The organism is Roseateles sp. P5_E4 (assembly GCF_054049255.1).
In genome coordinates this window covers 56,892-284,265 of the sequence record NZ_JBFUMS010000003.1, presented here as the reverse complement: position 1 = coordinate 284,265, position 227,374 = coordinate 56,892, and the positions used below count along the sequence as shown (strand labels likewise).

Annotated in this window: 197 protein-coding genes, 8 tRNA genes and 1 other RNA gene (2 of these 206 only partly in view); 141 read left to right on the top strand and 65 right to left on the bottom strand. The window is 67.3% G+C overall.

Going from position 1 to position 227,374, the window contains the following annotated elements; genetic code table 11:
• Positions 1 to 494 carry the final stretch of a TIGR03790 family protein gene (locus ACXJLH_RS08350; protein WP_457443402.1) on the top strand. It extends 610 nt beyond the left edge of the window, so only the last 494 of its 1,104 coding nucleotides appear in the window; its start codon lies off the left edge, out of view; the stop codon is at positions 492 to 494.
• On the opposite strand, the gene hpnE is transcribed toward ACXJLH_RS08350, so the two are convergent.
• The 3 genes from hpnE to hpnC are packed head-to-tail and all read right to left on the bottom strand — an operon-like array spanning position 422 to position 3,380.
• Positions 422 to 1,711, bottom strand: coding sequence for a hydroxysqualene dehydroxylase HpnE (gene hpnE, locus ACXJLH_RS08345; RefSeq protein WP_457349623.1), 1,290 nt, complete (start codon positions 1,709 to 1,711; stop codon positions 422 to 424). The genes ACXJLH_RS08350 and hpnE overlap by 73 nt on opposite strands.
• Positions 1,708 to 2,556, bottom strand: coding sequence for a presqualene diphosphate synthase HpnD (gene hpnD / locus ACXJLH_RS08340; protein ID WP_457349625.1), 849 nt, complete (start codon positions 2,554 to 2,556; stop codon positions 1,708 to 1,710). Before hpnD ends, hpnE begins: the two co-directional genes overlap by 4 nt.
• Positions 2,553 to 3,380, bottom strand: a complete 828-nt coding sequence (gene hpnC, locus ACXJLH_RS08335; RefSeq protein WP_457389025.1) for a squalene synthase HpnC — start codon at positions 3,378 to 3,380, stop codon at positions 2,553 to 2,555. Before hpnC ends, hpnD begins: the two co-directional genes overlap by 4 nt.
• Positions 3,381 to 3,512: 132 nt before the next feature.
• Here hpnC and ACXJLH_RS08330 point away from each other — a divergent pair, with 132 nt between their 5' ends.
• From ACXJLH_RS08330 to ACXJLH_RS08275, 12 genes are all read left to right on the top strand, one after another.
• A complete protein-coding gene (locus ACXJLH_RS08330; RefSeq protein ID WP_056198252.1) occupies positions 3,513 to 4,643 on the top strand; it encodes an efflux RND transporter periplasmic adaptor subunit in 1,131 nt (376 codons plus the stop codon).
• A 12-nt stretch (positions 4,644 to 4,655) separates the two neighbouring features.
• On the top strand, positions 4,656 to 7,835 hold the full coding sequence (locus ACXJLH_RS08325; protein ID WP_457443401.1) for an efflux RND transporter permease subunit: 3,180 nt from the start codon (positions 4,656 to 4,658) through the stop codon (positions 7,833 to 7,835).
• 141 nt (positions 7,836 to 7,976) lie between these two features.
• Positions 7,977 to 8,063, top strand: a tRNA-Leu gene (locus tag ACXJLH_RS08320).
• Between the two features lie 29 nt (positions 8,064 to 8,092).
• Positions 8,093 to 9,406 carry a trigger factor gene (gene tig / locus ACXJLH_RS08315; protein ID WP_457443399.1) on the top strand — a complete coding sequence of 438 codons (1,314 nt, stop codon included), beginning with the start codon at positions 8,093 to 8,095 and terminating at the stop codon, positions 9,404 to 9,406.
• Positions 9,407 to 9,517: 111 nt separating this feature from the next.
• Positions 9,518 to 10,126, top strand: coding sequence for an ATP-dependent Clp endopeptidase proteolytic subunit ClpP (gene clpP, locus ACXJLH_RS08310; protein WP_056198242.1), 609 nt, complete (start codon positions 9,518 to 9,520; stop codon positions 10,124 to 10,126).
• 133 nt (positions 10,127 to 10,259) lie between these two features.
• A complete protein-coding gene (gene clpX / locus ACXJLH_RS08305; protein ID WP_056198240.1) occupies positions 10,260 to 11,528 on the top strand; it encodes an ATP-dependent Clp protease ATP-binding subunit ClpX in 1,269 nt (422 codons plus the stop codon).
• 70 nt (positions 11,529 to 11,598) lie between these two features.
• Entirely contained in the window at positions 11,599 to 14,013 is a 2,415-nt protein-coding gene (lon, locus tag ACXJLH_RS08300) for an endopeptidase La (RefSeq protein WP_056198238.1), read from the top strand.
• 101 nt (positions 14,014 to 14,114) lie between these two features.
• Positions 14,115 to 14,190, top strand: a tRNA-Gly gene (locus ACXJLH_RS08295).
• Positions 14,191 to 14,267: 77 nt separating this feature from the next.
• Positions 14,268 to 14,341, top strand: a tRNA-Cys gene (locus ACXJLH_RS08290).
• Between the two features lie 12 nt (positions 14,342 to 14,353).
• Positions 14,354 to 14,429 (top strand) — tRNA-Gly (locus tag ACXJLH_RS08285).
• A 46-nt stretch (positions 14,430 to 14,475) separates the two neighbouring features.
• Positions 14,476 to 14,551 (top strand) — tRNA-Gly (locus ACXJLH_RS08280).
• 158 nt (positions 14,552 to 14,709) lie between these two features.
• Positions 14,710 to 14,798, top strand: a tRNA-Leu gene (locus tag ACXJLH_RS08275).
• Positions 14,799 to 14,803: 5 nt separating this feature from the next.
• Here the strand turns inward: ACXJLH_RS08275 and murI are convergent.
• Positions 14,804 to 15,631, bottom strand: a complete 828-nt coding sequence (gene murI, locus ACXJLH_RS08270) for a glutamate racemase (RefSeq protein WP_457443397.1) — start codon at positions 15,629 to 15,631, stop codon at positions 14,804 to 14,806.
• 172 nt (positions 15,632 to 15,803) lie between these two features.
• On the opposite strand from murI, the gene ACXJLH_RS08265 reads away from it, so the two are divergent.
• From ACXJLH_RS08265 to ACXJLH_RS08240, 6 genes are all read left to right on the top strand, one after another.
• Positions 15,804 to 16,559, top strand: coding sequence for an electron transfer flavoprotein subunit beta/FixA family protein (locus ACXJLH_RS08265; protein ID WP_457325331.1), 756 nt, complete (start codon positions 15,804 to 15,806; stop codon positions 16,557 to 16,559).
• A 29-nt stretch (positions 16,560 to 16,588) separates the two neighbouring features.
• On the top strand, positions 16,589 to 17,521 hold the full coding sequence (locus tag ACXJLH_RS08260; protein WP_457443395.1) for an electron transfer flavoprotein subunit alpha/FixB family protein: 933 nt from the start codon (positions 16,589 to 16,591) through the stop codon (positions 17,519 to 17,521).
• 77 nt (positions 17,522 to 17,598) lie between these two features.
• Positions 17,599 to 19,386 carry an acyl-CoA dehydrogenase gene (locus ACXJLH_RS08255; RefSeq protein ID WP_457393493.1) on the top strand — a complete coding sequence of 596 codons (1,788 nt, stop codon included), beginning with the start codon at positions 17,599 to 17,601 and terminating at the stop codon, positions 19,384 to 19,386.
• 11 nt (positions 19,387 to 19,397) lie between these two features.
• A complete protein-coding gene (locus tag ACXJLH_RS08250) occupies positions 19,398 to 20,351 on the top strand; it encodes an NAD(P)H-dependent flavin oxidoreductase (RefSeq protein ID WP_457393491.1) in 954 nt (317 codons plus the stop codon).
• Between the two features lie 149 nt (positions 20,352 to 20,500).
• Complete coding sequence (locus ACXJLH_RS08245) at positions 20,501 to 21,007, top strand: hypothetical protein (protein WP_457443393.1); 507 nt, start codon at positions 20,501 to 20,503, stop codon at positions 21,005 to 21,007.
• A 348-nt stretch (positions 21,008 to 21,355) separates the two neighbouring features.
• Positions 21,356 to 23,134 carry a beta-1,3-glucanase family protein gene (locus ACXJLH_RS08240; protein ID WP_457443391.1) on the top strand — a complete coding sequence of 593 codons (1,779 nt, stop codon included), beginning with the start codon at positions 21,356 to 21,358 and terminating at the stop codon, positions 23,132 to 23,134.
• A gap of 21 nt (positions 23,135 to 23,155) precedes the next feature.
• Here ACXJLH_RS08240 and ACXJLH_RS08235 read toward each other — a convergent pair whose 3' ends face one another.
• The 6 genes from ACXJLH_RS08235 to pdxR form a co-directional block, all read right to left on the bottom strand.
• Positions 23,156 to 23,911: a trimeric intracellular cation channel family protein gene (locus ACXJLH_RS08235; RefSeq protein ID WP_457393485.1), complete on the bottom strand. Its 756-nt coding sequence runs from the start codon at positions 23,909 to 23,911 to the stop codon at positions 23,156 to 23,158.
• 48 nt (positions 23,912 to 23,959) lie between these two features.
• The gene (locus ACXJLH_RS08230) at positions 23,960 to 25,525 is read right to left on the bottom strand and encodes an ABC transporter substrate-binding protein (protein ID WP_457393483.1); all 1,566 of its coding nucleotides are present in this window, start codon (positions 25,523 to 25,525) and stop codon (positions 23,960 to 23,962) included.
• A gap of 5 nt (positions 25,526 to 25,530) precedes the next feature.
• Positions 25,531 to 27,105 carry an ABC transporter substrate-binding protein gene (locus ACXJLH_RS08225; protein ID WP_457443389.1) on the bottom strand — a complete coding sequence of 525 codons (1,575 nt, stop codon included), beginning with the start codon at positions 27,103 to 27,105 and terminating at the stop codon, positions 25,531 to 25,533.
• Positions 27,102 to 28,670, bottom strand: coding sequence for an ABC transporter substrate-binding protein (locus ACXJLH_RS08220; protein WP_457443387.1), 1,569 nt, complete (start codon positions 28,668 to 28,670; stop codon positions 27,102 to 27,104). The genes ACXJLH_RS08225 and ACXJLH_RS08220 overlap by 4 nt, the downstream gene beginning before the upstream one ends.
• A 68-nt stretch (positions 28,671 to 28,738) precedes the next feature.
• Positions 28,739 to 29,041, bottom strand: coding sequence for a hypothetical protein (locus ACXJLH_RS08215; RefSeq protein ID WP_157281759.1), 303 nt, complete (start codon positions 29,039 to 29,041; stop codon positions 28,739 to 28,741).
• A gap of 8 nt (positions 29,042 to 29,049) precedes the next feature.
• Positions 29,050 to 30,498 carry a MocR-like pyridoxine biosynthesis transcription factor PdxR gene (gene pdxR / locus ACXJLH_RS08210; protein ID WP_457443386.1) on the bottom strand — a complete coding sequence of 483 codons (1,449 nt, stop codon included), beginning with the start codon at positions 30,496 to 30,498 and terminating at the stop codon, positions 29,050 to 29,052.
• Positions 30,499 to 30,563: 65 nt separating this feature from the next.
• Between pdxR and ACXJLH_RS08205 the strand changes: the two genes are divergently transcribed.
• The 3 genes from ACXJLH_RS08205 (at position 30,564) to ACXJLH_RS08195 (ending at position 32,322) form a co-directional block, all read left to right on the top strand.
• On the top strand, positions 30,564 to 30,989 hold the full coding sequence (locus tag ACXJLH_RS08205) for a hypothetical protein (RefSeq protein ID WP_457443384.1): 426 nt from the start codon (positions 30,564 to 30,566) through the stop codon (positions 30,987 to 30,989).
• Positions 30,986 to 31,606 carry a hypothetical protein gene (locus ACXJLH_RS08200; RefSeq protein ID WP_457443383.1) on the top strand — a complete coding sequence of 207 codons (621 nt, stop codon included), beginning with the start codon at positions 30,986 to 30,988 and terminating at the stop codon, positions 31,604 to 31,606. Before ACXJLH_RS08205 ends, ACXJLH_RS08200 begins: the two co-directional genes overlap by 4 nt.
• Positions 31,607 to 31,680: 74 nt before the next feature.
• The gene (locus ACXJLH_RS08195) at positions 31,681 to 32,322 is read left to right on the top strand and encodes a dihydrofolate reductase family protein (protein ID WP_457443381.1); all 642 of its coding nucleotides are present in this window, start codon (positions 31,681 to 31,683) and stop codon (positions 32,320 to 32,322) included.
• 7 nt (positions 32,323 to 32,329) lie between these two features.
• On the opposite strand, the gene ACXJLH_RS08190 is transcribed toward ACXJLH_RS08195, so the two are convergent.
• On the bottom strand, positions 32,330 to 32,758 hold the full coding sequence (locus ACXJLH_RS08190; protein WP_457443379.1) for a winged helix-turn-helix transcriptional regulator: 429 nt from the start codon (positions 32,756 to 32,758) through the stop codon (positions 32,330 to 32,332).
• A gap of 48 nt (positions 32,759 to 32,806) precedes the next feature.
• Between ACXJLH_RS08190 and ACXJLH_RS08185 the strand changes: the two genes are divergently transcribed.
• The 3 genes from ACXJLH_RS08185 (at position 32,807) to ACXJLH_RS08175 (ending at position 34,871) form a co-directional block, all read left to right on the top strand.
• Complete coding sequence (locus tag ACXJLH_RS08185; protein ID WP_457323427.1) at positions 32,807 to 33,388, top strand: hypothetical protein; 582 nt, start codon at positions 32,807 to 32,809, stop codon at positions 33,386 to 33,388.
• 76 nt (positions 33,389 to 33,464) lie between these two features.
• Positions 33,465 to 34,007 (top strand): 3'-5' exonuclease, encoded by a 543-nt coding sequence (locus tag ACXJLH_RS08180; RefSeq protein WP_457393467.1) that lies wholly within the window; start codon positions 33,465 to 33,467, stop codon positions 34,005 to 34,007.
• 51 nt (positions 34,008 to 34,058) lie between these two features.
• Positions 34,059 to 34,871: a substrate-binding periplasmic protein gene (locus ACXJLH_RS08175; protein WP_457443377.1), complete on the top strand. Its 813-nt coding sequence runs from the start codon at positions 34,059 to 34,061 to the stop codon at positions 34,869 to 34,871.
• A 45-nt stretch (positions 34,872 to 34,916) separates the two neighbouring features.
• Here ACXJLH_RS08175 and ACXJLH_RS08170 read toward each other — a convergent pair whose 3' ends face one another.
• Entirely contained in the window at positions 34,917 to 35,759 is an 843-nt protein-coding gene (locus tag ACXJLH_RS08170; protein ID WP_056198202.1) for an isopenicillin N synthase family dioxygenase, read from the bottom strand.
• Between the two features lie 307 nt (positions 35,760 to 36,066).
• On the opposite strand from ACXJLH_RS08170, the gene ACXJLH_RS08165 reads away from it, so the two are divergent.
• The 6 genes from ACXJLH_RS08165 to ACXJLH_RS08140 all read left to right on the top strand — a co-directional run bounded on the left by ACXJLH_RS08165 (position 36,067) and on the right by ACXJLH_RS08140 (position 44,146).
• Positions 36,067 to 38,922, top strand: coding sequence for a 2-oxoglutarate dehydrogenase E1 component (locus tag ACXJLH_RS08165; RefSeq protein ID WP_056198200.1), 2,856 nt, complete (start codon positions 36,067 to 36,069; stop codon positions 38,920 to 38,922).
• A gap of 87 nt (positions 38,923 to 39,009) precedes the next feature.
• Complete coding sequence (gene odhB, locus ACXJLH_RS08160) at positions 39,010 to 40,257, top strand: 2-oxoglutarate dehydrogenase complex dihydrolipoyllysine-residue succinyltransferase (protein ID WP_056198198.1); 1,248 nt, start codon at positions 39,010 to 39,012, stop codon at positions 40,255 to 40,257.
• 23 nt (positions 40,258 to 40,280) lie between these two features.
• A complete protein-coding gene (locus tag ACXJLH_RS08155) occupies positions 40,281 to 40,799 on the top strand; it encodes a hypothetical protein (RefSeq protein WP_457443376.1) in 519 nt (172 codons plus the stop codon).
• A 2-nt stretch (positions 40,800 to 40,801) separates the two neighbouring features.
• A complete protein-coding gene (gene lpdA, locus ACXJLH_RS08150) occupies positions 40,802 to 42,220 on the top strand; it encodes a dihydrolipoyl dehydrogenase (protein WP_457443374.1) in 1,419 nt (472 codons plus the stop codon).
• A gap of 52 nt (positions 42,221 to 42,272) precedes the next feature.
• Positions 42,273 to 43,373 (top strand): cell division protein ZapE, encoded by a 1,101-nt coding sequence (gene zapE / locus ACXJLH_RS08145; protein ID WP_457443372.1) that lies wholly within the window; start codon positions 42,273 to 42,275, stop codon positions 43,371 to 43,373.
• A 164-nt stretch (positions 43,374 to 43,537) separates the two neighbouring features.
• Complete coding sequence (locus ACXJLH_RS08140) at positions 43,538 to 44,146, top strand: hypothetical protein (protein WP_457443371.1); 609 nt, start codon at positions 43,538 to 43,540, stop codon at positions 44,144 to 44,146.
• A 6-nt stretch (positions 44,147 to 44,152) separates the two neighbouring features.
• Here the strand turns inward: ACXJLH_RS08140 and ACXJLH_RS08135 are convergent, their stop codons facing one another.
• Entirely contained in the window at positions 44,153 to 44,923 is a 771-nt protein-coding gene (locus tag ACXJLH_RS08135) for a PP2C family protein-serine/threonine phosphatase (RefSeq protein ID WP_056198187.1), read from the bottom strand.
• A 62-nt stretch (positions 44,924 to 44,985) separates the two neighbouring features.
• Here ACXJLH_RS08135 and ACXJLH_RS08130 point away from each other — a divergent pair, with 62 nt between their 5' ends.
• Positions 44,986 to 45,189: a YdcH family protein gene (locus ACXJLH_RS08130; protein ID WP_056198185.1), complete on the top strand. Its 204-nt coding sequence runs from the start codon at positions 44,986 to 44,988 to the stop codon at positions 45,187 to 45,189.
• Positions 45,176 to 47,227 (top strand): ATP-dependent DNA helicase, encoded by a 2,052-nt coding sequence (locus ACXJLH_RS08125; RefSeq protein ID WP_457443369.1) that lies wholly within the window; start codon positions 45,176 to 45,178, stop codon positions 47,225 to 47,227. Before ACXJLH_RS08130 ends, ACXJLH_RS08125 begins: the two co-directional genes overlap by 14 nt.
• Positions 47,228 to 47,265: 38 nt before the next feature.
• On the opposite strand, the gene ACXJLH_RS08120 is transcribed toward ACXJLH_RS08125, so the two are convergent.
• Positions 47,266 to 48,081 (bottom strand): outer membrane protein assembly factor BamD, encoded by an 816-nt coding sequence (locus ACXJLH_RS08120; protein ID WP_457443367.1) that lies wholly within the window; start codon positions 48,079 to 48,081, stop codon positions 47,266 to 47,268.
• A 43-nt stretch (positions 48,082 to 48,124) separates the two neighbouring features.
• Here ACXJLH_RS08120 and ACXJLH_RS08115 point away from each other — a divergent pair, with 43 nt between their 5' ends.
• The 20 genes from ACXJLH_RS08115 to ACXJLH_RS08020 all read left to right on the top strand — a co-directional run bounded on the left by ACXJLH_RS08115 (position 48,125) and on the right by ACXJLH_RS08020 (position 68,418).
• Entirely contained in the window at positions 48,125 to 49,123 is a 999-nt protein-coding gene (locus ACXJLH_RS08115) for an RluA family pseudouridine synthase (protein ID WP_457349926.1), read from the top strand.
• 240 nt (positions 49,124 to 49,363) lie between these two features.
• A complete protein-coding gene (gene scpB / locus ACXJLH_RS08110; protein ID WP_457443366.1) occupies positions 49,364 to 50,128 on the top strand; it encodes an SMC-Scp complex subunit ScpB in 765 nt (254 codons plus the stop codon).
• Positions 50,125 to 52,107, top strand: coding sequence for a pseudouridine synthase (locus ACXJLH_RS08105; RefSeq protein ID WP_457443364.1), 1,983 nt, complete (start codon positions 50,125 to 50,127; stop codon positions 52,105 to 52,107). The genes scpB and ACXJLH_RS08105 overlap by 4 nt, the downstream gene beginning before the upstream one ends.
• Positions 52,108 to 52,190: 83 nt before the next feature.
• Complete coding sequence (ndk, locus tag ACXJLH_RS08100; protein ID WP_457443362.1) at positions 52,191 to 52,619, top strand: nucleoside-diphosphate kinase; 429 nt, start codon at positions 52,191 to 52,193, stop codon at positions 52,617 to 52,619.
• 128 nt (positions 52,620 to 52,747) lie between these two features.
• A complete protein-coding gene (gene rlmN, locus ACXJLH_RS08095; RefSeq protein WP_457443360.1) occupies positions 52,748 to 53,857 on the top strand; it encodes a 23S rRNA (adenine(2503)-C(2))-methyltransferase RlmN in 1,110 nt (369 codons plus the stop codon).
• A 29-nt stretch (positions 53,858 to 53,886) separates the two neighbouring features.
• Entirely contained in the window at positions 53,887 to 54,669 is a 783-nt protein-coding gene (pilW, locus tag ACXJLH_RS08090) for a type IV pilus biogenesis/stability protein PilW (RefSeq protein WP_457391783.1), read from the top strand.
• Positions 54,670 to 54,672: 3 nt separating this feature from the next.
• Positions 54,673 to 55,593, top strand: coding sequence for a helix-turn-helix domain-containing protein (locus ACXJLH_RS08085; protein ID WP_457443359.1), 921 nt, complete (start codon positions 54,673 to 54,675; stop codon positions 55,591 to 55,593).
• Positions 55,593 to 56,855, top strand: a complete 1,263-nt coding sequence (gene ispG, locus ACXJLH_RS08080) for a flavodoxin-dependent (E)-4-hydroxy-3-methylbut-2-enyl-diphosphate synthase (protein WP_457443357.1) — start codon at positions 55,593 to 55,595, stop codon at positions 56,853 to 56,855. Before ACXJLH_RS08085 ends, ispG begins: the two co-directional genes overlap by 1 nt.
• Positions 56,852 to 58,159, top strand: coding sequence for a histidine--tRNA ligase (gene hisS / locus ACXJLH_RS08075; protein WP_457326188.1), 1,308 nt, complete (start codon positions 56,852 to 56,854; stop codon positions 58,157 to 58,159). Before ispG ends, hisS begins: the two co-directional genes overlap by 4 nt.
• 37 nt (positions 58,160 to 58,196) lie before the next feature.
• Positions 58,197 to 58,868: a YfgM family protein gene (locus ACXJLH_RS08070; protein ID WP_457443355.1), complete on the top strand. Its 672-nt coding sequence runs from the start codon at positions 58,197 to 58,199 to the stop codon at positions 58,866 to 58,868.
• Positions 58,865 to 60,001, top strand: a complete 1,137-nt coding sequence (gene bamB, locus ACXJLH_RS08065) for an outer membrane protein assembly factor BamB (protein WP_457443353.1) — start codon at positions 58,865 to 58,867, stop codon at positions 59,999 to 60,001. Before ACXJLH_RS08070 ends, bamB begins: the two co-directional genes overlap by 4 nt.
• Positions 59,998 to 61,335: a ribosome biogenesis GTPase Der gene (gene der, locus ACXJLH_RS08060; RefSeq protein WP_457443351.1), complete on the top strand. Its 1,338-nt coding sequence runs from the start codon at positions 59,998 to 60,000 to the stop codon at positions 61,333 to 61,335. Before bamB ends, der begins: the two co-directional genes overlap by 4 nt.
• Before the next feature lie 83 nt (positions 61,336 to 61,418).
• On the top strand, positions 61,419 to 61,661 hold the full coding sequence (gene hfq, locus ACXJLH_RS08055; RefSeq protein ID WP_056198163.1) for an RNA chaperone Hfq: 243 nt from the start codon (positions 61,419 to 61,421) through the stop codon (positions 61,659 to 61,661).
• A gap of 10 nt (positions 61,662 to 61,671) precedes the next feature.
• Positions 61,672 to 62,913 (top strand): GTPase HflX, encoded by a 1,242-nt coding sequence (gene hflX / locus ACXJLH_RS08050; RefSeq protein ID WP_457443349.1) that lies wholly within the window; start codon positions 61,672 to 61,674, stop codon positions 62,911 to 62,913.
• On the top strand, positions 62,910 to 64,157 hold the full coding sequence (gene hflK, locus ACXJLH_RS08045) for an FtsH protease activity modulator HflK (protein WP_157281646.1): 1,248 nt from the start codon (positions 62,910 to 62,912) through the stop codon (positions 64,155 to 64,157). The genes hflX and hflK overlap by 4 nt, the downstream gene beginning before the upstream one ends.
• Before the next feature lie 15 nt (positions 64,158 to 64,172).
• Complete coding sequence (hflC, locus tag ACXJLH_RS08040) at positions 64,173 to 65,069, top strand: protease modulator HflC (RefSeq protein WP_457443347.1); 897 nt, start codon at positions 64,173 to 64,175, stop codon at positions 65,067 to 65,069.
• Positions 65,066 to 65,248 (top strand): DUF2065 domain-containing protein, encoded by a 183-nt coding sequence (locus ACXJLH_RS08035; protein ID WP_056198157.1) that lies wholly within the window; start codon positions 65,066 to 65,068, stop codon positions 65,246 to 65,248. Before hflC ends, ACXJLH_RS08035 begins: the two co-directional genes overlap by 4 nt.
• A 61-nt stretch (positions 65,249 to 65,309) precedes the next feature.
• Positions 65,310 to 66,473 (top strand): ATP phosphoribosyltransferase regulatory subunit, encoded by a 1,164-nt coding sequence (locus tag ACXJLH_RS08030; RefSeq protein WP_056198155.1) that lies wholly within the window; start codon positions 65,310 to 65,312, stop codon positions 66,471 to 66,473.
• Positions 66,474 to 66,516: 43 nt separating this feature from the next.
• The gene (locus ACXJLH_RS08025) at positions 66,517 to 67,851 is read left to right on the top strand and encodes an adenylosuccinate synthase (protein ID WP_457443345.1); all 1,335 of its coding nucleotides are present in this window, start codon (positions 66,517 to 66,519) and stop codon (positions 67,849 to 67,851) included.
• Positions 67,852 to 67,896: 45 nt separating this feature from the next.
• Positions 67,897 to 68,418, top strand: coding sequence for a phosphoribosyltransferase (locus ACXJLH_RS08020; protein ID WP_056198151.1), 522 nt, complete (start codon positions 67,897 to 67,899; stop codon positions 68,416 to 68,418).
• A 263-nt stretch (positions 68,419 to 68,681) separates the two neighbouring features.
• On the opposite strand, the gene ACXJLH_RS08015 is transcribed toward ACXJLH_RS08020, so the two are convergent.
• Positions 68,682 to 68,766 (bottom strand) — tRNA-Leu (locus ACXJLH_RS08015).
• Positions 68,767 to 68,835: 69 nt separating this feature from the next.
• On the opposite strand from ACXJLH_RS08015, the gene rnr reads away from it, so the two are divergent.
• Entirely contained in the window at positions 68,836 to 71,148 is a 2,313-nt protein-coding gene (rnr, locus tag ACXJLH_RS08010; RefSeq protein ID WP_056198149.1) for a ribonuclease R, read from the top strand.
• A gap of 3 nt (positions 71,149 to 71,151) precedes the next feature.
• Here the strand turns inward: rnr and ACXJLH_RS08005 are convergent, their stop codons facing one another.
• Positions 71,152 to 72,510: an NAD(P)H-hydrate dehydratase gene (locus tag ACXJLH_RS08005; RefSeq protein WP_457443343.1), complete on the bottom strand. Its 1,359-nt coding sequence runs from the start codon at positions 72,508 to 72,510 to the stop codon at positions 71,152 to 71,154.
• Positions 72,511 to 72,514: 4 nt separating this feature from the next.
• Positions 72,515 to 73,765 (bottom strand): NAD(P)/FAD-dependent oxidoreductase, encoded by a 1,251-nt coding sequence (locus ACXJLH_RS08000; protein WP_457443341.1) that lies wholly within the window; start codon positions 73,763 to 73,765, stop codon positions 72,515 to 72,517.
• 321 nt (positions 73,766 to 74,086) lie between these two features.
• Between ACXJLH_RS08000 and rpsB the strand changes: the two genes are divergently transcribed.
• The 21 genes from rpsB (at position 74,087) to ACXJLH_RS07895 (ending at position 94,247) form a co-directional block, all read left to right on the top strand.
• Positions 74,087 to 74,833 (top strand): 30S ribosomal protein S2, encoded by a 747-nt coding sequence (gene rpsB / locus ACXJLH_RS07995; RefSeq protein ID WP_056198145.1) that lies wholly within the window; start codon positions 74,087 to 74,089, stop codon positions 74,831 to 74,833.
• Positions 74,834 to 74,902: 69 nt separating this feature from the next.
• Positions 74,903 to 75,796 carry a translation elongation factor Ts gene (gene tsf / locus ACXJLH_RS07990; RefSeq protein WP_056198143.1) on the top strand — a complete coding sequence of 298 codons (894 nt, stop codon included), beginning with the start codon at positions 74,903 to 74,905 and terminating at the stop codon, positions 75,794 to 75,796.
• Between the two features lie 93 nt (positions 75,797 to 75,889).
• On the top strand, positions 75,890 to 76,600 hold the full coding sequence (gene pyrH, locus ACXJLH_RS07985; RefSeq protein WP_056198141.1) for a UMP kinase: 711 nt from the start codon (positions 75,890 to 75,892) through the stop codon (positions 76,598 to 76,600).
• Positions 76,601 to 76,675: 75 nt separating this feature from the next.
• On the top strand, positions 76,676 to 77,236 hold the full coding sequence (gene frr, locus ACXJLH_RS07980) for a ribosome recycling factor (protein ID WP_056198140.1): 561 nt from the start codon (positions 76,676 to 76,678) through the stop codon (positions 77,234 to 77,236).
• Between the two features lie 11 nt (positions 77,237 to 77,247).
• Entirely contained in the window at positions 77,248 to 77,961 is a 714-nt protein-coding gene (gene uppS / locus ACXJLH_RS07975; protein ID WP_056198138.1) for a polyprenyl diphosphate synthase, read from the top strand.
• Positions 77,962 to 78,067: 106 nt separating this feature from the next.
• A complete protein-coding gene (locus tag ACXJLH_RS07970; protein ID WP_457391768.1) occupies positions 78,068 to 78,904 on the top strand; it encodes a phosphatidate cytidylyltransferase in 837 nt (278 codons plus the stop codon).
• On the top strand, positions 78,901 to 80,070 hold the full coding sequence (gene ispC / locus ACXJLH_RS07965) for a 1-deoxy-D-xylulose-5-phosphate reductoisomerase (RefSeq protein ID WP_457443339.1): 1,170 nt from the start codon (positions 78,901 to 78,903) through the stop codon (positions 80,068 to 80,070). Before ACXJLH_RS07970 ends, ispC begins: the two co-directional genes overlap by 4 nt.
• Before the next feature lie 2 nt (positions 80,071 to 80,072).
• Complete coding sequence (rseP, locus tag ACXJLH_RS07960) at positions 80,073 to 81,428, top strand: RIP metalloprotease RseP (protein ID WP_157281757.1); 1,356 nt, start codon at positions 80,073 to 80,075, stop codon at positions 81,426 to 81,428.
• A gap of 15 nt (positions 81,429 to 81,443) precedes the next feature.
• The gene (gene bamA, locus ACXJLH_RS07955) at positions 81,444 to 83,801 is read left to right on the top strand and encodes an outer membrane protein assembly factor BamA (RefSeq protein WP_056198129.1); all 2,358 of its coding nucleotides are present in this window, start codon (positions 81,444 to 81,446) and stop codon (positions 83,799 to 83,801) included.
• Positions 83,802 to 83,803: 2 nt separating this feature from the next.
• Positions 83,804 to 84,310 carry an OmpH family outer membrane protein gene (locus ACXJLH_RS07950; RefSeq protein WP_394326333.1) on the top strand — a complete coding sequence of 169 codons (507 nt, stop codon included), beginning with the start codon at positions 83,804 to 83,806 and terminating at the stop codon, positions 84,308 to 84,310.
• Positions 84,311 to 84,322: 12 nt separating this feature from the next.
• Positions 84,323 to 85,351 carry a UDP-3-O-(3-hydroxymyristoyl)glucosamine N-acyltransferase gene (gene lpxD, locus ACXJLH_RS07945; RefSeq protein ID WP_457443337.1) on the top strand — a complete coding sequence of 343 codons (1,029 nt, stop codon included), beginning with the start codon at positions 84,323 to 84,325 and terminating at the stop codon, positions 85,349 to 85,351.
• A complete protein-coding gene (gene fabZ, locus ACXJLH_RS07940) occupies positions 85,352 to 85,846 on the top strand; it encodes a 3-hydroxyacyl-ACP dehydratase FabZ (RefSeq protein WP_457443335.1) in 495 nt (164 codons plus the stop codon). It begins immediately after the preceding gene.
• Between the two features lie 11 nt (positions 85,847 to 85,857).
• A complete protein-coding gene (gene lpxA, locus ACXJLH_RS07935) occupies positions 85,858 to 86,646 on the top strand; it encodes an acyl-ACP--UDP-N-acetylglucosamine O-acyltransferase (protein ID WP_056198122.1) in 789 nt (262 codons plus the stop codon).
• Between the two features lie 4 nt (positions 86,647 to 86,650).
• Positions 86,651 to 87,775, top strand: a complete 1,125-nt coding sequence (gene lpxB, locus ACXJLH_RS07930; RefSeq protein WP_056198120.1) for a lipid-A-disaccharide synthase — start codon at positions 86,651 to 86,653, stop codon at positions 87,773 to 87,775.
• Complete coding sequence (gene rnhB / locus ACXJLH_RS07925) at positions 87,747 to 88,388, top strand: ribonuclease HII (RefSeq protein WP_056198118.1); 642 nt, start codon at positions 87,747 to 87,749, stop codon at positions 88,386 to 88,388. The genes lpxB and rnhB overlap by 29 nt, the downstream gene beginning before the upstream one ends.
• Entirely contained in the window at positions 88,385 to 89,155 is a 771-nt protein-coding gene (locus ACXJLH_RS07920) for a TrmH family RNA methyltransferase (RefSeq protein WP_056198116.1), read from the top strand. Before rnhB ends, ACXJLH_RS07920 begins: the two co-directional genes overlap by 4 nt.
• 94 nt (positions 89,156 to 89,249) lie before the next feature.
• Complete coding sequence (gene hemP / locus ACXJLH_RS07915; RefSeq protein WP_056198114.1) at positions 89,250 to 89,438, top strand: hemin uptake protein HemP; 189 nt, start codon at positions 89,250 to 89,252, stop codon at positions 89,436 to 89,438.
• Positions 89,439 to 89,504: 66 nt separating this feature from the next.
• A complete protein-coding gene (locus ACXJLH_RS07910; RefSeq protein ID WP_457443332.1) occupies positions 89,505 to 90,689 on the top strand; it encodes a DUF2325 domain-containing protein in 1,185 nt (394 codons plus the stop codon).
• 69 nt (positions 90,690 to 90,758) lie between these two features.
• Complete coding sequence (gene glgC, locus ACXJLH_RS07905; protein ID WP_457443330.1) at positions 90,759 to 92,018, top strand: glucose-1-phosphate adenylyltransferase; 1,260 nt, start codon at positions 90,759 to 90,761, stop codon at positions 92,016 to 92,018.
• Positions 92,015 to 93,475, top strand: a complete 1,461-nt coding sequence (gene glgA / locus ACXJLH_RS07900; protein WP_056198108.1) for a glycogen synthase GlgA — start codon at positions 92,015 to 92,017, stop codon at positions 93,473 to 93,475. Before glgC ends, glgA begins: the two co-directional genes overlap by 4 nt.
• A gap of 34 nt (positions 93,476 to 93,509) precedes the next feature.
• A complete protein-coding gene (locus ACXJLH_RS07895) occupies positions 93,510 to 94,247 on the top strand; it encodes a hypothetical protein (RefSeq protein ID WP_157281644.1) in 738 nt (245 codons plus the stop codon).
• 53 nt (positions 94,248 to 94,300) lie between these two features.
• On the opposite strand, the gene ACXJLH_RS07890 is transcribed toward ACXJLH_RS07895, so the two are convergent.
• Together ACXJLH_RS07890 and ppsR are read right to left on the bottom strand one after the other, a co-directional pair.
• Entirely contained in the window at positions 94,301 to 95,185 is an 885-nt protein-coding gene (locus tag ACXJLH_RS07890; RefSeq protein WP_457391758.1) for an EamA family transporter, read from the bottom strand.
• Positions 95,185 to 96,006 carry a posphoenolpyruvate synthetase regulatory kinase/phosphorylase PpsR gene (gene ppsR, locus ACXJLH_RS07885; protein ID WP_457349723.1) on the bottom strand — a complete coding sequence of 274 codons (822 nt, stop codon included), beginning with the start codon at positions 96,004 to 96,006 and terminating at the stop codon, positions 95,185 to 95,187. Before ppsR ends, ACXJLH_RS07890 begins: the two co-directional genes overlap by 1 nt.
• A gap of 442 nt (positions 96,007 to 96,448) precedes the next feature.
• On the opposite strand from ppsR, the gene ppsA reads away from it, so the two are divergent.
• The 7 genes from ppsA to dnaB all read left to right on the top strand — a co-directional run bounded on the left by ppsA (position 96,449) and on the right by dnaB (position 104,227).
• Complete coding sequence (gene ppsA / locus ACXJLH_RS07880; RefSeq protein ID WP_457391756.1) at positions 96,449 to 98,845, top strand: phosphoenolpyruvate synthase; 2,397 nt, start codon at positions 96,449 to 96,451, stop codon at positions 98,843 to 98,845.
• 85 nt (positions 98,846 to 98,930) lie between these two features.
• A complete protein-coding gene (locus ACXJLH_RS07875; protein ID WP_457443328.1) occupies positions 98,931 to 100,988 on the top strand; it encodes a sodium:solute symporter family protein in 2,058 nt (685 codons plus the stop codon).
• A gap of 148 nt (positions 100,989 to 101,136) precedes the next feature.
• Positions 101,137 to 101,502 carry a 30S ribosomal protein S6 gene (gene rpsF, locus ACXJLH_RS07870; RefSeq protein WP_056198096.1) on the top strand — a complete coding sequence of 122 codons (366 nt, stop codon included), beginning with the start codon at positions 101,137 to 101,139 and terminating at the stop codon, positions 101,500 to 101,502.
• A gap of 50 nt (positions 101,503 to 101,552) precedes the next feature.
• Positions 101,553 to 101,846 carry a primosomal replication protein N gene (gene priB, locus ACXJLH_RS07865; RefSeq protein ID WP_056198094.1) on the top strand — a complete coding sequence of 98 codons (294 nt, stop codon included), beginning with the start codon at positions 101,553 to 101,555 and terminating at the stop codon, positions 101,844 to 101,846.
• A 45-nt stretch (positions 101,847 to 101,891) separates the two neighbouring features.
• Positions 101,892 to 102,182: a 30S ribosomal protein S18 gene (gene rpsR / locus ACXJLH_RS07860; RefSeq protein ID WP_056198092.1), complete on the top strand. Its 291-nt coding sequence runs from the start codon at positions 101,892 to 101,894 to the stop codon at positions 102,180 to 102,182.
• A 12-nt stretch (positions 102,183 to 102,194) separates the two neighbouring features.
• Positions 102,195 to 102,647 carry a 50S ribosomal protein L9 gene (gene rplI, locus ACXJLH_RS07855; RefSeq protein ID WP_056198090.1) on the top strand — a complete coding sequence of 151 codons (453 nt, stop codon included), beginning with the start codon at positions 102,195 to 102,197 and terminating at the stop codon, positions 102,645 to 102,647.
• Between the two features lie 155 nt (positions 102,648 to 102,802).
• On the top strand, positions 102,803 to 104,227 hold the full coding sequence (dnaB, locus tag ACXJLH_RS07850) for a replicative DNA helicase (RefSeq protein ID WP_457349733.1): 1,425 nt from the start codon (positions 102,803 to 102,805) through the stop codon (positions 104,225 to 104,227).
• Positions 104,228 to 104,235: 8 nt separating this feature from the next.
• Here the strand turns inward: dnaB and ACXJLH_RS07845 are convergent, their stop codons facing one another.
• From ACXJLH_RS07845 to ACXJLH_RS07830, 4 genes are all read right to left on the bottom strand, one after another.
• Entirely contained in the window at positions 104,236 to 106,239 is a 2,004-nt protein-coding gene (locus ACXJLH_RS07845; protein ID WP_457443326.1) for a hybrid sensor histidine kinase/response regulator, read from the bottom strand.
• A gap of 59 nt (positions 106,240 to 106,298) precedes the next feature.
• Positions 106,299 to 106,826 (bottom strand): DUF421 domain-containing protein, encoded by a 528-nt coding sequence (locus tag ACXJLH_RS07840; RefSeq protein WP_457443560.1) that lies wholly within the window; start codon positions 106,824 to 106,826, stop codon positions 106,299 to 106,301.
• Positions 106,827 to 107,108: 282 nt separating this feature from the next.
• On the bottom strand, positions 107,109 to 108,410 hold the full coding sequence (locus ACXJLH_RS07835; protein WP_457443324.1) for an MFS transporter: 1,302 nt from the start codon (positions 108,408 to 108,410) through the stop codon (positions 107,109 to 107,111).
• Between the two features lie 94 nt (positions 108,411 to 108,504).
• A complete protein-coding gene (locus ACXJLH_RS07830) occupies positions 108,505 to 109,248 on the bottom strand; it encodes a hypothetical protein (protein WP_056198080.1) in 744 nt (247 codons plus the stop codon).
• A gap of 94 nt (positions 109,249 to 109,342) precedes the next feature.
• Here ACXJLH_RS07830 and ACXJLH_RS07825 point away from each other — a divergent pair, with 94 nt between their 5' ends.
• Positions 109,343 to 110,467 carry a PA0069 family radical SAM protein gene (locus ACXJLH_RS07825; protein WP_457443322.1) on the top strand — a complete coding sequence of 375 codons (1,125 nt, stop codon included), beginning with the start codon at positions 109,343 to 109,345 and terminating at the stop codon, positions 110,465 to 110,467.
• Here the strand turns inward: ACXJLH_RS07825 and ACXJLH_RS07820 are convergent.
• From ACXJLH_RS07820 to argA, 15 genes are all read right to left on the bottom strand, one after another.
• Positions 110,464 to 112,134 carry a phosphoethanolamine transferase gene (locus ACXJLH_RS07820; protein ID WP_457443320.1) on the bottom strand — a complete coding sequence of 557 codons (1,671 nt, stop codon included), beginning with the start codon at positions 112,132 to 112,134 and terminating at the stop codon, positions 110,464 to 110,466. The genes ACXJLH_RS07825 and ACXJLH_RS07820 overlap by 4 nt on opposite strands.
• An 89-nt stretch (positions 112,135 to 112,223) precedes the next feature.
• Positions 112,224 to 113,864: a response regulator gene (locus ACXJLH_RS07815; RefSeq protein WP_457443318.1), complete on the bottom strand. Its 1,641-nt coding sequence runs from the start codon at positions 113,862 to 113,864 to the stop codon at positions 112,224 to 112,226.
• A gap of 243 nt (positions 113,865 to 114,107) precedes the next feature.
• Positions 114,108 to 115,262, bottom strand: a complete 1,155-nt coding sequence (gene dnaJ, locus ACXJLH_RS07810) for a molecular chaperone DnaJ (RefSeq protein ID WP_056198076.1) — start codon at positions 115,260 to 115,262, stop codon at positions 114,108 to 114,110.
• A gap of 67 nt (positions 115,263 to 115,329) precedes the next feature.
• Positions 115,330 to 117,294, bottom strand: coding sequence for a molecular chaperone DnaK (dnaK, locus tag ACXJLH_RS07805; RefSeq protein WP_056198074.1), 1,965 nt, complete (start codon positions 117,292 to 117,294; stop codon positions 115,330 to 115,332).
• A gap of 127 nt (positions 117,295 to 117,421) precedes the next feature.
• Complete coding sequence (gene grpE / locus ACXJLH_RS07800) at positions 117,422 to 117,946, bottom strand: nucleotide exchange factor GrpE (protein ID WP_056198072.1); 525 nt, start codon at positions 117,944 to 117,946, stop codon at positions 117,422 to 117,424.
• Positions 117,947 to 118,027: 81 nt separating this feature from the next.
• Positions 118,028 to 118,429: an RNA-binding S4 domain-containing protein gene (locus ACXJLH_RS07795; RefSeq protein ID WP_056198069.1), complete on the bottom strand. Its 402-nt coding sequence runs from the start codon at positions 118,427 to 118,429 to the stop codon at positions 118,028 to 118,030.
• A gap of 17 nt (positions 118,430 to 118,446) precedes the next feature.
• Positions 118,447 to 119,535 (bottom strand): ferrochelatase, encoded by a 1,089-nt coding sequence (gene hemH, locus ACXJLH_RS07790; RefSeq protein ID WP_457443316.1) that lies wholly within the window; start codon positions 119,533 to 119,535, stop codon positions 118,447 to 118,449.
• A gap of 3 nt (positions 119,536 to 119,538) precedes the next feature.
• A complete protein-coding gene (locus ACXJLH_RS07785; RefSeq protein ID WP_056198063.1) occupies positions 119,539 to 120,507 on the bottom strand; it encodes an adenylate/guanylate cyclase domain-containing protein in 969 nt (322 codons plus the stop codon).
• Positions 120,508 to 120,568: 61 nt separating this feature from the next.
• Entirely contained in the window at positions 120,569 to 122,818 is a 2,250-nt protein-coding gene (rpoD, locus tag ACXJLH_RS07780) for an RNA polymerase sigma factor RpoD (RefSeq protein WP_457443314.1), read from the bottom strand.
• Between the two features lie 341 nt (positions 122,819 to 123,159).
• Positions 123,160 to 125,040 carry a DNA primase gene (gene dnaG / locus ACXJLH_RS07775; RefSeq protein WP_457443312.1) on the bottom strand — a complete coding sequence of 627 codons (1,881 nt, stop codon included), beginning with the start codon at positions 125,038 to 125,040 and terminating at the stop codon, positions 123,160 to 123,162.
• Positions 125,041 to 125,049: 9 nt separating this feature from the next.
• Positions 125,050 to 128,211: an EAL domain-containing protein gene (locus ACXJLH_RS07770; protein ID WP_457443310.1), complete on the bottom strand. Its 3,162-nt coding sequence runs from the start codon at positions 128,209 to 128,211 to the stop codon at positions 125,050 to 125,052.
• 10 nt (positions 128,212 to 128,221) lie between these two features.
• Positions 128,222 to 128,377, bottom strand: coding sequence for a hypothetical protein (locus ACXJLH_RS07765; protein ID WP_457394390.1), 156 nt, complete (start codon positions 128,375 to 128,377; stop codon positions 128,222 to 128,224).
• Positions 128,378 to 128,539: 162 nt separating this feature from the next.
• On the bottom strand, positions 128,540 to 128,836 hold the full coding sequence (locus ACXJLH_RS07760; protein ID WP_056198055.1) for an H-NS histone family protein: 297 nt from the start codon (positions 128,834 to 128,836) through the stop codon (positions 128,540 to 128,542).
• A 421-nt stretch (positions 128,837 to 129,257) separates the two neighbouring features.
• A complete protein-coding gene (locus tag ACXJLH_RS07755) occupies positions 129,258 to 129,536 on the bottom strand; it encodes an oxidative damage protection protein (protein WP_056198054.1) in 279 nt (92 codons plus the stop codon).
• A 79-nt stretch (positions 129,537 to 129,615) separates the two neighbouring features.
• On the bottom strand, positions 129,616 to 130,959 hold the full coding sequence (gene argA, locus ACXJLH_RS07750) for an amino-acid N-acetyltransferase (protein WP_457394392.1): 1,344 nt from the start codon (positions 130,957 to 130,959) through the stop codon (positions 129,616 to 129,618).
• An 86-nt stretch (positions 130,960 to 131,045) separates the two neighbouring features.
• Here argA and ACXJLH_RS07745 point away from each other — a divergent pair, with 86 nt between their 5' ends.
• The 7 genes from ACXJLH_RS07745 (at position 131,046) to ACXJLH_RS07715 (ending at position 141,750) form a co-directional block, all read left to right on the top strand.
• Positions 131,046 to 131,438 (top strand): VOC family protein, encoded by a 393-nt coding sequence (locus tag ACXJLH_RS07745; protein ID WP_057296313.1) that lies wholly within the window; start codon positions 131,046 to 131,048, stop codon positions 131,436 to 131,438.
• A gap of 26 nt (positions 131,439 to 131,464) precedes the next feature.
• The gene (hrpA, locus tag ACXJLH_RS07740) at positions 131,465 to 135,298 is read left to right on the top strand and encodes an ATP-dependent RNA helicase HrpA (protein ID WP_457443308.1); all 3,834 of its coding nucleotides are present in this window, start codon (positions 131,465 to 131,467) and stop codon (positions 135,296 to 135,298) included.
• Between the two features lie 286 nt (positions 135,299 to 135,584).
• On the top strand, positions 135,585 to 137,360 hold the full coding sequence (locus ACXJLH_RS07735) for an HDOD domain-containing protein (protein WP_457443306.1): 1,776 nt from the start codon (positions 135,585 to 135,587) through the stop codon (positions 137,358 to 137,360).
• Positions 137,361 to 137,369: 9 nt separating this feature from the next.
• Positions 137,370 to 139,766 carry a serine/threonine protein kinase gene (locus ACXJLH_RS07730; RefSeq protein ID WP_056198045.1) on the top strand — a complete coding sequence of 799 codons (2,397 nt, stop codon included), beginning with the start codon at positions 137,370 to 137,372 and terminating at the stop codon, positions 139,764 to 139,766.
• A gap of 192 nt (positions 139,767 to 139,958) precedes the next feature.
• On the top strand, positions 139,959 to 140,327 hold the full coding sequence (locus tag ACXJLH_RS07725; protein ID WP_082532696.1) for a DUF4398 domain-containing protein: 369 nt from the start codon (positions 139,959 to 139,961) through the stop codon (positions 140,325 to 140,327).
• 18 nt (positions 140,328 to 140,345) lie between these two features.
• Entirely contained in the window at positions 140,346 to 141,272 is a 927-nt protein-coding gene (locus ACXJLH_RS07720) for an OmpA family protein (RefSeq protein ID WP_056198040.1), read from the top strand.
• 49 nt (positions 141,273 to 141,321) lie between these two features.
• On the top strand, positions 141,322 to 141,750 hold the full coding sequence (locus ACXJLH_RS07715) for a hypothetical protein (RefSeq protein WP_056198038.1): 429 nt from the start codon (positions 141,322 to 141,324) through the stop codon (positions 141,748 to 141,750).
• A 38-nt stretch (positions 141,751 to 141,788) separates the two neighbouring features.
• Here ACXJLH_RS07715 and ffs read toward each other — a convergent pair.
• From ffs to ACXJLH_RS07700, 3 genes are all read right to left on the bottom strand, one after another.
• Positions 141,789 to 141,886, bottom strand: an RNA gene (ffs, locus tag ACXJLH_RS07710) — signal recognition particle sRNA small type.
• Positions 141,887 to 141,896: 10 nt separating this feature from the next.
• On the bottom strand, positions 141,897 to 142,283 hold the full coding sequence (locus ACXJLH_RS07705; RefSeq protein ID WP_457393532.1) for a SirB2 family protein: 387 nt from the start codon (positions 142,281 to 142,283) through the stop codon (positions 141,897 to 141,899).
• 159 nt (positions 142,284 to 142,442) lie between these two features.
• Positions 142,443 to 143,555, bottom strand: coding sequence for an AIR synthase-related protein (locus tag ACXJLH_RS07700; protein ID WP_457349754.1), 1,113 nt, complete (start codon positions 143,553 to 143,555; stop codon positions 142,443 to 142,445).
• A 41-nt stretch (positions 143,556 to 143,596) separates the two neighbouring features.
• Here ACXJLH_RS07700 and dnaX point away from each other — a divergent pair, with 41 nt between their 5' ends.
• The 4 genes from dnaX to ACXJLH_RS07680 are packed head-to-tail and all read left to right on the top strand — an operon-like array spanning position 143,597 to position 146,765.
• A complete protein-coding gene (gene dnaX, locus ACXJLH_RS07695) occupies positions 143,597 to 145,432 on the top strand; it encodes a DNA polymerase III subunit gamma/tau (protein ID WP_457443304.1) in 1,836 nt (611 codons plus the stop codon).
• A gap of 14 nt (positions 145,433 to 145,446) precedes the next feature.
• Positions 145,447 to 145,773 carry a YbaB/EbfC family nucleoid-associated protein gene (locus ACXJLH_RS07690; protein ID WP_056198033.1) on the top strand — a complete coding sequence of 109 codons (327 nt, stop codon included), beginning with the start codon at positions 145,447 to 145,449 and terminating at the stop codon, positions 145,771 to 145,773.
• 7 nt (positions 145,774 to 145,780) lie between these two features.
• Positions 145,781 to 146,362: a recombination mediator RecR gene (gene recR, locus ACXJLH_RS07685; protein ID WP_457443302.1), complete on the top strand. Its 582-nt coding sequence runs from the start codon at positions 145,781 to 145,783 to the stop codon at positions 146,360 to 146,362.
• A 10-nt stretch (positions 146,363 to 146,372) separates the two neighbouring features.
• Complete coding sequence (locus ACXJLH_RS07680; RefSeq protein ID WP_457443300.1) at positions 146,373 to 146,765, top strand: MAPEG family protein; 393 nt, start codon at positions 146,373 to 146,375, stop codon at positions 146,763 to 146,765.
• An 8-nt stretch (positions 146,766 to 146,773) separates the two neighbouring features.
• On the opposite strand, the gene ACXJLH_RS07675 is transcribed toward ACXJLH_RS07680, so the two are convergent.
• The gene (locus ACXJLH_RS07675; protein WP_056198026.1) at positions 146,774 to 148,333 is read right to left on the bottom strand and encodes a transglycosylase SLT domain-containing protein; all 1,560 of its coding nucleotides are present in this window, start codon (positions 148,331 to 148,333) and stop codon (positions 146,774 to 146,776) included.
• A complete protein-coding gene (gloB, locus tag ACXJLH_RS07670) occupies positions 148,330 to 149,115 on the bottom strand; it encodes a hydroxyacylglutathione hydrolase (RefSeq protein WP_457443558.1) in 786 nt (261 codons plus the stop codon). The genes ACXJLH_RS07675 and gloB overlap by 4 nt, the downstream gene beginning before the upstream one ends.
• Before the next feature lie 51 nt (positions 149,116 to 149,166).
• Between gloB and ACXJLH_RS07665 the strand changes: the two genes are divergently transcribed.
• From ACXJLH_RS07665 to dcd, 5 genes are read left to right on the top strand one after another with little or no spacing between them, the layout of a single operon-like run.
• Complete coding sequence (locus tag ACXJLH_RS07665) at positions 149,167 to 149,871, top strand: class I SAM-dependent methyltransferase (protein WP_394326323.1); 705 nt, start codon at positions 149,167 to 149,169, stop codon at positions 149,869 to 149,871.
• Positions 149,868 to 150,356 (top strand): ribonuclease HI, encoded by a 489-nt coding sequence (rnhA, locus tag ACXJLH_RS07660; protein ID WP_056198020.1) that lies wholly within the window; start codon positions 149,868 to 149,870, stop codon positions 150,354 to 150,356. The genes ACXJLH_RS07665 and rnhA overlap by 4 nt, the downstream gene beginning before the upstream one ends.
• Before the next feature lie 15 nt (positions 150,357 to 150,371).
• The gene (locus tag ACXJLH_RS07655) at positions 150,372 to 152,378 is read left to right on the top strand and encodes an amidohydrolase family protein (RefSeq protein ID WP_056198018.1); all 2,007 of its coding nucleotides are present in this window, start codon (positions 150,372 to 150,374) and stop codon (positions 152,376 to 152,378) included.
• Positions 152,375 to 153,946 (top strand): ABC transporter substrate-binding protein, encoded by a 1,572-nt coding sequence (locus tag ACXJLH_RS07650; protein WP_457443298.1) that lies wholly within the window; start codon positions 152,375 to 152,377, stop codon positions 153,944 to 153,946. The genes ACXJLH_RS07655 and ACXJLH_RS07650 overlap by 4 nt, the downstream gene beginning before the upstream one ends.
• 14 nt (positions 153,947 to 153,960) lie before the next feature.
• Entirely contained in the window at positions 153,961 to 154,527 is a 567-nt protein-coding gene (dcd, locus tag ACXJLH_RS07645; protein WP_056198009.1) for a dCTP deaminase, read from the top strand.
• 152 nt (positions 154,528 to 154,679) lie between these two features.
• On the opposite strand, the gene ACXJLH_RS07640 is transcribed toward dcd, so the two are convergent.
• Entirely contained in the window at positions 154,680 to 155,165 is a 486-nt protein-coding gene (locus ACXJLH_RS07640) for an SRPBCC family protein (protein WP_056198007.1), read from the bottom strand.
• Positions 155,166 to 155,250: 85 nt separating this feature from the next.
• Here ACXJLH_RS07640 and ACXJLH_RS07635 point away from each other — a divergent pair, with 85 nt between their 5' ends.
• The 5 genes from ACXJLH_RS07635 (at position 155,251) to ACXJLH_RS07615 (ending at position 159,996) form a co-directional block, all read left to right on the top strand.
• Entirely contained in the window at positions 155,251 to 155,658 is a 408-nt protein-coding gene (locus ACXJLH_RS07635; protein ID WP_056198005.1) for a cupin domain-containing protein, read from the top strand.
• Positions 155,659 to 155,667: 9 nt separating this feature from the next.
• Positions 155,668 to 156,381: a sigma-70 family RNA polymerase sigma factor gene (locus tag ACXJLH_RS07630; RefSeq protein WP_082532694.1), complete on the top strand. Its 714-nt coding sequence runs from the start codon at positions 155,668 to 155,670 to the stop codon at positions 156,379 to 156,381.
• Positions 156,382 to 156,393: 12 nt separating this feature from the next.
• Positions 156,394 to 157,221, top strand: a complete 828-nt coding sequence (locus ACXJLH_RS07625) for a cupin domain-containing protein (protein WP_056198002.1) — start codon at positions 156,394 to 156,396, stop codon at positions 157,219 to 157,221.
• A 109-nt stretch (positions 157,222 to 157,330) separates the two neighbouring features.
• A complete protein-coding gene (locus ACXJLH_RS07620; protein ID WP_056198000.1) occupies positions 157,331 to 157,699 on the top strand; it encodes a hypothetical protein in 369 nt (122 codons plus the stop codon).
• Positions 157,700 to 157,818: 119 nt separating this feature from the next.
• Positions 157,819 to 159,996 carry a S46 family peptidase gene (locus ACXJLH_RS07615; protein WP_457443295.1) on the top strand — a complete coding sequence of 726 codons (2,178 nt, stop codon included), beginning with the start codon at positions 157,819 to 157,821 and terminating at the stop codon, positions 159,994 to 159,996.
• A 51-nt stretch (positions 159,997 to 160,047) separates the two neighbouring features.
• Here ACXJLH_RS07615 and ACXJLH_RS07610 read toward each other — a convergent pair whose 3' ends face one another.
• Positions 160,048 to 160,620, bottom strand: coding sequence for a YceI family protein (locus ACXJLH_RS07610; RefSeq protein ID WP_457443293.1), 573 nt, complete (start codon positions 160,618 to 160,620; stop codon positions 160,048 to 160,050).
• A 97-nt stretch (positions 160,621 to 160,717) separates the two neighbouring features.
• Here ACXJLH_RS07610 and ACXJLH_RS07605 point away from each other — a divergent pair, with 97 nt between their 5' ends.
• Genes ACXJLH_RS07605 through ACXJLH_RS07590 form a run of 4 tightly spaced genes read left to right on the top strand, consistent with a single transcriptional unit; the run spans position 160,718 to position 164,893 of the window.
• A complete protein-coding gene (locus ACXJLH_RS07605; RefSeq protein ID WP_457443291.1) occupies positions 160,718 to 162,043 on the top strand; it encodes a hypothetical protein in 1,326 nt (441 codons plus the stop codon).
• A 34-nt stretch (positions 162,044 to 162,077) separates the two neighbouring features.
• A complete protein-coding gene (locus ACXJLH_RS07600) occupies positions 162,078 to 162,614 on the top strand; it encodes an Lcl domain-containing protein (RefSeq protein ID WP_457443289.1) in 537 nt (178 codons plus the stop codon).
• Between the two features lie 41 nt (positions 162,615 to 162,655).
• Complete coding sequence (locus ACXJLH_RS07595; RefSeq protein WP_457443287.1) at positions 162,656 to 163,147, top strand: hypothetical protein; 492 nt, start codon at positions 162,656 to 162,658, stop codon at positions 163,145 to 163,147.
• A 30-nt stretch (positions 163,148 to 163,177) separates the two neighbouring features.
• Positions 163,178 to 164,893, top strand: a complete 1,716-nt coding sequence (locus ACXJLH_RS07590; RefSeq protein ID WP_457443285.1) for a thiamine pyrophosphate-binding protein — start codon at positions 163,178 to 163,180, stop codon at positions 164,891 to 164,893.
• 90 nt (positions 164,894 to 164,983) lie between these two features.
• On the opposite strand, the gene ACXJLH_RS07585 is transcribed toward ACXJLH_RS07590, so the two are convergent.
• Positions 164,984 to 165,721, bottom strand: coding sequence for a PEP-CTERM sorting domain-containing protein (locus ACXJLH_RS07585; RefSeq protein ID WP_056197986.1), 738 nt, complete (start codon positions 165,719 to 165,721; stop codon positions 164,984 to 164,986).
• Between the two features lie 256 nt (positions 165,722 to 165,977).
• Here ACXJLH_RS07585 and ACXJLH_RS07580 point away from each other — a divergent pair, with 256 nt between their 5' ends.
• The 4 genes from ACXJLH_RS07580 to ACXJLH_RS07565 all read left to right on the top strand — a co-directional run bounded on the left by ACXJLH_RS07580 (position 165,978) and on the right by ACXJLH_RS07565 (position 170,930).
• On the top strand, positions 165,978 to 166,208 hold the full coding sequence (locus ACXJLH_RS07580; RefSeq protein ID WP_457322893.1) for an RNA-binding S4 domain-containing protein: 231 nt from the start codon (positions 165,978 to 165,980) through the stop codon (positions 166,206 to 166,208).
• A 908-nt stretch (positions 166,209 to 167,116) separates the two neighbouring features.
• Positions 167,117 to 169,309 (top strand): pectate lyase family protein, encoded by a 2,193-nt coding sequence (locus tag ACXJLH_RS07575; RefSeq protein WP_457443283.1) that lies wholly within the window; start codon positions 167,117 to 167,119, stop codon positions 169,307 to 169,309.
• A 17-nt stretch (positions 169,310 to 169,326) separates the two neighbouring features.
• Positions 169,327 to 170,067, top strand: coding sequence for a hypothetical protein (locus ACXJLH_RS07570; RefSeq protein ID WP_457443281.1), 741 nt, complete (start codon positions 169,327 to 169,329; stop codon positions 170,065 to 170,067).
• Between the two features lie 32 nt (positions 170,068 to 170,099).
• On the top strand, positions 170,100 to 170,930 hold the full coding sequence (locus ACXJLH_RS07565) for a PEP-CTERM sorting domain-containing protein (protein ID WP_457443279.1): 831 nt from the start codon (positions 170,100 to 170,102) through the stop codon (positions 170,928 to 170,930).
• Here ACXJLH_RS07565 and ACXJLH_RS07560 read toward each other — a convergent pair whose 3' ends face one another.
• From ACXJLH_RS07560 to ACXJLH_RS07550, 3 genes are read right to left on the bottom strand one after another with little or no spacing between them, the layout of a single operon-like run.
• Positions 170,931 to 171,665, bottom strand: coding sequence for a substrate-binding periplasmic protein (locus ACXJLH_RS07560; RefSeq protein WP_457323678.1), 735 nt, complete (start codon positions 171,663 to 171,665; stop codon positions 170,931 to 170,933).
• Positions 171,662 to 172,408: a phosphoserine phosphatase SerB gene (gene serB / locus ACXJLH_RS07555; RefSeq protein WP_056197976.1), complete on the bottom strand. Its 747-nt coding sequence runs from the start codon at positions 172,406 to 172,408 to the stop codon at positions 171,662 to 171,664. The genes ACXJLH_RS07560 and serB overlap by 4 nt, the downstream gene beginning before the upstream one ends.
• 13 nt (positions 172,409 to 172,421) lie before the next feature.
• Complete coding sequence (locus ACXJLH_RS07550) at positions 172,422 to 172,967, bottom strand: PEP-CTERM sorting domain-containing protein (RefSeq protein ID WP_457392436.1); 546 nt, start codon at positions 172,965 to 172,967, stop codon at positions 172,422 to 172,424.
• 130 nt (positions 172,968 to 173,097) lie between these two features.
• Here ACXJLH_RS07550 and ACXJLH_RS07545 point away from each other — a divergent pair, with 130 nt between their 5' ends.
• Positions 173,098 to 173,844, top strand: a complete 747-nt coding sequence (locus ACXJLH_RS07545) for a PEP-CTERM sorting domain-containing protein (protein ID WP_457323681.1) — start codon at positions 173,098 to 173,100, stop codon at positions 173,842 to 173,844.
• A 31-nt stretch (positions 173,845 to 173,875) separates the two neighbouring features.
• A complete protein-coding gene (locus ACXJLH_RS07540) occupies positions 173,876 to 176,791 on the top strand; it encodes an AAA family ATPase (RefSeq protein WP_457443277.1) in 2,916 nt (971 codons plus the stop codon).
• 2 nt (positions 176,792 to 176,793) lie between these two features.
• Here the strand turns inward: ACXJLH_RS07540 and mfd are convergent, their stop codons facing one another.
• Positions 176,794 to 180,249 (bottom strand): transcription-repair coupling factor, encoded by a 3,456-nt coding sequence (mfd, locus tag ACXJLH_RS07535; RefSeq protein WP_457443276.1) that lies wholly within the window; start codon positions 180,247 to 180,249, stop codon positions 176,794 to 176,796.
• A 380-nt stretch (positions 180,250 to 180,629) separates the two neighbouring features.
• Between mfd and ACXJLH_RS07530 the strand changes: the two genes are divergently transcribed.
• The 5 genes from ACXJLH_RS07530 to ACXJLH_RS07510 all read left to right on the top strand — a co-directional run bounded on the left by ACXJLH_RS07530 (position 180,630) and on the right by ACXJLH_RS07510 (position 187,708).
• The gene (locus ACXJLH_RS07530; RefSeq protein ID WP_457323693.1) at positions 180,630 to 182,390 is read left to right on the top strand and encodes a DUF885 domain-containing protein; all 1,761 of its coding nucleotides are present in this window, start codon (positions 180,630 to 180,632) and stop codon (positions 182,388 to 182,390) included.
• Positions 182,391 to 182,556: 166 nt separating this feature from the next.
• The gene (locus ACXJLH_RS07525) at positions 182,557 to 183,897 is read left to right on the top strand and encodes an MFS transporter (RefSeq protein ID WP_457443274.1); all 1,341 of its coding nucleotides are present in this window, start codon (positions 182,557 to 182,559) and stop codon (positions 183,895 to 183,897) included.
• On the top strand, positions 183,875 to 185,719 hold the full coding sequence (locus tag ACXJLH_RS07520; protein WP_457443273.1) for an ATP-binding protein: 1,845 nt from the start codon (positions 183,875 to 183,877) through the stop codon (positions 185,717 to 185,719). Before ACXJLH_RS07525 ends, ACXJLH_RS07520 begins: the two co-directional genes overlap by 23 nt.
• Positions 185,706 to 187,067 carry a sigma-54-dependent transcriptional regulator gene (locus ACXJLH_RS07515; RefSeq protein ID WP_457443271.1) on the top strand — a complete coding sequence of 454 codons (1,362 nt, stop codon included), beginning with the start codon at positions 185,706 to 185,708 and terminating at the stop codon, positions 187,065 to 187,067. The genes ACXJLH_RS07520 and ACXJLH_RS07515 overlap by 14 nt, the downstream gene beginning before the upstream one ends.
• Positions 187,068 to 187,186: 119 nt before the next feature.
• Positions 187,187 to 187,708 (top strand): hypothetical protein, encoded by a 522-nt coding sequence (locus ACXJLH_RS07510; protein WP_457443269.1) that lies wholly within the window; start codon positions 187,187 to 187,189, stop codon positions 187,706 to 187,708.
• 16 nt (positions 187,709 to 187,724) lie between these two features.
• Here ACXJLH_RS07510 and ACXJLH_RS07505 read toward each other — a convergent pair whose 3' ends face one another.
• Both ACXJLH_RS07505 and ACXJLH_RS07500 read right to left on the bottom strand, forming a co-directional pair.
• Positions 187,725 to 188,324, bottom strand: coding sequence for a chalcone isomerase family protein (locus ACXJLH_RS07505; protein ID WP_457443267.1), 600 nt, complete (start codon positions 188,322 to 188,324; stop codon positions 187,725 to 187,727).
• 93 nt (positions 188,325 to 188,417) lie between these two features.
• Entirely contained in the window at positions 188,418 to 189,455 is a 1,038-nt protein-coding gene (locus tag ACXJLH_RS07500) for an RNA methyltransferase (protein WP_457443266.1), read from the bottom strand.
• 72 nt (positions 189,456 to 189,527) lie between these two features.
• On the opposite strand from ACXJLH_RS07500, the gene ACXJLH_RS07495 reads away from it, so the two are divergent.
• Entirely contained in the window at positions 189,528 to 190,277 is a 750-nt protein-coding gene (locus ACXJLH_RS07495) for a class II aldolase/adducin family protein (protein ID WP_457443264.1), read from the top strand.
• Positions 190,278 to 190,288: 11 nt separating this feature from the next.
• Positions 190,289 to 190,978 (top strand): 2-C-methyl-D-erythritol 4-phosphate cytidylyltransferase, encoded by a 690-nt coding sequence (gene ispD, locus ACXJLH_RS07490; protein WP_457443262.1) that lies wholly within the window; start codon positions 190,289 to 190,291, stop codon positions 190,976 to 190,978.
• Here ispD and ACXJLH_RS07485 read toward each other — a convergent pair.
• From ACXJLH_RS07485 to ACXJLH_RS07455, 7 genes are all read right to left on the bottom strand, one after another.
• Positions 190,962 to 194,030 (bottom strand): MSCRAMM family protein, encoded by a 3,069-nt coding sequence (locus tag ACXJLH_RS07485; protein ID WP_457443260.1) that lies wholly within the window; start codon positions 194,028 to 194,030, stop codon positions 190,962 to 190,964. The genes ispD and ACXJLH_RS07485 overlap by 17 nt on opposite strands.
• Before the next feature lie 26 nt (positions 194,031 to 194,056).
• Positions 194,057 to 194,896: a molecular chaperone gene (locus ACXJLH_RS07480; RefSeq protein WP_457443259.1), complete on the bottom strand. Its 840-nt coding sequence runs from the start codon at positions 194,894 to 194,896 to the stop codon at positions 194,057 to 194,059.
• Positions 194,897 to 194,959: 63 nt separating this feature from the next.
• Positions 194,960 to 195,424 carry a DUF4402 domain-containing protein gene (locus tag ACXJLH_RS07475; protein ID WP_457349824.1) on the bottom strand — a complete coding sequence of 155 codons (465 nt, stop codon included), beginning with the start codon at positions 195,422 to 195,424 and terminating at the stop codon, positions 194,960 to 194,962.
• Between the two features lie 4 nt (positions 195,425 to 195,428).
• Complete coding sequence (locus tag ACXJLH_RS07470; protein WP_457443257.1) at positions 195,429 to 195,878, bottom strand: hypothetical protein; 450 nt, start codon at positions 195,876 to 195,878, stop codon at positions 195,429 to 195,431.
• Positions 195,879 to 195,898: 20 nt separating this feature from the next.
• Entirely contained in the window at positions 195,899 to 196,468 is a 570-nt protein-coding gene (locus ACXJLH_RS07465; RefSeq protein WP_082532691.1) for a DUF4402 domain-containing protein, read from the bottom strand.
• Between the two features lie 99 nt (positions 196,469 to 196,567).
• A complete protein-coding gene (locus ACXJLH_RS07460; protein WP_457443255.1) occupies positions 196,568 to 198,763 on the bottom strand; it encodes a patatin-like phospholipase family protein in 2,196 nt (731 codons plus the stop codon).
• A gap of 22 nt (positions 198,764 to 198,785) precedes the next feature.
• The gene (locus ACXJLH_RS07455; protein WP_457443253.1) at positions 198,786 to 199,484 is read right to left on the bottom strand and encodes a substrate-binding periplasmic protein; all 699 of its coding nucleotides are present in this window, start codon (positions 199,482 to 199,484) and stop codon (positions 198,786 to 198,788) included.
• 78 nt (positions 199,485 to 199,562) lie between these two features.
• Here ACXJLH_RS07455 and ispF point away from each other — a divergent pair, with 78 nt between their 5' ends.
• Entirely contained in the window at positions 199,563 to 200,072 is a 510-nt protein-coding gene (gene ispF / locus ACXJLH_RS07450) for a 2-C-methyl-D-erythritol 2,4-cyclodiphosphate synthase (protein WP_457443251.1), read from the top strand.
• 31 nt (positions 200,073 to 200,103) lie between these two features.
• A complete protein-coding gene (locus tag ACXJLH_RS07445) occupies positions 200,104 to 200,796 on the top strand; it encodes a hypothetical protein (RefSeq protein WP_056197939.1) in 693 nt (230 codons plus the stop codon).
• Between the two features lie 10 nt (positions 200,797 to 200,806).
• Here ACXJLH_RS07445 and ACXJLH_RS07440 read toward each other — a convergent pair whose 3' ends face one another.
• Positions 200,807 to 202,126: an ATP-binding protein gene (locus ACXJLH_RS07440; protein WP_056197936.1), complete on the bottom strand. Its 1,320-nt coding sequence runs from the start codon at positions 202,124 to 202,126 to the stop codon at positions 200,807 to 200,809.
• A gap of 161 nt (positions 202,127 to 202,287) precedes the next feature.
• Positions 202,288 to 203,022, bottom strand: coding sequence for an osmolarity response regulator transcription factor OmpR (gene ompR / locus ACXJLH_RS07435; RefSeq protein WP_056197934.1), 735 nt, complete (start codon positions 203,020 to 203,022; stop codon positions 202,288 to 202,290).
• A gap of 139 nt (positions 203,023 to 203,161) precedes the next feature.
• Here ompR and ACXJLH_RS07430 point away from each other — a divergent pair, with 139 nt between their 5' ends.
• Positions 203,162 to 203,854: an SIMPL domain-containing protein gene (locus ACXJLH_RS07430; RefSeq protein ID WP_457349832.1), complete on the top strand. Its 693-nt coding sequence runs from the start codon at positions 203,162 to 203,164 to the stop codon at positions 203,852 to 203,854.
• Here the strand turns inward: ACXJLH_RS07430 and ACXJLH_RS07425 are convergent, their stop codons facing one another.
• On the bottom strand, positions 203,855 to 204,625 hold the full coding sequence (locus tag ACXJLH_RS07425; protein WP_056197930.1) for a 3-hydroxybutyrate dehydrogenase: 771 nt from the start codon (positions 204,623 to 204,625) through the stop codon (positions 203,855 to 203,857).
• Positions 204,626 to 204,669: 44 nt separating this feature from the next.
• On the opposite strand from ACXJLH_RS07425, the gene ACXJLH_RS07420 reads away from it, so the two are divergent.
• From ACXJLH_RS07420 to ACXJLH_RS07385, 8 genes are all read left to right on the top strand, one after another.
• Positions 204,670 to 205,551: an alpha/beta fold hydrolase gene (locus ACXJLH_RS07420; protein WP_056197928.1), complete on the top strand. Its 882-nt coding sequence runs from the start codon at positions 204,670 to 204,672 to the stop codon at positions 205,549 to 205,551.
• Complete coding sequence (locus ACXJLH_RS07415; protein ID WP_457443248.1) at positions 205,548 to 207,806, top strand: RelA/SpoT family protein; 2,259 nt, start codon at positions 205,548 to 205,550, stop codon at positions 207,804 to 207,806. The genes ACXJLH_RS07420 and ACXJLH_RS07415 overlap by 4 nt, the downstream gene beginning before the upstream one ends.
• Before the next feature lie 45 nt (positions 207,807 to 207,851).
• A tRNA-Val gene (locus ACXJLH_RS07410) sits at positions 207,852 to 207,928 on the top strand.
• Between the two features lie 482 nt (positions 207,929 to 208,410).
• Positions 208,411 to 210,339: a diguanylate cyclase gene (locus ACXJLH_RS07405; protein WP_457443246.1), complete on the top strand. Its 1,929-nt coding sequence runs from the start codon at positions 208,411 to 208,413 to the stop codon at positions 210,337 to 210,339.
• Between the two features lie 412 nt (positions 210,340 to 210,751).
• Entirely contained in the window at positions 210,752 to 211,282 is a 531-nt protein-coding gene (gene phaR / locus ACXJLH_RS07400; protein ID WP_457443244.1) for a polyhydroxyalkanoate synthesis repressor PhaR, read from the top strand.
• A 117-nt stretch (positions 211,283 to 211,399) separates the two neighbouring features.
• A complete protein-coding gene (locus ACXJLH_RS07395) occupies positions 211,400 to 211,621 on the top strand; it encodes a hypothetical protein (protein WP_457324190.1) in 222 nt (73 codons plus the stop codon).
• A gap of 91 nt (positions 211,622 to 211,712) precedes the next feature.
• On the top strand, positions 211,713 to 213,101 hold the full coding sequence (gene rimO / locus ACXJLH_RS07390; protein WP_056199593.1) for a 30S ribosomal protein S12 methylthiotransferase RimO: 1,389 nt from the start codon (positions 211,713 to 211,715) through the stop codon (positions 213,099 to 213,101).
• Positions 213,101 to 214,288, top strand: a complete 1,188-nt coding sequence (locus ACXJLH_RS07385; RefSeq protein WP_457443242.1) for a PLP-dependent transferase — start codon at positions 213,101 to 213,103, stop codon at positions 214,286 to 214,288. The genes rimO and ACXJLH_RS07385 overlap by 1 nt, the downstream gene beginning before the upstream one ends.
• 220 nt (positions 214,289 to 214,508) lie before the next feature.
• On the opposite strand, the gene smpB is transcribed toward ACXJLH_RS07385, so the two are convergent.
• Complete coding sequence (gene smpB / locus ACXJLH_RS07380) at positions 214,509 to 214,970, bottom strand: SsrA-binding protein SmpB (RefSeq protein WP_457326381.1); 462 nt, start codon at positions 214,968 to 214,970, stop codon at positions 214,509 to 214,511.
• Positions 214,971 to 215,017: 47 nt separating this feature from the next.
• On the opposite strand from smpB, the gene ACXJLH_RS07375 reads away from it, so the two are divergent.
• The gene (locus ACXJLH_RS07375; protein WP_457443241.1) at positions 215,018 to 215,476 is read left to right on the top strand and encodes a type II toxin-antitoxin system RatA family toxin; all 459 of its coding nucleotides are present in this window, start codon (positions 215,018 to 215,020) and stop codon (positions 215,474 to 215,476) included.
• Entirely contained in the window at positions 215,463 to 215,780 is a 318-nt protein-coding gene (locus ACXJLH_RS07370) for an RnfH family protein (RefSeq protein WP_457443239.1), read from the top strand. The genes ACXJLH_RS07375 and ACXJLH_RS07370 overlap by 14 nt, the downstream gene beginning before the upstream one ends.
• A gap of 30 nt (positions 215,781 to 215,810) precedes the next feature.
• Here the strand turns inward: ACXJLH_RS07370 and ACXJLH_RS07365 are convergent, their stop codons facing one another.
• The gene (locus tag ACXJLH_RS07365; protein WP_457443237.1) at positions 215,811 to 216,323 is read right to left on the bottom strand and encodes a DUF4124 domain-containing protein; all 513 of its coding nucleotides are present in this window, start codon (positions 216,321 to 216,323) and stop codon (positions 215,811 to 215,813) included.
• Positions 216,324 to 216,410: 87 nt separating this feature from the next.
• Between ACXJLH_RS07365 and guaB the strand changes: the two genes are divergently transcribed.
• The 3 genes from guaB to guaA all read left to right on the top strand — a co-directional run bounded on the left by guaB (position 216,411) and on the right by guaA (position 220,855).
• On the top strand, positions 216,411 to 217,880 hold the full coding sequence (gene guaB, locus ACXJLH_RS07360) for an IMP dehydrogenase (protein ID WP_457443235.1): 1,470 nt from the start codon (positions 216,411 to 216,413) through the stop codon (positions 217,878 to 217,880).
• A gap of 148 nt (positions 217,881 to 218,028) precedes the next feature.
• Entirely contained in the window at positions 218,029 to 219,261 is a 1,233-nt protein-coding gene (locus ACXJLH_RS07355; protein WP_056197908.1) for a TCR/Tet family MFS transporter, read from the top strand.
• Positions 219,262 to 219,268: 7 nt separating this feature from the next.
• Positions 219,269 to 220,855, top strand: a complete 1,587-nt coding sequence (guaA, locus tag ACXJLH_RS07350) for a glutamine-hydrolyzing GMP synthase (RefSeq protein ID WP_457443233.1) — start codon at positions 219,269 to 219,271, stop codon at positions 220,853 to 220,855.
• 108 nt (positions 220,856 to 220,963) lie between these two features.
• Here guaA and ACXJLH_RS07345 read toward each other — a convergent pair whose 3' ends face one another.
• A complete protein-coding gene (locus ACXJLH_RS07345; RefSeq protein ID WP_457443556.1) occupies positions 220,964 to 221,968 on the bottom strand; it encodes a diguanylate cyclase in 1,005 nt (334 codons plus the stop codon).
• A gap of 259 nt (positions 221,969 to 222,227) precedes the next feature.
• On the opposite strand from ACXJLH_RS07345, the gene ACXJLH_RS07340 reads away from it, so the two are divergent.
• The 4 genes from ACXJLH_RS07340 to ACXJLH_RS07325 all read left to right on the top strand — a co-directional run.
• Complete coding sequence (locus ACXJLH_RS07340) at positions 222,228 to 224,405, top strand: LamG-like jellyroll fold domain-containing protein (protein WP_457443231.1); 2,178 nt, start codon at positions 222,228 to 222,230, stop codon at positions 224,403 to 224,405.
• Positions 224,406 to 224,631: 226 nt separating this feature from the next.
• The gene (locus ACXJLH_RS07335; RefSeq protein WP_056197902.1) at positions 224,632 to 224,907 is read left to right on the top strand and encodes a DUF2249 domain-containing protein; all 276 of its coding nucleotides are present in this window, start codon (positions 224,632 to 224,634) and stop codon (positions 224,905 to 224,907) included.
• A 35-nt stretch (positions 224,908 to 224,942) separates the two neighbouring features.
• A complete protein-coding gene (locus ACXJLH_RS07330) occupies positions 224,943 to 227,210 on the top strand; it encodes a nitric-oxide reductase large subunit (RefSeq protein WP_457443229.1) in 2,268 nt (755 codons plus the stop codon).
• Between the two features lie 12 nt (positions 227,211 to 227,222).
• Positions 227,223 to 227,374 carry the 5' end (the start) of an Rrf2 family transcriptional regulator gene (locus ACXJLH_RS07325; protein ID WP_457391967.1) on the top strand. It continues 304 nt past the right edge of the window, so 152 of the gene's 456 nt are visible here — the first part of the coding sequence; it begins with the start codon at positions 227,223 to 227,225; its stop codon lies off the right edge, out of view.

Below are 227,374 nucleotides of genomic sequence, written 5' to 3'. Positions count from 1 at the left end.
CGACACCGGATGCGGCGCGAAATGTGCGTGAGCGCCTGTTTCCGCCGGCCGGTGCCGTGCCTGGTGTGGCCGGCCTTGAGGTGGCTCGTGTGAAGAGCGATGCCTTGCCAGCGATGCGCCGCATCCTGGTCTATGAAACGGGCCTGATCCGCGTGCCCAAGCCACTGGGCGGGGAATGGCTGCCGGGCGCACTGGCCGACCATCTGACGTCTGCGGGCGGCCTGCTCGACAAACCGCCGGCTGATGAGGGGCAAATGAACATCCTCGACTGGATCGACGCCGGCGCGACGGCCAGCTACGGCACGGTCAGCGAGCCCTGCAACCATCTGCAGAAGTTCCCGCACCCGCAGATGCTGATCCAGGCCTATGCCCAAGGGGTGAGCGCGCTGGAAGCCTATTGGCACAGCGTGGCGTGGACGGCTCAGGGCGTGTTTGTCGGCGAGCCGCTGGCGGCGCCTTTCGCCGCCATTCCAGCCTCCGCGCCGGCGCCCTGAGCGGCCGCCAGGCCTGCGCGCACGGCGCCTTCGAGCGTGGCGGGGTAGGGGCCGGCGATGTAGTCGCCGGCGGCCCACAAGCCCGGTGCGATGCGGGCCGATGCGCGCACCAGACCTGGCGTGCAGGCAAAGGTCGCCCGCTTCTCTGTCAGCACCTTGTCGATGACGGGTGGCGTGGCCCAGCTCAATTCCCGCTGCGCCTGCGCGAGCACGGCCTCTGCGCAGCCACCTCGTTCAACCCAGGCTGCAGCGCCGCTGACGACAAAGGCAAAGCGCCCGGGCGCGCCGCCAAGGGCGCCATGGTCGAAGACAAACTGGGCTGGCGCGTCTGGCCCCTCACGCAGCGCCAGCATGGGTGCGGGCAGGGCGCTGCCGGGGCTGCTCAGGTAGACGGTGATGATGGGCTCAAAGCCCAGTGCGCCAGCAGTCGCCGACCAGGCGGGTGCGATGTCAGCGGTCAGCCGAGCTGCCTCGACGCTGGTGCAGGCCAGCACGACTCCGTCGAAGGCTTCGCCATCGACACGCCAGCAGGGCTCGATCTTCTGCACCCGTGAGGCCAGACGCAGCCGCTCGCCCAGCCAAGCCGTCGCCGGCCCGGCAAGCAGTTCGGACAACGGTCGCCGTGGCAGGAGCAAGTCCGCACTGCCGGCGCCACTGAAGAGGGCGTCCTTCAGCACACGCAAGAAGACCTGGGCGCTGGCCTGGGGCGCCGGCGTGTTCAGCGCGGCCACGCACAGCGGCTCGATGAGATCGCGTTTGACTGCGGCCGGGAGGCGGGCGCACAGCTCGGCGACGCTCAGTCGCGTATCGCAACGGAAGCCTCGCGCCAGCCAGCCGCCCGCCGCGGTGAGCAGGCCCAGCCGCGCCGACAGCGGCCAGCCATGCTGCGCCAGCACGCCGCGCGCGAAGGCGATCAGTGGCGGGCCCGGCGGCAGTTGCAGGCCAGGCTCGCCCGGGTAAGGCAGGGCCAGCGGCAGGCGCTTCAGCACGGCGTTCGGGTCGATGCCCAGGCGGCGCATCAGCGCCAGGCTGTCGCGGTAGGCGCCGATAAGGATGTGCTGGCCGTTGTCGTACGGTGGCTCGCCCGCCACGCTGCGCGCGCGGCCGCCGAGCTGCGGCGCCATCTCGAAGACGGTGATGTCGTGGCCGGCATCGGCCAGCGCCACAGCCGCCGCAATGCCGGCCCAGCCGCCACCGACGATGGCGACGTGGCTCACCGCCCGCGCCAATTCGTTTTCATCGCGATCCAGAGCTTGCGCAGCGGCGTCAGCGCGATGCGCTGGTGCAGCACCTGGAAGTTCTCTCGCTCGATCTCCACGAGCAGGGCACGGTAGATGTTGGCCATCATCAGCCCAGGCTTCTGCGCGGCCCGGTCGACCTCGGGCAGCAGCGCCAGCGCCTCGTCGTAGAGCTGATGGGCGCGCTCGGCTTGGAACTTCATCAGCGCCGTGAAGCGGTCCGAATAGCCCCAGGGCTTGCTGCGCAGCAGGATCTCGCTGGCCTTGACGCCGAACTGCTGCAGCTCGTTCACCGGCAGGTAGATGCGGCCGCGCCGGGCATCGTCGCCGACGTCGCGGATGATGTTGGTCAGCTGCATCGCCAGGCCCAGCTTGTGGGCGTAGTCGACGGTCTGCGGCTGCGTCCGGCCGAAGATGCCGCTGGCGACTTCGCCGACGACGCCGGCCACCAGATGGCAGTAGCGCTGCAGTCCCGGAAAGTCGAGATAGCGCGTTTGCTGCAGGTCCATTTCGCAGCCTTCGATGACGGCGTTGAGATGCTCCAGCCGGATGTCATGGCTGGCCGTGTGCGGCATCAGCGCCTTCATGACCGGGTGGCTGGGCTGCCCGGCAAAGGCGCTGGCCACCTCCTTGCGCCACCAGGCCAGCTTGGTCGCCGCGACACCGGCGTCCTGCGTCTCATCGACGACATCGTCCACCTCGCGGCAGAACGCATAGAAGGCCGTGATCGCCGCCCGCCGCGGTGGCGGCAGGAACAGGAAGGCGTAATAGAAGCTCGAGCCGCTCGCGGCGGCTTTCTCTTGGACGTATTGTTCGGGGCTCATGGTGCGGCCCGCATTGTCAGGGCGCGCCACAGCAGCCGCGGCAAGTCCAGAACCCCCAGGGCAGGGCGGTGCACGAGGCTGTCGTGATGACGCGCCTCAATCTTGTCGAGGATGCGCAGGCCGCCCTGGACGACCAGGCGCAGTTCCCAGCCCGCGCGGCCGGGCAGCGCAAGGGCCAGCGGTGCACCCTCGAGCATCAGCGCGCGGGCCCAGGCGCAGAGGTCGGCGATCAAGGCGCGAGCGGCAGGGCTGTCACGGCAGGCGAGCACATCCTCGGCGCTGATGCCATGGCGGCTGAGGTCGGCCTGCGGCACATAGAGCCGGCCATTGGGTCCATCACGACTGAAGTCCTGCCAGAAGTTGATCAATTGCAGGGCGGAACAGATCGCGTCAGAGCGGCGCAGCGACACGGCGTTGTTCACGCCATACAGGCCCAGCAGCAGCCGCCCCACCGGGTTGGCTGAGCGGCGGCAGTAGTCGAGCAACTGCTCGCGGTCGGCGTAACGCGGCGGTGTCAGGTCCTGCTCGAAGGCGTCGAGCAGGTCATGCAGCAGGGGCGGCTGCAGCCGGTGCATTTCTCGCGCCAGCGGTGCGTAGACGTGGGGCCAGCGCGACGACGGTGCCTGGCCGGCCACCACGGCGTCCAGGTCGGCCCGATAGTCGCGCAACGCCTGAGCGCGCTCAGCCGTGGAAGCGTCGCCCTCGTCGGCCAGATCGTCCGCCGTGCGTGCAAAGTGATAGATCGCGACGACTGCCGGCCGCAGCGCGGGCGGGCACAGCACGGAGGCAACAGGAAAGTTCTCGTAGTGGTCGACGCTGCTCAAGCTTTTTCTCAAGTTCCGCTTGCAAAGCCCGGATATGTCAACGAGGTTTGACAGTTGTCACAGGGTCTGAATACATTACTGACCCGCCGGTCATTAAATTTTAGGCCGGCCGTTCCATCTGCCGAGGTCTGCATGCCCCATCTTCTGCGTCTCGCTCCGCCCCTGCTGTCGGCAGCGCTGCTTTTTGCACTGTTGTCAGGTTGTGGCAAGCAGCCCGCCGCTCCCGAGCCGGAACGCGCGGTGCGCACACAACTCGTCAGCGCGGGCGCGGCCAGTGCCAGTCATGAGTATGCGGCCGAGGTGAAGGCGCGAGTCGAATCACGCCTGTCTTTCCGTGTCAGCGGCAAGCTGCTGAGCCGGGCGGTGAATCTGGGCGACACGGTCAAGCCGGGCCAGGTGCTGGCCCGCATCGATGCCCAGGACCTCAGGCTGGCTGAGGCTGCCGCGAGTGCTGCCGTCATGGCCGCTCGCACCAACCGCGATCAGGCCGGCGCCGACTACAAGCGCTTCGTCGACCTGCAGCGCCAGGGCTTCATCAGCGCCGCCGAACTGGAGCGACGCGACTCCGCCTTCAAGGCGGCCCAGGCCCAGCTGGAACAGGCCAAAGCCCAGTCAGATGTGCAGGGCAACCAGTCCGGCTACGCCCAGCTGACGGCCGATGGCGCCGGCGTCGTGACCGGCGTCAACGCCGAGCCCGGCCAGGTGCTTGCGGCCGGCACGCCGGTCGTGAGCGTGGCGCTGGATGGCCCGCGTGACCTCGTCTTTTCAGTGCCCGAGGATCAGGTCGCCCGCGTGAAAGCCGCCGCCGGTGTGGCCGGTGCGCTGAAGGTGCGCCTCTGGGGCGCCGACAAGACCTACCCGCTGACGCTGCGCGAGGTGTCTGCCGCGGCCGATCCGGTCACGCGCACCTTCCTCATCAAGGCCGATGCCGGCAAGCTGGACGTCAGGCTGGGCCAGTCCGCCACCGTCGTGCTGGAGCTGCCGCAGATGGCCGGCGTCATCAAGCTGCCCCTCGCGGCCGTGCTGCAGCAAAGCGGCAAAAGCTCGGTGTGGGTGCTGGATGGCGCGTCGATGACGGTCAAACCGGTGGCGGTGCAGATCGGGGGCGCCGAAGGCAATGATGTTGTCATCGCCGGCGGGTTGACGGCTGGCCAGGAGGTCGTCGTCGCGGGTGTGCATGTGCTGAACCCGGGCCAGAAGGTCAAGCGCTATGTGCCGCCGCGCACCGTGAATGCGCCGGCAGCCCCTGCGGCCTCACGCTGAGCCGGGGCGCACATGAATTCCCCGATCACCAAGGAACTCCGCGTCGGCGGCTTCAATGTCTCGCGCTGGGCGCTGGAGCATCCGGCCCTGACGCGCTACTTGATGGTGGTGCTGATGCTGATGGGCTTCGTGGCCTACTTCCAGCTCGGCCAGGACGAGGACCCGCCGTTCACCTTCCGCGCCATGGTCATCCAGGCCTTCTGGCCGGGCGCCACGGCCCAGCAGATGGCCGACCAGGTCACCGACAAGATCGAGAAGACGCTGCAGGAGGTGAACCACGCGGACAAGATCCGCTCGTACACCAAGCCCGGCGAGTCGCTGACGGTCTTCCAGGTCAAGGACAACACGCCGCCCAAGGAAGTCGCCGACCTCTGGTACCAGACGCGCAAGAAGATCGGCGACATGCGCAGCTCGCTGCCCGCGGGTGTGTTGGGCCCCGTGTTCAATGACGAGTTCGGCGACGTTTACGGCTCCATCTATGCGCTGTCGGCCGACGGCTTCAGCCGCGAGGAGCTGCGTGAGCACGCCGACCGCGTGCGCCAGGCCCTGCTGCAGGTCAAGGACGTGGCCAAAGTCGAGATCTTTGGCGTGCAGCCCGAGAAGGTCTTCATCGAGATTTCGCAAAAGCGCCTGGCCCAGCTGGGCCTGGATTTCAGCCAGGTCATCAACCAGATCGGCACGCAGAACGCGGTCGAGGGCGCGGGTGTGCTGAACGCGGGCAGCGCCAACTTCCAGGTGCGGGTGCAGGGTCAGTTCACGACGGCCCAGGCCCTGGCCGAGGTGCCCATCCGTGCCATCAACCCGCAGACGGGCGTGGCCAGCCAGATGCGCCTGGGCGACATCGCCACCATCAAGCGCGAGTACGTCGACCCGCCGGCCACTAAGGTGCGCCACCAGGGCAAGGAGGTGCTGGCCCTGGGCGTATCCATGGCCAAGGGGGGCGACATCATCGCGATGGGCAAGGCGCTGAACATCGCGCTCAAGGGCATCGAGCGCGAACTGCCGGCGGGCATCCAGCTCGAGCAGGTGCAGGACCAGCCCAAGGCCGTCACGACCTCGGTGGGCGAATTCGTGCATGTGCTCATCGAGGCCGTCGTCATCGTGCTGGCGGTCAGCTTCATCTCGCTGGGCTTGCACACCAAACCGCTGCGCATCGACATCTGGCCCGGCCTGGTCGTGGGCATCACCATCCCCTTGGTGCTGGCCATCACCTTCACGACGATGTTCTATTGGGGCGTCGGCCTGCACAAGATCTCGCTCGGGTCGCTGATCATCGCGTTAGGGCTGCTGGTGGACGACGCCATCATTGCCGTCGAGATGATGGTGCGCAAGCTCGAAGAGGGCTACGACAAGATGCACGCCGCCACTTTCGCCTACGACGTGACGGCCATGCCCATGCTGACCGGCACGCTGATCACGGCGGTAGGCTTCCTGCCTATCGGCCTGGCCAAGTCGACGGTGGGTGAATACACCTTCGCGATCTTTGCGGTGACGGCCGCGTCGCTGATCATCTCCTGGGTCGTCTCGGTCTATTTCGTGCCCTATCTCGGCGCCTTGCTGCTGAAGAGCAAACCGGCGGCGGACGGCGAAGTGCATGAGCTCTTCGACACGCCCTTCTACAACCGCTTCCGCGGCGTGGTGCGCTGGTGCGTGGAGAACCGCTGGAAGACCATCGCCATCGCGCTGCTCGTGTTCGCGCTCGGGATCTTCGGCATGGGCAAGGTGCAGCAGCAGTTCTTCCCCGATTCGAGCCGCCCCGAGGTGCTCGTCGACCTCTGGCTGCCCGAGGGTTCGACCATCCAGGAGACGGAGCTTCTCGCCAAGCGTTTCGAGGCGCGCATGCTCAAGGAGCCGGGCATCGCCAGCGTGACGAGCTGGATCGGCTCCGGTGTGCCGCGCTTCTATTTGCCGCTGGACCAGATCTTCCCGCAGGCCAACGTCACGCAGTCCATATTGCTGCCCAAGGACCTGACGGCCCGCGAGGAGTTGCGCAAGCGCCTGCCGGCCGTGCTGGCCGAGGAGTTCCCGGAGGCGCGCGGCCGCGTCAAGCTGCTGCCCAATGGCCCGCCGGTGCCCTACCCGGTGCAGTTCCGCGTGACCGGTGCCGACCCGAAGATCGTGCGCGACTGGGCCGACAAGGCCAAGGACATCCTGCGCACCAGCCCCAATATGCGCGGCGTCAATGACAACTGGAACGAGAACGTCAAGATGCTGCGCCTCAAGGTCGACCAGGACAAAGCGAGGGCGCTGGGCGTCACGAGCCAGAGCCTGGCGCAGTCGGCGCGCACCCTGCTGTCGGGCAGCGTCATCGGCCAGTACCGTGAAGCGGACAAGCTGGTCGACATCGTGCTGCGCCAACCGCTGGACGAGCGCGCCGTCATCACCGACATCGCCAACGCCTATGTGCCGACCAGCACCGGCCGCTCCATTCCGCTGACGCAGATCGCCAAGGTCGAGTTCGACTGGGAGCCTGGCGTCATGTGGCGCGAGGGCCGTCTCTACGCCGTCACGGTGCAGGGCGACGTCGCCGAGGGCCTGCAGGGCGCAACGGTGACCAAGGAGGTCTGGCCCCAGCTCGACGAACTGCAGAAGAAGATGCCGGTCGGCTACGGCATCCAGATCGCGGGCGCCGTGGAGGAAAGCAGCAAGGGCACAGGCTCGATCGGCGCGGGCGTGCCGATCGCGCTCTTCATCATGCTGACGCTGCTGATGCTCCAGCTGCACAGCTTCGTCCGCGCGGCACTGGCATTCCTGACGGGCTTCTTCGGTATCGCCGGCGTTGCGTTCGCGCTGTTGGTGCTGAACCGACCGTTTGGCTTTGTCGCCTTGCTGGGCGTGATCGCACTGTTCGGGATGATCATCAGAAATTCCGTGATCCTCATCGACCAGATCGAGCAGGACCGTGCCCGAGGTGTGCCGGATTGGTCGGCCGTCGTGGAGTCGGCTGTGCGGCGTTTCCGTCCTATCGTGCTGACGGCCGCCGCGGCGGTGCTGGCCATGATTCCGTTGTCGCGCAGCGTCTTCTGGGGGCCGATGGCCGTGGCCATCATGGGCGGGCTCATCGTCGCAACTGCGTTGACACTGCTCGCGCTGCCGGCGATGTATTCCGTGGTCTTTCGCGTCATGCGCCCTGAGGAGCACAGCCGGCTGCACAGCCGCTTCGTTGACAGCGAAATTCCTGGCCAGGCCTGACGAGGCGCAAGCCTTTTCGTCAGGGTTTTGCCGCCCCGTGGACCGGGGCGGCGGGCAAGCCACGCAGGATCGCTACAATCGCCGGTTTGCCGAATCGCCTACGGGGTTGCTCTTGAGCAACCCAATCAGAACCAACCCGTTGCGCGGGTGGCGAAATTGGTAGACGCACCAGGTTTAGGTCCTGACGCCTTCACGGGCGTGCCGGTTCGAGTCCGGCCCCGCGCACCACTGTCAACAACCGTTCTCCCGAGTCCATCATGGCCGTCACCGTCGAAACCCTGGAAAAGCTGGAACGTCGCATCACCTTGCACGTCGCGGCCGCTGAGATCAACAGCGAAGTCGAAGCCCGCCTGAAAAAGCTGGCCCGCACCGTCAAGGCCGACGGCTTCCGTCCCGGCAAGGTGCCGATGAACGTCGTCGCCCAGCGCTACGGCTATTCGGTGCAGTACGAAGTCGTGAACGACAAGGTCGGCCAGGCTTTCATGACCGCCGCCAACGAGGTGCAACTGCGCGTCGCCGGTGCACCTCGCATCGAGCAGAAGAACGAGGCCCCCGAAGGCCAGATGGCCTTTGACGCGACCTTCGAGATCTACCCTGAAGTCAAGATCGGTGATCTGGCGGCTGCGGAAGTCGAGCGCGTCACCAGCGACGTGACCGATGAAGCCATCGACAAGACCATCGAGATCCTGCGCAAGCAGCGCCGCAGCTTCGCCCAGCGCCCGGCGGCCGACGTGGCCCAGGTCGGGGACCGTGTCACCATCGACTTCGAAGGCAAGATCGACGGCGAGCCCTTCGCCGGCGGCAAGGCCGAGGGTTTTCAGTTCCTGATCGGCGAAGGCCAGATGCTGGAGCAGTTCGACGCCGCCGTGCGCGGCATGAAGTCGGGCGAGAGCAAGACCTTCCCGCTGCAGTTCCCCGAGGACTATCACGGCAAGGACGTGGCGGGCAAGGAAGCTGACTTCCTCGTCACGGTCAAGAAGATCGAAGCCCAGCACCTGCCTGAGGTGAACGAGGCATTCGCCAAGTCCCTGGGCATCAAGGACGCGACGGTCGATGGCCTGCGCGCCGATATCAAGAAGAACCTCGAGCGCGAAGTGAAGTTCCGCGTGCTGGCTCGCAACAAGGGGGCCGTCATGGACGCCTTGGTCGCAGCCTCCGAGCTGGAGGTGCCCAATGCCCTGGTGGAAGGCGAAGCCGCTCGCATGGTCGAGCAGGCCCGCGAGGACCTGAAGAAGCGCGGCGTCAAGGACGCCGACAAGGCCGAGATCCCCACCGACATCTTCAAGCCGCAGGCCGAGCGCCGCGTGCGCCTGGGCCTGGTGGTCTCCGAGCTGGTGCGTGCCAACAACCTGCACGCCAAGCCCGCCCAGCTGCAGGTGCACATCGAAGAACTGTCGCAGAGCTACGAGAAGCCCGCCGAAGTCATGCGCTGGTACCTGGGCGATCGTGAGCGCATGGCCGAGGTCGAGGCCGTCGTCGTTGAGAACAATGTCACGGACTTTGTGCTGTCCACGGCCAAGGTGACCGACAAGGCCCTGCCGTTCGACGAACTGATGGCTGCTGGCAACTGAAGAGCCCAGGCCTCATGAAGGCGCCGTGCCGCAAGGCCGGCGCCTTTTTACTTGCATCGCCATAATCTGCCCCCATAACGGCTGTTACCGGTTTAGTTTTCAAGGATCTGAATGAGCGCTCTCGAAACCAGCAATCTGGGCCTCGTGCCCATGGTCATCGAAACGTCGGGTCGCGGCGAGCGCGCCTACGACATCTACTCGCGCCTGCTGCGCGAGCGCATCGTCTTCCTGGTAGGGCCCGTCAACGACGCGGTCGCCAACATCGTCGTGGCCCAATTGCTGTTCCTGGAAAGCGAAAACCCCGACAAGGAGATCTCGCTCTACATCAACAGCCCGGGCGGTAGCGTGTCGGCCGGCATGTCCATCTACGACACGATGAACTTCATCAAGCCGGAGGTGTCGACGCTGTGCATGGGCATGGCGGCCAGCATGGGCGCCTTCCTGCTTGCGGCCGGCGCCAAGGGCAAGCGCTTCTCCCTGCCCAATGCCAAAGTGATGATTCACCAGCCGCTGGGCGGCGCTCAGGGGCAGGCTACGGATATTGAAATCCATGCGCGTGAAATCTTGAAGACTCGCGACACCTTGAATCGCATCCTGGCCGAGCGCACCGGCCAGACCCTGGAGAAAATCCAGTCGGACACCGAGCGCGACTATTTCATGTCCGCTGCCGAGGCTCAGAACTACGGCCTGATCGACCAGGTGCTGGAACACCGGCCCTGAGTTGTGAGGGGCCGTAACTGGCCCCCAGATTCGCGGTGAAATCGGGGCCCTTATCCCTACGAGGGCCCCGAGATCGTTTGGACTATCATCATTTCAGGCACCCGCCTGTCCACTGGCATCCCCGAGCAGACCCATGGCCGACAAAAAAGGCACCTCCAGCGAAAAAGTTTTGTACTGCTCGTTCTGTGGCAAGAGCCAGCATGAAGTCAAGAAGCTGATCGCCGGTCCGTCGGTCTTCATCTGCGACGAATGCATCGAGCTGTGCAACGACATCGTCCGTGACGAGATCCCGGCGCCGGCCCCCGCTGCCCGTGCTGGCAAGTCCGACCTGCCCGTGCCGAGCGAGATCAAGTCCAGCCTCGACCAGTACGTCATCGGCCAGGACGTCGCCAAGCGCACCCTCGCCGTGGCCGTCTACAACCACTACAAGCGCCTGCGCCACATGGCGTCGACCAAGGATTCGGTCGAGCTGTCCAAGAGCAACATCCTGCTGATCGGCCCCACGGGCTCCGGCAAGACGCTGTTGGCGCAGACGTTGGCGCGCCTCCTGAACGTGCCCTTCGTGATCGCCGATGCGACGACGCTGACCGAGGCCGGTTACGTCGGCGAGGACGTCGAGAACATCATCCAGAAGCTGTTGCAGAACTGCAATTACGACGTCGAGCGGGCGCAGCGCGGCATCGTCTACATCGACGAGATCGACAAGATCTCGCGCAAGGCCGATAACCCTTCCATCACGCGGGACGTCTCCGGCGAAGGCGTGCAGCAGGCGCTGCTCAAGCTCGTCGAAGGCACGATGGCTTCGGTGCCGCCGCAAGGTGGCCGCAAGCACCCGAACCAGGACTTCCTGCAGATCGACACGACCAACATCCTGTTCATCTGCGGCGGTGCTTTCGACGGCCTGGAGAAGGTCATCCAGAACCGCAGCGAGAAGTCCGGCATCGGCTTCGGCGCGACGGTGAAGAGCAAGAGCGAACGCCGTGTTTCTGAGGTGTTCCGCGAGTGCGAGCCCGAGGACATCATCAAGTTCGGCCTCATCCCCGAACTGGTCGGCCGCCTACCCGTGGTCGCCACACTTGGCGAGCTGACCGAAGACGCCCTGGTGCAGATCCTGACCGAGCCCAAGAACGCGCTGCTCAAGCAATACCAGCAGCTGTTCCAGATGGACGGTGTCGAACTCGAAATCCGCAAGCCGGCGCTTGTTGCCATTGCTCGCAAGGCCCTTGCCCGCAAGACCGGCGCCCGCGGCCTGCGTTCCATCATGGAGCAGTCGCTGATCGACACCATGTTTGACCTGCCCGCGCTCGATGGCGTCGAAAAGGTTGTGCTCGACGAGCACAACATCGAGGACACGTCGGCACGTCCCTTGCTGGTCTACCGCGAGCAAAAGGCCAGCGCCTGAGCCCCTACTAAGCCCTCAACTTGCAATCGCCCCCTCAGGCCGCACATCGACCTGAGAAAGAGAGGTCTTCATGTCCGGACATCCCATCCTCCCCGCCGACCCCATCACGCTGCCGCTGCTGCCGCTGCGCGATGTCGTCGTCTTCCCGCACATGGTCATCCCGCTGTTCGTGGGCCGGCCCAAGTCCATCAAGGCGCTGGAAGCCGCGATGGAAGCGGGCCGCCAGATCATGCTCGTGGCCCAGAAGGCCGCCGGCAAGGACGAGCCCAAGCCCGAAGACATGTTCGAGGTCGGCTGCGTCTCCAGCATCCTGCAGATGCTCAAGCTGCCTGATGGCACCGTGAAGGTGCTGGTCGAAGGCCTGCAGCGCGCTACGACCCTGTCCATCACCGAGCCGGGTGAGCACTTCGTTGCTGAAGTCACGCCCATTCCGCCCGAGACCGAGCATGCGCCTGAAGTCGAGGCCCTGCGCCGCGCCGTCACTCAGCAGTTCGACCAGTACGTCAAGCTCAACAAGAAGATCCCGCCCGAGATCCTCACGTCCATCGGCGGCATCGACGATCCGGGTCGCCTGGCCGACACCATCGCCGCCCACCTGCCGCTCAAGCTTGATGCCAAGCAGGCCGTGCTGGACCTGGCCGAAGTGGCCAAGCGCCTGGAAAAGCTGCTCGACCTGCTCGAGCACGAGGTCGACATCCTGCAGGTCGAAAAGCGCATCCGTGGCCGCGTCAAGCGCCAGATGGAGAAGAGCCAGCGCGAGTACTACCTGAACGAGCAGGTCAAGGCCATCCAGAAGGAGCTCGGCGACGGCGAAGAAGGCGCCGACATGGAGGAGCTCGAGAAGAAGATCCTCGCGGCCCGCATGCCCAAGGAAGCGCGCAAGAAGGCCGACGCCGAGCTGAAGAAGCTCAAGCTGATGTCGCCCATGTCCGCCGAAGCGACGGTGGTGCGCAACTACATCGACACGCTGGTCAACCTGCCCTGGAGCAAGAAGACCAAGATCAAGCACGACCTCAAGAACGCCGAGGACGTGCTCAACGAAGACCACTACGGCCTCGAGAAGGTCAAGGACCGCATCCTTGAATATCTCGCGGTGCAGCAGCGCGTCGAGAAGGTCAAGGCGCCCATCTTGTGCCTGGTCGGCCCTCCGGGCGTCGGCAAGACCTCGCTCGGCCAGAGCGTGGCACGCGCCACCGGCCGCAAGTTCATCCGCATGGCGCTGGGCGGCGTGCGCGATGAAGCCGAGATCCGCGGCCACCGTCGCACCTACATCGGCTCCATGCCGGGCAAGGTGCTGCAGTCGCTGACCAAGGTTGGCACGCGCAATCCGCTGTTCCTGCTCGACGAGATCGACAAGCTGGGCATGGACTTCCGCGGCGATCCGTCCTCGGCGCTGCTGGAAGTCCTGGACCCGGAGCAGAACCACACCTTCGGCGACCACTACATCGAGGTCGATTTCGACCTGTCGGATGTGATGTTCGTGGCCACGTCCAACTCGATGAACATCCCGCCGGCCCTGCTGGACCGCATGGAAGTCATCCGCCTGTCGGGTTACACCGAGGACGAGAAGGTCAACATCGCGCAGACCTACCTGCTGCCCAAGCAACGCAAGAACAACGGCGTGCTGGACGAGGAGCTGGATGTCACCGAGTCCGCCGTGCGCGGGATCATCCGCTACTACACGCGTGAAGCCGGTGTGCGTTCGCTTGAACGCGAGATGTCCAAGATCTGCCGCAAGGTGGTCAAGGGCATCCAGCTCAAGACCTACGAAGGCAAGGTCACCGTCACCGAGGACAACCTCAACGACTTCCTCGGTGTGCGCAAGTACGACTTCGGTCGTGCCGAGAAGAAGAACCAGGTCGGCCAGGTGGTCGGTCTCGCGTGGACCGAAGTGGGCGGCGATCTGCTGACCATCGAAGCCACCGCGATGCCCGGCAAGGGCAACATCATCCGCACCGGTTCGCTGGGTGACGTGATGAAGGAGTCCGTCGAGGCTGCTCGCACGGTGGTGCGTTCGCGCGCCCGTCGCCTGGGCATCAAGGACGAGGTCTTCGAGAAGCGCGACGTGCACGTCCACGTGCCCGACGGCGCAACGCCCAAGGACGGCCCGAGCGCGGGTGCCGCGATGACCACTGCCTTCGTGTCTGCACTGACCGGCATCCCGGTGCGTGCCGATGTCGCGATGACTGGCGAAATCACATTGCGCGGCGAAGTCACCGCCATCGGTGGCCTGAAAGAAAAGCTGCTCGCCGCTCACCGTGGTGGTATCAAGACCGTGATGATTCCGGAAGACAACGTCAAGGACCTGCAGGACATCCCCGAAAACGTGAAGAACCAGCTCGAGATCGTGCCGGTCCGATGGATCGAACGCGTACTCGAAGTCGCCCTGGAAGCCATGCCAACGCCGTTGCCCGACGAAGAGGTGGCCGTTGCCGCCGCCAAGCCGGAAGAGGCCGCGGCCAAGAGCACGGTGGTGCCGCACTGAGTGCGACTGGCTTGTCATCCGACCAAAAATTGGATTACAATGCCAGCTTCGCTAGATAGGCAGCTGCATAGCTGACTGACTAGAGAAATGAAGGAAACAAAGCGGGATTAGCTCAGTTGGTAGAGCGATACCTTGCCAAGGTATAGGTCGAGAGTTCGAGCCTCTTATCCCGCTCCAAGATTTTCCGAAAGGGAAGCCCAGGCTTCCCTTTTCCGTCAGGGTCGCACCAAACGACTCTGGCTTGGGTTTACGGCGGCGCGATAGCAAAGCGGTTATGCCCCGGATTGCAAATCCGGTTAGTCCGGTTCGACTCCGGATCGCGCCTCCAAAAAAGCACCATGCGGGTGTAGCTCAGTTGGTAGAGCGCAACCTTGCCAAGGTTGAGGTCACGAGTTCGAGCCTCGTTACCCGCTCCAAAAAATCGGTCGCACCGATGTTCAGCTGCAAGGCTGAATGAAATGCGCGGGTGTAGCTCAGTTGGTAGAGCGCAACCTTGCCAAGGTTGAGGTCACGAGTTCGAGCCTCGTTACCCGCTCCAATTCACGGGAGATTCGATCAGTCGGATCTCCCGTTTTCTTTGGCACTTTGCGCGCAGCCTCTGACACGCAGGGGTTTGTTGGCTGCATCTAACGGTACTCCGTGAGGCAACGCGCAAAGCGCCTGATCTTTTCTGCGGCCCGGATAATTCCGCTCGCCGCCCGGGTGGCGAAATCGGTAGACGCAGCGGACTTAAAATCCGCCTTCTGGAAACGGAAGTACGGGTTCGAGTCCCGTCCCGGGCACCAAGCCTTCAAACGGTCAGCGCTTGCTGGCCGTTTTTGCTTTCCGGCTGCCACGCCTGCACGGCTATGTCTTTCCAGCCCAGCACCTGCGCGAGCCACGCGCGCAGCGCCGCGGGGTTCCCACTCGTTTCGACGGCGAGGGACGGCTCTCCCGTGCTGGCTCCCCAGAGATCGGCCGCACGTCGTGCGACGGCGGTCTCGATGCGTAGCAATTTGACGGATGGACCGAGCGCCGCCTGCCACAGCGGCTCGATCAGCGGATAGTGCGTGCACCCCAGCAGCGCCGTGTCCACGCCGGCAGCGCGCAGCGGCGCGCAGTAGTGCTCGACGAGGGCGCGTAGCTCAGCGCTGGCGAGGTCACCAGCTTCGATGCGGTCGACGACGCCGGGGCAGCCCTGCACGACGACTTCGTGCGCACCGGCGTGCCGCTCGACCAGCGCAAGCAGCCGAGCGCTTGTTGCCGTGGCCGGCGTGGCCAGCAGGCCGATCCGGCCATTGCGCGTCGCCGCAACCGCGGGTTTGATGCCTGGCTCGGTGCCCACGAAGGGAAGGGTGGGCCAACGCGCGCGCAGCGCCTCGATGGCGTGCGCCGTGGCCGTGTTGCAGGCAACGACGATGAGCTCGGCGCCGCTGGCGATCAGATGTTCGGCGATGACCAAGCTGCGCTGTTGGATGTCTTCGGGCGTGCGAGCACCGTAGGGGGCATAGGCCGTATCGGCGAGGTAGCGCAGGCGCACACCGGGCAGCAGCTGGCGCAGTTCGTGCAACACCGTGAAGCCGCCGACACCGGAGTCGAAGATGCCGATTTCTCGGCTCGGGGAGGGATCGATCTGCATGGGCGCGAGCAGTCTAGCTTCTCGATTCGAGAGGCCTCCCCAAAAAGAGTTCCCCCAGCGCTGTCCGGCGTCTGGCTAGAATCGAACGATCGTGCTTTTTTAAGCGCAGCTCTCCCGAAGAGCGCCCGTAGAATCTGGTTAACGTTTACGTCAATTCGAGCTGGAGTTTTCGATGAAGGTCTTGGTTCCTGTCAAACGCGTCGTCGACTACAACGTCAAGGTGCGCGTCAAGAGCGACGGCACGGGCGTCGACATTGCCAATGTGAAGATGTCGATGAATCCCTTCGACGAGATCGCCGTCGAAGAGGCCGTGCGCCTGAAGGAGAAGGGCGTCATCACCGAGGTGATCGCCGTGTCCTGCGGTGTCACGCAATGCCAGGAGACCCTGCGCACTGCAATGGCCATCGGTGCCGACCGCGCCATCCTGGTGGAGACACCTGCAGATCTCGAACTGCAGCCACTGGCCGTCGCCAAGCTGCTGAAGGCGCTGGTCGACAAGGAAGGCCCGAGCCTGGTCATCCTCGGCAAGCAGGCCATCGATGACGATTGCAACCAGACCGGCCAGATGCTGGCCGCGCTGACGGGCATGCCGCAGGGCACGTTCGCCTCCAAGGTGGAGGTGGCCGGCGACAAGGTGTCCGTTACTCGTGAAGTGGACGGCGGCCTCGAGACCGTGTCGCTGAGCCTGCCGGCCGTCATCACSACCGACTTGCGCCTGAACGAGCCGCGTTACGTGACGCTACCCAACATCATGAAGGCCAAGAAGAAGCAGCTCGACATCGTCAAGCCTGCCGACCTGGGCGTGGACGTGACGCCGCGCATCAAGACGCTGAAGGTCAGCGAGCCGCCCAAGCGCGGTGCTGGCGTGAAGGTGGCCGATGTGGCCGCCCTCGTCGCCAAGCTGAAGAACGAAGCCAAGGTCATCTGACCGCTCGCCCCCGATTTGGAGACTTTGAGATGACCGCACTCGTCATTGCAGAACACGACAACGCCCACATCAAGGGCGCCACACTGAACACCGTCACTGCTGCCGCTGCCACGGGCGGCGAAGTGCATGTGCTGGTGGCCGGCCACAACGCCGCCGCCGCCGCCGCCGCTGCCGCCCAGATCGCCGGCGTCACCAAGGTGCTGCACGCCGACTCTGCCGCGCTGGCCGAAGGCCTGGCCGAGAACGTCGCCGCGCAAGTGATCGCACTGGCGTCTGGCTACAGCCACCTGCTGTTTCCCGCCACCGCTGCGGGCAAGAACGTTGCGCCCCGCGTCGCCGCGCTGCTGGACGTGGCTCAGCTGAGCGACGTGACCAAGGTCATCAGCGCCGACACCTTCGAGCGCCCGATCTACGCTGGCAACGCCATCGCGACCGTGCAGAGCGGTGACGCGACCAAGGTGCTGACCGTGCGCACGACGGGCTTCGACCCGGCCGCTGCATCCGGTGGTTCGGCTGCCGTCGAAACCGTGGCCGCCGCCGCCGACAGCGGCAAGAGCAGCTTTGTCGGCCGTGAGGTGACCAAGAGCGACCGCCCCGAGCTGACCGCCGCCAAGATCATCGTGTCAGGTGGCCGCGCGCTGGGCTCGAACGACAAGTTCATGGAAGTGCTGACCCCGCTGGCTGACAAGCTCGGCGCGGCCCTCGGCGCTTCGCGCGCCGCCGTTGACGCGGGCTACGCGCCCAACGACTGGCAGGTGGGCCAGACCGGAAAGATCGTCGCCCCCCAGCTCTACGTGGCTTGCGGCATCTCGGGTGCCATCCAGCATCTGGCCGGCATGAAGGACTCCAAGGTCATCGTCGCGATCAACAAGGATCCGGAAGCGCCGATCTTCTCGGTGGCCGACTACGGCCTGGAGGCCGACCTGTTCACGGCCGTGCCGGAACTCGTCGCTGCGCTGTAAATCCACGCGCCACCGCACTCCGGGCGCCCCGACTTCGTCTGTCGCGGCGCCCTTTTTGCCTCTTTCAGGAGTAACCAATGAGTTACCGCGCCCCCGTCAAGGACATGCTCTTCAACATCCAGCACCTCGCCGGTCTGGAGACCCTAACGAAACAAGTCCCTGCCTTTGAGGACTTCGGCCTGGACACGGCCGCCGCCGTGCTGGAGGAATGCGCCAAGCTGACGCAGGACGTCATCGCGCCGCTGAACTTCGAGGGTGACAAGAACCCGTCGAGCTGGAAGGACGGCGTGGTCACGACGACACCCGGCTTCAAGCAGGCCTTCCGTGCCTACGCGGAGGGCGGCTGGCAGGGTTTGGTCCATCCGACCGAATTCGGCGGCCAGGGCGCACCCAAGACGATTGCGGCGGCCTGCAACGAGATGCTGCAGTCGGCCAACATGAGCTTTGCGCTGTGCCCGCTGCTGACCGATGGCGCCGTCGAGGCGCTGCTGACCGCGGGCAGCGACGAGCAGCGCGCCGTCTACATCCCCAAGCTGCTGGACGGCTCGTGGACCGGCACGATGAACCTGACCGAGCCGCAGGCGGGCTCCGACCTGGCGCTGGTGCGCACGCGCGCCGAGCCAGTGGGCGATGGCACCTACAAGATCTTCGGCACCAAGATCTTCATCACCTACGGTGAGCACGACATGGCCGAGAACATCGTCCACCTCGTGCTGGCCCGCGTCGTCGGCGCGCCCGAGGGCGTGAAGGGCATCAGCCTGTTCCTCGTGCCGAAGTTCCTCGTCAATGCCGACGGCGCGCTGGGCGCCCGCAACGATGCGCACTGCGTGTCCATCGAGCACAAGATGGGCATCAAGGCCAGCCCGACGGCGGTGCTGCAGTTCGGCGATCACGGCGGCGCCGTGGGCACGCTGATCGGCCAGGAGAACCGCGGCCTGGAGTACATGTTCATCATGATGAACGCGGCCCGTTACGGCGTGGGCCTGCAGGGCATTGCGATCGCCGACCGCGCGTATCAGAAGGCCGTGGGCTATGCGAAGGACCGCGTGCAGTCGCGCCCGGTGGACGGTTCGGTGGCTGGCAGCGCTGCCATCATTCACCACCCCGACGTGCGCCGCATGCTGATGACGATGCGCGCGCTGACCGAGGGCTGCCGCGCGATGGCGAGCACGGCCGCAGCGGCCTTCGATGCGGCCCATCACCATCCCGACCCGGATGCGCGCAAGCAGAACCAGGCCTTCTACGACTTCATGGTGCCGCTGGTGAAGGGCTACAGCACCGAGATGAGCCTGGAGGTCACTTCGCTGGGCGTGCAGGTGCATGGCGGCATGGGCTTCATCGAAGAGACCGGTGCGGCGCAGTACTACCGCGACGCCAAGATCCTGACCATCTACGAAGGCACGACGGCCATCCAGGCCAATGACCTCGTGGGCCGCAAGACGGCGCGCGATGGTGGCCAACTGGCCCGCGCCGTGGCCGGCCAGATTGAAGTGACGGAAGGCGAACTGGCCAAGCGCGACAGCGTCGCCGCTCGCGCTGTGCTGAAGGCCCTGCGCGCCTCGCGTGAGGATTTCCTCGCCGTGGTCGACTTCATCGCCGGCTCGGCCAAGAGCAATCCGAATGCGGCCTATGCCGGCTCGGTGCCCTATCTGATGCTGGCGGGCAACCTCGTCGCTGGCTGGCAACTGGCCCGCGCTTTGATGGTGGCGGAAGACGCCTTGGCGACTGACAAGGAATTCATGGCCGCCAAGATCGTGACCGCGCGCTTCTATGCCGAACACATCCTGCCGCGTACCAGCTCACTGCGTGCCGCCATCATTGATGGCGCCGACAGCGTGACGGAACTCAGCCTCGAAGCTTTCTGACGGAGTCCAACTTGGCCCTGCCTCCCATCCTGAAGAACCTGCCGCTGCCCGCCATCGGCTCGCCGCTGTTCATCATCAGCAACCCCAAGCTCGTCATCGAGCAGTGCAAGGCCGGCATCGTCGGCTCCATGCCGGCGCTCAACGCGCGGCCGGCCGAGTTGCTCGACGAGTGGCTGGCCGAGATCACCGAGACGCTGGCGGCCTACAACCGCGCCAATCCGGACCAGCCCGCCGCGCCGTTTGCTATCAACCAGATCGTGCACAAGAGCAATGAGCGGCTCGAGCACGACATGCAGGTCTGCGCCAAATACAAGGTGCCCATCGTCATCACGAGCCTGGGTGCGCGTGAAGACGTGAACAACGCCGTGCATGCCTGGGGCGGCATCGTGCTGCACGACATCATCAACAACAAGTTCGCCAGGAAGGCCATCGAGAAGGGCGCCGACGGCCTCATCGCGGTGGCGGCCGGTGCGGGCGGTCATGCGGGCGTGAAGAGCCCGTTTGCGCTGGTCCACGAGATCCGCGAATGGTTCGACGGCCCGCTGGCGCTGTCGGGCTCGATGGCCACTGGCGACGCCATCCTGGCCGCCCAGGCCATGGGCGCCGACCTGGCCTATATCGGCTCGGCCTTCATCGCCACCGACGAGGCCCGCGCGACCGACGCCTACAAACAGATGATCGTGGCCAGCAACAGCGACGACATCGTCTACAGCAATCTCTTCACCGGCGTGCATGGCAACTACCTGCGCGGCTCCATCATTGCTGCCGGCATGGATCCGGACAAGCTGCCCGAGAGCGACCCGAGCGCCATGAACTTTGGCGGCAGCGCGGCCAAGGCCTGGAAGGAAATCTGGGGCAGCGGCCAGGGCATCGGCGCGGTGCGCGAGGTGCTGCCGGCTGCGGAGCTGGTGGCGCGGCTCAAGCGCGAGTACGCGGCAGCGCGGGCGCGCCTGGCGCTGAACTGACGCGGCGTCTGGCTTGCTACGGCGGCCGCCTGCGGGCGGCCGTTCTTCTTGGTGGGATGGAGCCCACCAATCCTAGGCGCAGGCGCAGGCGCAGAGGTTCGTCGCTACCATCGCGGCCCCCAACCGTTTTCATCGATCTGCAGATGCCCTTGAAGCCCAAAGCCATCCTCGTCTACAGCGCCGCCCTCCTGTTCAGCCTCCAGGCCGCCGCCCAGGAGCCCCAGCCGCCCCAGCCTGCGGATGCCCCGGTGGCGGCTGCGGCCGAGCCAGCGGCAAGGCCCGCTTCGGCGAGTGACGCCAAGGCGCTGCCCCGCTTGTCCGTGCGTTGGGACTGCGGCGACTGCGAGCAGAACCCCAAGGTCGGCCCGCTGATCGAGCAGACCTACGAAGCGCAAGCGACGTCCAAGGGGTACAGCGTCGCTCCCGTCGAGAGTGCCGAGGTCGTCATCAAGGAATACCGCCAGCGCCCCCCGGCTGCACGCGTCATGCTGGGCATCTTTGCGGGCAAGGACAAGCTGGCCACCAGGCTGAGCTTTCGCGGCAAGGAATACGTCGCCAGCGACTATTCGGCCAATGCCTTCCAGGGCATGAACAGCCTGTGCGAATCCGTGGCGAAACAGGCGCTGGCTCAGGTGCTGTCGGCGATCAAGGAATGAGCGAGTTCCGCTGACCGTGGTCTGCCACCTGATGCGACGGCCGCCCTCGGGCGGCCGTTTCCTTTGGTGGGTTTCCTGTCCCTGAAGCGGGCGACTCATGAAAACGTCTCGCACGGGTTTTCCATGAAACCGCTTTCTCGCCTCTCCCAGGAGGATGCGACGCAAATTTGAAAGCGCTTTCAATGCGCTTTTGAATAGCGACCTGACCCCGGGAGCGGCTGCATGCCGGGGCGCGCAGTAGGTCTTCGCAGTCGAGACACCGGCCAGGGAAGGGCCATGCCGCCCCTCTCAGCGTTGGGACCCCGAACGACCCGCCGATCCCCACGACGAGCGGGCAAGGAGACAAAGGTGAATCTTGTTTTGCGTTGCTTGCGCCTGCTCGGCGTTTGCTGGTTGCTGGCTATCTCAGGTCTTTGCCTGCTCGGCACCACCTCGGCCCTGGCCCAGGACTACACACAGGGTGTCGAAGTCAGCGGCACGACAGCCACGATCTGGTTCAAGTCCAACGTGTCGACCACCTGGGTCGACGCCCACTACACGGTCAACAACGGCCCGCAGCAGAACATCCGCATGACGGCCGCCAATGGCCGCCATGAGCAGAAGGTCACCGTCGCCACCGGCAACGTGATCGGCTACTGGTTCACCTACAACAACGGCACGCCGGCCTACGACACGCCCAAGTTCAGCTACACGGTGGGCAGCCCCCCCGTCGCGACCGGGCCGGTCTGCTTCTATGCCGACATCAACTACACCGGCGACAGCTTCTGCGCGAGCGCGGATTCGAGCTGGATCGGCGCTGCCTGGAACGACCGCGTGTCGTCCGTGAAGGTGCAGGCCGGCTACCAGGCCACGCTGTTCAACGACGTCAGCTACGGCGGCGGCTCGCTGGTGCTGACGGCCAACGAGCCCAATCTCGTCAACCGCGGCTTCAACGACCTGACCTCGTCCTACCGCGTCGGTACCAGCACCAACACGGGTGCCTGGAACGGCCGCACCACCTTCAACATCGTCAACCAGACGGGTGGCCGCTGGCCCGACGACCAGGTCTACTGGGCCATCATTGGCAAGGACTGGGCGACAGGCAAGTTCGTGCGCGTGGACGCCTCGGGCAACTTCATCCCCATGGCAACGAGCGACAACGGCGCGCTGACCAAGGGCGGCCAGACGTACACCAACTACTTCCACAAGCTCAGCGCCACGCGCTCGATCACCATCCCGGCGCTGAACTCGGCCCGCATCCTGATGTCGGTGGGCTCGCCGATGTACATCAAGGTCGTCGTCGACGGCAATGGCAACATCGGCTATGCCGGCGCCAACATCGAGAACCCCACCGACCCCAACATCGACGTCTACTTCGATTTCGGCGAGATGGCCATCATCCCGCTGGGCCAGCCGGATCAGGGCATCTTCATCAACACGACGCGTGTCGATCACTTCGGCTTCCCGCTGAAGCTGCGCGTCCAGGGCCTGGGTGGCTACGACCAGACCGTGGGTGAAGCGCTGACCGAGACGCGTGACCAGCTCTTCAGCAAGTTCATCGCCGAAGTGCCGGCGCAGTTCAAGCCTCTCGCGCAGGCGCCGTACTCGCCGTACCGGATCATGGCCCCGGCCCACGGCACCTTCAAACCCGGCCAGGCCAACGCCAACTACCTGCAGCCCTACATCGACGCCGTCTGGGCCCGCTACCGCAACGAAGACCTCGTCTTCACGCTGCAGAACCTGGGCACCTTCCGCGGCCGTGTCAGCGGTGACCGCTTCACCTTCACCGGCGGCTCACCGGCCGGCACGTTCTACATCAACGGCAAGCCCGACACGGCCATGGTGCTGCTGGGCGCCGGCCTGCTGGCGGACGCCAGTGGCAACCCGACCAACACGGGCACGCAGTTGCAGCTGCAGGCCCAGATCTGCGCCGCGCTGAACCGCCACGTGATGGAGCAGCCGGCCAACTGGTACGTGCAGACCGCCCATTACCCAGCCGGCCAGCTGGGCAACTGGTACGCCAAGTTCTGGCACGACCACAGCATCAACAAGAAGGCCTACGGCTTTGCGTATGACGACGTGGGCGACTTCAGCCCGTCGTTGCACACGACGGCGCCGACGACGGTGACGTACACGATCGGCTGGTAAACCGGTCCTGCCGCCTGGCCGTCAACGCTTGGCGTTGATGCGCCAGGCCGGCAGCGTCCACCCTGTCCACAGCGCCAGGCCGCGCAGCAGCACCGCTGTGCCGGCCGCAGCGCTGATGGCGGCCCACTGCGGCGCGTCCAGCCGCACGGCCGCGACCAGCACCCAGCCGCCGACAAAGCTGCACAGCGCATAGGGCCGGTGGTCGTGGAAGGCGGCGGGGATCTCGTTGCAGACGATATCGCGCAGCACGCCGCCAAAGGTGGCCGTGATGACGCCCATCAGCACCGCGACGATGGGCGGCTGGCCCATGTCCAGCGCGATCAAGGCGCCGTTGGCCGTGAACAGGCCCAGCCCCAGTGCATCGGGCCACTGGATGGCCTTCTCCGTCAGCGCCAGGTGGCGCCGGCGCAGGAAGAGCATGGCGGCGAAGGACAGTGCCATCAGCGCCCACAGCCAGTCCGCATGCTCGACCCAGAAGAAGGGCCGGCGGTCCAGCAGCACATCGCGCAGCGTGCCGCCGCCAAAGGCCGACAGGCCCGCGACGATGCACAGGCCAACGACGTCGAGATGCTTGCGCGCGCCGGCCAGCAGGCCGGACAACGCGAAGGCCAGGGTGGCCGTGATCTCGACGACGGACTGGATCGTCGAGAAGTTGATGATGGGCGGCTTGATCACCCCAGCGTCATCTTCCACCGGGGTTGCTTGCGGGCCGAGCGCCGGGCCGCTCCCTAGCCGGCCCGCCCAGGCGATGTGCTTGCCGGTCGAACCGGCAAGCATCGCCGTCCCCTCGGGGGACCGGCCAAGGTATTCCTTGGACGAGGGGCTTCACTTCACTGTGGCCCATTTGGCTTGCGGGGCATCGTTGGCCGAGTGCGGAATGGTCAGACCGGCCTTCATCGCCCAGGGACGCACCTGGTGGTGGATGGGGATGAAGAGGAATTCGTCGCGCGTGCGCTTCAGAGCCTCCTGCATCAGCGCCAGGCGCTTGGGCACATCGGTCTCGACCTTCATCTGCTGCACCAGGGCATCGACCTTGGCGTCGCTGACCTTGGAGAAATTGCCCTTGCCATCGGCGCCGCCGGTCTTGGTGTGGACGATGTCCTGCAGCGTGTACTGCGCATCAAAGGTCGTCACGCCCCAGCCGTACATGTACAGCGGCAGCTCGTAGCGCTGCATGGCGGCCGAGTGCTGGGTCATGGGCTGCGTCGACAGCTTGGCCTTCACGCCGATGCGCGTCCACATCGACACCACCGCCTGGCAGATCTCCTCGTCGTTGACGTAGCGGTCGTTGGGGCAGGCCAGCGGCACCTCGAAGCCGTCCGGGTAGCCGGCCTCCGTCATCAACTGCTTGGCGCGCGCCACGTCGGGCTTTTGCACCGTGTCCAGCTCGGCCGAGTGGCCGTAGGCGACGGGCGCCACCATGATGGCCGCCGGCACCGACAGGCCGCGCATCAGGCTGCGCTTGATGGCCTCGCGGTCGATGGCCAGCGACATCGCCTCGCGCACGCGCTTGTCCTTGAAGGGGTTCTTGCCCTTCACGTTGCTGCCCTTGATCTCTTCGCTGCCCAGGTCCAGCGCGAAGAAGATGGTGCGGTTCTCCGGACCGTCGATGACCTTGAGGCGCGGGTCGGCCTTGAGCTTGGCGACGTCCTGGGGTGGCAGGTCGGTCAGCAGATCGAGGTCGCCCGACAGCAGGGCGGCCACGCGGGTTGCGTCGGACTTGATGGGCAGATAGGTCAGCTCCGAGATATTGCCCTTGGGCTTGTCCCACCAGTCCTTGTTGGCCACCATGCTGATGCGCTGGTCCGGCTGCCAGGCCGTGATCTTGAACGGCCCCGTGCCCATCGCGTTGCGGGAGGCATAGGTGTCCTCCTTGGCCTTGAAGTCCTGCGGGTTCTCGGAGCGGTTCTTGGTCGCCCAGGCCTTGCTGACGATGCGCACATAGGTCAGGTTGCGCGTCAGCACGGGGTTGGGGCCTTCGAGCATGAAGTCCACCGTGTGGTCGTCGATCTTCTTCACCTCCTTGATGCCGGAGGCATAGATGATCATGTTGCTGGCCGGGTGCTTGATGCGCTGCAGGCTGAAGACGACATCATCCGCCGTGAAGGGCGTGCCGTCATGGAACTTGACGCCGCGGCGCAAATCGAACCGCACCTGGGTTGGTGTCACGAAGGTCCACTTGGCGGCCAGCGCCGGCTCGACGTCGAACTTCTCCGTGTAGCGGGTCAGGCCCTCATAGGCATAGCCCGTGATGGTCGACGTGGCCGAGTGGTTCTGCGAATGCGGATCCAGCGTCTGGATGTCGTTCTGGGCCGCCCAGCGCAGTGGGTCGGCCGTGGCGGTCAGTGCGGTAGCCAGCCAGGCGGCGGCCCAAAGGGTGGAGATTTTCATGAGCTTCATGGAAGGGTGGTGAAGCGGGCCTCGAAGGTGTCGTTCGAGCGGTGCAGGGTCTGGACGCCGGGTTTCATGGCCCAGGGCCGGATCTGATGATGCACCGGAATGAAGAGGAACTCGTCGCGCACACGCAGCAGGGCCTCGCGGATCAGCGCGTTGCGGGCGCTCGCGTCGGGCTCGAACTGGATGCGCTCGACGAACGTGTCCAGCGCCGCGTCGGCGAGGTGGTTGAAGTTCTGGCCGCCGTTGCCGCGCGCATCGCGGCTGTGGCCCCAGGCCTGCAGGCCCTGATGGGCGTCGTAGGTCGGCATGGAAATGCCGATCAGGTAGAACGGCGACTCATAGCGTTCCAGCGCCTGGATGTGCAGGCTCATCGGCTGGGCGTTGAGCCGCACCCGCACGCCGATGCGGGCCCACATCGCCACCGCGGCCTGGCAGATCTGCTCGTCGTTGACGTAGCGGTTGTTGGGGCAGCGCAGCGGCAACTCGAAACCCTGCGGGTAGCCAGCCTCGGCCAGCAGCTTGCGGGCCTTGTCGGCGTCGAGCTTCAGCGGCGTATCCAGCGCTGCGTCGTAGCCGGTGACGCCAGGCGGCACCATCAGCGCTGCGGGCACCGACAGGCCGCGCATGATGCTGCGCTTGATGGCCTCGCGGTCCAGAGCAAGGGTCAGCGCCTCGCGCACGCGCTTGTCCTTGAAGGGGTTGCGGCCCTTGACGCTGGAATCGCGCAGTTCCTCGCTGCTTTGGTCCATGGCGAAGAAGACGGTGCGCACCTCGGCGCCCTCCATCAGCTTGAGGCGGTTGTCCGTCTTGAGCCGCTGGTAGTCCTGCGGCGGCACGTCGGTGACAAGGTCGACATCGCCCGACAGCAGTGCCGCCACGCGCGTGGGCGCCGACTTGATCGGCAGATAGGTCAGTTCGGTGACGTTGCCCTTGTTGCTGTCCCACCAGTCCTTGTTGATGACCATCTGCACGGCCTGGTCGGGCTGCCAGCTGACGAGTCGGTAGGGGCCGGTGCCGTTGGCGTTGCGCGAGGCGTAGTTCTCCTCCTTGGCCTTGAAGTCCTCGACATGGCTGGCGTGGTTGCGCACCGCCCAGGCGCGGCTCAGGATGGCGAAGTTGACGAGGTTCTGCAGCAGCAGCGGCGCCGGCGCCTCCAGCATCACAGCGATGCTGTAGTCACCCAGCTTGCGGATCTCGCGGATGCCCGACACATAGGCCTGCATCGAGCCCTGCGGCTCGCGGATGCGCGCGAAGCTGAAGATGACATCGTCGGCGGTGAAGGGGCTGCCGTCGTGGAACTTCACGCCGTGGCGCAACTCGAAGCGCACCTGGGTCGGCGACACATAGGTCCAGCGCGTCGCCAGCGCGGGCTCGGGCTGGTAGTTCTCGCCCCGCCGCGTCAGGCCCTCGTAGACCTGGGCGGCAATGGTCAGCGAGGTGGTGTGGTTCTGCGAATGCGGATCCAGCGTCAGGATGTCGTTCTGCGCGGCCCAGCGCAGCGGGGCCGCGCTGGCGGACAGGGCGGCAAACAGCCCGCAGGCCAGGGCCGTGAGAACGCCATGTCGCGCCCTCACTTGATGGTGGTGTAGCGAGCCTCGAAATAGTCGTTCGAGCGGTGGATGGTCTCGACGCTCGGCTTCATCGCCCAGGGCCGGATCTGGTGGTGGATGGGCACGAAGAGGTATTCGTCGCGGATGCGCAGCAGGGCTTCCTTGATGAGGGCGTTGCGCTTGGGCACGTCGGGCTCGAACTTGATCTTCTGGATCAGGCCATCGAGCGTCGCGTCGCTGACCTTGCCGAAGTTGAAGTTGCCGTCCGCGCCGTTGGTGCGCGTGTGGCCCCAGGCCTGCATGCCGTAGAGGGCGTCATACGTGGAGACGCCCCAGCCCAGCATGTAGAACGGCGACTCGCCGCGCTGGAAAGTCTGGCTGTGGGTGGAGAAGGGCTGGGCGATGAGGCGCACCTTGACGCCGATCTTGGCCCACATCGACACCGCCGCCTGGCAGACCTGCTCGTCGTTGACGTAACGGTTGTTGGGGCAGTGCAGCGGCACCTCGAAGCCCTGCGGGTAGCCGGCCTCGGCGAGCAGCTTGCGGGCCTTGTCGAGGTCGGGCTTGAGCGGTGCATCGAGTGCTGCGTCATAGCCGTTGACACCCGGCGCAATCATCAGCGCCGCCGGTACCGACAGGCCACGCATGATGCTGCGCTTGATGGCCTCGCGGTCCAGGGCCAGGTTCATGGCCTCGCGCACTTTTCTGTCCTTGAAGGGGTTCTTGCCCTTCACATTGGACTCGCGCAACTCCTCGCTGCCCTCGTCCATGACAAAGAAGACGGTGCGGATCTCCGAGCCTTCCAGCAGCCTGACCTTGCCTTCTTCCTTGAGCTTGAAGAAGTCCTGCGGCGGCAGGTCGGTGACGATGTCGACGTCGCCCGACAGCAGGGCCGCCACGCGCGTCGGCGGAGACTTGATCGGCAGATAGCTCAGCTCGGTGACATTGCCCGGGTTCTTGTCCCACCAGTCCTTGTTGGCCACCATCTTGACGGCCTGGTCGGGCTGCCAGCTCACCAGCTTGTAGGGCCCGGTGCCATTGGCATTGCGGCTCGCGAAGTTCTCTTCCTTGGCCTTGTAGTCCTGGGTGTTGGTCGTGTTGTTCTTGGTCGACCAGACCTTGCTCATGATGGGGAAGCTGATGATGTTCTGCAGCAGCATCGGCGTCGGCGCCTCGAGGATGAAGTCGACGGTGTGGTCGTCGATCTTCTTGACCTCCTTGATGCCCGAGACATAGGTCTGCTTGGTGCCCTGGGGCTGGGTGATGCGGCCGAAGCTGAAGACGACGTCGTCGGCCGTGAAGGGCGAGCCGTCATGGAACTTGACGCCCTTGCGCAGGTCGAAGCGCACCTGGGTCTGGGAGAGGTAGGTCCACTTGGTCGCCAGCGAGGGCTCGGGCCGGTACTCGCGGCTCAACCGCGTCAAGCCCTCGTAGATGTGGGTGCCGATGGCGTTGGAGGTGTTGTGGTCCTGCGAGTGCGGGTCCAGCGTCAGGATATCGTTTTGTGCGGCCCAGCGCAGTGGGGCGGCAGTGGCCACTCCCAGCGTCAGTGCGGCCAGCAGGGGCAGGAGTCGGAGCAGAGATTTCATGCGGCTTTCCTTGAGAATGGCAGGACGGCAGAAGCCAAAAATACTAGCCGCGACCCCGGGGGTGCCGGCTACGGTTTTCCCTCGGGTTCTAGTGAGCAATCGCAACCGGCACCCGCGGCGATCCAGCGCTTCACCAGCCAGCCGCCCAACTTCCCGATGAAGCCGCTCGGTTGCGCCGCTAGTGCGCCGCACACATAGCGTGCGCCGTCCCAGCGCAGTGCGACGCATGCACCTTTGAGGCGCCGGCTCAGCACGACGCCCAGCGGGCAGGGCTCGGCCAGGCAGCAGACGCCGCAGCCGTTGCAAGCCTGGCCGAACGCGGGCTTGGGCGGCGCGTCGGGGTGGATTTGGATGATCCGTGTCTGGCCCATGGGTTGAATCATGGGCCAGAAGATGGCCCGGACCGCAGCGCCTGCCGCAATCGGCCTGCCACCTCGCCCGCCTGTTCGGTCCTGACATTGGTGAAGCCGATCAACAGGCCCTGGCCGGCCTCGTGCTGGACGGCATGGGCAGACAGCGCGGACGGCGCCAGGCCCTGAGCGCGGGCGCGCAGGACCAGGCCGGTGTCCGGCTCGTGTCCGGGGAAGCGGGCCAGCAGCGTGAGGCCGCCCTCGGGAGCCGCCAGCGCGATGCCGTTACCGAATTCAGCTTGCAGGGCGCGGGTCAGCGCCACGCTGCGTTCGGCATAGCGAAGCCGCATGCGGCGCAGGTGCCGGGCGTAGTGGCCACCGGCCATGAAGGCGGCCAGGGCGGCCTGTTCCTGTTGGGCATGGCCGCGGTGGGACAGTTCGCAGGCGGCGGCCGTGGCCTCGACCCAGGCCGCGGGTGCGACGAGATAGCCCAGCCTCAGCCCGGGGAACAGCGTCTTGCTGAAGCTGCCGGCATAGAACACCCGGTCGCGCCGGTCGACGCTTTTCAGTGCTGCCGGTTTGCGGCCGATGTAGTGGAATTCGCTGTCGTAGTCATCTTCCAGCACCCAGGCGTCGGCGGCCTGGGCCCAGTCGAGCAGCGCCTGGCGGCGTTGGAGTGACAGCGCCACGCCCAGCGGGCTTTGGTGGCCAGGCGTGACGACGGCGAGCCGGGCGGCCGGGTGGTGTTGCCGCGCATAGGCCACGTCCAGGCCGGCCGCATCGACCGGGATGAAGGCCAACTGCAGCTGCGCCGCTTCCAGCGCGCGCCGGGCGAAGCGGTAGCCGGGATCCTCGAACCAGACTTCCGCGCCAGGCGGCGCCACCAGGCCGACGACCAGTTGCTGCGCGGCCTGGTAGCCGGCCGTGACGAAGATCTGTGCGGGGTCGCACGCAATGCCGCGCGACACCAGCAGGTAGGCCGCGATGGCGGCGCGCAGTTCCGGCAGGCCGCGCGGGTCGGGGTAGCAGAAGCGCTGCGCGTCCAGACGCCGTGCCGCGCCGGCCGTCAGGCTGGCCCAGAGCGTGCGTGGGAATAGGTCCAGCGCCGGCAGGCCGCCGCGAAAGGGCCAGAGGTAGTCGTCGGGCAAGGTGAAGGCCGCTGCCCGCGCGATGGCAGGCGTCGCGCCCTGCATCAGGCTGCCCGGCTTCAGGTCGGGCGCCACCACGGTGCCGGCAGCACCGCGCCCGAGGATGCAACCCTCACCGGCCAGCCGCCCATAAGCCGCGTCGACGGTGCCGCGGGCCACATTCAGCTGGGCGGCCAGGCTGCGCGTGGACGGCAGGCGCTCGCCTGGCGCCAGCCGCCCGTCTGCGATGGCCTCACGGATGCGCTGGTAGACCTGGTCCTGCAACGGTTGGGCTGACGCGGTTTCCAGGCGCAGCGCGTCCAGCGGGGAGAGTGATGGCGGTGCGCTCATGGCCCAGTCAATTCGCGCGGATTTGGCTCTGTTGGATCGGGCCATTCTCCGGGAGAGTCTGGGCCATGGACACGCAGCTTCGATCCTCCGCCGCCGACATCAGCGCCAGGGCACCGCTCTCCGCGGCCCGGCAGGCCCTCGCACTCGCGCCGGCCCTTGCGGCGATGAGCTACCCGTTCTGGCTGCGGGCCTTCCATGCCGTCGGCCCGCAATGGCCTCTCGCGGCGCTGCCGCTGCTGGCCGCCTTCGCGATGCCACTGGTCGCCGCGCTGCTGTGGCTGCGCGCGGCCCGCGCGGCGCCCCGCTCGGTCTTCGAACTCCGGGCGCGCCGACTGGCCCTGCTGGGCGTCGCGGCGCCGCCGCTGTTCGTGTTCTGCGCCTTCCTGTTGGGCGTGCTGGGCCGCCCGATCTCCGAGCCGCTGGCTTGGGTGGCCGCATGGTTGGCCGCCGGCCTGTGGGCGTGGGCGCCCCCCGCAGGGCCGAGCCCGTGACCGCCCCGCCGGCGGACATGACCGCGCGCGCTGCCCATGGCGTGGTGGCGGCGATGGTGCTGGCCTTCATCGGCTTTCACCTCGTCAACCACCTGTTCGGGCTGCTGGGCCCGCAGGCGCATGCGGCCGTCATGAAGGCTGGGCGCGGCGTCTACCGCATGCCCGCGGTCGAAGCCATGCTGGTGGCGCTGCTGTTGCTGCAGCTCTGCCTTGGCGCGTGGCTGGCCTGGCGCTGGAGCCGGTTGCGCATGGATGTCTACCGCGCCGTGCAAGTGATGACAGGTGTCTATCTCGGCTTCTTCCTGCTCACGCACATGAACTCGGCCCTGGTGTCGGCGCGCACCTTGCGAGGCATCGAGACCGACTGGGCCTGGGCCTCGGGCGCGCCGCAAGGCTTGCTGCTGGACGCCTGGAATATCCGCCTGCTGCCGCACTATGCGCTGGGCGTGTTCTGCGTGCTCGCCCACCTGTGCTGCGGCCTGCGCAGCGTGCTGCTGGCGCATGGCTGGCGGGCGGCGAGCGTCAACCGCGGCTGGCTGGCGGGTTTGATCGCCGCGGTCGCGGTATCGACACTCATCGTGGCCGGCTTGTGCGGCCTGCGGTTGCCCGGCGCTTGAGTCCACGCTGCGAGACGCTAGGCTCCACGCAGGCACCGTCCCTCCCACCACACCGCACGACAAGAGAGTTCAAGATGTCCAAGGTCAGCGTCGCGGCATTCAGCATTTCCATCGACGGTTTCGCGGCAGGGCCGTGCCAGAGCCTGGAGGCGCCGCTGGGCGCAGGCGGCGAGCAACTGCACGAGTGGATGTTCCCGACGCGCACCTTCAAGCAGATGCTCGGCAGCGAAGGCGGCAGCACCGGTGCCGACGATCGCTTCGCGGTGCGCAGCTTCGAGAGTGTCGGCGCCTGGATCCTGGGCCGCAACATGTTCGGCCCCGTGCGCGGCCCCTGGCCCGACGAGACCTGGAAGGGCTGGTGGGGTGCCAATCCGCCTTACCACGTACCTGTGTTCGTGCTGACCCACCACGCCCGGCCGCCGCTGCAGATGGAAGGCGGCACGACCTTTCACTTCGTGATGGACGGAATCGAAGCCGCGCTGCGGCAGGCGAAGCACGCCGCCGCGGGCAAGGACGTGCGCATCGGCGGCGGTGCTCAGACGATTCGTCAGTATCTGCAGGCCGGTCTGATCGACGAGATGCACCTGGCCGTCTCGCCGGTGCTGCTGGGCAGCGGCGAGTCGCTGCTGGGTGGCCTGGACATGCCGGCCCTTGGTTGGCGCATCACCGAGCGCGAAAGCTCGGGGCAGGCGATGCATGTGGTGATGGCGAGGTGACGTGGCTTCAAGGCGCGGCGGCGACGTCGCAGGTCGCGCGAGCGTCGACGCCGACGTCCAGTGGGGCAGTTGCGCAAGCGGCTTGATGCGCTGCGCCCCAGCGACGGATTTCCTCGGCCACCGGCAGCACCGACAGCCCATGCGGCGTGAGCCCGTATCGCACAACGGCCGGCACAGGCCCCGTGCGCTCGCGGCTCACCAGGCCGTCGGCCTGCAGCTCATGCAGCTGCTCCGCCAGCACCTTGGCCGACACGTCCGGCAGGCTGCGCCGCAGCGCCGCGAAGTGCAGCGGGCCATCGGCCAGCCGGTACACCACGAACAACTTCCAACGCCCACCGATGGCCGCCAGCGCCGCCGTCAGCGCGCAGCCGGGGATGGCGTTGCCACGCGCCGGGCGAGGACGGTTACCTGCAGGTGCCTTCTTGGCAGTGGACATGGTGCTGCATAGAGTGAACCGGGTCAGTCTAGTCACCCATCCGAGTTCATGCCTTCCCAACACACCCGCCGCACTGCCGCTTCCCTGCTCGTTGTCGCCGGCGCCAGTGCCATCGCCGCACCGGCAGCCAGCGCGCCGCCGCTGCCCGCAACGCCGGCGGGCGCGCCGCAGGACTTCGAATTCGAGCACGGCAAGTGGTACACGTCGCTGCGCCGCCGCCTGCGGCCCCTGAGCGGTTCCGACACCTGGGCCGAGTACACGGGCACGACCCTCGTGCACCCGCTGCTGGGCGGTCGCGCGAATCTCGTCGAACTGGACGTCTCGGGCCCCGAGGGGCGCATCCAGGGCTTGTCGCTGCGGCTCTTCGAGGTGCAGCGGCAAAGGTGGACGCTCAACTTCGCCAACGCTGCATCGGGCACGCTCGCCGCGCCGATGGTGGGTGGCTTCGGCGGCAGCCCACGTGGCCTCTTCTACAGCGCCGAGGACTTCAATGGCCGCCAGATCCTGGTGCGCTTCGCCATTGAATCCCTCGGCACCGACCGCTGTCGCTTCGAACAGGCGTTTTCAGCCGATGGGGGCGTGACCTGGGAGGTCAACTGGGTTGCGGTGGATACGAGGAGGTCATACTGAAGCGATGGAGAGACCCACGAGCGAACAGATAGCAGCGTTGCCGCCTTACCCCGCGTTGCCGCTCGACCGGATCCACGTGCTTCGCGACGCGGACCAATGCGACTTCGCTGAAGCAGAACTGCGCCTGGCCGGCCAGGTCGGCTTCGACACCGAAAGCAAGCCCATGTTCGTCGCTGGCGGTGAGCAGACGGGCCCGCACATCGTGCAGTTCGCGACTGCGGGGCATGCCTTCATCGTACATACGGAAGCGCCGGAGACTGCAGGCTTCCTGCGCGCCATCCTTGAGTCTGAGGTCATCGTCAAGGTGGGGTTCGGCATCGTGTCCGACCGCGTGCCCTTGCACAGGAAGCTGGGCGTGCAGCTCAGCGGTGGGGTCGATGTTTCGCACATGGTGCGGCGACTGGGTTTCCAGCAGGCCGTCGGCCTCAGGGCCGCCGTCGCCATCGTGCTGGGCCAGCGCATGCCCAAGTCCAAGAAAGTCACCACCTCCAACTGGGCCACCCGCAAGCTCAGCCCCCAGCAGCTGCAGTACGCGGCCAACGACGCGCATGCGTCGCTGCTGGTGTATCAGGCGCTCCAGGCGATGCCAATGGAGCTTGCGAGAGCTTCATCTCCATGAGTGACCCTGCCAACGGCCACCCTCCAGCCGTCTGAGTTCTAAACTCAAGAGATGAAGCCGGTCCTGACTTGTCTGGTGGCGACCCTGTTCGCCAGTGCTGGACTGCAGGCCCATGAGACTCCCTGCGGGCCGTATCAAGTGGCCTTTTACGAAACGGGCTTGCTGTATTTCAAGAATGCCGCAGGCGACTACGTCGGCATCGACCGCGACGTCGTCGAGGAAGTCAGCAGGCGCACGGGCTGCTCCTTGGTGCGAGTCATGGAGTCCCGCGTGCGAACCTGGACGGCGCTGGCCGGGGGTGCGCTTGACATGACGGTCTCGGGCATAGAAACGCCTGAGCGGCAGAGGTTTGCGCACTTCGTTCCTTATGTCCTGAACAATCGCAACTACCTGATCGTGCGCAACGAGCTGGCTGCCACGACGAAGACCATGGACGAGTTCCGGGCGCGAAAGTTTCTGCGCCTGGGTGTAGTCAAGGGTTTTGTCCATGGCGCAACGCTGGACCCCTGGATCGAATCGCTCCGTCGCGAAGGCCGCATCGATGAAGTGGCAGATCTGGAAGTTCTCGCCAGAGTCTTTGCTGTAGGGCGCGTCGATGCCTTCCTCAGCCAACCGGTGGTCTGGGCCCCACTACTCACGCGCAACCAGCTGGACGGAAAGGTCCAAATCCTCGACTTCGCGCCGCAGGACAACGCAGTCCTGGGGCTCGTGCTGTCGCGCCAGCGGGTTGCGGCCGTCGACGTCGACAAGATGCGCAACGCGATCGAGCTGATGCGCACCGACGGCACGCTTGAGACGATCTTTGCGCGCTATGTTGACCGGCCGACAGCCCGAGCGCTTGCAGCGCGACCCAGCGGAAAGTAGCGGCGGGCAAGCGCCCGTGGCGCCCTTTGCACTGAAGGCAGGCCTTCAGGTCTTCACGCCCAACTCGCGCAGCCGCTCGTTCAGATAGCTGTCGGCCGTATAGCGATCACTCAGCACGACGTTGTCGCGCGGATGCAGGAACAGCGGCAGCGACACGCGGCTCTTCTTCGCGCCTTCGCCGGTCGGGTTCACCACGCGGTGCTGGGTCGACGGGTAATAGCCCTCGGAGGCTTCCTGCAGCATGTCGCCGATGTTGATGGTCAACGTGCCGAAGTCGCAGGGCACGTCGTGCCAGGCACCGTCGGTGCCCAGTACCTGCAGGCCCGGCTCGTTGGCGGCGGGCAGGATGGTCAGCAGATTGATGTCGCCATGCGCTGCGGCGCGGATGGAGCCCACCGGCTCTTCGCCCGTCAACGGCGGGTAGCGCAGCACGCGCAGCAGGGTCTTGCTGCTGCCCTGGATCATGTTCGACAGTGGCTCGCGGTACTTGGCCGCGATCTCTGGCGGCGTGTAACGCTCCACCCAGCCCAGCAGTTCCTCCGCCAGCGCATTGGCTTCGCGGTAGTAGGTGAGGGCGTCTTCCTTCAACTGCTCGGGGATGCGGCCCCAGGGGTAGACGTGGAAGTACTCCTTGATGTCCTTCTGCTTGGAACCCTTCGCGGTTTCCGAGATGGCGGTCGAGAAATACCCATCCTGGGTTTCCTTGGAAAACGCGTAGCCATGCTTGGCCTCGCTGTTGAAGAAGGCCAGCCAGTCGGCGTAGATCTTCTCGACCAGGGTTTGGCGGATCGGGTGGTTGGTCAGCACGCCGAAACCGGTCTCGTGCAGGGAGCGGGTGAACTTCTCCGCGGCGTCGGGCGCGCGGTAGTCAACGACCTGGACTTGCATCTGGGATCTCCTGAATGTCCCTCGCGTTCAACCATTCAATCTCGGGGCTGGCGCGACCACCAAGTTTACGGGCCAGTCAACTTTGCTGCATCCCGGTGCGTGAACTTTGTCGCACCCCGTCCACCTTGTCGGGCAAACCCGGAGTGCTAGAGTCCGCCCCTGATACTTTTATTCCTTCCCGTCCCTTTTGCAGTTGCCCCTGGCAACAGCAGAGGTGGGTCGCAATCCGCCAACCGGTCGAGCCGTGTCGCGGAAGGTTCTTCAACCAGCCAACTCCCTGGAAACCGGGGCATGAGGTGAGCGAAAGATGATGCAGCAATACAGGTCCAACTCCTACCTGTTCGGCGGAAACGCGCCGTATGTGGAGGAGATGTACGAGGCCTACCTCGACAACCCGGGTTCCGTCCCGGACAACTGGCGCGCCTATTTCGACGCGTTGCAGCATGTCCCCGCGGTGGATGGCAGCGAGGCGCGCGACGTGGCCCATGCGCCGGTCGTCGAATCATTCGCCCAGCGCGCCAAGGCCAACGCCTTCGCCAACAAGGCTTCCAGCGCCGATCTGGCCGTCGCCCGCAAGCAGGTGCACGTGCAGTCGCTGATCGCGGCCTACCGTTTCCTCGGCAACCGCTGGGCCGAGCTGGACCCCCTCAAGCGCGCCGAGCGCCCCAAGATTCCCGAGCTGGACCCGGCGTTCTACGACCTGACCGAGTCCGACATGGACATCTCGTTCAGCGCCGTGAACAGCTATTTCGGCGGCGAGACGATGACGCTGCGCCAGATCGTGCAGGCCCTGCGCGAGACCTATTGCGGCTCGATCGGCTCCGAATTCATGCACGGCTCCGACCCCGGCGAGAAGCGCTGGTGGCAGGAGCGCCTGGAGAAGGCGCGCGGCAAGCCGACCTTCTCGGCCGAAGAGAAGAAGCACATCCTCGACCGCCTGACCGCGGCCGAAGGCCTGGAGCGCTATCTCCACACCAAGTACGTCGGCCAGAAGCGTTTCTCGCTGGAAGGCGGCGAGAGCTTCATCGCGGCGATGGACGAAGTGATCCAGCGTGGCGGCGAGCGCGGCGTGCAGGAAATCGTCATCGGCATGGCCCACCGCGGCCGCCTGAACGTGCTGGTCAACACGCTGGGCAAGATGCCTGCCGACCTGTTCGCCGAGTTCGAGCACAAGGCTGCCGAAGACCTGCCGGCCGGCGACGTGAAGTACCACCAGGGCTTCAGCTCCGACGTGTCCACGCCTGGCGGCCCGGTGCACCTGAGCCTGGCCTTCAATCCGTCCCACCTGGAAATCGTCAACCCGGTCGTTGAAGGCAGCGTGCGCGCCCGCCAGGACCGCCGCGGCGACAGCGAAGGCGCCCAGGTGCTGCCGGTGCTGGTGCACGGTGACGCGGCCTTCGGTGGCCAGGGCGTCGTGCAGGAAACGCTGGCGATGGCGCAGACGCGCGGCTACCGCACCGGCGGCACGGTCCACATCATCATCAACAACCAGATCGGCTTCACCACCAGCGACCCGCGCGACCTGCGCTCCACCTGGTACTGCTCCGACGTCGTCAAGATGATCGAAGCGCCGGTGCTGCACGTGAACGGCGACGACCCTGAGGCCGTCGTCTGGGCCACGCAGCTGTGCATGGACTACCGCGCCGAGTTCAAGAAGGACGTCGTCCTGGACATCGTCTGCTTCCGCAAGCTGGGCCACAACGAGCAGGACACGCCGGCGCTGACCCAGCCGCTGATGTACAAGAAAATCGCCGCCCACCCCGGTACGCGCAAGGTCTATGGCGACAAGCTGGTGGCGCAGAACGTGCTGCCGGCCGAAGGCCCGGACGACATGGTCAAGGCCTACCGCGCCGCCATGGACGAAGGCCGCCACACCGTCGACCCGGTGCTGACCAACTTCAAGAGCAAGTTCGCCACCGACTGGTCGCCCTTCCTGGGCAAGAAGTGGACCGACAGCTGTGACACCGCCATTCCGGTGGCCGAATGGAAACGCCTGGCCGAGAAGCTGACGACGCTGCCCAAGGACTTCGCGGCCCACAACCTCGTTGCCAAGCTCTACGCTGACCGCGCCACGATGGGCCGCGGCGAAGTCAACATCGACTGGGGCATGGGCGAGTCCATGGCTTTCGCGTCGCTGGTGGCTTCGGGCTACCCAGTGCGCCTGTCCGGCGAGGACAGCGGCCGCGGCACGTTCACGCACCGCCACGCCGTGCTGCACGACCAGAACCGCGCCAACTGGGACGCCGGCACCTACATCCCGCTGCAGAACGTGGCCGAAGGCCAGGCACCGTTCACCGTCATCGACTCCATCCTGTCTGAAGAAGCGGTGCTGGGCTTCGAGTACGGCTATGCCGCGGCCGAGCCCAACACGCTGACGATCTGGGAGGCGCAGTTCGGCGACTTCGTCAACGGCGCCCAGGTCGTCATCGACCAGTTCATCGCCTCCGGCGAAGTGAAGTGGGGCCGCTCCAACGGCCTGACGATGATGCTGCCGCACGGCTACGAAGGCCAGGGCCCGGAGCACAGCTCGGCGCGCCTGGAGCGCTTCATGCAGCTGGCCGCGGACAACAACATGCAGGTCGTGCAGCCCACCAACGCCGCGCAGATCTTCCACGTGCTGCGCCGCCAGATGCTGCGCATGTTCCGCAAGCCCCTGGTCATCATGACGCCCAAGAGCCTGCTGCGCGCGAAGGATGCCACCTCGCCGCTGGCCGATTTCACCAAGGGCGATTTCAAGACCATCATCGGTGAACAGGACGCCGCGCTGAATGCCGAGAAGGTCAAGCGTGTCATCGTCTGTTCGGGCAAGGTCTATTACGACCTGGTCAAGGCGCGGGCCGAGAAGAAGTCTGCGGACGTGGCCATCGTGCGCGTCGAGCAGCTCTACCCCTTCCCGCACAAGGCCTTCGCGGCCGAGTTGAAGAAGTACCCGAACGCCACCGACATCGTCTGGTGCCAGGACGAACCGCAGAACCAGGGCGCCTGGTTCTTCGTGCAGCACTATGTGCACGAGAACATGAGCGAAGGCCAGAAGCTCGGCTATGCCGGCCGCCCGGCCAGCGCCAGCCCCGCCTGCGGCTATGCCCACCTGCACCAGGAGCAGCAGAAGGCGCTGCTGGATCAGGCGTTTGCCAAGCTCAAGGGCTTCATCCTCACCAAATAAGGACCGCAATGCGCAGCGCCCCGATCGGCGCTGCGCTTGCTCGCGCCTGCACCATCACACCGAATAAAGAACACGGAGCCTCCCACCATGGCCATCGTTGACGTCCAAGTTCCCCAGTTTTCCGAATCCGTTTCCGAGGGCACGCTGCTGACCTGGAAGAAGAAGCCCGGCGAAGCTGTCACCATCGACGAAACCCTCGTCGAGATCGAGACCGACAAGGTCGTGCTCGAAGTGCCCGCACCTGCCTCCGGCGTGCTGGCCGAAGTCCTGGTGGCTGACGGCAGCACCGTCGTCAGCCAGCAACTGCTCGCCAAGATCGACACCGAAGGCAAGGCCGGCGCTGCTGCAGCCGCACCTGCCGCTGCTGCTGCCGCACCTGTGGCCGCCGCTGCTCCTGCTGCCGCCAACAAGGGCGATGTGGCCATGCCCGCCGCCGCCAAGATCCTGGCCGAGAAGGGCCTGGCTGCCACCGACGTGGCCGGCTCCGGCAAGGACGGCCGCGTGACCAAGGGCGACGCCCTTGGCGCTCAGCCCAAGCCTGCTGCCGTCGCCGCGCCGCTGGTCGTGCCTGCGTCGCCCGCGGTCGCCAAGCCGCTGCCCGCCGTGGCCGCGCCGGCCCAGCAGAACCTGGGCGACCGCCCCGAGCAGCGCGTGCCCATGACCCGCCTGCGCGCCCGCATCGCCGAGCGCCTGGTGCAGTCGCAGTCGACCAACGCCATCCTGACCACCTTCAACGAAGTCAACATGGCCCCGGTCATGGAGATGCGCAAGAAGTTCCAGGAGAAGTTCGAGAAGGAACATGGCGTCAAGCTCGGCTTCATGAGCTTCTTCGTCAAGGCAGCCGTCGCGGCGCTGAAGAAGTACCCGATCATCAATGCCTCGGTCGATGGCAACGACATCGTCTACCACGGCTACTTCGACATCGGCATTGCCGTCGGCTCGCCGCGCGGCCTCGTCGTGCCGGTGCTGCGCAATGTCGACCAGATGAGCTTCGCCGACATCGAGAAGAAGATCGCCGAGTTTGGCCAGAAGGCCAAGGACGGCAAGCTGTCCATCGACGACCTGACCGGCGGCACCTTCTCCATCTCGAACGGCGGCACCTTCGGCTCCATGCTGTCCACGCCCATCATCAACCCGCCGCAATCGGCCATCCTGGGCGTGCACGCCACCAAGGACCGTGCTGTCGTCGAGAACGGCCAGGTCGTCGTGCGCCCGATCAACTACCTCGCCATGTCCTATGACCACCGCATCATCGACGGCCGCGAAGCCGTGCTGGGCCTGGTCACGATGAAGGAAGCGCTGGAAGATCCGGCCCGCCTGCTGTTCGACATCTGAGGTCGGGTGTGAGTCGCTGGGCCTTGAAGCTCTCCGCAGGTCTGCTGGCAGGGGTGATCTCCTGCTTGCAGGCGTATGCGGCCGACGCCCAGCCCGCGAGTGCGCCGAGTACCCGATTCGAGTCGACCGCAGACGCGAGCGGCAAACGGATGGTGGTGCTGTGCGCCAAAGTGGCACCGGGTGCCGCCGTGCCTTGCAGCGTTGCTGAGTCCAAGGATGCGAGCGCTGCGCCCGCGAACTCCCAAGTCGTGTTCCTGCCTCTGTCGAGCAGGCAAGCGTACTTGGCTGAGCTTGCGCGTGCGGCAGCCGACGCTCAGGCGAGTGAGCCCAAGGTGCTGGATAGCATCCCCCCGATGGCTGCCGATGTCGCAGTCCTTCGAGAGGTGGTGAAGGATCCGTCCGCCTGCCTGGCTGAAAAGGACATTGCGGACATGATGTTGGTTTGCCCCACCGGAAGGCGTTTCGAGGACGCCGTGGTCATGCTTTTTCGTGGGCTCGGCGCTCGTTCGTTCGAGCCCATCGTTGTTAGAAAGGTCAATTGAGAATGTCTAAGCAATTCGACGTCGTCGTCATCGGCGGCGGCCCCGGCGGTTACATCGCGGCCATCCGCGCGGCCCAGCTGGGCATGAACGTGGCCTGTATCGACGAGTGGAAGAACGACAAGGGCGGCCCCGCCCTCGGCGGCACCTGCACCAACGTCGGCTGCATCCCGTCCAAGGCGCTGCTGCAGTCCAGCGAGCACTACGAGCAGCTCAACCACCACTTTGCCGACCACGGCATCACGGCGGACAACGTCAAGATGGACGTCGCCAAGATGCTGGCCCGCAAGGACCAGGTCGTGAAGCAGAACAACGACGGCATCGTCTACCTGTTCAAGAAGAACAAGGTCACGTTCTTCCACGGTCGTGGCTCCTTCGTTGCCGCCAAGGATGGCGGTTATGAACTCAAGGCTGGTGAGGAAACCATCGCGGCCAAGCAGGTCATCGTCGCCACGGGTTCCAACGCCCGCGCGCTGCCCGGCGTGCCGTTTGATGAAGAGAACATCCTGTCCAACGACGGTGCCCTGCGCGTCGGCTCCACGCCCAAGAAGCTGGGCCTGATCGGCGCCGGCGTCATCGGCCTGGAGATGGGCTCGGTCTGGCGCCGCCTGGGTGCCGAAGTCACGGTGCTGGAAGGCCTGCCGGCCTTCCTGGGCGCGGTGGATGAGAGCGTCGCCAAGGAGGCCGCCAAGGTCTTCAAGAAGCAGGGTCTGGACATCCAGCTCGGTGTCAAGGTCGGCGAGGTTAAGTCGTCCAAGAAGGGTGTCAGCGTCGCCTACACCGACGCCAAGGGCGAAGCCAAGACGCTGGAGGTCGACAAGCTCATCGTCTCCATCGGACGTGTGCCCAACACCATCGGCTTGGGTGCTGATGTGGTCGGCCTCAAGCTGGACGAGCGCGGCGCCATCGTCGTGGATGACGACTGCAAGACCAGCCTGCCGGGCGTCTGGGCCATCGGCGACGTCGTGCGCGGCCCGATGCTCGCGCACAAGGCCGAGGAAGAGGGCGTTGCCGTGGCCGAACGCATGGCTGGCCAGCATGGGCACGTGAACTTCAACACCGTGCCCTGGGTCATCTACACCAGCCCCGAGATCGCCTGGGTCGGCAAGACCGAGCAGCAGCTCAAGGCCGAAGGCGTCGCCTACAAGGCCGGCCAGTTCCCCTTCCTGGCCAACGGCCGCGCCCGTGCGCTGGGTGACACGACCGGCTTCGTCAAGTTCCTGGCCGACGCCAAGACCGACGAGATCCTGGGCGTGCACATCATCGGCCCGTTCGCGTCGGAGCTGATCTCCGAGGCGGTGGTGGCGATGGAGTTCAAGGCCTCGGCCGAGGACATCGCACGCATCTGCCACGCGCATCCGTCCTTGAGCGAAGCGACGAAGGAAGCGGCCCTGGCCGTCGACAAGCGCACGCTGAACTTCTGATCGCACGTAGCGAATCGAAAGGGGCGGCCAGACAGTCGCCCCTTTTTTTGCGATGACCTCAGTCACTGAGCTTTACCAGCAGACCCTCACCGAGCGCGGCTTCATGGCCGACGCTGCGCAGCTGCGTGCCATCGAGGCCCTGCAGCGCTGCCAGGACGAATGGGCCAGCTACAAGGCGCGGCGCGCCAATGCCGTGACCAAGCTGCTGGTGCGCCCGCCCATCCCGCGCGGCGTTTACATGTACGGCGGCGTAGGCCGAGGCAAGAGCTTCCTGATGGACTGCTTCTTCCAGGCCGTGCCGCTGCAGCGCAAGACGCGGCTGCACTTCCACGAGTTCATGCGCGAGGTGCACCGCGAGCTGCAGGAACTCAAGGGCATTGCCGACCCGCTGGAGGAACTCGGCAAGCGCATCGCGCGGCGTTTCCGCCTGATCTGCTTCGACGAATTCCACGTCGCCGACGTGACTGACGCGATGATCCTGCATCGCCTGCTGGACGCGCTGTTCCGCAACCGCGTGTCCATCATCACGACGTCCAATTTCCATCCGGACGGGCTCTACCCCAACGGCCTGCACCGCGACCGCATCCTGCCCGCCATCGAGCTGCTGAAGGCCAACCTCGAGGTCATCAATGTCGATGCCGGCACCGACTACCGGCGCCGCACGCTGGAGGACATGAACCTCTACCTGACGCCGCTGAACGAGTCGACGGAAGCGGCGCTTACCCAGGCCTTCGAGTCCCTCGCAGAAGCGCAGGACGAGGACCGCAAGCTGATGATCGAGCACCGCGCGATCTATGCGCGCCGGCGTGCCGGCGGTGTCGTCTGGTTCGATTTCGCAACGCTTTGTGGTGGTCCACGCTCGCAGAACGACTACCTCGAGCTGGCCAGTCAGTTCCATACCGTCATCCTGTCCGATGTGCCGGAGATGCCGGTGCGCCTGGCCAGCGAGGCGCGCCGCTTCACCTGGCTGGTGGACGTGCTCTACGACCGCCGCGTCAAACTCATCATTTCGGCCGCGGTGCCAGCGGAGCAGCTTTACACCGAAGGGCCGCTGGCTCACGAATTCCCGCGCACGGTGTCGCGCTTGCAGGAAATGCGCTCGGCCGAATACCTCGCCTTGGCCCGTCGCGAGGTTGATACTTCGCTCACATGAGGCCACCCCCTACTCGCTTCGCGCACCTTGCAGGCCGCGCCGACCCCGGAGGGGCCGACCCTTCGGCAGGCGCAAACGACGTGCCGTTTGTGTCCGGCCTCAGCCCCCTTCGAGGGGGCGCCGCCAGTGGCCCGGCAAAGCCGGTTCCACGGCGGCCGCTTGATGTGGCCGCCGGCTGTCGCGGCGGCCTGCTGGTGGGGCTCTGGCTCGCGGCCGTGGTGGCTTGTGCGGAAACACCTCAGCCGGCCACGCGTGCCGAGGTCGCTGTCCAGCGCGCCGCCATCGAGCAGCGCTTCGCGCAGGAAAAGCTGGACTGCGAGCAGCGCTTTTCCGTCGCTGCCTGCCTGGATGAGCTGCGTCGGCGCCGCCACGAGGCGTTGGCACCCCTGGTGCGACGGGAAAATGAACTCGCGGCCGAGGAGCGTCGTGCCCGCGCGGCAGCCCAGACCCAGCGCGTGCGCGAACGCGAGCTCGCCGCGTCTCAGGACGAGGGCCAGAAGCGCGAGCGCATCCTCACGGCGCCGCCGCCAGCTCCACCTGCGGTGGCCGCCTCCCGCACGCCCCGCGCGCGGAGCCCGGAGGATGCCGCACGCCAGCGCCAGCAGGCAGAGAACAAGGCGCAGGGCGAGGCGGCCAAGCGCCGCGAGCAGGCTGAGGTGCGCGAGAAGCGTCAACAGCAGCGCATTGCCGAGCACGAGGCCAGACAGAAGGCCAGGGCCAAGCCGCTGGCTGCGCCCCTGCCTTTGCCGGGCGCATCAGCCGCGTCGCGGTAGCGGCCGCTAATCGAGGTTCTCGAGCTTGACGATGGCGACGGACAGGTTGTCGCCGCCGCCCCGGGCGCGCTGGCGCGCCTTGCTCACCAGCAACTCGGCCGCTTCGCGCGGCGGCAGGCTGTAGAGCACGCTGCCCAGCTCCTGGGCGGTGAAGTAGTGCCAGAGCCCGTCGCTGCAGCACATCAGCGTGTCGCCCACTTCGAGGTTCTCGAAGCGCTCCGATGTCGACGTCGGGTCCTGCACCGTTCCCAGGCAGGCCGTCAGCAGATTGCTCTGCGGATGCGAGCTGGCCTCGGCCTCGGTGAGCTGGCCCTCGTCGACGAGGCGCTGCACATAGGAGTGGTCCATGGAGCGCTTGACCAGGCGCGCGCCGCGGAACCAGTAGATGCGCGAGTCGCCGGAATGGATCCAGTGCACGCAGCGGTCGCTGGTGATGACGAAGCCGGCGATCGTGCTGTGCGGTTCCTCCTCGGCGGAGATGGCCGTCAGCTTGATCATCAGGTGCGCCTCCGCCGTGATCTGGCTCAGCAGCTCGGCAGGCAGCTCATCCTCGGGCGAATAGCGCTCGAACAGCTGGTGCGCCGTCAGGATGACCTGGTCGGCCGCCTTGCGCCCGCCGCTCTTGCCGCCCATGCCGTCTGCCACGATGCCCATCATGCAGCCCGCTATGCGCGGGTGGGCGATGACGGCCACCTGATCCTGCTGATAGGCCCGGTCCCCGCGATGGGTGCCGGTGGCGGCGTTGAGTCGGAAACCGACGGCGGTGGGGGAGGGCATGCCGAAAACTATACTGGTCGGTGAGCTTGTGTCCGCATCGAACCGCCTTCGTAAACCCTTGGATGGATGAACAACTTCACTCGTTGCCCCGGCGGCTCATCGAGCTGCGCATGGAGCATGGCGACCTCGACGCGATGATCGACCGACTGGTCGAACAGTCGCCGGTGGACGAGTTGGCACTGCAGCGGCTGAAGAAGCGCCGCCTGGTTCTGCGCGACATGATTGCCCGGTTGGAGGCCGCCACCGAGCCCGATGAACCCGCCTGATCTCGACGACTGGCTCGACGCCCTCGATCAGGCCACCCCTCCCGTCCCGCCCGCTGCTGACGAACTCGAACAGGCCGTTTTGGCCGCTTTCGACCTGGACGGCCCCTTGGCGCGCCTGGACCGGGGCTACAGGCCCCGCGCGCCCCAGTTGGAGATGACCCGTGCCGTCGCCCGGGCGCTCAGCCGCCGCCAGGCCCTGGTCGTCGAAGCGGGTACCGGTGTCGGCAAGACCTTCGCCTACCTCGTCCCGGCCCTGCTGGCGGGTAGCCGTGCCCTCATCAGCACCGCCACCAAGAGCCTGCAGGACCAGCTCTTCCTGCGCGACCTGCCGCGACTGACCAAGGCCTTGAACACGCCGGTGCGCCTGGCGCTGCTGAAGGGCCGCAGCAGCTATCTCTGCCTGCACCGCATGAAGGAGGCGCGCGTGTCCGGCGAGTTCCCGGACCGGCGTACGGCGCTGTCGCTGGCCCGCATCGAGCGCTGGGCCCTGGGCACGACGACAGGCGACTTTGCCGAGATCGACGGCTTGGACGAGCGCTCGCCCATCATCCCCATCGTCAGCTCCAGCCGCGAGAACTGCCTGGGCCAGGAGTGCCCGGACTGGAAGAGCTGCTACGTCGTCAAGGCGCGACGCGAGGCGATGGAGGCCGATGTCGTCGTCGTCAACCACCACCTCTTCTTCGCCGACATGACGCTGCGCGACACCGGCGTGGCCGAGCTGCTGCCCAGCGTCGAGATCGCCATCTTCGACGAGGCCCACCAGCTCGCCGAGGCCGGCGTGCAGTTCCTCGGCACGCTGCTGGGTACGGCCTCGCTGATCGATTTCGCGCGCGATGTGCTGGCCCAGGGCCTGGCCCATGCACGCGGCGTGCACGACTGGCAGGGCCTGCATGCGGGTGTCGAGAAGGCGGCGAGGGAGCTGCGCCTGGCCGCGGCCGGCCCGCTGGCCACCGCCGGCCGCGAGCTGCGCGGCACGCTCAAGCTGGGCTGGAAGGAGAGGGCGAACCAGCCAGGTTTCGCCACGGCGCTGGCTGGCGTCGAAGTGGCGACGGCCAAGGCCTTGGAGGCGCTGACCGCCGTGCGCGAGGCCGCGCCCGATTTCGCGCGCCTGTGTGAGCGGGCCCAGGAGTTGCGTGAGTTGGCCAAGCAGTTCGCCACCGACCCTGATCCGGGAGACGTGCGCTGGATCGACATCAGCCCGCATGCGGCCCGCCTGGTCGAGTCGCCCCTGGATATCCGCGACGCGATGCAGCAGCAGCTGGAGGGGCCGCCCAAGGCCTGGGTGTTCACCTCGGCCACGCTGGGCGACGACGAAGGATTGACGTGGTTCACCGAGCCCGCCGGCCTGACCGAGGCCGAGGTGCTGCGTGTGGGCAGCCCCTTCGACTATCCGACTCATGCGCGCCTTTACGTGCCGCGCGGTTTCCCAAAGCCCAGTGAGCCCAGCCATCCGCCGAGCGTTGCTCTGCTGGCCTCACGCCTGGCGCGGGCGCTGGGGGGGCGCACTTTCGTGCTGACCACGACGCTGCGCAATCTGCAGACTGTGGCTGACGCGCTGCGCGAGCGCTTCGAGGAAGCTGGCGACGCGATCGCCGTGCTGCAGCAGGGCGCTGCCCCCAAGCGTGTGCTGCTGCAGCGCTTCATCGACAACCCGGCGTCGGTCCTGGTCGGCTCGGCCAGCTTCTGGGAAGGCATCGATGTGCCCGGCGACGCACTGCAATGCGTGATCATCGACAAATTGCCCTTCCCGCCGCCCAACGACCCGCTCGTGGAGGCGCGTGTGCAGCGCCTGGAGGCCCAGGGGCGCAATGCCTTCTCGGAGTACTTCGTCGCCGAGGCGGCGATTGCGCTCAAGCAGGGCGCCGGGAGGCTGATCCGCACCGAGACCGATCGTGGCCTGCTGGTGGTGTGCGACCCGCGCATGGCGGGCATGAACTACGGACGCCGCCTGCGTGCGGCCCTGCCGCCGATGACGGCGGTGGCCAACGAAGCCGAGGCCCTGGCTTGGCTAGAGGAACTCAGCGCCAGCCGGCGCTGAAGGCGCCGATCATCAGTGGCCGACGCCGAAGCGTCAGATCACCAGAGTTGCCACCAGGGCTTCTTGCGGTTGGCGCCGTTGCTGGCGTACTGGCTGTCGGGGAAGTTCTTGTCGAGCACGCGGCGGGCGTCGTCACGCAGCTGGGTCAGGCCGAGCTTGTCATAGCTCTCGCCCATGATGAAGAGGCCTTCCTCGATGCCGGGCGCGTACTGGAACTCGGCCACGGCTGACTGGGCGCGGTTCGCCGCGGCGACGTAGGCCTTGCGGTTGAAGTAGTAGCGCGCCACGTGGATCTCGTAGGCCGCCAGCGTGTTGGTGATGAAGTTGATGCGCGTCGTCGCCTCGGCCGCGTACTTGGACTCGGGGAATTGCTCGACGAGCTGGCGGAAGGCCAGCAGGGCTTCTCGCGAGGCCTGCTGGTCGCGCTCGGACACGTCCTGGTTGGCTAGGCGGCCGAACAGTCCCAAGTCCTCGTTGAAGTTGACGATGCCCTTCATGTACAGGGCGTAGTCCATCGCCGGGCTGGACGGGTTGAGCTTGATGAAGCGGTCCAGCGTGGCAATCGCCTGGGCGCGCTCGCCCGTGCGGTAGTACGCCCAGGCCACATCCAGCGTCGCCTGCTGGCCCATCGTCGTGCCGGCGGCGCGACCTTCGATCTTTTCGAGCGCCTTGATGGCGCGGTCGTAACTGCCGGCGTTCAGGTCGTCCTTGGCGTCTGCATACAATTTGTCCAGCGCCGCCTGGGAGTTCGGATCCTCCTTGGCCGTGGAGCCGCAACCGCTCAAGCCCAGCGCGAACGCCATCAGGACAGTGCCAGCGATGACGCGGGCGGTCTTGAATTTCTCAACAAACATGTCTGAAGTCGACGGCGATGCTGCCGGCTGGTCACAGGGAACAATGGACGCGGAGTATAGGGTGGGGGGTCAGGACGAATTCGAGCCGGGGGTCGAAGAAGCCGGCGACGCTGAACGGCGCACGGCAGATGTCGATGCCGCCGGCCATGGCGAGCGCCTGGACCGCTGGCTGACGACACGGGCGCCGGAGTTCTCGCGCAACCATCTGCAATCCCTGATCGAGCGCGGCTGCGTGACGGTGGACGGCAAGGTGCTGGAGAAGGCCGCCCACAAGCTGCGCGCCGGCCAGCGCGTCGAGATCGAATTGCTGCCGACCGACGAGAGCCGTGCCTTCCGTGCCGAGGCCATGGCGCTGGACTTCGTCTATGAGGACGAGCACATGGCGGTGGTCAACAAGCCTGCCGGCCTGGTCGTGCACCCGGCCGCGGGCAACTGGTCGGGCACGCTGATGAACGGCCTGCTGGCCCATCACGCCGCCGCAGCGACGCTGCCGCGCGGCGGCATCGTGCACCGGCTGGACAAGGACACCAGCGGCGTCATGGTCGTTGGCAAGACGCTGGCGGCCGTCACGGCGCTGATGCGCCAGATTTCAGCGCGCGAGGTGCACCGCGAATACCTGGCTCTGGCCTGGGGGCGTGTCGAGGAGCCTTTCGTCGTCGACCAGGCCATGCGCCGCGACCCGGTGTCGCGCGTCAAGATGGCCATTGCCCCCGCCAACCTCGGCAAGCCGGCGCGCACCGATTTCTTTCCGTTGGGTGTCGGCGAAGTGAATGGCCGGGCCATCAGCGCGGTGCACTGCGTGCTGCACACGGGCCGTACCCACCAGATCCGCGTCCACCTGACGCACAGCGGCCACCCCATGCTGGCGGACGTGCTCTATGGCGGCGCGCCGGCCCTCGGCCTGACCCGCCAGGCCCTGCATGCGGCACGGCTGTCCCTCACCCACCCGACCACCGGCGAACCTCTGGTGCTGACCGCGCCGCTGCCCGCCGACCTGGCCTCCGCCTGGGCCCAGATCGGTGCCGCCGACCTGCCCGGCTGACAGGGCTATACAATGCACCTCGGTTGTCGTGGCAGCCAGCGCGCCAAATGTGCGCGACCCGTGCGGTTAGCAGTTCATCCGCCCGCCCGGTCAACCACCCCGATCGCGTCTCGCTGGAAGGCTGTTGAGCCCCACCGTGACGCCCGGACAGACCCCGTCCGCATTGCCTGCCGAACGCTGTGAGCGCCCAGGCCCGGACGGATTGCCAAGCCAGGCTTGATTGAGGGCGCGATTGCGTTCATGAACACCCAGGATGCCAAGCGCGTCCTCGAGACCGCACTGATCTGTGCTTCGCAGCCGCTGACGCTGCGCGAGCTGCGCAGCCTGTTCGCCGACGAACTCGGCGCCGATACCGTGCGCAGCCTGCTTGACGAGCTGAGCCGCGATTGGGAAGGCAAGGGCGTCGAGCTGGTGGCGCTGGCCTCGGGCTGGCGCTTCCAGAGCCGCCCCGAGCTGCGCGAGTACCTCGACCGGCTGCATCCCGAGAAGCCGCCGCGCTATTCGCGTGCCGTGCTGGAGACGCTGGCCATCATTGCCTACCGCCAGCCTGTCACGCGCGGCGACATCGAGGACATCCGTGGCGTCGTCGTCGCCAGCCAGATCGTCAAGCAGCTTGAGGACCGCGGCTGGATCGAGGCCATCGGCCACCGCGAGACCCCGGGCCGCCCGGCGTTGTACGCGACGACCAAGTCCTTCCTGGACGACCTGGGCCTGGCCAGCCTGGAACAGTTGCCCGCCCTGGACATTGGCGGCGAAGCCCCGCCAGCCTTCGAGGCGCTGCAGGGCCAGCTGCTGGACAACTCAGAAGACGCTGAGTTGCCGGCCGAGGCTTCCGCTGAAACGCTCGCTGAAACGCCCGCCGAAATCCCTGCCGAAATCCCCGCAGAGCCGCCTGCCGAAGAGATCGTTCCGAGTCTGAGCCTGTTTGGCGACGACGGCACGCCCGCACTTCCCAATCCCGACCCCAACGACCCGCCCCCCCAACCCCAGCCCGAATCCGCATGAACGACGCTGCCGACCAAGACAAGTCCCTGCCTCCCGACGCCGACGCCGAAGCCGAAGCGCCTGCCGCGCCCAAGCGGCGCCGCACGACGGTCAAGGCACCCGCCGAGACCGCACCCGAGGCCGAAGCGCCCGTGGCGGTGAAGCGCACCCGCCGCAAGGCCGCTGAGGCGGTGGTGGAAGAGGCAGCGCCTGCGCCCGAGGCAGCGCCCGCCGACGAGGCGCCTGCGCCGGCCCGCAAGCGCGCGCCGCGCAAGGCTGCCGCCGCTGAGGAGGCTGTGCCGGTCGTCGCCGCAGAGGGGGCGACCGCGCCTGCCGAAGTGCCCATCTTCACGTTGGCGGAAGAGGCGTCGGCCGCTCCGGCTGCGGCGAGTGGTCAGGCGGATGACGAAGGGAATGACGGCGAGGCGGGTGAGGACGGCGAGCGTGGCGGCCGAGGCCGCAACCGTCGCCGCAACCGCAAGGACCGTGCGGAGCGTCAGGACGCCCCGGTCGCGGGCGGGGATGAACTGCCCGGCGCGGTCGTGGCGCCCGAACTCGTCGAGGCCGCGGGGGCGCGGTTCGCCGATGTGCTGTCGGGCAATCTGGACGCCGAATCCGAAGGGCCGGTGGGCGAGCCACCGCAACTGCGGCCCGAGGCCGACGAAGCGGTGGAGGAGGGTGCCGAGGGTGAAGCCAAGCGCGTGCTGGCGCCGGATGCCGATGCCCCCAAGCTGCAGAAGGTGCTGGCCCAGGCCGGCATCGGCTCGCGCCGCGACATCGAGGAATGGATTGCCGAGGGCAAGATCGAAGTGAATGGCGAGGTCGCCCATGTTGGCCAGCGCATCTCCTTCGGCGACCGGGTGCGCGTCAATGGCAAGGAGGTGCGCGTGCGCATCTCGCCGCCGAATCCGCGCATCCTGGCCTATCACAAGCCCACCGGCGAGGTGTCCACCTTCAACGACCCGGAAGGCCGCCCGACGGTGTTCCGCTCGCTGCCGCGCGTGCAGGGCCAGAAGTGGCAGTCCGTCGGCCGCCTGGACATCAACACCGAAGGCCTGCTGCTGTTCACCAACTCCGGCGAACTGGCCAACCAGCTGATGCACCCGCGCTTCGGCGTCGAGCGTGAGTACGCGGCCCGCGTGCTGGGGGCGCTGAGCGACGAGCAGCGTGCCAAGCTGCTCGAAGGCGTCAACGTCGAGGGCCAGGTGGCCTCCTTCAAGAGCATCGAGGACGGTGGCGGCGAAGGCGCCAACCGCTGGTACCGCGTCGTCATCACCGAGGGCCGCAACCGCGAAGTGCGCAAGCTCTTCGAGGCTGTCGGCATGGTCGTCAGCCGCCTGATCCGCATCCGTTACGGCACCGTCGTGCTGCCGCGCGGCTTGAAGCGCGGCGTCTGGGTGGAACTGGGAGATGACGACGTGCGCGTCATCCGCCGCCTGGCCGGCCACACCTCCAACAGTGGCCAGGGCCAGAACTTCGGGCAAGGGCAGGGCAAGAGCCAGCCGCAACAGCAGCAGGGCCAAGGCAACAAGAACGATCGCAACAAGCGCCGCAACGACGAGCGCCACAGCGGCAGTGGCGGCCCGCGCCCGAGCCGCCCGCCCGAGGCGCCGCAGCCTCAGCAGGCCCGCCCGCCGCGCGAGGAACGCGCCCCGCGCCGTGACGATGAGGAGGATGACGGCTTCATTCCGCATCACGTCAACCCGCTGGAGCAGACCTTCGACCGCCGCCATGCGACGAGCGGCAAGCGCGGCCTGCCTCAGGGCTTTGGCGCCGGCGGCAGCCAGCAGGACAACAGGCAAGGCAAGGGTGGTGGCAACAAGGGCAATGGCCCGCGTGAACCCGATCCGATGCAGACCTCGGTGGGCTATATCGGCGGCGACGCCTTCCTGCGCCGCGGCGGTGGTGGCGGAGGTGGTGGCCGCGGCGGCAAGGGCGGCGGCGGTGGCGGTGGCGGTGGTGGCGGTCGCTCCGGCGGCGGCTACGGCGGCCGCCGCTGAAACCGGGCGGGCGATACAACTAGGGTCATCCCTGCCCGCTACAATCGCAGGCTTTGTCCAATACGCCCCATCAGGAGAACCCCATGGCGATCGAAACCACCCTGTCCATCATCAAGCCCGATGCCGTGGCAAAGAACGTCATCGGCCAGATCTACGCCCGCTTCGAAGGCGCTGGCCTGAAGGTTGTGGCCGCCAAGATGGTCCACCTGTCGCGCGGCGAGGCCGAGCAGTTCTACGCCGTCCACAAGGCTCGCCCCTTCTTCAATGACCTGGTCAGCTTCATGATCTCCGGCCCGGTCATGATCCAGGCCCTGCAAGGCGAAGGCGCCATCCTGAAGAACCGTGACCTGATGGGCGCCACCGACCCCAAGAAGGCCGAGAAGGGCACCATCCGCGCCGACTTCGCCGACAGCATCGACGCCAACGCCGTGCACGGCTCCGACGCCGCCGAAACGGCCGCTGTCGAAGTGGCCTTCTTCTTCCCCGGCATGAACGTCTACGCCGGTCGCTGATCAAGCCCACCCCTACCGGCTGACGCCGGCCCCTCAAGGGGCACTGCTAGCGGCCTGGCAAAGCCAGTTCCGCTGCAGTCGCTAAGTAAGACACTAGCCGGCAACGGTGGGGCGCTTGGAGGTTTGCAATGGATACGGTCAACCTGCTCGGATTCGATCTCCCAGGCCTGGCCGCCTACTGCGAGCAACTGGGCGAAAAGAAATTCCGTGCGACCCAGCTGTTCCGCTGGGTCCACCAGAAGGGCGCGTCGGACTTCGACCAGATGTCCGACCTCGCCAAGTCCCTGCGCGAGAAGCTCAAGGGCCGTGCCCACATCGCGGCGCTGCCTGTCATTTCCGAACATGTCTCGACGGACGGCACGATCAAATGGCTGTTCGACGTCGGTGCTGGCAATGCCGTCGAGGCCGTCTTCATCCCCGAGGATGATCGCGGCACGCTATGCATCTCCAGCCAGGCCGGCTGCGCGGTCGGTTGCCGCTTCTGCTCGACGGGCCACCAGGGCTTCAGCCGCAACCTGACGACGGCCGAGATCACAGCCCAGCTCTGGTTTGCCGAGCACAACCTGCGCAAACGCCTCAACACGGCGGAGCGTGTGATCTCCAACGTCGTCATGATGGGCATGGGCGAGCCGCTGCAGAACTACGACCAGCTCGTGCCGACGCTCAAGACCATGCTGGACGACCATGGCTATGGCCTGAGCCGCCGCCGCGTCACGGTGTCGACGTCAGGCGTCGTGCCCATGATCGACCGGTTGCGCGAGGATTGCCCGGTGGCCATGGCCGTCAGCCTGCACGCGCCGACCGATCCGCTGCGCGACCAGCTCGTGCCGTTGAACAAGAAATACCCCATCGCCGAGTTGCTGGACGCCTGCAACCGCTACCTCGAGAAGGCGCCGCGCGACTTCATCACCTTCGAGTACTGCATGTTGCAGGAGGTGAACGATTCGCCCGAGCAGGCCCATGAGCTGGTCAGGCTGCTGAGGAACAAGGTCAACTGCAAGATCAACCTGATCCCCTTCAACCCCTTCCCGGCCTCGGGCCTCACGCGCAGCACGAATGCGCGCGTGCAGGCCTTTGCCGAGGTGCTGATCCAGGCAGGTATCGTGACGACGGTGCGCAAGACGCGCGGCGACGACATCGACGCCGCCTGCGGCCAGTTGGCCGGCGAGGTGCAGGACCGCACCCGCGCGCATATCCGCATGGTCAGGGCACCCGTCACGGTGGCCAAATCCACCTGATGCCCCCTGGTGCCACCTTCGAGGAATTGATGAAGCGACTGTTGATCGTTCTGGCCACCGCCCTCCTTGCTGCCTGCGCCGGTACCACCGCGCCCAGCGCCGACCGCGAGATCAAAACCGACTCGGACCAGACCGACGGCGACCGCCGCGCCGCGATCCGGCTCGAACTGGCCCAGGGCTATTTCTCGCGCGGCCAGTTCAACACGGCCCTGGACGAGCTCAAGATGGCGCTGCAGCTCAAGCCCGACATGCGTGAAGCCGTCAACCTGCGCGGCCTCATCTACGCCGCCATGGGCGAGCACCAGCTTGCTGAGGAGGCCTTCCGCCGCGCCCTGGTCGTCTATCCCAATGATCCCGACACGCTGCACAACTACGGCTGGTTCATGTGCCAGCAGCAGCGCTGGCCGACGGCGGACTCACTGTTCGACCAGGCCCTGGCCCAGTCCACTTATCGCGCGCCGGCCCGCACCCTGCTCGCCAAGGGCGTCTGCGAGGCCCGTTCGGGCCGCATGCTGGTCGCCGAGAAGACGCTGGCGCGCGCCTTCGAGCTGGACCCTGGCAGCCCGGCTGTCGCCATGAATCTGTCCGATGTGCTGTTTCGCAACCGCGAGCTGGAGCGTGCCCGTTTCTATGTGAAGCGTGTCAACAGTCAGCCCGAGCAAGTCAATGCCCAGAGCCTGTGGCTGCAGTTGCGCATCGAGCGCAAGCTCGGCAACAGCGGCACGGTCGACGATCTGGCCATGCAAATGCGCCGCAAATACCCCCAGGCCCCGGAGACCCAGTCCCTGGACGCCGGCCGTTACGACGAATAAGCCGTGACTGCGGCGCACAGCAAGAACGAGACGATGGAACCCACCACCGAGGGACTCGCCAGCCAGGCCGCCACCGCGGGCGCCTGGCTCAGGAACGCGCGCCAGCAGCGCGGCCTGCACATCGCCGCCCTGGCGGTCATGCTCAAGGTGCCGCAGGCCAAGCTCGAGGCCCTGGAGGCCGACCGTTTCGACGAGCTGCCCGACGCCACCTTTGCCCGCGCGCTGGCCACGGCCATGTGCCGGGCGCTCAAGGTGGACCCGGCACCGGTGCTGGTGATGCTGCCGCGCACGCGCGATCGCGAGTTCGACGTGCGCCCTGGGCTCAACCAGCCCTTCCGTGAGCGCGGTGCCGGCCCCATTGATGGCGGCGTGCTGGGCCTGGCGGCGCGGCCCGTCGTCTGGGGGGCGTTGCTGTTGCTGATCGCCGCAGCGGCCATCTACTGGATCCCAGCGGGCTGGTTGCCTGAACGCGGCGCCAGCGTGGTGGCTCCAGCGGCGTCCGGCACCGTTGTCACGGCGAGCGCGCCGATCGTCGAATTCGTGCCCGCACCCGCCGCCTCCGAACCAGCAACGACGTTGCCAGAACCCGTGGCATCTGCGCCGCTGCAGGTGCGTGATGTTGCACCGCCGCCCGCCGCCATGCCCGCCTCTGCGCCGCCGGTGAAGGCGACGGTCACCGCTTCGCCCGGCAGCGCGCTGCGCGTGACGGCGACGGCCGATACGTGGATCGAGGTTGCCGACGCCAAGGGCCAGCCGCTGCTGTCGCGGGTGCTGCGTGCGGGCGAACAGCAGGAGTTCACGGGCGCCGCGCCCTACAAGCTGCGCATTGGCAATGTGCGCGGCACCCAGGTCGAATGGCGCGGTGCCGCCGTCGACCTGGCGCCGCTAGCCAAGGACAACATCGCTCGACTGGAGTTGAAATGATGAGCGAATGGATCATCCCCGAGGCCGCACCTGCGCCGCGCAGGAGCCGCCAGGCCCGCGTGGTCTGGGGCAGCCGTGTCGTCACGGTCGGCGGTGACGCACCGGTGCGCGTGCAGTCCATGACCAACACCGACACGGTGGACGCCATCGGCACGGCCATCCAGGTCAAGGAGCTGGCGATTGCCGGCTCGGAGATGGTGCGCATCACCGTCAACACGCCCGAGGCGGCCGACGCCGTGCCCTACATCCGCGAGCAGCTCGATCGCATGGGCATCGACGTGCCGCTGGTGGGCGACTTCCACTACAACGGCCACCGCCTGCTGACCGAGCATCCGGCCATGGCCCAGGCCCTGTCCAAGTACCGCATCAACCCCGGCAATGTGGGCAAGGGCGACAAGAAGGACCGCCAGTTCGCCATGATGGTCGAGGCCGCAGCCAAGTACGACAAGGTCGTGCGCATCGGCGTCAACTGGGGCAGCCTGGACCAGGAGCTGCTCGCGCAGTTCATGGACGAGAACGCCAAGCGTGCCCAGCCCTGGGACGCCAAGCCGGTCATGTACCAGGCTCTCGTCGAATCGGCGCTGACGTCGGCCGCCTATGCCGCCGAGCTGGGCCTGAACCCCGACAACATCATCATCAGCTGCAAGGTCAGCGGCGTGCAGGACCTGATCTCGGTCTACCGCGAGCTGGCCCGCCGCTGCGACTACGCGCTGCACCTGGGCCTGACCGAAGCCGGCATGGGCACCAAGGGCACGGTCGCTTCCTCGGTCGCGCTGGGCATCCTGGCCCAGGAAGGCATCGGCGACACCATCCGCGTCAGCCTCACGCCCCAGCCGGGCGAGTCGCGTACCCAGGAAGTGGTCGTGGCGCTCGAGATCCTGCAGGCCCTGGGCCTGCGCCACTTCAACCCGAGCGTCACCGCCTGCCCGGGCTGCGGCCGCACGACCAGCACGACCTTCCAGGAACTGGCCAAGCAGATCGACGATTTCCTGCGCCTGCAGATGCCGGTCTGGCGCAACAAATACCCGGGTGTCGAGGAGATGAAGGTGGCCGTCATGGGCTGCATCGTCAACGGCCCCGGCGAGAGCAAGCATGCCGACATCGGCATCAGCCTGCCCGGCACCGGCGAGGCCCCGGCGGCGCCCGTCTTCATCGACGGCGAGAAGGCGCTGACCCTGCGCGGCGACAACATTGCGGCCGAGTTCCACGCGCTGGTCGAAAACTACATCGAGAAGCGCTTCGGCGCCACAGCAACTGCATGAGCAAGGCGATTCAGGCGGTCAAGGGGATGAACGACATCCTCCCGACCAGCGTCACCCGCAAGGACAAGCTGCCCAGCAGCGAACTGTGGAGCTGGTTCGAGACCACGCTGCGCAAGGTGCTCGGCAGCTACGGCTACCAGTACATGCTGACGCCCGTCGTCGAGCCGACGGCGCTGTTCGTGCGCGGCCTGGGTGAGGTGACCGACATCGTCGAGAAGGAGATGTATTCCTTCACCGACGGCATGAACGGCGACCAGCTGACGCTGCGCCCCGAGGCGACGGCCGGCATCGTGCGTGCCATGGTTGAGCACAACGCCCTCTACAACGGGCCTCTCCGGCTGTGGACCATGGGGCCGATGTTCCGCCACGAGCGCCCGCAAAAAGGGCGCTACCGCCAGTTCAACCAGCTCGACGTCGAGGCCCTGGGCTTTGCCGGGCCTGATGTGGACGCTGAAATCATTCTGATGGTGCGCCGCCTCTGGCAGGCCCTGGGCCTGAGCGTGGGCCAGCATGTGCGCCTGGAGCTGAACTCGCTGGGCCAGCCGGCCGAGCGCAACGCCCACCGCACCGCGCTGATCGCCCACTTCGAGGCCCATGCCGAGCTGCTGGACGAAGACGGCAGGAAGCGCCTGCACAGCAATCCGCTGCGCATCCTGGACAGCAAGAACCCGGCGATGCAGCCCGTCATCGAGGCGGCACCCAAGCTGATGGACTTCCTCGGCGAAGAGACGCTCGCCCACTTCAACGCCGTGCGCGCGATCCTCGACGCGGCGGGTCTGGAGTACCGCGTCAATACGCGCCTGGTGCGCGGCATGGACTACTACAACCTGACTGTCTTCGAATGGGTGACCGACCAGCTCGGCTCCCAGGGCACGGTCTGCGGCGGCGGCCGCTATGACGGCCTGTTCGAACAGCTTGGCGGCAAACCGACGCCTGCCGTCGGCTTCGGCCTGGGCATCGAGCGCCTGCTGCTGCTGATCGACGAGCTCGGCCTGCCCGTGCCCTCGTCGGCACCCCAGGCCTACGCCATCGTGCCCGACGCAGCGGCCCTGCCGCAGGCTTTTGGCGTGCTGGAGGCGCTGCGCGAGGCCGGCGTCAGCGTGCAGATGCATGCCGGCGGCGGCTCGTTCAAATCGCAGTTCAAGAAGGCCGACGCGTCCGGCGCCCGCTTCGCCCTTGTCTTCGGTGCCGACGAACTGGCCCGTGGCGAGGTGAGCGTCAAACCCCTTCGTGACGGTGGCGAACAGCTCAGCCGGCCGCTCGCCGACGCGGCTGCCTGGGCCGCCGACCTCCTCCCCGCATAATCCCGGGCCTCCCGAGACCCTTTCCTGAAGTTTTCCCATGGCCGCCCATCTCGACCTCGAAGAACAAGAACAACTTGAACAACTCAAAGCGTTCTGGAAGCGCTGGGGCAATCTCATCACCTGGGTACTGACCGCCGTCCTGGCCGCCTTTGCCGCCTGGCAGGGCTGGCAGATGTACCAGCGCGACCAGGCCGCCAAGGCCGCCGCGATGTATGACGAATTCGACCGGGCCCTGACCGCCCAGGACGTCGACAAGGCCGCCATCGCCGCGGGCGACCTGAAAGCCCGTTACGGCGGCACCGGTTATGCGGCCCAGGCCGGGTTGCAGGTTGCCAAGCTGCAGCTCGACAAGGGCAAGGCCGACGACGCCAAACAGAGCCTGACCTGGGTGGCCGAACAGGGCGCCGAGGGCGGCCCCTACCGCGACGTGGCCCGCCTGCGCCTGGCCGGCCTGCAGCTCGATGCCAAGGCCTATGACGAGGCCGCCAAGACGCTGGACGCGATCAAGACGACCGAGTTCGCTGCGCTGGTGGCTGACCGCCGTGGCGACCTGCTGCTGTTGCAGGACAAGCGCGATGCCGCCAAGGCCGAGTACCAGAAGGCCCTGGCTGGCCTGGAGAAGACCCAGGACTACCGCCGCATCGTCGAGGCCAAGCTGGCGACGCTGGGTGTGCCGACCGCCGTCGAAGCCGCCGGAGCCGCGCAATGAGGCGGGTTGCCCTGATCTCGCTGCTGGCGGCTTCGCTGACCGGCTGTTCCACGATCAGCTCGACGTGGACCTCCTGGTTCGGCAGCGAGAAGGACAAGCCGGCTGCGCTGGAGACCCTGTCCGGCCCGGCGAGCGGCCGCATCGTCTGGAGCGCCAAGGGCGACAACATCGGCTTCCCGCTCAGCATCGCGACGCCTGGTGACCGCTTCGTCGTCGCCAGCAGCGATGGCAGCGTGCGCGCGCTGGCCGCCGCCGATGGCCGCGAGCTTTGGCGCGGCGATGTGGGCGCCAAGCTGTCGGCCGGGATCGGCAGCGATGGCCGCTTTGCCGCTGTCGTCAACCGCGACAACGAACTGGTCGTGCTGGACAACGGCAAGGTGGCCTGGAAGAAGGCCCTGCCGACGCCCGTCGTCGCTGCGCCCTTGGTGGCTGGCGAGCGTGTCTTCACGCTAACGCTGGACCGCCAGGTGCTGGCCTTCGACGCGCTGGATGGCCGCAAGATCTGGGAGCTGAAGCGCCCCGGCGAGCCGCTGACGCTGGCCAAGGCCGGTGTGCTGCTGGCCTACAAGGACACACTGGTGGTCGGCCAAGGCCCGCGCCTGGCCGGTGTCGACCCTGTCAAGGGCCAGTTGCGCTGGGAAGCCAGCGTGGCCACGCCGCGTGGCACGAATGAAGTCGAGCGCTTGGCCGACCTGGTTGGCCCGGCTGTGCGCCAGGGCGAGGTGATTTGCGCGCGCGCTTTCCAGTCCTCGGTGGGTTGCGTGAACGCCGAGCGCGGCAGCGCACTGTGGAACCGCGTCGTCGGTGGCACCAACGGCATCGGCGCTGACGCCCAGGTCGTCGTCGCCGGCGACGCCTCCGACCGCCTGTCGGCCTGGAAGCTGGCCAACGGCGACCTCGCCTGGTCGGCGGACCAGTTCCAGCGCCGCAAGCTGTCCGAACCCGTGGTGACGGCCAAGCAGGTGCTGATCGGCGACTTCGAGGGCCAGATCCATCTGATCGACCGCGACACCGGCAAGACGCGCTCACGCCTGGCCACCGACGGCTCGCCGGTCGTCACGATCGCGCTGCAGGGCGATACGGCCCTCGTTGCGACCAAGAGCGGCGGCCTATTCGCGATCACCGCCGAATGAAACCTGTCATTGCCCTGGTCGGCCGCCCCAATGTGGGCAAGTCGACGCTGTTCAACCGCCTGACCAAGTCGCGCGACGCCATCGTGGCCGACTTCGCCGGCCTGACGCGCGACCGCCACTACGGCGACGGCCGCATGGGCGACCGCGAGTTCATCTGCATCGACACCGGCGGCTTCGAGCCCGACAGCAGCACCGGCATCGTCAAGGAGATGGCCAAGCAGACCAAGCAGGCCGTGGCCGAGGCCGATGCGGTCATCTTCGTCGTCGATATCCGCCTGGGTTTGTCGGCGCACGACAGCGACATTGCGCGCTATCTGCGCAGCGTCAACAAGCGCGTGCATCTGGCCGTCAACAAGGCCGAGGGCATGAGCGAATCGCCTTTGCTGGCCGAGTTCCATGAGCTCGGCATGGGCGAACCGCATCCGATCTCGTCGGCCCATGGCCAGGGCATCCGCAGCCTGCTGGACGCGGTGCTGGAGCCCTTCGAGGACGCCAGCGAGGAATTCGGTGCCGGGCCGCAGCAGGACGGCGTCATCCGCCTGGCCGTGGCCGGCCGGCCCAACGTCGGCAAGAGCACGCTGATCAACACCTGGCTGGGCGAAGAGCGCCTCGTCGCCTTCGACATGCCGGGCACGACCCGCGACGCGATCTCGGTCGATTTCGAGCGCAACGGCCAGAAATTCAAGCTCATCGACACGGCCGGCTTGCGCCGCAAGGGCAAGGTCTTCGAGGCCATCGAGAAGTTCTCGGTCGTCAAGACGCTTCAGGCGATTGCCGACGCGCACGTCGTGCTGCTGCTGCTGGACGCGACCCAGGGCGTGACCGACCAGGATGCCCACATCGCCGGCTACATCCTCGACAGCGGCCGTGCGGTGGTGCTTGCGCTCAACAAGTGGGACGCCGTCGACAGCTACCAGCGTGAGACGCTGCAGCGCCAGATCGAGCAGCGTCTGACCTTCCTGAAGTTCGCGCCGATGCACAACATCTCGGCGCTGAAGCGCCAGGGCCTGTCGGCGGTCTGGAATTCGCTGGCCGACGCCTACGCCTCGGCCTACCGCAAGATGACGACGCCGGTGCTGACCCGCCTCATCCAGGAAGCCACGGAGCATCAGCAGCCCAAGCGCTCGGGGGTTTCGCGCCCCAAGATGCGCTATGCCCACCAAGGCGGCCAGAACCCGCCCATCGTCGTCATCCACGGCAATGCGCTGGACGGTGTCACCGAGGTCTACAAGCGCTATCTGGAAGGCCGCATCCGCGCGCACTACAAGCTGGTCGGAACGCCGCTGAAGATCGAGCTGCGTTCTTCGAAGAATCCCTTCGACGAAAAGACCTAGGCTGACCTCTGGAGGGCCTGAGACGCTGTGTTAAGGTCTTACCCGTAGTCCCCCCATCCCCCCGAATAACTCGGAGCATACCGATGAGCAACAAAGGCCAACTTTTGCAGGACCCCTTTTTGAACCTGCTCCGCAAAGAGCATGTGCCCGTTTCGATCTACCTCGTGAACGGCATCAAGCTCCAAGGCCACATCGAATCGTTTGACCAGTACGTCGTCCTGCTGCGCAACACTGTGACGCAGATGGTCTACAAGCACGCGATCTCGACTGTCGTGCCGGGCCGTGCGGTCAACTTCCACGCCGGCGACGCTCCCGCGGACGCCTGATCCCCACCCCTTGTCCTCGACCTCTGCCCACGACGCGACGCCGCCCTCCGAGGCGGCGCGCGCCATTCTTGTGGGTGTCGATTTCGGTCGTCACCGCAACGCCCAGGGTTTTGACGAGAGCCTGGATGAACTGGCCCTGCTGGCGGAATCCGCCGGTGACACGCCCGTCGCCAAGGTCATCGCCCGCCGCCCGGCGCCTGACGCCGCCCTTTTCGTGGGCTCCGGCAAGGCCGACGAGATCAAGTTGCTCGTGCTGGCCCACCAGGCGCACACGGTGCTGTTCGATCAGGCCATTTCGCCGGCCCAGCAGCGCAACCTGGAGCGCGTGCTCGGCGTGCCCGTCGCCGACCGCACCGCGCTGATTCTCGAGATCTTTGCCGCCCGTGCGCAAAGCCACGAGGGCAAGCTGCAGGTCGAACTCGCGCGCCTGCAATACCTGGCCACGCGCCTGGTGCGGCGCTGGAGCCACCTGGAGCGCCAGAGTGGTGGCATCGGCATGCGCGGCGGCCCCGGCGAGGCTCAGATCGAGCTGGACCGCCGCATGATCGACGAGCGTATCAAGAAGACCAAGGAACGCCTGAAGCAGGTGCAGCGCCAGCGCGGCACGCAGCGCAAGGCGCGCTCGCGCAATGGCGTCTTCAAGGTTTCGCTGGTCGGCTACACGAACGCCGGCAAGAGCACGCTGTTCAACGCGCTGACCAAGGCGCGCGCCTATGCGGCCAACCAGCTGTTCGCGACGCTGGACACGACGACGCGCTCCCTCTACCTGGAGCAGGCCGCGGCCAGCGTCTCGCTGTCTGACACCGTGGGCTTCATCCGCGACCTGCCGCACAAGCTCGTCGAGGCCTTTCGCGCCACGCTGCAGGAGGCGGCCGACGCCGACCTGCTGCTGCATGTCGTTGATGCCGCCAGCCCGGTGCTGGAGGAACAGATGGCGGAGGTCGAGCGCGTGCTGGCCGAGATCGGTGCGGCCGACGTGCCGCAGATCCTGGTTTACAACAAGCAGGACCTGCTGCCCGGCGATCAGCGCCCGCGCGACATCGTCGACGCCGTGCTGCGCGCCAATGGCAGTACCGAGCCGACGCCGCGAGTCTTCGTCAGCGCCCTGGATGGCAGCGGACTTGCCGAGTTGCGCCAGCTGATTGCGACCGCCATGCAGGTCCAGCCCTTGATTCCCGACGAACGGGACCCACGTTTCGACACTGATTCGTCGGATCCCGAAACTTCTTCCTCAGACCCCTCCCAGGCATGAGCAGCACTCCTCACACCACGCCCCGCAGCACCTGGGCCCAGCGTCTGATGACGCCGGTCGCCCGTGCCGCGAGCCGGTTGCTGAACAACGGCCGCAACGACGGCCCGCCCGATCTCGATGAGCTCTGGCGCGAATTCAATCGCAAGCTCTCGGGCATGTTCGGTGGCAAGTCCAGCGGGCCATCCGGCCCCAGCGGCTCCGGTGGCTCGCCCGACATGAAGGGCGCCGGTATTGGCCTGAGCCTCATCGCCGGCGTTGTCGTTTTGGGCTGGCTGGCCAGCGGCTTCTTCATCGTGCAGGAAGGCCAGCAGGGCGTCATCACTTCCTTCGGCAAGTACAGCAAGACGGTCGAAGCTGGTTTCCAGTGGCGCCTGCCCTATCCCTTCCAGGCGCATGAGATCCAGCCGGTCTCGCAGCTGCGCCAGGTCGAGGTTGGGCGCAGTTCGGTCGTCGCCGCCACCGGCCTGCGCGACTCGTCCATGCTGACGCAGGACGAGAACATCGTCGATATCCGCTTCACGGTGCAGTTCACCATCCGTGACCTGCGCGACTTCCTGTTCGAGAACCGTGACCCCGAGCAGGCCGTGCTGCTGGCCGCAGAGTCGGCGGTGCGCGAGATCGTCGGCAAGAGCACGATGGATTCGGTGCTCTATGAGCAGCGCGACGCTATCGCCGCTGACCTGGTCAAGTCCATCCAGGTCCAGCTGGATCGCCTGAAGGCCGGCATTCAGGTCGTCAATGTCAATGTCCAGAGCGTGCAGCCGCCCGAGCAGGTTCAGGCGGCGTTTGACGACGTGCAGAAGGCCAACGCCAACCGCGAGCAGTTGAAGAACGAGGCCCAGGCGTACGCGAACGACAAGATCCCGAGTGCGCGAGGCGATGCCGCCCGGTTGCGCGAGCAGGCCGAGGGCTACAAGGCCCGTGTCATCGCAACGGCCGAGGGCGATGCGGCGCGCTTCAAGAGCGTGCTGACCGAGTACCAGAAGGCGCCCCAGGTCACGCGCGACCGCCTCTACATCGACGCGATGCAGCAGGTCTACACCAACGTCAGCAAGGTGATGGTGGACAGCAAGAGCGGCTCCAACCTGCTCTACCTGCCGCTGGACAAGCTGCTGCAGCAAGGCAGCAGCGGCACCGTGACCGTGTCGGCACCGCAGCCGACCACCGTGCCCGAGCCGCAGACGCTGCCCAGTGCCAACGACCTGCGCAGCCGTGACAACCAGCGCAGCCGCGACGGCCGCTGATCGAGGACCATCCGAATGAACCGTATTGCCGCCATCGTCGCCGGCGCCATCGTCGTCCTGATGCTGCTGTCGTCGATGCTCTTCATCGTCGACCRGCGCCAGTTCGCCGTCATCTATGCGCTCGGCGAGATCAAGGAAGTCGTTACCGAGCCGGGCCTGAAGTTCAAGCTGCCGCCGCCGCTGCAAAACGTCGTGCTGCTGGACCGCCGCGTGCAGACGCTTGACAGCACCGAGTCGCGGCCCGTCTTCACAGCTGAAAAGAAGAGCCTGGTCATCGACTGGCTCATCAAGTGGCGCGTCGCCGAGCCACGCCAGTTCATCCGCAACAGCGGCGCTGACATGCGCAACGTCGAGAACCGCCTGGTGCCTGTCGTGCAGGCGGCCTTCAACGATGAAGTGACCAAGCGCACCGTCATCGCCGTGCTGGCCACCGAGCGCGAGAAGATCATGCAGGACGTGCGCAAACGCCTGGCCGACGAGGCCAAGCAGTTCGGCATCGAGGTCGTTGACGTGCGCATCAAGCGTGTGGACTTCGCGGCCAGCATCACCGAGTCGGTCTACCGCCGCATGGATTCGGAACGCAAGCGCGTGGCCGCCGAGGCCAGGTCCACCGGCTCCGCCGAGGGCGAGCAGATCAAGGCCGATGCTGATCGCCAGCGCGAAATCATCGTTGCCGAGGCCTTCCGTGATGCCCAGCTCATCAAAGGCGAGGGCGACGCCAAGGCCTCTGCCCTGTACGCCGAAGCCTTTGGCCGTGATCCCCAGTTCGCCCAGTTCTACCGCTCGCTGGAGGCCTACCGCGCCAGCTTCAGCAGGAAGAGCGACGTGATGGTGGTCGATCCATCCAGCGACTTCTTCAAGGCCATGCGGGGCTCCGGCGCCGCGGCCGCCGCCGCACCGGCGCGCAAGTGAACGAACTCCTCACCGCGCTCGCGCTGGTGATGGTCATCGAGGGGCTGATGCCCCTGCTCAGCCCGGCGCGCTGGCGCGAGGTCTTCAGCCGCATCCTGGCGATGAGCGATGGGCAGATTCGTTTCATCGGCCTGGCCAGCATCCTGATGGGTGTGTTCGGACTGCTCTGGTTGCGCTGATCTGAAGGCTGGGCCCGGGAGGCACCGGTAGAATGCCGTTTTTAACCGCCTGCCTTCGCCCATGTCCTCTGCTTGGCTGCTGCCCGAGCACATCGCCGATGTCCTGCCTTCGCAGGCGCGCCACATCGAAGAGCTGCGTAGAGAACTGCTCGACATGGCCCGCAGCTACGGCTGCGAGCTCGTCATTCCGCCGCTGCTGGAGCATCTCGACTCGCTGCTTTCCGGCACGGGCAGTGGCTCCGAAATCAAGCTCTTCAAGCTGGTTGACCAGCTCTCGGGCCGGTCGCTTGGCCTGCGTGCCGATACGACGCCCCAGGTCGCCCGCATCGACGCCCACCTGCTGAACCGCCAGGGCGTGACTCGCCTGTGCTACTGCGGGCCCATCGCGCACACGCGGCCGGATGGCCTCAACACCAGCCGCGAGCCCTTGCAGTTCGGTGTCGAGATCTATGGCCATGCCGGCCTGGAAGCCGACCTTGAGGTGCATGAATTGGCCTTGGACGCGCTGCGCCGAGCCGGCTTGAGCGACGTGATGCTGGACCTTGGCGATGCACGCCTGCTGCAAGGCGTGCTGGAAGGCATCAAGCTGGCTCCCGAGACGCTGGAAGCGCTGACGGCGGCGCTGGCCGCCAAGGACCTCTCCGCACTGGCCGCGCTGAGCACGGGCATGCCGGCCGTCACACGCGATGCTTTGCTGGCCTTGCCCAGTCTGTTCGGTGGCCGGGAAGTGCTGGCAGAGGCAGCGCGGCGCCTGCCGGATCACCCGCTCGTCAAGGCGGCCCTGGCCGACCTGGACTGGCTGGCCGGCCATCTGGCTGCTGTTCATCCCGAGGTCAGCCTGGGCTTTGACCTGGCCGACCTGCAGGGCTATGCCTACTACACCGGCATCCGCTTCGCCGCCTATGCCTCGGGCTGCTCCGACGCCGTGCTGCGCGGCGGGCGCTATGACGAGGTCGGTGCCGCTTTCGGCCGCCGCCGCCCGGCCGTCGGCTTCAGTCTGGACCTGAAGACGCTGGTGGCCCTGGTGCCGGCCACGCCTTTGCGCGCCGCCGTGCGCGCGCCGTGGGGCGAGGATGCTTCACTGCGCCAGGCTGTACGGGCCTTGCGTGAGCAGGGCGAGACCGTGGTCTGCGTGCTGCCGGGCCATGAGCACGAGGCCGATGAATTCGACTGTGACCGCGAACTGGTTCGCGAGCACACTGACTGGATCGTCCGCGCGCTTTGAGCGCCGGCGGCCCTTCCCAATCCAAAGCTAGCAGGCAAACAAGATGCAGAGCCAAACCGCGCGTGGACGCAATGTGGTCGTCGTCGGCACCCAATGGGGTGACGAGGGCAAGGGCAAGGTCGTGGACTGGATGACGGATCACGCCCAGGGCGTGGTGCGCTTCCAGGGCGGCCACAACGCAGGCCACACGCTGGTCATCAAGGGCGTGAAGACCGCGCTGCAGTTGATCCCCAGCGGCATCATGCGCGACGGCGTGGCCTGCTACATCGGCAATGGCGTCGTGGTGGACCCCACCCATCTGCTGACCGAGATCGAGCGCCTGGAAGCGGCCGGCGTCGAGGTGCGTTCGCGCCTGTTCATCAGCGAGTCCTGCCCGCTGATCCTGCCCTTCCACGTCGCCGTGGACAAGGCGCGCGAACAGCTGCGCGAGACCAGCGGCAGCGGCAAGATCGGCACCACCGGCAAGGGCATCGGCCCGGCCTACGAGGACAAGGTCGCCCGCCGCGCGCTGCGTGCCCAGGACCTGAAGCACCCCGAGCGCTTCGCCAAGAAGCTGCGCGAGCTGCTGGACCTGCACAACTTCGCGCTGTCGGGCTATCTGAAGGGCGAGCCGCTGGGCTTCGAGCCCATCTTCGAGCAGGCGATGAAGATGGCCGAAGCCATCAAGCCCATGCTGGCCGACGTCGGCTACATGATCCACAAAGCGAGCAAGGCTGGCGCCAACATCCTGTTCGAAGGCGCCCAGGGCACGCTGCTGGACATCGACCACGGCACCTATCCCTACGTGACGTCCAGCAATTGCGTGGCCGGCAATGCCGCCGCCGGCGCTGGCGTCGGCCCGCAGATGCTGCACTACATGTTGGGCATCACCAAGGCCTACACGACGCGCGTGGGCTCCGGGCCCTTCCCGACCGAGCTGGACTGGGAAACGCCCGGGACCGTGGGCTACCACCTGTCCACCGTCGGCCAGGAGCGCGGCACCGTGACCGGCCGCGCGCGCCGCTGCGGCTGGCTGGACGCCGCTGCGCTGAAGCGCTCCATCATCATCAATGGCATCACCGGCCTGTGCCTGACCAAGCTGGACGTGCTGGACGGCCTGACCGAGATCAAGATGTGCGTGGGCTACCAGCTCGATGGCAAGCTGCTCGACATCCTGCCGCTGGACGCCGACGAGATCGAGGCCTGCGAGCCCGTGTTCGAGACCTTTCCGGGCTGGCCCGAGACGACCTTCGGCGTCACTGCCTGGGACAAGTTGCCGGCCAATGCGCGCAGCTATCTGAAGCGCGTGGAAGAAGTCATCGGCGCGCCCATCGACATGGTCTCGACCGGCCCCGACCGCGAGCACACCATCGTGCTGCGCCACCCCTATTCGTCCTGAAATTCGCCCGACACTTCAAACCTATTCGACGGAGACCCCGCCATCATGCTGACCGACGACGGCAAACACCTCTACGTGTCCTGGGACGAGTACCACCTGCTGACCGAGCGCCTGGCCCTCAAGGTGCACGCTTCGGGCTGGCAGTTCGACCAGATCCTCTGCCTGGCCCGCGGTGGCATGCGCCCGGGCGACGTGCTGTCGCGCGTCTTCGACAAGCCCCTGGGCATCATGTCGACCAGCTCCTACCGCGCCGAGGCCGGCACCATCCAGGGTCGCCTGGACATGGCCAAGTACATCACCATGCCCAAGGGCGAACTGGCCGGCCGCGTGCTGCTGGTGGATGACCTGGCCGATTCGGGCGTCACGCTGAAGGCCGTGGTGGAGCGCCTGCGCGGCATGCCGTCCATCACCGAGTTGCGCTCGGCGGTCATCTGGACCAAAAAGGTTTCTGCCTACATGCCGGACTACTACTGCGAGATGCTGGAAACCTCGCCGTGGATCCATCAGCCGTTCGAGGAGTACGACGGCATGGGGCCGGAGCTGCTGGCGAAGAAGTTCGCTGTTTGAGGGGAACGAGGGCGTGGCACGACAGAACTCGGTTTGTGCCACCACTCGCCGAAGCGCCCATCGAGGGCGCATCGGCGGGGGCTCGGTCACCTCCGGCGACCCCGGCAGGCGGCTTCGCGCTTGCAAGCGCGAAGCCTTCATCGAGGCGTCGGGCAAGCCGCGGGGCTTGCCCTCGGTCCTCGGTGACGTGCCCTTCGAGTCCTCTCCTGGGCGCCAAAAGACAAAAGGCCAGCACTTGCGTGCTGGCCTTTTGTCTTTTGTTTTGGTGCCCAGGAGAGGACTCGAACCTCCACGGAGTTACCCGCTAGTACCTGAAACTAGTGCGTCTACCAATTCCGCCACCTGGGCTAGTTGCTCAAGACTTCAAACGAAGTGCCTGGGCCGTTTCAGGAAAGCAAGGATCATATCATTAAAAACTTGAAGAACTCAAACCCGTCGACTAAGGGCGAAGGTGCCGGCCTGCTCGGCGAAGTCGAAGGCACGTTGCAGGGTCATCGCGATGGCCATGGTTTCCTGATCCCCGACGACGGTGCCGCCGACGTCTATCTGTCGTCGCAGGAAACGCATGCCGTCATGCACGGCGACCGGCTGCGCGTGCGCGTCGTGCGCTTCGACAAGCGCGGTCGTCCGGAGGGCAAGGTGCTCGAGATCCTCGAGCGCAAGAAGCGGCCGCTGATCGGCCGCCTGTTGCTCGAGTCCGGTATCTGGCTGGTTGCGCCCGAGGACCGGCGCATGGGCCAGGACATCCTGATCCCCAAGAACGGCATCGCCAACGCGACCGCAGGGCAGGTTGTTGCTGTCGAGTTGACTGAGCCGCCGTCGCTGTACTCGCAACCTGTCGGTCGTGTCGTCGAAGTGCTCGGCGAGATCGACGATCCCGGCATGGAGATCGAGATCGCGGTGCGCAAGTACGACGTGCCGCATCGCTTCAGCCCCGAAACGTTGACGCAGAGCGCCAAGCTGCCTGAGAAGCTGCGCGCCGCCGATCTCAAGCACCGCATCGACCTGCGCGACGTGCCGCTGGTCACCATCGATGGCGAGGATGCGCGCGACTTCGACGACGCCGTCTACTGCGAACCCTTCAAGCAGGGGCGTGGCAAGAAGGCCGTCGAGGGCTGGCGCCTGCTGGTGGCCATTGCCGACGTGTCGCACTACGTGAAGCCCGGCGAGCCGCTGGACGCCGATGCCTACGAACGGGCGACGTCGGTCTACTTCCCACGCCGTGTCATCCCGATGCTGCCCGAGAAGCTGTCCAACGGGCTGTGCTCGCTGAACCCGTATGAAGACCGGCTCAGCATGGTCTGCGACATGCTCGTGTCCACCGATGGCACGGTCAGCGCCTACCAGTTCTATCCGGCCGTGATCTGCTCACACGCCCGCTTCACCTACACCGAGGTCGCGGCCGTCCTGGCCAACACCCATGGCCCCGAGGCCGCCAAGCGCCGCGAGCTGGTGCCGCATCTGCTGCATCTGCACGAGGTCTATCGCGCGCTGCTGGCAGAGCGGGGCCGCCGTGGCGCCATCGACTTCGAGACCACCGAGACGCAGATCGTCTGCGACGACAACGGCCGTATCGAGAAGATCATCCCGCGCACGCGCAACGACGCGCACCGGCTGATCGAGGAGGCGATGCTGGCCGCGAACACCTGCTCGGCCGATTTCATCCAGTCGTCCAAGCACCACTCGCTCTACCGCGTGCACGAAGGTCCGACGCCCGAGAAGCGTACGACGCTGCAGAACTATCTGCGCTCGCTGGGCATTGGCATGGGTGTGTCCGACGACCCGACGCCGCGTGAATTCCAGGCGATCGCCCAGGCGACCAAAGACAGGCCCGACGCGCAGCAGATCCACACCATGCTGCTGCGCTCCATGCAGCAGGCCATCTACACCGGCACCAATTCCGGCCATTTCGGCCTGGCCTACCCGGCCTACACCCACTTCACCAGCCCGATCCGGCGCTATCCCGACCTGCTGGTCCACCGCGTCATCAAATGCCTGCTGGCGAGCAAGCGCTACACGCTGGACGCCAGCAAGATGAACGTGCCGCAGGCGCCCAAGCGCCCCGGCCGGCCAGCGCCGCCCAACCCGGCAGACGCCCGCAACGAGGCCGAGCGCTGGGAGGTCGTGGGCGCGCATTGCAGCGCCAACGAGCGTCGTGCCGACGAGGCCAGCCGCGATGTCGAGGCTTGGCTGAAGTGCCGCTACATGCGCGACCGTCTCGGCGAGGAGTTCGCCGGCACCGTCAGTGCGGTCACGTCCTTCGGCCTCTTCGTGCAACTGGATGCGCTCTACGTCGAGGGCTTGGTGCACATCACCGAGTTGGGCGGCGAGTACTACCGCTTCGACGAGGTGCGCCAGGAACTGCGTGGCGAGCGCACTGGCATTCGCTACGCGACCGGCGCCCGCGTGCAGGTGCAGGTCAGCCGTGTTGACCTGGACGGCCGGCGCATCGACTTCCGCCTGGTGCGCGACGCCGAAGACGCGCGCTCATCCGGGCGCGGCGGGGCATCCAAACCCACGGGCAAAGCCCCGGGCAAGACACCAGCCCGCAAGCGCGCGCCCAAGACGGCCGTCGAGACGCTGGACGATGTGCGCCAGCAGGATCGCGACGTGAAGAAGAGCCGCAAGGAAGTCGTCGCGTCCCTGCATCCGGTCAAGGCCGCACAGCAGGCCGCCAAGCGCGCCGCCAAGAAAACGGCTGCCAAGGCCGCGCCGCGCAAACGCCGCTGAGCGTCAGCGCAGCGCCGCCAGGCGCTCGATGAGCTCGCCGGCGCGCAGCACGCCGCCGTACTCGCCCGCGCGGCCGTGCGCGTCCACGCCGGTGCAGGCGATGGCGTGAGCCGTGGCGGATGGTTGCTGAGCCCACAGCCCGCCCAGCCAGCCGGCCAGCACGTCGCCGCTGCCGGCTGTAGCCAGGGCCGGGCCGCCGCTGGCGCAGAGCGCCGGCCGCTCGGCCGGTGAGGTGATCACGCTGCCCGAGCCCTTGAGGACGACGGTGCAGCCCAATTGCAAGGCCAGTTCCTGCGCAGCGGCGAGGCGGTCGGCCTGAATGGCGGTTGTGCCGCGATTCAGCAGGCGGGCGGCTTCGAGCGGATGCGGCGTCAGCAGCGTGGAGCCTGCTGGCCTTGTGCGCACAAGAGACTGCAGAGTTGTGTCGGCGGCGATGGCGTTCAGCGCGTCGGCATCGATGACGAGGCGCGGCAGCGTTTGCAGCAGTGAGGGCAAATGGGGTGTGATGGCGTCGCCAGCGCCACAGCCGATGACGCCCACTGCCTGCGGCAGCTCCGTGAGCCGGCCGCGCATCAACTCGAGCCAGCCGGAGTCAGCGACCTCGGCGGGGCCGAGCCCCAGCAGGTCCAGATAGACCCGTCCCGCGCCACAGGCCAGGGCCGCGCGGGCGGCCAGCCGGGCGGCGCCCTGCATACCCGGTGCTCCGCCCACGACCAGCACCTGGCCGTGGCTGCCCTTGTGGCTGGTCGGGCTGCGATGCAGGGCAGCGCCCGGGCCGAGCAGGTCGGCCGCGGGCGACTCGTCGGGTGCAATGCCCAACTCGTCGAACCAGATCCGTCCTGCGTGCGCGCGTCCCTCGCCGGTGAAGAGGCCGGGCTTGAGCGTCAGCAGTGTCAGTGTGTGATCGGCGCGCACGGCGCGTTCGCCTGCGAGCTGGCCGGTGTCGGCGAGCAGGCCGCTGGGCAGATCAACGGCGAGGACGGGTGCGCCGCAATTGCCCATTGCGACGATGGGTGCCAGCAGCTCGGGTGAGGGCGCGCGATTCAGGCCCAGGCCAAGCAGCGCGTCGATGACGAGGGAAGGGCACTGCGGCGCATCGTGGCTCACGTGGGTCGGGACACCGACCTCGGCCAACCGTCGCGCGGCAACATGGCCGTCGCCGCCGTTGTTGCCGGGGCCGCAGACCACCCATACCGGGCCGGCGCCCCGGCGCAGCGCAAGGGCGAGCTTGGCAACGGCCAGTCCTGCGCGTTCCATCAGGTCGGGCGAGTGGGCGAGCGCGCGCGCCTCGATGCGTCGGCTGGCCGCTACATCGAACAGCGGCAGCGTGGAGGTTGTGGGCAGCACCGGATGCATGCCCATGAGCTTAGAGCAGTCGTTGCGGCCCGAGTGCGGCGATGTCCAGCGCGGGTGCCAGCCCGGCGATCTGCTGGGCCAGGATCTGGGCGCTGCCACAGGCCAGGCCCCAGCCCAGTCCGCCTGGCGAGATGTTGAGCCACAAGCCCGCGCGACCGCCGCTGCCAAGCACGGGCAGGCCATCGGCCGGCAGCGCGCGGCGGCTCTGGCTCTGCTGCACTTGGCTGTGCAGCACCGAGCCAGGGAACCAGTGTTGCAGGCCGCGGTGCAGGGCTTCGAAGTCCGGGGTCACCCGGGTTCGGGCGCCGGCGACGGTGAGGCCGCCGGTCACGCGTACGCGCTGGCCGGTGCGGGCAATGGCCAGGCCCAGCGTCGGGTCGATCCAGCCAGCCTTGGGGCCCAGGTCGGGATGGGCTTCGAGCAGCCGCAGCGGTGCCGTGACCGAGGCTTCGTGCTGCGCCGCCAGGGGCAGGCGTTGGCCCGACAACGTGGCGGCGTCCAGGCCGTTGCACAACACCACAGCGTCGAAGCGTTCGTCCTGAGCGCCGGGCAGCTGCGGCAGGGTGTCTCCGGCGTCGCGCTCGGTGCCGCGGATCGGCGCCTCCAGCGGCGGTGTGTATTCGTGGCGCAGCATCAGGCCGGTGCCGTCGGCGGCGATGGCGCGCACGGTGGTGTGGAAGCGAAACCCTGCGCCCAGGCGCTGGGCTTGCAGGCGCAGTTGCTGGGCGAAGAGGCGCGGATTGCCGGCACCGCCGCGGGTGAAGGCCAGCGCCGCGGCCAGCGGGGCGTCAGCGTTCAGGCCGGGTTCGCGCAGCCGGGCCTCGCCGGCCTCGATGAGGTCGACCTGCAGGCCCAGGGCCTTCCAACCCTCCAGGCGGGCCTGGGCAGTTGCGACGCGCTTGGCGTCAGTCAGCGCGACGAGAAGGCCATCGGTCGCTTCATCGTCCAAGCCCAGTGCGCGGCGCAGGTCTGCGGCACGGGCCAGACCCAACTGGCTCAGCGCAACAAGTTGGCCTGCTGCGTCACCCGTGCTGCGCCCCGCGCGCCAACGACGAAGTCGAAAGGCCAGAGGTGCCGGTGACGTGGTGTCTGCCAAGTTGGGTGTAAAGGGCGAGAGCAGGGCGTTGCTGGCGAAGCTGGCCTGCTCGGCGACGCTGCCGCCGCGCTCGAAGACCTGCACCTGGAGCCCCAAGGCGGCCAGTTCGTAGGCCGTCGTCACACCGGCCAGGCCGGCACCAACCACCGCGACGCGGCGGGTCAAGCGCACACCCGGAGGGACGCCCTGACGGGCAAGCTTGCGGCCGCTGCAAAGCGGCGTCGGCTGGGAAAGGCCATGGGTTTGTGTATACTCTGCGGGTTTTGCCGGGGGTGCTGCGCTGTTTTAGGCGTTGCAAGACTCGGCAGAACGGTTGTGAGGGTGTTGTGGCTGAACTTCTCGGTCGCCACCGTCGCAACAAATCGCAAACCGGCCACTCAAAGGTGTTGTAGTTTGCGGCCTGGATTTCGCTTGAGAAACAAGCGTTTCCAGATGCTGCAACGCAATTCGGGCCGGATTTTAGACACAACCTTCGGAGTAAGACCCATGTCTGTCACGATGCGCGAGATGCTGGAAGCCGGCGTCCATTTCGGCCACCAAACCCGCTTCTGGAATCCCAAGATGGCCCCGTATATCTACGGCCATCGCAACAAGATTCACATCATCAACCTCGAGAAGACGCTGCCTGCGTTCAACGACGCGATGAAGTTCGTCCGCTCGCTGGCTGCCAAGCGCGGCACCATCCTGATGGTCGGCACCAAGCGCCAGGCCCGTGAAGTCGTCGCCCTGGAAGCCCAGCGCGCCGGCATGCCCTACGTCGACTCGCGTTGGCTCGGCGGCATGATGACCAACTTCAAGACGGTCAAGACCTCGCTGAAGAACCTGAAGGACATGCAGGCCCAGATTGACGCCGGCACCCAGCCCGCGATCAAGAAGGAAGCGCTGATGTTCCAGCGCGACATCGCCAAGCTCGAGAAGAACATCGGCGGCATCCAGGACATGACCGCACTGCCCGATGCCATCTTCGTCATCGACGTCGGCTATCACAAGATTGCCGTTGCCGAAGCCAAGAAGCTCGGCATTCCCGTCATCGGCGTGGTGGACACCAACCACTCGCCCATCGGCATCGACTACGTCATCCCCGGCAACGACGACTCGGCCAAGGCTGTGGCGCTGTACGCCCGCGCCGTTGCTGACGCCGTGCTCGAAGGCAAGGCCAACGCCACGAACGAAGTGCTGGCTGCGGTTGCTCCCGCCGGCGACGAGTTCGTCGAGGTCTCCGAAGAGGCTTAAAGCCCTTCCGCCCTGCATTTGAAAGGGGCCGCGAGGCCCCTTTTGCCAACCGAAATCTGGAGAAGAGAAATGGCTGCTATCACCGCAAGCATGGTGGGCGAACTGCGTGCCCGCACCGACGCCCCGATGATGGAGTGCAAGAAGGCGCTGACTGAAGCCGAAGGCGACCTGGCCCGCGCTGAAGAGATCCTGCGCGTCAAGCTCGGCAACAAGGCCGGCAAGGCTGCCTCGCGCATCACCGCCGAAGGCATCGTCGCCTCGGCCGTGGTCGGCGGCAATGGTGCCCTGATCGAAGTCAACTGCGAGACCGACTTTGTCTCGAAGAACGACGCTTTCCTGGCCTTCGTGAACGCGCTGGCCGGCCTGGTTGCTGAAGCCAACCCGGCTGATGTGGCTGCGCTGTCGGCGCTGCCGCTGTCCCAGGAAGGTTTCGGCCCGACGGTGGAAGACGTGCGCAAGGGCCTGATCGGCAAGATCGGCGAGAACATGTCGATCCGCCGTTTCCGGCGCTACAGCGGCACCAAGCTGGCGTCCTACCTGCACGGCACCCGCATCGGCGTGATGGTCGAGTTCGAGGGTGACGACGTCGCCGCCAAGGACGTTGCCATGCACGTGGCCGCCATGAAGCCGGCAGCGCTGTCCAGCGCCGAAGTCTCGGCCGACCTGGTCGATAAGGAGCGCCGCATTGCCACGGAGAAGGCTGCCGAATCCGGCAAGCCCGCTGACATCGTCGCCAAGATGGTCGAAGGCTCGGTGCAGAAGTTCCTGAAGGAAGTCAGCCTGCTGGACCAGGTCTTTGTGAAGGCTGCCGACGGCAAGCAGACCGTGGCGGCCTACCTGAAGTCGGCCAACACCACGGTCAAGGGCTTCACGCTCTACGTCGTTGGCGAAGGCATCGAGAAGAAGGTCGACGACTTCGCGGCCGAAGTGGCTGCCCAGGTGGCAGCTGCTAAGGGTCAGTAAAGACGCTTGCGAAATCGTACGAAATGAAGGGGCGCCAAGTTGGCGCCCTTTAAACTTGCGGCCCACCATAGGCCCCCCAAACCTGAGGACACCATGCCCGCGTACAAGCGCATTCTGCTCAAACTCTCCGGCGAAGCCCTGATGGGTGACGACGCCTATGGCATCAATCGCGCGACCATCGTCCGCATGGTGCAGGAAATCCGCGAAGTGACGCAGATGGGCATCGAGGTGGCCGTCGTCATCGGCGGCGGCAACATCTTCCGCGGCGTGGCTGGCGGCTCGGTCGGCATGGACCGCGCCACCGCCGACTACATGGGCATGCTCGCCACGGTCATGAACTCGCTGGCCCTGGCCGACACGATGCGCCAGGAGGGCATGACTGCCCGCGTGATGTCGGCCATCGCCATTGAGCAGGTCGTCGAGCCCTATGTGCGCCCGAAGGCGCTGCAATACCTCGAAGAGGGCAAGATCGTCGTCTTCGCTGCCGGTACCGGCAACCCCTTCTTCACAACCGACACGGCTGCGGCGCTGCGTGGCGCCGAAATCGGCGCCGAGATCGTGCTGAAGGCCACCAAGGTCGACGGTGTCTACTCGGCCGACCCGAAGAAGGACCCGACCGCCACGCGCTATGCGCGCATCAGCTTCGACGAGGTCATCACGCGCAATCTGCAGGTCATGGACGGCGCCGCCTTTGCGCTGTGCCGCGACCAGAAGCTGCCGATCAAGGTTTTCAGCATCTTCAAGCCCGGCGCACTGCGTCGCGTGGTGCAGGGCGAGGACGAAGGCACGTTGGTGCACGTCTAAAACCCTAGTCAGTTGGGGGCAGAGCTACTGTCTGACGCTCGGGCGGTCTGTCCCGCAAATTCATAGGTATCGATCATGAGCATTGCCGACATCAAGAAGAACGCCGAGGCCAAGATGGCCAAGTCGGTCGAATCCCTGAAGAACGACCTGCACAAGATCCGCACTGGCCGTGCCCACCCCGGCATCCTCGACCAGGTCAGCGTCGACTACTACGGCGCCATGGTGCCGATCTCGCAGGTGGCCAACGTGACGTTGCTGGACGCGCGCACCATTTCCGTCCAGCCATGGGAAAAGGGCATGGGCGCCAAGATCGAGAAGGCCATCCGCGAGAGCGATCTGGGCCTGAACCCGGCGTCCCAGGGCGACCTGATCCGCGTGCCGATGCCGCCGCTGACCGAAGAGCGCCGCCGTGACCTGACCAAGGTCGTGCGCAATGCAGGTGAAGACGCCAAGGTGGCCGTTCGCAACCTGCGCCGTGACGCCAACGAGCATGCCAAGAAGATGCTCAAGGACAAGGAAATCGGCGAGGACGACGAGCGTCGCAGCCTCGATGAAGTGCAAAAGCTCACCGACCGGGTGATCTCGGAGATCGACAAGCTGATCTCGGGCAAGGAAGCCGAGATCCTGGCGGTTTGAGCGCCGTGCTCATGGCGCAAGACCGCCCGGCGCCGCCGCGCCATGTGGCCATCGTCATGGATGGCAATGGCCGCTGGGCCAAGAAGCGCTTCCTGCCGCGCTTCTTCGGCCACAAGGCCGGCGTGGACAGCCTCGTCAAGGTCGTCCAGGCCTGCATCGACCGCGATATCGAATACGTCACCGTCTTCGCCTTCTCCAGCGAGAACTGGAAGCGTCCGAGCGACGAGGTCTCGGGCCTGATGGGCCTGGTGCTGGCTGCGGTGAGCCGCTACCTGGCCAAGATGGGTGCGATGGGCGTGCGCATCCGCATCGTCGGCGACCGTGACGCCGTGTCTGACAAGCTGCGCAACGCCTGGAACGAGGCCGAGACCAGCACCCTGCACAACACCAAGCTGACGCTCAATGTCGCCTTCAATTACGGCGGCCGCTGGGACATCGTGCAGGCCTGCAAGGCCGCGATCAAGGCGGGTGTGAAGCCTGACGAGCTGACCGAAGCCAAGCTGTCGGAGTTCATGGCCATGAGCTATGCACCCGACCCCGACCTCTTCATCCGCACCGGTGGCGAGGTGCGCATCAGCAACTTCCTGCTCTGGCAGGCGGCGTATACCGAATTCGTGTTCTCGGACTGCCTGTGGCCCGAGTTCGGCGAGCGTGAACTGGACGCGGCCATTGCGGCCTTCCACGAACGCGATCGCCGCTTCGGCGGTGTCAAAGAGGTGGTATGAGCCCACCCCGTACCGGCTTCGCCGGCCCCCTCAAGGGGGCACTGCCAGTGGCCCAGCAAAGCCGGATCCACGGCAGTCGCCTCGGCAATGCCTTGAAGGAGGCGTAATGCTTAAGACCCGCGTCATCACCGCCGTCGTGCTGCTGGCCGTCCTGCTGCCGGTGCTCTTCCAGGCTTCGCCCTGGCCCTTTGCCTGGGTCACGGTCGTCATGATGGGCGCGGCCGGCTGGGAATGGACGCGGCTCAACGGCCTGCCCGGCACCGGTGCGATCGCGGGCGGTGTGGCGCTGGCGCTGGCCTGCGTATGGACGCTGCTGCTCGGTGGCCTGAACGCGCCGCCGGCCTGGATCTGGTCGCTGGCCAGCCTCCTGTGGGTGCTGGGCGGCGCCTATGCCTTGCGCGCCGGCCCGAGCGGCTGGCCGCGCATCGCGCGCGGCGCGCGGCTGGCCCTGGGCGCCGTGCTGCTGTGGGGTGCCTGGCTGGCCATCGTGCAGGCCAAAGTGCATGGCATCAACTTCATCCTGTCGGTGTTTTGCCTCGTATGGATGGCCGATATCGCCGCCTATTTCTGCGGTCGCGCCTTCGGCAAGCGCAAGCTCGCGCCGGCCATCAGCCCGGGCAAGAGTTGGGAAGGCGTCTGGGGCGGCTTGGCTGGTGTCATCCTGCTCGGCTTCATCTGGGTGCATGTCATCGACGTGAAACTGGCCGTGGATTCGCCCAGTCTCTACACGCTGCTGGTCCAGCGCCATGGCTGGGTGTCGTTGCTGGCTCTGGTCTTCCTCGGCGCGATGAGTGTCGTCGGCGATCTGTTCGAATCGCTCGTCAAGCGCGCCACTGGCGCAAAGGACAGCAGCAACCTGCTGCCCGGTCACGGCGGCGTGCTGGATCGCATCGACGCGCTGCTGCCCGTGTTTCCCTTGGCGCTTGCCTTGATCAGCTTATGAACCGTCGCCAACGCGTCTGCGTCCTCGGCTCGACCGGCTCCATCGGCGTCAACACGCTGGATGTCCTCTCACGCCACCCAGAGCGCTATGAAGTCGTTGCGTTGAGCGCGATGAGCCGAGTTGACGAGTTGCTCGCCCAATGCCTGGTGTGGAAGCCGCGTTTCGCCGTCATGCCCGAGCGGGACGCTGCTGGCCGCCTGCGCGAGCGGCTGCGTGAAGCCGGCAGCCGTACCGAGGTGCTGGACGGCGCTCAGGCGCTGGCCGACATTGCCGCCCATCCCGAAGTTGATACCGTCATGGCTGCCATCGTCGGCGCCGCCGGCCTGGCACCGGCCATCGCCGCGGCGCGCGCCGGCAAGCGCCTGCTGCTGGCCAACAAGGAGGCCATCGTCGTCGGCGGGGCCCTCTTCATGCAGGCGGTGGAAGAGGGCGGAGCCACGCTGCTGCCCATCGACAGCGAGCACTCGGCCATCTTCCAGTGCCTGCCTGAGGACCGCGCGGCCTGGCACGAACGCGTCGACCACATCGTGCTGACAGCCTCCGGTGGCCCCTTCCGCAGCCGCGACCCGAAGACGTTGGCCGATGTGACGCCGGCTCAGGCCTGCGCCCATCCCAACTGGGTCATGGGCCGCAAGATCTCGGTCGACTCGGCGACGATGATGAACAAGGCGCTGGAGGTCATCGAGGCGCGCTGGCTGTTCAACCTCACGCCCGAACAGATCAAAGTGCTGATTCACCCGCAGAGCATCATCCATTCGATGGTGGTCTGCCGTGACCAGTCGGTGCTGGCCCAGCTCGGCACGCCCGACATGCGCGTGCCCATCGCCTACGGCCTGTCCTTCCCCGAGCGCATCACGTCTGGTGCCAGCCGCCTGGACTTGCTGACGACGCCCAACCTCACCTTCGAGGAGGCCGACGCCGTGCGCTTCCCCGGCTTGCACCTGTCCTGGCAGGCCCTGCGCGCGCCGGAAGGCAGCACCACGGTGCTGAATGCGGCCAATGAAGTGGCGGTGGATGCCTTCCTGAACGGCCTTCTGCGCTTTGACCGGATCCACGCGATCAACTCGCAGTGTCTGGCCGACATCCAGCCGGGCGATTGCGCCAGCATCGAAGCGCTGCTGGCGCTGGACGCCCGCACCCGAGAGCATGCCAGGAGCCTGCTGTGACGATGACGTTGGGCATCCTGCTGGCGCTGGCGGTGCTGATCCCCATCCATGAATGGGGCCACTACCGCGTGGCCCGGGCGTGTGGGGTCAAGGTGCTGCGTTTCTCGATCGGTTTCGGCCCGGTGCTTTGGCGTCGTATCGGCCGCGGCGGCACCGAGTTCGCGCTCAGCGCCATCCCGCTGGGCGGGTATGTGCTGATGCTGGACGAGCGCAACGCGCCCGTAGCGCCGCACGAGCGCGAGCAGGCCTTCAATCAGCGCCCGCTGCGCCAGCGCGCCGCCATCATTGCGGCCGGGCCGTTGACCAACTGGCTGCTGGCGATCGTGCTGTTCGCCGTGGTGGCCTGGATGGGCATCGACCAGCCCAAGGCCTTGCTCGGTACCCCGACCAGCGGCTCCTTGGCGGAGCGAGCTGGTCTGCGTGCGGGTGACACCGTGCTGGCTGCCTCCGACACGGAAGGAGAGTGGCAGCCCGTCCGGTCACTGCCCGACCTGCAGGCGGCGATGCTGCGCGCCCAGGTGCTGGGCGAAAGCCTGCACCTGTCGGTCAGTGACGCCCATGGCCGTTCGCCGCGCAGCGTGCGCCTCGAGACCGAGCGCCTGGTGGGCCGCGCGCCGGATGCGCAGCTGATTGCGGACATCGGCCTGACGCCGTTTTCGCAGCCGGTGATCAGCCGCGTGGCTGACGGCGGCGCGGGAGCCGCGGACGGCCTGATGGCAGGCGATCGTGTGCTGACCATCGATGGCCGTGCCGTGCCCGACGCTGCCTTCCTGCGCGATGCCATCCGCCTGGCGCGCGATGGCGACACGCCGCGCACCATGCAATGGCGGATCGAGCGAGCCGGCCAGGTGCTGGAATTGGCAACGACGCCGCGCCTGGTGCAGGAGGCGGGCCAGCGCGTGGCGCGGCTGGGCATTGGCGTGGGGTCGCCGCTGGAGCGCGTGAGCATCAGCTACGGGTTGGTCGACGGCCTGTGGCAGGGCGTGACGCAGAGCTGGGACATGGCGGTCACCACCGTCCGGATGCTGGGCCGCATGCTGACCGGCCAGGCCTCGTTGAAGCTGCTCAGCGGGCCGCTCACCATGGCCGAGGCGATCGGCGATGCCGCCAAGGCCGGGCCCAGTTACTACCTGGAACGGCTTGCGCAGATCTCGCTCGGCCTGGCGATTCTGAACCTGCTGCCGCTGCCGATGCTCGACGGCGGGCACCTCATGTATCATCTTTTCGAGGGTTTGAGTGGCCGCCCCGTCTCCGAATGGTGGCAACGGCAACTGCAGCGCGCTGGCGCGCTGATCCTGATGCTGATGATGGCCTTGGCCCTTTCCAACGACGTCGCCCGCCTCGCGGGCTGGCACTGACACTCCCCGGTTCCCATGTCCTTTCCTTTCAGTTCGGGAGCGAAGCGTCGCCCCTTCCGCCTCGGCTTGCTGGCTTTGGCTGTCACGGGGATGTTCCAGTCGGGGCTAGCCTGGGCGGCAGATCCCTTCGTGCTGAAGGACATCCGCGTCGAAGGCCTGCAACGGACCGACCCGGGCACCGTGTTCGCGTCGCTGCCCTTTCGCATCGGCGACACCTACAACGATGAAAAAGGCGCTGCCGCGCTGCGTGCCCTGTTCGCCACGGGCCTGTTCAAGGACGTGCGCATCAGCATCGACGGCAATGCCGTCGTCGTCATCATCGACGAGCGGCCCATCATCGCCAACGTCAACTTCGTCGGCCTGAAGGAGTTCGACACCGAGGCGCTGACCAAGTCGCTGAAGGACGTCGGCATCGGCGAAGGCAAGCCCTTCGACAAGGCCTTGGCCGACCGTGCCGAGCAGGAGCTCAAGCGCCAGTACCTCACGCGCAGCCTCTACGGTGCCGAGGTCACGACGACGATCACGCCCATCGAGCGCAACCGCGTCAACGTCAGCTTCAATGTGACGGAGGGCGAGCCGGCCAAGATCGCCGAGATCCGGATTCTGGGCTCCAAGGTGTTCTCCGAAAGCACGTTGATGGGCCTGCTCGAGCAGACCACTACCGGCTGGTTGACCTGGTACACCAAGACCGACCGCTATTCGCGGGCCAAGCTGAACGCGGACCTGGAAACCATCCGCAGCTATTACCTGAACCGCGGCTACCTGGAGTTCGCCGTCACCTCCACGCAGGTGACGATCTCGCCGGACAAGCAGAGCATCAGCATCGCCATCACGGTCAGCGAAGGCCAGCCCTACACCGTCACGGGCGTCAAGCTCGAGGGTGATTACCTGGGCCGCGAGGAGGACTTCAAGCACCTCGTCTTCCTCAAGCCCGGCCAGGCCTACCAGGGCGAAGCGGTGGCCAACACCACGCGCGCCTTCAGCGACCTGTTCGGCACCTATGGCTATGCCTTCGCCCGCGTCGACAGCCGCCCCGACATCAACCGCGAGACCGGCCAGGTCGTCGTCACCTTCGTCGCCGAGCCGCAGCGCCGCGTCTACGTGCGCAAGGTCATCATCTCCGGCAACTCGCGCACCCGTGACGAAGTCATCCGCCGCGAATTCCGCCAGTTCGAGGCGGCCTGGTACGACGGCCAGAAGATCAAGTCCTCGCGTGATCGCGTCGAGCGCCTGGGTTACTTCAAGGACAAGGAAGTCAGCATCGACACCCAGGAGGTGCCGGGCGCCCAGGATCAGGTCGACGTCATCCTGACCGTCGTCGAGCGCCCCACCGGCGCCATCACGGTCGGTGCGGGCTACTCCAGCCAGACCAAGCTGTCCTTCACCGGCTCCATCCGCCAGGACAACGTGTTCGGCTCGGGCAACTACCTCGGCATCGACTTGGCCACCGCCCGCACGGGCCGCCAGGTGCAGGTCAGCACGGTCGACCCCTACTTCACGGTCGACGGTGTGTCGCGCTCGCTCGATGTGTTCTATAGGACCACGCGCCCGATCAACACGCTGGGCGAGGAATACCAGTACGTCACCAAGGGCGGTGCCATCCGCTTTGGCGTGCCCTTCTCGGAAATCGACACCGTCTTCTTTGGCCTTGGCTACGAGCAGACCGACATCACGACGTCCAAGGGTCTGCCCAACAGCTATCTGCTGTTCGTCAACCAGTTCGGCCAGCGCAGCAATTCCATCCCATTCACCATCGGCTGGCAGCGTGACAGCCGCGACAGCGTCATCTCTCCGCTCAAGGGCAAGTACCAGCGCGTCAACGTCGAGACCAGCGCCATCGGCGACGCCCGGTTCGCGCGTATCAACCTGCAGTACCAGCAGTATTTCGAGGTCACGAACAAGATCACGCTGGGCATCAACAGCGAACTGGGTTGGGGCGTGGGCCTGGGCGGCAAGCCCTATCCCATCTTCAAGAACTTCTACGGCGGTGGCCTGGGCTCCGTGCGCGTCTTCGAGGCCGGCTCGCTGGGCCCTGTGGACCCGACCGGCTCCTACATCGGCGGCAACCGGCGCTTCAACACCAATGCCGAGCTCTACCTGCCGGTGCCCGGCAGCGGCAACGACAAGAGCTTCCGCATCTTCGGCTTCGCTGACCTCGGTGGTGTCTGGGGGCCGGACGCCAAGCTCAACTGGAACACGCTGACCAACGGCAAGGACAATGAGGGCCGCGACATGCTGCGCATGTCCGCCGGTATCGGCCTGTCCTGGATTTCGCCGATGGGCCCGCTGCGGCTGAGTTACGGCAAGCCCGTTCGCAAGGCGCGGACGGATAGAATCGAAAAATTCCAATTCCAGATCGGGACTGCATTCTGATGATGAGCAAGCTCTTGCAATCGATGGCCCTGGCCGCATCGATGATGGTGGCCACCACGGTGGTGCAAGCCCAGGAACTGAAGATCGGCTACGTCAACAGCGAGCGCGTGCTGCGCGAGGCCAACTTGGCCAAGGCAGCCCAGGTCAAGCTGGAGACTGAGTTTGGCAAGCGCGAGAAAGACCTGCGCGATCTGGAGACCAAGCTGCGTGGCGCTGCCGAGAAGCTGGAAAAGGACGCGCCCACGCTGTCCGAAGCTGAGCGCAACCGCCGCCAGCGCGACATCGTCGAGCAGGAGCGTGACTTGCAGCGCAAGCGCCGCGAGTGGCAGGAAGACCTGACCCAACGCAAGAACGAGGAGCTGTCGGCCGTGGTCGAGCGCGCCAACAAGGTCATCAAGCAGATCTTCGATGCCGAGAAGTACGACCTCATCCTGCAGGACGCGATCCACTTCAGCGCGCGTGTCGACATCACCAAGAAGGTGATCGACGCGCTGAACGCGCAGAAGTAAGTCGCCAGTTCCATGAGCTCGACGACCGTCGCGCTCTCCGAGTTGATCGCCGCCTTGGGCGGCGATTTGCTTGGTGGGCCCGACATGCGCATCACGCGTATCGCGCCGCTTGACGAGGCTGACGACACGAGCATCAGCTTCCTCGCCAACCCGCGTTACCAGGCCCAGCTGGCCACCACGGCGGCCGCCTGCGTCATCGTTGCGCCGGCTTTTGCCGAGGTGGCGTCAGCGCGTGGCGCGGCCATCGTTACGCCCGATCCCTATCAGTACTTTGCGCGGCTGACGCAGTGGTGGGCAGCGCGCACGCGCCCGGCCCCGAAGGCCGGCGTGCACGCCAGCGCCGTGGTGTCACCCGATGCAAAGCTGGGGCAGGGCGTCGAGATCGGTCCGCTGGCCGTCATCGAGGCTGGTGCCGTCATCGGCGACCACGCCCGCATCGGCGCTCACTGCGTCGTCGAGCGCGAGGCGGTCGTGGGCGCGCACACACGGCTGGCGCCGCGCGTCGTGCTGGGCTATGGCTGCCGGATCGGCGTGCGTGGCCTCGTGCACGGCGGCGTGGTCATCGGCGCCGACGGTTTCGGCTTCGCGCCCAGCAAGAGCGGCTACGTGAAGATCGAGCAGCTCGGCAATGTCGCCATCGGCGATGACGTCGAGATCGGCGCCAACACCTGCATCGACCGCGGCGCGCTGGCCGACACCGTCATCGAAGACGGCGTCAAGCTCGACAACCTGATCCAGATCGCCCACAACGTGCACATCGGTCGCAACACGGCCATGGCCGGCTGTTCGGCCGTTGCCGGCTCGACAAAGATCGGTGCCAACTGCACCATTGGCGGCGCGGCCAACATCATCGGCCACCTGACCATCGTCGACGGCGTGCACATCTCCGCCGCCACCACCGTCACCCGCAGCATCACCGAGCCGGGCGTCTACAGCGGCCCCTATCCCTTCGAAGAGAATTCGAGCTGGCAGAAGAACGCGGCCACCTTGCGACAGCTCAGCACCCTGCGCGAGCGCGTGCGCGCGCTGGAGAAGAAATAAATGAACGAACCGACCCAGACCTCGACCCAGACTCAGGCCATCGTCCCGACGACGATGGACATCCACGAAATCCTCAAGCGCCTGCCGCACCGCTACCCCATCCTGCTGGTGGACCGCGTCGTCGAGCTGATCAAGGGCGAGCGCATCCGCGCCATCAAGAACGTCTCGATCAACGAGCCCTTCTTCCTCGGGCACTTCCCGCACCGCCCGGTCATGCCGGGCGTGTTGGTGCTGGAAGCGCTGGCCCAGGCCGCGACGCTGCTGGCCATCGAGACCGTGGGCATCGTGCTGGACGAGAAGTCGGTCGTCTACTTCGCCGGTATCGACGGCGCCCGCTTCAAGCGCCCGGTGGAGCCAGGCGACCAGCTGGTGCTGGAAGTGACGCTGGGCCGCGCCAAGGCCGGCATCTACAAGTTCAATGCCCGTGCTCTGGTGGGCGGGCAGTTGGCCGCCGAAGCTGAACTGATGTGCACCATGCGCCGCATCGAAGCCTGAGCCTTTCAACGATGGCCATCCACCCCACCGCCATCGTCGACCCCGCCGCCGAGTTGGACTCGTCGGTCGAGGTCGGTGCCTATTCGCTGATCGGCCCGCACGTGAAGATCGGCGCCGGCACCAAGGTCGGCCCGCATGTCGTCATCGAAGGCCACACGACCATCGGCCGCGACAACACCTTCTTCCAGTTCAGCTCCATCGGTGCTGCCAACCAGGACAAGAAGTACGCGGGCGAGCCGACGAAGCTGGTCATCGGCGACCGCAACACGGTGCGCGAGTTCTGCACGCTGAACATCGGCACCGTGCAGGACCGCGGCGAGACGACGGTCGGCAACGACAACTGGATCATGGCCTACTGCCACCTGGCCCATGACGTCGTCGTCGGCAACGAGTGCGTGCTGGCCAATAACGCCACGCTTGCGGGCCATGTACAGGTGGGCGACTGGGTCACCATTGGCGGCCTGACCGGCGTGCTGCAGCGCATGCGCATCGGCGACCACGCCATGATCGGCTTCCAGGCCCATGTGGCCCAGGACGTGCCGCCCTTCATGACCGTGGACGGCAATCCGCTCGCGGCGCGTGCGGTCAACATCGTCGGCCTGAAGCGGCGCGACTTCAGCAGCGAGCGCATCGGCGTCATCCGCCAGATCTACAAGCTGCTCTACCGCAGCGGCCACACGCTGGATGAGGCCAAGGCCGGCATTGCAGCGCTGCGTGGCACGGAAGCGGGCGCGGCAGATGGTGACATCGACCTGATGCTGAACTTCCTCGCCGCCTCCACGCGCGGCATTGTTCGGTAGCCCAATGCAGACCGCGCCCCGCCTCGGCATGGTGGCCGGCGAGGCCAGCGGTGATCTGCTGGCCGGCCTGCTGCTGCAGGGTCTGCGTGCCCGCTGGCCGGCGCTGACAGCGCAGGGCATCGGTGGGCCGAAGATGATCGCCCAGGGCTTCGAGACCTGGTGGCCGCACAGCAAGCTCTCCATCTTTGGCTATGTCGACGCGCTGCTGAACATCCGCGAGCTGCTGTCCATCCGCAAACAACTGGGCATACGCCTCATCTCGAACCGGCCCGATGTCTTTATCGGCGTTGACGCGCCCGACTTCAACTTCGGCCTGGAAACGCGGCTGCGCGAGGCCGGCATCAAGACGGTCCACTTCGTCTGCCCGTCCATCTGGGCCTGGCGGCCGGAGCGGGTCGTGAAGATCAAGGCGGCGGCCGATCACGTGCTGTGCCTTTTCCCCTTCGAGCCTGAGATCCTGCACAAGGCTGGCATCGGCGCAACCTACGTGGGCCATCCTTTGGCGGATGCGATTCCGATGGAGCCACCACGCGCCGCAGCGCGTGAGGCGCTGGACCTGGCCGAAGCCGACACCGTCATTGCCCTGCTGCCTGGTAGTCGCAAGAGCGAGATCAACTACATTGCGCCGGCGCTGATCGGTGCGGCGAAGCTGCTCGCCGGGCCCGGCCGCCGCTTTGTCATGCCCGTCGTGCCGGGCCTGCGCGGTCTCATCGAGCCCATGCTGACGGGGGTCGACATCCAGCTCATCGACGGCCAGTCCCACACGGCCCTGGCGGCCTGCGACCTGACGCTGCTGGCCAGCGGCACCGCCACGCTGGAGGCGGCCCTGTTCAAGCGTCCCATGGTCATCGCCTACCGCATGAACGCGCTGAACTGGTGGCGCATGAAGGGCCGCGGCCTGCAGCCCTGGGTGGGCCTGCCCAACATCCTGGCGCGCGAGTTCCTGGTGCCTGAATTGATCCAGGACGCCTGCACACCCGACAACCTGGCGCGGGAGGCGGAAGGCCTGCTTGCCGATGCAGCGCGCCGTGCCGCCCTGCACGAGCGCTTTGTCCAACTTCACGAGCTGCTGCGGCAAGACACCGCGCAGCGTGCCAGCGATGCCATCGCGACGCTCATCCAAGCCTGAACAGGTGTCCCTCGACTGGACACCGCCCGGCCTCGTCGCCGGCGTGGACGAGGCCGGACGCGGGCCGCTCGCGGGCCCGGTGTTCGCGGCGGCCGTCATTCTGGACGACCTGCAGCCCATCAAGGGCCTGGCCGACTCCAAGGTGCTGACACCGGCCAAGCGCGCGCGGCTGTACGACGAGATCCGTGCCAAGGCGCTGTGCTGCTGCATCGCGCATGCGACGCACGAAGAGATCGACCGCATCAACATCCTGCAGGCCACGATGCTGGCGATGCAGCGCGCGGTGACGGGCCTGCGGCTCAAGCCAGCGCTTGTGCGCATCGACGGCAACCGGTTGCCGGTGCTGGCCGTACCGGCAGAGGCCATCGTGCAGGGCGACGCCACCGTGCAGGCCATCTCGGCTGCAAGCATCCTCGCCAAGGTGGCGCGGGACCTCTTTTGCGAGCAGATGCATGCCAGCCACCCGCAATACGGCTTCGCCGCGCACAAGGGCTATGGCACGCCGGAGCACCTGGCGGCACTGAAGGCGCACGGCGCCAGCCCTTGGCACCGCCGCAGCTTCGCGCCGGTGCGCGAGGTCTGCATTGACGTGACGATCAATCCGCTGGCATGAAGCTGGACCACATCACCTCGCGCGACAACCCGGCGCTGGTTCGGCTGCGAAAGCTGACGGCGGACGCCAATGGCTACCGCAAGACCGGCAGCGTCTGGATCGAGGGCGACCACCTGCTGCGTGCGGCCCTGCAACGCGGCTGGCAGCCGGCCCTGGTCGTGCTGACGGAAACAGCGATGCAGGAGGCTGCCCTGGCCGCGTTGGCCGAATCCGCACCGCGCGCTCTGGTCGTGCCGGTGGCGCTGTTCAAGGGCCTGAGCGGCCTGGAATCGCCGGCGCAGATCGGCGCCGAGCTGACGCTGCCCGCGGCCTCCCAGATCGACGCCAATGCCGCCAGCGTGGTGCTGGACCGCCTGCAGGACGCCGGCAACGTCGGCGCCATCCTGCGCAGCGCGGCGGCCTTTGGCGTGCGCCAGGTGCTGGCCCTCAAAGGCACTGCGGCGCTGTGGTCGCCCAAGGTCGTGCGCGCAGGGCAGGGCGCCCATTTCGGCCTGCGCCTCGTTGAAGGCCTGGCGGCCGATGACCTCGCGGCGCTGCATGTGCCCATGATCGCGACCAGTTCCCACACCGAGCATGTGCTGCATCGCGTCGCCTTGCCCTCGCCTTGTGCCTGGGTCATGGGCCACGAAGGCCAGGGCGTGTCGCCCGAGCTGATGGCCCGCTGCGCGCTGACCGTGGGCATCCCGCAGCCAGGCGGTGAAGAGTCGCTCAATGTGGCGGCGGCGGCGGCGATCTGCTTGTACGAGAGCGAACGGCAGAAGGGCTGAGAACGCGCGGAAGCTTTGCCTTGTGCCGGGAGCCACTGGGCTGACCCCTCGATTGCCGCTTGCAATCGAGAATGATTCTCATTACAGTGACTTGATGCTCACTGATTCCTATCCGCCAAAGCCTGCGGCACAGCCGGAAGCTGTGATCCTGGGCAGAGGCCAGGCCCGCCAGATCGACAGCGCCACGCTGCTCGGCCCCATGGGCGAAGTCTTCATCGTGCATCAACAGCAGGTCTACCGCCTGCGCATCACGTCCCAGGGCAAGTTGATCCTGACCAAATAGCCCTCGCTCGTCATACCGCGCCAGCCAGCCGTCGCCCGCCCGCGCTTCTCCCCTGGAGACTCCCGAATGGCCGACACCTGCTGCGCTGTGCATGCCGCGCTCCCCTCCCTCACCGGCTCGCGCCGGCGCCGCCTGTGGGAGCTGGGCAGCCATGCCCACTGCCCCGTCATCGGCGTCTGCGTGCCGCTGGAACGCGTGCGCATCCTGGCCAGGAAGCTACTGGTGCTGCAGGGCGACGAGGACGACTACACGCTGCATTGCAGGCTCGTCACTGCAGCCGCGCGCCGCAACGCGGTGTCCGAGTCGTTGCAAAAGGATCTGGAGCAGCGCTTCGCGCTCGACGTGCGCAACGCCGCCCAGGCCAAATGCCGCGAAAGCCTGATGAGCTGGTGGCGCAACCGCGCCGTCCAGGGCGAAATTGCCGGCGCGCTGTGGGCCACGCTGACGCACGCACGGTGCGACGAATGGCTGGAGATGCGCGTGCTGGGCCAGGTGCACATGCTGCAGCACCAGGTCGGCGCCGCGCAGCGCATGGACTTGGCTGCCCACCGTGAGCTGTCTGCCGAACATCAGGCGCTGGCGCGCGATTACGCCGAGGTGCAGCAGCGCGTGACTGGTTGGAGCCTGGAGCGCGCCCGCGAGCAGCAGGCCTGGGAGCAGGAGCGCATGCAGTTCCGCGCCACGCAGATCAGCCTGCAGACCCAACTCGCCCAGGCGCAGGGGCAACTGCAGCATTGGCAGGCCGCGCGCCCCGATCTGCCCGAACGCGAGGCCCTGCGCGAGCGCCTGGCCGAACAGTTGGAGCGCAACCTGGCGCTGCAACGCGAGGTCAACCGACTCGCGTCGCGCACACCGGCGGTGGCGGATGCCGCCGAACCCGCCGCCGCATGGGTCGAACAAGAGGTCCGCGTTGAGACCGTGAAGCTGGAGCACCGGGTCGTGCTCTGCGTCGGTGGCCGCAGCGGCAGCGTGCCCCAGTACCGTCAGGCCGTGGAGGGCTGTGGCGCGCAGTTTCTTCACCACGACGGCGGCAGCGAGCACAAGCCAGCCCAGCTGGAGCCCCAGCTCGCCGCGGCCGATCTCGTCATCTGCCAGACGGGTTGCATCAGCCATGACGCCTATTGGCGCGTGAAGGACCATTGCAAGCGGCACGGCAAGCGTTGCGTCTTCGTCGAGACGCCCAGCCGCAGCGCGTTTGAGCGCGCGCTGGCCCTGGCGGCGGCCGAAGAAGGGGCAAATACGGCGGTCTGAGGGGAAGCCCCCAGCGGGCGGGCAAACTGCCTGCCGCAAACTGCAATTGTTTGCAGCCGGAGACTGTCAATGCCCCCCGTCGCCTCGCCCCACCAGCTCGCGCGCCGCGCCATCGCCCTCGTCCTGGCCGGTGGCCGCGGCTCGCGGCTCAAGCAGTTGACTGATTCGCGCGCCAAGCCGGCCGTCTACTTCGGCGGCAAGTTCCGCATCATCGATTTCGCGCTGAGCAACTGTGTCAACAGCGGCATCCGTCGCATCGGTGTCGTCACGCAGTACAAAAGCCATTCGCTGCTGCGCCACATCCAGCGTGGCTGGAGCTTCCTGCGCGCCGAGCTCAACGAGACGGTCGACCTGATGCCGGCCCAGCAGCGCACCGACGATGAGAGCTGGTACCGCGGCACGGCCGATGCGGTATTCCAGAATCTGGACATCGTGCAGAGCACCGGCGCGGACTACATCGTCGTGCTGGCGGGCGACCACATCTACAAGATGGACTACTCCAGCATGCTGGTGGACCATGTCGCCACAGGGGCGGGTTGCACCGTGGGCTGCATCGAGGTGCCCAAGGGCGAGGCGAGTGCCTTCGGCGTGATGGCCGTGGACGACGAGCGTCGCATCACGGCCTTCAAGGAAAAGCCCGCCGACCCGCCCTGCATCCCGGGCCGCGATGGCGTCTGCCTGGCCAGCATGGGCATCTACATCTTCAACGCCGACTACCTGTACCGGCTTCTGGCCGAAGACCTGGCCGACCCCACCTCCAGCCATGACTTTGGCAAGGACGTGATTCCCAAGGTCGTTACCGAGAACCGCGCCGTGGCTCACCCCTTCGGCATGAGCTGCATCATGAATCCCAACGGTGCCACGCCCTACTGGCGCGACGTCGGCACGCTGGACGCCTTCTGGGCCGCCAACCTCGACCTGGCCTCCATCAGCCCCGAGCTCGACATCTACGACACCGACTGGCCGATCTGGACCTACCAGCGCCAGCTGCCTCCGGCCAAGTTCATTCCCGACCACAACGGCATGCACGGCATGACGGTCAACACCATCGTCAGCGCGGGCTGCATCGTGTCGGGCTCGCATGTCGTGCAGTCGGTGCTGTTCAACAACGTGCGCATCCGCTCCTTCTGCAACATCCACCAGTGCGTGCTGCTGCCCGGCGTCGAGATCGGGCGGCATTGCCGGCTGACCAAGGTCATCGTCGATCGCGGTTGCGAGATCCCCGATGGCCTCGTCGTCGGCGAGGACGCGGTGCTGGATGCCGAACGCTTCGAGCGCACGGAAAACGGCGTCGTGCTGATCACCAAGCAGATGCTGGCCAGGCTGTGACCAGAGTCTTACAGGTCAGCGCGGAGCTGTTCCCGCTGTTGAAGACCGGCGGGCTGGCCGACGTGGCTGGTGCGCTGCCCGCGGCGCTCGCTGCAGCGGGTGCCGAGCCACGGCTGCTGGTGCCGGGGTTCCCGGCCATCCGCGATTCGTTGACCTTGGAATGCGCCGTCGTTCCCGTCGCACTGCCATGGAGCGAAGGAAGGGCGGCGCTGCTGCGCGGGCGGCTGCCGGGCTTCGACATGCCCGTCTACGTGCTGGACGCTCCTGGTCTTTTCGACCGGCCCGGCAACCCTTACGCGGATGAGAGCGGCGTCGCATACGCGGACAACCACCGTCGCTTCGCGCTGCTGGGCCTGGCGGCTGCCCGTCTTGCCGAGGGCGTGGATGCCGCCTGGCGTCCGCAGATCGTGCACGCCCATGACTGGCACGCGGGCCTTGCCTGCGCCCACATCGCCGCCAGCCGCTCGCGCCGCCGCACCGAGGCGCGGACGGTCTTTACCGTGCACAACCTGGCCTACCAGGGCCTGTTCCCGGCCGACCATTTCTGCGATCTCGGCTTGCCACCCCAACACTACGCGGTCGAGGGCGTGGAGTTCTATGGCCAGGTCAGCTTCATGAAGGCCGGCCTGCATTTCGCGGACGCGATCACCACGGTCAGCCCGAGCTATGCACGCGAGATCCAGACGCCCGAGCAGGGCTGTGGTCTGGACGGCCTGCTGCGCCATCGCGCCGAGGTGTTGCACGGCATCCTGAATGGCGTCGACTACGGCGTGTGGTCGCCCGCCCACGACCGCAGCATCGCCCGAGCCTATGACGTCGACAGCGCCGAAGACAAGGCCGTCTGCAAGGCCGCGCTGCAGCGCGAATGTGGGCTGGATGTGAAGGCGCAGGCGCCGTTGTTCGGCGTAGTCAGCCGCCTGACCGAGCAGAAGGGTCTGCCTCTGGTGATCGAGGCGCTGAACGACCTGATCGACGCGGGTGGGCAGCTTGTCATTCTTGGCAGCGGCGACGCCCGCCTTGAAGCAGCGTTTGGCGAAGCCGCCGCCAGGCACCCGGGCCAAATCGCCCGCCGCATCGGCATGGATGAAGGGCTGGCACACCGCATCTATGCCGGCAGCGATGTGATGCTGGTGCCCAGCCGCTTCGAACCTTGTGGCCTCACCCAACTCTATGGCCTGAGCTATGGCACGCTGCCGTTGGTGCACCGCGTCGGTGGGCTGGCCGACACGGTGGTCGACTGCACGCTGGAAGACCTCGATGCCGGCGCCGCCACGGGCTTTGTCTTCAACGCCTTCACGGCCGACGCCTACCGTCGCGCGCTGCGCCGTGCCTTTGCGCTGTGGAGCCGGCAAGAGTGCTGGGGTCGCGTGCGCTTGGCGGCGATGCGACAGCACTTTGACTGGAACGCCGCCGCGCAACGGTATGCGGATGTGTATCGCGGTGTGCTGGGTCATTGATGTGAAACTGGACTGCGCACAGACAAGCGACTTCATGCGAGGCCTGTCCCTGTTTCTCGGGCACCAACTCGACTCAATGACCGGTGATTTCAGGGACGGGAGCGTCACCTGCTTGATCGCCACGACGAGGACACGGCTGCTTGAGCACTGTGAGTCCTATGGCTGGACGGCTGCACATCTTCCAGGCATCAAGCCGACATCTTGCGTCGTGATTCGGAAGCCCAATATGCAACCGGAGTTGTGGGTGCGATCGCGATATCGCGGGTATCGAAAGGCCTTCCGGCTTTTCCTGTCCGAGTGGGGCGGAATCGGCGATGACGGCATCCCGCACAACCTGCAGGTGGATCACCTGCATCCGGCCTCGCGGTTCACGCCCAAGAACGATCACTACTTTGTGCGCCTCGCCCTCATCGAGCGAGGCGTCAATGCGTCGTACGGAGCGGGCTTCGAACGCTTGTTGTATGAGCGTGAGCGTGAGAGAGCGCTTTCCGGTGGCGTGCATATGGATTGGATGGCCTACCTGAAAGTGCGCGGTATTCGTTTGCCTGCCAAAACTGCAGGGAAGGCCGTTTGGAAGGCCTGGTCCTGGCAATGCGCCAAATCACTGGGTCCCGAAGGCTTCGATCCAGTTTTTACATACGTCGGGCTGACGACGATGCTCAACCTGGCCTTTCTGAACATCTGGCGCCCGCTTCCGCCTGACGACGCTTTCAGGCCCGAGGTCGAGGCGCACCCGTCCTATCCTTGCGCGCCTCAACTGGCAGAGGTTTGACGTGGTCGCGAGGTGCCATGGCGCGGCGTGTCACGATGCAGCCATTCCTACCGTCAAATGGCCAGCGCGATGACTCCAACCCCAATCAGCGCGGCGCCGGCGATACGCCAGCCTCGTTCGCCTTCGCCCAACAACTGCCCGCCCAGCAGTGCCGCAAACAGCATAGACACCTCGCGCGCTGGCGCTACGCGTGACAGCGGCGCCTCGCGCATGGCCATCAGCACCAGGATGTAGGCCAGCGGCCCCAGGCCTGCGACGGCAAGCACGCCGCGCCATGAGCGGCGCAGCTCCGGCCAGAAGCTCTGCGGGTTGCGCAGCAGCGTCGGCAGTTGCAGCGGCACGCGCAGCACATTGCCGAAGTAGTCCAGCATCAGCGGCGACACGGCCAGCACCTTGACGGCATAACCGTCCAGCACCGTGTAGCCGGCGATCAGCGTGCCGGTGGCGGCGCCCCAATAGACGCCGCGGCGGCGGCGCATGGCTGCCTCGGCATCGTGGTCCACACCGCGGCCGATCAGGCGCGGCCCCATGGTGATCAGCAGGATGCCGCCGACGACGCCGGCCAGGCCCAGCGCGCCATAGACGCCCAGGTGCTCACCCAGCAACACGACGGCCGCAAGCGCCGACAGGAAAGGGCCGCTGCCGCGTGCGACCGGGTAGACGACGGTGAGGTCGCTGGCCCGGTAGCCAGCGATGAGGCAGTTGAAGTAGCCCAGGTGGACCACGGCGCTGGCGGCGACAAAACCCCAGGCCAGCAGTGACCAGTGCGGCAGCTCATCCAGGCCGACCCAGAGCACAGCAGGCAGCCACAGCACCACCACACCGAGCGCACAGCTGAAGACGAAATGCGTGCCCCCGCCCCACTTCTTGGCGGCGAGGTTCCAGACAGCGTGGAGAAGGGCGGCGGTGAGGACCAGCGCGAGCGCGTGGAGCGGCATCAGTACATCAGCCTGTCCGGGCGGATGTCGCGCAGGATGGTCGTCGCGATCTCTTCGATGGACTTGTGCGTGGACGACAGCCAGGAGATGCCGTCGCGTTTCATCATGGCCTCGGCCTCGTTGACCTCGTAGCGGCAGTTCAGTACGTCGGCATATTTGCTGCCGGGACGGCGCTCGTTGCGGATGGACGAGAGGCGCTCGGGGTCGATGGTCAGGCCGAAGCACTTGCGCTTGTGCGGCAGCAGCGGTGCGGGCAGCTTGCGGCGCTCGAAGTCCTCGGGGATCAGCGGGTAGTTGGCGGCCTTGATGCCATGCTGCATGGCCAGGTACAGCGAAGTCGGCGTCTTGCCCGAGCGCGACACGCCGACGAGGATGACGTCGGCCACGTCGAGGTTGCGCGCCGACTGGCCGTCGTCGTGGGCCAGCGAGAAGTTGATGGCCTCGATGCGGTCGTGGTATTCCTTGCTTTCGGCCACGTCTGAGAAGCGACCCACGCGGTGGTTGCTCTTGATGCCGAACTCGTCTTCCAGCGGCTCGATGAAGGTGCCGAACATGTCCATGACGCGGCCCTGGCAATGCTCGCGCACGATCTTGAGCACGTCGCGGTCCACCAGCGTCGCGAAGACGATGGGCCGCTGGGCCTCGCGCACGGCGACTTCATTGATCTCAGCGACGACGGCGTGCGCCTTCTCGGCCGAGTCGACGAACGGCCGGCGCACATGGCGGGCCTTGATCGAGAACTGGGCGAGGATGGAATTGCCGAAGGTCTCAGCGGTGATGCCGGTGCCGTCAGAGACGAAGTAAACGGTTCTGGCGGTCATGGCGGCATTCCATCGAGTTACGGCGCGGCCATGATAGCCAGCACCCTGCTTTCGCCCTGCAACCTCGGACACATGGATCACATCTTCCAGGTCGTGCGATTGATCTCCTGTGCGGTGGCTTCGTCGCTGCTCACGCGGGCATCGTGCACAGCCAGGGCTCCCTTGGCCTGACCCGCATCAGTCGGCCGTCAACGTTTTCATGCCACCCCGAAAGAGGGGACACGGCGCCGAGAAGGGACTTATTGCACATCCCCCCGCCGTACCCGGATGAAACCCGAGGCCTAGAATCCGCGGCAATTCATCGCGATCAGCCCATGCGCGCCTCCCTCCTCCTCAAAGAATCCAGAAATGGACGGAGCTGCGCCTGCCTTGAGCATCTTGGCTCGGCACTGGGCGTGGACGACGCGACGACACCGGTTTTTCAACCTCCCGGAGTTTCCCCATGTCCACCCTGTTCGAGGCGACCGCCCTGGTCGTACCGTTTGAGAACCTGAGGATGAGCGATGTCGAGGCAGTTGGCGGCAAGAACGCCAGCCTCGGCGAAATGATCTCGCAGCTCGCCGCCAGCGGCGTGCGCGTCCCCGGAGGGTTCGCCACCACGGCGCACGCCTTCCGGCAGTTCCTCAAGCACGAGGGGCTGGACGCGCGCATCGCGGCGCGCCTGGCCACGCTCAACACCGACGATGTCCGCGCGCTGGCCGAGGCCGGCGCCGAGATCCGCGGCTGGATCGAGAACCAACCCTTCCCGGCCGACCTGGAAGCCGGCGTGCGCTCGTCCTTCGCGCAGCTGACCGCCGACAACCCAGGCGTCTCCTTCGCCGTGCGTTCGTCCGCCACGGCCGAAGACTTGCCCGACGCGTCGTTTGCCGGCCAGCAGGAAACCTTCCTGAACGTCGTCGGCATCGATGACGTGCTGCACAAGATGCGCGAGGTGTTTGCCTCGCTCTACAACGACCGCGCCATCAGCTACCGCGTGCACAAGGGCTTCGCGCACAACGACGTGGCGCTGTCCGCCGGCGTGCAGCGCATGGTGCGCTCCGACCTCGGCTCGGCCGGCGTCATGTTCACCATCGACACCGAGAGCGGCTTCCAGGAGGTCGTCTTCATCACGTCCAGCTATGGCCTGGGTGAGACGGTGGTGCAGGGCGCTGTGAACCCGGACGAGTTCTACGTGCACAAGCCGGCGCTGAAGGCCGGCAAGCTGGCCATCATCCGCCGCAACCTCGGCTCCAAGCTGATTCGCATGGAGTTCGCGTCGCCCGAGGAAAAGGCGGCTGCCGGCAAGCTCGTCAAGACCGTCGACACGGTGCCCGAGCAACGCAACCGCTACTCGCTGAACGACACCGAGGTGACCGAGCTGGCGAAGTACGCCCTCATCATCGAGCAGCACTACGGCCGCGCGATGGACATCGAGTGGGGCCGTGACGGCGTCGACGGCAAGATCTACATCCTGCAGGCCCGCCCGGAGACGGTGAAGAGCCAAGCTGCAGGCCAGGTCGAGCACCACTACAAGCTCAAGGCCCACAGCGCCGTGCTGGCGGAAGGCCGCGCCATCGGCCAGAAGATCGGCACCGGCCCGGTCCGCCTGGTTGATAGCGTGGCCGAGATGGAGCGCGTGCAGCCCGGCGACGTGCTCGTCACCGACATGACCGACCCGAACTGGGAGCCGGTCATGAAGCGCGCCAGCGCCATCGTCACCAACCGCGGCGGCCGCACCTGCCACGCGGCCATCATTGCGCGCGAGCTGGGCATCCCGGCCGTGGTCGGCTGCGGCGACGCGACCGAGAAGCTCAAGGACGGCCAGCTCGTCACGGTGGCCTGCTCCGAGGGCGACACCGGCTATATCTACGACGGGCTGCTCGAGACCGAGATCAGCGAGGTGCACCGCGGCGAGCTGCCGTACTGCCCCATCAAGATCATGATGAACGTCGGCAACCCGCAGCTGGCCTTCAACTTCGCGCAGATGCCCTCTGGCGGCGTGGGCCTGGCGCGGCTTGAGTTCATCATCAACAACAACATCGGTGTCCACCCCAAGGCCATCCTGGACTATCCGAACATCGATGCCGACCTGAAGAAGGCCGTCGAGTCCGTCGCCCGCGGCCACGCCTCGCCGCGCGCCTTCTATGTGGATAAGCTGGCCGAAGGCATCGCGACGATTGCCGCCGCCTTCTTCCCGCGCCCGGTCATCGTTCGCCTCTCTGACTTCAAGAGCAACGAGTACCGCAAGCTCATCGGCGGCAGCCGCTATGAGCCGGACGAAGAGAATCCCATGCTGGGTTTCCGCGGCGCCTCGCGCTACATCAGCGGCGATTTCCAGGACGCCTTCGCGATGGAGTGCGAGGCCCTCAAGCGCGTGCGCAAGGAAATGGGCCTGAACAACATCGAGATCATGGTGCCCTTCGTGCGCACCGTGAAGCAGGCCGAAAAGGTCGTTGCGATGCTCGCGGAGCGGGGCCTGAAGCGTGGCACGGACGGCCTGCGCATCATCATGATGTGCGAAGTGCCGAGCAACGCCATCCTGGCCGAGCAGTTCCTGGAGCATTTCGACGGCATGTCCATCGGCTCCAACGACCTGACGCAGCTCACACTCGGTCTGGACCGTGATTCGGGCCTGGAGCAGCTTGCCGGCGATTTCGACGAGCGCGACCCGGCCGTCAAGGCCATGATCTCGCGCGCCATCCGCGCCTGCCGCGCCACCGGCAAATACATCGGCATCTGCGGCCAAGGTCCCAGCGATCACCCGGACTTCGCCGACTGGCTGGCCGAGGAGGGCATCGTGTCGATCTCGCTGAACCCGGACACGGTGATCGAGACCTGGCAGCGCCTGGCCGCCAAGTAAAGCGCCAAGCAAGTCTTCGCGATTGACGACCAGCCCGGGTTCTCCGTAAGGGGAATCCGGGCTTTTTATTGCCATGATCGCGGCCGTGTCCGCCAGCCCCCTGCACCGCCGCTATTTCCTGTTCGCACTGAGCTTCATCGCCCTGGTGGTCGGCCTGGGCCTGGGCGAGCAGCGCGGCCTGCCCAAGGTCTGGATCGGCTACACCTTCCTCGGCGCGACTGTCGCCGTCTACGCCGTCATCGGCATCCTTTGCCGCACCACCGACCCGGCCGAATACTTCGTCGCCGGCCGGCGCGTGCCGCCGCTGTACAACGGCATGGCCGCCGGTGCGGACTGGATGAGCGCGGCCACCTTCATCGGCCTGGCCGGCACGCTCTACGCCAGCGGCTACGCGGGCCTGGCCTATGTGTTGGGCTGGACGGGTGGCTTCGTTCTCGTGGCGCTGTGCATCGCGCCCTATCTGCGTCGCTTCGGGCAATTCACGCTGGCGGACTTCCTCGCCGAACGCTTCGACAGCCGCGCCTTGCGGCTGGTGGGAGCCGGTGCCGCCATCCTGGTGTCCTTCGTCTACCTGGTCGCACAGATCTACGGCGTCGGCCTCATCACGACGCGGCTCACCGGCCTGGGCTTCGAGGTCGGCGTCTTCGTCGGCCTGGGCGGCGTGCTGGTCTGCTCCTTCCTGGGCGGCATGCGTGCCGTCACCTGGACCCAGGTGGCCCAGTACCTGATCATGATCCTGGCCTACCTGGTGCCGGTCATCTGGCTCAGCGTCAAGCAGACCGGCTGGCCCCTGCCGCAGCTCGTCTACRGCCAGCAGCTGCATCAACTGGCCGAGCGCGAGCGTGAGCTGATGCGCGATCCGGGCGAGCTGCAGGTACGCGCCATCCACCAGCGGCGTGCCGATGCAGCCGCCGCGCGCCTGGCCGACGTGCCCCAGGCGCTGGCCGACGAGCAGGGCAGGGCGGCCGCTCAGGTCGCCGCGCTAAAGGCCGAGGGCGCGCCGCTGGCCCGCATCCAGGCCGCCGAGAAGCAGCGCGCCGCGCTGCCGCGCACAGCCCCCGAGGCCGAGGAGCGCTGGCGGCGCGAGCAGGCGGGGGAGGCTCAGCTCGCCCAGCCGCTGTCCGGCCTCGTGCCCCATATGCAGCCCTTTGCAGGCAACCCCGACGGCAGCCCGCCCGAGCGCGAGCAGGCCAGCGCGGCCCGCCGCAACTTCATCGCCCTGGCCTTTTGCCTGATGGTCGGCACGGCCGGCCTGCCTCATCTGCTGACGCGCTACTACACGACCAGCTCCGTCGCGACGGCGCGCCAGTCGGTGGCCTGGTCCCTGGTCTTCATCTGCCTGCTCTATCTGACGGCGCCGGCCCTGGCCGTCATGGTCAAGACCGAGGTCTTCAACAGCTTGGTGGGCACGTCCTTCGACCAGCTGCCTGCCTGGATACGCCAATGGCAGCGCGTCGACCCGACCCTGTTGTCGGCCGTGGACCTGAACGGTGATGGCCGCCTGCAACTGGGCGAACTGCGCCTGCACCCCGATCTCGTCATGCTGGTCATGCCCGAGCTGGGCGGCCTGCCCTATGTCATCTCGGGCATGGTGGCGGCCGGTGGGCTGGCGGCTGCGTTGTCCACCGCAGACGGCCTGCTGCTGGCCATCTCCAGCGCGCTGTCCCACGACCTTTACTACAAGGCCATCAACCCCGAGGCGTCGCGCACGCGGCGGGTCACGCTGTCCAAGGCCTTGCTGCTGGCGGCAGCGCTGGCGGCGGCGGCGGTGGCATCCAGCCGGCCGGCGGACATCCTGGCCGTCGTCACGGCCGCTTTCTCCATCGCCGGCTCGACCTTTTTCCCGGCCCTGGTCGCCGGCGTGTTCTGGCGCCGCGCCAACCGCGCCGGCGCCCTGGCGGGCATGTTGACCGGCCTCGTCGTCTGCCTGATCTATCTCGTCATCGCCCACCCGGGCGCGCGGGCCCTGATCGGCCTGCCCGGCCCGGCGACATTGATCTGGGGCATCCAGCCGGCCTCGGCCGGCCTCTTCGGCGTGCCCGCCGGTGCGCTGGTCCTGGCCCTCGTCAGCCTGCTGACAGCCGCGCCCAGCCAGCGCGATCGTGATTTCGTCGACAAGCTGCGCAGTCGGCCGGTGGCCTGATCAACGAGAGTGAAGGGGCGGCGATTTGGTCATTCACCCCTTCCGGGCTAGAATCCTTGGTTCCCCCTTGCCGTACCGCGTGTAGACGCCGTGGCGCGGCTTCCTCAGACCGGCAACCCTGTCGGGCTGGAATCCACAAGGAGTAAATATGCGTCACTACGAAATCGTTCTGCTGATCCATCCGGATCAAAGCGAACAAGTTCCGGCCATGCTGGAGCGCTACAAGGGCCTGATCACCACCGGTGGTGGTGTCGTGCACCGAGTTGAGGACTGGGGCCGTCGCCAGATGGCTTACCTGATCCAGAAGCTCGCCAAGGCCCATTACCTGTGCCTGAACATCGAGTGCAGCAAGGAAGTCCTGGCTGAACTCGAGACCGGCTTCCGCTTCAACGACGCCGTGCTGCGCCACCTCACCGTGGTTCAGGACAAGGCCATCGCGACGCCCTCGGTCATGATGAAGGCCGTCGAGCGCGAAGAAGCCCGCAAGGCGCCGCAACCGCAAGAAGCGGCCTGAGCACAGGTCATCGCTAAAGAACCAGGTTTTTCGAGCAGCGTGCCCCTGGCGTGAACCAGCTTCACCTCCAGGCGCAGATCCAGCAACTCGGACAAGTTCGCTACACACCCGCCGGGCTGATGGCCCTGGACGCAAGCCTCAAGGCCGAGTCCGAAGTCATCGAAGCCGGCAAGCCGCGCAAGATCTCGCTGGAGATCAAAGCGGTTGCGGTGGGCGAGGTGGCCAAGCAGTTGCAGGCGCTGGGAGTCGGTGGCATCGCGGTCTTCCGCGGTTTCCTGACCCACCAGCGCAACGGCCGGGGCTTCATCGCCCACGTCACCGTGATCGAACCCGCTGCTTCCTAGAACCCGGAATTGATTGAATCCGGATAGATTTAACAGAGGTCCTCTATGCCCCCGCCACGTGGTAAAGGTCGCTTCTCCAAAGACAAGAAGCCCAAGCGCAACCAACAATCGTTGCTGTTCCGTCGCAAGCGTTTCTGCCGCTTCACCGTCGCCGGTGTCGAGCAGATCGACTACAAGGACATCGACACGCTGCGCGATTTCATCTCCGAAAACGGCAAGATCACGCCCGCTCGCCTGACCGGTACGCGCGCTTTCTTCCAGCGTCAGCTGACGGTGTCCATCAAGCGCGCGCGCTTCCTGGCCCTGCTGCCGTACAGCGACCAGCACAAGGTCTAAGGAGCTGACGACATGCAAGTGATCCTGCTCGAAAAAGTGTCCAACCTCGGCAACCTCGGCGACGTCGTCAAGGTCAAGGATGGTTATGCCCGCAACTTCCTGATCCCGACCAAGCAGGCGCGCCGCGCCACCGAGGCCGCGATCAAGGAATTCGAAGTCCGCCGCGCAGAGCTCGAAAAGGCCGCCGCCGCCAAGCTGGCCGAAGCCCAAAAGCTGGGTGAAGCCATCGCCGGCAAGACCGTGCGCATCGCCCAGAAGGCGGGCGTTGACGGCCGCCTGTTCGGCTCCGTGACCAACGCCGACGTGGCCGAAGCGCTGACCAAGTCTGGCAGCGCCATCGCCAAGTCGCAGGTGCGCCTGCCCAACGGTCCGCTGAAGACCGTCGGCGAGTTCCCGGTCCAGGTCGCGGCTCACACCGACGTCGTGGTCGAGATCACCGTCCAGGTGGTTGCTGAAGCCGAGTAACGTCGGAGTAAGCGCCCTTGCGCTGCGGCGTCTGACGCCGCAACATTGAAGAAGGCCGAGGCCCCACAGGGTTTCGGCCTTTGGTTTTTCTGGGACGAGTTTTCCCGCTTCGTCCACCGTCTGCTCCCAGTTCGTTCACAGCTTTATCCACAGGCATGTCCGCGATCTTTCCTGCTTCTTCTTCCGCAGCGCCGTATGACGACGAGGTCGCACGCCTGCGTGTGCCGCCGCACTCGGTCGAGGCCGAGCAGAGCGTGCTCGGTGGCCTGCTGATCGACAACTCGGCCTGGGACAAGGCGGCCGACTTGCTGACCGAGACCGACTTCTATCGCTTCGAGCACAAGCATGTATACGCAGCGGTCGGCAAGCTGATCAATGCGGGCAAGCCGGCTGACGTCGTCACCGTCTTTGACGAACTGACCTCGGTGGGGCGCGCCGAGGAATGCGGCGGCCTGGCCTATCTGAATGCGCTGGCCCAGAGCGTTCCAAGTGCCGCCAACCTGCGCCGTTATGCCGAGATCGTTCGCGAGCGGGCCATCCTGCGCAAGCTGGTCGCCACCAGCGACGAGATCGCGACCGCCGCGATGAATCCGCAGGGCCGTGCCGTCACGCAGATCCTGGACGAGGCCGAAGGCAAGATCTTCCGCATCGGCGAGGAGGGCTCTCGCAGCCGCCAGGGTTTCCAGAGCATGGACCAGCTCGTCGTGCAGCTGATCGACCGCGTCAACGAGCTGGCCGAGAGCGGCGCCCAGGACGTGACCGGCGTGCGCACTGGTTTCTACGACCTGGACCGCCAGACCGCCGGCCTGCAGGGCGGCGACCTCATCGTGCTCGCCGCGCGCCCGTCCATGGGCAAGACCGCGTTCGCGGTCAACATCGCCGAGAACGTCGCCATCAACGAAGGCCTGCCCGTCGTCATCTACTCGATGGAAATGGGTGCCGCACAGCTCGCGTTGCGTATGGTCGGTTCGATCGGCCGCATCGACCAGAGCCATCTGCGCACCGGCCAGCTGAAGGACGACGAATGGGGGCGCCTGTCGGAGGCCGTCGACAAGCTCGGCAAGGCCAGCATCTTCATCGACGAGAGCCCCGGCTTATCGCCCAGTGAGGTGCGCGCCCGTGCACGCCGCCAGGCGCGCATCTGCGGCCAGCTCGGCCTGATCGTCATCGACTATCTGCAGCTGATGAGCGGCAATGGCGGCGGCAGCGAGGAAAACCGCGCGACGGTGCTGGGCGAGATCTCGCGCGGCCTGAAGGCCCTGGCCAAGGAGCTGAAGTGCCCCGTCATCGCCCTGTCGCAGCTGAACCGCTCGGTGGAGCAGCGGCCCGACAAGCGGCCGATGATGTCCGACCTGCGTGAGTCCGGCGCCATCGAGCAGGACGCCGACATCATCATGTTCATCTACCGTGATGAGTACTACACGAAGGACGAGTGCAAGGAGCCGGGCGTGGCTGAGATCATCATTGCGAAACAGCGTAATGGCCCGGTCGGGACAGTCAAGCTGATGTTCCAGCGGATGCACACCAAGTTTGAGAACCTCGCACCTGGGTATGTGGGTGTGGAGCGTGACGAGTACTGAGGCGCGCGCTATTTCTCGGCCAGATTGGCCACCAGCAGGATGAGCTCGGCCACGTCGAAAGGCTTGGCCAGATGGGCCTGGAAGCCGGCTAGCAGCGAGCGCTTGCGGTCCTCGGCCCGGGCGAAGGCCGTGAGAGCCAGGGCCGGAATGCGGGAGTTCCGCGTCTCGGTCGCCCGCAAGGTACGGATCATCTGATAGCCGTCCACGCCGGGCATGCCCACATCGCTGACGATGACGGTTGGCCGTGACAGCTGGACGGCCTTGAGCAACTCCTGCGCCGAGGCAAAGGCCACCACCCGGGCCCCCTGGTCCTCCAGGATGCGGCACAGCAGGCTGCGTGTGTCCTGCTCGTCGTCCAGAACGAAGATGTGCACGCCGTCCAGCTTGGGGAGGGCGAGGTTCTCGCTGGCCCGCGCATCGGCAGAGGCAGGATCCTCGTCACGCTCTCCGGCCGCCTGAAGGGCGGACAGCGGCAGCCTGACGAAGAAGCTCGCGCCCCGGCCCTCGCCGGCGCTCTCGGCGCGGATGTTGCCCCCGTGCAGCTCGATAAGCTGCTTGCAGATCGCCAGGCCCAGGCCCAGGCCGCCGTGGGCCCGTGAGGTGGAACCGTCCTGCTGTGTGAAGCGATCGAACACCTGAGGCAGGAAAGCGGCTGGGATGCCGATGCCGGTGTCGCTGACACTGAATTCCACCTTGGAGTCGACGCGCTGCAGCAGCACCTGCACCCGGCCGCCCGCGGGCGTGAACTTGATGGCGTTGTTCAGCAGGTTCCACGCCACCTGCTGCAACCGCCCGCTGTCGCCATTGACCATGGCGGGGCCCGTATCCAGCAGGGATTGCAGCTCCACACCTTTGGCCGATGCCGAAGGAGTGACGGTTTCGACGGCCGCCTGGATGACGTTGGCCATGCTCAGTTGCTGCAGGTCCAGCCTCAGCTTGCCGGTCATGATGCGGTTCAGGTCCAGCAGGTCGTCGATGAGCTGCACCTGGGCACGCGCATTGCGATCGATGACCTCGATGGCGCGCTGCACATTGACGCGCGCATCGCCCGGCTTGGCCCGCAGCAGCACCTGGGTCCAGCCGAGGATGGCCGTCAGCGGCGTGCGCAGTTCGTGCGACAGCGTGGCGAGGAACTCGTCCTTGATGCGCGTGGCGCGCTGGGCGGCAATGCGCGCATTGCGCTCGGCGTCCAGGATTTCCTCGTGTTCGCGGTTGGCGATTTCCATGGCCTCGATGCGCATGCTGGCCGTCAGGTCGCGCGTCAGCTTGGCGTAGCCGATCAACTGCCCGGTCTCGTCCCGCAGCGCCGTGATGCTCACCTGGGCCCAGAAGCTCGTGCCGTCCTTGCGAAGCCGCCAGCCCGTGTCGACGAAACGCCCGATCTCCTGGGCCTGCTGCAGCTCGTATTCGGGCCAACCGCTTGCGCGCACTTCGGGCGGGTAGAAGATGGAGAAATGCTCGCCCAGGATATCCTCGGCGGCATAGCCCTTGATGCGCTGCGCGCCTTCGTTCCAGGACGCCACGCGGCCATTCACGTCCAGCATGAAGATGGCGTAGTCGGCCACGCCCTCGACCAGCAGCCGGAAACGCTCCTCGCTGCGCTTGAGCGCCTCCTCGTGGTTGCGCCTTTGCGTCAGGTCACGCGTGACCTTGGCGAAACCCACCAACCGTCCCGTCGGGTCGCGCATCGCCGTGATGACGACATTGGCCCAGAACAGCGAGCCGTCCTTGCGCACGCGCCAACCCTCGTCCTCGAAGGCGCCTTCGCGCGCGGCCATCTCGAGTTCATGATCAGGCAGCTGCCGGGCCAGCGCCTCCGGCGGGTAGAACCGCGAGAAATGGCTGCCGATGATCTCGTCCGCCTTGTATCCCTTGAAGCGTTCGGCGCCGGCGTTCCAGGTCAGCACATGGCCGGCGGGATCCAGCATGAAGATCGCATAGTCGCGCACGCTGTCCACCAGCAGGCGAAAACGCTCCTCGCTGCGCTGCAGGCCTTCGTCATCGGCTTTCAAGTTCGTCCTTCCGTGTTGAGGGCAGGTGGGGCAGGCAGTGTGCCGGGTCTCGGCCGGCATCACGCGCCGGGCGGCCCTTCGTCCTTGTCCTGCCGCGCAGGCGGCTTGTCGTCGTAGCGCAGCACCGACAGCTTGCCGTCGCCCTCCAGGTAGGCCGCCCGCACCGCGCCGACGTCCTCGACGCCAGCCTGGCGCAATTGGGCCTCCAGATCCTCGCGCGTCAGGAACTCCTTGCGCAGATTGCGGCCCAGCACGCGCCCCGCCTTGACGAGTTGCAGTGGCGCAGGCTCGGTGAGCTTGTGCACGAGGGGCCAGCGGCAACTGGCCCAGTCCAGCGCATAGTTCCAGAACACCAGCGTAGCGACCAGGATCCAGCCCTCGGCCACTGTGTCGTAGCTGCCCGACATGGCGTTCTGCGAGGCATCTGCGATCACGACCACCATCAGGATGTCGGCGACGCCGAAGGAGCCGGGGTCGCGCCGCAGCACGAAGCGGAAGATCAGCAGCAGGAACCAGTACATCAGCGTGCCCCGCAGCATCAGCTCCAGCGGCGACACGTGGATGGCGAAAAGCCCCGAGACGTCCATGTTCACCTCCTCATCTTGTCGGGATTGAAGGGTTGGATGCGGACGCTGCTCATGTGATGGGCGATGGGCAAGCCGTGTGCCTGGCGGCGTTCCGAAGCGTTGGGCAAAAAGAGAACGCTCGACGCGAGGCGTCGAGCGTTCCGCCGTTGGCCTGTTGAGCGGCCTGTTGAGGCTACAGCTCCTGGCTTCCGACCGTTCAAATCTAGTCGCCGGCGCGTGGGCCAGCCATCTCGCCGAGGCCGCGTGGAGATGTAGGTCGTGGCCTACGCGTAGTCGGCGCGATCAACGCACCAACGTTTCGCGCGACTCGGGTTGCAGGCTGTCTCGCCGTGCCAGCGCCGGGAAGACCTTGAACCAAAGCGCGACGATGGCCACCGTGCCGATGCCGCCGAGCAGCACTGAGCCGACCGGGCCAAGCAGGGCCGCCGTCGCGCCGGACTCGAACTCGCCCAACTGGTTGCTCGCGCCGATGAAGACCGAATTCACGGCGCCGACGCGGCCGCGCATCTCGTCCGGCGTCTCGAGCTGCACCAGGGACTGGCGGATGACGACGCTGAACATGTCGGCCGCACCGCTGACGGCCAGCACGGCGAAGGCGACCAGGAAGGAGGTCGTCAGCGCAAACGCGATCATCGTCAAGCCGAACACCGCCACGGCGCCGAGCAGCCAGTGGCCGGCGCGGCGTGCGATGGGGTGGCGAGCCAGCCAGACGCCGACGACGACGGCGCCCAGGGCCGGGGCCGAGCGCAGCAGGCCCAGCCCCTCGGGGCCGGTGTGCAGGATGTCGCGCGCGAAGATGGGCAGCAGGGCCGTGGCACCGCCGAGCAGCACGGCGAACAGGTCCAGCGAGATTGCACCGAGCAAGACGGGCCTCTGCCAGATGAAACGGATGCCGGCCGTCAGCTGCGCCAGGTCGGGGGCCGCACGGCGCAACGGCGCAGCGCGATGGCGGATCGTCAACACGCTGGCTATCGCCGCGGCGAGCAGCAGCAGCGAGACGCCGTAGACGATGGCCGCGCCCCAATGCGCCGCATCGCCGCGCGCGGCAGCACCCGTCGCCCAGGGCCCGAGCGCATAGAGCACGCCGCCCAGGGCCGGGCCCGCAATGATGGCCACCTGCATCGACGAGCTGGCCGCCGCCACGGCACGGGGCAGCAGCATGGGGGGCACAAGCGTCGGCATCAGGGCCTGCTGCGATGGCATCTGCAGTGCGCGGGCGCAGCCCAGCAGCACGGACAGCATCAGGATCATGTTCGGCCCCACCCAGCCACTGGCGCTGGACAGCGCCAGGCAGGCCGCGGCAACGAGTTGCAGGCCCAGGCTGGCGGCCAGCAGCAGGCGCCGGTCGTGCTGATCCACGACATGGCCGGCCGGCAAGGTGAGCAGCAGGGCAGGCAGGAATTGCGCGAGGCCGACCAGGCCCAGGTCCCAGGCGCTGGAGGTGAGGTCGTACATCTGCCAGCCCAGGGCCACCATCAGCATCTGGTTGGCTGCGCCGCCGGTCACGCGGGCCCCCAGCAGGCGCATGTAGTCGCGCTGATCGCGCAGTCGGGCGGGGGTGCCGGGAATCGCTTCGAGAGGCATTGGGCGGACGAGGGCGCCTGCCAAAAGGGCAAAAGTCGCCAAGGGGAAAGCGGGCGGATTATCTCGGCCGCGTTCTCGCGGTCGCGGCTGCGTTTCAGGAGCCCGGCTTGCAGTGATCGCCGGTGAGTGTCCAGCGCTCGGTCAGCGTCGTCGTCCACGTCACGCCACTGCCGCCCTGGGCGGCTTGCAGGGCGGCCAGTTGCTGGCGCGCGGCGGCTGCTTCCTCCGGTTTGCCGTTGCGGATGGTGGCCTCGATCTTTTCGTAGACCGGCGCCATCGCGGCGGCCCGGCCCTGGGCAGAGGGCAGGGCCGCGATCGCCGCGCGGGCTTTGGCGGCCTCGGCTGGCGACAGGCCCCGCTCGACCATGGCCAGAGCAGCCGCGGGGTCGCTGCCACCGCCGCCCGGCGCGAGCGTGAGGCGCATCTGCCGCTCCCAGGTCTTGGCGTCGAGCTGCTTCCATTGCTCCTGCAGCCGGCCGGCCTGGCACTCGGCCTGCAGCAGGGTGCCGCCCTGTGCCGGCCACCAGCGCGTCTTGCAGCGGTCGGGCAATTGATTGGGCGGCACCGAGGCTGCCGGCACGCACCAGGTCACCGGCTCGGTGCCGGCATAGGTCTGTTGGTGGGAGCGGCCGTCGGCCCGCGTGGTGATGAAGCGGTTGCCGTTGCTGCCGTCCCAGCGCTCGACGCGTTCGACCAACAGGGGGCCGCTGCCGCTGCGCATGGTGGCTTCGCCATCGATGCGGTAGTGCCCCGGGGTCGGCAGGGGTGAGGCGGCGCCGCAGGTCGCGGCCAGGGCAAGAAGCAACAGCGGCCAGGGCCGCGCAAGTGGATGGGGCATCGGGCGGACTCTACGCAAGGCGTGTCACGCCACCATCCCGAGGAGGCGCGGGGTTTGCCTGGAATATCGTCAAAATACTGTATATATTTACAGTATGTCGCCTGCTCCCACCCGCATTGCCGCCGCCCAGCCGGCCCTCGTCCCGATCGACTCCATCAAGGGCCGTGGCACGGCCACCGCCATGCCCCATCGCTTCGAGCAGCGCGAGCGTGAGCAGTACGACGACGGCTGGGGTTCGCTGGACCAGGAGGCCGGCGAAGAGCATGTGCCGGTGGCCACGCAGATCATCGAAGAGCACGCCAAGAAGATCGTCACCAGCAACCAATCGCCCGACATCTCCTTCGACTACTCCATCAACCCGTATCGAGGCTGCGAACACGGCTGCATCTACTGCTTTGCGCGGCCCACGCACAGCTATCTGAACCTGTCGCCGGGGCTGGACTTCGAGACCCGCATCATTGCCAAGGTCAATGCGGCCGAGCGTCTGCGCGAAACGCTGGCCGGCGCCAAGTACGTGCCCAAGTCGCTGGTGCTGGGCACGGCCACCGATGCTTACCAACCGGTTGAACGCAAGCTGGGCATCACGCGCCGCATCGTCGAGGTGCTGGCGGAGTGCAGCCACCCGTTCTCGGTCGTCACCAAGAGCAGCGGCATCGAGCGCGACCTGGACCTGATCGCGCCGATGGCCATGCAGGGCCTGGTGTCGGTCTACCTGTCGGTGACGACGCTGGACAACGACCTCGCCCGCATCCTCGAGCCACGCGCTGCGGCGCCCGCGCGGCGGCTGCGCACCATCCAGGCACTGGCCGAGGCTGGCGTGCCGGTGGGCGTCAGCGTGTCGCCCATCATTCCCTTCATCAACGAGCCCGAGCTGGAACGCATCCTCGAAGCCGCTGCAGCGGCCGGGGCGAGTTCGGCGTTCAGCATCCCGGTGCGCCTGCCCTGGGAGGTGAATCCGCTGTTCCAGGACTGGCTGCAGCGCCACTTCCCCGACCGCGCCGAGCGTGTCATGGCGCGCATCCGCGACATGCGCGGCGGCAAAGACAACGACGCTCGCTTCGGCACGCGCTTTACCGGCGAAGGCGTGTGGGCTCAGCTGCTGCAGGCGCGCTTCCAGCGGGCCGTCCACAAGCTGGGCCTGCGCAACAAGCGGCGGCCGGTGCAACTGGCGCTGTTCACACCGCCACGCAAACCGTCAGCGCAGGGGAGCCTGTTCTAGCGCCGGCAGCCGGCGAGCAAATCCCAATCGGCCTTGTAGACGTCCGACCGAGCGCCCACCCAACCCATCGCGGTGTGGAAGAGGTTGTCGTGCGAGGCGGGCTTGTCGCGCAGGCCTTGCAGGCAGCCGGGCTTCAGCGACGCAGCCAGCCCTCCACCCTCGGGCACCCACAGCACCATGGGCACATGCGTTTGCTCGGCCGGCGCCATGGCATAGGGCATGCCGTGCAGATAGAGGCCGTTCTCGCCCAGCGACTCGCCGTGGTCAGAGACGTAGAGCATGCCCACATCGAAGGCTTGTTGCGCCTGCAGCCAGGCGATGCTGCGCGCCAGCAGGCGGTCGGTCGTCACCAGCGTGTTGTCGTAGCCATTGACGACCTGCTCGCGCGGGCACTGCTGCAGCGCGTTGCTCTTGCACTCTGGCTGGAATGGCTTGAGGTCGGGCGGTGAGCGCTTGAAGTAGGCCGGGCCGTGGCTGCCCATCTGGTGCATGACGAGGACGACGCCACGCTTCACACGCACCGGGTCCAGCGCCGCGATGCGTTTGTCCAACTCATGCAGCAAAGCTTCGTCGAAGCATTCTTCGCCATCGCACAGGCCCGCCGGCAGCGGCGCCGCGCCTTCAGGCAGCTTGGCTGTTGAGCTGTTGGGCACGCGGTCGCAAAGGCCTTTGCAGCCGCTCTGGTTGTCCAGCCACAGCACGGCCAGGCCGGCGCGTTGCAGCACGTCGAGCAGGTTTTCCTGCGTACCCTTCACGTCGCCAAAAGCCTCGCGGCCCAGCGGCGAAAACATGCAGGGCAGGGAGGCCGCCGTGGCGGTGCCACAGGAGGTGACCTGGCGCAGGCTGATCAGATTCGAGCTTGGCAGCTTGGCCAGCTCCGGGTTCGTTTGCCGTGCGTAGCCGTTCAGGCTGAAGTTCATGGAGCGCGCCGTCTCGCCGACGACGAACAGCAGCAACGGCGGCCTGGCCCCTTCCGCGCGCGGCAGCAGCCGGGCGTCGACGCCGATGACGGCGGGCGGGCCGCTGGGTGCGGCCTGGCGGCGCAGCGCGGCACTGCTGATCGAATAGACCGCGTTCAGCGGCGTGACCATGTAGCGGATGGTCTTGTAGTTGCGCATCGTCGATGACAGATCGGCAAACACGCTCAACGCCAGCAGCACCATCGCGACGAGGCCGAGGCCAAAGGCGACGACGTTGCCGCCCAGGCGCTTTGGCAGGGCCTGCCGCGGCGCGGTGGGCCGGCGCAGCAACCACCAGGCGGGCAGGGCGCCCAGCAGTCCGATGCTGACGAGCAGCCGCCAGCTCAGCAGGTCGCGCGTTTCGCGCACGTCGGTCTGCACCATGTTCGTGACCATGGTGGGGTCGAAGACGATGCCGTAGCTGCCGATGAAGTGGGCCAGCGCGCCGGCGCTCAGCAGCAGCACGACGAGCAGGCCCTTGATGAAGCGCGGCCAGGCCAGCAGGCTCAGCAGCGCGCCGGTCGCGGCGGTGACCATGCCGGCAAAGGCAAGGATGAAGAAGGGGCGCACATCGGCCATGCCGTGCAGTTGCTGCCACAGCGGCCAATTGGCCAGCAACCCCATCCACAGGGCGGCCAGCCAGGCCTGGGTGAGGGGACGCGAGGTGTCGGGCTGGAACCAGGCCAGCAGGCGCTTGAGCAAAGGCATCAGGAGGCGGAAAGAGGCGGCGACGCATTCTCGTGGCCCCGCGCGGGCTGGCGTCTCGGGTGATACGTGGCCGACAGCGCCGGGTCAGCTCAAGCGGCGATTTCGGCCGTCGCCGCGCGCAGCGTGACGCCGCCCGCGGCCCGCGCCTTGCCTGGCCCGCCGCCCATGGGCTTCACATAGCGCCCGTGCAGGTCGTCGATCTGTTCGGCAAGGCTTGAAGCGCCGTCGATCTTCTCGGCATGGCGTTTCAGCACCAGGCCGGCCATGTCGATGAGCTTGGCGTTGCGCGTGGCCTCGCCCTGCTGGATCAGCAGCTCGACGGCCACCTTGGCGCTGCCACGCAGCGAGTGGCGCATGGCCGTCTCGGCGACATTGAAGATCTGCTGGTGACAATCGCGGAACTGCTCGGCCGCGCCCTGGTGGCCTTCGGACATGGACACGAGGATCTCGGTGCTGGCCTTGGCCGAGCAGTAGCGCGTGCCCAGGCCGCGCAGAATGGGCATCATCTCTTCAAGCTCGACCTCCTGACTGGACAAGCGTATCCACAGCGCCGTCAGCAGCGAGGCCGCCTCGAGATCGAAGTTGCCGCTCTGGGCATGCTCGGTGACCTCGCGTGCCATGACCAGGGCCTGGCCGACACGGCGCTCCAGCAGGAAGGCCAGGCCGCGCAAGACCAGGTCAAAGCGCTGCAGCCGGATGGAGCCCGGCGCGCGTTCCAGCGCGGCGGCCAGAGCGTCATGGGTGTACTTGAAGCCCTTGTGATCCTTCGCGTCAAAGCGCATCAGGCCGATCAGCACGAGGCTGAGCATGTCGAAGAGCTTGGAGCGCAGGCCCTGGGACATGGCGCGCTCCAGCATCTTCAGCGCCTCGGCGCGCTGGCCGGCGTAAAAACCCAGTGAGCCGCAGCGCTGCAGGCGCAGCAGGCAGCCGGGCGTCAGCGTCGCGGCGGTCTGATAGGTCTTGAGTGCCTGGGCGAGGTCGCCCTGTTCCATCTGCACATGGCCCATCAGGTCATGCGAGTCGGCGTAGTCGGGCAGCTCACCGGTGAGGTTTTCCAGCGTGCGGCGCGCGGCCTGCAAATTGCCGCTGGCCACCTCGGTACGCGCCACGCCCAGTCGCGCCCAGGGCACGGTCTTGGCAGCGATGATGGCCTCGTACAGCGTGCGCGCGTCGTCGAAGCGCTTCAGCCGCAGCAGCAACTCGGCACCGATGCGCGCGGCATAGAGCCAGTACTTGTCCTTGGCATCGAAGCGCGCCAGGCAGAGATCGGCGGCCGTCTCGAAGTCCTGGTTCTCGATGGCCTCGAAGATGCCCTTGAGCACGCGCTTGCGGTGGCGCGCACTGGCCAGGCGCTCGGCGAGGTTGGCGCTGGTGTAGGGCTTGATGAGGTAGGCGTCGAGCGCGGCTTCGGCGGCCTCGGCCACCTTGGCGTACGTGGCCTCGCTCGTCACCATGACGAAGACCGTGGAATAGGGCAGCAGGCCTTCACGGCGGAGTTCGTCGAGCAGGTCCTGGCCCGAGGTGTCGCTGCTGTCGAAGTGGTAGTCGCACAGCACGATGTCAAACGTCTGATGCTCCAGCATCACCCGCGCATCCTTCACGCGTGGCGTCTGGCGCACGGTGCCGACACCCAGGTCGCGCAACTGCGCCGACATCAGGCTGCGTGAATTGGCGTTGCTGTCGATGATCAACGCCGACGCCGTCTGGATGGTCTGGTCCATCAGGAACATGTGGCCTCCCGCCCCGGCGCCGGGCCGTGGATTTTGATCAGGAGACGCGCAGAAGAAGTCACTTATGAGTCATTGGGGTGACAGTCGACGGACTTTAGGGTTTATGAGTCAAGTCGGGAGATCTCGTTTACTCGCTCTTTTGGTGCGCGGCGTGATTTACGACGCAGGCGGGCTGCGCGTGACAGGCGTAAAAAAGCCGCGGCTCCTTGCGAAAGCCGCGGCGCTGACCGGTTTGGTGCTCGCTTACTTGAACAGGTCCTTGACCCGATCCGTCCAGCTCTTGGCGTTGGGCGAGTGGCGCTCGCCCCCTTTCTTCAGCGACTCATCGAGCTCCTTGAGCAGCTTCTTCTGATGCTCGGTCAGCTTGACCGGCGTCTCGATGGCGATGTGGCAGTACAGGTCGCCCGGATAGCTCGAACGCACGCCCTTGATACCCTTGCCGCGCAGCCGGAAGGTCTTGCCGTGCTGGGTGCCTTCGGGCAGTTCGATTTCCGCCTTGCCGCCGAGCGTGGGGACTTCGATGTTGCCGCCCAGGGCGGCGGTGATCATGGACACCGGCATCGTGCAATGCAGGTCATCGCCATCGCGCTCGAAGATCTCGTGCTGCTTGATGCGGATCTCGATGTAGAGGTCGCCGCTCGGGCCGCCATTCACGCCGGGCTCGCCATTGCCCGCCGAGCGGATGCGCATGCCCTCGTTGATGCCGGCTGGGATCTTCACTTCCAGCGTCTTCTGCTTCTTGACCTTGCCCTGGCCGTTGCAGGTCGTGCAGGGGTCGGGAATGATCTTGCCGCTGCCGTGGCAGTGCGGGCAGGTCTGCTGGATGCTGAAGAAGCCCTGGCGCATGTGCACCGTGCCCGAGCCCTGACATGACCCGCAGGTCTTGGCGCTGGTGCCAGGCTTGGCGCCGGTGCCGCCACAGGTCTCGCAGCCTTCCCAGCTGGGAATGCGGATCTGCGTCTCTTTGCCGCGGGCGGCTTCCTCGAGCGTGATCTCCATCGCGTAGCTGAGGTCACTGCCGCGGTAGACCTGCTGGCCGCCGCCCGCACCACGGCGCTGGCCGCCTTGGCCGCCAAAGATGTCGCCAAAGATGTCGCCGAAGGCCTCGGCAAAGCCGCCAAAGCCTTCCGCGCCCGGGCCGCCGCGGCCGGCGCCCATGTTGGGGTCGACGCCGGCATGGCCGTACTGGTCATAGGCCGCGCGCTTTTGCGCGTCGGACAGCATCTCGTAGGCCTCCTTGGCCTCCTTGAAGCTTTCCTCGGACTTCTTCGCCCCGTCGCCCTGGTTGCGGTCGGGGTGGTGCTTCATGGCCAGCTTGCGGTAGGCCTTCTTGATGTCTTCCTCGGTCGCGTTTTTGGCGACGCCGAGGATTTCGTAGTAATCGCGCTTGGACGCCATCGTCTTCTTTCAAGGGCAAAGGCCCGGGCACGCTTGTCGCGGTCCCGGGCCAGGGGTCATGCGGGACTTACTTGCTGTCCTTGACTTCCTTGAACTCGGCGTCCACGACGTTGTCGTCGGCCGGGCGCTTGGCTTCACCTTGCGGTGCGGCCTGGGGCTGTTCAGCACCACCGGCGCCTGTGGCCGCTGCCGCAGCGGCCTGCGCGCCTTGTTGGTCGGCGTAGATCTTTTCGCCCAGCTTCTGGCTGGCCGTCATCAGCTTCTCGGTCTTGGCCTCGATGTCGGCCTGGTCGTCGCCCTTGATGGCTTCTTCCAGGTCCTTCGCCGCGGCTTCGATCGCTTCCTTCTCGGCCGCTTCGAGCTTGTCGCCATGCTCGGTGACCGACTTGCGCACGCTGTGCACCATGCCGTCGGCCTGGTTGCGGGCCTGCACGAGCTCGACCTTCTTCTTGTCCTCGGCCGCGTTGGCTTCGGCATCCTTCACCATCTTCTCGATCTCGGCCTCGCTCAGGCCCGAGTTCGCCTTGATGGTGATCTTGTTTTCCTTGCCGGTGCCCTTGTCCTTGGCGCCGACGTGCAGGATGCCGTTGGCGTCGATGTCGAAGCTGACCTCGATCTGCGGCGTGCCGCGCGGCGACGGCGGGATGCCTTCCAGGTTGAACTCGCCCAGGCTCTTGTTGCCTTGCGCCAGTTCACGCTCGCCCTGGTAGACCTTGATCGTCACGGCTGGCTGGTTGTCGTCGGCGGTGGAGAAGGTCTGCGCGAACTTGGTCGGGATGGTCGTGTTCTTCTTGATCATCTTCGTCATCACGCCGCCCAGGGTCTCGATGCCCAGGCTAAGCGGGGTGACGTCCAGCAGCAGCACGTCCTTGCGCTCGCCGCCCAGGACCTGGCCCTGGATGGCGGCACCGACGGCCACGGCCTCGTCGGGGTTCACGTCACGGCGCGGTTCCTTGCCGAAGAACTCCTTGACCTTGTCCTGCACCTTGGGCATGCGGGTCATGCCGCCGACGAGGATGACGTCGTCGATGTCGGTCAGCGCAACGCCAGCGTCCTTCACCGCGGTGCGGCAAGGCGCAATCGTGCGTTCGATCAGCTCGTCCACCAGCGACTCCAGCTTGGCGCGGGTCAGCTTGACGTTCAGGTGCTTCGGACCGGTCGCATCTGCCGTGATGTAGGGCAGGTTGACGTCGGTCTGCGACGAGTTGGACAGCTCGATCTTGGCCTTCTCGGCGGCTTCCTTCAGGCGCTGCAGGGCCAGCACGTCCTTGGTCAGGTCGACGCCTTGTTCCTTCTTGAACTCGGTGACGATGAAATCGATGATGCGCTGGTCGAAGTCCTCGCCGCCCAGGAAGGTGTCGCCGTTGGTCGACAGCACTTCGAACTGCATCTCGCCATCGACGTCGGCGATCTCGATGATGGACACGTCGAAGGTGCCGCCGCCGAGGTCATAGACGGCGATCTTGCGGTCGCCCTTGCCGTGCTTGTCCAGGCCGAAGGCCAGGGCCGCGGCGGTGGGCTCGTTGATGATGCGCTTGACGTCCAGGCCGGCGATGCGGCCGGCGTCCTTGGTGGCTTGGCGCTGGGCGTCATTGAAGTAGGCCGGCACCGTGATGACGGCTTCGGTCACTTCCTCGCCGAGGTAGTCCTCGGCCGTCTTCTTCATCTTGCGCAGCACTTCGGCCGAGACCTGGGGAGGCGCGAACTTCTTGCCGCGCACTTCCACCCAGGCGTCGCCGTTGTCGGCGGCGGCGATGGTGTAGGGCATCAGGTCGATGTCCTTCTGCACTTCCTTCTCGGCGAACTTGCGGCCGATCAGGCGCTTGACGGCATACAGCGTGTTCTTCGGGTTGGTGACCGACTGACGCTTGGCGGAGGCGCCGACGAGGATCTCGCCGTCTTCCTGGTAGGCAATGATGGACGGCGTGGTGCGGGCGCCTTCGGCGTTCTCGATGACGCGCGTGGTGTTGCCTTCCATGACGGCCACGCACGAATTCGTGGTGCCCAGGTCAATGCCGATGATCTTTCCCATTTGGAACTCCTGAAGATTTGTTGGATGTATTCGATTTGTGGATAACTCGCCGTCCTTCAAGGGCGGCAGGCTGTGAATTAGTGGGGACAGAGCATGTCGCTTCGCGCCAAGGTCTGTCCCCAGGTCCTTAGCGAGGCGCCGACACGGTCACCAAGGCCGGCCGCAGCACGCGGTCGGCGATCAGGAAGCCCTTCTGCAGCACCGCGACGACCGTGTTGGCGTCCTGGGTCGGTGCCGGCACTACGGAGATAGCCTGGTGCTGGTGGGGGTCGAACTTGGCGCCCTGGCCGGGGTTGATCTCCACGACCTTGTTGCGCTCCAGCGCGCTGGACAGCTGGCGTCGCGTGGCGTGCACGCCTTCCAGCACCGTGTCGACGCTGGCGCTGGGCGTGGCGATGGCCGCCTCCAGGCTGTCCATCACCGGCAGCATGGCCTCGGCGAAGGCTTCGACGGCGAACTTGCGGGCCTTGGCCACATCCTCATCCGCGCGGCGGCGGGCGTTCTCGGTCTCGGCCTTGGCACGCAGATAAGCGTCGCTCATTTCGGCGAGGCGCCCTTCCAGCTCGGCAATCTTGATTTCGGGGTTCAGCTCGGCGGCCGTGGGCTCGGCGGCGCCGGCTGCGTCTTCGGGCAGGGGGTTTTCGGTCGTCATGGCAGAAAAGGAGGGGATCGCGTCGACATGGGGCGCGATGCCCTGGTTTCAAGAGGGGAGATTCAAAACGGATTATCCGGGTCAACCCGGATCTTCATCATCCAGCGAGACGGACCATCGGTCCCAGTCTGCCAAGCGGCGCCGGTCCTGCTTTGTCGGACGACCTTGCATGATCGTGTCGGCCGGTTCCGGCGCCAGGCGGCGCGCCTCGGCGGCCGCCTCCCGGGCGGTGATGCTGGCCTGGGTTTCGGCGTACAGGGCCTGGGCTTGCGGCGCCGGGCCACGCAGGTTGGACAGGCCGAGGACTTCGACCTCGCGGCTCAGCGTGCCGATGCGGATGCTGAGCAGGTCGCCGACCTTCACGTCGCGCGCCGGCTTGACCGGCTGGCCGCCCACGCGCACGCGGCCGAGATTGATCTCGTCGACGGCAAGGGCGCGGGTCTTGTAGAAGCGCGCGGCCCAGAGCCATTTGTCCAGGCGCATCGAGCTGGGCGCCTCGCTCACTGCTTGGCTCCGGCAGCCAGGGCTCGTTGGCGTTGCAGGGCGAGCGTGTCGGGATGCGGCGCTTCGGTGAACCAGCCCTGCAGATGACGCTCGGTCACCTTGGCAAGTGCCTTGATGCCGGCCGGATGGTCGTTCAGGCAGGGGATGTAGGCAAAGCGTTGGCCACCGGCGGCCAGGAAGGCGGCGCGGGCTTCCTGGGCAATCTCTTCCAGCGTCTCCAGGCAGTCGACCGCGAAGCCGGGGCAGATGACGTCGGCGGACTTGAGGCCGCCCTTGGCCAGCTTGACCAGCGTGGGCTCGGTGTAGGGCTCCAGCCACTTGGCCTTGCCGAAGCGGCTCTGGAAGGTGACCAGCCATTCACCGTCTCGCAGCCCCAGCGCCTCGGCCAGCAGGCGGCCGGTCTTCAGGCATTCGCAGTGGTAAGGATCGCCGAGGTGCAGGGTGCGCTCGGGCATGCCGTGAAAGCTCATGACCAGCTTGTCGCCACGGCCCTCGCGCTGCCAGTGCTCGCGCACGGTCTGGGCCAGGGCGGCGATGTAGCCCAGCTCATCGTGATAGCGGTTGATGAAGCGCAGCTCGGGCAGGTGACGGGTCCGCAGCGCCCAACGGGCGACGTCGTCGATGACGCTGGCGGTGGTCGCGCCCGAGTACTGCGGGTAGGCGGGCAGCACCAACACGCGGCGCACGCCTTCGCGCTTGAGGGCGTCGAGCGTGGCGGCAATGGCAGGCTGGCCATAACGCATCGCGAAAGCGACGCGCGCGCGGCCGCCCAATGCGCCTTGCAGCAGCTTGGCCTGCTTTGTTGTCCAGACCTTGAGCGGCGAGCCCTCGGGCGTCCATACCGTTGCGTACTTGGCGGCTGACTTGGCCGGCCGCACGCGCAGGATGATGCCGTGCAGGATGGCCAGCCAGATCAGCCTGGGGATCTCGACAACGCGCGGGTCGGCCAGGAACTGGGCCAGGTAGCGGCGCAAAGCGGGGGCATCGGGTGCGTCTGGGGTACCGAGGTTGCAGAGCAGCACGGCGACGTCGGGACCAGCAGGCGCGGCGCCGTGGCGCTGCGGCGGTTCAGGTAGGAAAGGCATCGGTCAGCGGCGAGAACGCGGGCCGCCGAAGGGCTGGGGCTCGGTGTCGTAGAAGTGCAGCACCTCGAAGCGCACGATGGGCGACTGCTCGTCCGTGGGCATGCCGCCCAGGCCGATGACGCCGCTGCCGTGCAGGGTGCAGCTGCCGCGCTTGAGGCTCAGCAGCTCGCCCGAATCACCGAAGCGCACGTAGGTGCCGTTATAGGACAGGTCGGTCAGCTCAAAGCTGCTGCCTTGCCAGTCGATACGGGCATGTGAGCGCGACACGCGGGCGTCGGTGATGCAATAGGTGGCCTGCACGCTGCGGCCTAGCACGATGGGCATGGCGCCGATGTCGAAGACGCGGTCCAGGTCCTGCCAGATCAGGCGCATGCCGTCCGGCTCCGTCGAGCGCATCGGCTCGCCGAACTGGGTCGCGGTGTCGTCGGCGCTGACCAAGGGCGCCGCGTCCATGCGGTAGACGTGTACAGGCTCGACGCGGCCGCGCACCGAGATGCGGTCCAGGCTGCGAAAGCGCCCCTTGGACGCATGGTGCAGGCCCGTCAGCACTTCGGCGGTGATGAGGATCTCGCCGTCGCCGGCATGGTCGATGAGGCGGGCGGCGACGTTGACGGCGTCACCGAAGCAGTCGCCGTTGAGCTCGACGACCTCGCCACGCGCCAGCGCCACTTGCAGCCGCATGGCCAGCATGGGCGGGTTGCTCTGGCGGCGCGCGCGTTGCACGGTGCGTTCGAGCATTTCCTGCATGCGCTGGGCGGCACGCACGCCATCGCGCGGCGTATCGAAGGCGGCCATCAGGCCGTCGCCCAGGGTCTTGATCAGCTGGCCGCCGCTTTCCAGCACGGCTTCGCTGATCTGGCCGACGGTCTGGGTGACCATGCCACTGGCTTCGGCATTCCCGAGGGCCTCGTACAGCCCGGTGCTGCCGCGCAGGTCGGCAAAAAGGACGGTGCGCTCGCGGATCGCGGTCATGGGGGCAGTTTATCGACGTAAGAAAGGCCGGACAGGCCGGCCTTTGTTGCGAATACAGCGATTAGAGGTTGTCGAGGTAGGTACGCAACTTGTCGCTGCGGCTCGGGTGCTTCAGCTTGCGGATCGCCTTGGCCTCGATCTGGCGGATGCGCTCACGCGTCACGTCGAACTGCTTGCCGACTTCTTCCAGCGTGTGGTCGCTCTGCATCTCGATGCCGAAGCGCATGCGCAGCACCTTGGCTTCGCGCGGGGTCAGCGAGTCGAGGATGTCCTTCACCACGTCGCGCAGGCCGGCCTGCATGGCCGCTTCGATGGGCGCCGTGTTGTTGGTGTCCTCGATGAAATCGCCCAGGTGGCTGTCGTCGTCGTCGCCGATCGGCGTTTCCATGGAGATCGGCTCCTTGGCGATCTTCATGATCTTGCGGATCTTGTCTTCCGGGATCTCCATCTTCTCGGCCAGCGTCGGGGCGTCCGGCTCGTAGCCGAACTCCTGCAAGTGCTGGCGCGAGATGCGGTTCATCTTGTTGATCGTCTCGATCATGTGAACCGGGATGCGGATGGTGCGGGCCTGGTCGGCAATGCTCCTCGTGATGGCCTGGCGGATCCACCACGTCGCGTACGTCGAGAACTTGTAGCCGCGGCGGTATTCGAACTTGTCCACCGCCTTCATCAGGCCGATATTGCCTTCCTGGATCAGGTCCAGGAACTGCAGGCCGCGGTTGGTGTACTTCTTGGCGATGGAGATCACGAGGCGCAGATTGGCCTCGATCATTTCCTTCTTCGCGTCACGAGAGGCCTTCTCGCCCTCGTTCATCTTCTTGTTGATGTCCTTGAGGTCGTCCAGCGGCACCACGGCCTTGGCCTGGATGTCCGTCAACTTCTGCTGCAGCTCCTGCACCGGCGGCAGGTTGCGGCTCAGGATGATGCTGTACGGCTTGCCGGCGGCGACTTCCTTCTCGGCCCACTTCAGGTTCAGTGCGTTGGGCGGGAAGGTCTTGATGAAGTGCTCTTGCGGCATGCCGCACTTGTCCACCACGATCTTGCGCAGCTCGCGTTCATAGCGGCGCACGTCGTCGACCTGGCTGCGCAGGATGTCGCACAGCTTCTCGATCGTCTTGACCGTGAAGCGGATGGTCATCAGCTCCTGGCTGATGGCTTGCTGGGCCTTGTTGTACGGGATCGACTTGTAGCCGTCTTTCTCGAACGCCTTGCGCATCTTGTCGAAGGCAGCGGACATCGAGTCCAACTTGACCAGGGCGGCGTTCTTCAGCTCTTCGAGCTTCTTGGTCAGGGCCTTGGAGCCGCCGTTGCCGTCATCGTCGTCTTCTTCGTCGAACTCGTCGAAGTCTTCCTCGGCCACGTAGTCGTCGGCCTCGTCTTCGGCCACGAAGCCGTCGACGACGTCGGAGATCTGCATCTCGCCAGCGCGGATCTTGGTGGCGAACTCGAGGATGTGGGCGATGGTGGTCGGCGAGGCCGAGATCGCCAGCATCATGGCCTGCAGGCCGCCTTCGATGCGCTTGGCGATCTCGATTTCGCCTTCACGGGTCAGCAGCTCGACCGTACCCATCTCGCGCATGTACATGCGCACCGGGTCGGTCGTGCGGCCGAACTCGGAGTCCACCGTCGACAGCGCGGCTTCGGCGGCTTCTTCGGCTTCCTCTTCGGTCGACGTGGCAGTGGTGTTGCCCTGGATCAGCAGCGTGGCGGCGTCGGGCGCCTGCTCGTAGACCGCGATGCCCATGTCGTTGAGCATCGAGATGATGGCCTCGAGGATTTCCTCGCTGACCAGCTTCTCGGGCAAGTGATCGTTGATTTCCTGGTGCGTCAGGAAACCCCGCGTCTTGCCCATCTTGATGAGGGTCTTCAGCTCGGAGCGGCGCTTGACGGCTTCTTCTTCCGTCAGTGCGGTCTCTTCCAGGCCGAATTCACGCATCAGCGCGCGCTCCTTGGCGCGGCTGACCTTCATGCGCAGGGGCTTGGCCTTGACCGTTTCCTCTTCGACCGCGACCGTCTCTTCGGCTTCCGGCTCTTCGCCCTCGATCTCGGCATCGATGTCGGAGAAGTCCTCTTCTTCCTCGGCTTCCTTCTTGCCGCCGGCCTTCTTGGTCTCGGTGGCCGCCTTGGGCTTGCGGCCGCGCTTGGGCTTGTCCTCTTCGGCCACGACGGCCTTGGCCGTCTTCGTGGCAGGCTTGGCCGCCGCCTTTGCGGTCTTGGCGGGCGCCTCGGCTGCGGCCTTCACGGCCGTCTTCTTCTTGAGTTCTTCGGCAGGAGCGGGGCTGGCCTTGGGCGCGGTCTTCTTGGCGGTCATGCAGGTCCTTCGTATTTGCGCGGTCAATTCAGAAATGCGGCAGCCACCGCGGCCAACCCGGGCTCGGCGTCAAGCCGGCGGGGCAGGGGGCGGTGGCTTTCATCGTCAAGGTATCAATCAGCGAGTGATCGAGGGACCCTGGCGTGGCGCGAACAAGCTGGCGTGATCGTTTGGTATGCAGAGCTGGCGGATGTTTTGGCCATTAAAACCCTGATGGGTTACCCAGTGTCGCTGGGTGGCCGGGGCCGGCATCTCTCTGCCGTCACTCTTGTTGACGCGCGCGGAAAACACAAGATTATCAGCCATTTGCGGCCGAATTGCAAAACTGTGACAGGTAAACCCTAGCTTTGCACGCCATGGCGCTCGCGCAACCGGGCCAACGCCTCCAGCGCCAGGCGCCGTTCCTCGTCGGTGGCGCCGCTGCCGCCGGGCAACGCGGCAGGGGCTCGGGACCGCAGCGCGGTGATCGCGCTGGCGAGGTCGCCAGCCGGGTCGGACTCCTCGATGCCCAGTTCCTGCACGCTGCGCACCAGCCGATGCACGGCCTCCGCATGGCCCTCCGCCGCCAGGCCAGCCTGGACGACGGCCCAGGGGCTGGCGCCGTGGTGGGTCAGGTGGCGCTCCAGCCAATGGACGAGCTCGCCATGGCCGCCGGGCAGGTCGTGCAGCAGGACGCGGTCCTCGTCGGGCAGGCTGTCCCAGAGCTCGCTGTGCTGCAGCAAGAGTCGGGTGGCGTGGTCGGCGGCGGTCGCCGGCGTAACCCGCGGACCGGCGGGGCGAGGCTCGGCATCGCGGCGCGACTTCCAGTCGCCTTTGCCTTTCCATTCCCCCTTCGGCTTCCATTCACCTTTGGGCTGCCAACGCGGCTTTTCGGCGGGTGCCGCCGTCTCCTTGGTGGCACCCGCGGCAGGTGCGGGTGCGCCCAGCCACAGCGCTTGCAGCTCGGCCTCGGGCAGCTGCCCCTGGCGGGCGAGTTCGCCGAGCAGCTGGCGGCGCAACAGACCTTCCGGCAGCAGGGCCCAGAGGGGCTTGGCCTGGTTCAACATGCGGGCGCGGCCTTCGGGTGTGCCGAGGTCGCAGCCCTCGGCGGCGACCGTGATGAGCTGGCGCGACAGCGGCACGGCACTCTCGATGCAGCGTTCGAAAGCCTCCGCGCCCAGCTCGCGGACATAGGAGTCCGGGTCGTGCTCGGTGGGCAGGAACAGGAATTTGACGGCGTGGGTTTCGGTCGCGTGGGGCAGAGCGGCTTCAAGCGCCCGGCCGGCAGCGCGGCGGCCAGCGGCGTCGCCGTCAAAGCTGAAAACGACCATGTCCGTATGCCGGAAGAGCTTGTGCACATGCTCGGCCGTGCAAGCCGTGCCCAGCGTTGCAACGGCATTGCCGATGCCGTATTGAGCGAGGGCGACGACATCCATATAGCCCTCCACGACCAGGGCGTGGCCACGCTGGCGCATGGCCTGGCGGCCTTCGTAGAGGCCGTAGAGTTCGCGGCCTTTGATGAAGACGGGCGTCTCGGGCGAGTTCAGGTATTTGGGCTCGCCCTTGTCCAGCACGCGGCCGCCGAAGCCGATGACCTCGCCTTGCACGTTGCGGATGGGAAACATGATGCGGTCGCGGAAGCGGTCGTAGCGCTTGGCATCCTCGCCGGGCTCGACGTCGGGCGAAATCACCAGGCCGGATTCGACGAGTTGCGGATCGTCGTACGAGGGGAAGCCGCTGGCCAGCGAACGCCAGCCTTCGGGCGCATAGCCAAGGCCGAAGCGGGCTGCGATCTGGCCGGTCAGGCCGCGGCCCTTCAGGTACTGGACGGCCCGGGGCGCCTGGCGCAGCTGGGCCTTGTAGAACTCCGCCGCGCGGGCCAGCACATCGGTCAGGCTCTGCTGCCTGGCTTTGTCGGCTTTGGCGCGCTCGCGCTGTTCGGGGCTGCGTTCGTCCTGCGGCACCTGCATGCCGACCTGCTGGGCCAGGTCCTCCACCGCTTCGACAAAGGTCGCAGCGGTGTGTTCCATCAGGAAGCCGATGGCATTGCCGTGCACGCCGCAGCCGAAGCAGTGGTAGGTCTGGCGGCTCGGGCTGACGATGAAGCTCGGCGACTTTTCCCCATGGAAGGGGCACAGACCCTTGTGGTTGATGCCCGCCTTTTTGAGCTCGACATGGCGACCCACCACGTCGACGATGTCGACGCGGGAGAGCAGGTCCTGAATAAAGCCGGGCGGGATCACCCGTGGATTTTAGAGATTGGCCTGGGACGGGCTGCGCAACTGCGCAATCCAGTCGCTGTTGGCAAAGGCTTGCATCCAGCCCGGCAGGGCCGGCCCGGGCATGGCCGCCGCGATGCCGTTGCCCTGGCCGAGGCGGCAGCCCAGGCGCAACAGCTCGCGCGCATGGGCGCGGCTCTCGACACCCTTGGCCAGCACGGCACAACCGATATTGCGCGCCAGGCCGATGACGCTCTCGACGAGCGACAGGTCCTGGGCATCGCCCAGCATGCCCTGCACATAGCTGCGGTCGAGCTTGAGGGTGTCCACAGGCAGGCGCTTGAGTGAACTGAGCCGCGAGTAGCCGGCGCCGAAGTCGTCCAGCGCAATGCCAATGCCCAGACCCAGGCAGCGCTGGATGAGGGCTTGGGTGGCGACCGTCTCGACCAGTGCGTCGGACTCCAGCACGTCCAGGTGCAGCAGATGGGCGACCTCAGGCGACTGGCGCTGGATGAGTTCCTGCAGGCGCTGCGGGAAGTCGTGGCGGCGCAGCTGGCGGGCGCCGACGTTGACGCTGACCGGCAGACCCTTGCCATCGTTGACACCGGCGCGCAGCCAGGCCATCGCCTGCGCCAGGGCCTGCTCGATGACCCAGTCGCCGATCTGCACGGCCAGGCCGGTCGCCTCGACCAGCGGCAGGAAATGCGCCGGTGCGAGCAGGCCGCGCTCGGGGTGCTGCCAGCGCAGCAGGGCTTCCACACCCATGACCTGGCCGCTGCGCAGGTCGATCTGCGGCTGGTAGTGCAGCAGCAGTTCATTGCTGTCCAGGGCGCGTTGGAGTCGCGCGACGGCAATCATGCCGGCCTCATCGCGCTGGTCCAGCGTCGGGTCATGGAACTGGATGCCGCCGCGGCCTGCATGTTTGGCGCGGTAGAGGGCGTGGCCGGCGTGGCGCAGCAGCGTTTCCGGGTCGGCGTCGTCCTGGGGATAGAGGGTGGCGCCCATGCTGGCGCCGATTTCAATGGCCAGGCCGTTGCCGACACGGTTCTCGCGGATGGCGACCGGCGTGGACAGCACCGCCAGCAGGCGGTCGGCGGCGCGCTGGGCCTCTTCGGGCGTCTGCACGCGCATCAGCACGGCGAACTCGTCGCCATGCAGCCGGGCCAGCTGGTCGGCGGTATCTGGCGCGGCGCCACGCGAGCCGCGCAATGTGGCTTGCAATCGGCCACTGAGTTGAAGCAGCACGGAATCCGCGACAAGCTGGCCGTGCTCCGCGTTGACGCGGGCGAAGTCGTCGAGGTCGATGAGGCCGACAACGAGCCTGAAGCCGTCGCGGTTGGCCGCGACCAGGGCCAGCTGCAGCCGCCGCATGAACTCGTCGCGGTTGGGCAGGCCGGTGGCGACGTCAAAGCGCAGGCTGCGGCGCAGCAGGTCCTGCTGGCGCAGGCTCTCGCCGAGGTCGGTCAGGCTGAGCAGCCGCCACCTCGGGCTGACGCCGTCGGGCTCCGGCACGGGGCTGAGTTTGGCCGAGAAGACGTGTCGGCCGCCGTCCTCAAGCTCGGCCTGCAACTGGCCGCTCCATGACAGGCCATCATTCAGCGCTGTCTGCAGCTCGACGGTCTCGTGGCCACTGCGCTGCAGATTGGGGATGCTCAGCGGTGTGGCCGGCCGGCCGACGAGAGCCTCGCGCGGTGCATGCAGGATGTCGCAATAGGCTGAGTTGACCTCGACGACGCGCCACTGCGTGTCGATGACAGCCAGACCCTCGCTGGCCTGCTGGAAGAGGGTGGCCGACATGCGCTCGCGTTCCTCGGCCGTGTGGCGCCAGCTGACATCCGCCAGCGTTGCGATGAGGCCACGCGCGCGGCCCTGGCGGTCGCGCAGCGGGACATGGGCCTGCAGCTCATGCCAGCGCCAGTCGCCGCCGTCGGCCGCCAGCCGCAGCGACACACCCAGTTGGTTGAGCTGCGGGTCGGCCAGCAGCTCGCGCAGCGCACGGCGCACCGGTTCGCGGTCGCGCGGGTGAGCCAGGCGTACCCAGTCCAGCGGCGCACTGCCGGCTGCGGTGCCGTCGACGGGCGTCGTCAGGGCCTGCCAGCGCGCCGACGCGTGGCGGCGGCCCTCGGGCAGGCGCCACTCGGCCAGGGCCAGGCCCTGGGCATCCAGGGCGCTGCGCCAGCCGTCCCGGTCGCGCAACTGGTGGTGGCTCAGCGCGATAAGGACCAGTGGCAGCAAGGCGAAGCCAGCGCCCAAGGCATAGGAGAGCAGGGCCGGCGGCGCGCTGAGTGCCCACAGACCCAGCAGGCCGGCACCCAGCATGGCATTGGCGCGAGGCGAGGCTTGCAGGGCATGCAGACAGAGGAGCAGATGTGGCAACAGCAGCGCGGCGCCGGCCTCCGGCAGCCAGATCAGGGCCGCCTGGGCAAGAACGGCCGCTGTGGCCAGCATGCGGGCGGCCCAGCGGCCGCCGCGGCGCGGGCGTTGGGTGCTGGCCTGCAGGCAGGTACCGGCGCAGAGCAGCCCAAAGCCCCAGGCGGCCGCGAGTTCCAGCGCGCCACCAAGCGCGCCGCTTCGGGTCAGTCCCGCGGCCATCGAGGCTGCCAGTGCGAACAGGCCAGCCAGTACCGGTGCGGCCAGTCCACCCAGCAGGCCGAAAAGAAGGACTTCGCGGCGACCAGTGAGCCGGCCCGTCAGGCGCAGCCGGCGCATCAGCGTGCGATTCAAAGCGATCGCGAGCAGGGGCAGGGCCAGCGCCGTGAGCACGGGTGCCGAGATCAGCAGGTCCAGTGCTGCTGCCGGATCCGCGGGCGAGCGCGCCAGCAAGGGCAGCCCGGCGCCCAGCAGCAAGCCCGCCATGACCAGCGGCAGCACCCAGGCGCTCAGCCGCCATAGCGTCAGCAGGCCCAGAGCCGCCAGCAGCATGGGCACCAGCAGGTCCTGCGCTGGCATGGCCGCAGCGGGTTGGGGAATGCGCAGCAGAGGCGGCAGCGCATCGGCGGCGAGCCCCCAGGCGGTAACCAGGCCGCCCCCCAGGCCGGCCAGCGCGGCCAGGCCGACGCGGCGCAGACGGCGCCAGCCGCGGCGGCGGTCATGGATGCGGCGCGGGCCAGGTGGCAGGGTCGTGGAGGGCGGCGCCTGGACGCTCAGGTCCGGGGCGTGTTCGTCGGATTCCGGGTGGCCGGAATGCAGATCCATGGCCGGGGCCTCAGGCCGATACCTGGGTCAGCGCGCGCACGCAGGGCGCTGGCCAGGTGAATGGGTGGCAAAAATCCGGCATCGCCGCAATCTCGTCGCCGCCATAGCGCGACGATCCCTGGGAAAACCCCAGGCACAGGGTCGCTGGCAGCGTGACGAAAGGCATGGCGCAGTTTAGGCGGGACCTGCACCAAAAAGGAAAAGGGCCATCCCGTAGATGGATGGCCCTGGTCGGCCGCGCCAGCGGGCGCCGGCAGCGGGAATCTGTTCAAACCCCGCAGTCAAATCGCCGGCGTATGCCGGGCAATTGGCCTGCAGGAATTGCCGGTCAGACGGAGAAATCGGTCAGCTTGGCACCGCCTGCAACGGCAGCCTTGAGCCATTTGGGCTGCAGGCCCCGGCCACTCCAGGTTTCACCGGTGGCCTGGTTGCGATACTTGGCGGCCACCTTGGACACCTTGGCCGGCTTGGGCGTGCGCGTGCTGAGGTCGGCCACCGTCAGGCCATATTCGCTCATCAGGGATTTCACCTTGGCCACCGCTTCGCTGCGTTCGCGGTCCTTGGTTTGGCTGATCTGTTGATCAAGTGCCTCGCGCTGGGCCAGGAGTTCTTTCAGAGTGGACATGCTGCTATTCCTCTTGCGATTTGAGCGGGGAGACTCGCGACATTGACCGCCGCGGCCCCGGAGCCTTGGGGCCGATTGACCGCGAGTATCTCCGTAGGCGAATTAAATCCCGACGGGCAGCATAAATGCAAGAGTTTTCGTTGGTCGGTTGCGACGAGTTTCTTGCCGGTTCGGGCTATTTGCCGATTTGGCGGGGCCGGCCGGCGTTCTGCAGCGACGGCAGCCTTGCAAAACTGAAAGAGAAAAGGCCGGCGACTTGCGTCCCGGCCCTGCACATATGCGGTGATTTGCGCTTATTCGTTGGCCGGCGGCACGTAGCCGGCCACTTGTTCCGCACCGGTACCAAAGAAATTGTTGGTGGCTGCATCACCTGCGCTGCGCGCAGATGAGCATCCCCCACAGTTTTTCACCTGAGCTGCGCTCAGGCCGATGGCGGTACATAGCCCGCCACCGCTTCGGCACCTGTGCCGAAGAAAAACTGTTCAGCTTGGCGCATCAGGTATTGGCGGGCACGCTGGTCGGCGAGGTTGAGGCGGTTTTCATTGACCAGCATGGTCTGATGCTTCATCCAGGCCGCCCAAGCTTCCTTGCTGACGCTTTCCCACACCTTCTTGCCGAGTTCGGTATGAGCCGGGTAGGGCGGGAAGTCCAGCCCTTCGGCTTCCTTCTTCAGATAGGCACATTGAACGGTGCGGGGCATGGCGGACTCCTACAAACACGAGAAATGAGAAACGGCCGGCACTTTAGCGCGGCGGCCGTTTGGGCGAACCCGGCGGGGCTTAGTTGAATCGTTTGACCAGCACCAGCGAGCGCCGGTCCCAGTTGTATTTGCGCTTGCGCTCTTCGGGCAGCCATTCCGGGTCCACCTGCTGGAAACCGCGCTTGATGAACCAATGCATGGTGCGTGTGGTCAGCACGAAGATGCTGTCCAGGCCCTGGGCCTTGGCGCGCTGCTCGATTCTTTTCAACAGGCGGTCGCCGTCGCCCTGACCTTGTACTTCGGCGGAGACGGTCAGTGCGGCCATCTCGGCGGTGCGCGCCTCGACATAGGGGTAAAGGGCGGCACAACCGAAGATGACGCCGTCGTGCTCGATGACGGTGTAGAGCTCGGCGTCGCGCTCGATCTCGGTCCGGCTGCGCTTGACGAGGGTGCCGTCGCGCTCGAAGGGTTCGATGAGCTGGATGATGCCGGCCACGTCGTCGGCGCTGGCCTCGCGCAAGCTCTCCAGCTTCTCATCGACGACCATGGTGCCGATGCCGTCGTGGGTGTAGACCTCCTGCAGCAGCGCGCCGTCCACCGCGAACGGGATGATGTGTGAGCGCTCGACGCCGGCACGGCAGGCCTCGGCGCAATGGCGCAGGTAGAACGCGACGTCGGTCGGCTGGGGCGCCGGGCCGGCCTTGGCCAGCATGCGGTCCGCATCGGCCACGGCCAGCTCGGTATCGATGGGGCTGTCCGGGTCGCCCGGGTTCTCGGGCACGCCGTCGACCTCGCAGACGAACAGCAGCTTGTCGGCCTGCAGCGCGATGGCTGTGGACGTGGCCACGTCCTCCATCGACAGATTGAAAGCCTCACCCGTGGGTGAGAAGCCGAAGGGGGACAGCAGCACGATGGCGCCAATGTCCATGGCGCGCTGGATGGCTGCGGCGTCGACCTTGCGCACCAGGCCTGAATGCTGGAAGTCCACGCCGTCGACGATGCCGACCGGCCGGGCGGTCAGGAAATTGCCGGAGACGACGCGCACCGTCGCATTGGCCATCGGCGTGTTGGGCAAGCCCTGGCTGAAGGCCGCCTCGATCTCGAAACGCAACTGGCCGGCGGCCTCCTGGGCGCAATCCAGGGCTACGGCGTCGGTGATGCGGCGGCCATGGCTGAAGCGGGGCGTCTGGCCCTTGGCAGCGAGTTGCTCGTTGACCTGGGGCCGAAAGCCGTGCACCAGGACGATCTTGATGCCCATGGCATGCAGGATGGCCAGGTCCTGCACGAAGGCATTGAGCTTGCCTGCCGCGATCAGCTCGCCCGGCATGCCGACGACGAAGGTCTCGCCGCGGTAGGCATGGATATACGGCGCCACGGCGCGGAACCAGGGCACGAAGGTGTGGGGAAAGACAAGACCGGTCATGGGCCGAATTGTCGCCCGTGACGCGGGTCACTTGACGCTGTCATGTTCGGCTCCGACGATGGCCGCCCCACCACCCGGAGACCGCGATGAAGGACTATCAAGACGTCTACATGACCCCCGGCGCCTTCAGCTGGAACGAGTTGTCCAGCCCCGACCCCAAGAAGGCCTGCGAGTTCTACGGCACCCTGTTCGGCTGGAGCTTCGACACCATGAACATGGGTCAAGGCGACTATCACGTCGTCAAGGTGGGCGAGGTGGCTGTCGGCGGCGTCATGACCCAGCAGCAGCCCGGCCCGGCGATGTGGGGCGCCTATGTGACCGTCGAGAACTGTGATGCGACGGTCGAGAAGGCCAAAAGCCTCGGCGGTACCGTCTGCGCCGGCCCCTTCGACATTCCGACGATCGGCCGCATGGCCGTGTTGCAAGACCCGCAGGGCGCCGTGATCCAGGTCATCAGCTACTTCCCGCGCAGCGAATAAAGCGCTTGCGGGACAATCCCGCCGCAATGACAGCTCCGAATCCCGAGAGCCGGCCCGTGAAGCCGGCTCTCTCCATTTCATTCCCTGAATCCCTGCCGGTCTCTGCGCGGCGCGATGAAATCGCGGCTGCGATGGCCGAGCACCAGGTCGTCATCGTCTGCGGCGAGACCGGCTCCGGCAAGACCACCCAGCTGCCCAAGATCGCGCTGGCGATGGGCCGTGGGCGCATCAACGGCGGCGGCCTGATCGGCCACACCCAGCCGCGGCGCATCGCCGCCAGCAGCGTGGCCAAGCGCATCGCCGAGGAGCTGAAGACGCCGCTGGGCGACGTGGTGGGCTACAAGGTCCGCTTCCAGGATCGCCTCACCAAGACCGCATCGGTCAAGCTGATGACGGACGGCATCCTGCTGGCCGAGACGCAGAGCGACCCGCTGCTGCGCGCCTACGACACCCTCATCATCGACGAGGCCCACGAGCGCAGCCTCAACATCGACTTCCTGCTCGGCTATCTGCGTGAGCTATTGCCGCGCCGGCCCGACCTGAAGATCGTCGTCACGTCGGCCACCATTGACGCGGACCGGTTTGCGCGGCATTTCGAGTCGAGCAAAGGTCCCGCGCCGGTGCTGACGGTGTCGGGGCGACTATTCCCGGTCGAGCAGCGCTACCGGCCCTTCGAGGAAAGCCGCGAGTACGACCTGAACAACGCGATCACCGACGCGGTGGACGAACTGTGGCGCGAGGGCGGCGGCGACGTGCTGGTCTTCCTGCCCGGCGAGCGCGAGATCCGCGAGGCGGCCGAGGCGCTGCGCAAGCACCACCCGCCGGGGGTGGAGGTGCTGCCGCTGTTCGCGCGGCTGTCGCAGGCCGAGCAGGACAAGGTCTTCGAGCCGCATGGCCAGCGCCGCATCGTGCTGGCCACCAATGTGGCCGAAACCTCGCTGACGGTGCCTGGCATCCGCTATGTCATCGACCCTGGCCTGGCGCGGGTGAAGCGCTACAGCTACCGCAACAAGGTCGAGCAGTTGCTGATCGAGCCGGTCAGTCAGGCGGCTTCGAATCAGCGCGCGGGCCGCTGCGGCCGCGTGTCCAACGGCATCTGCATTCGCCTGTACAGCGAGAAGGAATTCAACGAGCGGCCCAAGTTCACCGACCCCGAGATCCTGCGCAGCAGCCTGGCCGGCGTCATTCTGCGCATGAAGGCGCTGCACCTGGGCGAGGTCGAGCGCTTCCCCTTCCTGGAGCCGCCGCGCCCTAAGGCGATTGCCGACGGCTATCAGCTGCTGGCGGAGCTGGGCGCCACCGACGACAACAACGAGCTGACACCGCTGGGCAAGGAACTGTCGCGCCTGCCGCTGGACCCGCGCGTGGGCCGCATGATCCTGGAGGCCAAGAACCGCGAGGCGCTGTCCGAGGTGCTGGTCATCGCGTCGGCGCTCAGCGGCCAGGACGTGCGCGACCGGCCGATGGAAGCCGCCCAGGCCGCGGACGAAAAGCACAAGAAGTTCGACGACGAAAAGAGCGAGTTCAGTGGCTATCTGAAGTTGTGGAAGTGGCTGGAGGAATCGAAGGGTGGCGGCACCGAGCACAAGCTCAGCAACCGCCGCCATGAGCAGCTGCTGCGCGAGAACTTCATCTCGCCGCGCCGCGTGCGCGAGTGGCGCGACGTCTACTCGCAGCTCCACACCGTCATTGCCGAGCACGGCTGGCGGCTGAACCAGAGCCCCGCCACCTACGAGCAGCTGCACCTGTCCATGCTGGCCGGGCTGCTCGGCAACATCGGCCAGAAAAGCGACGACGAGGACTGGTATCTCGGCGCGCGCGGCATCAAGTTCTACCGCCACCCCGGCGCCCACCTGAGCAAGAAGCCGGGCCGCTGGATCGTGGCCGCCGAGCTGGTCGACACCTCGCGGCTGTACGGCCGCGGCATCGCCAACATCGAGCCGCAATGGCTGCCGCCCATCGCCGGCCATCTGATCAAGACCCAGCTGCTGGAGCCGCACTGGGAGAAGAAGGCTGCCGAGGTCGTGGCGCTCGAGCGCGCGACGCTCTACGGCATCGTGCTGTACAGCAACAAGCGCGTGAACTTCGGCCGCGTGGACCCCAAGGCCGCGCGGGAAATCTTCATCCGCGAGGGCCTTGTCAACGACGACCTGCCGGATGAGCTGGTGCGGCAACTGCCCTTCCTGGCCCACAACCGCCGCCAGATCGCCAAGGTCGAAGCGCTGGAGCACAAGTCACGCCGCCAGGACGTGCTGGTGGACGACGAGCTGATCTACGCCTTCTACGACGACAAGCTGCCGGCGAACGTGTTCTCCGGCGCGACGCTGCTGAAGTGGTGGCGCGAGGCCAGCAAGAGCGACGACAAGCTGCTGCAGCTCAGCCAGGACGAGCTGATGCGCCACGAGGCGGCGGGCGTCACGAGCGAGGCCTTCCCCAAGGTCATCCGCCTGGGCGGCGTGGACTGCGCGGCGACCTATCTGCACCAGCCCGGCGACGCCCGCGACGGCCTGACGGTGACCGTGCCCATCTTTGCGCTCAACCAGGTCAGCGAGGAACGCGCCGAATGGCTGGTGCCGGGCATGCTGGCGCAAAAGGTGACGGCGCTGCTGAAGAGCCTGCACCAGAAACCGCGCGCGCGGCTGACGCCGCTGCCGGATTTCGTCGCCGAGTTCATCGAGCTGCAGCCGTTCTGCCAGGGTGGACTGGTGGACACGCTGCTCAGGGCCGTGAAGGACCGCAGCCAGATCGCCGTGCAGCGCAACGACTTCAAGCTGGAGCAATTGGCACCCCACCTGTTCATGAACTTCCGCGTCGTCGACGAGCATGGCCGGCAGCTCGGTCAGGGCCGCCAACTGGCGGCGCTAAAGGCGGAGCTGGGCGGGCAGGCGAGGTCGGCCTTCCAGGCGCTGGCGGCATTGAAGCTACCCGCCGCGGAACCTGCTCCGAAGCCGCAACCCGAACGCGGCATCCGCGCCGAGATCGTCAAGCCCGCGGCACCCGTGCGCGATGCCGCTCAGGCCTATACGGACTGGACTTTCGGCGAGCTGCCCGAGCTGCTTGAAGTCCGCAAGGGTGGCCAGACGCTGATCGGCTTCCCGGCGCTGATCGACAAGGGCGCCCACGTCGAGATCGAGGTCTTCGACGAACCCGAGGTCGCTGCCGCGAAGCACCGCGCCGGCCTGCGCCGGCTGATCGCACTGCAGCTCAAGGAACCTTTGAAGTTCCTGGAAAAGAACATTCCCGACCTGCAACGCATGTCCGTGCTCTACATGGGCCTGGGTACGGCCGAGGACCTGCGTGACCAGATCATCGGCGTGGCCCTGGACCGCGCCTTCCTGGCCGACCCTCTGCCGACCGATCCGATCAGCTTCAAGAAGCGCATTGAAGAAGGCCGCAGCCGCCTGAATCTCATTGCGCAGGAAGTGGCCCGCGCTGCGCATGCCGTGCTGCAGGAGCTCGCCAATGCGTCGCGCAAGCTGAAGGACTCGCGCCCAGCCAAGGATGTCGGCGATGACATCACTGCGCAGTTGCAGCGCCTGGTGCCCAAGCGCTTTGCGCTGGACACGCCCTGGGCCCAGCTGCAGCACCTGCCGCGCTACCTGAAGGCCATCACCGCGCGCTTGGACAAGCTGCGCGCCGACCCGGACCGCGACGCCAAACTGATGAGCGAGGTCAAGCCGCTGGAGCAGCGCTACACGCGCCGCATGGCAGAGCTGAAGGGTGTTCGCGACGCGAGGCTCGACGACTTCCGCTGGCAACTGGAGGAACTGCGGGTGAGCCTGTTCGCGCAGGAACTGCGCACGCCGCAGCCCGTCAGCGTGAAGAGGCTGGACAAGGTTTGGTCTCAGCTGACAGACTGAGATCGAACCTTGCGGCGCAGACTCACTTGCCGCAGGCAAGTTATGTCGCAGCCACAAAGTCTGGAGTCAGCTCACAGCCTGAAGCCGGATTGCGGCGACGGCCTACGCATCAGGCGCAATGCCGGTGTAAAACGGACACGATCCGGGCCAAGATGTGAGCTGATACACGCAAGACCTGGACTGCCAGGGAATTCCGTCGCATTTCGACGCTTGCCTGCAAGCTGGACCCTCCTGGCCTGGAGTCCAATGCAGGGAAACCATCTGTTACAGCCCACCCACGTCTGCCGTGCCTGATTCCAGTTCCAGCCCCGCCGCCCCACCGCCGAAGAGCTTTGGCCGCTTTGAGCTGCGCGCGTTGCTGTCCAAGAGCGCCCGCAGCCTGATCTGGGGCGTCTTCGACCCCCGCCATGGCCAGGAGCTGATGCTCTGCATGCCGCGTGACAAGCCCAACAGCGCGGCCGCGCTGGAGCATTGGCTGCGCATGGCCCAAGGTGCCGAGCGGGTGCAGCACCCCAACCTGGCACGTCCGTTCGAGATCGGCCAGATCGAGAACTGGCCTTATGTGGCCTACGACCGCGCCCTGGGCGAGACGCTGGACGAGCGCCTGGCGCGCCAGAACGCGCCCCTGCCCATCGACGCGGCCGGCTGGATTGCCCAGTTGCTCGAAGGCCTGGCCTTCGCCCATGAGGCCGGCCACGCCCACCGCGACATCCAGACCGCCAGCCTCGTCATCGACGCCGGCGACAAGGTGCGCCTCATTGGCCTGGAAGTCGCGCAGGAGGTCTTCCCGGCCACGGTGGATTTCAACGCCGTGACGCGCCGTGCGGTGCGCGAGTCGGCCGAGGAGGACGTGCTCTGTGTCGGTCTGCTGCTCAACCGCATCCTCAGCGGCAAGCCCGTGCTGGAGGAGAACGACCTGCAGCACGTCGTGCAGCAGATGCAGCCCCTCGGGCGTGAAATGGTGCGCCTGGGCTGGGAGACGCCTCACCCCATCGCCGACCCGCTGCGCGCCATCTGCAACCGGGCGACCGAGCGCCAGTTGCGCCAGCGCTACCACCTGGCGCGCAGCTTCTGGCGTGCACTGGACGGCTGGCGCACCTCGGCCGCGCACGACAGCGGCGGCCCCGTCGCATTGCTGATGGACAAGCTGCAGCGCATCGGCCACCTGCCGACGACGATGACCGGCTTGCACCGCTTCACGGGCGGTTCAGGCCTGGAGTCTCAGCATGCCAGTGCGCTGTCCGAATTCGTGCTGAAGGACATGGCCCTGAGCCTGGAGCTGGTGCGCCGCGTGAACAACGCGCTCAGGCAGAGCGGCCACCACGGCGAAACGGTGCTGAACATGCAGCGCGCCATCCAGATGCTGGGCCTGGACGGCGTGCAGCTCGCGGCCAACGCGCTCAAGCCCTGGCCGGGGCCGCTGGCGCCGATGGCTGCCGAGATGCTGCGCCAGCTGATGGCTCGCGTCACCAAGGCTGCCCTGGTCGCGCAGGCGCTGCGCCCGGCGGGCTATGACGGTGAGGTCGTGCACCTGATCACGGTCATGCAGAACCTGGGCCGCCTGCTGCTGCAATACCACTTCCCGGATGACGCCCAGCAGATCCGCCAGCTGATGGTGCCGCCCGAGCCCACCGAAGAGCAGCCCAACCCGCCCGCGATGAGCGAGCAGGCGGCGGCCTACGCCGTGCTGGGCTGCGACCTGGACGCCATGGGCGCCGCGGTGGCGCGGCACTGGGGCCTGGGTGACGAGTTGCTGCAGATGATCCGCCGCCAGCCGCTGGACGGCGCTGTGCATCCGGCGCGCAGCGATGCCGATGCCATCCGCCTGACCTGCAGCTTTGCCAACGAACTGATCGACGCCCTCGGCCTGCCCGAGGCGCGCCGCCGCCCGGCGCTGGAAGCCGCGACGCGGCGCTATGCCAAGGCGCTGGGTGTCGGCCTGCGCGAGGTCATGGAAGCCTTGAACCCGGGCGCGCACAAGCCGCCTGCGACCGCGCCGGCCGACGATGGCGCGCCGTCGTCCTCGCTGCGCGAACGTCTGTCCGCCCGCGGCGGCTCCTGAGCTGGATTCATGGCCGACGACGACCTGCCCCCCCAACTCGGTCGCTTCCGTCTGCTGCAGCGCCTGGGCGAGGGCGCGCAGGCCACGGTCTGGCTGGCCCACGACCCGTTGCTGGACCGCGAGGTCGCCGTCAAGCTGCTGAAGGCCCAATTTGCCGATTCCAGCGAGCCCGGCACCCTCGACGAGTGGCTGCACGAGGCCCGCGCCGTCAGCCGGCTGACCCACCCGAACATCGTGCCGGTCTTCGAGGCCGACGCCCAGGGTGGGCGCTCCTACCTCGTCTTCGAATACGTGTCCGGCGGCACGCTCAGCCAGCGCCTGCGCGCCGGCCCCCGCCCGACGGCGGCCGAGGCCGTCACCCTCATGCTGGGCATCCTGGACGGCCTCACCGCAGCGCACGCCGCCGGCCTCGTGCACCGCGACCTCAAGCCCAGCAACATCCTGCTCGACGCTCGCGGGCGGCCGCGCGTGATGGACTTCGGCATCGCGGCGCGGGTTTCGACCGACACCAACGCACCGTCACGCATCGTCGGTACGCCGGGCTATATCTCACCCGAGGCCGCGCGCGGTGCGCCACCGCATCCGCAGATGGACGTGTTCGCGGCGGCCATCATGCTGGCCGAGATGCTGAGCGGCCAGCGTCTCAATCACGATCCCGATCCCTGGCGCACCATCCAGCGCGTGCAGACCACCGACCTCATGCTGCCCTCGGGCCTGGACAGCAGCGTGGATGACGCCTTGCGCGCCATCGTGCAGCGCGGCCTGGCGCGCGAGCCATCGGCGCGTTGGCCGAGTGCGGCCCTGCTGCGCGACGCACTGGCCGCCTGGCTGCGCCCTGTCGCCGAGCCCGACGCCGAGGCCCAGGACGCGCCGGTGCTGGACTTTCTGCTACGCCGCATGCGCCACAAGAGCGACTTCCCGGCGCTGTCCGACGCCATTCAACGCATCCAGCGCCTGACGCAGTCCGAGAACGAAAGCCTGGCCAGCCTGTCCAACGAGATCCTGAAGGACGTGGCGCTGACGCAGAAGCTGCTGCGCCTGGTCAACACGGCCCAATACCGGCACGCCGGTGGTGGTGGCATCAGCACGGTGTCGCGCGCGGTGGCCCTGATCGGCTTTGCCGGCATCCGCAACCTGGCGCTGAGCCTGGTGCTGCTGGAGCGCATGGAGAACAAGGGCCACGCCAAGCGGCTGCGCGAGGACTATCTGCGCTCGCTGATGGCGGCGTCGCTGGCGCGCGAACTCTGCCCCAACCCGCGTGAGGCCGAGGAGGCCTTTCTCGGCGCGATGTTCCATCACCTCGGCCGCTCGCTGACCGAGTTCTATTTTCCCGAAGAGGCCGACGCCGTGCGCCGCCTCGTCAGCCCGACTGAGGACGGCCAGCCCGCCATCAGCGAGGCCGCCGCGTCGGCTCAGGTGCTGGGCATGAGCTACGAGGCCCTGGGCCTGGGTGTGGCCCGGCAATGGGGCCTGCCCGACAGCCTGCAGCGCGCTATGCGCCGCCCGGTGGGCGAGGCGCCGCAGCGCCTGCTGGAAGACGGTACCGAGCGCCAGCGCTGGCTGGCCCGCGCCAGCAACGACATGGCCGACCTGATCCTGAACACGCCGCCCGAGCAGGCGCACGCCAAGCTGCGTGCCATGGCCCAGCGCCATTCGCGCGCCCTGGGGCTCAGCGCAGAAACCTTCGAGAAGGCCGCGGACACGGCGCGCCAGCACCTCGCGCAGATGACCGAGGCGCTGGAGCTGCACCTGCCCAAGGACTCGCGTGCGCAGCGCTTGCTCGCGCCGTTGACGCCCTCGGCGCACGACTCGCTGACAGCGCACGAACTCGCGCCCACCCAGGTGCTGGAGCGCACCCAGGACCAGCGCGCGGTTTCGCCCGCCGATCAGGCCACGCAGTTGTTGGCCGCCGGCGTGCAGGACATCACCGACGCGATGGTCGAGCAGTTCCAGCTCAATGCCGTGCTGCGCATGATCCTGGAGACCATCTATCGCGCGCTGGGCTTTCGACGTGTCCTGTTCTGCCTGCGCGATGCGCGCGGCCAGGCCCTCACCGGGCGGCTCGGCGTGGGCGCCGATGTGGAGCGCCTTGCGCCGCTGCTGCGCATCGACCTGACGGCCCAGCCGCTGGACCTGTTCGCCGCCGTCTGCCTGAAGGGCGCCGACACGCTGATCCAGGATGCGCGTGCCGCCAACATCGCCCCGCGGCTGCCGAGCTGGTTCCGTGGCGAATTGCAGGCGCAGAGCTTCCTGCTGCTGCCGCTCATGCTGAAGGGTTCGCCCCTGGGGCTGATCTACGCCGACCACGCTCTGGCCGGCGCCGTGCAACTGGGCGAGAAGGAACTCTCCTTGCTGCGCACCCTGCGCAACCAGGCCGTGATGGCCTTCCGCCAAGCCACTGGCTGAGGCGCGTGCGGCCCTAACGCCGCTGTAGGGCAAATCCCACACCGCTTGAGGCCCCACGCTGACCGGTGCCGCACCGGCCCTCCGACTGGGGCCGGGCCCTCCGTCGCGAATACTCGTTAGGCATCCTGAGAGAACCCGAACCGGCGGGTGGCGATGCTCGAACGCCGGGTATGTCAAACAACAGGAGTTCGTATGAATCACCATTCGATGAATGGCCGAGGGGTCGCGTTGGCGGTGCTTGCCGCTGCTGCCCTGGCCGCATGTGCCACGACGGGCGACGCCCCGAAGGAGCAGATGGCGGTGGCCAATTCCGCTGTCGACCAGGCCAGCGGCAATGCCGCCGAAGCACCCGCGGAGCTGTCCACGGCCCGCGACAAGTTGGCCCGTGCCAACGTCGCCATGGCCCGCAAGGACTATGTGGCGGCCCGCCATCTGGCCGATGAAGCCGCGGCCGATGCGGCCCTGGCCCAGGCGACCGCCCGCACCGCCCGCTCCAGCCGCGCGCTGGCAGAGGTGCGCGAAAGCATCCAGCAGTTGCGGGCGCAGCTGAACCGTTCCTGATTCATTGAAAGGATTGCCATGACTTCCCCTACTCGATTTGTTTCGACACTGACCGCCCTGGCCGCTGCAACCGCCCTGTTCGCGGGCTGTGCCAGCGCCCCCACCGTCACGCCCGCCCTGCAACAGGCACGCTCCAATGTGCGCAGCGCCGAGGCTGACCCGGCCGTGCTGAAGTACGCCTCGCTGGACGCCAAGAAGGCCGCTGATTCGCTGCGCCGAGCCGAAGAGCTGAGTGCCAAGCGCGAGTCGCCCGCTGACATCGACTCCGCGGCCTATGTCGCATCGACCCAGGCACGCACGGCGATGGCTATCGGCCGCGCTGCCACGGAAGAAGAGGCCATCAAGTCCGCCGAGGCCGACCGCGAACGCGCCCGCGCCGACGCCAATGCCAACCGCGCCAACGTTGCTCAGAACCAGGCCGCCAACGCTCAGATCGCAGCCGCCAATGCCAATGCCGACGCCAACGCCGCTCGCCAGCAGGCGGCCGCCGCTAACGTGGACGCCGCCCAGGCCCAGGCCCAGGCTGCCGCACTCGCGCAGGAGCTGGCCGATCTGCAGGCCCGCCAGACCGACCGCGGCATGCTGGTCACGCTGGGCGACGTGCTGTTCGAATTCGGTCGCGCCGAGATCAAGCCTGCCGCGCAGACGTCCATCGCCAAGCTGGCCCACTACCTGACCCAGCATCCCGACCGCCGCGTGCTGATCGAGGGCTTCACCGACAGCGTCGGCAGCGACTCGGCCAACCTGACGCTGTCGCAGCGCCGCTCGCAGGCCGTGGCCGAAGCGCTGCGCGCCCAGGGTGTCGACCCAACCCGTGTCGCGACCCGCGGCTATGGCGAGGCCTACCCGGTGGCCAGCAACTCAAGCACGTCCGACCGCGCAATGAACCGCCGCGTCGAGGTTTACATCTCTAACGATAACCAGCCGGTCCGCGCGCGTGGCTGATCGCCACATTGCGCCACATCGCTGTCATCACGCATCACAGGAGATTGAGATGACCCAGTACCACAGCTCACGATGTCGCCTGGCCACCGCCTGGCTGGCCGCCGGCCTCATGGCCATTGGCGGCATCGCCCAGGCAGCGCCCCGGGCCAAGAACGTCGACCCTCAGCGCCTGCAGTACGAGCGCGAACGGGCCAACTGCATGACCGGCCAGACCAACCAGCCGCGTGACGTCTGCCTGCGCGAGGCCGGCGCGGCCTATGCCCAGGCGCGCCAGGGCAAGCTGATCTCGCCAGGCGACCGTCCTGAGCAGTGGGCGGCGAATGCGCTCAAACGCTGCCAGGCTCAGCCCACCATGGAAGATCGCGAGATGTGCGAACGCCGCGTGCGCGAAGGCCAGGTTGTGGGCAGCGTGGAGGCCGGCGGCCAGATGACGACGCTGACCGTGCGGACCGTCGAAACCCCAAAAAATCCGGGTTGATCGCCGGGTTGATCGGAACGCAATGAAGACTGGGGGAGGGTGACGAGCCTTACCCCCGGCACTGGTTGCAACGCTTAGGGCTGCTTGGTTCCCCACCTGACCCGGTTGGGCGCGCTTCCATGCGGGGAGGCCCGTCGAGCGAGATTCTAACCGGGGAGAAATTGCCGGTTGATCGAAAGGTCCATCGCGAGGGTCAGCAGGGCCAGTGCGGTGAGATAGCCCAACAGATGCAGGCGCGCCTGGCTCATGGCCCAGTGGCCGCAGATCATGTAGCCCACGAGCGCGATGAGCTTCGCGCCCAGCCACCAGTCGCGGATGGGGTGGTAGCCGATGGAACCCCACAGGCTCAGGCCCGTGACGACGAGGCAGGCATTCACGCCGAAGACGAGCACCAGCAGGCGGGCGTCCTTGGCGAAACCCTGCAGCTGTGGGTTGCCGAACTGGACCAGCAGGCCGCGCACGAAGAACAGGCCCACGCTGCACCAGGCCAGCAGCACATGCCACTGAATCATCTGCGTGTAATACCAACTCATGGAGCCCCTCGCCCGGTCTCGCCGCGCTGAACGCGGGCGACCCCGGTCGGTCCCCCGAGGGGACGGCGATGCTTGCGGCATCGAGCCGCAAGCACATCGCCATGGCGGGCCGGCTCGGGAGCGGCCCAGCGCTCGGCCCGTGGAGCGTCACACCACATATCAGCGCAGGTGTAAGTCGTCTTCGCTGAAGCGGATGTCCAGCGGCTCGATCAGCAGTTGCTTCTCGCCCGCTTCCACCGTGCCGGCCACCCAGGCCTCAATGCCGCAGTCGCGCGCCACCTGCGCAGTGCGCTCGGCGTCCTCGGCCTTGACGAAGATGGCGAAGCCCGCGCCCATGTTCAGCGTCGAATAGGCCTCGCGGTCGTCCTGCCCGGCCTGCTTCTGGATGAAGTCCAGCACCGTCGTCTTGGGCGGCACGGTGTGGATGCGGTAGGTCAGCTGGCTCGGGTGGCGCAGCAGCTTGCGCCAGCCGTGGCCGGTGATGTTGGCGCAGTAGTGCGGCGCGATGCCGGCCTTCCACAGCGCTTCGGTGACGGGCGAATACAGGGCCGTCGGCGCCAGCAGGGCCTCGCCGTAGCTGACGCCCGGCTCGATCTCGGTCAGATAGCCCTGGGGCAGGCGCTCGGCCAGCTTGCGCGCCAGGCTCAGGCCATTGGCATGGATGCCGCTGGAGGCCAGCAGCACGATGGCATCGCCGGCGCCCAGCTTGTCGCCGACCGACAGGCGCTCCTTGGGGTTGATGAGGCCGGTGCAGGAGGCGGCCAGGTCGATGCGGCCGTCCTCGACGATGCCGGCCAGGGCCGGCGTCTCGCCGCCACCCCAGGCGACCTGGCAGGTGTCGCAGGCGGCCTTCCAGCCGGCCACCAGGGCCTGGGCGCGCTGGGCGTCGCCGAACCAGTCGCTGCCGCCGGCGGCCCAGTAGGCCTGCACGACCAGCGGCGTGGCGCCGACGGTGATCAGGTCGTTGACGGCCATGGCGATGGTGTCCTGGGCGATGCCGGCGAAGAAACTCTTGCCCGTCAGCTTGGCCATCTCGTCGGCCACCAGGGTCTTGGTGCCCAGGCATTCGACGATGGAGGCCAAATAGAAGGGCCCCACGTCGACGACATAGGCCGACTCGCCACGCGAGGCCTTGACCTCGGTGAAGCCATGGCCGGCCAGGTGGGAGGCCGTGGCGGCGGCGGCGCGCTGGGCTGTGATCTTCAGCGGGTCGATCAGGTCGTAGTTGACGCCGGCCTGATCGTAGGTGAGGGGTGCTGCGGGGGAGGTCATCCCGCAATTATCGACGGAGGGCCACTCATAGAATGACCGTCATGAGTTATCAGGTCCTGGCCCGCAAATACCGTCCGCAGAGTTTCGAGCAGCTCGTCGGGCAGGAGCACGTCGTGCAGGCCCTCGCCAATGCCTTGACGCAGGGGCGCCTGCACCACGCCTATCTGTTCACCGGCACCCGCGGCGTCGGCAAGACGACGGTGTCGCGCATCCTCGCCAAGAGCCTCAATTGCACCGGGCCGGACGGCACAGGCGGCATCACGGCCCAGCCCTGCGGCGTCTGCCATGCCTGCCGGGATATCGATTCGGGTCGCTTCGTCGACTACGTCGAGCTGGACGCGGCCTCCAACCGCGGTGTCGAAGAGATCTCGCAACTGCTCGACCAGGCCGTCTACAAGCCGGTCGTCGGGCGCTTCAAGGTCTACATGATCGACGAAGTGCACATGCTCTCGAACACTGCCTTCAACGCGATGCTGAAGACGCTGGAGGAGCCGCCCGACTACTTGAAGTTCGTGCTGGCGACGACCGATCCGCAGAAGGTGCCGGTCACCGTGCTGTCGCGCTGCCTGCAGTTCAACTTGCGGCCCATGGCGGCGGCGGACGTGCAGATGCACCTGGGCAATGTGCTGGGCGCGGAGAGCGTACCGGCCGAACCGGGCGCGCTGCGCCTGCTGTCGCGTGCGGCTCGCGGCTCGATGCGCGACGGGCTGTCGTTGACCGACCAGGCCATCGCCTTCGGCGCGGGGGCGCTGACTGAAGCCGGCGTGCGCCAGATGCTGGGCAGCGTGGATCGCGGCCATGTCGTCGCCATCGTGGATGCGCTGGCTGCGGCGAGCGGTGAGGCCGTCGTGGCCCAGGCCGATGCGCTGCGTGGCGCGGGCCTGTCGGCCGCCGGCACGCTGGAGGACCTGGCCACGCTGTTCCAGCAGATGGCTCTGGCCCAGGCCGCGCCCACCGCGCTGGACGACGCCGACAACGAGACCGCCGAGATCCGCCGCCTGGCTGCTGCCTTGCCGGTCGACGAGATCCAGCTGATGTACAGCATGGCCCTGCATGGCCGCGCCGAGCTGCATCTGGCGCCAGACGAATATGCGGGTCTGTTGATGGTGCTGCTGCGCATGCTGGCCTTCCGGCCGGCCGGCACGAGCCCCAAGCCCATCAAGGCCGCGGCCCTGGTGAGGCCGGCGGCAGTGGCCAAGGCGGTTGTCGCCGTGCCGCTGCCCAAGGTGGCGCCACCGGCGCCGGTGGCGGTGCCCAAGGTTGTCGCGCCGGTCCCGGTGGTCGCGGCGCCCGTGGTGGCCGAGCCGGCAGCCCCCAGGCTCAGCGACCGACTGCGCCCGCGCCCGGTCGAAGTCGAGGCGCAGGCCGATGACGACATGGATGGCCCGCCGCCCGACGATGCGCCGCCGCCGTGGATGGAAGCCGATGACGCGCCCGTGTCGACCGCCGCTGCCCGCGAGCCCGAGGCGCCGCGCCGCTCCGAACTGCGCGAGACACCCGAAGGCGCGCAATGGGCCGAGCGCATCGCGGCCCTCAACCTCGTCGGCATGACGGGCGAGCTGGCTCGCCAGGCTCAGGCGCTGGGCTGCGCGAGTGTCGATGGCCGCGAGGTCTGGACGCTGCGCGTCGAGCGTGAATCCCTGCGCGCGCCGGCCCTGATTGCCAAGCTCGAGTCGGCCCTCGAGGCCAGGCTCGACATCGAGGCCGGCGTGGCCGAAGACTCCATTGCCCTGCGCACGGTCGCCCGCGCCGAGGCCCAGCAGCGCGCGGCCGAGGATCTGGCTGCCCAGCATCCGATGACGCGCACACTGCTTTCCCAATTCCCGTCGGCGCGCATCCTGCCGGGCTCCGTGCAGCCGCTGACTCTCACTCCATAGACAAGGACACGATCATGATGAAAGGCCAACTCGCCGGCTTGATGAAGCAAGCCCAGGCGATGCAAGACAACCTGAAGAAGGCGCAGGACGAACTCGCCAACATCGAGGTCGAGGGCCAGAGTGGCGCCGGGCTCGTGAAGGTGCTGATGACCTGCAAGCACGAGGTTCGCCGCGTGACCATCGACCCCAGCCTGCTGGCCGATGACAAGGACATGCTGGAAGACCTCGTCGCCGCCGCCTTCAACGACGCAGCCCGCCGCGCCGAGGCGACCAGCTCCGAGAAGATGGGCAAGCTGACGCAAGGCATGCCGATGCCCCCCGGCATGAAGTTCCCGTTTTGATCTCGACTTGACCGCGCTCGAGACCCTCATCGAGGCGCTCAAGCGCCTGCCCGGCGTGGGCCAGAAGTCGGCCCAGCGCATGGCCTACCACCTGCTGCAGCATGACCGGCTGGCCATGCCGCGCCTGGCCGACGCGCTGACGGCGGCAGGCGAGCACATCAAGCATTGCGAGCGTTGCCATACCTTCAGCGAAACGCCGATCTGCAGCGTCTGCGCGGATGCCGAGCGCGACGCACGGCTGCTGTGCGTCGTCGAGACGCCGGCCGACCAGGCCGCGCTGGAGCGCACCGCGTCCTATCGCGGCTACTACTTCGTGCTGCTGGGGCGGCTGTCGCCGCTCGATGGTGTGGGCACGCGCCAGATCGGCGCGGCCGAATTGCTGGCGCGGGCGAGCGAGGAAGGTGTCGAGGAAGTCATCCTCGCCACCAGCTTCACCGCCGAGGGCGAGGCCACGGCCCATGTACTGGCCGAGGCGCTGCGCGCCCGGAGCATCAAGTCGACGCGGCTTGCGCGCGGCGTGCCGGTTGGCAGTGAGCTCGAATACGTGGACCTGGGCACCATAGCTCATGCCTTGACTGATCGACGCTGAGGAAGCCCGGATGACGATTGCCCAACTCTGCCTGCTCGTCGCCTGCCTGCTGCCCCTGGGCTGCACATTCCTGGCCAAGTCCAAGGACTTCGGCAAGCGCAGGCGTGATGGCGGTTTCGACAACAACCAGCCGCGCGAATGGCTGGCCAAGCTCGACGGCTGGCAGGCGCGGGCCAACGCGGCCCAGGCCAACAGCTGGGAGGCCCTGCCCATCTTCGTCGCCGGCCTCTTTGTCGCCCATCAGCACCAGGCCGCGCAGGGCAGCGTGGATGCGCTGGCCGTGGGATTCGTCGCTGCGCGCCTGGCCTTCATTGGCCTCTATGTGGCGGACCGCGCCTCGCTGCGCTCACTGGTGTGGGCTGCAGGCCTGGCGGCCTGCGTCGCACTGTTCCTCGTTCGCTGAAACAAGGCTCAAGGCGTGGCCGCGGCCACGACGGTGCGGCCCTTGCCGCCCTTGCCCTTGGGCTGCGCCTTGGCGGCCACCTTCACGACCTTGGCGGGCGTCGCCTTGGCCACCGGTGCCTTGGCCGGCGAATAGGCGGTGTAGACGACGACGGCCTGGCCCGGCTTGAGGCGGCCGTTGGCGGCCAGCTTGTTCCACTGCGCCACCTGCTCGCTGCGCACCTTGTAGCGGGCGGCGATGGTGGCCACGGTGTCAGCCTTGCCGGCCTTGTGTGTCACGCGGCGCAGCGGCGGCGCGTCGGGCGCGAGGTTGAGCGCGGCGGTGTCAGCCAGGCGCTCGGACACGTCGGCGACGATGTGTTCGCCGCGCGGCACCAGCAGCGTCGAACCGGCCTTCACGAGCATCTTGGGCGGAATCTTGTTGATGTCGCGCAGCAGCGCTTCGCTGGTGCCGGCACGCTTGGCGGCCTCGCCCGGGCTCATGGTCTTGGGCACGACCCAGGCCGTCCAGCTCGCGAGCGGGCCGCTGTGGCGGGCCAGGTTCTCGGCGAAGGCACTGGCCTGGTCATAAGGCAGCAGCACCTGGGGCGTGGCGGCGGCCAGGATGACCGGCTTGTTCATCTGCGGGTTGAACTGCTGGAAGGTTTCCAGCGTGATGCCGGCAAGCTGGGCGGCCAGGGCCACGTCGATGTCGCGCTCGATCTTCACGCTCAGGAAATACGGGTGGTTGGCCACCACCGGCAGCGTCAGCGCATAGCGATCGGGTGCGAAGACGATGTTCTTCACCGCCTGCAGCTTGGGCACGTAGTAGCGCGTTTCATCGGGCATCTTCAGGCTGGCGTAGTCGGTCGGCAGGCCGAGCTTTTGATTGCGCGCCACCGCCTTCTGCACATTGCCCTGGCCCCAGTTGTAGGCCGCCAGCGCCAGATGCCAGTCACCGAACTGCTTGTGCAGGCGGCCGAGGTAGTCCAGCGCGGCGCGGGTGGAGGCCAGCACGTCGCGTCGGTCGTCGCGGAAGATGTTCTGCTTGAGATCGAAGTCGCGCCCGGTGGCGGGCATGAACTGCCACATGCCGGTGGCCTTGGCGGTGGACACGGCATGCGTGACGAAGGCGCTCTCCACGAAGGGCAGCAGTGCCAGCTCGGCCGGCATGCCGCGCTTCTCGACTTCGTCCAGGATGTGGAAGAGGTAGCGGCTGCCGCGCGTCGTCATGCGCTCGACGTAGTCGGGGCGCGCGGTGTACCAGGCCTCGGCCTTGCGCACCCAGTCGTCGTCCAGGTCCTGCAGCTGGAAGCCCTTGCGCACGCGGGCCCAGAGGTCGGCGTTCACATCCGGCGCGTCGAGGTCGACCTTCTCGCCGGGGCGCAGGTTGTCCTCGAGCAGCTCGGCCGCGATGGCGCGCACCGGCGCGGGTGCCGCGAGCGTCAGCGGCGCGGGGGCAGGTTCAGCGGCAACGGGGAGTGGGGTAGGCGGGGTGTCGAGGCTGGCGGGATCGACCGGAGCGGTGGTGGCGCAGGCGGCAAGCAGGGCAGCCAACACCAGGGGAGAGAGTCGGTGAATCAGGGTCATCGGAATCCGTTCTTCCATTCGCGCAGGGTGGCGAACACATCGACCGGGCTGGGCGCGGCCGGGAGTTTGAGGGGGGCGTGGCGGCGAGCGGCCTCACGCAGAGCGGCTTCGGTACAACGCAGGAAAGGGTTGATGCGCACCTCGTTGCCGATGCGGCCGGGCAGCGTGGGCCGGCCGGCGGCGCGTTCGGCCTCGCACCAGGCGGCATAGGTCGCCAGCGCCGCGTTGGCCGGGTCCACCTCGCGCGCAAAGCGCAGGTTGGACAGGGTGTATTCATGGGCGCAACAGACCTGGGTCTCGGACGGCAGCGCGGCCAGGGATTGCAGCGAGGCATGCATCTGCGCCGGCGTGCCTTCGAAGAGGCGGCCACAGCCGGCGCTGAAGAGGGTGTCGCCGCAGAAGAGCAGGGGTTCGCTGCCAGGGACGTCAGCAGCAAAGTAGGCGATGTGACCCGCGGTGTGGCCGGGCACGTCCATGACGGCGAACTTGAGGCCGAGCAACTCGACCGCATCGCCGCCATGCAGGCGCTGTACTGGCTCAGGCAGCTCCTCGTGGACGGGGCCGTAGATGGGGCCTTGCAGGCGCGGCCGCAGTGCGTCGACGCCACCGACGTGATCGCCGTGGTGGTGGGTCAATAGAATGCCCGCCAGCGTCAGGCCCCGGGCATCCAGCGCCGCAGCCACCGGCGCGGCGTCGCCGGGGTCGACGACGAGGGCCTCGCGGCCGTTGTCCAGCAGCCAGAGGTAGTTGTCGTCGAATGCAGGAAGCGGCGTGAGCGTCAAACTGAGCGTCAATGGCGCCAACCCATGACAGATAAAGCGCCGAGTATAGATTTGACAGCCTGGCTGCAAACCCCGCCCGGGCACCATCTGCTTGCCTGGGAGCAGGCCCAGGTCGACGCAGCCGTGACCGATTTGTTCGGGTTTCACGCCTTACAACTCGGCCTGCCCGAACTGAACGGTCTGCAGACCAACCGCATGCCCCACCGCTGGCTGGCCGGTCGTGACCTGCTTTGCGATTTTGACGCGCTACCTTTCGAAAGCGCCAGCCTCGACCTCGTGCTGCTGCCGCACGCGCTGGAGCTGGCGCCAGACGCCCACGCCTTGTTGCGCGAAGTCGAGCGCGTGCTGCGGCCCGAGGGGCGGCTCATCGTATTCGGCTTGAACCCGGCCAGCCTGTGGGGGCTGCGCCAGAATCTCGGCCGCCTCAAGCGCCGCGGCGAGCCCTATCTGCCCCGTGATGGCGACTTCATCGGCTACTGGCGGCTGCGCGACTGGCTCAAGCTGCTGAGTTTTGACGTCGAGGCGGCGCGCTTCGGCATCTATCGGCCGCCGCTGCGCTCCGAGGCTTGGCTGCAGCGCTGGCGCTGGGTCGACGGCATCGGCTCGCGCTGGTGGCCGGTGCTGGGCGCCGTCTATTTCATCCAGGCGGTCAAGCGCGTGCACGGCATGCGCATGATCGGCCTGGCCAAGAACTCGCGTGCAGCGGCAAAAAAGGCGCCCGCCGTCGCGCTGAACAACCATCACAAAAAAGAATGACCGAACCGACCCCCAAGCCCACCACCCTCATCAAGCGCCCGCAGGTCACCATCTATACCGACGGCGCTTGCAAGGGCAACCCCGGCCCTGGCGGCTGGGGTGCCTGGCTGAGCAGCGGCGGCCACGACAAGGAGCTCTTCGGCGGCGAGCGCGAGACGACCAACAACCGCATGGAGCTGACCGCGCCCATCGAGGCCCTGGCCTCGCTCAAGCGCAGCTGCGACGTCGTCGTCTACCTGGACAGCGAATACGTGCGCAAGGGCATCACCGAATGGATCATCAACTGGCAGCGCCGTGGCTGGAAGACGGCCGACGGCAAGCCGGTCAAGAACGCCGACCTCTGGCAGCGGCTGGACGCGCTGCGCAAGTTGCACACGGTCGACTGGCGCTGGGTCAAGGGCCATGCGGGCGACCCCGGCAACGAGCGCGCGGACATGCTCGCAAACAAGGGTGTCGCCTCCCTCAGTAAAGTCCGCGCCACCTAAGACAGAAACCGCCTCATGAAGCTGCTGCCCTTGCTGTTCGCGCTGTGTGTTGCCGGCGCTGTCCAGGCCCAGACCTACACCGTGGTGTGTGCCAAGACCGCCTGCGGTCACCTCAAGGTCACCGAAACGGCCACCCGCCTCGAGACCGACTACAGCTACCGCAACAACGGCCGCGGGCCCGACCAGAAGGAGGTGCTGGAACTGGCCGCAGACGGCACTTGGGCGGCCTACCGCACCGAGGGCGTCTCAACCTACGGCGCGCGCATCGACGAAAGCTTCGAGCTCAAGGACGGCCGTGCCAGCTGGCGCTCGCCCGTGGACCGCGGCGACAAGCCCGGCGTGGGCCGCGATCTCGTCTATCTGCCCGTGCAGGCCAGCCCGGCCTGGGCCGGCCGCCTGGCGCGCACCCTGCTGCAGCGCTCCGACCACCGCGCGGCCGCGTTGCCGGTGGGCCAGATCAGCATCGAGCGCGTGCAGACGCTCAAGCCGGCCGGTGCCAGCTTCGAGGTTGGCCTGTACGCCATCGACGGCCTGGATCTCGATCCCAGCTACCTCTGGCTGCGCGAGGACAACCAGGCGCTGTTCGCCCAGGTCTCGCCGGGCTGGGGCGGCACGCTGCTGCAGGGCTTCGAGGCCGAGATGGACCGGCTGTCCGACGTGCAGAAGGCTGCGCAACTGGCGCGGCTGGAGCGCCTGGCCAAGACCCTGCCCAAGCCGCTGCCCGGCTTGACCGTCATCGAAGGCGTGCGTTGGTTCGACTCGCAGGCCGCTGTGCTGCGCGGGCCGTCCGATGTCTACCTGCTCGAGGGGCGCATCGCGGCAATAGCCAAGCCCGGCAGCCTGAAGAACGCCGAGCCTGCCCAGCGCATCAGCGGCAAGGGCCGCACGCTGCTGCCGGGCTTCATCGACATGCATGCCCACCTGGACGCCAGCGCGCTGCTGCTGAACCTGGCCGCGGGCGTGACGGCCGTGCGCGATGTCGGCAACAGCAATGCCGACCTGGCCGAACTGAAAGGCCGCATCGAGCGCGGCGAGGTGCTCGGCCCACGCATCGCGGCCAATGGTTTCATCGAGGGCAAGAGCCCGTTCTCTTCGCAGTCCGACTTCGTGGCCGACAACCTGGACGAGGCCCTGGCCGCCATTGATTGGTACGCCGCCCACGGCTACCGCCAGCTCAAGCTCTACAACTCCATCCGCCCCGAGTGGGTCAAGCCCATGGTGGCGCATGCGCGCGAGCTGGGCCTGCGCACCGGGGGCCATGTGCCGGCCTTCATGACGGCGCGCCAGGCGGTCGAGGCGGGCTATGACGAGCTGCACCACATCAACCAGGTCACGCTGAACTTCCTGGTCAGCAAGGGCGACGACACGCGCACCCTGCTGCGTTTCAACCTGCCCGGCGACAAAGCGGCCGACCTCAAGCTCAATGACCGCCGCACGCAGGACTTCCTGGCCCTGCTGAAGAAGAAGGGCACGGTCGTCGATGCGACGATGACGGCCTTCGAGGCCCAGTACACGCAGCGCCAGGGTCAGCCCAATCCCAGTTATGCAATGGTGTCCGCGAACTGGCCGGCTGTGCTGCAGCGCAGCTATCTGTCGGCCGAAGTCGACATGGACGACACCAAGGCCCGGCGCTGGGGCGCGAGCTGGAAGGTCATGATGGACTTGCTGCGCCGCATGCATGCAGCCGGCATCCCGCTGGTGGCGGGTACGGACGCAACGCCCGGCTTTGCGCTGCAGCGCGAGCTGGAGCTCTACGTGCAGGCCGGCATCCCCGCCGCGCAGGCGCTGAAGATCGCGACCTGGAACGGCGCCAGATACAGCGACCGCCTGAGCGAGATTGGCAGCATCGAGCGCGGCAAGCGCGCCGACCTCGTGCTGATCGACGGCGACCCGGTGGCCGACATCCGCGCCATCCGGCGCATTGCGCTGGTCATCAAGGGCGAGCAAGCGCTGCCGCCCTCGGCCCTCTACCAATCCATGGGCATCCTGCCCTTCGTGCCCTCGGCGGAGATCATCAAGTGAAGCCGGAATTGAAGCGATTGGCCGCACTGCTGCTGGCCCTGCCGCTGATCGCCCAGGCCGACACGACGCTGCGCTTCTGCGCCGCCGGCAGCCCCAAGACCTTCGACCCGGCGATGACCGACAGCGGCATCGACCATGTCGCCCACATGCCCATCTTCAGCAACCTCATCGAGGTCAAGCGCGGCACGGATCAATTGATTCCTGGCCTGGCAACGAGCTGGAGCATCAGCCCCGATGGCCTGGCCTACACCTTCGAGCTGCGCCGAGGCGTGACCTGGCATACCGTCGAAGGCTTCAAGCCGACGCGCGAGTTCAATGCCGACGACGTCATCTTCACCTTCGGCCGCCTGTTGAGCCGTGACAGCGCGTTTGCGAAGGCCCTGCCCAGCGTGTCGCCCTATGTGATGTCCTTCGGCTGGGAGAAGCTCGTCACCAAGGTTGAGAAGCTGGGCGACCACCAGGTGCGCATCACGCTGGCCGAGCGTGACGCCTCCTTCCTATCGGCGCTGAGCTTCGCCTTCACGATGATCCAGTCGGCCGAGCTGGGTGCCCAGCTGCTCAAGGCCGGCACGCCGCAGCGCATCACGCAGATGCCCGTCGGCACCGGCCCCTTCCAGTTCAAGAGCTTTCGCGCCGACAGTGTCATCCGCTACGTGAAGCACCAGACGTGGTGGCGCAAGGACGAGAGGCCGCGCGCCGACCAGCTCGTCTTCGCGATCACGACCGATGCCAGCGTGCGCGCCCAGCGCCTCAAGCGCGACGAATGCGACATCGCCTACCCGGTCGGCCCGGCCGAGCTGGACGAGTTGAAGAAGGACCCCAACATCAAACTGGCGACAGCGGCCGGCATGAATATCGGCATCCTGGCCTACAACACCAAGCGCCCGGCCCTGTCCAAGGTCGAGGTGCGCCAGGCCCTGGACATGGCCATCGACAAGGCGGCCATCGTCCGCACCGTCTACGGCGACGCCGGCGTGCTGGCCAGCAGCGTCATCCCGGCCGCCAACTGGGCCCATGACGCCACGCTCAAGCCCGTGCCCCACGACCCGGCCAAGGCCCGTGCCATGTTGCAGAAGGCCGGCGTGCTGCCACTGGACATCACGCTGTGGGCCATGCCGGTGGTGCGCCCCTACAACCCCAACGGCCAGCGCATGGCGCAGATGATCCAGTCGGACTGGGCCAAGGTCGGCGTCAACGCGCGCATCGTCACCTATGAGTGGGGCGAATACCTGCGCCGCATCGATGCCGGCGAGCATGACGCCGCGCTCAGCGGCTGGAACGGCGACCCCGAACCCGCCAACACGGCCGGCCAGCTCGCCTGCGGCTCCGCCAGCGGCAGCTTCTGGTGCAACCCGGCCTACGACAAGCTGCTGGCCGAAGCCAGGCAAGCGTTGAAGCAGGAAGACCGCAAGGCCATCTACGCCAAGGCCCAGCGCATCGCGATGACGGAGCTGCCCTGGACACCCATCGCCCACGGGCGCCTGGCCGTGCCCGAGCGCGCAGCGGTCAAAGGCTTCATCCTGGATCTGGATGGCGGCATGTATTTCGACGGCGTGACGCCGCGCTAAACAAGGAAAACGAGATGAGTATCAAGAGCGACAAATGGATCCGCCGCATGTGCCAGGAGCACGGCATGATCGAGCCCTTCGAGCCCGGTCAGGTGCGCGAGCAGGACGGCCGCAAGATCATCAGCTACGGCACATCGAGCTACGGTTACGACATCCGCTGCGCGCCCGAATTCAAGGTCTTCACCAACATCCACAGCACGGTGGTGGACCCGAAGAACTTCGACGAGAACAGCTTCGTCGACATCAACAAGGACGTCTGCATCATCCCGCCCAACAGCTTCGCGCTGGCGCGCACGATGGAGTACTTCCGCATCCCGCGCAATGTGCTGACCGTCTGCCTGGGCAAGAGCACCTATGCCCGCTGCGGCATCATCGTCAACGTGACGCCCTTCGAGCCCGAGTGGGAAGGCTATGTGACGCTGGAGTTCAGCAACACCACACCGCTGCCGGCCAAGATCTACGCGGGCGAAGGCTGCGCCCAGGTACTGTTCTTCGAGAGCGACGAGGTCTGCGAGGTCAGCTACAAGGATCGCGGCGGCAAGTACCAGGGGCAGGTGGGAGTGACGCTGCCCAAGGCATGAACTTGACAGCCCCTCGTCCGGTCTCGCGCCGCTGAACGCGGGCGAACCCAGCCGGTCCCCCAAGGGGACGGCGATGCTTGCGGCATTGAGCCACAAGCACATCGCCAAGGCGGGCCGGCTTGGGAGCGGCCCGGCACTCGGCCCGCAAAGGCTCACCCACCTATCACCGCCAGATATTGGACCAACCCGATCCGACCCGCCCGCATCACCCGCTTGTGATTCCAGCGAAACAAGGGCGCCAGCACCGGCGCCAGCCAGCGCAGGATGCCTGGCGGCAGCGTGACGCGCCAGACGAAGGTGACGTCGGTATGCCCGCCCGCCTCCGGCAGGGCTTGCTTCATCAGCCAGATGCCTTCCCCTGCCAGCGTGCCGCCCGCCCGGGCGCGCAGGCGCTCTTCGCGCAGCACTTCCGTCACCTCCAGCACCAGGTGCAGCCGGTAGCCCAGGCCGGTGCGGAAGGTGAGCTGCTGCTGGCGGCCCACGCCCTGGGCGTCGCCGTCGACGAGGCGTTTCACGGCGACGACCCCTGGCCACCACAGCGGCCAGTGTTCGGTCTGGGTGATGGCCTGCCAGACGCGGGGGACCGGCGCATCCAGGCGCCAGTGGCTGACAAGGTCAAAAAAGGCGACTTGAGGCATGCAAAGGGGATACGCCAGGCTACCCAGGGTAGATGCCTAGGTTTACGCTGCATCCGGAATTCTTACCGCTGCGTATCAGCCTTACATGACCTCGACCATCGCCACCCCCGCCCAGGCCCGCGCCATCCGCCGGCGCCTGCTGGAGCGCGTGGCCGACACCGACGACAGCCACCTGACCGTGCCCGCGGGTGCGGCCGGCTGGCAGCCTTTCGGCGACGGCGTGCAGATCAAGGTCTTGCATGAGAACGAGGGCATTCTGAGCTATCTGCTGCGCTTGGCGCCCGGCGCCCGGCTCGAGGCCCACCGCCACCCGGTGGATGAGGAATGCCTGGTGCTGGAAGGCACGCTCAAGGTCGGCAGCCAGATCGAGGTTGGCCCCGGGGGCTACCACCTGGCCCGCGCGGGCAGCCTGCACGCCAGCATCAGCACCGAGACGGGTGCCACCATCTTTCTGCGCGGCGCCGAGCCGCATGCGGACCAACTGTTGGTTTGAGGACATCACATGACCCTGCCACACCCCACCGAAGCTGTCGACGAGCCACCCAATGCGGCGCTGCTGTTCGACGACGTCGAGCTGCCGGACGCCGATATGGAAGAGGGCGGTGCCATCGAGGCGGCTGCCGCCAAGCCCGGCTGCCCGTCGCTGGACGATGCCCAGCTTGCCGCCTGGATCGAGGGCATCGTCGACCACGACGAGCGCGCGTTGCTGGCCCTGTATGAAGCGACGCTGTCGCGCGTCTACGGTCTGGTGCTGCGGCTGGTACGCCGCAGCCAGCTGGCTGAAGAAGTGGCCGAGGAGGTGTTTTTCCAGGTCTGGCGCCAGGCGCCGCGTTTTGACCCCGAGCGCGGTCGGCCGTTGACCTGGCTGCTGGGCATGGCCCGCTCGCGCGCCATCGACGCGATCCGCCGCGAGGCTCGCTTCCAGCATGAGGAGCTCGACGAAGAGAGCGTGCCGTTGTCGGCGCCCGCGGCCGAGTCCGGCGACGAGCTGCTGTCCGTGGCCCAGGGCCATGCCGAACTGCATCGCGCCCTGCTGCTGCTCAAGCCCCAGCCGCGCCAGCTCGTCGCGCTGGCCTTCTTCAATGGCCTGTCGCATGAAGAGATCGCCAGCCAGACCAGCCTGCCGCTGGGCACCGTCAAATCCCAGATCCGCCGCGCCTTGATCACACTGCGCGAGGCCTTGGGCGACACTGGCGCGCATGCGCTGCCGGCCTGAAGGGAGGACGCCATGACGACGCTGCCCCCTACCTCCAAATCCGCCCCCGAATCCAGCCCCGAATCCGATGCGGGTGACGACATGACGCCGTTGCTCAGTGAACCCTTTGCAAGCGCCTGGGCGGCCCCCGCGTCGCCCGGCCGCCTCGGTGAACGCCTGAGCGGCCGCCTGCAGCAATCGCTCGACGCCGAGCGCGGCATGGTCACCGTGCGCCGTCGCCGCACCGAGCCCGAGGCGCTGGCCGACGGCGTCCATCAACGCTGGCTCTACCGTGCCCCCGAGGGCCAGGCGTTGCGCCCGGGCGAACCGCGTGCGGCCCGCGTCATCGAGCTGCAGCCCGGCGCCCGCCTGGACCTGGCCGCTGCCGGCGCACGCGAATTCCTCGTCGTGCGCGGCAGCGTCGATGTGGATGGCGAGCTTCTGGGGCTGCGCGACTTCCTGCTGCTGCCCGCCGGCAATACGCCGCAGCTCGCCACCCGCGATGGCGCCCATGTCTTCGTGCGCGAGGCCGAGGGCCACGCCAGCGAGCGCACGCTGGTGCGCGACGCCGAGGCCGGCTGGCCCGAGTTCGCGCCCGGCATCCGCCGGCGCGTGCTGTGGGCGGGCGGCGGCCAGGCCGCGCTGCTCTACCGTGCCGACCCCGGCGCCAGCGTGCCCGTGCACAGCCACGGCCATGACGAGGAATGCCTGATGGTGCAGGGCGAGCTCTTCCTCGATGACGTCCTGCTGCAGCAAGGCGACTACCAACTGGCCCCCGCGGGCACCGGCCACCGCATCACCGAGACTGACACGGGCGTCATCATCTACGCGCACGGCGATCTCGACCTGCAGTTCACTTGAGCGGCATCAGCGCGGACAAGCCCGGTCTTTTCGGGCTTTATCCGGTCTTTGTTTTGCCGAGGCCCCGGCACGATGGCAGCCATCACAGCCAAGCTGTCCGAGGCCCGTCATGCTCATCCCGCTGCACCTGATCCCCATCCCCGCCGACGAACCCCGCGGCCTGGGCGACCCGGGTCATGCCTGGAGCGGCCTGAAGATCGCGCAGGGCGTCAATCTCGGCGACATCCGCGCTCTCGGCCTGACGGTGGCGGGCGCCACCAGCGGTCCGGTCAACAGCCGCGACCTGCTGCGCTTTGGCCAGCTGATGAACGATGCCGGCCTGGCCATCAACCCGACGCGCATGCTCTACGACCGCCAGTACGCCTACGAGCGCTTGGCCGACGGCCACGCCAGCGACCACCCCGGCCTGCGCGAGCTGGCGTTGGACCTGTTCGAGGCTTATCAATCCGCCGGCGAATGGATCGGTATGACGCATTGAGGGGCTGACCGTCCCCTGATCGCGGGGCTTCCCGCAAGCCGAAGCCTGCCTTTCCTCACCCCGGGGATTTGCCGCCCCCGAGTTACCCTCGCGGTTTCGTCTTTTTGCCGAACCGCTCCATGACACGTCACTCCCTTTCGCTGCTGGCCCTTGCGGCCCTGGCCGCAGCCACCGCCCATGCCGACGAAGGCATGTGGATGCCCAAGCAACTGCCGCAGATCGCCAAGAGCCTGAAGGCTGGCGGTTTGGCCATGGACCCGGCCAAGCTCAAGGATCTGACCGACTTCCCGATGGGCGCCGTGGTGTCGCTGGGTGGTTGCACGGCCAGCTTCGTGTCGCCCCAGGGCCTGGCGGTGACCAACCACCACTGCGCCTACGGCAGCATCCAGTACAACTCCAAGCCCGACCGCGACCTGCTGAAGAACGGCTTCTACGCCGCCACGCTGGCCGATGAACTGCCCGCCGCGCCCGGCAGCCGCATGTGGGTGACCGTGGACCTGAAGGATGTCAGCGCCGAGATCCTCAACGACAAGACCCGCGCCCTGACCGGCAAGGCCCGCACCGACGCCATCGAGGCGACCGAGAAGAGCCTCGTGGCCGCCTGTGAGGCCGACAAGGGCCACCGCTGCAACGTCTACGCCTTCTTCGGCGGCMTGCAGTACCAGCTGATCAAGCAGCTTGAGATCCGTGACGTGCGCCTCGTGCACGCGCCGGCCACCGGCGTGGGCCTGTTCGGCGGTGACGCCGACAACTGGGTCTGGCCGCGCCACACCGGCGACTACAGCTTCTACCGCGCCTATGTCGGCCCGGACGGCAAGCCGGCCGAGTTCAGCAAGGACAACAAGCCCTATCTGCCCAAGCATCACCTGAAGATGGCGAGCAGCCCCCTGAACGCCGGCGACTTCGTCATGGTGGCCGGCTACCCGGGCCGCACCGACCGCCACCGCCTGCCCACCGAGGTCGACTTCGCCTTCGGCTGGCAGCAGCCGACGCAGGCTCGCGTGATGGGCGAGGCCATCGACCTGATCAAGGCCGAGACCGCCGGACGCCGTGACGGCGAGATCAAGATGGCCGCGCGCATGCAAGGCCTGCAGAACTACTACAAGAACCTGCAGGGCCAGCAGCAGAGCTACGACGGCAGCGACATCCTGGCCCGCAAGAAGGCCGAGTTCGACAAGCTCAGGGCCTGGGTCAACGGTTCGCCGGAGCGCAAGGCCCGCTATGGCGCCGATGTCGCCGCGGCGCAAAGCCTGCTGGCCGAGCGCGAGGCCATCACGCGCGCCGAGCTGCTGGCCAATTTCATGACGCCCGCCCTGCTGACTTCGGCCCGCCAGCTCTACCTCGTGGCGCAGGAGCGCGCCAAGCCTGATGCCGAGCGCAAGTCCGGCTACCAGGAGCGCGACCTGCCGCGCCTGCGCGCCGCCCAGCAGACGCTGGACCGCCGCTACGACGAGCAGACCGACAAGCGCCTGGCCTCGCACTTCCTGGCCCAGTACCTGGCCCAGCCGGCCAACACGCTGAACCCGGCCTGGGTGGATGCATACGGCCTCAAGACTGGTCAGGACGAAGCCAGCATCCGTGCCCAGCTGGACAAGCTCTACGCGGGCAGCAAGCTCTCCGACACCGCCGTGCGCATGGCCTGGCTGGACAAGGACGTGGCGGCCTTCAAGGCCAGCGACGACGCCTTCATCAAGGCCGCCGTCGCGCTGTACGACGATGATCGCCGCCTCGAAAACCGCGACAAGGAACTCGGCGGCAAGCTGCAGAAGGCCTACGCCGGCGTGCAGCAGGCCATGATCGACTACCACGCCAGCCGCGGCGAAGCCGTCTACGCCGATGCCAACAGCACGCTGCGCATCAGCTACGGCAAGGTCGAGGGCCGTAACCCCGGCACAGACGGCAGCACCTGGACGCCGTTCACGACGCTGCGCGGCATCGTCGCCAAGCACAAGGGGCCCGACGAGGCCGGCGGCGAGTTCAATGCGCCCGCCGAGCAGCTTGCCGCCATCAAGGCGCGCAACTTCGGCAAGTACTACGTGAAGGGCCTGGACTCGGTGCCCGTGAACTTCCTGTCCACGCTGGACACGACCGGTGGCAACTCCGGTAGCCCGGTGCTGAACAAGAACGCCGAACTGGTGGGCCTGTTGTTCGACGGCACGCTGGACGCGGTGATCTCGGACTGGAGCTTCGACCCCAAGATGGTCCGCAGCATCTCGCTGGACGCGCGCTACATGCTGTGGCAGATGAGCACGGTCGACAAGACGACGAGACTGCTGGACGAGATGGGTGTGAAGTAAGCCAGCGCGTCCAATGCAAACCTGGCCTCCAGGGGCCGGTTTTTCTTTGGCTTATTCCTTGGCCACCGCCTCGACCTGGATGCGCAGGTTCACATCCATCTTGAAGCCCCAGTCCTTGCCCGCGGTGAGGCCGAAGTCTTCGCGGTTGAACGAGCCCGAGGCGTCGGCACCACACCAGTCCCGCTTGAACATCGGGTGGGGCATGCACTTGAGCTGGTGGATGGCCAGCGTCATCGGCTTGGTCTTGCCGTTCAACGTCAGCTCGCCAACGAGCCGGGTCGGCACGCCGCCTGTCGCGCCCTCGAAGCGGCCCTTGAAGCTGGCGCTGGCCGGGCTCTTCTCCAGGTTGAAGAAATCCTTGCCCTTGGCCCAGCCGTTCATGGCTTCCAGACCGAAGTCGATGCTGGCCAGGTCCATCTGCACGTCGACGCTGCCGCTGCCATTGGCCTTGTCGTAGACGATGCTGCCCGAGTTCTTCGTCAGCTTGCCGCGCCAGAAGGACATACCCATGTGGTCGGCCTCGAAGCTGGGGTAGGTGTGGGCCGGGTCGACGACATAGGTGGCGGGTGCGGCCTGGGCTAGCGTGGCGGCGAACAAGACGGGGAGCAGAGTCAGTCGGTTCATGGGAATCTCCTGTGAAGGGTGATGAAAGGCGCTTGCCTGACACTATGACGAAGCGGGCCGCGCGATTTCGACAGCAGCCCGCAAATTTCCCTGCCCCATGATCGCCCGTCTCCTCCTCACCCTGCTCGCGCTCGCCCTTGCTGCCTGTGCACCCCTGAAGCCCCAGCCAACCACCGAGAAGCGCTACAGCGCCGCCGAACTGCTGGCGCTGCGCCCGGCCGATTTCAGCTGGCCCGCCATGTCGACGGCGGGCGAACGTGCTCAGCGCGAGGCGGCCCTGGCCGACATCCGTGCCCGCATCGCCCTGCCGCCCGGCCCCGAGCGCGACGCGGCGCTGCCCAAGCTGTTTGACCTGGTGGCGCAGTACAACCTGGAGATCGACGCCGCCCGGCCGCTGCTGCTGCAGGCCCTGCCGACTCTGGCCAGCCGGGACGTGGACTACCAGCGTGCGCTGCTGACCGCGGCGCGTGCTCTGTACGCGGCCCCGAACGAAGCTGCAGTGCAGGCCGCGTTGCAGCCGCTGCTGACCCAGCTCACGGCGAGCAAGCCTTTTGCCATCGCGGCCTACACGCTGAAAGCGATGAACCCCGGCTACGCGGAATTCATCCGCGACCTCGTGCCGCGCCAGTTCCCGCAGTGGCGCGACGACCCGCGCCTGGTGGCGTTGATGGACGACGTGGCCCCGGTGCGCATGGCCCAGCCGCCGCTGGCCGACCTGCTCGCCGCGCCGCTGCGCCCGGGCCTGCCCGTCATCTACAGCCTGCAACGCCGTGGCCGTGCCGACATGGGCCTCGTGCTGGTGCGCGCTGCCGATGGCCGCTTCGTGCGTGATGCGAGCGGCCGGCTCTTCGCCCAGCCCCAGCTCGCGCTCTCGCGCAGCGGCCTGCCCGGCACCATCACGAATGGCAACACGCCGCAAGGTCTCTTCACCCTCGTTGGCGCCGGCACGGCCACCAATCCCAACATCGGCCCGACACCCTATCTGCACAGCAAGCTGCCCATCGAGGCGACGGTGGCCGAGTTCGAGCATGCTGACTCCTCCATCGAATGGAGCGAGGCCGCCTACGAGAGCTTCCTGCCGCCGAGTTGGCGGGCCTATTCCGGCATCAAGGAAGCCTGGCTGGCCGGCCGCGCCGGGCGCGACGAGCTGCTCATCCACGGCACGACCCTCAATCCGGCCTACTACGCCGGCACGAGCTACTTTCCCGGTACGCCGCAGCAGGGCTGCATGATCTCCAACGAAGACTGGGACCCCGCCACTGGCCGCCTTCTTGCCAGCCGGCAGCTGACGCTGGCGCAGACCTATGCGGCCGCCAGCCCGCGCAATGACCTGGCGGGCTATCTCGTTGTCGTCGAGCTGGCGGGCGAGGGGGCCGTGAGCCCGACCGAGGCCGCCGCGCTGGTGCAGGCGGCCGGACGATGATGGAGACCGTATGCGAACCTGCGTGATTGCCGCCTTGGCTCTTGCTCTGGCCATGCCTTGCGCCGTGATGGCGGAGGACGCCGCTCCCAAGCTCACGCCCAGTGCCGATGGCCAAGAGCTGATCGACGCTGCCACCGGGCTGGCCTGGTCACGCTGTGTGGAGGGCAGGCACTGGGATGGTCGGCGCTGCGACGGCGAGATCAAGCTCTTCACCCATGCCGAGGCGCTGGTGTCGGCCCGCACGCGCAGCGAGGCCGAAGGCCGGCTCTGGCGCGTGCCCCGCGCGCAGGAGTTCAAGCGCCTGCCCGAACACATCGGCGGCAAGCAGCAAGCCGCCGTGCTCATGCCCGATGCGCCCAGTGGCTGGTACTGGACCAGCACCGCGCGCATCGAGAGCGAAGCCGTGAACACCTACAGCTACGCCAACGTGCAGCGCGGTACGACCGAGCGGCAGGTCGACCGGCTGTCCCCTCAGACGGGTTGGGTGGTGGAGCAGCCTGGCGGCGCGGTGCGCAGCAGTCCCAAGCGCGAGAAGCAGCTGGTGCGTCTCGTGCGCACGCTGGCGCCCTGACGGGCTCCTTCAGCGGGGAACTCAGGTAGGACGTGCCCGATGTGACGTTCGCCTCGCCGGTAAAGTGGTCGCCACCACGTTTTCCCGGTTCTGCCATGTCACTGCGTAGCCTTGCGATTGCGACGATTCTTCTTGCCGCACTCGGCCTGGTCTGGCAGAAGCAGGAACAGCTGCAGGCATGGCTGGGGGCAGCGCGCGCGTCAAGCACATCGGCACCGAGCCTCGGCGAGCCGTTGGTCGCCGCCCGCCCGGCGGCCGATGCCGCTACCTCCACGTCGGCCAGGTCCCGGCCGGCAGGCTTGCGCAAATGTGTCAAAGGCCAGCAGGTTTCGTATACGAATGTCGAGTGCCCGCCCGGCCACCAGGAGCTGGCCGTGACAGCAGCGCCCGTCAACGTGCTGCCGGCCACGCCGGTCAGCAAGCCGGCCGAATCCAGCAGCGGACCGTCGTCGCTTCACAAGGCGTTGGACCTGACGCGTGACGACACGCTGAGGGAGCGGGCCATAGAACGGGCAGTCAACGGGAACCGCTGAAGTGGAGCAGCCGCCAGCTAAAGTCCCAACATGACTAGACAAGCTACCACCCCCCGTCTGGCCGGCCACAAGCTGGTCGAGGCGCTGATTGCCCAGGGCGTCGACACGGCCTTCGGCGTTCCTGGCGAGTCCTACCTCGCCGTGCTCGATGGCTTCCACGAGTACGCCGACAAGATCCGCTTCATCGCCTGCCGCCAGGAAGGCGGCGCGGCCTTCATGGCCGAGGCGCAGGGCAAACTGACCGGGCGGCCCGGCATCTGTTTCGTGACCCGGGGCCCGGGCGCCACGAACGCCAGCATCGGCCTGCACACGGCCTTCCAGGATTCGACGCCGATGATCCTCTTCATCGGCCAGGTCGCCAGCGATCAGCGCGACCGCGAGGCCTTCCAGGAGGTGGACTACCGCCAGATGTTCGGCCCCGGCACGCTGGGCATGGCGAAGTGGGTGGGCGAGGTGCACGACGCCGAGCGCCTGCCCGAGTACGTGGCACGTGCCTTTCACACCGCCATGCAGGGCCGGCCCGGCCCGGTTGTGCTGGTGTTGCCCGAGGACATGCTGACCAAACCCATCACGGCGCCCGTGCTGCCGCCCGTGCGTCCCGCCGAAGCGGCGCCGACGCCGGCCGCCCTGGCCGAGCTGTGCGAGCGCCTGGCAGCGGCCAGGAAGCCTTTCGTTATCGCCGGCGGCGGCGGCTGGACGCCTGAGTCCACCGCCGCGCTGCAGGCCTTTGCCGAGGCGTGGGGCTTGCCGGTGGGCTGCGCATTCCGCTTTCAGGACCTGTTCGACAACCGCCATCCGCTGTACGCCGGCGACGTGGGCATCGGCATCAATGCCCGGCTGGCCGCGCGCGTGAAGGAGGCCGACCTCATCCTCGCCATCGGCCCGCGCCTGGGCGAGATGACGACCGGCGGCTACACGCTGCTGCAGGCGCCAAGGCCCGCTCAAGCGCTCATCCACATCCACGCCGGTGCCGAGGAGTTGGGCCGCGTCTACACGGCCGAGCTGCTCATCAACGCGAGCATGAGCGCGGCCGCCCCGGCCCTGGCCGCGCTGACGCCGCCCGCCAACATTCCCTGGCGCGCATGGGCTGAGTCGGCCCATGCCGACTACGAGGCCAACCTCGTGCCCGTGCCGGTGGCGCCGCTGGACATGGCCGAGGTCATCCGCCTCATCGACGCCAAGCTGCCCGAGGGCACCATCTTCACCAACGGCGCCGGCAACTACAGCGGCTGGCTGCACCGCTTCCATCGCTACACGGCGCTGCACCGCGAGGGCCGCAGCCAGCTGGCACCGACCTCGGGCGCCATGGGCTATGGCGTGCCCGCCGCGGTCGCTGCCTCATTGCTGCAGCAGGACCGCTGGGTCGTCAACATCGCCGGCGACGGCGACTTCCTGATGACGGGCCAGGAACTGGCCACGGCCACCGGCTATGGCGCCAAGAAGCTGCTCGTCGTGGTCGTGGACAACGGCACCTACGGCACCATCCGCATGCACCAGGAGCGCGAGTACCCGGGCCGCGTGTCGGGCAGTGACCTCTTCAACCCCGACTTCGCCCAACTCGCCGAGGCCTTCGGCTTCGTGGCCTTCAAGGCCGAGAGCACGGAGCAGGTCGGCCCGGCATTGGATGCGGCAATAGCGGCGGGCCGGCCGGCGCTGATCCACCTGCGGCTGTCGTCCGACGTCAGCACCTCGCGCACGACGCTGACCGCGATCCGCGAAGCGGCGCTGAAGGTCGGTCACGCTTGAGCTGACATTGCACGCGGCGGTGCAAAACGGCGCGACCCAAGAAAAAACGGCGGCCCGAAGGCCGCCGTTTTGGCGTGAGCTGATGCTCTATCAGGCGCGGCGACGGCGCACCAGGCCCAGGCCCAGCAGCGAACCGGCGACGAGTGCCAGGCTGGCCGGCTCGGGCAGCTGACGCACTTGTTCCTTGGTGCCGATCGTGAAGCTGTCGAAGGCGAAGATGTCGCCGGAGCCGACGGTCGACAGGAAGCGAATCCGGTCGAATTCTTCAGAGGCGTTGGAGGCGATCAGGCCGAAGTACAGGACGCTGCCGTCAGCGACGTTCTGCGCTGCGGTGGTGACGACTTGCGAGCCGACCACGACGCCGCCCTTGGAGAGTTCCAGCGTCAGGGTGCCGCCGAAGTCGCCCAGGTCAATGCCGTAGAAGCCGAAGGCTGCCAGGGAATTGGTGAAGTCGACTTGGAAGGGGCTGCCGCCACCGGCAGACACTTCCCAGTAGCGGGTGCCACCGGGGACAGAGTAGCGGCCAGCGCCGTTGGTGTTGCCGGCGGTGTTGGTGGCGACAGAGCCAGCGCCGTTCAGCGTGGCGGTGCCGGCAGCGCCGAAGTCCAGGGCCAGCGGCGCGCCGCCAGCACGGGTTTCGAAGTTTTCCGTGCCAACGCCGACGAGGTTGCTCTTGAAGCTGGTTTCAGCAGCGCTCGAATTCGTGGGAGCGACTTGTGCGCTGGCATTGCCGTTGTTGTCGACGCCGGTGAAGACGAGGTAGGCGTTGGCGCTGCCAGCGGCCATCAGGCCTGCGGCAAGTGCCACGGAGGTAAGGAACTTGGTCATCGAGAACTCCCTTGAGGGTTGCTGAAGATGCGGAAAAAACCGCCAGACAACCTCCGCTAGCACCACCCGTGCCAAGTTACCTAAGTCATTGTTGGTACACACTAATTCCTATTCACGGGTGTGTCCGAATGAAATGACTGTCAATGTTTTCGACATAGATATTCTAGGGGGGTGGGAATAAATGATGACCTTGCGCGGGCCAGCATACGGCCACGTCGAGCAGCGCGCGCGGGAGCGCGGCGACGACAATCCCGGCATGCCTGCCATCGACCTCCCACTGCGCGGCGAGTTCATCGAACTCGACAAATTGCTCAAAGCCACCGGCCTGGCCGACAGCGGCGGCCGGGCGCGCGCGCTGATCACGGCCGGTGAGGTCAGGGTGGACGGCCAAGTCGAGTTGCGCAAGACGGCCAAGATGCGCGCCGGCCAGCTCGTTGAGTTTGGCGGCCAGCAGGTCAGGGTGATCCAGGGGCCGAGCGGCGATTGACTCGGCCGTCATGACGGTGAGGCGTTCATCGTGCGAGCGGCCGACAACGCTGCCTGCGGGTTCGCCTCGCCCCCTGAACAAATGCCCTCAGGGATTGCCCGGCGTTGACCGTCAATCCCAAAAACGAAACACTGTTCCAACTGTTCGCTGAGCCGAAACCGCAGACCGGTCACCGCCGGGTGGCCGGGGTTTCGTCAGCCGACGCAGTGCGAGGCGCCTGCTGTGCCCGCTCCCCTGTTTGACGCCCAAGCGAGCCGGTGCCGCGAGGGCCGAAGCGCCATCTCGGCCTGCCGCCGATCCCCCGTCCCCTGCCATTGCTGAAGCGCTGCGCGCCTGACCCCTGACGGGTCGGTGCCAGGCGGGCCTGCGCCTGCTTCCTTGCGAACGCTCGAGCCCAGGGGGCGGCATGCCCAACAAAGACAAAGCGCGCGCTGTACGAGCGCGCCAGGAGACATGCCATGACCCCAGTCCACCGAATCAGGGGGCTAGTGCCCCCCGTGAGCGGCAAAACGGCCGCAATCGAGGCGAAACGCGGAGCCAGGTTGGACACCTGGCGAGCAGTTTCAACGACGAGTGCGGCCGTTTTGCCGCTCACCCTTCGGGCCGAGCCGGGAAAGGGGGCAGGGCGGTGTTGCGGCTCTAGCCCAGGCTCCCAGCCTGTGCTGCAAGCCGCGCCTACCCCAGCCCCCTTTCTCGACTCGGCGGGGGGCGCTAGTCCCCTGATTCGGTGGACTCGGCCCAAGCTGGGCCTGCTGGCCTCGTCCATCTCGCTTGGCCTGTTGGCCTGCGGGGGAGGCCAGGAGAACCCCGCGAGCATCGCCTCGCCGCAGGCGAGCGAGCAGGCCTCGGCTAGCCGCCTTGATGCACCGGCAGCCAGCACTGAGACGGCAACCGCCAAGGCCCTGGCGGTGCGTGACCCGCGCCCGGTACCGCCGCCGCCCGCGCCGGTCATCGACGCCGTCAACCTGACCGACACGACCGCGCCGCTGCTCTTCGACGTCGGCACGCGCAGCTACGCGGCGCCGGTCACCATCAGCGGCCTGCACAACCCGAGCAACTATCGCGCGGCGCCCAAGCTGCCGGCCTGGCAGTTCGCCACCGTCGACCCGACCGGCGGCCAGCTGACCTTCGAGCGCGAGACGGCACCCGACACCGGCTGGCACAACCGGTCGCGCAAGGGCAGGGTGCTGGTCACCGGCGGCTCTTCGGCCGCGGCGAACCGCGTCTATACGGTGTTCAACAAGGAGCAGCTGCTGGCGGCTCTGCGCGAGGCGAAGAACGAGCCCAAGATCATCCGCATCGTCGGCCACATCGATTTCCGCTGGCGCGATGGCAACACGGTGTTCGAGGAATACACGGGCTTCCTGGACCAGAAGAACGGCGGCTCCTTCTCCATCCCGTCCAACACGACGTTGGTCGGTATCAACGACAGCAACGGCCGCCCGGCGCGCATCACCGGCACGCAACTGCTGATCGGCATCGAGGCCGCACTGGCGCCCGGCGGCGACCCCGAGGCCGATTTCAAGACCTGGGTCGCGGCGGGCAAGGACCCGGAGGCCTACCCGACCTGGACGCGCAACATCATCCTGCGCAACCTGGCCATCGACACGCCCTGGGACGTCAACCCCGAGGACAGCGACAACGCCTACATGGACGGCCTGACCGTCACGCGCGGCCAGCAGATCTGGCTCGACCACGTGACCATCAGCGACGGCGACACGCCCGACTCGCTGGCGAGCGACACGCGCCACGACGGCGCGCTGGACGTGGTGCGTGGCAGCGACTACGTGACCATTTCCAACAGCGTCTTCAGCAAGCACCACAAGAACAGCCTGATCGGCAACGGCGACTCCGGCCGCGCCTGGAGCGATGCCGGCCRCCTGCACGTGACGCTGACCGGCAACTGGTGGAACTACGCCTACAGCCGCCTGCCGCTGGTGCGTTTTGGCCAGCTGCACATGTACAACAACCTCGTCACCGGCAGCACGACGACGAGCGACAACGACATGAAGTTCGGCTCGGGCCTGGACGCGCGCTACCAGTCCGACGTCATCAACGAGAACAACTTCTACGAGTTCACCGGCCTCAAGCCCAAGGAGGTCTGCGGCAAGCTGGCCGGCGGCAAGGACGCGATCTCGATGCGCAGCAGCGGTCATCGCTTCATCAGCGACAAGGACGACCTGGGCAAGCCGATGACCGCCGTTGTCGACATCGAGCTACAGGGCTGCGAGGGCGTGCCGGTGGCGCAAAACTGGGTGCCGCCGTATGCCTACACGCTGCGCACGGCCGACGCCGCGCGCGGTGCCGTGCAGGCRGCGGCCGGTGCCGGCCGCGTGGGCCTGTTCGCCGCACAGGGCCCCGTGCCCGCGCCGCTGCCCGGTTCGCCGGCGCCCAGCCCATCCCCGACGCCCAGCCCGACGCCAAGCCCCGCACCCAGCCCATCGCCCACGCCGGCGCCAGCCCCGACACCCGCGCCCAGTCCGTCGCCCAATCCGCCGCCCTTGATTCCAGGCACGGCCTGCACCGTGACGCTGCCTTGCAGCACGGGCAGCGGCGAGCAGGCCATGAGCCCGCTGGTCACCGCCATCGTGCCCGCTGCCGCCTATGTGCAGGCCACCGGCACCTACACGCTGTCCGGCGCCGGTGCCATCAACACCGGCAGCCCCTACACCTTCAACTTCAAGTACACGGCGCTGACAGGGGACTTCACCTTCACGGCCCGCGTCGTGACGCAGGGCGGCAACGCCGACTCGGCGCGTGCCGGCGTCGTCGCGGCGGACGGCATCACGGGCAGCCCCGTCTATGCCTGGACGGCGCGCTACTCGACGACCGGCGAGATCCGTGCCGCCATCAACGGCAACAACAAGTCCAACCTGGCCGGCTTTGCAGCGTCCACGCCGCCCGTCTGGGTGCGCGTGCAGCGGCGCGGCAATGCGCTGTATTCCGCCGCGTCCACCGACGGCGTGACCTGGGCCGAGAAGACCAACGTCAACGTGACGGCCGCCAGCCTCTACGTCGGCCTGGCCCTCTCATCGGGCAGCAACAGCGCGGTCGTCACGGCCGATTTCGACAACGTCAGCATCGTCGGCGGCGGCCGCTGAAAAAAGGAGACCACAACATGCGATTCCGACTTCAACCCCTGGCCGCGCTGCTGCTCGGCCTCGCCGTGGGCGCGGCCCAGGCCGGTGCGACGAACGAGGTGGCCTATGCCTTGCTCGGCGGTGCCGCCGTCACCTTCTCCGAGCTGACCGATGGCGCTGCCATCGATGGCCTGCTGAGCAGTGGCGGCATGCAGTTCGGCGAGCGTTTCGCCGGCCAGGAGCTGGCCGTGACCAAGGCGCCGCGGCCGGGCGCAGTGGCGCAGGACTGGTTCGACGACCTCAGCATCGGCGCGCCCAGCGTGGGCCTGACGCTGCTGGCCGGCGCAGCCGGCGCCAACCTCGGCGCCTACAACTATGGTGACGCCGACGGCCTGGCCCTGTTCGGCGTCGGCCCGCAGGCCGGCGCGGCCGACGGCTTCGGCGCGATCTCGGCCCGCTTCGCCTCGCCCGTGTCGGCCCTGGGCTTGCAGCTGCGCGATGCCGACGGCGGCGCGATCACGCTGAGCCTGTATCGCAGCGACGGCAGCCTCATCCAGGCCGTTGACCTGAGCGGCCGCAGCGATGGCCGCTATGCCTTCGCACGCACGGGCGGGGCGGCCGACATCGCCGGCTTCTCGCTGACCAACCGCGACAGCTACTACGGCGTGTCGCTCGACAACCTCGTGCTCGCCGCCGCCCCCGTGCCCGAGCCGGGCTCGGCCCTGCTGGCCCTGGGCGGTTTGCTGACCCTGGCCGTCGGACGCCGGCGCGCCCGCTGATTCCAACCACGACAACACAACGGAGACCATCCATGAACAAGTCCCTGACCCTGATCGCCCTGGCCGCCGCTTCCATCGGCACCGTCCAGGCTGCGAGCACTTCGCTGACCAACACCCAATTCGCCTTCACCGGCGTGAACGGCAACACGACGGTCGGCGGCTGGTCCTTCGTCAGCTTCGTCGACATCGCCGCGGGCACGACGATCTACTTCACCGACACCAACGTGCTGCAGACGACGCCGGCCGCCGGTGTGTTCTCGACGACGGCAGAGACCTTCTGGTCCTGGACGGCCAGCGCCAAGGTGAATGCAGGTACGTCGGTGGCGCTGCTGGGCACGGGCGTCAACGGCCAGTACGCGGCCAAGTCCGGCGCGGCCGGCGGCACTGCCAACGGCTTGGTCGTCAACCTGAACGGCGGCGCGTCAAACATCTCCAGCGGCGGCGACATCCTCTACGCCTTCCAGGCCGCGTCCTATGCGACGAACTACCAGGCCTCGGCCATCACCTTCCTGGGCGCACTTTCCAACCGCGGCACCTACACCTCGTCCGACAATCCCACTGCCGCGACCGGCCTTTCCGGCATCCAACTGCGCGAGTACAAGGTCGACGCCGCGACGGCGACGCGCTACACGCAGTTCACGGCGCAGGTCACGACCAACGACGCGCCTTTCAGCTCGATGGCGCAATTGAAGTCAGCCCTGGCCGTGAACGCCAACTGGACGACCGTCGCCGGGTCCAACTCGACGCCCATCGTCGCCGACGTGCTGGCCGTCACGGCCGTGCCCGAACCCGAGAGCTACGCGTTGATGCTGGCCGGCCTGGCCGTCATGGGTGACGTGGCGCGCCGGCGCCTGCGGGGCTGATCAGCGGTAGCGTGCGAGCACCCGCTCCACGCTGCCGTCGCTGACGAGGCGGTCCAGCACTGAGGCCAGCTCGGCGAAGGGCACACCCGAGCGCGGCGAGAAGGCGCAGCGCGCGTCGAACTGATTGATGACCCAGGCGATGCGCACCGGCGCGTTCGGCTGCTCGTGCAGGAAGAACTGCAGCGAGGTTTTCTCCACGAGCGCATACCGCACCTTGCCCGCGGCCAGCCGCCGCAGGTTGGCCGCCATGCTGGGCACGTCGCTGCGCCTGAACCATTTGCCCAGCGCCTGCTCTGCCCGCGGATAGCTGTAGCCCTGCACCGTGCCCAGGGGCTGGCCGGCGACCTGCTCCAGCGTCTTGAGCGCCGGGGCGTCGGCATGGGCTGCGACGAGGCTGGCATCGGGAATGAGGCCGCGCGTCCAGCGGAAGTCGCCCTGCAGCCATTCCGGCAGCACGAAGCAGACGGCGTCGGCCTCGCCGGCCAGCAGCGCGGCGCTGACGCGCTTGCCCGCCATCGGCACAAAACTGACCGGGCGGTCCAGGCCGGCTGCAATCAGCTCGCCCAGATCCTTGACCATGCCGCCGACCAGGCGCCCGTTAGCGTCGAACTCGGCGATGGGCAGGGCGTTGTTGGTGGCCGCAACGAATCGCAGCGGGGGTGGTGAAGGCAGCGGCTGCCCCGTCGCCGTGCCCGCGAGCACGGTGGCCAGCAGCAGCGCCGCCAGCCGCCTCACGGTCTGAGCAGCTCCAGCAGCCGCTCCAGGCCGCCTGTGTTGATGGCAATGCGTGCCTGCTCGCGCACCTTGGGCTTGGCGTGATAGGCCACCGACAGGCCTGCCGCGCCCATCATGGGCAGGTCGTTGGCGCCGTCGCCAACGGCTATTGATTGGTCGGGCCGGCAGCCAACTGACTCGCAGCTCTGCAGCAGCATCAGGCGCTTTTGCTCGCCGTCGCAGATGTCGCCCCAGTCCTGCATGACGACGCGGCCGGTGAGGGCACCATCGACGATTTCCAGCTCGTTGCTGCGCACGAAGTCCATGCCCAGCTCGGCTGCGACGAAGCGGGTGAAGAAGGTGAAGCCGCCGGAGACGAGCACGAGCTTGAGCCCGGCCGCCTTCAACGCCGCGCACAGCTCGCGCGCACCGGGGTTGAACGTCAGCCGCTCGGCCAGCACGCGGTCCAGCACGGTCGCCGGCACGCCCGCGAGCAGGGCCAGGCGGCGGCGCAGGCTGTCCTTGAAGTCGGTGATCTCGCCCCGCATCGCCGCTTCGGTGATGGCGGCGACTTCGGAGCCCTTGCCGGCCAGTGCGGCGATCTCGTCGATGCACTCGATGCTGATCAGCGTCGAATCCATGTCGAAGGCGGCAAGCTTGAAATGGGACAGCGGCGGCAGCGCGGGGCCGTCGCGCAGGACGAGGCCGTCAGAAGCGGGGGAGGTCACGGAGTCAGGATAGGGCAGGCCATCAATGGGCCGCATTATCCCGATGCGCTCATGCGCGGCGCCGGGCAAGCAAAAGCGCGAGACCGCCCAACAGCAGCGCGGCGCTGGCCGGCTCGGGCACGGGCGCCGTCTGCAGGTCGAGCTGGAAGAAGGCCTGGCTCGCCAGTGGCAGGCCGCGCATGTCGATCTGCACGCTGTGAGCGGTGAAGCTCAGCCGTGACGCGTCCAGGCCGGCGATGCCATTGCTCGTCAGCTGTACGCCGGTGATGGCGGTGCCACTGCCGAACAGGGTTTCGAAGCGGAAGTGGTTGACGGCAATGTTGTCGAAGCCGCTGCCCGGGCCGGTGTAGTCATAGCGGACGCTGCTGTCGCCGAAATCCAGGGTCTGGGTCGGCGACGTCAGCACCTGGCAGACCTGGGCGGCGCCCGGGCAGCTCAGCTCGGTGCCGGCGCCGACAAGGACGCTGTCCTGGGTGTGAAAGACGGTTGTGCCGTTGTCGAAGTCATAGCGCAGGTCCACCGTCGTGCCCTCCAGGCCGGCGGCGCTGGCCAGGGTGGGCAGCAGGACTGCAGCAACAAAAGCCAGCTTCTTCATCGCGATGCTCCGGTCGGCAGGGTGGCGCAGTCTAGGCAGGGACGCGGGCGCAGGCAGCCCCTAGCTTGAGACGGTGCAGAGACGCTGGCCGCGCAGAGTCCGCCACGTCCTCAAGCCGTGGAGTTCGCTCATGTCTCGCCTCGCCTCTGTTTCTGTCGCCGGCCTCGCGCTGGCGCTCGCCACGCATGCCGCCGCCTCGGGCCTGAGCCTGCAGGTCGGTGACTTCCATGCCGCCGACTGGAGCCTGATCCAGATCACCGACGATGGTCCGGCAGACGCCAACATGGTCATCGACGCCAACCTGGGCAACCCGGGCTCGCATTGGGTGATCAGCTATGTCACGCCGAGCAGCCCCGGCCTGTCCAGCTCGATGAACCGGCTGGGCGCCTTCTATACGGCGCTGGCCTACGACCCGGCGCAGTTGGGCGCGCTGCAGAAGCTGGAATTCAGCGCCGACATCCGCGGGCTGTCCAGCAGCTTTGCCTTCGACACGCTTGGCAGCATCCGGCCGGCCCTGATGCAAAACGGCGTGACCTACACCGTCATCGGCAGCGACCTCGTGACTGGCAAGGCAATGATCAAGCCCGACTACCTGTCGCAGCAGTGGTCCTTCGTGGCCGCGGCGGCCGACTGGGTGCCACCGGTGGCCGGGTCCGCGCAGCGCCCCGACTTCAGCGCGGGCGCCCTGCCGATCTACGTGGGCTTCCGCTACACGCTTGGCACCAGTTGCAACAGCGTCAACGGCTGCACCGGCGGCAGCGCCTTCCTCAGCCTGGACAACTTCTCCGCCACGCTGACGCCGGTGCCCGAACCCTCGGCATGGCTGATGTTGGCGGCCGGCATCGGCTTGCTGGTATTGCGCCGCCGCCGCGCTTGACCGCGGGAAGCGCCACGGCACACTGCGCGCCATGCTCAAGCTGCTGGGAGCGCCGGCCTGGCAGGCCGATGCCGCTGAAAGTCTGCCTCTGCCCGCCACACTGCCGGGCTGCCTGCTGATCCATCTGGCCTGCCTGGGCCACTGGGTGGAGCGTGGCCAGCTTGCGGCGCTGTTCTGGCCGGATGCCGAGCGCGAACAGGCCCGGCACCATCTGCGCATCAACTTGCACCGGCTGCGCCAGCTGCTGGCCGGGTTCGGCCAGGCCGATGCCTTGGTGGCCGAGCGGCAGCGCGTCTGTCTCCAGCTGCCGCACGACCTGGCCTTGCTGGAGATGGCCTGCGCCGAGGCCGACGGCGCCGAGCTGCTGGCCCGTCCGGCCATGGCCTGGCTGCAGGGTTTCAGGTTTGCCGGCTTCGACGAGTTCTGGCGCTGGGCCGACGACCATGGCGCGCTGCTGCAACGCCGCTGGGACGAAGCCGCTCGGCGCGCTTTGCAACGCGCCGGCACCGCAGCCTGGCAGGCGCCGCTGCGTGTGCTGCTGGAGCGGGGCGGGGCGCCGCCGACCGAAACCGATCAGGCGCTGTGCGGCCGCGCTGAATGGCTGGGCCAGATCCGCCGCGAGGCCGCGCCGGCGCTGGTGCTGCTGGGCGAGGCCGGCGTGGGCAAGACCAGCGTGCTGAAGGCGGCCTTCCCCGGCGCCCCCGTGCTGCAAGGCCGCGAGGGGCTGGCGGAGATGCCTTACCGGCCCGTCGTCGAACTGCTGCTGCCGCGCCTGGACACGTTGCGGGCGCTGCTGCGCCAGCCCGAGCGCGGCCTGGCCGCCTACCGGTTGGACCTGGCGCGGCTGCTGCCCGAGCTGGCCATCGACGAGCCCTTGCCGCCGCTGGACGCCTTGAGTGCCCGTGCCCGGCTGCTGGAGGGCCTGGCGCGCGTGCTGGAGGCGCTGGGGCCGCTGTTGCTGGTCGATGACCTGCAATGGGTGGACGCGGCCAGCCTGGAGCTGCTGGCCCTGCTGAGCCACCGCGGCCGGCTGCGCTGGCGCGGCGCCGCGCGGAGCGAGGAACTGCCGGCCGAGCACCGCGACTGGCTGGCCCGGCAGCAGGACGTTCGTTGCCTGGCGCTGCCGGGGCTGGCGCTGGAGGCTGTGCAGCAGCTGCTGAACCGCGCTGGCCAGAGCGCCGCCGACGCTCCCGCGCTGCTCGCGGCCAGCCACGGCAATGCCTTTGTGCTGGGTGAGCTGCTGCGGGCCCGGGCCGACGGCGCGCCCGTGTCCCCGCGCGTGCACGAGTTGCTGCTGCGGCGCTGGCAGGCCCTGAGCCCGGCAGCGCATGGCCTTGTCGGCGCAGCCGCCGTGCTGGCCCGGCCGCTGCCGTTGGCGGTGCTGGGCAGCGTGGCCGCGGTGCCCGATGCCGAATTGCTGCCCGCGGCCCGGTCGGCACTGCAGGCCGCGCTGCTGCGCGAAGAGCCCGACGGCGCCCTGCAATGCCGGCATGACCTGGTGCGCGAAGCGGTTCTCGTGGTGCTGCCGGCCTTCGAGGCGCAGGCGCTGCGACAACGGGCCGCATTGGCGCTGGGCGCGCGCGCGGAAGGCGCCGCCGAGCCCTTGGCCGTGGCCGCGCTGTGGCAGGGCGCCGGTGAGGCGCAGACGGCGCTGGCCTGGCTGCACCGCGGCGCGGCCCAGCAGAAGCTGCGCGGCCGCTACGACGAGGCCCAGGCGCTGTGGCAGCGCGTTGCCGCCGAGTCGCGCGAGCCGGCGCTGGCGCTGCAAGCCCGGCTCAGTCTGGCCGAATGTGCGCTGCTGCATGACCTGCCTGCCGGTCGCCAAGCGCTGCAGCAGGTGCTGGAGCTGGCCGGCGCCGTGGCCGACCCGGCGCAGCGCGAGCAGATCCAGGGGCAGGCGTTGGCCGGCCTGGTGGACAACGCCGTGTTCTCGGGCGACCTGGCGCATGCCGCCACGCTGGCCGAGCGCCTGCGGCCGCTGTTGCCGCGGCTGCCGCTGGCCGAGCGCTGCAATGCCTGTGAGGTGTTGATCGAGCTGGCCATGCGCGAGCCCGACATCCCGGCCGCCTGGGCGCTGCTGGGCCAGCTGCGCCAACTCGCACCGGCGCGGCCCTCGCTGCTGAGCTACGAAGGCCAGATCCACTGGTTCGGTGGCCAGGTGCGGGCCGCGCGCGATGCCTTCGAGCTGCTGCTGGAGCGCCATCCCGACTACTGTCGGGGCCTGACCATCGAGAGCGACCTGGGCGTGATGCTGCAGGCGCTGGGCGAGCTGGATCGCGCCGAACAGATGGCGCGGCGCAGCCTGCTGAGCTGGCAGGGCGTGGCGCATACCGAGACCTTGTCGCTGCTGATGCTGGGCCTCACGCTGACCAGCGCCGGCCGCTACGGCGAGGCGCGCGGCGTGCTGGACCGCGCGCTGGAGCTGGGCCGCTCGCAAGGTTCGGCCCTGTTCGAGGCCGAGGCGCTGACGCGGCGCGCGCGGTTGTACTGGCAGAGCGGCTGCCTCGATCTTGCTGAAGCCGACTTGGGCTTGGCCGAGCCCTTGCTGGCGAGCAGCCGCGACCCGCTGCGCGTGTCACACCTCGCCTGGCTGCGCGGCCTGCTGCGCGAGGCCCGCGGCCTGCCGCACGACCCCACTCTGGCCGAACGCTTGCGTGCGCTGCTGCCACGCAGCCAGCATCCGCTTGTGCATATCCGCCTGGCACGGCTGGAACTGCTGGCCGGCGATGCGGCTGCTGCCGCCCGCCAGGTGGCCGTCGCACGCGACGCCGGCCTGCTGGAGCCGCTGGCCGAGGGGCTGCTGCTGCAGGCCGAGGGGTTGCCGGCGCGCGACGCGCGGCCCTTGCTGCTGGAGGCGGTGGAGCTGGCGCAGCGCCAGGGCTTCGCCGAGCTGCTGAGCCGCGCCGATGCGGCGCTGCGCGGGCTGGCGCCGGTTCAAGGACGCTAGGGCTATTCGGTCTTGATTGGCTGGCCCAGCAGTCGCAGCACCTCGCGCACGGCCTGGGCGCGGTCCTGCGGGCTGGAGAGCTGCTTCTCGACACGCAGCTTCTCGTTACCCACCAGCTTGATGTTGCGGTTCTTCTGCACCAGCTCGATGACGCGCATCGGGTCGATGGGTGGGTTGGGGCGGAAGTTGATGTTGATCAGCGCCGGCGCCGCGTCGATCTTGCTGACGCCATAGGGCTTGGCCAGCACGCGCAATCGGTGGGTGTCGAAGAGGGTCTGGCCCTGCGTGGGCAGCTTGCCGAAGCGGTCGGTGATTTCCTCCAGCATGGCGTCGATCTGCTCGTTCTTCTCGGCCGTGGCCAGGCGCTTGTAGAGCGACAGCCGCACCTGCACGTCGCCGCAGTAGGCATCGGGCAGCAGGGCCGGGGCGTGCAGGTTGATCTCGGTGGTGGCGGCAAACGGCGACAGCAGGTCGGGCTCGCGGCCGGCCTTGAGGGACCGCACGGCTTCGCTGAGCATGTCGTTGTAGAGCTGGAAGCCCACCTCCATCATGTTGCCGCTCTGATGCTCGCCCAGCATCTCGCCGGCGCCGCGGATTTCAAGGTCGTGCATGGCGAGGTAGAAGCCCGAGCCCAGTTCCTCCATGGCCTGGATGGCGTCCAGCCGCTGCAGGGCTTGCTTGGTCAGGCCCTGCATGTCCGGCACCATCAGGTAGGCATAGGCCTGGTGGTGGGACCGCCCGACGCGGCCGCGCAGCTGGTGCAGCTGGGCCAGGCCGAACTTGTCGGCACGGGCAATGATGATGGTGTTGGCGCTCGGCACGTCGATGCCGGTCTCGATGATGGTCGAGCAGAGCAACAGGTTGTGCTTGCCGGCCACGAACTCGCGCATGACGCGCTCCAGCTCGCGCTCGGGCATCTGGCCGTGGGCGATGACGATGCGCGCCTCGGGCACCAGCTCTTCGAGCTTCTGGCGCCGGTTCTCGATGGTCTCGACCTCGTTGTGCAGGAAATAGACCTGGCCGCCGCGCTTCAACTCGCGCAGCACCGCCTCGCGGATGGTGCCGCTGCTTTCGGCGCGCACAAAGGTCTTGATGGCCAGGCGGCGCTGCGGCGCGGTGGCAATGACGCTGAGGTCGCGCAGGCCTTCCAAGGCCATGCCGAGCGTGCGAGGAATCGGCGTGGCCGTCAGCGTCAGCACGTCGACCTCGGCGCGCATGGCCTTCATCGCCTCCTTGTGGCGCACGCCGAAGCGGTGTTCCTCGTCGATGACGAGCAGGCCGAGGCGGTTGAACTTGACCTCGGCGGACAGCAGCTTGTGCGTGCCGACGACGATGTCCAGCGTCCCGTCGGCGATGCCCTCCATGGCGGCCTTGATCTCCTTGGCCGAGCGGAAGCGGCTCATCTCCGCCACCTTGACCGGCCAGGCGCCAAAGCGGTCGACGATGTTCTGGTAATGCTGCTCGGCCAGCAGCGTGGTGGGCGCCAGGATGGCGACCTGCTTGCCGCCCATCACCGCGACGAAGGCCGCGCGCAGCGCCACCTCGGTCTTGCCAAAGCCCACGTCGCCGCAGACCAGGCGGTCCATGGGCTTGGGGCTGATCATGTCCTGGATGACGGCGTGGATGGCGGCGCGCTGGTCGGGCGTTTCCTCGAAGCCGAAGGACGCGGCGAAGGCTTCGTAGTCGTGGCCCGAGTAGCGGAAGGCGTGGCCCTCGCGAGCAGCGCGGCGGGCGTAGAGGTTGAGCAGCTCGGCGGCGGTGTCGCGCACCTGCTCGGCGGCCTTGCGCTTGGCCTTCTCCCATTGGCCCGAGCCCAGCTTGTGCAGCGGTGCTTCCTCGGCGCTCACGCCGGTGTAGCGGCCGATCAGGTGCAGCTGGGCCACCGGCACATACAGCGTCGCCTTGTCGGCGTACTCCAGGTGCAGGAACTCCGAACTGCCGTCGCCCACGTCGATGTTGACCAGGCCCTGGTAGCGGCCGATGCCGTGGTTGATGTGCACGACCGGGTCGCCCACCTTCAGCTCGGACAGGTCCTTGATCAGCGCATTGACGTCGCTGACCTGCTCCTGCTTGCGCCGCCGCCGGGTCGTCGGCATCGTCGCGAACAGTTCCGTCTCAGTGAAAAGCTGAACGGGTTGCTGCGCGTCGTTCCAAAAGAATCCCGTCGCCAGCGGCGCGGCGGTTATTGCGTATTTCTCGTCGCCGGCCAGGAACTCGGCCAGGTCCTTGACCGACGGCGGTTCGATCTTGCTGTCGCGCAGCTGCTCCAGCAGGCTCTCGCGGCGGCCTTCGCTCTCGGCCAGCAGCAGCACGCGGTGCGGCGTCGCCTTCAGGTGGGCGGCCAGGCGGGCCAGCGGTTCCTGCACGCCGCGCTCGACGCTGATGTCGGGCAGAGGCCGGGCGAAGTCCACTGGCTCGCCGCCGCGCACCGACAGCACCGCGTGCGGCTTGGTCAGGCCGAAGAAGTCCTCGGCCGTCAGGAAGATCTCTTGCGGCGGCAGCAGCGGCCGCTCGGGGTCGTGCTGCAGGAAACGGTGGCGCTCCTTGGTGTCGGTCCAGAAGCGCTGGATGGCTTCATCCACCTCGCCGTGCAGGGCCAGGCCGGCCTCGCCGCCCAGGTAGTCGAAGACCGTGGCCGTCTGGTCGAAGAACAGTGGCAGGTAGTACTCGATGCCACCTGAGGCGATCCCCTCGCCGATGTCGCGGTAGATGCGCGCTTTGCTCGGGTCGCCGTCCATCTTCTCGCGCCAGCGTTCGCGGAACTTCTTGCGCGCCACCTCGTCCATCGGGAACTCGCGCCCGGGCAGCAGGCGCACCTCGGGCACGGGGTAGAGGCTGCGCTGGCTGTCGGGGTCGAAGGTGCGGATGGAATCGACCTCGTCGCCGAACAGATCGACGCGATAGGGCACGGCAGAGCCCATGGGGAACAAGTCGATGAGGCCGCCGCGCACGGCGTACTCGCCCGGCTGCACGACCTGGCTGACGTGGGTGTAGCCGGCCAGCGTGAGCTGGGAGCGCAGCGAGGCCTCGTCCAGGCGCTGCTTCTGCTTGAAGTTGAAGGTGGTGCCGGCCAGGAAGCTGGGCGGCGCGAGGCGCGTCAGCGCGGTCGACGCGGGCATCAGCACCACGTCGATGCTTTTCGTTTTTTTGCTTTGCAGCAGCTCCCACAGCGTGGCCAGGCGCTCGGAGATCAGGTCCTGGTGGGGGCTGAAGCTGTCGTAGGGCAGGGTTTCCCAGTCGGGGAAGACAGCGACCTTGAGCTCGGGCGCGAAGAACTTCAGCTCGTCTTCCAGGCGCTGCGTGTCGCCCGGCTCGGCCGTGAAGATGGCGGCCATGCGCCCGGCGTCGCGCTGCTGCTGCACGAAGCGCGCGAGCAGCAGGGCGTCGGCTGAGCCGACGGGGCGAGGGTGGGTGAACTTCTTGCCCGGCGCAATGGCCGGCAGCGATGGCAGCGTCATGGAGCTCTACAAACGACAACAGCCCCGAAGCGGGGCAGGGGCCTGTTGACACCACGGCGATGGGCCGCGTTGTGACCAGAAAGGCCGCGAGCAAGGCGCAAACCGCAGCCGGGTCGGTCATCCGGCGAGGATTTGCAACGCCGCGCGCGGCCTTTCTGGCCACAACCCTCCGGGAAGGCCAGCTGCCAGGACCACTCTGCGTTGCAGCGCTTGCCCGCACATGAGTGCGGCCGGCGCGCTGCGCCTTGATTGGCCCTGGCGGCTGGCCTTCGCGGCCCATTGCCGTGGTGTTAACAGGCCCGCGATTCTAGGGAAGCCATGCCCTTTGGCTGTCAGCAGGTCTATAGCTAGCATCGCGCCACCTCGAAACTGGAGACCTCATGCGTCGTCGCCTTGCCCTGAGCCTGCTTGTCGCAAGCCTGCCCACCTGGGCCGCTCCCACCGAGAGCGAACGCTTCCACCAATGGCTGGATGCCCAGTGGGAACTGACGCTGCAGCGCCAGCCCATCCTCGCCACGTCCCTCGGCGACCCGCGCTACAACGACCGCCTCATCGACACCACGACCGCGGCCTACCGCGTCCAGGCCAAGCGCGAGTTGCAGGAGCAATTGAAGGCCCTGACCGGTTTCAGCAAGGCCAAACTGGAACCCAGGGACCGCGTCTCCTACAGCATCCTCAAGCTCGACCTGGAGCAGAACCTGGCTGGCGAGCGCTTCCCGGACTGGATGCAGCCCATCAGCCAGATCGGTGGCCTGCCCAGCTTCCTGGCGCAGATGGGCACGGGCCAATCCATCCAGCCCTTCAGGACGACCAAGGACTACGACGACTGGCTCAAGCGCCTGGCTCTGGCGGTGCCCCTGTTCGACGGCAGCATTGCCAATATGCGCGACGGCCTCAAGGCCGGCGTGACCCAGCCGCGCGCGGTCATGGAAAAGGTGCTGCCGCAGCTGACGGCCCTGGCCGTGACCGACCCCGAGAAGAGCTTGTTCTGGGGGCCGATCAAGAACTTCCCCGAGGCTGTGCCCGCCGCCGACCGCGAGCGCATTGCGGCCGAGATGCGCAAGTTGCTGTCGACGGGCGTGTTGCCCGCCTATGCCCGCCTGCTGGCCTTTGTGCGCGACGAGTACATGCCCAAGGCGCGCAAGAGCACGGGCTGGTCGGCCCTGCCCGACGGCAAGGCCTGGTATGCCCACCGTGTGCAGCAGTCCACCACGCTGAAGCTGACACCCGACCAGATCCATGCCATTGGCTTGAAGGAGGTCGCGCGCATCCTCGGCGAGATGGAGGGCGTGCGGAAGGAGGTCGGCTTCCAGGGCGACCTGAAAGGTTTTTTCAAGTACCTGCAGGACGACCCCAGGTTCTACTTCAGCAAGGCGGAGGACCTGCTCAATGGCTACCGCGACCTGCAGAAGAAGATCAACGGCCTGACGCCCAAGCTCTTCGACATCCAACCCAAGGCCGACTACGAGGTCAAGGAAGTCGAGGCCTTCCGCGCCGAGAGCGCCGCCGGCGCTTCCTACCAGAACGGCACGACCGACGGCTCGCGGCCGGGCGTGTTCTACGTCAACACCTTCAACCTGAAGGCCCAGCCCATCTTCGGCATGGAGACCCTGTCCCTGCACGAAGCCTCGCCCGGCCACCATTTCCAGATCTCCATCGCGCAGGAAGACGCGACGCTGCCGGCCTTCCGCCGCTTCGGCAGCAACTACACGGCTTATGTGGAAGGCTGGGCGCTGTATTCGGAGAGCTTGGGCAAGGAGCTGGGCCTCTTCACCGACCCCTATCAGTGGTACGGCCGTCTGTCGGACGAGCAGCTGCGCGCCATGCGCCTGGTGGTGGACACGGGCCTGCATGCCAAGGGCTGGACGAGGGAGCGGGCCATTCGGTTCATGCTCGACAACTCCTCCATGGCCGAGAGCGACGTCGTCTCCGAAGTCGAGCGCTACATCGTCTGGCCCGGCCAGGCGCTGGGCTACAAGATCGGCCAGCTGGAGATCACCAAGCTGCGTGCCGAGGCGACACAGGCGCTCGGGCCGAAGTTCGACGTCAAGGGCTTCCATCGCGTCGTGCTGACCGCCGGCCAGGTGCCGCTGCCGGTGCTGCGCGAGTTGGTCATGGAGTGGGTCGCCAAGCAGCGCTGAACGCGGCGGCGGATCTCCGCCAGCGGCGGCTGCGCGGCGTCATGCTCGGCGGAAATCCGCCGAAGTGACGGGGGCGTGCATCGCGCGCCACCCTGGCGCACGGCCACGCACGGTCTTGGCACGCAAGCTGCTCATCCTGGGGCACACAACCCAGGAGACAAGCCCCATGTCAGCGATCTATCCCCCGGCTTCGGCCGCTGTGGCGGCGGTGCCCGACCGCATCGAGTTCAGCCGCCTGAAGGCCATCCTCGTCGGCTCCCTCGGCAACCTCGTCGAGTGGTACGACTTCTACTGCTACGCGGCCTTCTCGCTCTACTTCTCGTCGTCCTTCTTCCCATCATCCGATCCGGTGGCCCAGTCGATGTCGACGGCGGCCATCTTCGCGTTGGGCTTCTTCATCCGGCCCGTCGGCGGCCTGCTGTTCGGCTACATCGGCGACCGCCACGGCCGGCGCCTGGCGCTGATGGCCTCGGTGCTGCTGATGTGCGGCGGCTCGCTGCTGATCGCCTGCTCGCCCACCTACGCGGCCGTCGGCGTCTGGGCACCAGCCATGCTGCTGTTCGCGCGCCTGCTGCAGGGCCTGAGCCTGGGTGGCGAGTACGGCTCCAGCGCCACCTATCTGTCGGAGATGGCGACGTCCAAGCACCGCGGCTTCTATGCCAGCTTCCAGTACGTGACGCTGATCGGTGGCCAGCTGACGGCGCTCGTCGTGCTGCTGGTGCTGCAGAACTTCGTGCTCGACGCCGCCCAGCTCAAGGCCTGGGGCTGGCGCATCCCCTTCTTCATCGGCGCGCTGCTGGCCATCGTGGCGCTGGTCATGCGGTCCGACCTGCCCGAGACCCAGGCCTTCCAGGCTGAGAAGAAGCGCAACAAGGACCGCATGGGTGGCTTCAAGCTGCTGCTGCAGCACCCGCGCGAATGCCTCATCGTCATCGGCCTGACCATGGGCGGCACGCTGGCCTTCTACGTCTACACGACCTATATGCAGAAGTTCCTGAAGCTGTCGGTGGGCCTGACGGACGCGCAGACCACGGCCGTGTCCGCCGCCAGCCTGGTGTTCGCGGCCCTGCTGCAGCCAATCTACGGCGCGCTGTCGGACCGCATCGGCCGCAAGCCGCTGCTGCTGGGCTTTGCGGTGCTGGGCACGATCTTCACGGTGCCGCTGCTGACGGCGCTGCGCCATGCCCAGGGGCCGTGGGAAGCCTTTGGGCTGATTGCCTGCGCCTGGCTCATCGTCAGCGGCTACACCTCCATCAACGCGGTCGTGAAGGCCGAGCTCTTCCCCGCTTCCATCCGCGCCACCGGTGTCGGCGTGCCCTATGCCATCGCCGTGTCGGTCTTCGGCGGCACCGCCGAGTACATCGCGCTGTGGTTCAAGCAGCAGGGCATGGAGAGCGGCTTCTATTGGTACGCTACCGCGGTGATCGCCTGCTCGCTGCTCGTCTACCTGTTGATGCGTGACACGCGCCAACACTCAAGGATCGATGCCGAAGCTGCCCACCACTGATGCAAACAAGCCGCCCCGCTGGCGACGCAGCCTCGGGCTGTTGTTGCTGGTGGTGCTGGGCGGCGCAGCGGTCGCGTACGCGGCCTGGCGGCTGTCGCTGGACCTGGCGCTGGCGCAGACCCGTGACGACGCGCAGCGCCATCTGCGCTTTGTCGCGCACGAGCTGACCGGCGCGCTGGACAAGTACGAGGTCGTGCCGCAGGTGCTGGCGCGCCATCCGGCGCTGGCCGGGTTGCTGGCCGTGCCGTCATCCCAGGCACGCGCGGCGGAAGTCAACGTGTTGCTCGAAGGCGTTGCGCAAGACGCCTCCGCAGCGGCCATCTTCCTGATCGACGCGCAGGGCCTGACGCTGGCCGCCAGCAACTGGCGTGAGCCGCAGACCTTTGTCGGCCAGAACTACGCCTACCGGCCTTACTTCCGCGACGCGATGGCGCAGGGCGGCGGCCACTTCTATGCGCGCGGCTCGACGACCGGCACGCCGGGCTACTTCATCGCCCACCGGCTCTCCGGTGCGGTGGCGGGCGTCGTCGTGCTCAAGGTGTCCCTCGACGAGATGGAAGCCAACTGGGCCCGCAGCGCCGGCGAGCTGATGCTGGCCGACGCGCGCGGCGTGGTTTTCCTGGCCAGCCGGCCGGAATGGAAGTACCGCACGCTGCAGCCGCTGTCGGACGCGGCACGCGCCGAGTTGCACGACACGCAGCAATACGGCGACCTGCCGCTGCCTGCGCTGGGGCGCGAGCCCTCACGCGCGGCGACCGAACTGCGCATCGAGCGCATCGCCACGGCGGCTGCCAAGCTGCGCGCCCTCGTTACCGAGCAGCCGGTCCAGGGCCGCGGCTGGGCGCTGCTGTCTTTCACCGAGATCCGCGGTGCGGAGCAGATCGCCGCCGGCCGTGCCTGGGCTGCCGCCTTGGGCTGGGTATCGCTGTTGCTGACCTTGGCCTACCTGCAGCTGCGCCGCCGCCGCGCCCGTGAGCGCCTGGCCGCCCAGGGCGCACTGCGTGCCGCCTACGACAGCCTGGAGACGCGCATCGCCGAGCGCACACGCGAGCTGCAGGCGCGCGTGGACGAACTTCATCGCACCGAGCTGACGCTGCGCGCCACGCAGGACGACCTCGTGCAGGCCGGCAAGCTCGCCGTGCTGGGCCAGATGGCCGCCAGCATCACGCACGAGATCAATCAGCCGTTGGCGGCGCTGCGGGCGCTGAACGACAACGCCCGCGTGTTTCTCGAACGCGGCATGCAGGCCGATGCTGAGACCAATCTGCAGTCCATTGACAGCTTGACCCAGCGCATCGCCGCCATCGTCGGCCAGCTCAAGGGCTTTGCCCGCCGCGACGAGTTGCGCGTACAGCCGGTGGTGGTGGCGGAAGCCTTTCAGGCCGCGGTGGCCCTGGTCAGCGCTGAAGCGCGCCGCCAGCGCGTCAGGCTCGATTGCCTGCCCGTGCCCGAAGGCCTGGCCGTGCTGGGCCAGCAGGTGCGCATCGAACAGGTGCTCGTCAACCTGCTGCGCAACGGCATCGACGCCAGCGCTGAGAAGGGCGGCGGCACGGTGACGCTGCAGGCCGAGGTCGATGCCGGTCAGGCGCTGCTGCGCGTGAGCGACGACGGCCCCGGGCTGAGCGACGATGTGCAGGCGCGTCTCTTCGAGCCTTTCTTCACGACCAAGCGCCGCGGTGACGGCCTGGGGCTGGGGCTGTCCATCTCGGCTTCCATCGCCAACGCGCTGGGTGGCTCGCTGCAGGGCGGCAATCGACCCGAGGGTGGGGCGCAGTTCATCCTCAGGCTGCCCATCACACAATCGCCGCATGGCCGCGCCTGAACCTACCGATGTGCTGCTCGTCGAAGACGACGAGCAAGTGCGCCTGGCCACGGCCCAGAGCCTGCGCCTGGCCGACCTGCGGTGTCACGGCGTGGAGTCCGCCGAGGCGGCGCGCGCCTGGCTGCAGCCGGGCTTTGCTGGCATCGTCGTCTGCGATGTGCAACTGCCCGGCGACAGCGGCCTGGCGCTGCTGCATGCGCTGCGCGCCCGGGACCCCGAGCTGCCCGTCATCCTCGTGACCGGCCACGGCGACATCGGCATGGCCGTGGAAGCGATGCGCGATGGCGCCTGGGACTTCATCGAGAAGCCGTTCTCGGCCGAGCACCTCGTCGAGGTCGTGCGCCGCGCGCTGGCTCAGCGCCGCCTGGTGCTGGAAAACCGGCGGCTGAAGGCCCAGCTTGCGGGCGGACCCGCCGACGGCTTGCTGGGCGCGAGTGCCGCGATGGAGCAACTGCGCACGTTGATCGCCACCCTCGGTCCGGCACGCGTGGATGTGCTCATCCACGGCGAGACCGGTGCCGGCAAGGAGGTCGTCGCCCGCGCCCTGCACGCGGCCAGTGGCGCGACCGGTCCCTTCGTCGCCATCAACTGCGGCGCCCTGCCCGAGAGTGTGTTCGAGTCCGAGATCTTTGGCGCCGAGGCCGGGGCCTACACGGGTGCGGCCAAGCGCCGCATCGGCAAGCTGGAGTTTGCTGGCGACGGCACCGTCTTCCTCGACGAGATCGAGTCCATGCCCATGCCCCTGCAGGTCAAGATGCTGCGCGTGCTGCAGGAGCGCAGCGTGGAGCGGCTGGGCGCCAACACGGCCGTGCCGCTGGCCTGCCGTGTTGTCGCGGCGACCAAGGTGGACCTGCTGGAGCTGGCCAGGGAAGGGCGCTTCCGCGAGGACCTGTTCTACCGCCTGGACGTGGCCAGCATCGCGCTGCCGCCGCTGCGCCAGCGCCGCGAGGACATCCCGCTGCTGCTGAGCCATTTCTGCGCCCAGGCTGGCGAACGCCTGCAGCGCCCGGTGCCGGCCTGGAGCGCCGCCCAACTCGCCGCTTGGGCAGCGCGCGACTGGCCGGGCAATGTGCGCGAGCTGCGCAACTTTGCCGAGCGCTGGGTGCTGGGCCTGGTCAGCGAAGCCACGCCGCCCAGTTTGCCGACGCCCAGCGAGCCCGCCGTCCTGCCGCAGGCGCCGCTGGACGAGGCGCTGGCTGCCGTCGAGCGGCAGTGGATCGTGCAGGCCTTGCAGGAGAGCGGCGGCAATATTGCCAAGGCCGGCGATCGCCTGGGCCTGGCGCGCAAGACACTGCACGACCGCATCCGCCGCCTGGGCCTGGACGCCGACGCCTATCGCTCCGGCTGAGGCGCCGCCCGTCGCCGCCGGCTGCAGCCTGTCCCGGTCATCGGCCGGCGCGTCGCGCGGATCCGACGCCCGTCGTTCGCGGGCGATAGGCTGCCGCGCATTCCATTGAGGAGATCGTGATGGGCCAAGGGAATTCGCGTCGCACCGCTGCCGGCCTGTTGATGGCCTGCCTGATGACGTCATCCGCGTGGGCGGGTGACGACAAGAGTTTCAGCATCGGGCTGCAGGGCAGCGCACATGCCACGCTGGCCGACGTCGGCCTGCCTGGCTACCCGGGCGCCACGCTCTCCGGCGAAAGCCGTGGCGACACGCCTGCGGCGTCGCTGGGCGCCTGGGCCGGTTCCTTCGGCCTGCGCATCAACGTCATGAAGTTCCAGGTTGCCGACTCGCCGGCCCGCGTCGCCGCCTTCTACGCCAAGGCATTGGGCAGGCATGGTGCCGTGCTGGATTGCCGTGAGCCGGCCGCCCGCGTGAAGCCGCCCAAGGAGTCGGACACGCTCAGCTGCGAGGAGGGTGTGCCTCCGGCCGGCGAGTACGAGTTCCGCGCCGGCACCGCCAAGCAGTTCCGCGTCGTGCACATCAGCCCGCATGACGATGGCGGTGCCCGCTTCGAGATGGCGCGCATCGCTTTGGGCAACTAGAAGCGGCTGGCCCTGGTCAGTCCTTGCCGCCATCCAGCAGGGCATCGCGCAGCTGCGTGTCGGCCGGCGAATCGCCGAACCAGATGCGCAGCACCAGCGTGAAGAACTCGTCGTCACCGACCGGCTCGCCCTGGGCCTGGCCGGAGATGTAGAACTGCGTCCCCTTGCCCGGCACGAAGTCCATCGCGAAGGTGTCGCCGGGCAACAGCTTGGGCTTGCCCGAGAAGATCTCGATGAGCCGGTTCGTGGCCAGGGTGTGCCGGGTCAGCTGCGGGCTGGGCGTGTTGTCGCTGATGCCGCGCAGGAAGAGCCGGCCCAGGTCGGTGCCGGGCAGTTCACGCAGTGCGGTGAACTGCAGCCGCTTGGCGCCCGGCAGCGCAAACAGCTCTGCCGCCGTGCTGACATGCTTGCTCGTGTACAGGCCCATGTCGTAGGCCTTGAACACGAGGCGCACGCGCGTGCCCTTGCCATTGAGCTGCAGCGTGCTGCCGCCCAGCTGGGCCGTGGGTGCGAACTTGCTGACCGTGGGCGCGGCCGTGGCTTGCAGGCACAGGGCCGTGCCGGCGATCAACGCGGCCATGCGGGCGTGGCTGGCCAGCGTCTGAAGCTGAGTCATGTCTTCTCCAAAAGGCATTCTTCTCGCAGCGAGGCTGCTGCGGCGCCGCGATTCTGCTTGTGGAACCGACCGTACCCGGCCTGACGGATACCCTCAGGCGTGAATCCTCACGACCCGCACCGGCCGGCCGACGGCCTCGCGGGCGCGCAACTGGCCGCAGCCACCTTCCACGTCCTGGCCGGCAGAGTCGCGCAGCTTGGTCAGCACGCCGCGGCTAGACAGCTCGGCGGCAATGGCCCGCGCGCGTTCCCAGCTCGGTCGCGTGAAGGGCAGGCCTTCGGCGCTGTTGAAGGGGATCATGTTCAACAAACCATAGCGGCCCTTGAGCAAGCGCACGATGCCGTCCAGCTCCTCGGGGCCGTCGTTGACGCCATCCAGCAGCGTCCACTGGTACTGGATGGGATAGCCGCTGGATCGCGCATAGGCGTCGGCCGCCTCGACGAGTTCCTCGGGCGTCAGCCGCGGCGCGCGAGGCAGCAGCTCGGCGCGCTTGGCGGCGTCGGTCGTGTGCAGGGATAGCGCCAGGGCCGGCTTCACCTCGGCCTCGTTCAGCGCGGCGAAGGCGCGCTCATCGCCCACCGTCGAGAACACCAGCTGCTTGTGCGCGAAGCCACCCTCGCGGCCCAGCAGCGTGATGGCGTCCAGCACATTGGCCAGGTTGTGCGAGGGTTCGCCCATGCCCATGAAGACGACCTTGCGCAGCTTGAGGTTCTTGCGCCGGGCCAGCACCACCTGGGCCACGATCTCGGCACTGCCGACCTGGCGGATCAGCCCGTCCACGCCCGTCATGCAGAAGCGGCAGCCCACCGCGCAGCCCACCTGGCTGGACACGCAGACGCCGTCGCGTGGCAGCAGCACGGTCTCCACGGTCTGGCCATCGTTGAGGCCCAACAACAGCCGAGCCGACTCGCCATCGCCGCCGGCGTGCTCGCTGCGCAGCGTGACGAGGCTGTCTAGCTCCGCCATCAGTCCCGGCAGAGCCGCCATGACCGCCTTGGGCAGGAAGCCCTGCAACGGCCGTTTGCCCCCTTCCAGCGGCAGCAAGCGCACCCAGTGGCGCAGCACGCGGCTTTCGTGGTCGGGGTTGGCGCCGAGCGCACGCAGGCGCTGGCTGAGGTCGGCAATCAGCATGGGAACGGAGGTGACAACAGCCTGGCGATTGTCGGCGCTATGCTGGATCGACCCTTTTCACGAGGAGACACCATGGCCAAGCCCGACAACTGCGCCCCCGAAGAATGGGCCGTCCGCTGCGACCTCGCCGCCCTCTATCGGCTGGCGGCCCTGCACGGTTGGGACGACCTGATCTTCACCCACATCTCGGCCCGCGTGCCCGGCCCCGAGCATCACTTCCTCATCAACCCCTACGGGATGATGTTCGAGGAGATCACGGCCAGCAGCCTCGTCAAGGTGGACCAGACCGGTGAGAAGGTGGCGCCCAGCGACTACAACGTCAACCCGGCCGGCTTCATCATCCACAGTGCCGTGCACGAGGCGCGCGAGGACGCGCAGTTCGTCATGCATCTGCACACGGTGGCGGGCGTGGCGGTCAGCACGCAGCGCGAAGGCCTGCTGCCGATCTCGCAGCACAGCCTGTTTCCGCTGGCGTCGCTGAGCTATCACGACTACGAGGGCGTGGCGCTCAACCCCGATGAAAAGGCTCGCCTCGTGCGCGACCTCGGCAAGGCCTCGCTGATGATGCTGCGCAACCACGGCCTGCTGACCCTCGGCAACAGCGCGGCCGATACCTTTTTGAAGATGTTCATGCTGCAGCGCGCCTGCGAGATCCAGATCGCGGCTCAGGCTGGCGGCGGCGAGCTGATCCGCATCCCGCAGCAGATCCTGGCCGGCATCCGCGCTCAGAGCGACAAGGTCATGCGCGGCTCGGGCGCCGAACTGGCCTGGCCCGGATTGCTGCGGCGCCTCGCGCGACAGAACCCCGGGCACGACGCCTGAGAATGTCGGGGATGACCAGTCCCCGCTTCTTCGCCCTCGTCCCCGCCGCCGGCATCGGCGAGCGCTCCGGCGCCGGCATGCCCAAGCAATACGTCGACATCGCCGGTCTGCCCATGCTGGCCCATACGCTTGCGGCGCTCGCCGCCGTGCCGCGTGTGGCGCAGACGCTGGTGGTGTTGTCGCCCGCCGATGATCGCTTCGAGGCGGCGCTGCCCGATCACACCGGCTGGGTCGCCCGCGTGGGTGGCGCGAGCCGCGCCGAGAGCGTACTCGGCGGCCTGGCCGAACTGAGGCGACGTGGTGCGAGCGACGACGACTGGGTGCTGGTGCACGACGCCGCGCGCTGCCTGCTGCGCCCCGAGTGGGTCGATGCGCTGATCGGCGCCTGTGAGCACGATGCTGTCGGCGGCCTGCTGGCCCAGCCCGTGGCCGACACGCTGAAGGCCGGAGACGCTGACGGCCGCGTCACGGCCACCTTGGACCGCCGCGACAAATGGGCTGCGCAGACGCCGCAGATGTTCCGCCTTGGCCTTGTGGAAAAGGCGCTGACGGCGATGGGCGCCGCGGCGACCGACGAAGCCAGTGCTGTCGAGGCATTGGGTCTCGCGCCATTGCTCGTGCGAGCGTCGATGGCCAACTTCAAGGTGACCTGGCCCGAGGACTTCGAGCTGGCCGAGCGCTGGCTCAGCTCGCGAGCCTGAGTTCCAGATCCTCGCCGCTCAGGAAGTCCCCATTCGCCGGCACGTCCAGCCCGCGTTCCAGCTTGCCCTTGAGCTTGAGCTTGGCCGCCTGTTCGGGCGCAATGCGCAGCCGCAGTGCGCCGGGCGTGACCTGGTGGAAGAGGTAGTAGCCGTCGGCCGAACTGGTCGTCGTGGCGATGACCTCGCCCTGGCCGTTGACCAGTTCCACTTGGGCGTCGCCGATGCCGCGCTTCTTGCCGCCGGCCTCGACCAGATAGATGGTGCCTTCGACCTCGGAGCTCAGCACGACCGGGAACTCCAGTTGCTCCACACGCCCGGGCCGCGGCAGCACGCGCACGCCGGGTGTCAGCGGCTTCCACTGCGGGTCCTCGAGCGTGGCGGGGTCGAGCGCGATGTCGGCATAACGGCCTGGCGCCAGGCGGTTCAGCAGCGCGACGCCACCGGTGTCGGTCAGTCGCGGGTGGCGGCCGCCGCCGTTGAGCAGGAAGCCGGCATTGGCCACGAAGTCCTCGCCGGGGTCGCGGATGCCGTTCATGTTGCGGTCGACAAAAGCGCGTGCCGACACGGCGCCGCTGCCGGCAAGCGGCTGGCCATCGAGCTGCCAGCGACCGCTGCGCGGGTCGCGGTCCAGCGCCACAAAGAGCTGCAGGCCCATGGCCAGTTCATGCTGGCTGGAATAACTCGCGCTGACGGCCAAGCCGAAGCTGCCGAGGTTCTTGGCCAGGCCGCCCGACACCAGCGTCAGACCCGAGTCCATGCTGCGTAGCAGGCCGGCATTGATCTGGTAGCCGTCGGCGAGGTTGCGGTCGGCACTGATGGCCACGGCCTGCAGGCTGGCGCCGGGTTGCAGCCGGTACATGAATTGCGCGTTCAGGCCGATGTCGGCGACGCGCCGGCTCAACTGCAGTGCGCCGTCGGTGACTGTGAAGTCGCCACTGCGCTGCCAGCGCAGGCTGTTGGACAGGGCCGTACCCCACAGCATGGCCGATGTGCGCAGGCCGAGCTGGAGGTTGGCCGGCCCCTGGTCCAGCGCATTGCGCACGGCATTGAAATCGATGACCAGGCGCGGCAGGCCGCCCAGGCGCACGCCACCCTGCAGCCGCAGCTCCTGGCGCTGGCGCACGCCGCCGGCCACGTCGGCGAACTGGTCGTTGATGAAGCCGCCCTGGCGCTGGGTGTGCAGCAGGTCCAGCGCGAAGCCGCCCAGGCGCGTCTTCATGCCCAGCTCACCCAGGGCGCCGCCGCCGCGCATGCCGGTGAGCTGCGAGCTGAGGATCATCGAGTCGAGATAGGCCAGCAGGCCGAGCTGGCCATAGTCCAGCGCCTCGGCGACGACGCCGGCCACCAGGCGCGGGCGGCGCACCAGGCCGACCTTGCCGGTCAGCTTTTTGCCGATGCCGATGTCGGCCTGGGCGACGCTGCGCACCGAGCCGTCGTCGGCGACCTGCGAGGCCAGCGTGTAGAACACCTCGCCGGGCTTCACGCTGGCCTGGTCGAGCAGGAAGCTCTGCTTCTCCACGCGCAACTGCCCCAGCGGACCGTGGAAGACGAGGCGGAACTCGTTGGCGCCGAAGGACAGCGGCAGGTCATCGAAGGCGTAGAGGCCGTCGGCACGCGAGGACTGATAGCCCAGCAACTGGTCGTTGTAGTACAGCGTCACGTCCCAGCCCGGCGGCAGGTCGCCGCGCAGGCTGTGGCGGTCGAAGCTGTTCGGCTGGTCCAGCGGCCGGTTGCTGACCGACACACCATTGCCCTTGGCGCTGCCCTGCATGACGTTGCGCACGCTGGGCAAAGCCAGGTTGCCCAGGGCGACGGAGCGCGCCCGCAGCGGCCCGAGCAGGCCGGCATCGGGGTCGTTGCGGGCCAGCGTCAGGCGCAGGTCGGGCGTGGCCTTGTCGTGGGTCTTGAGTACATAGGCGGAGCCTTCCATGCCGAGCAGGTCGCTGGTGATGTAGGCCGTGTAGGCCGCCTTGTACTGGCGCGAGTTCTTGCCGCGGCGCGCGTCGGCGCCGAAGGATTGGTCGATGGAGGGCACGTCGACCAAGCCGGGTGTGGAGCGTGCATAGGGGTAGTTCGGCCGTTCGGCGGGTTGCAGGCCAGCCAGGGCCGCGGCCAGGCGCTCGCGCTCCAGCCTTTCCTGCAGCGGCAGCTTCTCGCGCGGGACGACCTTGAGCTTGAGGGTGGCGAGGTCGACCTGCAGGTCCATCGGCAGCCAGCGCGTCAGCAACTGGCGCGACACGTAGATGTCGTCGCCGACGACGCCGGCCAGGCGGGGCTCGAAGTTCTGTTCACGGCCGCCGAGGCTGACCAGGGACTCGGCCAGGTTCAGCGCAAAGCCGCGCTCGCCGGGCAGCCGGCCGTCGGCGCTGCCGCGGTCGGGCTTCACCTGGACGGCCAGCATCAGCAGGCGCGACAGCTCACCCAGCGGCAGCAGGGTCTGCGTGCCGTCCTGGTAGGCGGCCAGGCTGTCGGACACCACCTGGCCATCCAGCACCACCTCCAGCACCAGCAGGTTGGTCTCGTCGATGCGGCGCGGGCCTGTTGGCAGGGACGGCCGGGAGGGTGGCGTTGGCGGCACGGCGGCGACGCTGTCGCGCGCGCGCAGGCGCAGCTGCCAGTGCGGCAGGTCCACGGCCAGTTCCAGGCCCAGCCAGCGGGCCAGCAGCTGCGTCGACACATAGATGTCGCCACCGATCGCCTGGGCCAGCCGCGGCTCGAAGGACTGGCGCCGTTCGCCGATGCGAATGGTCGAGTCGATCAGGTCCAGGCAGAAGGGCTCGCCCGAGCCCGGCAGTGTGCCGGCGGCGCGGCCCGATGCGGTCTGCACGCGCAGGTCCAGCCCGAGCAGTTTGGAGACGGCCCCAAGCGGCAGCAGCACCTGGTAGTCGGTTTGATAGGCGTCGAGCGGCTCGGCCAGCGTGCGGCCATCGAGCTGCACCTCGAGCTGGCGCAGCGGCTTCGGCGCGTCGTCGGGCGCGGCATGGGCCAGCAGCAACGGCGCAACCAGCAGGGCTGCGGCGACGATGCGCTGGAGGATGCGGAGCGGAGCCATGGCGCCGAGCGGCGGGCGCCGGTCCGTCAGGGAAGGGCGAGGCTGGTCTCGGCCAGCAGCTTGCCGCCAGCCTCGGGCCGTTCGCGCAGGGCGAGCTTCAGCGTGCCGGCGGGCAGGGCGTTGCCGGAGGGCAGCTGCAGCGGCAACTGCACACGCCGGGCCGCGTTGGGCACGTAGACGGCCACGCCGCCGGCGCGCGCCACCTCGAAGGTGACGCCGGCCGTGGTTGTGAAGGTGGCGAGCAGGTCGCCATAGAGGGAGCGGTTGCCTTCGCGCTTCATCTGGAAGGACAGAGTGCCGGGGCTCGTTGCCGAGGCCGGCTGCAGGGCCAGCTCTGACAGCTCGGCCTTGGCGTGGGTCTCGCCCTGGCGAACGATCACGGGGATGGATGCGCCGACCAGGGCCTGGATGACGATGCCGACGTCCTTGCCCTCGCGCTTGGCCACGTCCTCGACGCTGCTGTTGCCGCTGGCCTCGGCCACGCGGTCGAACTGCAGATGCGAGCGGTATTCGCCAATGGCCAGGTCATCGGGCTTGCGCAGCAGGATGCGCACGATCTGTGAGCCGCCGGGCGGGATGGTGACCTGGCGTGGCGAGTAGCGCAGCATGGCATCGGCGAATTGCTCGCCGGGGCCGGGCGCGTCGATGGCGATGAACTCGCCATTCGGGCCCATGCGGCGGTTGACGAGGTTGATGCGATAGGTCTCGGGCGTCTTGCCCTGGTTCATCAGCTCGACCTGGGCGGCGCGCTGCTGCTTGTCGAAGACGATGCGCGTCGGGAACAGCATCAGGTCGGCCTGCGCCGCGCGCGCCAGCAGCAGCAGCCCGAGGGCCGCCAGCCGGATGAACTTGGTCTTTGCACGCATACCGGCATCGTCGCCAGGACTTGAGCGGTGCAAAGCTCGCAAAAGCACCGGAGTTGCCGGTCTTTACTGGTAGTTCACGGTGACGTTGAAGGAGCCGGAATAGCTGCCCGTGGCCTGCAGGTTGCTCACGGTCAGCGTGGCGCCGACGTTGATTTGCTGGGTGCCACCGCCGCCCAGCACGCCTGTGCCGGAGGGGCTGCTGACGAAGCTGTTCAGCGCCATGCTGCCGCTGGCGCCATCGGTGAGGAAGACGGTGCCGTCCACCGGCAAGGTGATGACGAACACCGCGCTCGGCGTGCCGGTGATCGTGAACTGGGCGGCACTGGCCGTGCCGGCCTGGTTGACGAGGATGACGTTGCCGGTCTTCGTGCGCGCGCCACCTGGGTTGACGGCGACCGTGCCGCCGCTGCCGGCCGTGAAGGCGCCGAAAGACAGGGCGCCGTTGTTGACCAGGGTCTGACCGGGCGCGGCCGCGCTGGCGACCAGCAGCAGCGCGGCCAGGGCGCGATGACGGGTCAGCCCGCGCATGGCCTCAGTTGAAGGCGACGGTGATGACGAGAGGGCCCTCGCCATCGCCGCCTTCCCCTGCAGGCAACGCGACGGCCACGGACACGGCTGCAGCCGGGCCACGCGCCAGCAGCGCCGCGCTGGCCGCGGGGACGATGTCAACGCCAAAGGCCTGCCGGGACTCCACCGCGCTGCCGATCCACAGGGGCAGGGCGCGCAGGATGGCCGGCGTGGTCGCACTGGCCACGCGAGTGACCAGGTCACCCGTGGCGGGGCCGGCTGGGGCGTCGCGCGCCAGCAGCAGGTCCTGCACACTGACGGGCACACCCAGCCAGGCGTTCACCGTCACGGGCACGATGACGGCCGCGCTGGCCTGGGCCGCGGCACTGGCGGCCACGGCTGGCGCCTGTGGCAACAGGGTGCACCACAGTGCGGTGGCGGCGCAAAGGCCGTGAATGCGGAAGGCGGTCGTCATGGCCGCAAGGAGGATAGGCCTCAGTTGTAGGCGACGGTCACCTTGACGATGCCCGTGTAGGTACCCGCGGCCTGGGCGGCGCCAACCGTCAGCTTGCCGCCGACAAAGATATAGGCGGCGCCGGCAGCCAGCGTGCCTGTGGTGGCGTCGGTGGTTTCGTCGGTCTTGCCGGTCGCCGTCGCGGTCGCGACCGCCTCGGTGATCCAGTCGATGGCCATCGTGTTCGCGCTCGCGTCGGTCAGCACCGTGTCGCTGCCGGTGTAGTCGATGGAGAAGGTGTTGGTGCCGGCGCCGGTCACGTCAAAGCGCGCGGCCACGGGCGCGACGCCTGTGGGCAGGACGGCCGTGCCGGACTTGGTGCGGGTGCCGTCGGTGGCCAGGGTCACGACGCCGTTGCCGGCGACCAGATTGCCGAACACGAGGTCGGCCGACTTGGTCACCGCGATGGGCTGCAGCACGACGGCGGTGGCGCTGGCGGTCGCGTTGTCGGCGGCCTGTACGCCGCGCATGCCAGCGGCTCCCAGCAGCACCAGGGCGCTCAAGGCCAGCAGGCTTTGCGGACGAACGGATCTTTTCAACGATGTGTTCATGGGGCGCTCCTCGGCTCCTGGATGTGCCGACCCGCGAATGCTGCGGGCCCGCTCAACAGGCTTATCGGCCGATCAGCGCCGAGCTTGACGGTCATTTCTTTACCAGCTCGGCCCCAGCAGCAAATAGGCCGCTGTCTCGCCGCCGCGCGTCGTGCCGAGCGCCAGGTAGAACGGCCCGAATCGCGTGTCCACACTGAGAAAGCCGCTGACGGCCTGCTTCCAGCCGCTGCTGGGTATGTTGGACAGCTTGAGGCCGGAGCCCGCGCCGATGGCACCCGTCTCCAGCGAGAAACCGACGCGCACCGCGCCGCCCAGGCCGACAGGCATCTCGCCGATGCGCCGCGCCATGACGACGCGCAGCAGGGCCATGTTTTCACCCACCAGCGACGCATCGGGCGTGCCAGACAGGCGCAGATAGCCCCCGAGAGAGCGCGCCTGACCGCGTTCGGCGTGGGCGAACTCGCCGTAGAGCTGGCCGGCCCACTCGCCCAGCCGCAAGGCCGACAAGCCGATCAGCGAGGCGTTGATGACGCTGGCCTCGCCGCGCGGATGCAGCCATTCGATGCGCGCCGTCGTCCACTGACCGCGGCTGGGGAAGGCGAGGGAGTCCAGCGTGTCGGTGTGCAGTTCCAGGTATTGCTGGCCATAGCTCTGCGAGCGGCGGCTGCCCTCTGGGACGACGGGCAGCACCACCTCGTCGCTGGCACGCAGGCGGCCGATGCCGAGCCGCAGGTCGCCCAGGCCGGCGATGCGGTGGCCGAGTTCCAGCTGCGCGCTGGTCAGGCTGCTGGACAGGCGCAGCGCGCGCTGGCCCTGGTCGAAGACGTCGTTGCTGCCGGCCGTGTAGGCAAGCTTGGCGCTGGCGAACCAGCGCGAGCCCGGGCCGAGCGGTTGGTAGAACTCGGTGTTGAGGCCGCGCGAGGAGCCGATGCGGGCGACCGAGCGCAGCTCCGCGCCCCAGGGGTTGAGCCAGTTGGCGACGTGCATGGCCACCAGCGAGTAGCTGTTGGCATCGGCGAAGTTGCTGTACAGCTCCAGGCCGAAGCGCACACGGCTGGCGGCCCAGTCAGCCTCGGTGAGCTTGAACTCGACGCTGCGCCGTCCGTCGCGGTCGTCGATCTCGGTCTCGATGCGCTCGAAATCGCCGGTGCCGTCCAGCCGCTCGACGGCCCGGGTCAGGTCGGCGCGGCCTACTGTGTCGCCCGGCTGCAGGGCCAGTTCGGCCCGCAGCGCCTCGGCGTTGACCCGCTGAGCGCCGGTAATCTTCAGCTCGGCCAGCGGCAGGGCACTCAACGCTGACTCGGGCGGGCCGAGGCGGCGGGCCTGCAGGGCCGCGTGGGCAGCAGGCGCGGCCAATTCCGCCAGGCGCTCGCCGGCGGCCAGGGCCGCGCGCCGGCCGGTGGCCATGGCCTCGTCGGCGCGGTAGAAGTCCATGAAGCCCATGCCGGGCAGGTCGGGGTCGATGACGATGTCCCGGGCGTTCAGCTCGCGCAGCGAGCGCTGCACGTTCTGCTCGGTCAGGATCTGCAGCATCTGGTTGGCCACCATGACGGCGCTGCTGATCTCGCGGTCTTCGAGCAGCGGCGTGCCGACGTTGACGGCGATGACGATGTCGGCGCCAAGCTGGCGGGCCAGGTCGACGGGGAGATTGCGCACCAGGCCACCGTCCACCAACGGGCGGCCGTTGACGCGCAGCGGCGCGAACACGCCCGGCACGGCCATGGAGGCGCGCAGGGCCTCAAACAGCGGCGTGTCGGCCTGGTCGAGCATGGCGCCGGAGAGCAGGTCGGTCGCGACGGCGCGAAACGGGATGGGCAGCTTGCGCAGCGGGTCGTCGGCGCGCGTAGCGGGGATGAGGGAGGACAGCGTGGCCTCCAACTGGCCATTGGCGGCGGCGCCGCCGGGCAGCATGGCACCGCGTTGCGGCGTGAAGCCGAACTCGATGCGCGAAGGAAGCCGCTCGTCATCCTCGCGGCGGCGAATGGACAGGCGCTCGCGCGCCGGCCGGTCGGCCAGGATGGCGTTCCAGTTCGCGCCCTTCACCAGGATCTCGAGCTCATCCAGGCTGCGGCCCGAGGCATAGGCGCCGCCGACCACCGCACCCATGCTGGTGCCGACGATGAGGTCTACCGGCACCTGCATCTCCTCCAGCACGCGCAGCACGCCGATATGGGCCAGGCCGCGGGCGCCGCCGCCGGACAGTACGAGGCCGATCCTGGGGCGCTGAGCGGGAGAGGGTTCGGCGGCCAGCACGGAGCCGGCGATCAGGCAGCAAAGAAGGAGCAGGCGTTTCATGGCGGCCCGCACCATAGCAGCGTCAGCGCAGGCCGAACTCCGCGAGCTCGCCCTGGCGGCGCAGTTTCTGGATGGCCTGGTGCAGCTTGTCGACCGGCTCCTGCGGCGTGCCAAGGTGGCAGGCCACATAGGCGTCCACGCGGCGCAGCGTCAGGACGCTCTTGACCGGCGCGCCGCCCTCGGCGCGGATCACGGGTTCGGCAGCGAGTTCGTTGGCGAACCAGAAGTCCACGCGCCGCGCCTGCAGCATGCGCAAGGCCGACACCGAGTTGTTGGCCTCCTGGGCGGCGATGCCCTGCTCGCGCAGCGATGCGGCGGGCGCAGACTCGCGCTGCACAACAACGCCGTGGCCGCGCAGGTCCTGCAGACCGTGCAACGTCGGTGCTTCGTCGGCGCGTGCGTAGATGACCAGCGCACCGCTGGCCAGGGGGCCGGCCCAATGGAAGGCGGCCTCGCGCTCGGGTGTGCGGGACAGGCCCACCGCGCAACTGCCGGGCGTGCTGCTGGCGGTCGCCAGTGCGCGCGGGATGGGCATGGCCAGGATGCCCAGCTGCAGGCCGCTGGCCCGGCCTATCTTGGCGAGCAACTCCGCGCCAGGTCCGCTGACCGTGCCGTCAGCAGCTACGTCGAACAGGCCGGGATTGGGAAAGACCAGCAGCTGGAGCTGCTGTGCCTGGGCCGTGCCACAGAGCAGCGCAAGCAACACAAGCAGATGCCGCATGCCGAATCTCATTGCCCTCCTTGAAGTGGCGCGCAGGGTAGCGCGTGGCTGCGCCCCTGTCTCCCCGACAATGCCCTCATGACCATCCCGAACGCTTTGAGCTCCCTGCGCATTGGCGAAGGCTGGGACACGCACCAACTCGTCACCGGCCGCCCGCTGATCCTGGGCGGCATCACCATCCCGCACACGCATGGCCTGCTCGGGCATTCGGATGCCGACGCGCTGGCGCATGCCATCACCGACGCGCTGCTCGGCGCCGCGGCGCTTGGGGACATCGGCGGGCTCTTCCCCGATACGGCCGCCGAGTTCAAGGGCGCCGACTCGATGGTGCTGCTGGCCGAGGCTTACCGACGCGTGCGCGAGGCGGGCTGGGCCCTGGTCAACCTGGACACGACCATCGTCGCCCAGGCGCCCAAGATGGCGCCCCACATTCCGGCCATGCGCGCGCGGCTGGCCGAGGTGCTGGGTGTGGACATCGGCCAGATCAATGTGAAGGCCAAGACGGCCGAGAAGATGGGGCCGGTGGGCGAGGGGCGGGCGATCGAGGCGCGGGCGATCTGCCTTCTTGCCGCTTCGGGGGTTCGCTAACATCGCGCCCCAACTTCCCAAGCCCGCGCACATGCACGTCGAACCTCCCGGCCACGCCCCGACCAATTTCAAGGAACTCGGCGTCCACTACGTGATGATCGTGCTGGGCATCCTGACCGCCCTGGGGCTGGAGGCGGGCTTCGAGGCGCTGCACCACCGCAAGCTGGCGCGCCAGACCATCGAACAGGTTGATTCAGAGCTGCAGGCCAATCTGACCGAGGTGCGCTCCACGATCATGCAGAACCGCACCGTGATGGAAGGCGTGAACGCCCTCTACGGCGAGGTGAAGAAGCTGGCCGAGCAGGGGCAGGCCAAGCCCGCGACGCTCAAGACCCTGCTTAGCGAGCGCCTGCACATCAGCGTGTTCACACCGGGCCTGCGCCGCGACGCCTGGGACACGGCGTTGGCCGACCAGGCCCTGGTGCACCTGCCGCACGCCGACCTGCGACGTTTGTCCGAGGCCTACACCGCGCAGCGCGATTCGCAGCAGGTCATCCAGTCCAGCTTCAGCGCGATCGGCTCGTTCACGCGGCTGACGGATGCGCTGGTCGATGCCGAATTCGGCCGCGGCGACCCGGTGGATCTCATCAAGGCGCTGCATGCCTACCGGCTGACGCTGAACGTGGTCATCGGGGTCGAGAAAGGGCTGGAGAAGCAGCTGGCGCAGTCGCTTGGCGAGGCGGCAGTGCCGGCGCCCGCCGCGAGCGCTGCTTCGGCCCACTGAGCGGCTCGGCTCAGGCCCCTTGCAGCTTGAGCACCGTGATGAGGCCGCCGCCCTGCGCATTGCTGATGGACAGCGTGCCGCCCAGGCGCTGCACTGACTTCTCGACGATGGCCAAACCGAGACCGGCACCGCTGGCGGCGGTGCGAGCGGCGTCGCCGCGGTAGAAGGGCACGGTGAGGCGCTGCAGGCGGTCGGGCGGCACGCCGGGGCCATGGTCGCGCACGCGCAGCTCCACCCAGGAGCCCTGGCGAGTGGCGCTCACGTCCACGCGCGCCGGCTCGCCTTCCGCATGGCCGTAGCGGCGCGCGTTCTCGAACAGGTTGAGCAGCACGCGGCCCAGCTCGGTGTCGTCGACGAAGACCTTGAGGGCCTCGCTGACCTGCACTCGAAAGCGGATCTGGTCGGGGTCGCGGAAGCCCTGCACCTCGCGCTCGACGACGTCGGTCAGCCGCGTCTCGCGCAGCTGCGTCTCGTTGGGCCGCGCATAGTCCATGAACTTGCTGATGATGGCGTCGAGCTGGTCGATGTCCTGGGCCATGAAGTGACGCGCCTGTTCGTCGCTGACGCTCATTTCGGTTTCGAGTCGCAGTCGGGCGAGTGGCGTGCGCAGGTCATGCGAGATGCCGGCCAGCATGACGGCACGGTCTTCCTCCAGCTTGGCCAGTTCGCGCGCCATGCGGTTGAAGCCCATGTTGACCTCGCGGATCTCGCTGGTCATGGTGTTCTCGTCCAGGCGCGAGTCGTACTCACCATCACGGATGCGGCCGGCGGCTTCCGCCAGCTCGCGCAATGGCTGGTTGATGAGGCGGGCGATCAGCGCCGAGCCGACGACGGTGGCCAGCAGCGCAATGACCACCCACCACCAGTTGCTGGCCAGCGAGATGGACAGCGGCGTCGCGCTGGTGCGCAACCAGAAGGCGTCCTCGCCGACGACATAGCGCACCCACAGGCCCGATACGTCGTTGACGTTGCGCGCGACGACGGTATCGGGCCCGAGCGTGTTGCGCAGCTCCGAAGCGAGCTGCTTGGCGAAGGGGCTGGTGTCGTAGGGCAACCAGCGGTCGCTGGTCTCGGCCACGCGCACCTGCACCGTGTCCCCGCGCGACATCGAGCTGATGACGGCGACGCGGTTGATGGGGTCGGTGTGCTCCAGCGCGATGCGGCTGAGCTTGACGAGGCCTGCCAACTGCTCGGCCGACTCCAGCGCGCGCGGCTGGGCCTCGAGCAGCTTGAAGGTGTATTGCCATGCCAGCACGGCGCCGGCCAGCAGCAGGGCCAGCCAGGCGAAGGTGCGCCAGAAGAGGTTCAGTGCGAGATGCGGACGGGCCATCACGTAGTCGAGTTGTGTTTGGGCCGAGCGCCGGGCCGCCCCAAGCCGGCCCGTCTGGCGATGTGCGAGCGGCTCAATGCCGCAAGCATCGCCGTCCCCTCGGGGGACCGACCAAGCTTGACTGCGTTCAGCGAGTCAAGGATGGGCGAGGGGCTCACGTTCTACGCGTTTTCGTCGGGCACGAACACATAGCCCACGCCCCAGACGGTCTGGATATAGCGCGGCTGGGCCGGGTCTGCCTCCAGCATCTTGCGCAGGCGCGAGATCTGCACATCCAGGCTGCGGTCAAAGGGCTCGAACTCGCGGCCGCGGGCGAGCTGGGCCAGCTTGTCGCGCGACAGCGGCTGGCGCGGGTGGCGCACCAGGGTCTTGAGCATCGAGAACTCGCCGGTTGTCAGCGGCAGTTGCTCGCCATTCTTGGTCAGGCGGCGCAGGGCCAGGTCGAACTCGAAAGGCCCGAAGGTCACCGTCATCGGCTCCTTGCTCGGCGCACCCGGGGCCTCCGGCGGGGGGCGGCGACGCAGCACCGCGTTGATGCGGGCCAGCAGTTCGCGCGGGTTGAAGGGCTTGGCCAGGTAGTCGTCGGCGCCCACTTCCAGGCCGACGATGCGGTCCACGTCCTCGACCTTGGCCGTCAGCATGATGATGGGCGTCTGGTCGTTGGCGGCACGCAGGCGGCGGCAGATGGTCAGGCCGTCTTCGCCGGGCAGCATCAGGTCCAGCACGATGAGGTCCACCGTCTCGCGGGTGAGCTGTTTGTTCAGCGCCCGGCTGTCTTCGGCGAGCAGTACTTCGAAGCCTTCTTGTGTCAGATAGCGCCGGAGCAGATCGCGGATGCGGGCGTCGTCATCGACGACAAGGATACGGTTGGGACGGGGTGTCGCGCTGCTGTTCATCGCGTTTCCTGAATTTGTAACAGCGGCATTGTGAGCAGGTTTTGAAACCCTGCTTTGTAGGACATCACGCACAGGTTACAGCTCGTTGCCAACTACCCCGGCTAAGCTGGGCTTTCCCTCCTTGCAAAGAGAGTTCTCCATGCGCGCAGTCCTCGTCCTCTCAAGCCTTGCACTGACCCTGTCTGCCCATGCAGCCACGGAAGGGCCGCCGCGCGAGCGGCTGAGCCTGTCGGCCAGCGCCAGCGCCGAGGTGACGCGTGATGTGCTGGGCATTGCCTTCTCGACGACGCGCGAAGGTGCCGACGCCGCGGGCGTGCAAGCGGCGTTGAAGCAGGCCCTGGACGCCGCCCTGGCCGAAGCGCGCAAGGTGGCCAAGCCAGGTCAGGTCGATGTGCAGACGGGCAGTTTTTCGCTCTATCCGCGCCACGACCCCAAGACCGGCAAGCTCAGCGGCTGGCAGGGCAGCGCCGAGCTGCTGGTCGAGGGGCGGGATGCGGCAGCCATCGCTCAGCTGACGGGGCGCATCAACACGCTGAGCATCGCCCGCGTCGGCTACAGCCTGTCGCGCGAGGCTCGCGAGAAGGCGGAGGCCGACATCACGGCCCAGGCGATTGCGCGCTACCGGGCCAGGGCGGCGGACTACGCCAGGCAGTTCGGCTACGGCAGCTACGTCGTCGGTGAGGTCAGCATCAACAGTGACGAAGCCGGACCGCGCCCGATGATGGGCGTGATGCGCATGAAGGCCGAAGCCGCCGACATGGCGCTGCCGACCGAAGCCGGCAAGGCGACCGTGACGGTGAATGTCAGCGGTTCAGTGCAACTGACGAAATGATCAAACTGCGGTCCAGCCGCCGTCCATGGCCCAGGCCTGGCCGCGCACATTGATGGCGGCGTCCGAGCACAGGAAGACGGTCAGGGCGCCGAGTTCGTCTGGCGTCGTGAACTGCAGCGACGGCTGCTTCTCGGCCAGCAGGCGGCGCTTGGCCTCGTCGTTGCTCACGCCGTCCTTTGCGGCCAGCGCGTCGACCTGCTTCTGCACCAGCGGCGTCAGCACCCAGCCGGGGCAGATGGCGTTGACGGTCACCGGCGATGTCGCCGTCTCCAGCGCGATGCTCTTGGTGAAGCCGACCAGGCCATGCTTGGCGGCCACATAGGCCGATTTCTGCGCCGACGCCACCAGGCCGTGGGCCGAGGCCATATTGATGATGCGGCCCCAGTTCTTCTTCAGCATGCCGGGCAGCGCCAGGCGCGTCGTGTGGAAGGCGGAGGTGAGGTTGATCGCGATGATGGCGTCCCACTTCTCTACGGGGAAGTCCTGCACCGGCGCGACATGCTGGATGCCGGCGTTGTTGACGAGGATGTCGATGCCGCCGAACTCGGCGTCGGCATAGGCCACCATGGCCGCGATGTCGGCCGGCTTGCTCATGTCGGCGCCGTGATAGCCCACCTTGACGCCCAGCGCCGCGACCTCGGCCTTGGGGCCTTCTACGTCGCCGAAGCCGTTCAGGATCAGGTTGGCGCCCTGGCGCGCGAGCGCGAGGGCCACGCCCAGGCCGATGCCGCTGGTGGAGCCCGTGACGAGGGCGGTCTTGCCTTTCAACATGGAGGGTCCTTCTTGGTTGCTAGGATGACTCAAAGGATTGCATCATGACCCAGCCCCAACTGCGCTTCGTCAATTGCCTGGACAGCACCGGCCTGCACCGGATGGCTTATTGGGAGTGGGCCGGCCCGAGCGCCGACGCACCGGTACTGGTCTGCGTGCATGGCCTGTCACGGCAGGGGCGGGACTTCGACGCCCTGGCTCGCGCCGTGAGCGACCGCTATCGCGTCATCTGCCCCGATGTCGTCGGCCGCGGCCGCTCCGACTGGTTGCGCCAGCCCGCTGGCTATCAGATTCCGGGTTATGTTTCCGACATGGTGGCGCTGCTGGCGCGGCTGGATGTCGAGCAGGTCGACTGGGTCGGTACCTCCATGGGTGGCTTGATCGGCCTGGGCCTGGCTTCGCTGCCGCGGCCCGACGGGTTGGCGAGCCCGATCCGCCGCCTGGTGCTCAATGACGTCGGCCCGGCCATCCGCATCGAGGCCCTGCAGCGCATCGGCAGCTATCTCGGCAAGGCGATGCGTTTCAAATCGCTGGAAGAGGGCGCGGCCTATCTGCGCAGCATCTCCGAGGGCTTCGGCCCGCACACCGACGAGGAATGGCTGGCCCTGTCCGAGCCACTGTTCCGCCAGGAGGGTGGCGAGTGGAAATCGCATTACGACCCGGCCATCGCGCTGTCCTTCACGGCCGTGACGCCCGAGCTGGTGGCCGCGGGCGAGGCTGCACTCTGGGCGGCCTATGACCAGCTGAGCTGCCCGACGCTCTTGATCCGCGGCGCGGAGTCCGACCTGCTCAGTGCCGAGACGGCGCGCGCCATGACGCAACGCGGCCCGAGCGCTCGCCTGGTCGAGTTGCCCGGCATCGGCCATGCGCCCACGTTGATTCATGCCAACCAGATTGCCGTCGTGAGGGATTTCCTCAGTTCATGAAGACCGGCTTGATGCCCGAGGGCGCCGCGACGGCGCCCATCGTCGCGCTGCTGGACGCAGGCGCCGAACATTCCAATGCCGAGGTCGTTCGTGCCCGCGCCGTTGCCGAGCCGCTGCTGGCCGGCGAGTTGCTGGACACCGGCGAGAACGCGCTGTCTCACGCCGACGGCGTGGCGGCCATCCTGCGCGCCGTGGGCAGCGCACAGGAGCTGCAGGCTGCGGCCTATCTGGTCTATGCGGCTGACTTCCTCAGCAAGCCGGAGGAGGTCGTCGCCAAGGCCTTCGGCGACAGCTATGCCAGCCTCGTCACGCACACGCGCCGCCTCGTGCAGCTGCAGCGCACCACGCGCGACGCCAGGTTGCCGGCCGACAGGAAGCACGACCTGCGCGCCGAACAGACCGAGCGCGTGCGCAAGATGCTGCTGGCCTTCTCGCGCGACCTGCGCGTCGTGCTGTTGCGCCTGGCCTCACGGCTGCAGACGCTGCGTTGGTACGCCGCCAGCAAGCAGCCTTGCCCGCAGGACCTGGCGGCCGAGTCCCAGGCGGTGTTCGCGCCGCTGGCCAATCGCCTGGGCATCTGGCAGATCAAGTGGGAGCTGGAGGACCTGGCATTCCGCTTCCTGCAGCCGCAGGCCTACAAAGCCCTGGCCGGCGCCCTGCATGAGACCCGCGTCGAACGCGAGCAGCGTGTTGAGGCCGCGCGCGCGGCTCTGCAGGCCGACCTCTATGGTCAGGGCATTGCCGCCGAGGTGCAGGGCCGCCCCAAGCACCTCTACAGCATCCACAAGAAGATGCAGGGCAAGGATCTGTCGCTGGACCGCGTCTTCGACCTGCGTGCGCTGCGCGTCGTCGTCGCCAGCGTGGCCGATTGCTATGCCGCGCTGGCCCGGCTGCATGAGGTCTATACGCCGGTGCCCGGCGAGTTCGATGACTACATCGCCAAACCCAAGCCCAACGGCTACCAGTCCCTGCACACCGTCGTGCTCGGGCCCGACGGCCGGGCGATGGAGGTGCAGATCCGCACGCGCGATATGCATGAGCACGCCGAACACGGCGTTGCCGCCCACTGGGCCTACAAGGAGGCCGGTGCGCGCGGCTATGCCGGTGTCAGTGCGGCTGGCGAGTTTGAGGAGCAGGTGGCTCGAGCCCGCAAGGCCGTGCTCAACCAGCTGCTGGCCTGGGAGCGCGACACCGTGCAGGGCGCCGAGGGCGGCCCGGTGTTCGACGACCGCATCTATGTCTTCACGCCGCAGGCCACCATCGTCGAGCTGGCGGCGGGTGCGACGCCGGTGGACTTTGCCTATGCGGTGCACACCGACCTCGGCCACCGCTGCCGCGGCGCACGCATCGACGGCCAGATGCTGCCGTTGAACACGCCGCTGCAAAGCGGGCAGACTGTCGAGATCATCGCGACCAAGGAAGGCGGCCCGTCGCTGGACTGGCTCAACCCCGAGCTCGGCTATCTACAGAGCCCACGCTCGCGCGCCAAGGTGCGTGCCTGGTTCAATGCGCTGCAACAGGCGCAGACGATTGCCAAAGGTCGCGACCTGGTCGAGAAGCTGCTGCAGCGCGAAGGCAAGACGGCGCTCAAGCTCGACGAGCTGGCTGCGCGCCTGGGCTTCAAGGGTGCGGATGCGCTGTTCGAGGTCGTTGGCAAGGACGAATACTCGCTGCGCAACATCGAGTTGCTGCTGCGCCCGCCCGAGCCGGCGGTGGATGAGAACGAACTGCTCGCGCAGCGGCACACGCGCAGCGCCAGCAGCAACCGTGGCGGCGTGCTCGTGGTGGGCATCGACTCGCTGCTGACGACGCTGTCGCGCTGCTGCCGGCCCGCGCCGCCCGACGCCATTTCCGGCTTCGTCACGCGCGGCAAGGGCGTGGCCATCCACCGCAGCGATTGCAGCAACCTCGCCGAGATGAAGCGTCGCTCGCCCGAGCGCGTCATCGCGGTGGAGTGGGGCGGTGGTGAAACGGTGGGCAAGGGTGCGCCCGTCTATCCCGTGGACGTGCTCGTCGAGGCCGGTGACCGCCAGGGCCTGCTGCGCGACGTGCTGGAGATCTTCGCCAAGGAGAAGATGAATGTCGTCGCGGTGAACACGCAGTCGATGAAGCCCGGCGCCGTCAAACCCCGCGCGGGCGGCGGCGACACGGCCTGGATGAGCTTCACGCTGGAACTGTCTGATGCATCCAGGTTGGCCAAGGTGCTGCGCGACCTCTGCGCCATCTCTGGCGTGCGCTCGGCACGCCGCAAGTGAGCCTGGACGAGGACCTGAAAAACCTGCTATAGTGCGCAGCTCTTCAGGCGCGTAGCTCAGTTGGTTAGAGCACCACCTTGACATGGTGGGGGTCGTTGGTTCGAATCCAATCGCGCCTACCAAATATGAAGACTGACCCAGTGGGGTCAGTCCGACGGTAGGTTAAGAATGCCTCAGATCTTCACGGATCTGAGGCATTTTTGCTTTTGAAGTCAACGATTTACCAGTGTCGTGGTGCTTGAGCCAAGCTGTGACGCAGCAGTGCTGAGCCGCGACCACGTCAAATTCCTTCCGAGCCACGCCCTTCAGCATGGCGTCGAGCTGAGGCCGATCCTTGCGACCCTTGGCGCCGCTGTACCTGTCGATACAGGCACGCCGCGGTCGACGTCTGCAGTTTTCCGGCAGTTCGTGATGGATTCTTGTGCGCGCCAGCCCGTGGCGGGAGGATGGCTGACACGCGTTGGCATGCCGGTCCGAAAATTGGTCATGCAGTGGTTGCCGCTGTAGTGGGGTCGGTGTGGCAGTTCTTTGGAATGGGTACTCCGGAACAGGCGGGCCTCGGCGGCGCACGGGTCCGGCGCGGCTGCGAGTGCGAGCGCTGTGGATGGCGGTGTTTGCTTGGCAAGGACTGGCTTTCGCGCTCACCCCGAGCGTGAGTGCCTTTGACCAGCAAGTACAGGACGTCCAGACATTCGCGCCCCGCACCGAGTTCCTTGCCTTCCTGGAGCGCAGCCGTTCGCAGGCCAACGCCAGCGGCGATCCTCTGCTGGAGGTGGCGGCCCTGCTGGAGCAGGGTAGGCAGTTGCGGCATTCGGACGGGGGGCGCGCCAGCGAACTGCTCGATCGGGCGGCCGGCCTTCTGCGGCAACACCGCGACCCGGTGCTCGAGTTCCGCCATCGCCTGCTGCGCATCGGCCAGCTCAAAGCCCGGCAGGAGCTGGACAAGGCCGTACTGGAAGGCATGCGCCTGCTCGCCGAGGCGCGGGCCCGCGGCGACTGGCATGACGAGCTCCGGGTGCTGCTGGTGCTGCAGGAGGACTGGAAGCAGTTCCACGCTCTCGGCCGCTACACGCAGGAGGCCAGGCAACTGGCCATCCGGCATCCCGCCGACAAGGTCACTTGGTGGGCCCGTGACGAATGGGCGGACCGGCTCCGCTCGGCCGGCAAGCTGGACGAAGCGGAGCGGGAGCTGCTGGCCGTGCTGCAGGAGCAGGAGGCGGTGGACGACGGCGTGGAGCAGCTCAGGACGCTGGTGCTGCTGAACGATATGTACCGGGCAACCGGCGAGTGGCACAAACTACGCCCGCTGGGACCACGGGCGCAGGAGATCGCCCGCAAGTTGGGGCGCACGCCCTACATGCTGGTGAACTTCCTGTGCAACCAGTCGGACGCCTTGCTGAAGGCCGGGCTGCCGGCGGCGGCGCTGGAGATGGCCGACGCCGCGATCGTCGCGGCCCGGGGCGACGCTGACACGACGCGCGTCGCCAGATTCAACCGGGGCAAGGCACTCAACCGTCTGAGCAGGCACGCTGAGGGCCTGGCCATCTTGGAGGCCGAAGCCCAGGGCAGCGATCGTTGGGAAATGCTGGACGAGGTGGCCGAGGAGTACGCCTTCGCGCGCCGCCACGACGAGGCCTATGGCGCGCTTGTGGAGCACCTGCAGGGCCTGCGCAAGAGGCTGGACGAATCGCACAGGGCCGGGCTGACGCTGGACCAGGCCCTGGTGGATGCCGAGCGTGAGCGCACCCAGCGCCAGGCCAGCGAGCGTCAGACGCAGCGGACCGTCGTTGCGGCCGTGATCCTGGCCGCGCTCGCCTGCAGCGCTGCGGCGCTGCTGGTGGTGAGGGCGACACGCCGGCATGCGAGAACCCTGGCAGCCGTGAACCGCCAGCTCCAGGACATGGCGGTCACCGATCCGCTGACGGGCCTGCGCAACCGCCGGCACTTCATGGCTCAGGTGGATTCGCACGTGGCTGCCGCGGACCGCTCCCATGCGGGCCGCGGGACGGTCGCGGCCGAGCCGGTGGACCTGCTCTTCTACCTGATTGACCTCGACCATTTCAAGCGTGTCAACGACAGCTTCGGCCACCCTGCCGGGGACGCCGTGCTGCGGCAGGCGGCGGAGCGCCTAAAGGGTGTGTTGCGAGGGGAGGACGAGCTCATCCGCTGGGGCGGCGAAGAGTTCCTGCTCATGACGCGGGGAACGCCCCGCGGGCATGCGGCGCAGCTGGCCGAAAGGCTGCGCAAAGCCATTGACGGGAGCCCGGTCGAGCTGCCGGACGGGCAACCTCTGAAGATCTCATGCAGTATCGGCTTCGCCCCATATCCTCTCGTCCCCGGCGCGCAGCACGGCGGCTCCTGGGAACGATCGGTAGAGCTCGCCGACGAGGCGCTCTACCAAGCCAAGGCTCGTGGACGCAACGGCTGGTTCGGCGTCGGGGCGCCGTCCGCGGCTGGCGCAGGCGCCCAGCCCACTGAAGGCAGCCTGCAGGAAGCGATTGCCTGCGGCTCACTGGCGCCGCTGCACAGTTGACGCTCGCGGGGCGCCAGCGCTGGATAGGTGATCCGCATGGCCATCCTGCTTCCCCAGCTCAGAAACGTGCGAAAAATGGGGTGTGGTTTAGGAAGCGGGCCGGGACGTAAAAGGGAAATTTCTCCCGTGAAATCAATGTCCTAGCATGTCCCGTAAAGCCCCATTTCCTCACCTTGCCATGGTGGGTTGGTTCGAATCCAATCGCGCCTATCAAATTTTTGAAGATTGGAAGCCCCCGAATCGAAAGGTTCGGGGGCTTTTCTTTGCCCACGCGCTGCCACGCCTGCGCCCAATTGCGGCGTTTGGTGAGTTTCCGTGGCGGACAGCTCGGTTCACCAGCCCCAGGTAAACCCGTTCGGAACGGCGGTCAGGCTCTGCCTAGAATTTGCTGCACTGCACAGGAGACCCACGCATGGCGACTGCCCGCAAGAAAGCGGCATCCGAGCAAGCCCAGTCCGGCGACACCAAGCCCGGGCTGCGCATCCTCAAGAAATACCCCAACCGGCGGCTCTATGACACACAGACCAGCAGCTACATCACGCTGGCCGACGTCAAGCGCATGGTGCTGGAAGGTGTCGAGTTCGAGGTGCATGACGCCAAGAGCCAGGAAGACCTGACGCGTTCCATCCTGCTGCAGATCATCCTGGAGGAGGAGACTGGCGGCGTGCCGATGTTCTCGACCAGCTCGCTGGCCCAGATCATTCGCTTCTACGGCCATGCCATGCAGGGCGTCATGGGCGGCCTGCTGGAGCGGCAGATGCAGGCCTTCACCGACCTGCAGTCGCGCTTCACGGAGCAGACGCCCGGCGGCATGCCCTTCACCCCCGAGGCCTGGACGGGCCTGATGGGCGGCTATGCCGAGCAGTCCAAGACGCTGATGAACCAGTGGCAGGAGCAGCTCAAGCAGGCGGGAGTGATGTTCCCGTTCACGCCCAAGAAATAGGCTGTCGGCCGCAGTGGCGGCTCGCTCGGCCACGTAACGCGCGTGAGGGCAGGTAAGCGTGCCTTGACCAGGCGGGTGCCGCCCGCAACTGTGCTGTTCCTATGTCGAGGAGCGAGCATGATTGAGAAAGAGCACCAGCGGCGCATCTACGTTCCGCAGGGTCACCAGCTGAGGGCGACGGGTGCCGAATCGGTCCAGCGTGATGGCGTGGAGACCCGCATCTCCTATTTCGAGGTGGTCGATCCTGAGGGGGTACGGGTCGGCAGCTATGTCGTTCGCGAGGCGCAGTCCATCAATCCCCCATTTGCAGCATCCGTCACGGTGGAAACTGTCGAATAGCGGCCTGCCTTTCCAGTGAAGTTCGGTCGTTTCGGACAGCTGCATGGCCGCTGGAAAGCCGCCGGTTCGTCACATCGCCGAAAATAGGGCGATGAATGAACAGATCACCCCCGCCGCCATTCCGAAGATTGGCTTCGTCAGCCTCGGCTGCCCGAAGGCTTTGACCGATTCCGAGCTCATCCTCACCCAGCTGCGCGCCGAGGGCTACGAAACCTCCAAGACCTTTGCCGGCGCCGACCTTGTGATCGTCAACACCTGCGGCTTCATCGACGACGCCGTCAAGGAAAGCCTGGACACCATCGGCGAGGCCCTGGCCAAGAACGGCAAGGTCATCGTGACCGGTTGCCTGGGCGCCAAGGCCGGCGCCGGCAGCAGCGATGCCGGCAGCCTGGTGCGCGAGATCCACCCCAGCGTGCTGGCCGTCACCGGCCCGCATGCGACCCAGGAGGTCATGGACGCGGTGCACACCCATGTGCCCAAGCCCCACGACCCCTTCGTCGACCTGGTGCCCAGCTACGGCGTCAAGCTGACGCCCAAGCATTACGCGTATCTCAAGATCAGCGAAGGCTGCAACCACCGCTGTTCCTTCTGCATCATCCCCAGCATGCGCGGCGACCTGGTGTCGCGCCCCATCGGCGACGTGCTGAACGAGGCCCGCGCGCTGTTCGAGAGCGGCGTCAAGGAGCTGCTCGTCATCAGCCAGGACACGTCGGCCTATGGCGTGGACGTGAAGTACCGCATGGGCTTCTGGGACGGCAAGCCGGTCAAGACTCGCATGCTGGATCTCGTCGCCCAGCTCGGCGAGATCGCCAAGCCCTATGGCGCCTGGGTGCGCCTGCATTACGTCTACCCGTATCCGCACGTGGATGAGGTGCTGCCGATGATGGCCGAAGGCCTGGTGCTGCCATATCTGGATGTGCCCTTCCAGCATTCCCACCCCGACGTGCTCAAGCGCATGAAGCGCCCGGCCAACGGCGAGAAGAACATGGAGCGCATCCTGCGCTGGCGCGAGAGCTGCCCCGAGCTGGTCATCCGCTCGACCTTCATCGCCGGCTTCCCCGGCGAGACCGAGGCCGAGTTCCAGCATCTGCTGGACTTCATGCAGGAAGCCAGGATCGACCGCGCGGGCTGCTTTGCCTATTCGCCGGTCGAGGGCGCCAGCGCCAACGAGATCCCCGGTGCGCTGCCCAAAGAGGTGCGTGAGGAGCGTCGTGCGCGCTTCATGGCCGTGGCCGAACAGGTCTCGGCCGCCAAGCTGCAAAGCCGTGTCGGCCAGACGCTGCAGGTGCTCGTCGACTCCGCGCCGGCTCTGGGCCGCAAGGGCGGGGTGGGACGCTCCTACGCCGACGCGCCCGAGATCGACGGCACCGTGAAGATCCTGCCGCCCGAGAAGGCCAGCAAGACGATGAAGGTGGGCGACTTCGTGCGCGCCCGCGTCGTGGCAGCGGATGGGCACGACCTGGTGGCGAGCCTGGTCTGATGAGCAAGAAGGCCCCCAGCACTCAGCTTATTCACCACCCTTACCGCGCCCCCGAAGGCTGGGATGCGGTGCCCGTGCCGGTGGCCAAGGCGTCGACGGTGCTGTTCAAGAATACGGCCGATCTGCACAAGCCTAAGCCGCGTGACGGGCTGACCTACCGCTACGGCCTACATGGCACGCCCACCAGCTACACGCTGGCCGCACGCATCGCGACGCTGGAGCATGCCGAGCATTGCCTGCTGGTGCCCAGCGGCCTGGCAGCGGTGACGCTGCCGTCGCTGGCCGTGCTGCGGCCCGGTGACGAGGTGCTCGTGCCGGACAACGTCTATGGCCAGAACCGCTACCTGACCGAGTCGTGGCTGCCGCAATGGGGCGTCACGCACCGCTTCTACGACCCGCTGACGGTGCCCAAGCTGCGTGACAACACCAAGCTGGTCTGGCTGGAGGCGGCGGGGTCGATCACACTGGAGTTCCCTGATCTGCTCGGGACGCTTGCCGCCTGCCGTGCGCGCGGCATCACCACGGCGCTGGACAACACCTGGGGCGCCGGCCTGGCCTTCAACGGTTTCGAGCCTGCACCCCAGACCCACCCGGGCCTTGGTGCCGACATCGTCATGCAGGCGCTGACCAAATATGCCAGTGGCGGTGCCGACGTGCTGATGGGGTCGGTCTGCACGCGCGACCGCAAGCTGCACGACCGGCTCAACCACGCCCACGAGCATCTGGGCTATGGCCTGGGGCAGAACGACGTGGAGCTGGTGCTGCGTGGCCTGCCGACGATGCCGCTGCGCTATGCGGCCCAGGACCGAATGACACGCGAGCTCGCGAGCTGGATGGCCGGTCGGCCCGAAGTGGCGCAGGTTTTCCATCCCGCGCTGCGGGGCTCGCCTGGGCATGAGAACTGGCTGGCGGTTGGTGGAGCGGGCGCAGCCTGCTTGTTCTCTGCCGTCTTCAGGCCGGAATACAGCGCTGCACAAGTCGATGCCTTCGTCGACGCGCTGCAGCTCTTCGGCATTGGCTATTCCTGGGCCGGCCCGATGAGCCTGGCCGTGCCCTACGACATGAGCCGCAGCCGCGACCTGCCGCTGCCTTTTAACGGCGGCACGTTGGTTCGCTTCGCGATTGGCTTGGAAGAGGGCGCCGACCTGAAGGCCGACATCGAACAGGCGCTGTCAGCTCTTGTTTGAGACCTTGTGCCTCATCAATTGCCCCTTTTGGCGAAAGGTCCAATGAGCCGCTGGGGCGCCTCGTCAGGCCTTGCGGCCTGTTGATGCGTGCCGCATCAACTGTCCCTTTTGGCGAAAGGTCCAATGAGCCGCTGCGCGTCTCAGGCCTTGCGGCCTGTTGATGCGTGCCGCATCAACTGTCCCTTTTGGCGAAAGGTCCAATGAGCCGCTACGCGACTCATCAGTCCTTACGGCCTGTTGATGCGTGTCGCATCAATTGGCCCTTTTCTCTCTCCCAGTCCCGCTTCTTCTCCGTCTCGCGCTTGTCATGCTGGGCCTTGCCCTTGGCCAGCGCAATGTCGGCCTTCACGCGGCCGCCCTTGTAATGCAGGTTCAGCGGCACGAGGGTGAAGCCGCGCTGCTCGATCTTGCCGACCAGCCGCTTGATCTCGGCCTTGTGCATCAACAGCTTCTTGGTGCGGTCGGCTTCGGGCGTGACGTGGGTTGACGCGCTGCGCAGCGCATTGATGCGGCAGCCGATCAGGAACAGCTCGCCGTTCTTGATCATCACGTAGCCATCGGTCAGCTGGACCTGGCCGGCGCGGATGGCCTTGATCTCCCAGCCGGAGAGAACGACGCCCGCCTCGAACTGTTCTTCGATGTGGTAGTCGTAACGGGCGCGGCGGTTCTCGGCGATGGACATGGGGTCGCAAATGGGGGCGAAGCCCCTCAATACAATTTGTGGATTCTATGAAGCAGGTCAAAAAGTCCGTTCTGCTCTGGTACACACCCCGCGAGATGTACGAGCTGGTCACCGCGGTGGAGCGCTATCCCGAGTTCCTGCCCTGGTGCAACAAGGTCGAGGTGCTGGGCTGTGAGGCCGACACCGTCACGGCCCGCCTGCACCTGGCGTACGCTGGCGTGCGCCACGCCTTCACCACGCGCAACCACAACGAGGACGGCCGCAGGGTGCGCATGGAGCTGGTCGACGGCCCCTTCTCGCATCTGGACGGGCTGTGGCAGTTCCAGCCCTTGAACAAGCCCGGCACGGATGCCGAAGCCACGGCCTGCAAGATCGCCTTCGAGCTCAGCTATGCCTTCAGCAGCGGCGCGCTGGAGGCTGTCGTCAGCCCGGTGTTCGACCGCATCGCCAACACCTTCGTCGACAGCTTCGTGCAGCGTGCCGAGAGTCAATATGGTCCGCGTTGAGCTGGTGTGGAGCCCGCGGGCGGGTGATGTTCAGCACCGCTGGCTGGAGGTGGAGGAGGGCGCCACCGTCGACACCGCCTTGCGCGCTTGCGTCGATTTCATGGCCGCCCAGAGCCAGCCTCTGGATCAATTGCACGTCGGCATCTGGGGCCGTGCGCGGCCGCTGACGACGCCGCTGCGCGAGCGTGATCGCATCGAGGTCTACCGCGCGCTGACCGTCGACCCCAAGGAAGCGCGGCGTCTGCGCTACGCCAAGCGTGGCGAGCGCATCGTGTCGCGACATCGGCCCAAACACGCGGGCTGAGCCGACGGCTGGACGCGTTGGCTCAGCGGGTCACTTGCACTCGCTGGTGATGGTGTCGCGCGCGCGGCTGACCTCGGCGGAGATCTGGGCCTCGTCCATGAAGACGCGCTCGCCCTTCTCGTTGGTGCGGGTCAGGCGCGTGCCGCTCTGCAAATCGCGCAGATTGGCCTGGGCACGGGTGCAGTTCTCGCGGCGCTGCGCGGCGACGCGGCGTTCCTCTTCCTTCTGCTTGGCGGTCTCGCCATCCTGGTCCTTCTTCTGGCGTGCAGCGGCCTCCTGCTCGGCCTTGGTCGGCGCGCTGGCGGCCGGCTTGGGCGCGGAAGCAGCACTGGCCTGGGCGCTGGGCGGCGCGACGATGATGGTCGGCCGGGCCGTTGCGGGGCGCAGCAGGATGTCCTTTTCGGGCGTGCCGGGCGGTGGCGGCATGTCGCTGTACTGCACATTGCCCTTGGCATCGCGCCACTTCCATTGCGCCTGAGCGGCGCCGGCTGCGGCGAGGCAGAGCAGGACGAGAAGAGCTTGGCGAAAGGCTTTGCGAGGCATGCGGCCAGTTTAGGGCCTGTTGGCGCAGAGGCAACGGCCCCTGCGTGACCCTCCGTATAATGCCGCTTTGCGTCTGGAGCTTTCCTCATGCGCCTTCTCGGCAAAGCGCTCACCTTCGACGATGTTCTGTTGGTGCCAGCGTTCTCCCAGGTGTTGCCCCGTGACACCAGCCTTGCGACCCGCCTGTCGCGCAACATTCCCCTGAACCTGCCGCTGGTGTCCGCCGCCATGGACACCGTGACCGAAGCTCGCCTGGCGATCGCGATCGCGCAGGAGGGGGGCATCGGCATCGTGCACAAGAACCTCAGCGCCGAAGCCCAGGCGCGCGAAGTCGCCCGGGTCAAGCGCTATGAGAGTGGCGTCGTTCGCGAGCCTCTCACCATCGGCCCGAACGCCACGGTCCGCGAGGCGATGGAGCTGACCCGCCAGCACGGCTTCTCGGGTTTCCCGGTCGTCGAGGGCAAGCGCGTCATCGGCATCGTCACCGGCCGCGACCTGCGCTTCGAGACCCGCATGGACGCCCGCGTCAGCGAGATCATGACGCCGGCCGAGAAGCTCATCACCGTCAAGGACGGCGCGTCCACCGACGAGGCCAAGGCGCTGATGCACAAGCACAAGCTGGAGCGCGTCGTTGTCGTCAACGACGCCTTCGAGCTGCGCGGCCTGATGACCACCAAGGACATCACCAAGCAGACCAGCTTTCCCAACGCCGCGCGCGATGCCCAGGGCAAGCTGCGCGTCGGCGCGGCAGTCGGCTTCGGCGACGACACCGAGCAACGCGTCGAACTGCTGGTGCGTGCCGGCGTCGATGCCCTCATCGTCGACACGGCCCACGGCCACAGTGCCGGCGTGCTGGAGCGGGTGCGCTGGGTCAAGAGCAACTATCCGAACGTCGACGTCATCGGCGGCAACATCGCAACCGGCGCCGCAGCGCTGGCGCTGGTGGAAGCCGGCGCCGACGGCGTCAAGGTCGGTATCGGCCCCGGCTCCATCTGCACGACCCGCATCGTTGCGGGTGTCGGCGTGCCGCAGATCACCGCCATCGACAACGTCGTCACGGCGCTCAAGGGCACCGGCGTGCCCGTCATCGCCGACGGCGGCGTGCGCTACTCCGGCGACCTGGCCAAGGCCATCGCTGCGGGCGCCGACTGCGTGATGATGGGCGGTGCCTTCGCCGGCACCGAGGAGGCGCCCGGCGAGGTCATCCTCTACCAGGGCCGCACCTTCAAGAGCTACCGCGGCATGGGCTCGATGGGCGCGATGGCCAAGGGCAGTGCGGATCGCTACTTCCAGGACACCTCGGCCAACAACCCGAACACGTCCAAGCTCGTGCCGGAAGGCATCGAAGGCCAGGTACCCTACAAGGGCTCGGTCGTGCAGGTCATCTTCCAGATGGCCGGTGGCCTGAAGGCGTCGATGCACTACTGCGGCTGCGGCTCCATCGCTGACATGCAGGACAAGGCCGAGTTCGTCGAGATCACGACGGCGGGCATGCGCGAGAGCCATGTCCACGACGTGCAGATCACGAAGGAAGCACCGAACTACCGCAGCGAGTGACTGTGGCCCCCGGTTTGACCGTTGACGGTCAAACCGCCCCCCGCGGGGGCGCAAATCGTTCTAGGGGCGGCCCGTCGAACGCTTTGCTGCTGCCGACCGAGACAACGGGGCGAACGAGAGTCGCCCCGTTGCGCTTTTCAGGAAGACGATGAGTTCCTCCACGCAACGCACCCCGGCCATGGGTTTCATCATGGCCGCGGTGCTGATCGACATGATCTCCATCGGGCTGATGGTGCCGGTGCTGCCGCATATCGTCGGCACCTTCACCCACAGCAACGACGAGCAGACCTCGGCCTTCCTGATGGTGACCATGGCCTTCGGCGTGGCCAACTTCATCGGCTCACCCGTGCTTGGCTCGCTGTCGGACCGCTTCGGCCGCCGGCCGGTGCTGCTGATCGGCTTTGCGGGCCTGGCGCTGAGCTTTTTCGTGACCGCCGTGGCCACGGCGCTGTGGATGCTCGTTGCCGTGCGCCTGTTCTCGGGCGCCATGCAGGCCAATATCGCCATCGCCAATGCCTATGTGGCCGACATCACGCCGGCCGAAGACCGAGCGCGCCGCTTCGGCCAGCTGGGCGCGATGTTCGGCGTCGGCTTCATCCTCGGCCCGGTCATCGGTGGCTGGCTGGGCCATTACGACGTGCACTGGCCCTTCCTCGCCGCCGGCTGCATGGCCGTGGTGAACTGGTGCTACGGCTTCTTCGTGCTGCCCGAGTCCCTGCCCGTTGACAGGCGCACGGGCTTCAACTGGAAGAAGGCCAACCCGGTGTCATCCCTGCGTGGCCTGGCGGCGCTCAAGGGCGTCGGGTCGCTGGTCGTCGTCATCGCGCTGGCGTCGCTGGCGCAGTTCATGTTGCACATGACTTGGGTGCTCTACACCAAGTTCAAGTTCGGCTGGGGGCCGCTCGAGGTGAGCTGGTCCCTGTTCGCGGTAGGCATCGTGTCGGTGCTGAGCCAGGGCGTGCTGCTCAAGCCGCTGCTGGCGCGCTTCAGCCCGCGGCGGTTGGCACTCATCGGCATGGGCTCTGCATCGCTGGCCTATCTCGGCTTCGGCCTCGCGACCGAGGGCTGGATGATGTACGCCGTCATCGCCTTCAACCTGCTCGGCGGCGTCGCGACCGCGGCGGTGCAGAGCATCATTTCCAATGCGGCTGGGCCGACCCGGCAAGGCCAGGCCATGGGTGCCGTGTCGTCGCTGAACAGCCTGATGGCCGTCATCGCGCCCGTCGTCGGCCTGACCTTGCTGGGCTGGGTGTCACACCGCCCGGCCACCGACCCGCTGATGGGCCTGCCCTTCTACACCTGCGCCGCCCTGCAACTGATCGGCCTGATCGTCGCCTACCGCTTCTTCCACGGCCAGCGCACCGCTTTGCAAACCGCCTGAGTTCACCATGCAACACGACAAAGTCCTCATCCTCGACTTCGGCTCCCAGGTCACCCAGCTCATCGCTCGCCGCGTGCGCGAAGCGGCGGTGTATTGCGAGATCCACCCGAACGACGTGTCCGACGACTTCATCAAGTCGTTCGCGCCCAAGGCCATCATCCTCAGCGGCAGCCACGCCTCCACCTACGAAGACCACGAGCTGCGCGCGCCGCAGGCCGTGTGGGACGCCGGCGTGCCGGTGCTCGGCATCTGCTACGGCATGTTCACGATGACGGTCCAGCTCGGCGGTGAGGTCGAGGCCGCCGATCACCGCGAGTTCGGCTATGCCGAGGTGCGGGCGCACGGCCACACCAAGCTGCTCGATGGCATCCAGGACTTCGAGACGCCCGAGAAGCACGGCATGCTCAAGGTCTGGATGAGCCACGGCGACAAGGTCACCGTGATGCCGCCGGGCTTCAAGCTGATGGCCTCCACGCCCAGCTGCCCCATCGCCGGCATGGCCAATGAGGAGAAGCGCTACTACGCCGTCCAGTTCCACCCCGAGGTCACGCACACCGTGCAGGGCGACGCGCTGCTGCGCCGCTTCGTGCGCGACATCGCCGGCTGCAAGGGCGACTGGCAGATGGGCAGCTACATCGACGAGGCCGTGGCCAAGATCCGCGAGCAGGTCGGCGATGAGGAGGTCATCCTCGGCCTGTCCGGTGGTGTCGACTCGTCGGTGGCCGCCGCGCTGATCCACCGCGCCATCGGCGACCAGCTCACCTGCGTCTTCGTCGATCACGGCCTGCTGCGCCTGAACGAAGGCCAGATGGTCATGGACATGTTCGTCGGCCGCCTGCATGCCAAGGTGATCCGCGTCGACGCGAGCGAAGTCTTCCTCGGCAAGCTGGCCGGCGTGGCCGACCCCGAGAAGAAGCGCAAGATCATCGGCGCCGAGTTCGTCGAGGTCTTCCAGGCCGAGGCCAAGAAGCTGAAGAACGCCAAGTGGCTGGCCCAGGGCACCATCTACCCCGACGTCGTCGAGAGCGGTGGCACCAAGACCAAGAAGGCCACGACGATCAAGAGCCACCACAACGTCGGCGGCCTGCCCGAGACGCTGGGGCTGAAGCTGCTGGAGCCGCTGCGCGAGCTGTTCAAGGATGAGGTGCGCGCCCTGGGCGTGGCCCTGGGCCTGCCGGCCGACATGGTCTACCGCCACCCCTTCCCGGGCCCGGGCCTGGGCGTGCGCATCCTCGGCGAGGTCAAGAAGGATTTCGCCGACCTGCTGCGCCGCGCCGATGCGATCTTCATCGAGGAGCTGCGCAACACCATCGACCCCGCCACGGGCAAGAGCTGGTACGCGCTGACCAGCCAGGCCTTTGCCGTGTTCCTGCCGGTCAAGAGCGTGGGCGTGATGGGCGATGGCCGCACCTATGACTACGTCGTCGCGCTACGCGCTGTGCAGACCAGCGACTTCATGACGGCGGACTGGGCCGAGCTGCCCTACGCGCTGTTGAAAAAGACGAGCGGCCGCATCATCAACGAGGTGCGCGGCATCAACCGCGTGACCTACGACGTCAGCTCCAAGCCGCCCGCGACGATCGAGTGGGAATGATTCAAAGGCCAACGTCACCTGGCGCCACTGCACGGGCGGCGCGGCGGTGGCGTGGAGCGCGACTTGGTAGTCATTCGGCCAGGCGAGCTGCTCAAAGGCCAACCTAATTCAAAGGCTCATCAGCTCGCTGGAGGTGCAGTCCCGACCGCGTTCCTTCGAAAGATAGAGCGCATCATCAGCGCGCTCGAGCACGCAGTCCAACGTCTCATCCGGGCGAGCTTGCGCGACACCCGCGGAGAAGGTGAAGGAGATGCCCGCGGTCGGCCCCATGGTGCTGCGCACGCGTTCAAGTGCCGTGCAGGCGTCAGCCAACTCGGTGCCCGGCAGCAGAAGCAAGAACTCTTCACCACCGACACGCCCGAGAGATTGGCCGGAGCGCAAGTGGGTGCGAACGTGCTCGCAGAAATGACGCAGCACTGCGTCTCCGCCGGCATGGCCGTGTGTGTCGTTGACTTTCTTGAAGTGATCCAGATCCAGCAACGCCATGCACACGGGATGCGAATGCCGGCGTGGGTCCGCGAGAGCGCTAGCGGCGAGCTTCAAAATATGGCGCCGGTTCGGGACGCCTGTCAGTTCATCAGTAAATGCTGCCTGGACTGCAAGTTCGTGTGCATGCGCCAGTTCGGCCGCCATGCGCTGGTTGGCCCGTAGCAACCGCTCGAGGTCATCCTTCTCGTCGCGCAGCGACTTGCGCTGCAGGTACAGCGCTACGAAGGCTGCCACCTTGCTCTGCATCACAAGCGGCGGAACGGGCTTCATCAGAAAGTCAACCGCACCAGTTTCATAGCCCTGAAACGTTCGCTCGGTGTCGATGCTGGCCCCGGTCAAAAAAATGATGGGCACCTCATTTGTGCGTTCATCGCCGCGCATTGCCGCGGCGAGCTCGAAACCGTCTACGCCAGGCATGTTGACGTCGATCAACGCCAAGGCGAACTCATATTGACGCAGTAACTCCAACGCCACCGCTGCCGACAGCGCAGATACAACCTCAACGCCTGGCCGATCCAAGATTAGCTTGGTTGTTACCAAGCTGTCAGGATGGTCATCGACATGAAGAACGAAGGCGATGTCGCGGGTAGGCAGCGCTAACTCCCGAAAACTGTGCCTTTGCACGTTAGCAAGAGCCAGAGCCAACGATGTTGCTCAGGATAAGAATTTTTCAATGCGTTACTGATAGGCGCGAATTGCTATCTGCTGGCCAGCAGATGCGATGCTTGGTGGGCAATGACGTTCAAGACACCCGAGCTGAAACGTTCCGTAAAAGAACCCCGTAGCGGGGTTCCTGCCACGATTTCTCGGGGCGCAGCCCCTACAAACGCGCGCTGACCGTGGTGCATGGGCCCGCGGCAATCAACGCAGTTTGAAGGACCTGATGACCGCTACGCACGACCCGCATCCCGCCCTCGCCCGGCGCTCCCTGCTTGCAGGCCTGGGCCTGCTGCCCGCTCTGCCGCTGCTGTGCAGCGCGCCGGCGCTCGCCGAGACCCGCCCGGTGCCCGCCTCGGCCAGCGGCGTCTTCCGCCACGCCGGCCTGTTGGTCACGGAGGACGACTTCAAGCGCATCCGTAGTCATATCGCGGCCGGCGAGCAGCCCTGGACGGGCTGGTGGAACAAGCTGTGTGCCGACCGCCTCACTTCACTGGACGCCTGGCCGAGCGCGCTGCCGGCGGTCTACCGCCAGGACAGAAGCAAGGCCTCGCTGTACCGCGACATCCAGCGTGCCTGGTGCCTGGCACTGCGCTGGAAGCTGTCGGACGACCCCCGCTATGCCGACAAGGCGGTGGAGACCCTGGATGCCTGGGCGCAAACGCTGAAATTGGTCGCGACCAAGGCCGAAGGATCGACCGCCCCTGACGATCACACCTACATCCTGATGGCCGGCATGCAAGGCCACCAGTTTGCCCAGATCGGCGAGGTGATGCGCAGCTACCCCGGTTGGGCGCCGGCGAGCCTGGCGCGCTTCCAGCAGATGCTGCTGGATGTGTTCGGCAGCATCTGCTCGGGGTTTCTCAAGAAGGTCTCCCTCGGCTCGCATGCCAACTGGGACATGGCCTCGCTGTGTGGCGCCATGGCCATCGGCGTGTTTTGCGACCGGCCCGAGTTGTACAGGCAGGCCTGCGACTACTACGCGGGCAACAACAAGGGCGAGCTGGCCATGTTCGGCAATGGCTCCATCGTGCACAGCGTGTACTTCATGCACCCGGGTCATTTCGGGCAGTGGGAGGAGAGCGGGCGCGACCAGGGGCATTCGACGCTGGGGATGTCGCTTGGCGGCGACCTGCTGGAGATGGCCTGGAACCAGGGTGACGACCTCTACGGCATGTACAACAACCGCTTCCTCGCGGCGGCCGAGTACGTGGCGCGCTCCAACCTCAAGGACGAGAACGGCAACGTCTACGCCATGCCGTACGCGCCGGAACACAACCCCTCGCAGCCCCACACGGCGCGGTGGACGGAGGTCAACCAGTCCTTCCAGAACTACCGCAACGCCTGGGAACCCATCTACAACCACTACGTGAACCGCATGGGGCTGGCGGCGCCCAACGTCGCGCGCATGCTGCCCCTGTGCGAGCCGAATTACGGGTCGGGCAATGGCGACGACATGGTGTACCCGACGCTGACGCAGCGCCGGCCCGCCTATGCCGGGCCGATGAAGGCGCCCTCCGGCCTCACGTCCCCGGTGCACGACGGTCGCGTCGTGCTGTCGTGGTGGGGCAGCGTCGGTGCGACGTCCTACGCGGTCAAGCGGGCCGCCCGTGTCAACGGGCCCTTCACCCATCTGACGACCGTCGCCGCCGACCAACTCCTCACCCACACGGACACGCCGCCCAAGGGCGTCTGGTTCTACCAGGTCACCGCCCTGGGCAGCGCCAGCGCCAGCGCCGCCTCCACCGCGGTGCGGGCCGCCGTGCCCGGCGAGCGGCGCTTCTCGATGCCGCTGAATGGCAGCAACGGCACGGGCACCATCGGCGCGTTGCAGACTCCCGCCGGCCAGTGGAAGGCCGTCGCGGGCGAGCTGCTGGACGGCGCGACCTGGGGCGACGGGCGGCTGAACGACAAGGCCATCGTCTTCGACGGCAAGTCGGCCGGCCTGCAGCTGCCCGAGGGGCTGTTCAGCGGCCTGGGCGACTTCACCTTGTCCCTGTGGGCCAATGCCAATTCACTGCGCACGGACAGCTGCCTGTTCTTCGCCGGGCACGACGGGTTTTCCTACATGCGCCTCGTGCCCAAGGGCCGCGTGGGGCTGCAGTTCGCCATCACCGGCGCGGGGTTCAACGACGAGCAGAACCTGGTCGCGCCGTGGTTCATGCCCATTCGCCGCTGGGTCCATCTGGCCGTCACGCTCAAGGGCACCACTGGCCGGCTCTATGTCGACGGCACAGAGGTGGCGAGGTCCGACGCCATGATGCTGTCGCCGCGCCAGGTCGGCGACCAGGTGGCCTTCCTCGGGCGCGACTGGGGCCATGCGTCATTCAACGGCCGCATCCAGGGCTTCCGCATCGAAGCGGGGGCCTTGAGCGCCGCCGAAGTCGCGGCTCTGGCGAAGTAGCGGTCGGCCGGGCGCACCGGCGCGCCGTGCGCGTGCCGTGCGCCTCATTCCCGCAGCGCTCACCGGCGCCGGTACCCGGCCCGGCAGGGCAACTGCTGGGCGGCTGGCTCGCGACAGGTCACTGCCGACAGCCGGCTCCGGACGCTGGCATTTGATCTATGTCAAACCGCGTTACGGCGGCGTTTCTAGAATTTGATGCATCAAAAATGCATCTTTAGAGGCGCCCATGTCAGTCCCTTCCCTTCAGTTCGACTCTCGCGGATTCGCAATGAGTGACCGCGCCCCAGCGATCGTCGCCAAGCTTGACGTCCTGGCCGCCAACGAAACGCTGGAGCTGTTGATGGACGGGGAGCCCGGCTCGCTGGAGGCCCTGCTCAACGTTCACAGGCCCGGGATGTTCAGCTGGCAGAGCGTCGACCGCGGCCCGGACTTCTGGCGGGCGCGAGTCACAAGGCTTGGCTCTGCGCGCGGCACGTGCTGCGGCGCTTGCGGCGGCGCCTGACGTTCAACTGTTCCTGGCGTTCCAAGGAAATCACCATGAAATCCCGTAGCAATCTCTGGCGCTGGCTGGGGCTCATCTTCGTGCTGTCGTTCGGCGCCCTGGGCTACCTGGGCTGGCAGATCTATCTTTCCGCCCCACCCATCCCGAACCGGGTGGTCAGCGCCGACGGCGAGCTGTTGTTCACCGGCGAGCAGATCCAGCTCGGCCAGCAGGCCTGGCTGTCGGCCGGCGGCCAGCAGCTCGGCACGGTCTGGGGGCATGGCGCCTATGTCGCGCCGGACTGGTCGGCCGACTGGCTGCATCGCGAGGCGGTGGCCCTGAAGGCCCGGCGCCTGGCCGAACAGCAGCAAAGCGGCCTGACGGTCAGCGACGCGCAGCGCGCCGCCGTCGACCAGCTGGTGCGCGAGGAAATGCGCCGCAACACCTACGAAGAGAGCAGCGGCGATGTGCGCGTCACCGCCGCCCGCGCCCAGGCCATCCGTGAAGTCGCTTCGCACTACGACGGCCTGTTCGGCACCGAACCGGCGCTGGACAAGCTGCGCGACCAATACGCGATGACGGCCGGCGCCTTGCCCGAAGCCGAGCACCGCAAGGCGCTGGCGGCCTTCTTCTTCTGGTCGGCCTGGGCGGCTGTGACGGATCGCCCTGGCGAGGCCGGTCTGTCCTACACCAGCAACTGGCCGCACGAACCGCTGGTCGGCAACACGATGAGCACGTCGGCCGCGATGTGGTCGATGGTCAGCATCGTGCTGCTGCTGGCCGGCATCGCCGCGATGCTGTGGCTGCACAAGGGCGACGAAGAGCTCGCCGTCGTGCCCAAGGCCGACCCGCTGCTCGGCGCCAAGGCCACACCGTCGATGAAGGCCACGCGCAAATACTTCTTCGTCGTCATCGGCCTGATGCTGCTGCAGATCGGCATGGGCGCCATCACCGCCCACTATGCGGTGGAAGGCCAGGCCTTCTTCGGCATCCCGCTGGCGCAGATCCTGCCGTACACCGTCACCCGCACCATCCACACGCAGATCGGCATTTTCTGGATCGCGACTGCCTGGCTGGCCACGGGCCTGTACGTCGCGCCGCTGCTATCGGGCGCCGAACCCAGGCTGCAGAAGCTCGGTGTCGACGCGCTGTTCTGGGCCCTCATCGTCGTCGTGCTCGGCTCGACGATCACCGGCTGGCTCGGCACGCTGCAGCACCGCGGGTTCGATTTCAGCTTCTGGTTCGGCAACCAGGGCCTGGAGTTCACGAGCATGGGCCGCTTCTGGCAGATCCTGCTCTTCGTTGGCCTGCTGTTCTGGGTCTTCCTGCTCGGCCGTGCGCTGTGGCCGGCGCTCAAGCGGCCTTCGGAAACCCGTGGCCTCATCGCCATGGTCTTCCTGTCGGCGACCTGCATCGGCGGCTTCTACGCGAGCTCGCTGACCTGGGGCCAGCACACCCACTACTCGATGGTCGAGTACTGGCGCTGGTGGCTGGTGCACCTGTGGGTGGAGGGCTTCTTCGAGGTCTTCGCCACGGCCGTCGTCGCGCTGATCTTCACCAACCTGGGCCTGGTGCGCGCCGCTTCTGCCAACCGCGCCATCGTCGCGGAGACCATCGTCTTCCTGTTCGGCGGCATCCTGGGCACGTTGCACCACCTGTACTGGACGGGCACGCCCACATCGGTCATTGCGGTCGGCTCAGTGTTCTCCGCGCTGGAGGTGGTGCCGCTGACGCTGATCGGCCTGGAAGCGCTGCAGACCTATCGCTGCGCCAAGGGCGTGGCCTGGCTGGGCGCCTACAAGTGGGTCATCCTGTCCTTCGTCGCCGTGGGCTTCTGGAACACGGTGGGCGCCGGCCTGTTGGGCTTCGCCATCAACCCGCCGGCCTCGCTGTACTACGTGCAGGGCCTGAACATGACGGCGGCCCACGGCCACGCGGCGCTGTTCGGCGTCTACGGCATGCTGGGCATCGGCCTGATGCTGTTCTGCCTGCGCGGGCTGTACGACCGGGCGCTGCATGCCGACCGATTCCTCAAGCCCGCCTTCTGGAGCCTGAACATCGGCCTGGCGATGATGGTCTTCCTGTCGCTGCTGCCGGCTGGCATCTACCAGGCCTACCAGAGCATCACGAAGGGCCTGTGGTACGCCCGCTCGCCAGAGGTCATCCACTCCAAGGTGATGGAGACGCTGGTGTGGCTGCGCGTGCCGGGTGACATCGTGTTCGCCGCCGGCAGCGTCTTCCTGGCCGTGTATGCGCTGTACTTGCTGCGCCGCCCCGCGGTGGACCGCCTGCCTGCAGGCGCCGCCCCGGCCCGTGGGCGCTGAAAGGATTGAAAGATGAGGCTCACCGCCTTCACCGACTACAGCCTGCGCGTGCTGATGTTCCTGGCCGCCGAGCCCGACCGGCGGGCCACGGTGGGCGAGATCTGCGCGGCCTTCGACGTGAAGGCCAACCACCTCACCAAGGTCGTGCACCACCTGGCCAAGCG

What these genes read in the sequence shown, in the direction of transcription:
- hpnD (WP_457349625.1), bottom strand. Translation starts at nt 2,556, where the DNA reads ATGAGCCCCGAACAATACGTCCAAGAGAAAGCCGCCGCGAGCGGCTCG.
- ACXJLH_RS08330 (WP_056198252.1), top strand. Translation starts at nt 3,513, where the DNA reads ATGCCCCATCTTCTGCGTCTCGCTCCGCCCCTGCTGTCGGCAGCGCTG.
- ACXJLH_RS08325 (WP_457443401.1), top strand. Translation starts at nt 4,656, where the DNA reads ATGAATTCCCCGATCACCAAGGAACTCCGCGTCGGCGGCTTCAATGTC.
- tig (WP_457443399.1), top strand. Translation starts at nt 8,093, where the DNA reads ATGGCCGTCACCGTCGAAACCCTGGAAAAGCTGGAACGTCGCATCACC.
- clpP (WP_056198242.1), top strand. Translation starts at nt 9,518, where the DNA reads ATGAGCGCTCTCGAAACCAGCAATCTGGGCCTCGTGCCCATGGTCATC.
- clpX (WP_056198240.1), top strand. Translation starts at nt 10,260, where the DNA reads ATGGCCGACAAAAAAGGCACCTCCAGCGAAAAAGTTTTGTACTGCTCG.
- lon (WP_056198238.1), top strand. Translation starts at nt 11,599, where the DNA reads ATGTCCGGACATCCCATCCTCCCCGCCGACCCCATCACGCTGCCGCTG.
- murI (WP_457443397.1), bottom strand. Translation starts at nt 15,631, where the DNA reads ATGCAGATCGATCCCTCCCCGAGCCGAGAAATCGGCATCTTCGACTCC.
- ACXJLH_RS08260 (WP_457443395.1), top strand. Translation starts at nt 16,589, where the DNA reads ATGACCGCACTCGTCATTGCAGAACACGACAACGCCCACATCAAGGGC.
- ACXJLH_RS08255 (WP_457393493.1), top strand. Translation starts at nt 17,599, where the DNA reads ATGAGTTACCGCGCCCCCGTCAAGGACATGCTCTTCAACATCCAGCAC.
- ACXJLH_RS08235 (WP_457393485.1), bottom strand. Translation starts at nt 23,911, where the DNA reads ATGCTTGCCGGTTCGACCGGCAAGCACATCGCCTGGGCGGGCCGGCTA.
- ACXJLH_RS08230 (WP_457393483.1), bottom strand. Translation starts at nt 25,525, where the DNA reads ATGAAAATCTCCACCCTTTGGGCCGCCGCCTGGCTGGCTACCGCACTG.
- ACXJLH_RS08220 (WP_457443387.1), bottom strand. Translation starts at nt 28,670, where the DNA reads ATGAAATCTCTGCTCCGACTCCTGCCCCTGCTGGCCGCACTGACGCTG.
- ACXJLH_RS08215 (WP_157281759.1), bottom strand. Translation starts at nt 29,041, where the DNA reads ATGGGCCAGACACGGATCATCCAAATCCACCCCGACGCGCCGCCCAAG.
- pdxR (WP_457443386.1), bottom strand. Translation starts at nt 30,498, where the DNA reads ATGAGCGCACCGCCATCACTCTCCCCGCTGGACGCGCTGCGCCTGGAA.
- ACXJLH_RS08205 (WP_457443384.1), top strand. Translation starts at nt 30,564, where the DNA reads ATGGACACGCAGCTTCGATCCTCCGCCGCCGACATCAGCGCCAGGGCA.
- ACXJLH_RS08195 (WP_457443381.1), top strand. Translation starts at nt 31,681, where the DNA reads ATGTCCAAGGTCAGCGTCGCGGCATTCAGCATTTCCATCGACGGTTTC.
- ACXJLH_RS08190 (WP_457443379.1), bottom strand. Translation starts at nt 32,758, where the DNA reads ATGTCCACTGCCAAGAAGGCACCTGCAGGTAACCGTCCTCGCCCGGCG.
- ACXJLH_RS08185 (WP_457323427.1), top strand. Translation starts at nt 32,807, where the DNA reads ATGCCTTCCCAACACACCCGCCGCACTGCCGCTTCCCTGCTCGTTGTC.
- ACXJLH_RS08175 (WP_457443377.1), top strand. Translation starts at nt 34,059, where the DNA reads ATGAAGCCGGTCCTGACTTGTCTGGTGGCGACCCTGTTCGCCAGTGCT.
- ACXJLH_RS08170 (WP_056198202.1), bottom strand. Translation starts at nt 35,759, where the DNA reads ATGCAAGTCCAGGTCGTTGACTACCGCGCGCCCGACGCCGCGGAGAAG.
- ACXJLH_RS08165 (WP_056198200.1), top strand. Translation starts at nt 36,067, where the DNA reads ATGATGCAGCAATACAGGTCCAACTCCTACCTGTTCGGCGGAAACGCG.
- odhB (WP_056198198.1), top strand. Translation starts at nt 39,010, where the DNA reads ATGGCCATCGTTGACGTCCAAGTTCCCCAGTTTTCCGAATCCGTTTCC.
- lpdA (WP_457443374.1), top strand. Translation starts at nt 40,802, where the DNA reads ATGTCTAAGCAATTCGACGTCGTCGTCATCGGCGGCGGCCCCGGCGGT.
- zapE (WP_457443372.1), top strand. Translation starts at nt 42,273, where the DNA reads ATGACCTCAGTCACTGAGCTTTACCAGCAGACCCTCACCGAGCGCGGC.
- ACXJLH_RS08135 (WP_056198187.1), bottom strand. Translation starts at nt 44,923, where the DNA reads ATGCCCTCCCCCACCGCCGTCGGTTTCCGACTCAACGCCGCCACCGGC.
- ACXJLH_RS08130 (WP_056198185.1), top strand. Translation starts at nt 44,986, where the DNA reads ATGGATGAACAACTTCACTCGTTGCCCCGGCGGCTCATCGAGCTGCGC.
- ACXJLH_RS08125 (WP_457443369.1), top strand. Translation starts at nt 45,176, where the DNA reads ATGAACCCGCCTGATCTCGACGACTGGCTCGACGCCCTCGATCAGGCC.
- ACXJLH_RS08120 (WP_457443367.1), bottom strand. Translation starts at nt 48,081, where the DNA reads ATGTTTGTTGAGAAATTCAAGACCGCCCGCGTCATCGCTGGCACTGTC.
- ACXJLH_RS08115 (WP_457349926.1), top strand. Translation starts at nt 48,125, where the DNA reads ATGGACGCGGAGTATAGGGTGGGGGGTCAGGACGAATTCGAGCCGGGG.
- scpB (WP_457443366.1), top strand. Translation starts at nt 49,364, where the DNA reads ATGAACACCCAGGATGCCAAGCGCGTCCTCGAGACCGCACTGATCTGT.
- ACXJLH_RS08105 (WP_457443364.1), top strand. Translation starts at nt 50,125, where the DNA reads ATGAACGACGCTGCCGACCAAGACAAGTCCCTGCCTCCCGACGCCGAC.
- ndk (WP_457443362.1), top strand. Translation starts at nt 52,191, where the DNA reads ATGGCGATCGAAACCACCCTGTCCATCATCAAGCCCGATGCCGTGGCA.
- rlmN (WP_457443360.1), top strand. Translation starts at nt 52,748, where the DNA reads ATGGATACGGTCAACCTGCTCGGATTCGATCTCCCAGGCCTGGCCGCC.
- pilW (WP_457391783.1), top strand. Translation starts at nt 53,887, where the DNA reads ATGAAGCGACTGTTGATCGTTCTGGCCACCGCCCTCCTTGCTGCCTGC.
- ispG (WP_457443357.1), top strand. Translation starts at nt 55,593, where the DNA reads ATGAGCGAATGGATCATCCCCGAGGCCGCACCTGCGCCGCGCAGGAGC.
- hisS (WP_457326188.1), top strand. Translation starts at nt 56,852, where the DNA reads ATGAGCAAGGCGATTCAGGCGGTCAAGGGGATGAACGACATCCTCCCG.
- ACXJLH_RS08070 (WP_457443355.1), top strand. Translation starts at nt 58,197, where the DNA reads ATGGCCGCCCATCTCGACCTCGAAGAACAAGAACAACTTGAACAACTC.
- bamB (WP_457443353.1), top strand. Translation starts at nt 58,865, where the DNA reads ATGAGGCGGGTTGCCCTGATCTCGCTGCTGGCGGCTTCGCTGACCGGC.
- der (WP_457443351.1), top strand. Translation starts at nt 59,998, where the DNA reads ATGAAACCTGTCATTGCCCTGGTCGGCCGCCCCAATGTGGGCAAGTCG.
- hfq (WP_056198163.1), top strand. Translation starts at nt 61,419, where the DNA reads ATGAGCAACAAAGGCCAACTTTTGCAGGACCCCTTTTTGAACCTGCTC.
- hflK (WP_157281646.1), top strand. Translation starts at nt 62,910, where the DNA reads ATGAGCAGCACTCCTCACACCACGCCCCGCAGCACCTGGGCCCAGCGT.
- ACXJLH_RS08030 (WP_056198155.1), top strand. Translation starts at nt 65,310, where the DNA reads ATGTCCTCTGCTTGGCTGCTGCCCGAGCACATCGCCGATGTCCTGCCT.
- ACXJLH_RS08025 (WP_457443345.1), top strand. Translation starts at nt 66,517, where the DNA reads ATGCAGAGCCAAACCGCGCGTGGACGCAATGTGGTCGTCGTCGGCACC.
- ACXJLH_RS08020 (WP_056198151.1), top strand. Translation starts at nt 67,897, where the DNA reads ATGCTGACCGACGACGGCAAACACCTCTACGTGTCCTGGGACGAGTAC.
- ACXJLH_RS08005 (WP_457443343.1), bottom strand. Translation starts at nt 72,510, where the DNA reads ATGGGCATGCATCCGGTGCTGCCCACAACCTCCACGCTGCCGCTGTTC.
- rpsB (WP_056198145.1), top strand. Translation starts at nt 74,087, where the DNA reads ATGTCTGTCACGATGCGCGAGATGCTGGAAGCCGGCGTCCATTTCGGC.
- tsf (WP_056198143.1), top strand. Translation starts at nt 74,903, where the DNA reads ATGGCTGCTATCACCGCAAGCATGGTGGGCGAACTGCGTGCCCGCACC.
- pyrH (WP_056198141.1), top strand. Translation starts at nt 75,890, where the DNA reads ATGCCCGCGTACAAGCGCATTCTGCTCAAACTCTCCGGCGAAGCCCTG.
- frr (WP_056198140.1), top strand. Translation starts at nt 76,676, where the DNA reads ATGAGCATTGCCGACATCAAGAAGAACGCCGAGGCCAAGATGGCCAAG.
- uppS (WP_056198138.1), top strand. Translation starts at nt 77,248, where the DNA reads ATGGCGCAAGACCGCCCGGCGCCGCCGCGCCATGTGGCCATCGTCATG.
- ACXJLH_RS07970 (WP_457391768.1), top strand. Translation starts at nt 78,068, where the DNA reads ATGCTTAAGACCCGCGTCATCACCGCCGTCGTGCTGCTGGCCGTCCTG.
- ispC (WP_457443339.1), top strand. Translation starts at nt 78,901, where the DNA reads ATGAACCGTCGCCAACGCGTCTGCGTCCTCGGCTCGACCGGCTCCATC.
- rseP (WP_157281757.1), top strand. Translation starts at nt 80,073, where the DNA reads ATGACGTTGGGCATCCTGCTGGCGCTGGCGGTGCTGATCCCCATCCAT.
- bamA (WP_056198129.1), top strand. Translation starts at nt 81,444, where the DNA reads ATGTCCTTTCCTTTCAGTTCGGGAGCGAAGCGTCGCCCCTTCCGCCTC.
- ACXJLH_RS07950 (WP_394326333.1), top strand. Translation starts at nt 83,804, where the DNA reads ATGAGCAAGCTCTTGCAATCGATGGCCCTGGCCGCATCGATGATGGTG.
- lpxD (WP_457443337.1), top strand. Translation starts at nt 84,323, where the DNA reads ATGAGCTCGACGACCGTCGCGCTCTCCGAGTTGATCGCCGCCTTGGGC.
- fabZ (WP_457443335.1), top strand. Translation starts at nt 85,352, where the DNA reads ATGAACGAACCGACCCAGACCTCGACCCAGACTCAGGCCATCGTCCCG.
- lpxA (WP_056198122.1), top strand. Translation starts at nt 85,858, where the DNA reads ATGGCCATCCACCCCACCGCCATCGTCGACCCCGCCGCCGAGTTGGAC.
- lpxB (WP_056198120.1), top strand. Translation starts at nt 86,651, where the DNA reads ATGCAGACCGCGCCCCGCCTCGGCATGGTGGCCGGCGAGGCCAGCGGT.
- rnhB (WP_056198118.1), top strand. Translation starts at nt 87,747, where the DNA reads ATGCCATCGCGACGCTCATCCAAGCCTGAACAGGTGTCCCTCGACTGG.
- ACXJLH_RS07920 (WP_056198116.1), top strand. Translation starts at nt 88,385, where the DNA reads ATGAAGCTGGACCACATCACCTCGCGCGACAACCCGGCGCTGGTTCGG.
- hemP (WP_056198114.1), top strand. Translation starts at nt 89,250, where the DNA reads ATGCTCACTGATTCCTATCCGCCAAAGCCTGCGGCACAGCCGGAAGCT.
- ACXJLH_RS07910 (WP_457443332.1), top strand. Translation starts at nt 89,505, where the DNA reads ATGGCCGACACCTGCTGCGCTGTGCATGCCGCGCTCCCCTCCCTCACC.
- glgC (WP_457443330.1), top strand. Translation starts at nt 90,759, where the DNA reads ATGCCCCCCGTCGCCTCGCCCCACCAGCTCGCGCGCCGCGCCATCGCC.
- ACXJLH_RS07895 (WP_157281644.1), top strand. Translation starts at nt 93,510, where the DNA reads ATGCGAGGCCTGTCCCTGTTTCTCGGGCACCAACTCGACTCAATGACC.
- ACXJLH_RS07890 (WP_457391758.1), bottom strand. Translation starts at nt 95,185, where the DNA reads ATGCCGCTCCACGCGCTCGCGCTGGTCCTCACCGCCGCCCTTCTCCAC.
- ppsR (WP_457349723.1), bottom strand. Translation starts at nt 96,006, where the DNA reads ATGACCGCCAGAACCGTTTACTTCGTCTCTGACGGCACCGGCATCACC.
- ppsA (WP_457391756.1), top strand. Translation starts at nt 96,449, where the DNA reads ATGTCCACCCTGTTCGAGGCGACCGCCCTGGTCGTACCGTTTGAGAAC.
- rpsF (WP_056198096.1), top strand. Translation starts at nt 101,137, where the DNA reads ATGCGTCACTACGAAATCGTTCTGCTGATCCATCCGGATCAAAGCGAA.
- rpsR (WP_056198092.1), top strand. Translation starts at nt 101,892, where the DNA reads ATGCCCCCGCCACGTGGTAAAGGTCGCTTCTCCAAAGACAAGAAGCCC.
- rplI (WP_056198090.1), top strand. Translation starts at nt 102,195, where the DNA reads ATGCAAGTGATCCTGCTCGAAAAAGTGTCCAACCTCGGCAACCTCGGC.
- dnaB (WP_457349733.1), top strand. Translation starts at nt 102,803, where the DNA reads ATGTCCGCGATCTTTCCTGCTTCTTCTTCCGCAGCGCCGTATGACGAC.
- ACXJLH_RS07840 (WP_457443560.1), bottom strand. Translation starts at nt 106,826, where the DNA reads ATGGACGTCTCGGGGCTTTTCGCCATCCACGTGTCGCCGCTGGAGCTG.
- ACXJLH_RS07835 (WP_457443324.1), bottom strand. Translation starts at nt 108,410, where the DNA reads ATGCCTCTCGAAGCGATTCCCGGCACCCCCGCCCGACTGCGCGATCAG.
- ACXJLH_RS07830 (WP_056198080.1), bottom strand. Translation starts at nt 109,248, where the DNA reads ATGCCCCATCCACTTGCGCGGCCCTGGCCGCTGTTGCTTCTTGCCCTG.
- ACXJLH_RS07825 (WP_457443322.1), top strand. Translation starts at nt 109,343, where the DNA reads ATGTCGCCTGCTCCCACCCGCATTGCCGCCGCCCAGCCGGCCCTCGTC.
- ACXJLH_RS07820 (WP_457443320.1), bottom strand. Translation starts at nt 112,134, where the DNA reads ATGCCTTTGCTCAAGCGCCTGCTGGCCTGGTTCCAGCCCGACACCTCG.
- ACXJLH_RS07815 (WP_457443318.1), bottom strand. Translation starts at nt 113,864, where the DNA reads ATGTTCCTGATGGACCAGACCATCCAGACGGCGTCGGCGTTGATCATC.
- dnaJ (WP_056198076.1), bottom strand. Translation starts at nt 115,262, where the DNA reads ATGGCGTCCAAGCGCGATTACTACGAAATCCTCGGCGTCGCCAAAAAC.
- dnaK (WP_056198074.1), bottom strand. Translation starts at nt 117,294, where the DNA reads ATGGGAAAGATCATCGGCATTGACCTGGGCACCACGAATTCGTGCGTG.
- grpE (WP_056198072.1), bottom strand. Translation starts at nt 117,946, where the DNA reads ATGACGACCGAAAACCCCCTGCCCGAAGACGCAGCCGGCGCCGCCGAG.
- ACXJLH_RS07795 (WP_056198069.1), bottom strand. Translation starts at nt 118,429, where the DNA reads ATGCGCCTGGACAAATGGCTCTGGGCCGCGCGCTTCTACAAGACCCGC.
- hemH (WP_457443316.1), bottom strand. Translation starts at nt 119,535, where the DNA reads ATGCCTTTCCTACCTGAACCGCCGCAGCGCCACGGCGCCGCGCCTGCT.
- ACXJLH_RS07785 (WP_056198063.1), bottom strand. Translation starts at nt 120,507, where the DNA reads ATGACCGCGATCCGCGAGCGCACCGTCCTTTTTGCCGACCTGCGCGGC.
- rpoD (WP_457443314.1), bottom strand. Translation starts at nt 122,818, where the DNA reads ATGACCGCCAAGAAGACCGCGCCCAAGGCCAGCCCCGCTCCTGCCGAA.
- ACXJLH_RS07770 (WP_457443310.1), bottom strand. Translation starts at nt 128,211, where the DNA reads ATGGATCTGCATTCCGGCCACCCGGAATCCGACGAACACGCCCCGGAC.
- ACXJLH_RS07765 (WP_457394390.1), bottom strand. Translation starts at nt 128,377, where the DNA reads ATGCCTTTCGTCACGCTGCCAGCGACCCTGTGCCTGGGGTTTTCCCAG.
- ACXJLH_RS07760 (WP_056198055.1), bottom strand. Translation starts at nt 128,836, where the DNA reads ATGTCCACTCTGAAAGAACTCCTGGCCCAGCGCGAGGCACTTGATCAA.
- ACXJLH_RS07755 (WP_056198054.1), bottom strand. Translation starts at nt 129,536, where the DNA reads ATGCCCCGCACCGTTCAATGTGCCTATCTGAAGAAGGAAGCCGAAGGG.
- argA (WP_457394392.1), bottom strand. Translation starts at nt 130,959, where the DNA reads ATGACCGGTCTTGTCTTTCCCCACACCTTCGTGCCCTGGTTCCGCGCC.
- ACXJLH_RS07745 (WP_057296313.1), top strand. Translation starts at nt 131,046, where the DNA reads ATGAAGGACTATCAAGACGTCTACATGACCCCCGGCGCCTTCAGCTGG.
- hrpA (WP_457443308.1), top strand. Translation starts at nt 131,465, where the DNA reads ATGACAGCTCCGAATCCCGAGAGCCGGCCCGTGAAGCCGGCTCTCTCC.
- ACXJLH_RS07730 (WP_056198045.1), top strand. Translation starts at nt 137,370, where the DNA reads ATGGCCGACGACGACCTGCCCCCCCAACTCGGTCGCTTCCGTCTGCTG.
- ACXJLH_RS07725 (WP_082532696.1), top strand. Translation starts at nt 139,959, where the DNA reads ATGAATCACCATTCGATGAATGGCCGAGGGGTCGCGTTGGCGGTGCTT.
- ACXJLH_RS07720 (WP_056198040.1), top strand. Translation starts at nt 140,346, where the DNA reads ATGACTTCCCCTACTCGATTTGTTTCGACACTGACCGCCCTGGCCGCT.
- ACXJLH_RS07715 (WP_056198038.1), top strand. Translation starts at nt 141,322, where the DNA reads ATGACCCAGTACCACAGCTCACGATGTCGCCTGGCCACCGCCTGGCTG.
- ACXJLH_RS07705 (WP_457393532.1), bottom strand. Translation starts at nt 142,283, where the DNA reads ATGAGTTGGTATTACACGCAGATGATTCAGTGGCATGTGCTGCTGGCC.
- ACXJLH_RS07700 (WP_457349754.1), bottom strand. Translation starts at nt 143,555, where the DNA reads ATGACCTCCCCCGCAGCACCCCTCACCTACGATCAGGCCGGCGTCAAC.
- dnaX (WP_457443304.1), top strand. Translation starts at nt 143,597, where the DNA reads ATGAGTTATCAGGTCCTGGCCCGCAAATACCGTCCGCAGAGTTTCGAG.
- ACXJLH_RS07690 (WP_056198033.1), top strand. Translation starts at nt 145,447, where the DNA reads ATGATGAAAGGCCAACTCGCCGGCTTGATGAAGCAAGCCCAGGCGATG.
- ACXJLH_RS07680 (WP_457443300.1), top strand. Translation starts at nt 146,373, where the DNA reads ATGACGATTGCCCAACTCTGCCTGCTCGTCGCCTGCCTGCTGCCCCTG.
- ACXJLH_RS07675 (WP_056198026.1), bottom strand. Translation starts at nt 148,333, where the DNA reads ATGACCCTGATTCACCGACTCTCTCCCCTGGTGTTGGCTGCCCTGCTT.
- rnhA (WP_056198020.1), top strand. Translation starts at nt 149,868, where the DNA reads ATGACCGAACCGACCCCCAAGCCCACCACCCTCATCAAGCGCCCGCAG.
- ACXJLH_RS07655 (WP_056198018.1), top strand. Translation starts at nt 150,372, where the DNA reads ATGAAGCTGCTGCCCTTGCTGTTCGCGCTGTGTGTTGCCGGCGCTGTC.
- dcd (WP_056198009.1), top strand. Translation starts at nt 153,961, where the DNA reads ATGAGTATCAAGAGCGACAAATGGATCCGCCGCATGTGCCAGGAGCAC.
- ACXJLH_RS07640 (WP_056198007.1), bottom strand. Translation starts at nt 155,165, where the DNA reads ATGCCTCAAGTCGCCTTTTTTGACCTTGTCAGCCACTGGCGCCTGGAT.
- ACXJLH_RS07635 (WP_056198005.1), top strand. Translation starts at nt 155,251, where the DNA reads ATGACCTCGACCATCGCCACCCCCGCCCAGGCCCGCGCCATCCGCCGG.
- ACXJLH_RS07630 (WP_082532694.1), top strand. Translation starts at nt 155,668, where the DNA reads ATGACCCTGCCACACCCCACCGAAGCTGTCGACGAGCCACCCAATGCG.
- ACXJLH_RS07625 (WP_056198002.1), top strand. Translation starts at nt 156,394, where the DNA reads ATGACGACGCTGCCCCCTACCTCCAAATCCGCCCCCGAATCCAGCCCC.
- ACXJLH_RS07620 (WP_056198000.1), top strand. Translation starts at nt 157,331, where the DNA reads ATGCTCATCCCGCTGCACCTGATCCCCATCCCCGCCGACGAACCCCGC.
- ACXJLH_RS07610 (WP_457443293.1), bottom strand. Translation starts at nt 160,620, where the DNA reads ATGAACCGACTGACTCTGCTCCCCGTCTTGTTCGCCGCCACGCTAGCC.
- ACXJLH_RS07605 (WP_457443291.1), top strand. Translation starts at nt 160,718, where the DNA reads ATGATCGCCCGTCTCCTCCTCACCCTGCTCGCGCTCGCCCTTGCTGCC.
- ACXJLH_RS07590 (WP_457443285.1), top strand. Translation starts at nt 163,178, where the DNA reads ATGACTAGACAAGCTACCACCCCCCGTCTGGCCGGCCACAAGCTGGTC.
- ACXJLH_RS07585 (WP_056197986.1), bottom strand. Translation starts at nt 165,721, where the DNA reads ATGACCAAGTTCCTTACCTCCGTGGCACTTGCCGCAGGCCTGATGGCC.
- ACXJLH_RS07580 (WP_457322893.1), top strand. Translation starts at nt 165,978, where the DNA reads ATGCCTGCCATCGACCTCCCACTGCGCGGCGAGTTCATCGAACTCGAC.
- ACXJLH_RS07570 (WP_457443281.1), top strand. Translation starts at nt 169,327, where the DNA reads ATGCGATTCCGACTTCAACCCCTGGCCGCGCTGCTGCTCGGCCTCGCC.
- ACXJLH_RS07565 (WP_457443279.1), top strand. Translation starts at nt 170,100, where the DNA reads ATGAACAAGTCCCTGACCCTGATCGCCCTGGCCGCCGCTTCCATCGGC.
- serB (WP_056197976.1), bottom strand. Translation starts at nt 172,408, where the DNA reads ATGCGGCCCATTGATGGCCTGCCCTATCCTGACTCCGTGACCTCCCCC.
- ACXJLH_RS07550 (WP_457392436.1), bottom strand. Translation starts at nt 172,967, where the DNA reads ATGAAGAAGCTGGCTTTTGTTGCTGCAGTCCTGCTGCCCACCCTGGCC.
- ACXJLH_RS07545 (WP_457323681.1), top strand. Translation starts at nt 173,098, where the DNA reads ATGTCTCGCCTCGCCTCTGTTTCTGTCGCCGGCCTCGCGCTGGCGCTC.
- ACXJLH_RS07540 (WP_457443277.1), top strand. Translation starts at nt 173,876, where the DNA reads ATGCTCAAGCTGCTGGGAGCGCCGGCCTGGCAGGCCGATGCCGCTGAA.
- mfd (WP_457443276.1), bottom strand. Translation starts at nt 180,249, where the DNA reads ATGACGCTGCCATCGCTGCCGGCCATTGCGCCGGGCAAGAAGTTCACC.
- ACXJLH_RS07530 (WP_457323693.1), top strand. Translation starts at nt 180,630, where the DNA reads ATGCGTCGTCGCCTTGCCCTGAGCCTGCTTGTCGCAAGCCTGCCCACC.
- ACXJLH_RS07525 (WP_457443274.1), top strand. Translation starts at nt 182,557, where the DNA reads ATGTCAGCGATCTATCCCCCGGCTTCGGCCGCTGTGGCGGCGGTGCCC.
- ACXJLH_RS07520 (WP_457443273.1), top strand. Translation starts at nt 183,875, where the DNA reads ATGCCGAAGCTGCCCACCACTGATGCAAACAAGCCGCCCCGCTGGCGA.
- ACXJLH_RS07515 (WP_457443271.1), top strand. Translation starts at nt 185,706, where the DNA reads ATGGCCGCGCCTGAACCTACCGATGTGCTGCTCGTCGAAGACGACGAG.
- ACXJLH_RS07510 (WP_457443269.1), top strand. Translation starts at nt 187,187, where the DNA reads ATGGGCCAAGGGAATTCGCGTCGCACCGCTGCCGGCCTGTTGATGGCC.
- ACXJLH_RS07505 (WP_457443267.1), bottom strand. Translation starts at nt 188,324, where the DNA reads ATGACTCAGCTTCAGACGCTGGCCAGCCACGCCCGCATGGCCGCGTTG.
- ACXJLH_RS07500 (WP_457443266.1), bottom strand. Translation starts at nt 189,455, where the DNA reads ATGCTGATTGCCGACCTCAGCCAGCGCCTGCGTGCGCTCGGCGCCAAC.
- ACXJLH_RS07495 (WP_457443264.1), top strand. Translation starts at nt 189,528, where the DNA reads ATGGCCAAGCCCGACAACTGCGCCCCCGAAGAATGGGCCGTCCGCTGC.
- ispD (WP_457443262.1), top strand. Translation starts at nt 190,289, where the DNA reads ATGACCAGTCCCCGCTTCTTCGCCCTCGTCCCCGCCGCCGGCATCGGC.
- ACXJLH_RS07485 (WP_457443260.1), bottom strand. Translation starts at nt 194,030, where the DNA reads ATGGCTCCGCTCCGCATCCTCCAGCGCATCGTCGCCGCAGCCCTGCTG.
- ACXJLH_RS07480 (WP_457443259.1), bottom strand. Translation starts at nt 194,896, where the DNA reads ATGCGTGCAAAGACCAAGTTCATCCGGCTGGCGGCCCTCGGGCTGCTG.
- ACXJLH_RS07475 (WP_457349824.1), bottom strand. Translation starts at nt 195,424, where the DNA reads ATGCGCGGGCTGACCCGTCATCGCGCCCTGGCCGCGCTGCTGCTGGTC.
- ACXJLH_RS07470 (WP_457443257.1), bottom strand. Translation starts at nt 195,878, where the DNA reads ATGACGACCGCCTTCCGCATTCACGGCCTTTGCGCCGCCACCGCACTG.
- ACXJLH_RS07465 (WP_082532691.1), bottom strand. Translation starts at nt 196,468, where the DNA reads ATGAACACATCGTTGAAAAGATCCGTTCGTCCGCAAAGCCTGCTGGCC.
- ACXJLH_RS07460 (WP_457443255.1), bottom strand. Translation starts at nt 198,763, where the DNA reads ATGAAACGCCTGCTCCTTCTTTGCTGCCTGATCGCCGGCTCCGTGCTG.
- ACXJLH_RS07455 (WP_457443253.1), bottom strand. Translation starts at nt 199,484, where the DNA reads ATGCGGCATCTGCTTGTGTTGCTTGCGCTGCTCTGTGGCACGGCCCAG.
- ispF (WP_457443251.1), top strand. Translation starts at nt 199,563, where the DNA reads ATGACCATCCCGAACGCTTTGAGCTCCCTGCGCATTGGCGAAGGCTGG.
- ACXJLH_RS07445 (WP_056197939.1), top strand. Translation starts at nt 200,104, where the DNA reads ATGCACGTCGAACCTCCCGGCCACGCCCCGACCAATTTCAAGGAACTC.
- ACXJLH_RS07440 (WP_056197936.1), bottom strand. Translation starts at nt 202,126, where the DNA reads ATGGCCCGTCCGCATCTCGCACTGAACCTCTTCTGGCGCACCTTCGCC.
- ompR (WP_056197934.1), bottom strand. Translation starts at nt 203,022, where the DNA reads ATGAACAGCAGCGCGACACCCCGTCCCAACCGTATCCTTGTCGTCGAT.
- ACXJLH_RS07430 (WP_457349832.1), top strand. Translation starts at nt 203,162, where the DNA reads ATGCGCGCAGTCCTCGTCCTCTCAAGCCTTGCACTGACCCTGTCTGCC.
- ACXJLH_RS07425 (WP_056197930.1), bottom strand. Translation starts at nt 204,625, where the DNA reads ATGTTGAAAGGCAAGACCGCCCTCGTCACGGGCTCCACCAGCGGCATC.
- ACXJLH_RS07420 (WP_056197928.1), top strand. Translation starts at nt 204,670, where the DNA reads ATGACCCAGCCCCAACTGCGCTTCGTCAATTGCCTGGACAGCACCGGC.
- ACXJLH_RS07415 (WP_457443248.1), top strand. Translation starts at nt 205,548, where the DNA reads ATGAAGACCGGCTTGATGCCCGAGGGCGCCGCGACGGCGCCCATCGTC.
- ACXJLH_RS07405 (WP_457443246.1), top strand. Translation starts at nt 208,411, where the DNA reads ATGGCGGTGTTTGCTTGGCAAGGACTGGCTTTCGCGCTCACCCCGAGC.
- phaR (WP_457443244.1), top strand. Translation starts at nt 210,752, where the DNA reads ATGGCGACTGCCCGCAAGAAAGCGGCATCCGAGCAAGCCCAGTCCGGC.
- ACXJLH_RS07395 (WP_457324190.1), top strand. Translation starts at nt 211,400, where the DNA reads ATGATTGAGAAAGAGCACCAGCGGCGCATCTACGTTCCGCAGGGTCAC.
- rimO (WP_056199593.1), top strand. Translation starts at nt 211,713, where the DNA reads ATGAATGAACAGATCACCCCCGCCGCCATTCCGAAGATTGGCTTCGTC.
- ACXJLH_RS07385 (WP_457443242.1), top strand. Translation starts at nt 213,101, where the DNA reads ATGAGCAAGAAGGCCCCCAGCACTCAGCTTATTCACCACCCTTACCGC.
- smpB (WP_457326381.1), bottom strand. Translation starts at nt 214,970, where the DNA reads ATGTCCATCGCCGAGAACCGCCGCGCCCGTTACGACTACCACATCGAA.
- ACXJLH_RS07375 (WP_457443241.1), top strand. Translation starts at nt 215,018, where the DNA reads ATGAAGCAGGTCAAAAAGTCCGTTCTGCTCTGGTACACACCCCGCGAG.
- ACXJLH_RS07370 (WP_457443239.1), top strand. Translation starts at nt 215,463, where the DNA reads ATGGTCCGCGTTGAGCTGGTGTGGAGCCCGCGGGCGGGTGATGTTCAG.
- ACXJLH_RS07365 (WP_457443237.1), bottom strand. Translation starts at nt 216,323, where the DNA reads ATGCCTCGCAAAGCCTTTCGCCAAGCTCTTCTCGTCCTGCTCTGCCTC.
- guaB (WP_457443235.1), top strand. Translation starts at nt 216,411, where the DNA reads ATGCGCCTTCTCGGCAAAGCGCTCACCTTCGACGATGTTCTGTTGGTG.
- ACXJLH_RS07355 (WP_056197908.1), top strand. Translation starts at nt 218,029, where the DNA reads ATGAGTTCCTCCACGCAACGCACCCCGGCCATGGGTTTCATCATGGCC.
- guaA (WP_457443233.1), top strand. Translation starts at nt 219,269, where the DNA reads ATGCAACACGACAAAGTCCTCATCCTCGACTTCGGCTCCCAGGTCACC.
- ACXJLH_RS07340 (WP_457443231.1), top strand. Translation starts at nt 222,228, where the DNA reads ATGACCGCTACGCACGACCCGCATCCCGCCCTCGCCCGGCGCTCCCTG.
- ACXJLH_RS07335 (WP_056197902.1), top strand. Translation starts at nt 224,632, where the DNA reads ATGTCAGTCCCTTCCCTTCAGTTCGACTCTCGCGGATTCGCAATGAGT.
- ACXJLH_RS07330 (WP_457443229.1), top strand. Translation starts at nt 224,943, where the DNA reads ATGAAATCCCGTAGCAATCTCTGGCGCTGGCTGGGGCTCATCTTCGTG.